Source organism: Leifsonia sp. Root1293, assembly GCF_001425325.1.
GTDB lineage: Bacteria > Actinomycetota > Actinomycetes > Actinomycetales > Microbacteriaceae > Orlajensenia.
In genome coordinates, this window is record NZ_LMEH01000001.1 from 1,654,190 (window position 1) to 1,874,683 (window position 220,494).

Annotated in this window: 233 protein-coding genes, 3 tRNA genes and 2 pseudogenes (2 of these 238 only partly in view); 104 read left to right on the forward strand and 134 right to left on the reverse strand. The window is 66.3% G+C overall.

The annotated features are described in order from the left end of the window. Both ASC59_RS07740 and ASC59_RS07745 read left to right on the forward strand, forming a co-directional pair. On the forward strand, positions 1-747 hold the 3' portion of the coding sequence (locus tag ASC59_RS07740) for an alcohol dehydrogenase catalytic domain-containing protein (RefSeq protein WP_055820420.1). The gene continues 429 nt to the left of window position 1, outside the view; 747 of the gene's 1,176 nt are visible here — the last part of the coding sequence; its start codon lies off the left edge, out of view; it ends in the stop codon at positions 745-747. Positions 748-902: 155 nt separating this feature from the next. Next, on the forward strand, positions 903-1,766 hold the full coding sequence (locus ASC59_RS07745) for a serine/threonine-protein kinase (protein ID WP_055820422.1): 864 nt from the start codon (positions 903-905) through the stop codon (positions 1,764-1,766). 62 nt (positions 1,767-1,828) lie between these two features. On the opposite strand, the gene ASC59_RS07750 is transcribed toward ASC59_RS07745, so the two are convergent. Together ASC59_RS07750 and ASC59_RS07755 are read right to left on the reverse strand one after the other, a co-directional pair. Then, positions 1,829-3,223: a sensor domain-containing protein gene (locus ASC59_RS07750; protein WP_055820425.1), complete on the reverse strand. Its 1,395-nt coding sequence runs from the start codon at positions 3,221-3,223 to the stop codon at positions 1,829-1,831. After that, positions 3,220-4,038, reverse strand: a complete 819-nt coding sequence (locus ASC59_RS07755; protein ID WP_200942348.1) for an alpha/beta fold hydrolase — start codon at positions 4,036-4,038, stop codon at positions 3,220-3,222. The genes ASC59_RS07750 and ASC59_RS07755 overlap by 4 nt, the downstream gene beginning before the upstream one ends. 301 nt (positions 4,039-4,339) lie before the next feature. Here ASC59_RS07755 and ASC59_RS07760 point away from each other — a divergent pair, with 301 nt between their 5' ends. Next, on the forward strand, positions 4,340-5,128 hold the full coding sequence (locus ASC59_RS07760; RefSeq protein ID WP_055820428.1) for an EAL domain-containing protein: 789 nt from the start codon (positions 4,340-4,342) through the stop codon (positions 5,126-5,128). 25 nt (positions 5,129-5,153) lie between these two features. Here the strand turns inward: ASC59_RS07760 and ASC59_RS07765 are convergent, their stop codons facing one another. Further along, positions 5,154-5,411, reverse strand: a complete 258-nt coding sequence (locus tag ASC59_RS07765; RefSeq protein ID WP_055820431.1) for a hypothetical protein — start codon at positions 5,409-5,411, stop codon at positions 5,154-5,156. 110 nt (positions 5,412-5,521) lie between these two features. On the opposite strand from ASC59_RS07765, the gene ASC59_RS07770 reads away from it, so the two are divergent. Together ASC59_RS07770 and ASC59_RS07775 are read left to right on the forward strand one after the other, a co-directional pair. Continuing rightward, the gene (locus ASC59_RS07770; RefSeq protein ID WP_055820434.1) at positions 5,522-5,839 is read left to right on the forward strand and encodes a DUF7882 family protein; all 318 of its coding nucleotides are present in this window, start codon (positions 5,522-5,524) and stop codon (positions 5,837-5,839) included. A gap of 55 nt (positions 5,840-5,894) precedes the next feature. Further along, a complete protein-coding gene (locus ASC59_RS07775; RefSeq protein WP_055820437.1) occupies positions 5,895-6,191 on the forward strand; it encodes a GNAT family N-acetyltransferase in 297 nt (98 codons plus the stop codon). A gap of 15 nt (positions 6,192-6,206) precedes the next feature. On the opposite strand, the gene ASC59_RS07780 is transcribed toward ASC59_RS07775, so the two are convergent. After that, positions 6,207-6,596, reverse strand: a complete 390-nt coding sequence (locus ASC59_RS07780) for a VOC family protein (protein ID WP_055823025.1) — start codon at positions 6,594-6,596, stop codon at positions 6,207-6,209. Positions 6,597-6,709: 113 nt separating this feature from the next. Here ASC59_RS07780 and ASC59_RS07785 point away from each other — a divergent pair, with 113 nt between their 5' ends. The 3 genes from ASC59_RS07785 to ASC59_RS07795 are packed head-to-tail and all read left to right on the forward strand — an operon-like array spanning position 6,710 to position 9,080. Continuing rightward, a complete protein-coding gene (locus ASC59_RS07785; protein WP_055820440.1) occupies positions 6,710-7,606 on the forward strand; it encodes an endonuclease/exonuclease/phosphatase family protein in 897 nt (298 codons plus the stop codon). Then, positions 7,603-8,250, forward strand: a complete 648-nt coding sequence (locus tag ASC59_RS07790; RefSeq protein ID WP_055820445.1) for a hypothetical protein — start codon at positions 7,603-7,605, stop codon at positions 8,248-8,250. The genes ASC59_RS07785 and ASC59_RS07790 overlap by 4 nt, the downstream gene beginning before the upstream one ends. Then, positions 8,247-9,080, forward strand: a complete 834-nt coding sequence (locus ASC59_RS07795) for a glycosyltransferase family 2 protein (protein WP_235492618.1) — start codon at positions 8,247-8,249, stop codon at positions 9,078-9,080. Before ASC59_RS07790 ends, ASC59_RS07795 begins: the two co-directional genes overlap by 4 nt. Here the strand turns inward: ASC59_RS07795 and ASC59_RS07800 are convergent. Beyond that, positions 9,070-9,891, reverse strand: a complete 822-nt coding sequence (locus ASC59_RS07800) for an alpha/beta fold hydrolase (protein WP_055820448.1) — start codon at positions 9,889-9,891, stop codon at positions 9,070-9,072. The genes ASC59_RS07795 and ASC59_RS07800 overlap by 11 nt on opposite strands. A 215-nt stretch (positions 9,892-10,106) precedes the next feature. Here ASC59_RS07800 and ASC59_RS07805 point away from each other — a divergent pair, with 215 nt between their 5' ends. Together ASC59_RS07805 and ASC59_RS07810 are read left to right on the forward strand one after the other, a co-directional pair. Continuing rightward, the gene (locus tag ASC59_RS07805) at positions 10,107-10,994 is read left to right on the forward strand and encodes a helix-turn-helix transcriptional regulator (protein WP_055820451.1); all 888 of its coding nucleotides are present in this window, start codon (positions 10,107-10,109) and stop codon (positions 10,992-10,994) included. A gap of 69 nt (positions 10,995-11,063) precedes the next feature. Further along, on the forward strand, positions 11,064-11,414 hold the full coding sequence (locus ASC59_RS07810) for a hypothetical protein (RefSeq protein WP_235492619.1): 351 nt from the start codon (positions 11,064-11,066) through the stop codon (positions 11,412-11,414). A 21-nt stretch (positions 11,415-11,435) separates the two neighbouring features. Here the strand turns inward: ASC59_RS07810 and ASC59_RS07815 are convergent, their stop codons facing one another. From ASC59_RS07815 to ASC59_RS07830, 4 genes are all read right to left on the reverse strand, one after another. Then, the gene (locus ASC59_RS07815) at positions 11,436-12,116 is read right to left on the reverse strand and encodes a DNA alkylation repair protein (protein WP_200942350.1); all 681 of its coding nucleotides are present in this window, start codon (positions 12,114-12,116) and stop codon (positions 11,436-11,438) included. 62 nt (positions 12,117-12,178) lie between these two features. Beyond that, positions 12,179-14,107 carry a sensor domain-containing diguanylate cyclase gene (locus ASC59_RS07820; protein WP_235492620.1) on the reverse strand — a complete coding sequence of 643 codons (1,929 nt, stop codon included), beginning with the start codon at positions 14,105-14,107 and terminating at the stop codon, positions 12,179-12,181. Positions 14,108-14,146: 39 nt separating this feature from the next. Then, the gene (locus ASC59_RS07825; RefSeq protein ID WP_327063395.1) at positions 14,147-15,253 is read right to left on the reverse strand and encodes a sensor histidine kinase; all 1,107 of its coding nucleotides are present in this window, start codon (positions 15,251-15,253) and stop codon (positions 14,147-14,149) included. A gap of 10 nt (positions 15,254-15,263) precedes the next feature. Continuing rightward, positions 15,264-15,950 carry a response regulator transcription factor gene (locus ASC59_RS07830; protein WP_055823041.1) on the reverse strand — a complete coding sequence of 229 codons (687 nt, stop codon included), beginning with the start codon at positions 15,948-15,950 and terminating at the stop codon, positions 15,264-15,266. An 87-nt stretch (positions 15,951-16,037) separates the two neighbouring features. Here ASC59_RS07830 and ASC59_RS07835 point away from each other — a divergent pair, with 87 nt between their 5' ends. Together ASC59_RS07835 and ASC59_RS07840 are read left to right on the forward strand one after the other, a co-directional pair. Further along, positions 16,038-16,655, forward strand: a complete 618-nt coding sequence (locus tag ASC59_RS07835) for a M15 family metallopeptidase (RefSeq protein WP_055820454.1) — start codon at positions 16,038-16,040, stop codon at positions 16,653-16,655. After that, positions 16,652-17,245 (forward strand): VanZ family protein, encoded by a 594-nt coding sequence (locus tag ASC59_RS07840; RefSeq protein WP_055820457.1) that lies wholly within the window; start codon positions 16,652-16,654, stop codon positions 17,243-17,245. Before ASC59_RS07835 ends, ASC59_RS07840 begins: the two co-directional genes overlap by 4 nt. Positions 17,246-17,327: 82 nt before the next feature. Here the strand turns inward: ASC59_RS07840 and ASC59_RS07845 are convergent, their stop codons facing one another. After that, positions 17,328-18,308, reverse strand: a complete 981-nt coding sequence (locus ASC59_RS07845; protein ID WP_055820460.1) for an aldo/keto reductase — start codon at positions 18,306-18,308, stop codon at positions 17,328-17,330. Between the two features lie 145 nt (positions 18,309-18,453). Between ASC59_RS07845 and ASC59_RS17605 the strand changes: the two are divergent. Continuing rightward, a pseudogene (locus ASC59_RS17605) lies at positions 18,454-18,651 on the forward strand (transcriptional regulator); the annotation flags it as partial. Positions 18,652-18,815: 164 nt separating this feature from the next. Next, entirely contained in the window at positions 18,816-19,334 is a 519-nt protein-coding gene (locus ASC59_RS17610) for an MmyB family transcriptional regulator (RefSeq protein WP_235492622.1), read from the forward strand. 23 nt (positions 19,335-19,357) lie between these two features. Here the strand turns inward: ASC59_RS17610 and ASC59_RS07855 are convergent, their stop codons facing one another. Then, the gene (locus ASC59_RS07855; RefSeq protein ID WP_235492623.1) at positions 19,358-21,523 is read right to left on the reverse strand and encodes an alpha/beta hydrolase; all 2,166 of its coding nucleotides are present in this window, start codon (positions 21,521-21,523) and stop codon (positions 19,358-19,360) included. A gap of 27 nt (positions 21,524-21,550) precedes the next feature. After that, complete coding sequence (locus ASC59_RS07860) at positions 21,551-22,636, reverse strand: class I SAM-dependent methyltransferase (RefSeq protein ID WP_055820466.1); 1,086 nt, start codon at positions 22,634-22,636, stop codon at positions 21,551-21,553. Between the two features lie 120 nt (positions 22,637-22,756). Between ASC59_RS07860 and ASC59_RS07865 the strand changes: the two genes are divergently transcribed. Then, entirely contained in the window at positions 22,757-25,474 is a 2,718-nt protein-coding gene (locus tag ASC59_RS07865) for a helix-turn-helix transcriptional regulator (protein ID WP_055820471.1), read from the forward strand. Between the two features lie 35 nt (positions 25,475-25,509). Here the strand turns inward: ASC59_RS07865 and ASC59_RS07870 are convergent, their stop codons facing one another. From ASC59_RS07870 to ASC59_RS07880, 3 genes are read right to left on the reverse strand one after another with little or no spacing between them, the layout of a single operon-like run. Next, positions 25,510-26,190: an SDR family NAD(P)-dependent oxidoreductase gene (locus tag ASC59_RS07870; RefSeq protein WP_055820474.1), complete on the reverse strand. Its 681-nt coding sequence runs from the start codon at positions 26,188-26,190 to the stop codon at positions 25,510-25,512. A 41-nt stretch (positions 26,191-26,231) separates the two neighbouring features. Then, positions 26,232-26,567: a hypothetical protein gene (locus tag ASC59_RS07875; RefSeq protein ID WP_055820477.1), complete on the reverse strand. Its 336-nt coding sequence runs from the start codon at positions 26,565-26,567 to the stop codon at positions 26,232-26,234. A 30-nt stretch (positions 26,568-26,597) separates the two neighbouring features. Continuing rightward, positions 26,598-27,818 carry a baeRF2 domain-containing protein gene (locus tag ASC59_RS07880; protein ID WP_055820480.1) on the reverse strand — a complete coding sequence of 407 codons (1,221 nt, stop codon included), beginning with the start codon at positions 27,816-27,818 and terminating at the stop codon, positions 26,598-26,600. A gap of 224 nt (positions 27,819-28,042) precedes the next feature. Between ASC59_RS07880 and ASC59_RS07885 the strand changes: the two genes are divergently transcribed. Together ASC59_RS07885 and ASC59_RS07890 are read left to right on the forward strand one after the other, a co-directional pair. After that, entirely contained in the window at positions 28,043-28,906 is an 864-nt protein-coding gene (locus ASC59_RS07885) for a GNAT family N-acetyltransferase (RefSeq protein WP_200942351.1), read from the forward strand. An 81-nt stretch (positions 28,907-28,987) separates the two neighbouring features. Beyond that, positions 28,988-30,763: a thiamine pyrophosphate-requiring protein gene (locus ASC59_RS07890; RefSeq protein ID WP_055820482.1), complete on the forward strand. Its 1,776-nt coding sequence runs from the start codon at positions 28,988-28,990 to the stop codon at positions 30,761-30,763. 17 nt (positions 30,764-30,780) lie between these two features. Here the strand turns inward: ASC59_RS07890 and ASC59_RS07895 are convergent, their stop codons facing one another. Next, complete coding sequence (locus ASC59_RS07895; RefSeq protein ID WP_055820486.1) at positions 30,781-31,149, reverse strand: VOC family protein; 369 nt, start codon at positions 31,147-31,149, stop codon at positions 30,781-30,783. 64 nt (positions 31,150-31,213) lie between these two features. Here ASC59_RS07895 and ASC59_RS07900 point away from each other — a divergent pair, with 64 nt between their 5' ends. Then, positions 31,214-31,687 carry a MarR family winged helix-turn-helix transcriptional regulator gene (locus tag ASC59_RS07900; protein WP_055820490.1) on the forward strand — a complete coding sequence of 158 codons (474 nt, stop codon included), beginning with the start codon at positions 31,214-31,216 and terminating at the stop codon, positions 31,685-31,687. Positions 31,688-31,720: 33 nt separating this feature from the next. Here ASC59_RS07900 and ASC59_RS07905 read toward each other — a convergent pair whose 3' ends face one another. Beyond that, the gene (locus ASC59_RS07905) at positions 31,721-32,131 is read right to left on the reverse strand and encodes a hypothetical protein (RefSeq protein ID WP_055820493.1); all 411 of its coding nucleotides are present in this window, start codon (positions 32,129-32,131) and stop codon (positions 31,721-31,723) included. Between the two features lie 52 nt (positions 32,132-32,183). On the opposite strand from ASC59_RS07905, the gene ASC59_RS17370 reads away from it, so the two are divergent. Continuing rightward, on the forward strand, positions 32,184-32,729 hold the full coding sequence (locus tag ASC59_RS17370; protein WP_055820495.1) for a TetR/AcrR family transcriptional regulator: 546 nt from the start codon (positions 32,184-32,186) through the stop codon (positions 32,727-32,729). Positions 32,730-32,777: 48 nt separating this feature from the next. Here ASC59_RS17370 and ASC59_RS17760 read toward each other — a convergent pair whose 3' ends face one another. From ASC59_RS17760 to ASC59_RS07935, 6 genes and pseudogenes are all read right to left on the reverse strand, one after another. Then, complete coding sequence (locus ASC59_RS17760; protein WP_327063396.1) at positions 32,778-32,996, reverse strand: VOC family protein; 219 nt, start codon at positions 32,994-32,996, stop codon at positions 32,778-32,780. Positions 32,997-33,241: 245 nt separating this feature from the next. Further along, positions 33,242-33,484: pseudogene (locus ASC59_RS17765) on the reverse strand (4a-hydroxytetrahydrobiopterin dehydratase); the annotation flags it as partial. A 112-nt stretch (positions 33,485-33,596) separates the two neighbouring features. Then, entirely contained in the window at positions 33,597-34,298 is a 702-nt protein-coding gene (locus tag ASC59_RS07920) for a phosphotransferase family protein (protein WP_055820497.1), read from the reverse strand. A 65-nt stretch (positions 34,299-34,363) separates the two neighbouring features. After that, positions 34,364-34,822 carry an SRPBCC family protein gene (locus tag ASC59_RS07925; RefSeq protein WP_055820500.1) on the reverse strand — a complete coding sequence of 153 codons (459 nt, stop codon included), beginning with the start codon at positions 34,820-34,822 and terminating at the stop codon, positions 34,364-34,366. Next, a complete protein-coding gene (locus tag ASC59_RS07930; protein WP_055820503.1) occupies positions 34,822-35,154 on the reverse strand; it encodes an ArsR/SmtB family transcription factor in 333 nt (110 codons plus the stop codon). The genes ASC59_RS07925 and ASC59_RS07930 overlap by 1 nt, the downstream gene beginning before the upstream one ends. Then, the gene (locus tag ASC59_RS07935; protein WP_055820506.1) at positions 35,132-35,821 is read right to left on the reverse strand and encodes a DUF998 domain-containing protein; all 690 of its coding nucleotides are present in this window, start codon (positions 35,819-35,821) and stop codon (positions 35,132-35,134) included. The genes ASC59_RS07930 and ASC59_RS07935 overlap by 23 nt, the downstream gene beginning before the upstream one ends. A gap of 152 nt (positions 35,822-35,973) precedes the next feature. On the opposite strand from ASC59_RS07935, the gene ASC59_RS07940 reads away from it, so the two are divergent. After that, on the forward strand, positions 35,974-36,366 hold the full coding sequence (locus tag ASC59_RS07940) for a hypothetical protein (protein WP_055820509.1): 393 nt from the start codon (positions 35,974-35,976) through the stop codon (positions 36,364-36,366). Between the two features lie 30 nt (positions 36,367-36,396). On the opposite strand, the gene ASC59_RS07945 is transcribed toward ASC59_RS07940, so the two are convergent. After that, entirely contained in the window at positions 36,397-37,278 is an 882-nt protein-coding gene (locus ASC59_RS07945) for a sigma-70 family RNA polymerase sigma factor (RefSeq protein WP_055820512.1), read from the reverse strand. Between the two features lie 76 nt (positions 37,279-37,354). On the opposite strand from ASC59_RS07945, the gene ASC59_RS07950 reads away from it, so the two are divergent. Next, a complete protein-coding gene (locus ASC59_RS07950) occupies positions 37,355-38,158 on the forward strand; it encodes an SDR family oxidoreductase (RefSeq protein ID WP_055820515.1) in 804 nt (267 codons plus the stop codon). Positions 38,159-38,189: 31 nt separating this feature from the next. On the opposite strand, the gene ASC59_RS07955 is transcribed toward ASC59_RS07950, so the two are convergent. After that, on the reverse strand, positions 38,190-39,011 hold the full coding sequence (locus ASC59_RS07955) for a helix-turn-helix transcriptional regulator (protein WP_055820518.1): 822 nt from the start codon (positions 39,009-39,011) through the stop codon (positions 38,190-38,192). A gap of 138 nt (positions 39,012-39,149) precedes the next feature. Between ASC59_RS07955 and ASC59_RS07960 the strand changes: the two genes are divergently transcribed. Further along, the gene (locus ASC59_RS07960; protein WP_055820521.1) at positions 39,150-40,100 is read left to right on the forward strand and encodes an SDR family NAD(P)-dependent oxidoreductase; all 951 of its coding nucleotides are present in this window, start codon (positions 39,150-39,152) and stop codon (positions 40,098-40,100) included. Further along, the gene (locus tag ASC59_RS07965) at positions 40,097-40,954 is read left to right on the forward strand and encodes an NAD(P)-dependent oxidoreductase (protein WP_055820524.1); all 858 of its coding nucleotides are present in this window, start codon (positions 40,097-40,099) and stop codon (positions 40,952-40,954) included. The genes ASC59_RS07960 and ASC59_RS07965 overlap by 4 nt, the downstream gene beginning before the upstream one ends. Positions 40,955-40,988: 34 nt before the next feature. Here the strand turns inward: ASC59_RS07965 and ASC59_RS07970 are convergent, their stop codons facing one another. Further along, positions 40,989-41,549, reverse strand: a complete 561-nt coding sequence (locus ASC59_RS07970) for a Chromate resistance protein ChrB (protein ID WP_055820527.1) — start codon at positions 41,547-41,549, stop codon at positions 40,989-40,991. A gap of 214 nt (positions 41,550-41,763) precedes the next feature. Between ASC59_RS07970 and ASC59_RS07975 the strand changes: the two genes are divergently transcribed. Beyond that, on the forward strand, positions 41,764-42,120 hold the full coding sequence (locus ASC59_RS07975; protein ID WP_055820529.1) for a DUF7882 family protein: 357 nt from the start codon (positions 41,764-41,766) through the stop codon (positions 42,118-42,120). Positions 42,121-42,173: 53 nt separating this feature from the next. On the opposite strand, the gene ASC59_RS07980 is transcribed toward ASC59_RS07975, so the two are convergent. The 6 genes from ASC59_RS07980 to ASC59_RS08005 form a co-directional block, all read right to left on the reverse strand. After that, on the reverse strand, positions 42,174-42,791 hold the full coding sequence (locus ASC59_RS07980) for a class I SAM-dependent methyltransferase (protein WP_055820532.1): 618 nt from the start codon (positions 42,789-42,791) through the stop codon (positions 42,174-42,176). Between the two features lie 28 nt (positions 42,792-42,819). After that, a complete protein-coding gene (locus ASC59_RS07985) occupies positions 42,820-45,096 on the reverse strand; it encodes a heavy metal translocating P-type ATPase (RefSeq protein WP_055820535.1) in 2,277 nt (758 codons plus the stop codon). Then, a complete protein-coding gene (locus tag ASC59_RS07990) occupies positions 45,093-45,419 on the reverse strand; it encodes a heavy-metal-associated domain-containing protein (protein WP_055820538.1) in 327 nt (108 codons plus the stop codon). Before ASC59_RS07990 ends, ASC59_RS07985 begins: the two co-directional genes overlap by 4 nt. A 25-nt stretch (positions 45,420-45,444) precedes the next feature. Then, positions 45,445-45,726 carry a metal-sensitive transcriptional regulator gene (locus ASC59_RS07995; protein ID WP_055820541.1) on the reverse strand — a complete coding sequence of 94 codons (282 nt, stop codon included), beginning with the start codon at positions 45,724-45,726 and terminating at the stop codon, positions 45,445-45,447. A 68-nt stretch (positions 45,727-45,794) separates the two neighbouring features. Next, positions 45,795-46,961, reverse strand: coding sequence for a low temperature requirement protein A (locus ASC59_RS08000; protein WP_055820544.1), 1,167 nt, complete (start codon positions 46,959-46,961; stop codon positions 45,795-45,797). 105 nt (positions 46,962-47,066) lie between these two features. Further along, positions 47,067-48,233, reverse strand: coding sequence for an MFS transporter (locus tag ASC59_RS08005; RefSeq protein ID WP_157487955.1), 1,167 nt, complete (start codon positions 48,231-48,233; stop codon positions 47,067-47,069). A gap of 219 nt (positions 48,234-48,452) precedes the next feature. Here ASC59_RS08005 and ASC59_RS08010 point away from each other — a divergent pair, with 219 nt between their 5' ends. The 3 genes from ASC59_RS08010 to ASC59_RS08020 are packed head-to-tail and all read left to right on the forward strand — an operon-like array spanning position 48,453 to position 50,339. Next, positions 48,453-49,277, forward strand: coding sequence for an alpha/beta hydrolase (locus ASC59_RS08010; RefSeq protein WP_055820550.1), 825 nt, complete (start codon positions 48,453-48,455; stop codon positions 49,275-49,277). Then, entirely contained in the window at positions 49,274-49,648 is a 375-nt protein-coding gene (locus ASC59_RS08015) for a VOC family protein (RefSeq protein ID WP_055820553.1), read from the forward strand. Before ASC59_RS08010 ends, ASC59_RS08015 begins: the two co-directional genes overlap by 4 nt. Continuing rightward, positions 49,638-50,339 carry a hypothetical protein gene (locus tag ASC59_RS08020; protein WP_055820556.1) on the forward strand — a complete coding sequence of 234 codons (702 nt, stop codon included), beginning with the start codon at positions 49,638-49,640 and terminating at the stop codon, positions 50,337-50,339. The genes ASC59_RS08015 and ASC59_RS08020 overlap by 11 nt, the downstream gene beginning before the upstream one ends. A 57-nt stretch (positions 50,340-50,396) precedes the next feature. Here the strand turns inward: ASC59_RS08020 and ASC59_RS08025 are convergent, their stop codons facing one another. Together ASC59_RS08025 and ASC59_RS08030 are read right to left on the reverse strand one after the other, a co-directional pair. Further along, complete coding sequence (locus ASC59_RS08025) at positions 50,397-52,292, reverse strand: FAD-dependent monooxygenase (protein ID WP_055820560.1); 1,896 nt, start codon at positions 52,290-52,292, stop codon at positions 50,397-50,399. Positions 52,293-52,314: 22 nt separating this feature from the next. Further along, a complete protein-coding gene (locus ASC59_RS08030; RefSeq protein ID WP_055820564.1) occupies positions 52,315-53,694 on the reverse strand; it encodes an MFS transporter in 1,380 nt (459 codons plus the stop codon). A 133-nt stretch (positions 53,695-53,827) separates the two neighbouring features. On the opposite strand from ASC59_RS08030, the gene ASC59_RS08035 reads away from it, so the two are divergent. From ASC59_RS08035 to ASC59_RS08060, 6 genes are all read left to right on the forward strand, one after another. Continuing rightward, a complete protein-coding gene (locus ASC59_RS08035; RefSeq protein WP_055820566.1) occupies positions 53,828-55,324 on the forward strand; it encodes a fumarylacetoacetate hydrolase family protein in 1,497 nt (498 codons plus the stop codon). Then, the gene (locus ASC59_RS08040; protein WP_055820569.1) at positions 55,285-56,001 is read left to right on the forward strand and encodes a GntR family transcriptional regulator; all 717 of its coding nucleotides are present in this window, start codon (positions 55,285-55,287) and stop codon (positions 55,999-56,001) included. The genes ASC59_RS08035 and ASC59_RS08040 overlap by 40 nt, the downstream gene beginning before the upstream one ends. Positions 56,002-56,020: 19 nt before the next feature. Next, positions 56,021-57,538 carry a 5-carboxymethyl-2-hydroxymuconate semialdehyde dehydrogenase gene (hpaE, locus tag ASC59_RS08045; protein ID WP_055820572.1) on the forward strand — a complete coding sequence of 506 codons (1,518 nt, stop codon included), beginning with the start codon at positions 56,021-56,023 and terminating at the stop codon, positions 57,536-57,538. A gap of 87 nt (positions 57,539-57,625) precedes the next feature. Then, the gene (hpaD, locus tag ASC59_RS08050) at positions 57,626-58,792 is read left to right on the forward strand and encodes a 3,4-dihydroxyphenylacetate 2,3-dioxygenase (RefSeq protein ID WP_055820575.1); all 1,167 of its coding nucleotides are present in this window, start codon (positions 57,626-57,628) and stop codon (positions 58,790-58,792) included. A gap of 33 nt (positions 58,793-58,825) precedes the next feature. Continuing rightward, positions 58,826-59,611, forward strand: a complete 786-nt coding sequence (locus tag ASC59_RS08055; RefSeq protein ID WP_055820578.1) for a 2-keto-4-pentenoate hydratase — start codon at positions 58,826-58,828, stop codon at positions 59,609-59,611. Continuing rightward, positions 59,596-60,396 (forward strand): HpcH/HpaI aldolase family protein, encoded by an 801-nt coding sequence (locus ASC59_RS08060; protein ID WP_055820580.1) that lies wholly within the window; start codon positions 59,596-59,598, stop codon positions 60,394-60,396. The genes ASC59_RS08055 and ASC59_RS08060 overlap by 16 nt, the downstream gene beginning before the upstream one ends. Before the next feature lie 61 nt (positions 60,397-60,457). On the opposite strand, the gene ASC59_RS08065 is transcribed toward ASC59_RS08060, so the two are convergent. The 11 genes from ASC59_RS08065 to ASC59_RS08115 form a co-directional block, all read right to left on the reverse strand. Next, on the reverse strand, positions 60,458-60,673 hold the full coding sequence (locus ASC59_RS08065; protein WP_055820583.1) for a hypothetical protein: 216 nt from the start codon (positions 60,671-60,673) through the stop codon (positions 60,458-60,460). 118 nt (positions 60,674-60,791) lie between these two features. Then, complete coding sequence (locus tag ASC59_RS08070) at positions 60,792-61,277, reverse strand: GNAT family N-acetyltransferase (RefSeq protein ID WP_055820585.1); 486 nt, start codon at positions 61,275-61,277, stop codon at positions 60,792-60,794. A 36-nt stretch (positions 61,278-61,313) separates the two neighbouring features. After that, entirely contained in the window at positions 61,314-62,525 is a 1,212-nt protein-coding gene (locus tag ASC59_RS08075) for an MFS transporter (protein ID WP_055820588.1), read from the reverse strand. Between the two features lie 113 nt (positions 62,526-62,638). Continuing rightward, complete coding sequence (locus ASC59_RS08080) at positions 62,639-63,388, reverse strand: SDR family oxidoreductase (protein WP_055820591.1); 750 nt, start codon at positions 63,386-63,388, stop codon at positions 62,639-62,641. Positions 63,389-63,443: 55 nt separating this feature from the next. Then, positions 63,444-65,096 carry a cytochrome bc1 complex cytochrome b subunit gene (gene qcrB / locus ASC59_RS08085; protein WP_055820593.1) on the reverse strand — a complete coding sequence of 551 codons (1,653 nt, stop codon included), beginning with the start codon at positions 65,094-65,096 and terminating at the stop codon, positions 63,444-63,446. Next, entirely contained in the window at positions 65,086-66,438 is a 1,353-nt protein-coding gene (locus tag ASC59_RS08090) for an NAD(P)/FAD-dependent oxidoreductase (protein ID WP_055820596.1), read from the reverse strand. Before ASC59_RS08090 ends, qcrB begins: the two co-directional genes overlap by 11 nt. A gap of 82 nt (positions 66,439-66,520) precedes the next feature. Further along, positions 66,521-66,742, reverse strand: coding sequence for a hypothetical protein (locus ASC59_RS08095; protein ID WP_157487956.1), 222 nt, complete (start codon positions 66,740-66,742; stop codon positions 66,521-66,523). Positions 66,743-67,086: 344 nt separating this feature from the next. Further along, positions 67,087-67,734, reverse strand: a complete 648-nt coding sequence (locus ASC59_RS08100; RefSeq protein ID WP_055820602.1) for a hypothetical protein — start codon at positions 67,732-67,734, stop codon at positions 67,087-67,089. Positions 67,735-67,834: 100 nt separating this feature from the next. Further along, positions 67,835-68,134: a hypothetical protein gene (locus tag ASC59_RS08105; protein ID WP_055820606.1), complete on the reverse strand. Its 300-nt coding sequence runs from the start codon at positions 68,132-68,134 to the stop codon at positions 67,835-67,837. Between the two features lie 49 nt (positions 68,135-68,183). After that, on the reverse strand, positions 68,184-69,065 hold the full coding sequence (locus ASC59_RS08110) for an RNA polymerase sigma-70 factor (RefSeq protein WP_055820609.1): 882 nt from the start codon (positions 69,063-69,065) through the stop codon (positions 68,184-68,186). 190 nt (positions 69,066-69,255) lie between these two features. Then, positions 69,256-69,993, reverse strand: a complete 738-nt coding sequence (locus ASC59_RS08115) for an alpha/beta fold hydrolase (RefSeq protein ID WP_055820611.1) — start codon at positions 69,991-69,993, stop codon at positions 69,256-69,258. A gap of 281 nt (positions 69,994-70,274) precedes the next feature. Here ASC59_RS08115 and ASC59_RS08120 point away from each other — a divergent pair, with 281 nt between their 5' ends. Next, positions 70,275-70,718, forward strand: a complete 444-nt coding sequence (locus ASC59_RS08120) for a GNAT family N-acetyltransferase (RefSeq protein ID WP_055820613.1) — start codon at positions 70,275-70,277, stop codon at positions 70,716-70,718. A 154-nt stretch (positions 70,719-70,872) separates the two neighbouring features. On the opposite strand, the gene ASC59_RS08125 is transcribed toward ASC59_RS08120, so the two are convergent. Beyond that, the gene (locus tag ASC59_RS08125) at positions 70,873-71,823 is read right to left on the reverse strand and encodes an alpha/beta hydrolase (RefSeq protein WP_055820616.1); all 951 of its coding nucleotides are present in this window, start codon (positions 71,821-71,823) and stop codon (positions 70,873-70,875) included. A gap of 242 nt (positions 71,824-72,065) precedes the next feature. Here ASC59_RS08125 and ASC59_RS08130 point away from each other — a divergent pair, with 242 nt between their 5' ends. The 3 genes from ASC59_RS08130 to ASC59_RS08140 all read left to right on the forward strand — a co-directional run bounded on the left by ASC59_RS08130 (position 72,066) and on the right by ASC59_RS08140 (position 74,623). Next, positions 72,066-73,019 carry an alpha/beta fold hydrolase gene (locus ASC59_RS08130; protein ID WP_055820618.1) on the forward strand — a complete coding sequence of 318 codons (954 nt, stop codon included), beginning with the start codon at positions 72,066-72,068 and terminating at the stop codon, positions 73,017-73,019. A 139-nt stretch (positions 73,020-73,158) separates the two neighbouring features. Then, entirely contained in the window at positions 73,159-74,139 is a 981-nt protein-coding gene (gene sigJ, locus ASC59_RS08135; RefSeq protein ID WP_082513474.1) for an RNA polymerase sigma factor SigJ, read from the forward strand. A 31-nt stretch (positions 74,140-74,170) separates the two neighbouring features. Beyond that, positions 74,171-74,623 (forward strand): MarR family winged helix-turn-helix transcriptional regulator, encoded by a 453-nt coding sequence (locus ASC59_RS08140; RefSeq protein ID WP_055820621.1) that lies wholly within the window; start codon positions 74,171-74,173, stop codon positions 74,621-74,623. A gap of 129 nt (positions 74,624-74,752) precedes the next feature. Here the strand turns inward: ASC59_RS08140 and ASC59_RS08145 are convergent, their stop codons facing one another. Next, on the reverse strand, positions 74,753-75,514 hold the full coding sequence (locus ASC59_RS08145; RefSeq protein WP_082513475.1) for an ABC transporter permease: 762 nt from the start codon (positions 75,512-75,514) through the stop codon (positions 74,753-74,755). Further along, positions 75,511-76,230: an ABC transporter ATP-binding protein gene (locus ASC59_RS08150; RefSeq protein WP_055820629.1), complete on the reverse strand. Its 720-nt coding sequence runs from the start codon at positions 76,228-76,230 to the stop codon at positions 75,511-75,513. The genes ASC59_RS08145 and ASC59_RS08150 overlap by 4 nt, the downstream gene beginning before the upstream one ends. Positions 76,231-76,581: 351 nt before the next feature. On the opposite strand from ASC59_RS08150, the gene ASC59_RS08155 reads away from it, so the two are divergent. After that, complete coding sequence (locus tag ASC59_RS08155; RefSeq protein ID WP_055820632.1) at positions 76,582-76,971, forward strand: SHOCT domain-containing protein; 390 nt, start codon at positions 76,582-76,584, stop codon at positions 76,969-76,971. Between the two features lie 133 nt (positions 76,972-77,104). On the opposite strand, the gene ASC59_RS08160 is transcribed toward ASC59_RS08155, so the two are convergent. Beyond that, positions 77,105-77,578: a winged helix-turn-helix transcriptional regulator gene (locus ASC59_RS08160; protein WP_055820635.1), complete on the reverse strand. Its 474-nt coding sequence runs from the start codon at positions 77,576-77,578 to the stop codon at positions 77,105-77,107. 103 nt (positions 77,579-77,681) lie between these two features. Between ASC59_RS08160 and ASC59_RS08165 the strand changes: the two genes are divergently transcribed. Continuing rightward, positions 77,682-78,176, forward strand: a complete 495-nt coding sequence (locus ASC59_RS08165) for an SRPBCC family protein (RefSeq protein ID WP_055820638.1) — start codon at positions 77,682-77,684, stop codon at positions 78,174-78,176. 230 nt (positions 78,177-78,406) lie between these two features. Here ASC59_RS08165 and ASC59_RS08170 read toward each other — a convergent pair whose 3' ends face one another. Next, a complete protein-coding gene (locus ASC59_RS08170; RefSeq protein WP_082513476.1) occupies positions 78,407-79,837 on the reverse strand; it encodes a RecQ family ATP-dependent DNA helicase in 1,431 nt (476 codons plus the stop codon). 117 nt (positions 79,838-79,954) lie between these two features. Between ASC59_RS08170 and ASC59_RS17205 the strand changes: the two genes are divergently transcribed. Continuing rightward, positions 79,955-80,122, forward strand: a complete 168-nt coding sequence (locus ASC59_RS17205) for a hypothetical protein (protein ID WP_157487957.1) — start codon at positions 79,955-79,957, stop codon at positions 80,120-80,122. A 107-nt stretch (positions 80,123-80,229) separates the two neighbouring features. On the opposite strand, the gene ASC59_RS08175 is transcribed toward ASC59_RS17205, so the two are convergent. The 6 genes from ASC59_RS08175 to ASC59_RS08195 all read right to left on the reverse strand — a co-directional run bounded on the left by ASC59_RS08175 (position 80,230) and on the right by ASC59_RS08195 (position 85,706). After that, a complete protein-coding gene (locus ASC59_RS08175) occupies positions 80,230-81,300 on the reverse strand; it encodes a hypothetical protein (RefSeq protein WP_055820645.1) in 1,071 nt (356 codons plus the stop codon). A 231-nt stretch (positions 81,301-81,531) separates the two neighbouring features. Then, complete coding sequence (locus ASC59_RS17210) at positions 81,532-81,696, reverse strand: hypothetical protein (protein ID WP_157487958.1); 165 nt, start codon at positions 81,694-81,696, stop codon at positions 81,532-81,534. 1,167 nt (positions 81,697-82,863) lie between these two features. Next, complete coding sequence (locus tag ASC59_RS08180) at positions 82,864-83,268, reverse strand: hypothetical protein (protein ID WP_157487959.1); 405 nt, start codon at positions 83,266-83,268, stop codon at positions 82,864-82,866. A 75-nt stretch (positions 83,269-83,343) separates the two neighbouring features. Further along, positions 83,344-84,351 (reverse strand): D-glucuronyl C5-epimerase family protein, encoded by a 1,008-nt coding sequence (locus ASC59_RS08185; RefSeq protein ID WP_162243178.1) that lies wholly within the window; start codon positions 84,349-84,351, stop codon positions 83,344-83,346. Positions 84,352-84,662: 311 nt separating this feature from the next. Further along, entirely contained in the window at positions 84,663-85,136 is a 474-nt protein-coding gene (locus ASC59_RS08190; RefSeq protein ID WP_157487960.1) for a hypothetical protein, read from the reverse strand. A 108-nt stretch (positions 85,137-85,244) separates the two neighbouring features. After that, positions 85,245-85,706, reverse strand: coding sequence for a hypothetical protein (locus ASC59_RS08195; RefSeq protein WP_157487961.1), 462 nt, complete (start codon positions 85,704-85,706; stop codon positions 85,245-85,247). A 256-nt stretch (positions 85,707-85,962) separates the two neighbouring features. On the opposite strand from ASC59_RS08195, the gene ASC59_RS08200 reads away from it, so the two are divergent. The 6 genes from ASC59_RS08200 (at position 85,963) to ASC59_RS16975 (ending at position 89,528) form a co-directional block, all read left to right on the forward strand. Beyond that, positions 85,963-86,541 (forward strand): sugar O-acetyltransferase, encoded by a 579-nt coding sequence (locus ASC59_RS08200; protein ID WP_055820658.1) that lies wholly within the window; start codon positions 85,963-85,965, stop codon positions 86,539-86,541. Between the two features lie 114 nt (positions 86,542-86,655). Next, positions 86,656-87,126 (forward strand): hypothetical protein, encoded by a 471-nt coding sequence (locus tag ASC59_RS08205; protein WP_055820661.1) that lies wholly within the window; start codon positions 86,656-86,658, stop codon positions 87,124-87,126. 195 nt (positions 87,127-87,321) lie between these two features. Beyond that, positions 87,322-87,729, forward strand: coding sequence for a DUF7878 domain-containing protein (locus ASC59_RS08210; protein WP_055820664.1), 408 nt, complete (start codon positions 87,322-87,324; stop codon positions 87,727-87,729). A 46-nt stretch (positions 87,730-87,775) separates the two neighbouring features. Continuing rightward, entirely contained in the window at positions 87,776-88,222 is a 447-nt protein-coding gene (locus ASC59_RS08215; RefSeq protein ID WP_157488085.1) for a DUF1990 family protein, read from the forward strand. Positions 88,223-88,375: 153 nt separating this feature from the next. Next, positions 88,376-88,753 carry a PH domain-containing protein gene (locus ASC59_RS08220; protein WP_055820669.1) on the forward strand — a complete coding sequence of 126 codons (378 nt, stop codon included), beginning with the start codon at positions 88,376-88,378 and terminating at the stop codon, positions 88,751-88,753. Between the two features lie 388 nt (positions 88,754-89,141). Continuing rightward, the gene (locus tag ASC59_RS16975; protein ID WP_200942353.1) at positions 89,142-89,528 is read left to right on the forward strand and encodes a DUF7882 family protein; all 387 of its coding nucleotides are present in this window, start codon (positions 89,142-89,144) and stop codon (positions 89,526-89,528) included. A gap of 172 nt (positions 89,529-89,700) precedes the next feature. On the opposite strand, the gene ASC59_RS08225 is transcribed toward ASC59_RS16975, so the two are convergent. From ASC59_RS08225 to ASC59_RS08260, 8 genes are all read right to left on the reverse strand, one after another. Then, the gene (locus ASC59_RS08225; protein WP_055820672.1) at positions 89,701-89,976 is read right to left on the reverse strand and encodes a hypothetical protein; all 276 of its coding nucleotides are present in this window, start codon (positions 89,974-89,976) and stop codon (positions 89,701-89,703) included. A 184-nt stretch (positions 89,977-90,160) separates the two neighbouring features. After that, positions 90,161-90,667, reverse strand: coding sequence for a hypothetical protein (locus tag ASC59_RS08230; RefSeq protein WP_157487962.1), 507 nt, complete (start codon positions 90,665-90,667; stop codon positions 90,161-90,163). 129 nt (positions 90,668-90,796) lie between these two features. Continuing rightward, on the reverse strand, positions 90,797-91,042 hold the full coding sequence (locus ASC59_RS08235) for a hypothetical protein (protein ID WP_055820678.1): 246 nt from the start codon (positions 91,040-91,042) through the stop codon (positions 90,797-90,799). Between the two features lie 389 nt (positions 91,043-91,431). Continuing rightward, positions 91,432-93,174 (reverse strand): family 43 glycosylhydrolase, encoded by a 1,743-nt coding sequence (locus ASC59_RS08240; protein WP_055820681.1) that lies wholly within the window; start codon positions 93,172-93,174, stop codon positions 91,432-91,434. Continuing rightward, positions 93,171-93,593: an alpha-L-rhamnosidase C-terminal domain-containing protein gene (locus ASC59_RS17790; protein ID WP_235492627.1), complete on the reverse strand. Its 423-nt coding sequence runs from the start codon at positions 93,591-93,593 to the stop codon at positions 93,171-93,173. Before ASC59_RS17790 ends, ASC59_RS08240 begins: the two co-directional genes overlap by 4 nt. Before the next feature lie 1,195 nt (positions 93,594-94,788). Continuing rightward, the gene (locus tag ASC59_RS08250) at positions 94,789-96,153 is read right to left on the reverse strand and encodes a sensor histidine kinase (RefSeq protein ID WP_055820687.1); all 1,365 of its coding nucleotides are present in this window, start codon (positions 96,151-96,153) and stop codon (positions 94,789-94,791) included. Beyond that, positions 96,150-96,830, reverse strand: coding sequence for a response regulator transcription factor (locus ASC59_RS08255; protein ID WP_055820690.1), 681 nt, complete (start codon positions 96,828-96,830; stop codon positions 96,150-96,152). The genes ASC59_RS08250 and ASC59_RS08255 overlap by 4 nt, the downstream gene beginning before the upstream one ends. Positions 96,831-96,884: 54 nt before the next feature. Further along, the gene (locus ASC59_RS08260) at positions 96,885-97,700 is read right to left on the reverse strand and encodes a COG4705 family protein (protein WP_055820693.1); all 816 of its coding nucleotides are present in this window, start codon (positions 97,698-97,700) and stop codon (positions 96,885-96,887) included. Between the two features lie 390 nt (positions 97,701-98,090). Between ASC59_RS08260 and ASC59_RS08265 the strand changes: the two genes are divergently transcribed. From ASC59_RS08265 to ASC59_RS08275, 3 genes are read left to right on the forward strand one after another with little or no spacing between them, the layout of a single operon-like run. Further along, entirely contained in the window at positions 98,091-99,401 is a 1,311-nt protein-coding gene (locus tag ASC59_RS08265) for a glycosyltransferase family 39 protein (RefSeq protein ID WP_162243179.1), read from the forward strand. A 2-nt stretch (positions 99,402-99,403) separates the two neighbouring features. Beyond that, entirely contained in the window at positions 99,404-100,165 is a 762-nt protein-coding gene (locus ASC59_RS08270; RefSeq protein WP_055820698.1) for a polyprenol monophosphomannose synthase, read from the forward strand. Then, positions 100,155-100,622, forward strand: a complete 468-nt coding sequence (locus tag ASC59_RS08275) for a GtrA family protein (RefSeq protein WP_055820700.1) — start codon at positions 100,155-100,157, stop codon at positions 100,620-100,622. Before ASC59_RS08270 ends, ASC59_RS08275 begins: the two co-directional genes overlap by 11 nt. Here the strand turns inward: ASC59_RS08275 and ASC59_RS08280 are convergent. The 4 genes from ASC59_RS08280 to ASC59_RS08295 all read right to left on the reverse strand — a co-directional run bounded on the left by ASC59_RS08280 (position 100,614) and on the right by ASC59_RS08295 (position 103,790). Beyond that, positions 100,614-101,303, reverse strand: a complete 690-nt coding sequence (locus tag ASC59_RS08280; RefSeq protein WP_055820705.1) for a DedA family protein — start codon at positions 101,301-101,303, stop codon at positions 100,614-100,616. The genes ASC59_RS08275 and ASC59_RS08280 overlap by 9 nt on opposite strands. A gap of 113 nt (positions 101,304-101,416) precedes the next feature. Beyond that, complete coding sequence (locus ASC59_RS08285) at positions 101,417-102,424, reverse strand: sensor histidine kinase (RefSeq protein WP_055820708.1); 1,008 nt, start codon at positions 102,422-102,424, stop codon at positions 101,417-101,419. Next, positions 102,424-103,089, reverse strand: a complete 666-nt coding sequence (locus ASC59_RS08290) for a response regulator transcription factor (RefSeq protein ID WP_055823044.1) — start codon at positions 103,087-103,089, stop codon at positions 102,424-102,426. Before ASC59_RS08290 ends, ASC59_RS08285 begins: the two co-directional genes overlap by 1 nt. A gap of 11 nt (positions 103,090-103,100) precedes the next feature. After that, complete coding sequence (locus tag ASC59_RS08295) at positions 103,101-103,790, reverse strand: phosphatase PAP2 family protein (RefSeq protein WP_055820712.1); 690 nt, start codon at positions 103,788-103,790, stop codon at positions 103,101-103,103. A gap of 143 nt (positions 103,791-103,933) precedes the next feature. On the opposite strand from ASC59_RS08295, the gene ASC59_RS08300 reads away from it, so the two are divergent. The 4 genes from ASC59_RS08300 (at position 103,934) to ASC59_RS08315 (ending at position 106,730) form a co-directional block, all read left to right on the forward strand. After that, positions 103,934-104,707: a COG4705 family protein gene (locus ASC59_RS08300; RefSeq protein WP_235492628.1), complete on the forward strand. Its 774-nt coding sequence runs from the start codon at positions 103,934-103,936 to the stop codon at positions 104,705-104,707. 54 nt (positions 104,708-104,761) lie between these two features. Further along, positions 104,762-105,430 carry a response regulator transcription factor gene (locus ASC59_RS08305; protein WP_235492629.1) on the forward strand — a complete coding sequence of 223 codons (669 nt, stop codon included), beginning with the start codon at positions 104,762-104,764 and terminating at the stop codon, positions 105,428-105,430. After that, positions 105,427-106,356 carry a sensor histidine kinase gene (locus ASC59_RS08310; protein ID WP_055820719.1) on the forward strand — a complete coding sequence of 310 codons (930 nt, stop codon included), beginning with the start codon at positions 105,427-105,429 and terminating at the stop codon, positions 106,354-106,356. Before ASC59_RS08305 ends, ASC59_RS08310 begins: the two co-directional genes overlap by 4 nt. Positions 106,357-106,424: 68 nt before the next feature. Further along, positions 106,425-106,730 carry a hypothetical protein gene (locus ASC59_RS08315; RefSeq protein ID WP_055820722.1) on the forward strand — a complete coding sequence of 102 codons (306 nt, stop codon included), beginning with the start codon at positions 106,425-106,427 and terminating at the stop codon, positions 106,728-106,730. Positions 106,731-106,780: 50 nt separating this feature from the next. Here the strand turns inward: ASC59_RS08315 and ASC59_RS08320 are convergent, their stop codons facing one another. Continuing rightward, positions 106,781-107,530 carry an ABC transporter permease gene (locus ASC59_RS08320; protein ID WP_055820725.1) on the reverse strand — a complete coding sequence of 250 codons (750 nt, stop codon included), beginning with the start codon at positions 107,528-107,530 and terminating at the stop codon, positions 106,781-106,783. A gap of 138 nt (positions 107,531-107,668) precedes the next feature. Here ASC59_RS08320 and efeU point away from each other — a divergent pair, with 138 nt between their 5' ends. Next, a complete protein-coding gene (gene efeU / locus ASC59_RS08325; RefSeq protein WP_055820727.1) occupies positions 107,669-108,556 on the forward strand; it encodes an iron uptake transporter permease EfeU in 888 nt (295 codons plus the stop codon). 113 nt (positions 108,557-108,669) lie between these two features. Here efeU and ASC59_RS17795 read toward each other — a convergent pair whose 3' ends face one another. Beyond that, entirely contained in the window at positions 108,670-108,885 is a 216-nt protein-coding gene (locus tag ASC59_RS17795; RefSeq protein ID WP_162243180.1) for a HAMP domain-containing protein, read from the reverse strand. 51 nt (positions 108,886-108,936) lie between these two features. Continuing rightward, on the reverse strand, positions 108,937-109,665 hold the full coding sequence (locus ASC59_RS08330) for a VIT1/CCC1 transporter family protein (protein WP_055820731.1): 729 nt from the start codon (positions 109,663-109,665) through the stop codon (positions 108,937-108,939). An 85-nt stretch (positions 109,666-109,750) separates the two neighbouring features. Between ASC59_RS08330 and ASC59_RS08335 the strand changes: the two genes are divergently transcribed. The 5 genes from ASC59_RS08335 to ASC59_RS08355 are packed head-to-tail and all read left to right on the forward strand — an operon-like array spanning position 109,751 to position 114,312. Continuing rightward, positions 109,751-111,166, forward strand: a complete 1,416-nt coding sequence (locus ASC59_RS08335; protein WP_055820733.1) for a ferredoxin reductase family protein — start codon at positions 109,751-109,753, stop codon at positions 111,164-111,166. Further along, entirely contained in the window at positions 111,163-111,666 is a 504-nt protein-coding gene (locus tag ASC59_RS08340) for an FMN-binding protein (RefSeq protein WP_055820737.1), read from the forward strand. The genes ASC59_RS08335 and ASC59_RS08340 overlap by 4 nt, the downstream gene beginning before the upstream one ends. A 1-nt stretch (position 111,667) precedes the next feature. Beyond that, positions 111,668-112,420: an FAD:protein FMN transferase gene (locus ASC59_RS08345; RefSeq protein ID WP_235492631.1), complete on the forward strand. Its 753-nt coding sequence runs from the start codon at positions 111,668-111,670 to the stop codon at positions 112,418-112,420. Between the two features lie 9 nt (positions 112,421-112,429). After that, a complete protein-coding gene (locus ASC59_RS08350; RefSeq protein ID WP_200942354.1) occupies positions 112,430-113,098 on the forward strand; it encodes a response regulator transcription factor in 669 nt (222 codons plus the stop codon). Next, positions 113,095-114,312, forward strand: a complete 1,218-nt coding sequence (locus ASC59_RS08355) for a sensor histidine kinase (RefSeq protein ID WP_055820740.1) — start codon at positions 113,095-113,097, stop codon at positions 114,310-114,312. The genes ASC59_RS08350 and ASC59_RS08355 overlap by 4 nt, the downstream gene beginning before the upstream one ends. A 117-nt stretch (positions 114,313-114,429) precedes the next feature. On the opposite strand, the gene ASC59_RS08360 is transcribed toward ASC59_RS08355, so the two are convergent. After that, a complete protein-coding gene (locus ASC59_RS08360) occupies positions 114,430-115,614 on the reverse strand; it encodes an amidohydrolase family protein (RefSeq protein ID WP_055820743.1) in 1,185 nt (394 codons plus the stop codon). A gap of 522 nt (positions 115,615-116,136) precedes the next feature. Between ASC59_RS08360 and ASC59_RS08365 the strand changes: the two genes are divergently transcribed. The 5 genes from ASC59_RS08365 to ASC59_RS08385 all read left to right on the forward strand — a co-directional run bounded on the left by ASC59_RS08365 (position 116,137) and on the right by ASC59_RS08385 (position 121,795). Continuing rightward, positions 116,137-117,144, forward strand: coding sequence for a LacI family DNA-binding transcriptional regulator (locus tag ASC59_RS08365; RefSeq protein ID WP_055820747.1), 1,008 nt, complete (start codon positions 116,137-116,139; stop codon positions 117,142-117,144). A 149-nt stretch (positions 117,145-117,293) separates the two neighbouring features. Beyond that, positions 117,294-118,559 (forward strand): ABC transporter substrate-binding protein, encoded by a 1,266-nt coding sequence (locus ASC59_RS08370; protein ID WP_055820751.1) that lies wholly within the window; start codon positions 117,294-117,296, stop codon positions 118,557-118,559. Between the two features lie 79 nt (positions 118,560-118,638). Continuing rightward, complete coding sequence (locus ASC59_RS08375; RefSeq protein WP_055820754.1) at positions 118,639-119,592, forward strand: carbohydrate ABC transporter permease; 954 nt, start codon at positions 118,639-118,641, stop codon at positions 119,590-119,592. Continuing rightward, entirely contained in the window at positions 119,589-120,461 is an 873-nt protein-coding gene (locus ASC59_RS08380) for a carbohydrate ABC transporter permease (protein ID WP_055820757.1), read from the forward strand. The genes ASC59_RS08375 and ASC59_RS08380 overlap by 4 nt, the downstream gene beginning before the upstream one ends. A 62-nt stretch (positions 120,462-120,523) precedes the next feature. Then, on the forward strand, positions 120,524-121,795 hold the full coding sequence (locus ASC59_RS08385; protein ID WP_235492633.1) for a family 1 glycosylhydrolase: 1,272 nt from the start codon (positions 120,524-120,526) through the stop codon (positions 121,793-121,795). Positions 121,796-122,185: 390 nt separating this feature from the next. On the opposite strand, the gene ASC59_RS08390 is transcribed toward ASC59_RS08385, so the two are convergent. Next, a complete protein-coding gene (locus ASC59_RS08390) occupies positions 122,186-122,443 on the reverse strand; it encodes a hypothetical protein (protein ID WP_055823055.1) in 258 nt (85 codons plus the stop codon). Between the two features lie 189 nt (positions 122,444-122,632). Between ASC59_RS08390 and ASC59_RS08395 the strand changes: the two genes are divergently transcribed. Both ASC59_RS08395 and ASC59_RS08400 read left to right on the forward strand, forming a co-directional pair. After that, a complete protein-coding gene (locus ASC59_RS08395; protein WP_157487963.1) occupies positions 122,633-123,139 on the forward strand; it encodes a hypothetical protein in 507 nt (168 codons plus the stop codon). Positions 123,140-123,327: 188 nt separating this feature from the next. Continuing rightward, positions 123,328-123,519 (forward strand): hypothetical protein, encoded by a 192-nt coding sequence (locus ASC59_RS08400; RefSeq protein ID WP_055820767.1) that lies wholly within the window; start codon positions 123,328-123,330, stop codon positions 123,517-123,519. A gap of 276 nt (positions 123,520-123,795) precedes the next feature. Here ASC59_RS08400 and ASC59_RS08405 read toward each other — a convergent pair whose 3' ends face one another. The 15 genes from ASC59_RS08405 to ASC59_RS08475 all read right to left on the reverse strand — a co-directional run bounded on the left by ASC59_RS08405 (position 123,796) and on the right by ASC59_RS08475 (position 135,953). Beyond that, positions 123,796-124,176 (reverse strand): hypothetical protein, encoded by a 381-nt coding sequence (locus ASC59_RS08405; RefSeq protein ID WP_157487964.1) that lies wholly within the window; start codon positions 124,174-124,176, stop codon positions 123,796-123,798. Between the two features lie 242 nt (positions 124,177-124,418). Further along, complete coding sequence (locus ASC59_RS08410; protein ID WP_055820773.1) at positions 124,419-125,330, reverse strand: ABC transporter substrate-binding protein; 912 nt, start codon at positions 125,328-125,330, stop codon at positions 124,419-124,421. After that, a complete protein-coding gene (locus ASC59_RS08415) occupies positions 125,327-126,016 on the reverse strand; it encodes an ABC transporter permease (protein ID WP_055823058.1) in 690 nt (229 codons plus the stop codon). The genes ASC59_RS08410 and ASC59_RS08415 overlap by 4 nt, the downstream gene beginning before the upstream one ends. Continuing rightward, positions 126,016-126,660, reverse strand: coding sequence for an ABC transporter permease (locus ASC59_RS08420; RefSeq protein ID WP_055820776.1), 645 nt, complete (start codon positions 126,658-126,660; stop codon positions 126,016-126,018). Before ASC59_RS08420 ends, ASC59_RS08415 begins: the two co-directional genes overlap by 1 nt. Then, complete coding sequence (locus ASC59_RS08425) at positions 126,657-127,469, reverse strand: ABC transporter ATP-binding protein (RefSeq protein ID WP_055820779.1); 813 nt, start codon at positions 127,467-127,469, stop codon at positions 126,657-126,659. The genes ASC59_RS08420 and ASC59_RS08425 overlap by 4 nt, the downstream gene beginning before the upstream one ends. 21 nt (positions 127,470-127,490) lie before the next feature. Continuing rightward, positions 127,491-129,299 (reverse strand): glycoside hydrolase family 15 protein, encoded by a 1,809-nt coding sequence (locus tag ASC59_RS08430; RefSeq protein WP_055820782.1) that lies wholly within the window; start codon positions 129,297-129,299, stop codon positions 127,491-127,493. Between the two features lie 8 nt (positions 129,300-129,307). Then, positions 129,308-129,664, reverse strand: a complete 357-nt coding sequence (locus tag ASC59_RS08435; RefSeq protein ID WP_055820785.1) for an EthD family reductase — start codon at positions 129,662-129,664, stop codon at positions 129,308-129,310. 41 nt (positions 129,665-129,705) lie between these two features. Beyond that, entirely contained in the window at positions 129,706-131,181 is a 1,476-nt protein-coding gene (locus ASC59_RS08440; protein ID WP_055820788.1) for a dihydrolipoyl dehydrogenase family protein, read from the reverse strand. A gap of 31 nt (positions 131,182-131,212) precedes the next feature. Continuing rightward, positions 131,213-131,548: a hypothetical protein gene (locus ASC59_RS08445; RefSeq protein WP_055820791.1), complete on the reverse strand. Its 336-nt coding sequence runs from the start codon at positions 131,546-131,548 to the stop codon at positions 131,213-131,215. Between the two features lie 71 nt (positions 131,549-131,619). After that, positions 131,620-131,826 carry a hypothetical protein gene (locus tag ASC59_RS08450; protein ID WP_055820794.1) on the reverse strand — a complete coding sequence of 69 codons (207 nt, stop codon included), beginning with the start codon at positions 131,824-131,826 and terminating at the stop codon, positions 131,620-131,622. Further along, positions 131,823-132,266: a VOC family protein gene (locus ASC59_RS08455; RefSeq protein ID WP_055820797.1), complete on the reverse strand. Its 444-nt coding sequence runs from the start codon at positions 132,264-132,266 to the stop codon at positions 131,823-131,825. Before ASC59_RS08455 ends, ASC59_RS08450 begins: the two co-directional genes overlap by 4 nt. 40 nt (positions 132,267-132,306) lie before the next feature. Continuing rightward, on the reverse strand, positions 132,307-133,146 hold the full coding sequence (locus ASC59_RS08460; RefSeq protein WP_200942355.1) for an alpha/beta fold hydrolase: 840 nt from the start codon (positions 133,144-133,146) through the stop codon (positions 132,307-132,309). 291 nt (positions 133,147-133,437) lie between these two features. After that, entirely contained in the window at positions 133,438-134,382 is a 945-nt protein-coding gene (locus ASC59_RS08465; RefSeq protein ID WP_055820802.1) for a helix-turn-helix transcriptional regulator, read from the reverse strand. Between the two features lie 17 nt (positions 134,383-134,399). After that, complete coding sequence (locus ASC59_RS08470; protein WP_055820804.1) at positions 134,400-135,017, reverse strand: MEDS domain-containing protein; 618 nt, start codon at positions 135,015-135,017, stop codon at positions 134,400-134,402. A gap of 255 nt (positions 135,018-135,272) precedes the next feature. After that, on the reverse strand, positions 135,273-135,953 hold the full coding sequence (locus ASC59_RS08475) for a winged helix-turn-helix transcriptional regulator (RefSeq protein WP_055820807.1): 681 nt from the start codon (positions 135,951-135,953) through the stop codon (positions 135,273-135,275). 74 nt (positions 135,954-136,027) lie between these two features. Here ASC59_RS08475 and ASC59_RS08480 point away from each other — a divergent pair, with 74 nt between their 5' ends. From ASC59_RS08480 to ASC59_RS08490, 3 genes are all read left to right on the forward strand, one after another. Next, positions 136,028-136,753 carry a hypothetical protein gene (locus tag ASC59_RS08480; protein WP_055820810.1) on the forward strand — a complete coding sequence of 242 codons (726 nt, stop codon included), beginning with the start codon at positions 136,028-136,030 and terminating at the stop codon, positions 136,751-136,753. A 42-nt stretch (positions 136,754-136,795) separates the two neighbouring features. After that, the gene (locus ASC59_RS08485) at positions 136,796-137,116 is read left to right on the forward strand and encodes a hypothetical protein (RefSeq protein WP_055820815.1); all 321 of its coding nucleotides are present in this window, start codon (positions 136,796-136,798) and stop codon (positions 137,114-137,116) included. Between the two features lie 95 nt (positions 137,117-137,211). Further along, positions 137,212-137,730 carry a hypothetical protein gene (locus tag ASC59_RS08490; protein ID WP_055820818.1) on the forward strand — a complete coding sequence of 173 codons (519 nt, stop codon included), beginning with the start codon at positions 137,212-137,214 and terminating at the stop codon, positions 137,728-137,730. 200 nt (positions 137,731-137,930) lie between these two features. On the opposite strand, the gene ASC59_RS08495 is transcribed toward ASC59_RS08490, so the two are convergent. After that, positions 137,931-138,521 (reverse strand): recombinase family protein, encoded by a 591-nt coding sequence (locus ASC59_RS08495; protein WP_055820821.1) that lies wholly within the window; start codon positions 138,519-138,521, stop codon positions 137,931-137,933. 114 nt (positions 138,522-138,635) lie between these two features. On the opposite strand from ASC59_RS08495, the gene ASC59_RS17215 reads away from it, so the two are divergent. From ASC59_RS17215 to ASC59_RS08505, 3 genes are all read left to right on the forward strand, one after another. Continuing rightward, positions 138,636-138,980, forward strand: coding sequence for an immunity protein Imm33 domain-containing protein (locus ASC59_RS17215; RefSeq protein ID WP_157487965.1), 345 nt, complete (start codon positions 138,636-138,638; stop codon positions 138,978-138,980). 170 nt (positions 138,981-139,150) lie between these two features. Continuing rightward, positions 139,151-139,609, forward strand: a complete 459-nt coding sequence (locus ASC59_RS08500; RefSeq protein ID WP_055820824.1) for a hypothetical protein — start codon at positions 139,151-139,153, stop codon at positions 139,607-139,609. A gap of 104 nt (positions 139,610-139,713) precedes the next feature. Next, entirely contained in the window at positions 139,714-140,181 is a 468-nt protein-coding gene (locus tag ASC59_RS08505; RefSeq protein ID WP_162243181.1) for a DUF4265 domain-containing protein, read from the forward strand. 924 nt (positions 140,182-141,105) lie between these two features. On the opposite strand, the gene ASC59_RS08520 is transcribed toward ASC59_RS08505, so the two are convergent. Further along, positions 141,106-141,657, reverse strand: coding sequence for a hypothetical protein (locus ASC59_RS08520; protein ID WP_157487967.1), 552 nt, complete (start codon positions 141,655-141,657; stop codon positions 141,106-141,108). Between the two features lie 242 nt (positions 141,658-141,899). Next, positions 141,900-142,406, reverse strand: a complete 507-nt coding sequence (locus ASC59_RS08525) for a MarR family winged helix-turn-helix transcriptional regulator (RefSeq protein ID WP_055820838.1) — start codon at positions 142,404-142,406, stop codon at positions 141,900-141,902. A 337-nt stretch (positions 142,407-142,743) separates the two neighbouring features. On the opposite strand from ASC59_RS08525, the gene ASC59_RS08530 reads away from it, so the two are divergent. Both ASC59_RS08530 and ASC59_RS17475 read left to right on the forward strand, forming a co-directional pair. After that, complete coding sequence (locus ASC59_RS08530) at positions 142,744-143,832, forward strand: serine hydrolase domain-containing protein (protein ID WP_055820841.1); 1,089 nt, start codon at positions 142,744-142,746, stop codon at positions 143,830-143,832. Further along, positions 143,829-144,791: a GNAT family N-acetyltransferase gene (locus tag ASC59_RS17475; protein WP_082513483.1), complete on the forward strand. Its 963-nt coding sequence runs from the start codon at positions 143,829-143,831 to the stop codon at positions 144,789-144,791. The genes ASC59_RS08530 and ASC59_RS17475 overlap by 4 nt, the downstream gene beginning before the upstream one ends. 558 nt (positions 144,792-145,349) lie before the next feature. On the opposite strand, the gene ASC59_RS08540 is transcribed toward ASC59_RS17475, so the two are convergent. Beyond that, positions 145,350-154,646, reverse strand: a complete 9,297-nt coding sequence (locus ASC59_RS08540; protein WP_055820847.1) for a DUF5979 domain-containing protein — start codon at positions 154,644-154,646, stop codon at positions 145,350-145,352. 786 nt (positions 154,647-155,432) lie between these two features. Beyond that, a complete protein-coding gene (locus tag ASC59_RS08545; RefSeq protein WP_235492635.1) occupies positions 155,433-156,020 on the reverse strand; it encodes a TetR/AcrR family transcriptional regulator in 588 nt (195 codons plus the stop codon). A 116-nt stretch (positions 156,021-156,136) separates the two neighbouring features. On the opposite strand from ASC59_RS08545, the gene ASC59_RS08550 reads away from it, so the two are divergent. Both ASC59_RS08550 and ASC59_RS08555 read left to right on the forward strand, forming a co-directional pair. Beyond that, the gene (locus ASC59_RS08550) at positions 156,137-156,994 is read left to right on the forward strand and encodes an alpha/beta fold hydrolase (protein WP_055820852.1); all 858 of its coding nucleotides are present in this window, start codon (positions 156,137-156,139) and stop codon (positions 156,992-156,994) included. 135 nt (positions 156,995-157,129) lie between these two features. Then, the gene (locus tag ASC59_RS08555) at positions 157,130-158,098 is read left to right on the forward strand and encodes an alpha/beta hydrolase (RefSeq protein ID WP_055820855.1); all 969 of its coding nucleotides are present in this window, start codon (positions 157,130-157,132) and stop codon (positions 158,096-158,098) included. A 237-nt stretch (positions 158,099-158,335) separates the two neighbouring features. Here the strand turns inward: ASC59_RS08555 and ASC59_RS08560 are convergent, their stop codons facing one another. After that, on the reverse strand, positions 158,336-159,238 hold the full coding sequence (locus ASC59_RS08560; protein WP_055820858.1) for a hypothetical protein: 903 nt from the start codon (positions 159,236-159,238) through the stop codon (positions 158,336-158,338). Between the two features lie 28 nt (positions 159,239-159,266). Between ASC59_RS08560 and ASC59_RS08565 the strand changes: the two genes are divergently transcribed. Continuing rightward, the gene (locus ASC59_RS08565) at positions 159,267-159,548 is read left to right on the forward strand and encodes an SHOCT domain-containing protein (protein ID WP_055820861.1); all 282 of its coding nucleotides are present in this window, start codon (positions 159,267-159,269) and stop codon (positions 159,546-159,548) included. A 715-nt stretch (positions 159,549-160,263) separates the two neighbouring features. On the opposite strand, the gene ASC59_RS08570 is transcribed toward ASC59_RS08565, so the two are convergent. From ASC59_RS08570 to ASC59_RS08580, 3 genes are all read right to left on the reverse strand, one after another. Next, positions 160,264-160,335, reverse strand: a tRNA-Arg gene (locus ASC59_RS08570). Positions 160,336-160,406: 71 nt separating this feature from the next. After that, the gene (locus ASC59_RS08575) at positions 160,407-160,802 is read right to left on the reverse strand and encodes a PRC-barrel domain-containing protein (protein WP_055820864.1); all 396 of its coding nucleotides are present in this window, start codon (positions 160,800-160,802) and stop codon (positions 160,407-160,409) included. Between the two features lie 5 nt (positions 160,803-160,807). Then, entirely contained in the window at positions 160,808-161,527 is a 720-nt protein-coding gene (locus tag ASC59_RS08580) for a hypothetical protein (RefSeq protein WP_082513486.1), read from the reverse strand. Between the two features lie 349 nt (positions 161,528-161,876). On the opposite strand from ASC59_RS08580, the gene ASC59_RS08585 reads away from it, so the two are divergent. Next, positions 161,877-162,143: a PLDc N-terminal domain-containing protein gene (locus ASC59_RS08585; protein ID WP_055820867.1), complete on the forward strand. Its 267-nt coding sequence runs from the start codon at positions 161,877-161,879 to the stop codon at positions 162,141-162,143. A gap of 71 nt (positions 162,144-162,214) precedes the next feature. Here the strand turns inward: ASC59_RS08585 and ASC59_RS08590 are convergent, their stop codons facing one another. Beyond that, positions 162,215-162,886 carry a response regulator transcription factor gene (locus tag ASC59_RS08590; protein WP_055820869.1) on the reverse strand — a complete coding sequence of 224 codons (672 nt, stop codon included), beginning with the start codon at positions 162,884-162,886 and terminating at the stop codon, positions 162,215-162,217. A 141-nt stretch (positions 162,887-163,027) separates the two neighbouring features. Here ASC59_RS08590 and ASC59_RS08595 point away from each other — a divergent pair, with 141 nt between their 5' ends. Next, entirely contained in the window at positions 163,028-163,312 is a 285-nt protein-coding gene (locus tag ASC59_RS08595) for a GlsB/YeaQ/YmgE family stress response membrane protein (protein WP_055820872.1), read from the forward strand. 187 nt (positions 163,313-163,499) lie between these two features. On the opposite strand, the gene ASC59_RS08600 is transcribed toward ASC59_RS08595, so the two are convergent. The 4 genes from ASC59_RS08600 to ASC59_RS08615 all read right to left on the reverse strand — a co-directional run bounded on the left by ASC59_RS08600 (position 163,500) and on the right by ASC59_RS08615 (position 167,442). Then, positions 163,500-164,585 carry a CHAP domain-containing protein gene (locus ASC59_RS08600; protein ID WP_055820875.1) on the reverse strand — a complete coding sequence of 362 codons (1,086 nt, stop codon included), beginning with the start codon at positions 164,583-164,585 and terminating at the stop codon, positions 163,500-163,502. A gap of 244 nt (positions 164,586-164,829) precedes the next feature. After that, complete coding sequence (locus tag ASC59_RS08605; RefSeq protein WP_055820881.1) at positions 164,830-165,327, reverse strand: HNH endonuclease; 498 nt, start codon at positions 165,325-165,327, stop codon at positions 164,830-164,832. A 385-nt stretch (positions 165,328-165,712) separates the two neighbouring features. After that, a complete protein-coding gene (locus ASC59_RS17480; protein WP_235492636.1) occupies positions 165,713-166,414 on the reverse strand; it encodes a C40 family peptidase in 702 nt (233 codons plus the stop codon). 335 nt (positions 166,415-166,749) lie between these two features. Next, on the reverse strand, positions 166,750-167,442 hold the full coding sequence (locus tag ASC59_RS08615; protein WP_055820887.1) for a metal-dependent transcriptional regulator: 693 nt from the start codon (positions 167,440-167,442) through the stop codon (positions 166,750-166,752). A gap of 98 nt (positions 167,443-167,540) precedes the next feature. On the opposite strand from ASC59_RS08615, the gene serC reads away from it, so the two are divergent. Then, positions 167,541-168,659 carry a phosphoserine transaminase gene (serC, locus tag ASC59_RS08620; protein WP_055820890.1) on the forward strand — a complete coding sequence of 373 codons (1,119 nt, stop codon included), beginning with the start codon at positions 167,541-167,543 and terminating at the stop codon, positions 168,657-168,659. A 787-nt stretch (positions 168,660-169,446) separates the two neighbouring features. Beyond that, positions 169,447-169,683 (forward strand): DUF2530 domain-containing protein, encoded by a 237-nt coding sequence (locus ASC59_RS08625; protein ID WP_055820892.1) that lies wholly within the window; start codon positions 169,447-169,449, stop codon positions 169,681-169,683. A 22-nt stretch (positions 169,684-169,705) separates the two neighbouring features. On the opposite strand, the gene ASC59_RS08630 is transcribed toward ASC59_RS08625, so the two are convergent. Continuing rightward, positions 169,706-170,455, reverse strand: coding sequence for a DUF3027 domain-containing protein (locus ASC59_RS08630; RefSeq protein ID WP_082513488.1), 750 nt, complete (start codon positions 170,453-170,455; stop codon positions 169,706-169,708). After that, positions 170,448-170,828: a cold-shock protein gene (locus ASC59_RS08635; protein ID WP_055820895.1), complete on the reverse strand. Its 381-nt coding sequence runs from the start codon at positions 170,826-170,828 to the stop codon at positions 170,448-170,450. The genes ASC59_RS08630 and ASC59_RS08635 overlap by 8 nt, the downstream gene beginning before the upstream one ends. Before the next feature lie 197 nt (positions 170,829-171,025). Between ASC59_RS08635 and ASC59_RS08640 the strand changes: the two genes are divergently transcribed. From ASC59_RS08640 to ASC59_RS08650, 3 genes are all read left to right on the forward strand, one after another. Continuing rightward, the gene (locus tag ASC59_RS08640; protein WP_055820897.1) at positions 171,026-171,292 is read left to right on the forward strand and encodes a hypothetical protein; all 267 of its coding nucleotides are present in this window, start codon (positions 171,026-171,028) and stop codon (positions 171,290-171,292) included. 13 nt (positions 171,293-171,305) lie between these two features. Continuing rightward, positions 171,306-173,159, forward strand: a complete 1,854-nt coding sequence (locus ASC59_RS08645) for a helicase-associated domain-containing protein (RefSeq protein ID WP_055820901.1) — start codon at positions 171,306-171,308, stop codon at positions 173,157-173,159. Between the two features lie 85 nt (positions 173,160-173,244). Further along, on the forward strand, positions 173,245-174,894 hold the full coding sequence (locus tag ASC59_RS08650) for a DNA repair helicase XPB (protein ID WP_055820904.1): 1,650 nt from the start codon (positions 173,245-173,247) through the stop codon (positions 174,892-174,894). 196 nt (positions 174,895-175,090) lie between these two features. On the opposite strand, the gene ASC59_RS08655 is transcribed toward ASC59_RS08650, so the two are convergent. From ASC59_RS08655 to ASC59_RS08665, 3 genes are read right to left on the reverse strand one after another with little or no spacing between them, the layout of a single operon-like run. Next, positions 175,091-175,756 carry a dihydrofolate reductase family protein gene (locus tag ASC59_RS08655; RefSeq protein ID WP_055820907.1) on the reverse strand — a complete coding sequence of 222 codons (666 nt, stop codon included), beginning with the start codon at positions 175,754-175,756 and terminating at the stop codon, positions 175,091-175,093. Next, the gene (folP, locus tag ASC59_RS08660) at positions 175,743-176,654 is read right to left on the reverse strand and encodes a dihydropteroate synthase (protein WP_082513489.1); all 912 of its coding nucleotides are present in this window, start codon (positions 176,652-176,654) and stop codon (positions 175,743-175,745) included. The genes ASC59_RS08655 and folP overlap by 14 nt, the downstream gene beginning before the upstream one ends. After that, the gene (locus ASC59_RS08665; RefSeq protein WP_055820911.1) at positions 176,651-177,883 is read right to left on the reverse strand and encodes an NAD(P)/FAD-dependent oxidoreductase; all 1,233 of its coding nucleotides are present in this window, start codon (positions 177,881-177,883) and stop codon (positions 176,651-176,653) included. Before ASC59_RS08665 ends, folP begins: the two co-directional genes overlap by 4 nt. Before the next feature lie 163 nt (positions 177,884-178,046). Between ASC59_RS08665 and ASC59_RS08670 the strand changes: the two genes are divergently transcribed. Next, positions 178,047-178,739 (forward strand): response regulator transcription factor, encoded by a 693-nt coding sequence (locus tag ASC59_RS08670; protein WP_055820914.1) that lies wholly within the window; start codon positions 178,047-178,049, stop codon positions 178,737-178,739. 76 nt (positions 178,740-178,815) lie between these two features. Continuing rightward, positions 178,816-180,552 carry a sensor histidine kinase gene (locus ASC59_RS08675; RefSeq protein ID WP_055820917.1) on the forward strand — a complete coding sequence of 579 codons (1,737 nt, stop codon included), beginning with the start codon at positions 178,816-178,818 and terminating at the stop codon, positions 180,550-180,552. 26 nt (positions 180,553-180,578) lie between these two features. On the opposite strand, the gene ASC59_RS08680 is transcribed toward ASC59_RS08675, so the two are convergent. Beyond that, positions 180,579-181,541: a hypothetical protein gene (locus tag ASC59_RS08680; RefSeq protein ID WP_055820920.1), complete on the reverse strand. Its 963-nt coding sequence runs from the start codon at positions 181,539-181,541 to the stop codon at positions 180,579-180,581. On the opposite strand from ASC59_RS08680, the gene ASC59_RS17225 reads away from it, so the two are divergent. Beyond that, complete coding sequence (locus ASC59_RS17225) at positions 181,522-181,755, forward strand: hypothetical protein (protein ID WP_157487969.1); 234 nt, start codon at positions 181,522-181,524, stop codon at positions 181,753-181,755. The two genes, ASC59_RS08680 and ASC59_RS17225, sit on opposite strands and share 20 nt — an antisense overlap. 212 nt (positions 181,756-181,967) lie before the next feature. Further along, the gene (locus ASC59_RS08685; protein ID WP_055820922.1) at positions 181,968-182,258 is read left to right on the forward strand and encodes a WXG100 family type VII secretion target; all 291 of its coding nucleotides are present in this window, start codon (positions 181,968-181,970) and stop codon (positions 182,256-182,258) included. A gap of 189 nt (positions 182,259-182,447) precedes the next feature. Here ASC59_RS08685 and groL read toward each other — a convergent pair whose 3' ends face one another. The 5 genes from groL to ASC59_RS08710 all read right to left on the reverse strand — a co-directional run bounded on the left by groL (position 182,448) and on the right by ASC59_RS08710 (position 186,611). Continuing rightward, complete coding sequence (groL, locus tag ASC59_RS08690) at positions 182,448-184,067, reverse strand: chaperonin GroEL (protein ID WP_055820925.1); 1,620 nt, start codon at positions 184,065-184,067, stop codon at positions 182,448-182,450. A gap of 132 nt (positions 184,068-184,199) precedes the next feature. After that, on the reverse strand, positions 184,200-185,234 hold the full coding sequence (locus tag ASC59_RS08695; RefSeq protein ID WP_082513490.1) for a DUF3048 domain-containing protein: 1,035 nt from the start codon (positions 185,232-185,234) through the stop codon (positions 184,200-184,202). Positions 185,235-185,328: 94 nt separating this feature from the next. Continuing rightward, on the reverse strand, positions 185,329-185,532 hold the full coding sequence (locus tag ASC59_RS08700; protein WP_055820931.1) for a cold-shock protein: 204 nt from the start codon (positions 185,530-185,532) through the stop codon (positions 185,329-185,331). 220 nt (positions 185,533-185,752) lie between these two features. Next, complete coding sequence (locus ASC59_RS08705) at positions 185,753-186,295, reverse strand: LytR C-terminal domain-containing protein (protein WP_055820933.1); 543 nt, start codon at positions 186,293-186,295, stop codon at positions 185,753-185,755. A gap of 10 nt (positions 186,296-186,305) precedes the next feature. Beyond that, positions 186,306-186,611, reverse strand: coding sequence for a DUF3263 domain-containing protein (locus tag ASC59_RS08710; RefSeq protein WP_157487970.1), 306 nt, complete (start codon positions 186,609-186,611; stop codon positions 186,306-186,308). Between the two features lie 158 nt (positions 186,612-186,769). Here ASC59_RS08710 and msrB point away from each other — a divergent pair, with 158 nt between their 5' ends. After that, positions 186,770-187,171, forward strand: a complete 402-nt coding sequence (gene msrB, locus ASC59_RS08715) for a peptide-methionine (R)-S-oxide reductase MsrB (protein WP_055820936.1) — start codon at positions 186,770-186,772, stop codon at positions 187,169-187,171. 61 nt (positions 187,172-187,232) lie between these two features. Here the strand turns inward: msrB and ASC59_RS08720 are convergent, their stop codons facing one another. From ASC59_RS08720 to ASC59_RS08730, 3 genes are all read right to left on the reverse strand, one after another. Next, positions 187,233-188,225 carry a DMT family transporter gene (locus tag ASC59_RS08720; protein ID WP_235492637.1) on the reverse strand — a complete coding sequence of 331 codons (993 nt, stop codon included), beginning with the start codon at positions 188,223-188,225 and terminating at the stop codon, positions 187,233-187,235. An 18-nt stretch (positions 188,226-188,243) separates the two neighbouring features. After that, positions 188,244-188,316, reverse strand: a tRNA-Thr gene (locus ASC59_RS08725). Between the two features lie 111 nt (positions 188,317-188,427). Further along, positions 188,428-189,348 carry a DsbA family protein gene (locus tag ASC59_RS08730; protein WP_055820939.1) on the reverse strand — a complete coding sequence of 307 codons (921 nt, stop codon included), beginning with the start codon at positions 189,346-189,348 and terminating at the stop codon, positions 188,428-188,430. Between the two features lie 284 nt (positions 189,349-189,632). On the opposite strand from ASC59_RS08730, the gene ASC59_RS08735 reads away from it, so the two are divergent. After that, a complete protein-coding gene (locus tag ASC59_RS08735) occupies positions 189,633-190,733 on the forward strand; it encodes an ABC transporter ATP-binding protein (protein ID WP_055820941.1) in 1,101 nt (366 codons plus the stop codon). A gap of 142 nt (positions 190,734-190,875) precedes the next feature. Beyond that, entirely contained in the window at positions 190,876-192,195 is a 1,320-nt protein-coding gene (locus ASC59_RS08740; RefSeq protein ID WP_055820944.1) for a DUF4032 domain-containing protein, read from the forward strand. Here the strand turns inward: ASC59_RS08740 and ASC59_RS08745 are convergent. The 5 genes from ASC59_RS08745 to ASC59_RS08765 all read right to left on the reverse strand — a co-directional run bounded on the left by ASC59_RS08745 (position 192,185) and on the right by ASC59_RS08765 (position 197,292). Then, positions 192,185-192,973: a hypothetical protein gene (locus ASC59_RS08745; RefSeq protein WP_055820948.1), complete on the reverse strand. Its 789-nt coding sequence runs from the start codon at positions 192,971-192,973 to the stop codon at positions 192,185-192,187. The two genes, ASC59_RS08740 and ASC59_RS08745, sit on opposite strands and share 11 nt — an antisense overlap. A gap of 31 nt (positions 192,974-193,004) precedes the next feature. Continuing rightward, positions 193,005-194,024 (reverse strand): 23S rRNA (guanosine(2251)-2'-O)-methyltransferase RlmB, encoded by a 1,020-nt coding sequence (rlmB, locus tag ASC59_RS08750; RefSeq protein WP_055820951.1) that lies wholly within the window; start codon positions 194,022-194,024, stop codon positions 193,005-193,007. Continuing rightward, on the reverse strand, positions 194,021-195,439 hold the full coding sequence (gene cysS / locus ASC59_RS08755; protein WP_055820953.1) for a cysteine--tRNA ligase: 1,419 nt from the start codon (positions 195,437-195,439) through the stop codon (positions 194,021-194,023). The genes rlmB and cysS overlap by 4 nt, the downstream gene beginning before the upstream one ends. A 74-nt stretch (positions 195,440-195,513) precedes the next feature. Then, entirely contained in the window at positions 195,514-196,707 is a 1,194-nt protein-coding gene (gene ispD, locus ASC59_RS08760; RefSeq protein WP_055820955.1) for a 2-C-methyl-D-erythritol 4-phosphate cytidylyltransferase, read from the reverse strand. Between the two features lie 102 nt (positions 196,708-196,809). Further along, positions 196,810-197,292, reverse strand: coding sequence for a CarD family transcriptional regulator (locus ASC59_RS08765; RefSeq protein WP_055820959.1), 483 nt, complete (start codon positions 197,290-197,292; stop codon positions 196,810-196,812). Positions 197,293-197,466: 174 nt separating this feature from the next. On the opposite strand from ASC59_RS08765, the gene ASC59_RS08770 reads away from it, so the two are divergent. After that, positions 197,467-197,967: a hypothetical protein gene (locus ASC59_RS08770; RefSeq protein WP_055820964.1), complete on the forward strand. Its 501-nt coding sequence runs from the start codon at positions 197,467-197,469 to the stop codon at positions 197,965-197,967. A gap of 68 nt (positions 197,968-198,035) precedes the next feature. On the opposite strand, the gene ASC59_RS08775 is transcribed toward ASC59_RS08770, so the two are convergent. Next, positions 198,036-198,716: a response regulator transcription factor gene (locus ASC59_RS08775; RefSeq protein WP_055820967.1), complete on the reverse strand. Its 681-nt coding sequence runs from the start codon at positions 198,714-198,716 to the stop codon at positions 198,036-198,038. Then, positions 198,713-199,867 (reverse strand): sensor histidine kinase, encoded by a 1,155-nt coding sequence (locus ASC59_RS08780; RefSeq protein ID WP_055820970.1) that lies wholly within the window; start codon positions 199,865-199,867, stop codon positions 198,713-198,715. The genes ASC59_RS08775 and ASC59_RS08780 overlap by 4 nt, the downstream gene beginning before the upstream one ends. 190 nt (positions 199,868-200,057) lie before the next feature. On the opposite strand from ASC59_RS08780, the gene phoU reads away from it, so the two are divergent. Next, positions 200,058-200,711, forward strand: coding sequence for a phosphate signaling complex protein PhoU (phoU, locus tag ASC59_RS08785; RefSeq protein ID WP_055820974.1), 654 nt, complete (start codon positions 200,058-200,060; stop codon positions 200,709-200,711). Positions 200,712-200,833: 122 nt separating this feature from the next. Here phoU and ASC59_RS08790 read toward each other — a convergent pair whose 3' ends face one another. Next, positions 200,834-201,586 carry a phosphoglyceromutase gene (locus ASC59_RS08790; RefSeq protein WP_055820978.1) on the reverse strand — a complete coding sequence of 251 codons (753 nt, stop codon included), beginning with the start codon at positions 201,584-201,586 and terminating at the stop codon, positions 200,834-200,836. Positions 201,587-201,618: 32 nt separating this feature from the next. Here ASC59_RS08790 and ASC59_RS08795 point away from each other — a divergent pair, with 32 nt between their 5' ends. After that, the gene (locus tag ASC59_RS08795; protein WP_055820981.1) at positions 201,619-202,431 is read left to right on the forward strand and encodes a hypothetical protein; all 813 of its coding nucleotides are present in this window, start codon (positions 201,619-201,621) and stop codon (positions 202,429-202,431) included. Between the two features lie 69 nt (positions 202,432-202,500). Here the strand turns inward: ASC59_RS08795 and ASC59_RS08800 are convergent, their stop codons facing one another. From ASC59_RS08800 to ASC59_RS08815, 5 genes are read right to left on the reverse strand one after another with little or no spacing between them, the layout of a single operon-like run. Next, complete coding sequence (locus tag ASC59_RS08800) at positions 202,501-203,568, reverse strand: FUSC family protein (RefSeq protein WP_055820984.1); 1,068 nt, start codon at positions 203,566-203,568, stop codon at positions 202,501-202,503. Further along, positions 203,568-204,725 (reverse strand): CAF17-like 4Fe-4S cluster assembly/insertion protein YgfZ, encoded by a 1,158-nt coding sequence (gene ygfZ, locus ASC59_RS08805; protein ID WP_055823073.1) that lies wholly within the window; start codon positions 204,723-204,725, stop codon positions 203,568-203,570. The genes ASC59_RS08800 and ygfZ overlap by 1 nt, the downstream gene beginning before the upstream one ends. A gap of 5 nt (positions 204,726-204,730) precedes the next feature. Continuing rightward, on the reverse strand, positions 204,731-205,339 hold the full coding sequence (locus ASC59_RS08810; RefSeq protein WP_055820987.1) for an FABP family protein: 609 nt from the start codon (positions 205,337-205,339) through the stop codon (positions 204,731-204,733). A 6-nt stretch (positions 205,340-205,345) separates the two neighbouring features. Beyond that, on the reverse strand, positions 205,346-205,468 hold the full coding sequence (locus ASC59_RS17710) for a hypothetical protein (protein ID WP_268765480.1): 123 nt from the start codon (positions 205,466-205,468) through the stop codon (positions 205,346-205,348). Positions 205,469-205,498: 30 nt separating this feature from the next. Further along, complete coding sequence (locus ASC59_RS08815) at positions 205,499-205,783, reverse strand: hypothetical protein (protein WP_055820990.1); 285 nt, start codon at positions 205,781-205,783, stop codon at positions 205,499-205,501. Between the two features lie 75 nt (positions 205,784-205,858). On the opposite strand from ASC59_RS08815, the gene ASC59_RS08820 reads away from it, so the two are divergent. The 7 genes from ASC59_RS08820 (at position 205,859) to pstB (ending at position 214,197) form a co-directional block, all read left to right on the forward strand. Beyond that, complete coding sequence (locus ASC59_RS08820; RefSeq protein ID WP_055823076.1) at positions 205,859-206,539, forward strand: winged helix-turn-helix transcriptional regulator; 681 nt, start codon at positions 205,859-205,861, stop codon at positions 206,537-206,539. Between the two features lie 203 nt (positions 206,540-206,742). Beyond that, a complete protein-coding gene (locus ASC59_RS08825; protein WP_055820993.1) occupies positions 206,743-208,911 on the forward strand; it encodes an RNA degradosome polyphosphate kinase in 2,169 nt (722 codons plus the stop codon). After that, positions 208,908-209,846, forward strand: coding sequence for an NUDIX hydrolase (locus tag ASC59_RS08830; RefSeq protein ID WP_055820996.1), 939 nt, complete (start codon positions 208,908-208,910; stop codon positions 209,844-209,846). Before ASC59_RS08825 ends, ASC59_RS08830 begins: the two co-directional genes overlap by 4 nt. Before the next feature lie 245 nt (positions 209,847-210,091). Further along, the gene (gene pstS, locus ASC59_RS08835) at positions 210,092-211,183 is read left to right on the forward strand and encodes a phosphate ABC transporter substrate-binding protein PstS (protein WP_055820998.1); all 1,092 of its coding nucleotides are present in this window, start codon (positions 210,092-210,094) and stop codon (positions 211,181-211,183) included. Positions 211,184-211,320: 137 nt separating this feature from the next. Beyond that, a complete protein-coding gene (gene pstC, locus ASC59_RS08840; RefSeq protein WP_055821002.1) occupies positions 211,321-212,265 on the forward strand; it encodes a phosphate ABC transporter permease subunit PstC in 945 nt (314 codons plus the stop codon). Then, entirely contained in the window at positions 212,265-213,365 is a 1,101-nt protein-coding gene (gene pstA / locus ASC59_RS08845) for a phosphate ABC transporter permease PstA (protein ID WP_442915076.1), read from the forward strand. The genes pstC and pstA overlap by 1 nt, the downstream gene beginning before the upstream one ends. A 52-nt stretch (positions 213,366-213,417) precedes the next feature. Next, positions 213,418-214,197 carry a phosphate ABC transporter ATP-binding protein PstB gene (gene pstB, locus ASC59_RS08850; protein WP_055821005.1) on the forward strand — a complete coding sequence of 260 codons (780 nt, stop codon included), beginning with the start codon at positions 213,418-213,420 and terminating at the stop codon, positions 214,195-214,197. Between the two features lie 109 nt (positions 214,198-214,306). On the opposite strand, the gene ASC59_RS08855 is transcribed toward pstB, so the two are convergent. The 3 genes from ASC59_RS08855 to ASC59_RS08865 all read right to left on the reverse strand — a co-directional run bounded on the left by ASC59_RS08855 (position 214,307) and on the right by ASC59_RS08865 (position 217,001). Beyond that, on the reverse strand, positions 214,307-215,194 hold the full coding sequence (locus tag ASC59_RS08855) for an aminodeoxychorismate lyase (RefSeq protein WP_055821008.1): 888 nt from the start codon (positions 215,192-215,194) through the stop codon (positions 214,307-214,309). A 292-nt stretch (positions 215,195-215,486) separates the two neighbouring features. Beyond that, positions 215,487-216,260 carry a class I SAM-dependent methyltransferase gene (locus ASC59_RS08860; RefSeq protein ID WP_055821011.1) on the reverse strand — a complete coding sequence of 258 codons (774 nt, stop codon included), beginning with the start codon at positions 216,258-216,260 and terminating at the stop codon, positions 215,487-215,489. A 111-nt stretch (positions 216,261-216,371) separates the two neighbouring features. Beyond that, positions 216,372-217,001, reverse strand: a complete 630-nt coding sequence (locus ASC59_RS08865; protein WP_055821013.1) for a hypothetical protein — start codon at positions 216,999-217,001, stop codon at positions 216,372-216,374. A gap of 88 nt (positions 217,002-217,089) precedes the next feature. On the opposite strand from ASC59_RS08865, the gene ASC59_RS08870 reads away from it, so the two are divergent. After that, positions 217,090-217,165, forward strand: a tRNA-Lys gene (locus tag ASC59_RS08870). Here ASC59_RS08870 and ASC59_RS08875 read toward each other — a convergent pair. Both ASC59_RS08875 and ASC59_RS08880 read right to left on the reverse strand, forming a co-directional pair. Continuing rightward, complete coding sequence (locus ASC59_RS08875; protein ID WP_055821017.1) at positions 217,166-218,137, reverse strand: hypothetical protein; 972 nt, start codon at positions 218,135-218,137, stop codon at positions 217,166-217,168. It abuts the tRNA gene before it with no gap. Positions 218,138-218,277: 140 nt separating this feature from the next. Beyond that, on the reverse strand, positions 218,278-219,234 hold the full coding sequence (locus tag ASC59_RS08880; RefSeq protein ID WP_055821020.1) for a 5'-3' exonuclease: 957 nt from the start codon (positions 219,232-219,234) through the stop codon (positions 218,278-218,280). Positions 219,235-219,340: 106 nt separating this feature from the next. On the opposite strand from ASC59_RS08880, the gene ASC59_RS08885 reads away from it, so the two are divergent. Together ASC59_RS08885 and ASC59_RS08890 are read left to right on the forward strand one after the other, a co-directional pair. Further along, positions 219,341-220,291, forward strand: coding sequence for an oxygenase MpaB family protein (locus ASC59_RS08885; RefSeq protein ID WP_055821023.1), 951 nt, complete (start codon positions 219,341-219,343; stop codon positions 220,289-220,291). A gap of 91 nt (positions 220,292-220,382) precedes the next feature. After that, a protein-coding gene (locus ASC59_RS08890) for a DUF2510 domain-containing protein (protein ID WP_055821026.1) crosses the window boundary here: on the forward strand, positions 220,383-220,494 show its beginning. The gene runs 575 nt beyond the window's last position; 112 of the gene's 687 nt are visible here — the first part of the coding sequence; the start codon lies at positions 220,383-220,385; its stop codon lies beyond the right edge, outside the window.

Consider the following 220,494-nt stretch of genomic DNA (forward strand, 5'->3'; position numbering starts at 1 on the left):
AACGCCTACAAGGTCGGAGAGGAGCTCGCCGACGACCGGTACCTGTTCCTGAGCGACATCCTCCCCACGGCCTGGCAGGGCGTGCAGTACGCCCAGGTTCCCGCAGGCGGAACACTGGCGGTCCTCGGCCTCGGGCCCGTCGGGCAGTTCGTCGCCCGCATCGGTCGCCACCTCGGCCACCGCGTGATCGCCATCGACCCTGTCGTCGAGCGCCGAGCGATGGCCGAGCGCCACGGGATCGAGACCTTCGACCTCACCGACGACATCGTCGCGCTGATCCAGGACACCACCGAAGGGCGGGGACCGCATTCGGTGGTCGACGCCGTCGGTCTCGAAGCGCACGGCAACCCCGGAACGGCATTCGTGCAGGCGGCCGTCGGCATCCTTCCGGATGCCGTCGCGAAGCCGATGATGAAGAAGGCGGGCGTCGATCGCCTCGCCGCGCTGCACCTGGCACTCGACCTCGTGCAGCGGGGTGGCACGGTGTCGCTCAGCGGCGTCTACGCCGGGGCGGCCGACCCGATGCCGCTGATGAGCATGTTCGACAAGCAGATCTCCCTGCGCATGGGCCAGTGCAACGTCCACACGTGGCGGGATGAACTGCTGCCCCTCGTCGAGGACCCGAGCGATCCCCTCGGCGTTGAGGACCTCGTCACCCATCGGGTGCGCCTCGATCAGGCGGCCGAGATGTACGACGTCTTCAAGAAGAAGGAGGACGCATGCATCAAGGTGGTCATCCAGCCGTGAGCCGGGCGGGCTGACCGGCTCGGCAGCCTAGGCCCGCTCGTCGACCGACAGGTCCATGAGAAGGCAGTCGGGTGGCCTGCGTGTCAATCCCCCAGTCCGGCTTTTCCTGCTGCATCCGCTCGCACATAAGGTGATGCCATGGACGGGCGGCACGTATGAGTACGACGAGGCGAGCCCTCGCCGCTCCCCTGCTGCTGGACCGCTATCGACCGCTCTCGCTGATCGCGCGCGGCGGCATGGCGTCGGTGTTCCGCGGACGCGACGAGTACCTCGGCCGCGACGTGGCCATCAAGGTGTTCAGCGGTGGCAACGATGAGCACATCGAGACCTACCGCGCCGAGCTGCGCATGCTCGCCGGGCTGAGCCATCACGGAGTCGTCTCCATCGTCGACGCGGGTGTCGACACCTCGGCCCCCGACGACCCGCGTCCTTTCCTCGTCATGCAGTTGGTGCGCGGCACCACCCTGCGCGACAGGCTGGCGGAGCGCGCCATCTCGGTGCGCGAGATCGGCGAGTTCGGTTACGAGGTGGCCGAGACCCTCGAGTACATCCATGCGAACGGCGTGATCCACCGCGACATCACGCCCTCGAACGTGATGATCGTGAACTACGGCACGCAGCACGCCCGGGAGAGAGCTGTGCTCACCGACTTCGGCATCGCGGTGGCCACGGAGTCGGCGGTCTTCCAGTCGGAGAACATCACCGGAACGCCCGCCTATCTCAGCCCGGAGCAGGTGCGCAACCTGCCTCTCACCACCGCGTCCGACATCTACTCCCTCGGACTCGTCCTTCTGGAGTGCTTCACCCGTACCCGGGCCTTTCCCGGCATCCCCGTCGCGTCGGCCATGGCGCGCTTGAACAGCGCCCCGGCGATGCCTCCCGAGACCGTGCCCGAACCGTGGCGGTCGCTGATCGATCGCATGACGGCGCGCGATCCCGGCCGGCGCCCCTCTGCAGCAGAGGTGGGCGGCGAACTGCGCGAGGCCCTGCGCGAGCTTCGGCCCCGACGTCGGTCCTGAGCGCTCCCGAGAGGGCGCCGGCGGCCCTGGCACCTGCGTCAGATGCGGAGTCAGACGCGGAGTCAGGCGACGATGACAGCCGTCGTGCGGTTCTTCCCGGCATTCTTCGAGGAGTACATCGCGGTGTCGGCGAGGTCGAAGAGCCTGTCGGGCGTGACATCCTGTGACACCCCGGGCGAGTGCACGGCGACGCCGATGCTCGCCGAGACGGTGAACTCCTCGGGAATCCCCTCGATGGGGGCGCCCACCACGTCACGGAGCCTCTCCGCGACGGCGGATGCGGCGTCGACGTCGGCGTCCTCGCAGATGACGACGAACTCGTCACCTCCGAAGCGTCCGGCGACATCGCTCGGTCGGATCGTGGAGCGCAGGCGCGCCGCGACCTCACGCAGGACGACGTCGCCCGCCACGTGTCCCAACTCGTCGTTGACTCTCTTGAAGCCGTCGAGGTCGAGGAAGATCAGCGCGGTCGCGTGGTGGGTGCGCTGTCCGGTCCCGAGAGCCTCTTCGAGCCGCACCTTGAGCAGCTGCCGGTTCGCCAGCCCCGTGAGCTGGTCGAAGAGCGCCATCCGTTCCAGGCGGCGCTGCAGGCGCACACGGGCCAACGCCTCCGAGGCCTGCCTGGCCACGGCCTCCTGCAGCCCGATGGCGTTGTCGTCGAAGGTACGGGCCCGGCCGAAATAGCAGAGCACGGCACCGGATACCGCACCCTCGAACGAGAGCGGCGTCGCCGTCACGGCTTCGAGCCGCGCCGCCTTCAATTCCTCGGCGAGCGCCGGATGCCGATCCCGAACGGCACGGCGGTCGGCGAGCACCACGACCTGCCCGGTACGGAGGGCATCGAGCTCCGGCCCGTCCTCGCCACTGGGGCGCTCTCCGGCGACGAGTGCCAGCTCCCCCGTGTCGTCGGCGAGGAGCACGGCGACGGATGCCGCAGCGAATCCGTCCTTCATGCTCTCGATGACGGCCTCGGCCAGCTCCACCTCCGAACTGCTGGTGACGAAGGCCGACGACGCCCGCTGCAGCACGCGCACGCGTTCCTCGGAGGCCTCGGCCCGACGGCGGGAGGTGAGAAGTTCCCGCTCGTAGTTCTGACGATCCGTCGCATCGAAGACAGCCGTGCGGATGAGTCCGGGGTCATCCCCGGCCTCCGAGACGACGACCGAGTTGACCAGGGTGGCCAGGCTCGTGCCGTCGGCGCGCGTCATGGTGAGGGCGACCTCTTTGATGGAGCCCTCGAGCAGGAGGACCGGGAGGTACCGCGTCTCGGCGAAGATCTGGCTTCCTCGAGTGAGCAGTTCGGCGAACGGCCGCCCGACCAACTCGGACGCGGAGTAGCCGGTCCAGTCGAGGAAGGTGCGGTTGACCCGCACGATCGTGCCGTCCGTCGTCAACGACATGTGTCCGCAGGGTGCGTGCTCGTAGAGCTCCTCGAACGAGGTCTCGAGATCCGTCATCGCAGGAAGCCCTGGATCTCCTTCACGACCTCGTCGGGGCTCGACAGGTTCGGGCAGTGGCCCGTGGCGTCCAGCATGACGAAGCGGCTGCCGGGGATCTGCGCGTGCACGAACTCGCCGACGACACGCGGCGCGATGATGTCCTCGGCGCACTGCAGGATCAGCGTGGGAACAACGACGTCCCTGAGGTCGTCGCGGTTGTCCGAGCTGAACGTGACCCTGGCGAAGTGGCGCGCGATGGCCGGGTCGATCGTGCAGAAGCTGGCGGTGAGTTCCTCGCCGAGTTCGGGTCGCCCGCTGTTGCCCATGATGAGGGGCGCGAGGTCAGAGGACCACCCGAGGTAGTTGGCATCGAGGGTGTCGAGCAGAGCGTCGATGTCGGCTTGGCTGAATCCGCCCGTGTAGTCGACATCGTCGACGTAGCGCGGTGACGGCCCGACGAGAACCAGCGATCCGAAGCGCGTCGAGTCGTGCGTCGAGGCCAGAACACCGACCATTGCGCTCACGGAGTGACCGACGTACACTACGTCGCTCAGATCGAGGGTCTCGAGGATCTCGAGCACGTCGTCGGCGTAGCCGTGAAGCGAGTCGTACTTCGAGCGGTCGTAGGCGCTGAGGTCGGATCCACCGGCACCGACGTGGTCGAAGAGCACCACCCTGTAGTCGTTCTCGAAGGCCGGGGCGACGAGCCGCCACATCTCCTGGCTGCATCCGAAACCGTGGGCGAAGACGATGGGGCGACCCGCGGGATTCCCCGAGATCTTCACGTTGTTGCGGCTCAGGACGCTCGCTTCGAGCGGTTGGGTGATCGTCATCTCTGGTTCCTTCGGGGGCGGCTCTGCGTGCCCCCGACGAACGCGGGCCTGACTGTTCCCTCAGTTTAGCGACAAGACGTCGGCGACGGATATGGGAGTCGGTTCGACCCGATCACGGGAGTCTCGGGGGCGCGTTGCCGCTCTCGAGGAGGGCCGGCGCGCAGACGCCAGGGTGCATCTCCGCCGCTCCTCAGGCTCTCGACCGCGAACCATACAGCATGCGTGCCCGCCATCGGGCCGGTTGCGCCGAGGCCCCCAGCCGCGCACCATTGACCAACCCCGCCAACGAATCCAAAGGCTCATGAACCCACCCACCGCCTACAGCGAGGATCGCCTCGCACGCGACCTCGAACTCGCGGTCGATCGTGGAGAGATCCTGGCGCACTACCAGCCCCAGATCGACACGATCTCCGGGCGGGTCGTCGCCGTTGAGGCTCTGTGCCGATGGTGGCATCCGGAACTCGGGTTCATCGCGCCCTCAGTCTTCATACCCATCGCGGAGGAGACCGGGAGCATCCACGCGATCGGCCGGTTCATGATCGAGGACGGATGCCGGCTGGCAGCCGAGTGGGAACGCGCCGGGCTTCCGATCGAGGTCGCCGTGAACGTGTCGGCCACGCAGTTGGCTCCGGGGTTCTTCGGCCATCTCGGCGAATTCCACGCGCGCGAGAGCATCGGACCGGGCCGGCTCACCATCGAGATCACCGAGTCGCAGATGATCACCGACGTCGATGCCGCTGTGCGTGATCTCGCGAAGGTGCGGTCCCTCGGAGTCGGCATCTCGGTCGACGACTTCGGAACCGGGCATTCCACGGTGGAGCAGGTCATCAACCTGCCCGTGACGGAGCTCAAGATCGATCAGGCGATCGTGCAGGAGGAGGGCGAGGACGGTCAGCGTGTCATGAACGCCATCGTCGACCTGGTGCACCGGCGGGGGCTCCGCGTCGTCGCCGAAGGCGTCGAGACCGAGCGCCAGCTGGAACGCGTACGCCAGCTGCACTGCGATCGAGTGCAGGGATACCTGATCGCCCGGCCGCTGCCTCGACCCCAGGTCGAGGACTTCATCGCCGGGCGGAACGCCGCCGTCTAGACGTCAGGCGCTGGCCGTCGACGCTCTAGACGTCGAGATCGAAGTCGGCGTTGGTGGCCGCCTCGTCGTCTGCCTCCGCGCCGCCGACGTCGAGCCGCGTCCAGGTGACGGGCATGCCCGGCGAGAACAGGATGTCGAGGCCGGAGCCTCCCGACTTCAGCGGCGGGATGTTCACGTAGCCGCCCCCGGCCTTGATGGCCGAGAGGATCTCGTTCTTGAGGGCGGTGACGGGGTCCGGGAGGAAGTAGTCCTTGCCGTCGACAGTCAGTCTGTTGATGATCACCCAGCCACTCCACTTCGTCGCACGCCCCGGTCAGGGCACGCATCAAGGTTATCCTGCCTGTAAAGTTCTCAGGTGCCGCGATGCGGCGATGAAAGGCGAAGAGGAAACACGTGGGCGCTCTCTACTACGACGGCGAAGAGTTCGATTTCGACGATCGCACTCTCGCTCACCTGCAGCTGGTCGTCTCGACGAAGCTGCGCCGGCGTGAGGACTTCTTCCTCACCTGGTCTGTTCCGCTGGAACGCGGCAGCGGCCGGCACTCGATCTGGATCGACAACGGCGTTCCCCTCCGCTTCTACTTCAGCGGCTCACGCACACCGAGCATCAACCGCGAGTGGATCGAGAGCCTCATGCTCTCGGCATCCCGGGCCTCCGGCCTCATCCTCGGCGACGAGCCGACGGAGACGCGCCCCGCTCCTGCCGGATAGTCGGTAGCCGAGCTCGCCCGATACGCAGGCAATCCATGGGGCGTAGCCTCGGATCATGACCGATCAGTTCCTCAACGAGCCTGACGCGAGCCGCTACGTGCTGCTGCGCGACGGCGTCATCGCGTCGAGCCTCGATTACTCGGTGCTGGGCGACTCCATCTCCATGACACGGGCGTACACGAACCCCGCTCTGCGCGGCCACGGGCTGGCCGGCCGACTCGTCGAGTTCGCGGTCGACGACGTGGAGCGAACCACACGCCTGCGCATCATTCCGATGTGCTGGTACGTGGCCGAGTGGTTCGAGTCGCATCCCGAGCGGGCCGAGCTGCTGAAGCCGCGTTCGGCGGCCTGACGCGTTCCGATCCGCTCAGGCGGGACTCGTCAGCTGGATGAGGTTGCCGCAGGTGTCGTCGAGCACGGCCGTCACGACGGGGCCCATCGAAGTCGGTGGTTGCGTGAACGTCACCCCGCGCGCGGCCAGGTCGACGTGGGTCGCGGCGACGTCCTCCACCTCGAACGAGGTGAGCGGGATTCCGTCGGCACGCAGCGCAGCCGTGAAGGCCTTCGCCGCCGGATGCGCAGCGGGTTCCAGCAGCAATTCGACGCCGTCGGGCTCGCCGGCGCCCACGACGGTGAGCCAGCGATAGTCACCCAGCGAGACATCCGTCTTGGGAACGAAGCCGAGCTTCTCCGTGTAGAAGGCGAACGCCTTCGCCTGATCGTCGACCAGCACGCTCGTGACGTTGATCCTGGGCATGGCCATCTCCTCGGTGATTCGGTGTCGTGTTCCCTGTCTAGCAAACCGAGGGCGATCTGCGCTCGAAATCAAGGCCCTGACCGAAGTTCGCACCGTCGCGTAGCGTCGAGGAGATGAAGCGTTCAGTCGTGCCGGACGACGTCGGCTCCCCCGCCGTCGGTGCGATTCCCGCCCCCGGCGTGCACCTGATGACACTCAACATCCGTCGCCGCATGGCCGTATCCCTCTCCCGGTCCGACCGGTGGAGCAGACGAGCACCTGTACTCTCCCGGCTGCTCTCGGCTGAGCAGCCCGCGGTGCTCGGCATCCAGGAGGCGCTGCCAGATCAGGCCGTCCTGGTGGCGGACACCCTCGGCGAGCGCTACGCGAGCGTCGGCGCCGGTCGCGATGCCAATCGGCGCGGGGAACGATGCGAGATCCACATCGATGGCGACAGGATGCGTTTCCTCGACGCGCGCGTGCACACGCTCTCGGACACTCCGGATGTTCCCGGTTCCCGCTCGTTCGGCAATCTCCTTCCGAGGGTGGCCGTTCAGGCCGAGGTGGAGGATCTCGAGGCCGGCGGCCGTTTCCACGTGATCGTCACCCACCTCGACCACCTCTCCGAGAAGTCCCGGCGCGCATCGGCACGGTTCCTGCGCGAGATGGCGCGCGGCCTCGAGGGTCCCGTCGTCGTCATGGGCGACTTCAACGGCGGACGCCGGTCGGAGGTCTTCGCCGATCTCGCTCGCGACGGCGTGCTGGTCGACTCCTGGGGCGCCGCCGCTCGGCGCCTCACTCCGGAGTGGGGAACGTACTCTCGCTACGCGGCACCGAGGATCGGGGGCAGCCGACTTGACCGGATCCTGGTGAGCCCGTCTGTGAAGGTGGATGCCGCCGCGATCAACGCCGCCCGGTTCGACGGAGCCGCGGCATCCGATCATGAGGCCGTTCACGCCGTCGTGCGCTGGCCGGGCTCGATCGACCAGAAGACACCCATGCCGCGAGAGGATGGCGACCCCCACCGATGACCGACATCATCCAGACCTTCGTACGACGCCCGACGACAGCGGGAGAAGTGGCAGCCGATTGCGTGCGCGCGCTCGCCGTCGTCAGCGTGATCGCCGCGGGCATCGGCTGGGGTGCCGTGCAGGTGGGCATCTTCCTGCTGGCGTTGCTGGGCGTACTCGTCCCGCGAGCCCTCGGACTGCGTCCCTCGGTCGACATCACCAGCGGGATCATCGTGCTCGTCGCGGCCTGGAGCAACGTATTCGACCTGTATACCGAGGTCTTCGGCTGGGACAAGCTCGTGCACGTCGCCCTGACCGGCGTCATCGCCACTCTCGCGGTGATCGCGGCCCAGCGGAGTGGGATCCTGCCGACCACGGGACACCGGGCGGGGCTCGTGGTCGCAACGGTCGCGTTCGGCCTCGCCGCGGGCAGCGTGTGGGAGATGCTCGAGTGGGTGGGCAACGCGCTGACCGACGCCGTCATCTATGTCGGCTATGACGACACCATCGGCGATCTGGCCGCGGATGCCGTCGGCGGCCTCATCGCCGGCCTTGCGCTACCGTTCCTCACCGGCCGCAGCGCCGCGATCACGAGTGGAGATCGCGGCAGTGGCGATCCCGAAGCAAGCGCAGAGGTGCGGATGACATCGGGCGGCCGACGATGATGATGGTCAGCGAGTCGATGACCGGCCGCCGGGCGCCCGCGGTGAGCGTCGTCGTCCCGGTGAAGGACGACGCGCGACCGCTCGCCACCTGCCTCCGTGCCCTACGTGAGCAGACGGTCGCTCCCGTCGAGATCATCGTGGTCGACAACGGATCGAGGGACGACTCGGCAGAGGTGGCACGGTCCTACGGAGCGGTCGTCATCCGCGAACCCCAGCCGGGCATCGGGGTCGCCAGTGCGGCCGGCTACAACGCGGCATCCGGCGACGTCATCGCCCGGCTCGATGCAGACTCGATTCCGGAGAAGCACTGGATCGCGACCATCGCCCGCGCGTTCGCCCAGGCCGAGGATGTCGACGCCATCACCGGCCCGGCGCACTTCAGCGACGGGCCACGGTGGCTCAGATCACCGGCGGCGGTGCTCTACCTGGGCTCCTACTTCGTGCTGTGCGGCTTGGCTCTGGGCCACGTGCCCCTCTTCGGATCCAACATGGCCCTGCGCCGGTCCGCCTGGGCATCGGTGCGGGACGAGGTGCACGCCCACGACCAACTGACCCACGACGATCTCGATCTCTCGTTCCATCTCGGAGCGAGAAGCTCGATCCGCTTCGTCCCCTCCCTGCGCGCAGGCATCTCCATGCGGCCACTAAGCGACGGCAAGGGCGGCCTGCGCTGGAAGCGCGGCCTCCACACGGTGACGATGCACTGGCCGCACGACCTGCCGTGGATCCGGATGGGTCGACGACTCTCCGCACGGACCCTCGCCGGCTCACCGACGGATGAACGCGTCCGCGGCCGGTCGGGGCCGCGGACGCGAACGCCTACTTCTTGATGAAGTCCAGGATGTCCTGGTCGAGGGCGGCCTGGTAGTCGCCGTAGATGCCGTGCGGGGCTCCGGGGTAGACCTTCAGGGTTCCGTCCTTGACGATCTCGATCGTCTTGAGGGCCGCATCGCCGATCGGAACGATCTGGTCGTCGTCGCCCTGCGCGACGAAGATCGGAACGTCGAGGGCCTTCAGGTCCTCCGTGAAGTCGGTCTCCGAGAACGCCTTGATGCAGTCGTAGGCCGCCGCGAGGTTCACCAGCATCCCCTGACGCCAGAAGTCGCGCTTGGCTCCCTCCGAGACGGCGCTGCCCTCGCGGTTCGCACCGAAGAACGCCTCGCTCAGGTCGATGTAGAACTGTGAGGCATCCTTGAGCACCCCGGCACGGATGCCGTCGAACACTTCGATCGGCAGCCCGTCGGGGTTCGACTCCGACTTGACCATGATCGGGGGCACGGCACCGGCCGTGATGACCTTGGTCACGCGCCCGACGCCGTGCTGGGCGGCGTAGCGAACGACCTCGCCACCTCCGGTCGAGTGGCCGACCACGACGAGGTTCTGCAGGTCGAGGTGCTCGATCAGCTCCGCGAGGTCGCGCGCGTAGGTGTCCATGTCATTGCCCGTGTAGGTCTTGGACGAGCGCCCGTGGCCGCGGCGGTCGTGGGCGATGGCCCTGTAGCCGTTGTCGGCGAGCAGCTTCACCTCGACCTGCCAGGCGTCGGATGACAGCGGCCAGCCGTGGCTGAGCACCACCGGCTGACCCTCGCCCTGGTCGGTGTAGTAGATCTCGGTTCCGTCTGAGGTGGTGAAGTACGGCATGTCTCTCCTAGTGTTCGATTCCGCTCGGACCATGATCCTGTCGCCGGGAGCCCCGGTGACCGGCGTTCGCGAATGGTGAAGGATTCGTTCGTGTCAGGTCAATTCCCCCGCCATCAGCGCCGATGATCACTCAGTTCTTTGAGTGTGGCCTCCCGAAGCGGCATCCTGTAGAACGTGCGCTGAACTGACAGCGCACGTGGAGGTTTGGGGGGCGGATGTACCTTCCGCAGGCGACGCGCGAACAGACCGGCTTCTCATCCGCTGTCGCGACAGTGGTGAAGAGCAAGGCGCTCGGGCCCGTGCAGCTCGTGCACACCAAGGCGCCGCTGGCCGGAGACGACCCGTTCGCCGGCTATTCCGATCCGGGAGACGCTCTGGTGTGGGCCTTCATCACCGACGGCGCCATCGTCTGCAAGCGTGCGTACAACGACCTCGAGAACCGCGCCGGACACATGAACATGAACCACATGCCGCGGCTGAGCGGATTCCAGATGACGCCGGACTTCAGGGCGCTCTCGATCCGCATGGACCGCCAGGCGCTCGGAATCTCATCATCGGACATCGACTCGATCGCGCGCACGGTCTTCCCTCTCACGGAGGGACTTCCGCTGATGATCGGATCGCTCGCATCGCAGACCATGAAGATGAGCTCGGAGATCGGGCCGGCATCCGGAGCAGCTCTGGCGCACTCGATCCTCGAACTCACCACGGCCTTCGTCGACGACTTCCTCGGCCGGCGCTCAGCGCCCGAGACCATGCGCAGCAATCTGGTCACCGAGGCCAAGCAGTACGTGGAGCTCTACTCCAGCAGTCCGGCGCTCTCGGTGACATCGGTGGCGGCGGCGCTGCAGGTCTCACCCCGCACGCTCCAGAAAGCCTTCGAGCCCGAGGAGAGCACGCTCGGCCGCGTCATTCTCGAGAGCAGGCTCGCCCGGGCCCGATCCCTGATGGAGCGCGACCGCGACGGCCTGTTCCCCATCGGAGGCATCGGCATCCGTGCGGGCTTCTCGTCTCCCTCCGCCTTCAGCCGCGCCTTCCGAGCCCGGTACGGGCTCTCCCCCCGGGAATGGCGGGAACGGTACCTGCTGTCCATCGCGCACTAGCGGAGACGTCACGGCACAGGCATGGTGTCAAGTCCCTGTCGACCGGGAACCGGCAGCCATAGCCTCGTCATGACGGCAGATCAGCCGACGGAACTGGAGACGCTCATGACGAACCCCGACGGCCGGAACCCGAGCCACACCGATCCCGACATCGCGAGCGGCGAGATCACGGATGCGGATTTCGCCACAGGTTCGAGAGGCACGGGACTCAGCGACACGGAACTGACCGAGAAGGATCGCAGCGAGAGCCCGGGCAGCGAATCGGAGACCGCGGCCAAGCAGGCCGACCCGATTCCGGACGGCGTCGACGACGATATCGATCAGTCCCAGATCCGGGCCGTGCCTGGCACCGGCGGGCCCGATGATGCCGGCGACATCGAGGTGGATCCCGACGATCTGAACATGCCCGGCAGGAGCTGAACCCGATCCTGCGCCAGCCCGTCAGCCCTGCCGGCGAACCATCTCCGTGATCCAGATCGGGGCGTATGGCGACGTGCACCCCGGAGGCGTCGGGTAGTCCTTCAGCACCTCGAGTTCCTCGCCGATGGCGAGCGCCCGAGCCCGGTATTCGGGGTGCCGGATGCCGGTCTGGGCGAGGCACTCGTTCATGGCCCACTGCAACCGATCCGGCGCATCCTTCATGTGCGCCTCGATGATGCGGAGCAAGTCGTCGAGGTCGAGGCCATCCGGCGCCTTCGTCACGCGATCGCTGGTCAATGCCCACCCAGCACTCGCGACGACGGGATCGTCATCGCCGAACCAGAGCACCCGCAACTCCTCGGCATGCGCGCTCTTCTTGACGATGTAGTTCACGAGCCAGTCGTGCACCTTCGGCACCCGCGCCTCCCGCAGCATGGCGTCGAGCTCGGCCGCCGAGTACTGCTTGGGGCGACTGATCAGGATCGCCACGAGGCGCGCGGGCGTGCTCCCCGTCGCCCAGAGATCCCTGGCGAGGTCGGGCTGGATCTTCAGTTCCTTGGCCACACCTCGAAGCTTCGTGAGATTGACGCCGTGATCGTCTCCGTGACGCTCGTTCACCGCTCGGACCTTGGGATCCTCGAGCACGGCCAGCTCCGCCATCACGCTCTCGACCGTTCCCTGCTGCACCGCGACCGAAGCCATGGTGTGCTCCCTTCATCGACATCGTCGACCGCACGTCCTCGTGCGGACTGCCCTGTGTGCGCTCAGGTGGACACGCGGTTGCGCCCGGCGCGCTTGGCCCGGTACATCGCCGCATCCGCCTCTTCGAGGAGCCCGATCCTGGGCACCCCGGGCTCGGCCACGACGACACCGCACGACGCCGTGACCGTCAGCGATGCCCCCCGCGTCTCGATGGGCGCTGCGATGGCGGCGACCATGCGGTCCGCGATCGAGCGCACCTCATCTCCGCCGACGACGTCGAGGAGCACGACGAACTCGTCTCCCCCGAGTCGCACCACGACGTCCTGTTCGCGCGAGTGGGCCGTCAGCCGACGCGCCACCTCGAGGATGACGATGTCGCCGACGTCGTGACCGTGAACGTCGTTCACACTCTTGAAGTCGTCGAGGTCGACGAAGAGCAGGGCCCTGCCATCCACGTCGGCCGGGTTCCCCGCTGCGAGACGCTCGGCGAGGTAGCGCCGGTTGTGCAGACCGGTCAGCGCATCGCGCATGGCCAACTCGGCGAGGTGCGCCTGAGCCCGTCGGTAGAGGACGATCTCGAGCTCGTGCCCGAGCTCACGCGCATCCTGGACCACGGTCCCCCAGGGCTCGGACCGCCCGCGCACGGTTCCGTGCCAGGTGGCGAAGGACGTGCGCGGCGACAGTTGGCTCGGGCGGTTGTCGGTGCCGGGATCACCGAGCCACGAGATCTCGCGGGCGACCTCGCCCCTGAAGAAGACGAGCGTGTCGTCCGCACCGGCGAGCGGCACGACGAGCAACCCGGCCGTCTCCGGGAGCAGCCGTGCGAAGTCCGGCCTGTCGGCTTCGAGACCTTCGGAGACGAACGGCTCGCCGCCGAGAAGATCGAGCACCCTAGTCACATCCTCGAGGAGCGGCACGTCGCCGGTGACGCGCGAGGTGCCCCCGATCCGAACGAGCACGCCGTCTGCCGGCACGAGATCGAGCACGGTGCGCGGCCCCCGCAGCAACGCCGACGGGATGTCGTCGGACGCATAGAGCGGCGCGAGGAGTTCGGTGCGTCGCTCGCGCATGTCGACGAGGTGGCGCAGCCGTGCGATCTCGCGCATCGAGGCGAACTGCATGGTGATCTGGGCTGCGAGCACTTCGAGGGCACGCCGCAGCAGAACCGGAAGCCGCCGCTCGGTGCGGTGGGCGCAGGTGACCATGCCGACGAGGCGGCCCTCTTCGACGAGGGAGAGCGAGAAGGTCGATGCCTGGCCCATGTTGCGCATGTACTGCAGGTGGTACGGCGACACACCCCGCAGTTCGGCACTGGAGAGATCGATGGTGCGCAGTTCCTCGGAGATGGCGAGCAGGGGGATCGTGGGCGTGCTCGTGCTCGCGATCGCCCGCCCCACCTTCGTGACGTACAGCTCGCGAGCCTGCGGGGGGATGTCCGACGACGGGAAGTGGTGACCGAGGAGCGAGTCGAGCTCGGGAACGCGGTCGTCGGCGACGACCTCGCCGTGTCCGTCGTCGTGGAAGTCGTAGATCATGACCCTGTCGAACCCCGTGATCCTCCGGATCTCCGCCGCAGCCTGCTCCCGCAGTCGGTCGACGGTCGTCGCGGACGTCAGCCGGTTGAGCGCCGTCACGACAGCCGTGCGGGCGTACTCGTCCTCGGGCAGCGCCTCGAGTTCCACGATCGTGAGGTCGTCGACCTGATGAACGATCGCATCCGTCGGCGATCCTTCCCACATCACCCGCACGGGATCGATCGCGCGTCCGCTGCGCACGGCCTCCTGCAGTTCGGGGTTCTCGATGTCGGCGAAGGGGCGGCCCAGCCAGCTGCGGGCGTTCTCACTCGCGACGACGACCACCTGAGTGGCGGCATCCACGGCCAACAGCGTTCCGTGCGATTGGATGACGCCGGGAGTGCGGATGGGCTCCTTCGCGCATTCGGCGAGCCGACGCAGCTCGTCGGGGTCGATGGCGAGTTCCGCCGGGTCCACTGCGACTCCTTCGCCGGGGATCGAGCCGGCGCATCCAGTCTATTCAGCCGGGGGACGCTCGACTTCAGCCGGACGGACGGACTCGTCGACGGATGCCGGCAGTCGCACGTCGACCCTGAGACCGCCATCGGCCCGCGGCGTCAGGAGCAGCACGCCGTCGTGAGCGCGGATGATGCTCGACGCGATCGCCAGGCCGAGGCCGACACCCACATCATCGGTGCGGATGCGCTCCGAACCGCGCTGGAACGGCTCCGTGAGGATCGACACCTGGGCCGGCGAGAGTGTCGCACCCGGGTTCTCGACGGTGAGAACGGCGTCCGCCCCGTCGCGAGCCGTGCGGACCCATACGTCCCCACCGTCGGGAAGGTTGTGGACGATGGCGTTGTGCAGGAGGTTCGTGGTCAACTGTGCCAGCAGCGCCGGGGATCCGCTCACCCGGGTGATCTCGCCGGTGGTGGTGACGGTGATACCCCGCTTCTCCGCGAGGGGAAGGAGGGTCTCGCCGGCTTCCTCCACCAGGAGCGACAGGTCGACGGTCTCGGCCGTGAACGATCGCTGCTCGGCACGGCTGAGCAGGAGCAGGGCCTCGGTGAGCTCGATCGCCCGCGCGTTCACGTTGCGCAGCCGTTCGAGGAGCGCCGAGGTGTCCCGGTGCGGGTCGTTGATGGCGACGTCGAGCATCGCCTGAGTGGTGGCCAACGGGGTGCGCAGCTCGTGCGAGGCGTTCGCCGCGAATCGTCGCTGCTCTCCGACCTGGGCCTCGACGCGTTCGAGCATGGCGTCGAAGGCATCGGCGAGCTCCCGGAACTCGTCATTCCGCCCCGGCATCCGGATGCGGTGCGCGAGCGACCCGTTCGCCGCCGCACGGGTGGCCGTGGTGATGCGCGTCAACGGCGCCAGCATCCGCCCGGCGAGGATCCAGCCACCCAGCAGGCCGAACAGCACGAGGAACAGCACGACCCACGCCGCAGCCGGGGCGAAGGCCCGCACGAGGTCGTCTCGGCCGGGAACGAATCCCCCGATCGTGTTGACGGCCTCGGCCGGAACGTAGCGCAGGATGAACACCCACACGACCGCCAGCAGGAGAACAACGGCCACGACCAGGAAACCGGCGTAGCTGAGAGTGAGCTTGACCCTGACGCTCACCCCCTGCTCCCTAGCCACGCCCGGCTCCAGCATCCGGTGTCGCTTCGATGCGGTAGCCGACCCCGGGCACCGTGCCGATGAGCCAGGGCTCCCCGAGACGTTTCCGCAGCGCCGAGACGGTGATGCGCACGGCGTTCGTGAACGGGTCGGCGTTCTCGTCCCACGCGCGTTCGAGGAGTTCCTCGGCGCTGACGACCCCGCCTTCGGCCCCGACCAGCACCTCGAGAACGGCGAACTGCTTGCGAGTGAGCGCCACGTAGCGGCCGTCTCGGTAGACCTCCCGTCGGAACGGGTCGAGCCGGAGGCCGGCGAGTTCGCGCACCGGCGGGCGGTTGTGGGCGCGCCTGCGGTCGAGAGCGCGGAGCCTGAGCACCAGCTCGCGCATCTCGAACGGCTTGGTGAGGTAGTCGTCGGCGCCGATCTCGAATCCGGTCGCCTTATCGTCCAGCCTGTCGGCTGCGGTCAGCATGATGATCGGCATCCCGCTGCCGGATGCGACGATGCGCTCGGCGATCTCGTCGCCCGACGGGCCGGGAACGTCGCGGTCGAGCACGGCGATGTCGTAGTCGTTGATGCCGAGCAGCTCCAACGCGGTGTCACCGTCACCGGCGATGTCGGCTGCGATGGCCTCGAGGCGCAGACCATCGCGGATGGCATCAGCCAGGTAGGGCTCGTCCTCGACGATCAGCACTCGCACACTCGCCATGCTACGAGCCGGTGCATATCGTCGGGATATCGAAAAGCGCATACGCTCCCGCAACCCACCGGCGTGTGTGCTGGAGGCATGTCCTCCAGCAGAACCATCCCCATCCGGCGCATCCGTTGGGCGCTCCTCGTGATCATCGCGGCGGGAGCCGCCGCGTTCGGCACCATCGCAGTCGTTTCAGCCGTCGCCCTCGGGCAGCAGTCGTCGGCCGCCGTCGTCACCCGAATCGCCGGCGATCCCACCCTCGGCGCCGACGGCAGCGTGCCCGACGGCGTGACGGTGTTCGACGGGGCGGTCCCGGCCGTCGCCAACCTCGATCCGGATCTCCTCGATGCCCTCCGGCGCGCGGCGACCGACGCCGCAGCCGACGACGTGACCTTCACCGTGAACAGCGGATGGCGCTCCCCCGAGTATCAGGAGCAGTTGCTGCGCGACGCCGTCACCGAGTACGGATCGACGGAGGAGGCTGCCCGCTGGGTGGCGACACCGGAGACCTCTCCGCATGTGCAGGGGGCTGCCATCGATATCGGCCCGTGGGATGCCACCGCGTGGCTGTCGGAGAATGGGGCCGAATACGGTCTCTGCCAGATCTACGCCAACGAGTCCTGGCACTTCGAACTGCGACCGGATGCCGTGGCCGGCGGATGCCCCGAGATGTTCGCTGATCCCACCGCCGATCCGCGGATGCAGCGGTGACCGCGCAGGCTGCAGGCATCGGCCTGAGTCGGGCGATCATGGACCGACTGACCGTCCTCTTCGGGATCTATCTCGGAATAGTGGTCTGGGCCGTGCTGTGGAAACTCGGCGTTCCATCGGTCGGAAGTGTCGAGCGCGTGATCAAGATCGTGCCGTTCGTGGCCACGGCGACCAACGGCGCCAATCGCCCGTTCGAGGTGATGATGAACCTGGTGCTCTTCGTCCCCTTCGGCGTCTACCTCGGACTCCTCAGGCCGTTGTGGCCCTGGTGGAGAGCCGGGGCGGCCGTCGCGGGTACGAGCCTCCTGCTGGAGATCATGCAGTTCATCCTCGCCACCGGAAGCACCGATGCCACCGATGTCGTGGTCAACACGGCCGGTGGCCTGTTGGGACTCCGGCTGCTCACCCTGACTCGCCGCAGGTTCTCTGTGACGGACATCGGCGTCGCCCGCCTCTGCGCGATCGGAACCGTGGTGCTCGTGCTCGTGACCGCGCTCCTCGTCGCAGCGCCGCTGCACTTCGCGCCGCCCGGCGTCGGTCACGTCGAGCACTCGGTCGGAGATGCTCCTGGTGCGGTCGAAATGCGCTAACCACGACCATGGCGCCGAGTGTCGCGATGGACGTGATCGTCACGCCCGCGAGCCACCCTGGTCGATGCGGTCGTGGGTCTCGTCAGCGATCGATCGACGTCATGTTCGCTTCGTCATGGCGAGCGCCGGCGGCGGGCTCGAGGGCGTCGAGCCGGTCGAGGTGTGCTCGGGTGAGCTCGATCTGGTCAGCCGCGGTGTTCTCCTCGACGCGCGCGACGCGGCGGGTGCCGGGGATGGGTGCGATGTCCTCGCCCCGACTGAGGATCCAGGCCAGCGCAGTCTGCGCGGGAGTGGCGCCGATCTCTGCACCGATAGCCCTGACCTCGTCGACGAGCCGGAGGTTGCGGGTGAAGTTGTCGCCGACGAAGCGGGGATTGGTCTTGCGCCAGTCGTCATCCGGGATGTCCGCGGCAGATCGGATCCGCCCCGTGAGCAGCCCATGGCCGAGAGGAGAATACGGGACGAACCCGATACCCAGCTCACGGAGAACAGGCAGGATCTCGGCTTCCACGTCGCGAGTCCACAGCGAGTACTCCGTCTGCAGTGCGGTGACCGTCTGCACGGCGTGAGCCCGCCGGATCGTCTGCGTCGACGCTTCCGACAGTCCGAAATGGATCACCTTGCCCTCGTCGATGAGTTCGGCGACGGCTCCGGCCGTCTCCTCGATGTGAACGTTCGGGTCGACGCGGTGCTGATAGTACAGGTCGATGTGATCCGTCCCGAGACGCCGCAGGGAGCCTTCGACGGCGGCTCGAACGTTCCCTGGACTGCTGTCGATCGTTCCGGGTCCACCGCCCGAATGGGACACGAGCCCGAACTTGGTGGCTATCACCACCTCGTCCCGACGACTCTTGACGGCCTCGCCGACGATTTCCTCACTGAGGTAGGGGCCGTAGATCTCCGCTGTGTCGATGTGGGTGACACCGAGGTCGAGAGCGCGGTGGATCGCGCGGATCGACTCGGCATTGTCGAGAGCTCCGTCAGATGTGTAGGTGCCGGCCATGGTCATCGCACCGAGCCCGATACGCGAGACCGCGAGGCCCCCGAGATGTGCATTCTTCATTCTTCGTCCCTTGGTCCTGTGTGCGAACCGTCGTGGCCGCTGGGAACCAAGTCAACGCGGGTGGGCCGAATCGAGCGTGGCCCTATCTGCAGGTGTCCTGACAGGGACCCTCACCCCAGTCATGATGGGCGTACTTTCTTGTGACATGACAGCACAGGACGACATCGCCGAGTTCCTCACATCGCGGCGAGCCCGTCTCACTCCGACGGAGGCCGGACTGCCCGACTTCGGGGGACGTCGCCGTGTTCCCGGGCTCCGCCGCGAAGAAGTCGCCCTCCTTGCCGGAATGAGCGCCGAATACTACAAGCGTTTCGAACGCGGCACGGCTATCGGAGTCTCCGACGCCGTCGTCGACGGCGTCAGTCGGGCGCTGCACCTTGATGACGCCGAGCACGCCCACCTGTACGACCTGGTCCGTTCCGCCAGCGCCGGTGTCCGCCCGCTCCAGCGCAGGGGTCCACCCGCCGCTCCCAGCCGACCGCCGCCATGCGGCAGACGATCGATGCCATGTCGACTGTGCCCGTCTTCGTGCAGAACGGCCGACTCGATGCCATCGCGACCAATGCACTCGGTCGATCACTCTTCTCCGAAATGCTCGACGGCGCGCGGCCACCCGCGAACGCAGCCCGATTCGTCTTCCTCGACCCGAAGGCACAGACGTTCTACCGTGACTGGGACGGCAACGCCAGGCAGATCGTAGCCATCCTCCGAGCCGAGGCCGGGCGGTCGCCCTACGACCGGCAGCTCAGCGACCTCGTGGGCGAGCTCTCCACCCGCAGCGATCTCTTCCGGAGACTGTGGGGAGCCCACGACGTGCGCGAGCACCGCACCGGCGTCAAGAGCGTTCACCACCCCATCGTCGGCGACCTCGATCTGACCTACCAGAGCATGGATGTCACGGCAGATCGTGGCCTCCAGATGCTCGTGTTCTCTGCCGAGCCGGGCTCGGTGTCCCACGATCGACTGCAATTGCTCGCCAATTGGGCGTCGACTGCTGAAACCGTGCCAGCGCCTGGAACTGTGTGATCCGACCTCATGCGCGCCCCGGATCAGAGCAGATCGGCGATCATCGCGGCGGCACGCGCTGCGCCATCCGTCTCGACGGGCCGGAAACCGCTCGCATCCCGGCCGAGCCCGGTGATGATGGCCTCCGCGAGCGCGTCCGGATCCGCCGCCTGCTCGTAGGGAAGCGGGTCACCCGCTCGGTACCGCTCGAGACGGTGCCGAACGTGGAAGTTCTGCTCGAAGTGATGGCGCAGAGGCACGTAGAGGAACGGCGTGCGGCCGGCGGTGAGCTCCATGCAGGTGGTCAGTCCGCCCTGCACGACGGCGAGGTCGGCCACGGCCAGGTGGCGATGGAGCGCCGGGACGTGTCCTCGCACCGTCGCACCAGGTGTCGATGGCAGCGACCGGGCATCGATGCGCGGCCCGGCCACGACGATGAAGCGAAGGTCGGATGCCGCCCGGCGCGCCAGCGGCACGGCGTCGAGGACCCGCCGCAGCAATGGCTCGCCCACGCCGGACCCGCCGACGGCGACGACGCACAACCGTTCATCCGACGCATAGCCCAGGTCGGCCCGGAGGCGGTCGCGGTCAGCGACCTCGGCGGGGTCGAACCCCGTCACGTAGCCTGCGAAGTCGAAGTTCTCCCCGACCCAGTCCGGGATGAACGGCAGGCCGGGGCCGAAGGACTCGGGGATGACGTCGTCGAGCGAGCCCACGAAGATCGACCTGTCGCGCACATGCCTGAAGCGGGCGCGCTGCTCGATCATCTCCGCGTTGTAGTCGGCCGTCAGCGCCTGCTCCCTCCTCCCGCCGTCCGGCATCGGAAGCCAGCCGACGAAGTCGGTCATCCACGCGAACGCGAAGCGTTTGAGCTCCGGGTTCTCGTGCAGGTGATGGTCGACATCCCATGCCTCATCACCGATCACGAGGTCGAAGTGCTCCTCCCGCACGACGTCGTCGAACACCATGAAGTTGTGCACGAGGATCTCGTCCATCCGGCGGATGGCCTGGAAGGCGTGGAGGTCGTGCTCGCCCGCCTCGTGCTCGATGTGGCTGCTCTCGTTCGCGAGCAGCGCCGACGCGGGATGCACGACTTCACCGGCCTGCTCGAGCACCGCGGTGACAGGATGCTGGGCGAGCCAGCTGATCTCGACATCCGGATGCAGCATCCGCAGCTCTCGGGCTATCGCCAGGTCGCGTCGGGCATGGCCGAGACCGATCGGCGAGGACAGATAGAGCACCCGCCGCCGCCGGTTGGCCGCCCGGGTCCAGGTCGTCGTCGGGTGGACGAAAGCCGAGGGCGAGGCCGAGGCCGAAGCCGAAGCCGCGATCCTGTCGGCGAAGTCCCGGATCAGGTGGTTCACGCGCACGGGGTCACGGGCGAGTGGTCCATGTCCGCTGCCCGAGAGCAGCACGACGTCGCCGCCGGTCAGGGCCGCGATGCGTTCGCTCACCGCGTGCGGCGAGATCTCGTCCTCCGTGCCGTGGATGAGCAGCACCGGGCACCGCACCCGGGCGCAGACGTCCTCCAGCGGAACCACCGACCCGCCGAGGTAGCCGTGCATGCCGGCCGTGGCGTCTGCCAGCGTCTCGGGACTGGTCTCATGCGCCCAGCCCACCGCATCCTCGATCTGCTTCGTCGAGTGGGTCTCGGCGAACATGCGGGCGAAGAAGAAGTCGACGAAGGCGTCGTATCCGCCCGAGAGCCAGAAGTCGCGGTTGTACATCGACCAGCCCGAGCCTCCGTCGTACGCGGCATCCCAGTCGCCGCCCGCCCGGCCAGGCCTCGGCACGCTGACGACCCCTGATGCCCCGATGCCCACGATGCCGGCGACCCGATCCGGGTGGGACGCCGCCAGGTGCAACGCCCAGGTCACCCCCCAGGAGAGCCCGACGACCACAGCTCGCGGCGTCGACGTCGCGTCGAGCACGGCGACGGCGTCTGCTGCGTACTCCTCATCGCGGTACGCGGCCGGTCCTCGGGGACGGGCGGAGCCGCCGTTGCCCCGCCCGTCGAAGACGACGACACGGAAGTGGCGTGCGAGGTAGCCGAGCTGACCCTTCCAGATGCGGGAGTGGACGATCGTCCAGGTGGGCATCAGCAGGAGTGTCGTCGGCCCGTCGCCGTAGACGGCATAGGAGATTCCCACGCCGTCCCGGTCGATCGAGCCGGAGACCCGCGGTGAGATCACGGCCACGGTTTCAGCCACCTCGCCAGTATCCTCCGTGAGCCTGCGTCACGGACGGACTTCGAGAACGCGGTTGAACGGGGTCTCGGCCGCCGTGCGGAACCTGGTGAAGCCGCCGGCTGTGACGACATCGTGGATGCGGGCCGGGCCAGCCTGGGTGCCGAGCGCGAGTCCGACCTCCTGAGCCAGGGACGCCGGAGTACAGAGCAACGTCGAGAAGCCGTAGTAGGCGCGTCCGACCGGGTTCAGGTTGTCACTGACGCTGTCCCCGGCCATCGGCTCCACGACCATCCAGGTGCCGTCGGGCGCGATGCTCTCCCGGACGTGTCTCGCCGCCCCGACCGGGTCGCCCATGTCGTGCAGGGCGTCGAACGTGGTGACCAGGTCGTAGCCGTCTCCGGCGAAGGAGGTGGAGCCCGCGATCTCGAAGGTGACGCGGTCGTCGACCCCGGCTTCTCGGGCACGCTCGCGTGCGACCCTGATGGACGCCTCGTGGTAGTCGGAGCCGACGAAGGTGGAGTCGGGGAACGCCTGCGCCATGATGACGGTCGAGGCGCCGTGGCCGCATCCGATGTCGGCGACGCGTGCTCCGCTCCGCAGCTTCTCGACGACCCCGTCCAGGGCCGGCAGCCACTCCTCGACGAGGTGGGCGTTGTACATGGTGCGGAAGAAGCGCTCACAGCCGTCGTGCACGTCGACATGGTGCTCGTGCCAGCCGACTCCGGCGTGGTTGCGGGCGGCGGAGATGACGCTGTCGATGTCGTGCGTCGTCCCGAGCGCGATCTGGAAGAAGCCGGGCAGATAGGCGGGACTCGATGCATCGGTCATCGCGGCGACCTGCTCGGGTGGGAGGGTGTATCGATTCGTTGCGGCGTCGTAGTCGACGTACCCGCCCGCGGCCTGGGCGTTCAGCCACTCCCGGGCGTAGTGCTCGTCGGTTCCGGAGTCCTGGGCGAGTCTGGCCGCATTGGTCGGCCCGGATGCGGCCATGGCCCTGTAGTAGCCGAGCTTGTCGCCCAGCACGACGAGGGCGGTGTTCAGTGTCGCTCCGACTTCGTCGACGGCCTTGCCGACGAACGCCATGAGCTTGTCGATGTCGATGGTCGCGGGGGGCGACTCCTGGAGATCGGTCATGATGCTTCCTCCGTTCAAATTTGTCGACCCTGTGGTCGATGCCAGCGAGGCTAGGCCGAGTGCGGCGGAGCTCGTATCCGGTGGCCCCCCTGGGATGCGGCATCCGCCTAGACTGACGGCGTGCTGCTCGGGCGCGAGGCGGAGCGGCAGGCGATCGAACGCCTGCTCGCCGAAACGCGCGTGGGCGATGGCGGTGCACTCCTCATCACCGGTGAGCCCGGCATCGGCAAGTCCGCTCTCCTCGACGCCGTGCGCGCGACGACCGGCGGGATGCTGCTCATCACCGTGCGCGGGGTCGAGGCCGAACACGAGGTGGCGTTCGCGGGCCTTCACCAACTGTGCGCACCGCTGTCGCACCTCGTCGTCGAACTCGCACCCCCGCAGTCCGACGCGCTGGGTGTCGCGCTGGCTCTCCGTGACGGCCCGGCGCCGGAGCGGTTCGCCGTCGGAGCGGCCCTGCTCGGTCTCCTCACCCGGGCGGCCGATGACGCGCCTCTCGCCATCGTCATCGACGATGCCCACCTTCTGGACGAGTCGTCGGCCTCAGCCATCGCCTTCGCGTCTCGGCGCCTCTCGAGTGACCCCGTCGCCGTCATCGCTGCGCAACGCACCGGGGCGCCATCCGGATTGTCAGGCCTGGACACCCTCCAGCTCGGACCCCTCGACGCGGATGCCGCCCGAGCCCTGGTGACCGTCGACGGTCACCGGCCGCTCAGCGACGAGGAGTTCCTGCGCCTGCTGGAGACCAGCGCAGGCAACCCTCTCGCCCTTCTCGAACTGCGCGGGCGTCGAGCCGAACTCGCAGGCGCACCCCGCGACGCACCGGTGCCCATCACCGGAGAGCTGCTCGCCGCCTTCTCGCTCCGCCAACGTTCCCTGTCCCCTCCGGCGCGGGCGGTTCTGCTCCTGGCCGCGATCGCCGGCGGCGACACCGATGCCCTCGTGCAGGCATGTTCCGCCGCAGGGCTCTCGTACAGCGCTCTCGAGGAAGCCGAGGCGGCCGGGCTGGTCACTCTCCGGCCCGGCGAGGTGCGCTTCCGCCACCCCCTCGTGCGAGCGGCCGTGTACACGGATGCCGAACCCTCGGCACGCAGGGCAGGCCATCGCCGCATCGCCGATGCGCTGAGCGAAGGGCAGACCGACCGCCTGGCCTGGCACCGAGCCGAGGCGGCCATCGGGCCCGACGAGGCGACGGCGACACTCCTCGACGCTGCGGCCGCGAGGTCGGCCGCACGCGGGGCCTACGCGGTCGCAGCCTCGCAGTACGAGCGCGCCGTCGCCCTCTCGGATCCCGGCGAAGGTCGCGCCGATCGACTCCTCCTCGCGGGAGAGCAGTCGTGGCTCGCCGGAGATCGCGACCGCGCCAGCGCTCTCCTCGCCTCGGCACTCGACAGCGCGAGCTCCCCGATCGGCCGGGCCCGCGCGATGAGCCGACTCGGAACCGTCGAGGCGCGGTCCGGGTCGCTGGCAAGGGCTCGCGATCTCCAACTCGGCGCCTTCGCCGAAGCGAACGGGCACGATCCGGCTCTGGCCGTCTCGGCGCTGGCGGATGCCGTCGAGTCCTGCTTCTTCCTCGGAGATGCCGCCTCCGCCCTGAGAGCCGGAGAGGAACTCGAGAGACACGCATCCGCGGACCCGTCGAACGGGATCCCCTACTACGCAGCCGGCGTCGCGCAGATCATCGGAGGGCGCGCGGATCGCGGCGCCGACCTGATCCGCACGGGGCTCGCGCAGCCGTCCCGTCCGGGAGCCGATGACCAGTGGCGGCTCGGCTGGAGCCTGACCGCGCCGATGTTCCTCCGCGAGTCCGGCCCCGGGCGTGAGGCCATCACGGCGGCAGCCCGGGTAGCGCGGAGTCGCGCTGCCGTCGGGATGCTGCCGTTCCTGCTCACCCTGCTCGCCAAGGACGACGCAGCGTCGACCTCGTGGCGCCGTGCCGACGAGGGCTATGCCGAGGCCGTGCGCCTCGCGCGTGAGAGCGGCCACAAGACGGATCTCGCGCTCGCACTCGGCGGCTGGGCGTGGCTCGACGCGCGCCGGGGTGACGCCGACAGTGCACGCGAACACGCGGGAGAGGCCGCTGAACTGGCGTCAGTGCACGATGCGAATCTCGCGGGAATCTGGGCGTCGTGGGCCCTCGCCGATCTGGCTGCCGGCGAGGGCCGCCGGGCGGAGGCCGCCACCGCCTACGCGGCGCTGCAGGACAGGCTGGGGGAACTCGCGCTCAGCGACGTCGACCTGTCACCGGTGCCCGAGCTCATCGAACACCTCGGCGACGCCGACGACGCCGCCGCTCGGTCGGAGCCGCTCGCCCGGACCTTCCTCGAGGCCGCAGAGCGCAAGGCCCTGCCCTGGTCGCTCGCGCGGGCCCATCGGGCGATGGCACTCGTCGCGGTGGACCTCGACGATGCAGAGCGGTGGTTCACAAGTGCCATCGACCTGCACACGGGATCGCCCGATCTCTACGAGACGGCGCGCACGCGACTGGCCTGGGGGTCGCGCCTGCGGCGAGCGCGCCGCCGGGCGGCGTCGCGCAGTCCCCTGCGGGCCGCGCTGGCGGAATTCGACCGGCTCGGCGCCACACCCTGGGCCGACCGCGCGGCCGCCGAGCTCGCGGCGACCGGCGAGACGGCGGTGCGTCGAGGCGCGGGAGTCCTCACCGGCCTCACTCCGCAGGAACGTCAGATCGGCGCGCTTCTCGCCGGCGGGCTCACCACGCGGGAGGCCGCTGCCGCGCTGTTCCTCAGCCCGAAGACGGTGGAGTACCACCTGCGGCATGTCTACCTGAAGCTCGGCATCCGTTCCCGGGACGAACTCCGCTCGGCATTTCCGGACTGAGGCCATCGCGGTCGCCGTCCCGGCGGGTGGTCAGGTCAGAGCGAGGTGGTGCCACGCACCCGGTGCCCGACCGCGATCGACTCGCCGGACACTGCGCCGGCGACGGGCGAGATCAGGTAGGTGACGAGATTGGCGATGTCGGCGGGGCGAGACTCCCCCGCCTTGCCGTGCGCGACATCCGCTACGGGATTCTCGCTGACGATGCCGGGGCTCACCGTGTTCACCGTGACTCCGGTTCCGGCGACGGAATCCGCGAGGTTCTTCGCCGCGATGATGAGGGCCGCGTTCCGCACGGCGCCTGTGACATTGCCCGTGACGAAGGCGTTCTGACCGCTGATGCCGACGATGCGACCGTAGCCGGCCTCCGTCATCACGCGCAGCGATGCGTTCGCGACGCGGAGGAACGCCAGCGCCTTCGCATCGATGGCCTCCAGCACCTGTGCCGGATCCGAGTTGCGCGTCGGATCGAGCGTCTGGGCGCTCGGGGCGGCAGCGACCACGACGCCGTCGAGCCTGCCGTGGTCCTTCAACACCCGTGCGATGGCTGCATTGACCGATGCATCGTCACGGGCGTCGAGCTCGATGCCGCCCGTGCCCCGGCGTGAGGCGACGATCGGGGTCGCTCCTTCGGCGGCGAGCCGCTCGACCACGGCACCCCCGATGAGACCCGTTCCCCCGACGACCAGCACGACGCGACCATGAAGCTGAAGATCCATGGATCAACCGTATTCCCGTCGGTATCGGCGCGCACCTCCGGTCAGCGCGGTTGAGCGGGATTGGTCGGGTCGCCGTGCGCGGGAGGGTTGACCGGCGGCGCCGACGTCGTCTGCGGCCCGACGCCCGTCGGGCCCGGCGCACCCTGCTGCTCGGCGAAATCCGTATGCAGGGTCCCGGTCGGCTCCGCACCGTTCCGCAGCGCCTCCAGTCGAGTGCGAAGGACGACCAGCACGGGCAGTCGATTCCCGTGCTGCTCCTCGTAGTCGATGAGCTGCTGCAGCTGATCGCCGGTCAGAGGGGCGATCCGGGCGGGCAGATGCCCGAGCTGCACGTGGTCGTACTCGGGGAAGGGCAGGTCGTCATGGGAGAGGGACATGGTGTGCTCCGTCGATTCGTGGATGTGGCCTCAGACGCCCGGTACCGGAGGTCCCGTGCGCCACCGCAGGACTGCTGCCGCTGGCGCATCGTTGGGCAGGGTGATGTCGGCTGCATCCGTATTCGGGTCCGCATCCGGATCCGCGTCCGCGTCCGCATCGCCATCGTCGACCGTGAAGGAATCGGTGAAGAGGACGCGCGCATCGGTGAGCAGAGCCGCTCTGCAGAGCGCGAGCTGAGCGGGGACGGACCCGAGGATTCCCGCCCCGAGCGCTTCCTCGGGCGCCGTGGCGATCCAGGGTTCAGCGTCGAGGGCGAGCGCGGTCCTCTCGCTCAGACGATCCGAGTCGAGGATGACCGTGGCCGCCTGGCCGGCAGCGAGCGCTGCCACCACCGCGCCCATGCCCAGCTCCACCAGCTTGTCGCCACGACCCTCGTGAAGGGCGAGAAGATCGAGGATGGCCTGCTTGTCGTCGTGCAGGATGCGCTCGATCTCGGCGTTGACTCGCTCGGTGAGTGCCTCATCGGTGGACCCGCCCGCCCGCGTGTTCGTCGGCTCCACAGCCAGGATCGCGCGGCTGGCCTCAGAGAGTTCGTTCTCGACCAGCTGTCTGGCGCGGATGTCGCCTGCGACGACGAGCAGCCGAGGCCCCCGGGTGCGAACGATCTCGTCGATGCGCCCTGCCAACTGGGCCTGTGTCTGCCGCCAGATCTCCTCGGCGTGGTTCTGCATGTGGTCGTGTCGCCACCCACCGCCCTTCACCTTGTGGAGGGTGTCGGTGCGACCCTGCACGTGGCTCTCCGTCTCCGGCAGCCGGGAGCCGGCGCGGAAGAGGCGCACCTCGCCACCGTCCCTCGACGTCTCGACGGTGAGATAGGTGAAATCGAGCGGCTGAGCCTTGAGAATCGGGGTGACGTCGGGAAGCGGGCCGTACGACACGATCTCGGACTGCTGCGCGATCCCGGGCAGGACCTCCTCGATGAGAATCTCTCCGTTCCTCACCAGGAGGAACAGGCAGACGGGACTCGACCCGTAGTCCGCGGTGGCCAGCACGTCGACGACGGCGTCGAGGTCGCTCTGGGGAGATCCCGCCCGAGTGAGTCGATCGAGCACCGACTTCCGGCGCTCGTCGCGCACGGACGGCGGATCCGACGTGTCGACTGACATGTCGAGGTAGACCTCGGTGCAGCGCTCGTTCTCACGGTAGATGCTCGCGAGCGACGGGCTCGTCGTCGTACCGGTGTCGGACATGGAAACCTCCCCTGGGTCGTCTTCCGTGCCCACGATCCTGACTCAGCGAGAAATTCATGGTCAGGGGCTTGACGAGAGCTCGCAGCAGCTCTTCGGATGCCGTCCCGGCGCGGTGCGTCCTCCGCCAACCATGCGGTTGTCAAGGCCATGGTCATCCCGATGCGGTCGGTGCCTACTGGAGGAGCAACGGCGCAACCGCATCCCGAACACACGGAAGGCAGAGCATGACACGCACCGAGTCTCCCCGTGGCGACGAAGCGTTGGCCGGGGCTGGATCGCGAACCGAGAATCGTCGACTCGCCGTCATTCCCGGGCGCCCGACCCCGACCCCGACCCGGATCGCCCGAGTCGTGCCCTCCCGTCGCACCCCAGGCCTCGTCGGTGTGCTGGAGCGTGTGAAGATGCGCCTGGCAGCTGGCCGGGCCGAGCCATTCGCCGCGCTGCTGCGCCGCCCTCGCTTCCTGCGCGGACCCCACATCGAGACACCGGTGGATGCGGCTCCCCTGCGCACGCCCCGGCTCACGCTCCGCCCCTACCGGATGAGCGACGCTCCAGCGTGGTTCGCGTTGCAATCCGACCCCGCCGTCGTCCGCTACCTCCCGTGGCCGATCCGCACCCGTGATGAGTCACGCGCGCACCTGCGTCATCGCACCCGTCACACGCGCCTCTGGCAGACCGACGACATACTCGCCCTCGCGATCGAGCACGAGGGCAGGCTCATCGGCGACGTCTGCCTGCAACTGCGCGCGGTGAACCGGAACGCCCGCACAGTCGAGATGAGCTGGATCATCGACACGGCGAACGGCGGCAACGGCTATGCCACCGAAGCAGCGCTCGCGATGGCTCAACTGGCGTTCGCCACGGTGAACGCCAGGATCATCACCGCAGTGATCCATCCCGACAACGCGAGGTCCATCGCCCTGGCACAACGCCTCGGCTTCCGTGAGACCCATCGAGACGACCACAGCATTCTCATGACTCTCAGCATCATCGACTTCCTCGACAATCTCGCCGCGAAGCCGCACCTGCGGTCGCTTCTCGGTATCGCGTCCGCCCAACGCGCTCACGAAGACCGGTGGCACCGCTGACCGAAGCACGCGGTCCTGTCAAGGTCATGGACGCACCGATCCGACCGACTTAGCGTGGCGCGGGTGGAAAGGGGACAGACCATGAGCTCTGGCACTGTGGCGGACGTCATCGTCGCTCGGCTGAAGGAATGGGGCGTGCAGCGGGTGTTCGGGTACAGCGGGGACGGCATCAACGGGCTGATCACGGCACTCGATCGCGCCGGGAACGAACCCCAGTTCTTCCAGGCCCGACACGAGGAGAACGCCGCGTTCATGGCAGTCGGCCAGGCGAAGTTCACGGGTGAGGCCGGTGTCGTCATCTCCACCCAGGGCCCCGGTGCGGTGCACATCCTCAACGGGCTCTACGACGCCAAGCTGGACGGAGTTCCGGTCGTCGCCATCGTCGGTCAGCAGAAGCGGAGCGTTCTGGGAGCCGGCTACATGCAGGAGGTCGATCTTCCCGCGTTGTTCGCCGACGTGGCGGGATACAGCCAACTCGTGTCCAGCCCGGAGCAGGTGCCATTCGTCATCGACCGGGCTTTCCGCACAGCGTTGGCCACGCAGTCGCCCTCCGTGGTGATCCTGCCGCACGACGTCCAGACGGCCGAAGCGTCGGAGCCCAGCCACGAGCACGGCGCCATCAACACCGAACCCGAATACCGGCAGCCCCGAGTTCTGCCGAACGACGCCGACCTCGAGGCCGCCGCCGAGGTGCTCTCGAGCGGACGGAAGGTCGCGATGCTCGTGGGTCAGGGAGCCCGGCAGGCATGGCCGAGCGTTGTGGCCCTGGCAGAGCGGCTGGGTGCCGGAGTGACCTGCAGCCTGCTCGGCAAGCCCGTCGTGGACGAGCGCCTGCCGTTCGTCGCGGGCACGATGGGACATCTCGGCACGACGGCCAGCGCGTTCGTCCTCGGGGCGTGCGACACCCTCCTCATCATCGGATCGAACGATCCGTGGACGGAGTTCTATCCGGCGCCGGGCCAGGCCCGGGCCGTGCAGATCGACATCGACGGACGATTCATCGGCAACCGGTATCCCGTCGAGGTGGGACTGGTCGGCGATGCGGCCCTCACCCTCGATGCGCTGCTCCCGCTCATCACCGGCGAACCGGACGATTCCTGGTCGGCCGAGGTCACAGACGCAGTCAGCCGGTGGCACCGCATTCGTGAGCAGCGGTCGCAGGTGCCCGCGGATCCCGTCAACCCGGAAGCAGTCCTGGCGGCGCTGAACCCCCGGGTGCCGACAGATGCCCAGATCGGCCTCGATGTCGGCAGCGTCGTCTACTGGTATGCGCGCCAACTCACGCTGCCGTCCGGCGTGACAGCTCATGTCTCCGGCACCTTGGCGAGCATGGGGTGTTCACTCCCCTACGCGCTGGCGGCGAAGTCGGCGAACCCCGACCGCCCCACGATCGTCCTGACAGGCGACGGTGGTTTCCAGATGACGGGAGTCGCCGAGCTCCTCACGCTCAGTCGTGAATGGAGACGGTGGAGCGACCCCCGCTTCGTCATCTGCGTGCTCGCCAATCAAGATCTGGCGGAGGTCACGTGGGAGCAACGGGAGATGGAGACCAGCCCACGATTCGCTGCGAGTCAGGAACTGCCGTCGTTCCCCGCGGCCGAGTACGCCCGGCTGCTGGGTCTCGACGGCGAGACGGTGTCCGATCCATCCCAGCTCGCTTCGGCGTGGGATCGGGCACTCGCCTCGGACCGGCCCTACCTCCTCGAGGTGATCACCGACCCCGGTGTGCCTCTGCTCCCTCCGTTTCCTGCCGGAGAGCAGAAGCTCACGGGCATGTTCGAGGCGCTCGAGGCCGAAGGCGAGAGCGGACACCATGCCGCAGAACTGCTGCGGGTCTACGCGTCACACGAGCGGTAGCGTCCGCATCCGTCGCTTCAGGAGCGGTCGTGCAGGGTGATCAGGTAGCCGTCGGGATCGGCGAAGGTGAACGTTCGCCCGAACGGGCCGTCGATCGGTGCCGAGGTGATCGTGTGGCCGCCTGCGACGAGGGCATCATGGATCTCCTGGACCCCCGTGGCGTGGAGCCAGATCGCCGCGCCGATGCCGGGCTGCCCGACGGACTCCAGATCCGTGCCGGGGACGATGTCGCGGAGGGCGAAGGCGATCGGCGTCGTCTCGAAGACGACGGCATGCGGAGGACCTGCCTTCGAGCGCACGAGTCCGAGGTACTGCTCGTAGAACGCCTGCGAAGCGCCGAGGTCGCTGGTCTGCAGGGAGATGAAGTCTGGGCCGGTCACGGGCATGGGTGGTGCTCCTTCGATGCGTGTCAGTTTTCTGACATCCATGAATGTATGTCAGAATACTGACATGAGTCAAGACGGAGGCGGCGTCGATCTGCAGACGTCCTTGGGATACCTGCTGAAAGAAGCCTCGAGCGCCCTGCGAGCGGCCATGGAGGCGCAGCTTCGGCCGCTCGGAATGACGGTGACGCACTACTCCTGCCTCGAACTGCTCGCACAGCGACCCGGCCTCTCCAACTCCGAGCTTGCGCGGGGAACGTTCGTGACACGGCAATCCATGAACGTGCTGCTGCAGAACCTGGAACGCGACGGCTTCGTGACCAGGGCCTCGGAAGCCCGCGTGGGGAAGGTGCTGCCGACGCGACTCACTCCCCTCGGACGACGAAGCCTGGAGCAGGCCACCGTCGCTGTCCGGTCCATCGAGGTCACGATGCTGAGCGGCCTGACCCGAGATGAGCAGGCGATCACCTTCACCGCCCTGCAGAGCATGGTCACGGCGCTGCGCGGCGAGGATGGACGCGACAGGACGCACCCGGGCTAGCGGCGATGCGCGCGCCAGATCCCGGATGGCGTGTCAGGCGACGGATGCTGCGATGCACGCCGCGAGTGCGGCGAAGTAGACGACGCCGGCGAACAGCGCGTGGAATGCCACGGTTCGCGGCATCCTCCCGGCGAACACTGCAGCGATCGCTGCGCCGTAGCTGGGCCAGAAACCGGGTGCGGATTCGACAGTGCGCTGCCACCGCTTGATGAGCATCGAGTCCCCGACGGCATTGCCGACGGACATGACCACGAATGCCGTCCACGCAGCCCAGACAGAGCCCGCGATCACGAACACACTCCACAACGCGACCGTGAGCAGGCCGGCCGTGACGTGCGCCACCACCACCCGCCCACCGGGCCGCTTGCCCTGCATCCACCTGATGAGCAGGGCGACTCCGGCGCCCGCCTGAACAAGCATCAGCCCGAGGACGATGTACGGCATGACACCGAGGATACTACTAACGTAGTGAAATCACTACGGATATAGTTCTCCCGTGGCCAAGACGAACCGGGAACGTGCACTCGATGCCGCGATCGCCCTCCTCGCGACCGGCGGCGTCAGGGCTCTGACGCACCGACAGGTCGACCTCCGCGCCGGTCTGCCCGACGGGTCGACATCCAACTACTTCCGCACCCGCTCGGCTCTCTTCCAAGGAGTGACCGAGTACATGGTGACCGTCGAGCTTCCCGTGGTCGCCGACAGCACCCGCCAACCGTCGCCCCGGGAATTCATCGACGGCCTCGTCGACCTGTACGGATTCCTGACCGGACCCAACCGGCAGATGACAGCCGCGCGACTGGCACTCTTCGTCGAAGCCGGTCACGACGACGAGCTGCGGGCGCTGCTCGCCGGTGGCCGACGCCAGTTCATCGTCCGGCTGCGGTCGCAGTTCGTCGCACTCGGTGCACCCGATCCTGATCGGGCGACCCAGCTGCTCGCCGTCTGCTTCGAGGGGCTCTTCCTGCACGAGATCGCGGGCCACGCCAACGTCGACGCCGCCTCGGTCCTGGATGCGGCCGTCAGAGCGTCGCTGCCGTGACGGCATCCGAGCGCGTCTCTCGTCGAGCTCGAGCCCTCCGCGACGCCGTCAGGATGTGGCCGTAGCCGCAGCAGCGACGGCGAGGACACCCGTGTTGCCGTCGTGATCTGCGATCACCGTCAGCGACGGTGCCTCGCTGTCATCGACGACGGTTCCCCCAGCGGCGATCGCGGCGGCGAGTCGCAGTTCGGCCACTTCAGGCGCCACATAGACCTCGATGTGGAATCGCTGCCCGGGAGCATCGCCGTCAGCGCGTCCCCGAACCACAGGTTCGGCACGCGCCCAGTGGCGTCGCGGATCTCGTCACTGGGAGTTCCGCGCCCCTGGGCCGCTGCATCCCCGGTCAGCAGGGCGGCCCACACAGGGGCGATGGTCGCGGACCGCCCGGTGTCGAGGCCGAGTTCGATCACACTCACCGCGGTCGGATCGGACTCGAGCCGGTGGGCGGCAGCGATCTCGGTGATGCGTCGCGCGAGGTCGACGTCCTGCTGGGTCACCCACTGGACGACGTGCTCAGTGCCGTCATCCTCGCGGTAGACCGCGTTGTCGCTGACGAGCTTGAGATCGACGCACCCTGCGGCCATCGACACGGTCAGGTGCTGTCCGACGACGTCGCCCGCCTCCGCCACACCGGCGACGAACCGTGCGCCGGTGGCGAAGTCGTCGATCAGATAGCGCGCGTGGAGCCCCTGCGCCAGCTTTCGCCAGTCGTCGAGTCCGGCCTCGGCGATCTCCTCGCGCGTGAGCATGTCCATGTCGGCTGCACTCCCATCCCTGATTGCCCAGCAGCGATCGAGACCACCATCCGCATCGACGCCGCCCGTGTGGCATCCAGTCAATCCGATACAGGGCGCCCGCGGAAGGGTTCTAGTCGGCTGGCCAGCTCTCGAGCTCCGACGTCAACAGGTCGAGGTACTCGGGAGGTCCGGCCTCGGAGAACCACAACCAGAGCTCGGCGGCGTGAATCGACGTCCACGCCCGTACCGTTGCCCGATCGCCACCATACGCGTCGACGATGGCGTCGAAGGAGCGCGCATCCTTGCGGGCAGCGCCCCACGCAGCACGCGACAGCTCTCGAAGCGGGTCGCCGAGGTGCGCAGCCTCCCAGTCGATCACAGCGGTGATCTCGCCGTCGATCGTCAGGAGGTTGCCGTCGGTCCAGTCGCCGTGACAGAAGACAGGGTCGCGAGCGGGTGGCAGCGCGAACGGCAGTGGCGGTCCACCGGCATCCCGGTAGCGGCGGATGATGTCCGCATCGTCTGGGCCATGCGGCAACCCGGGTGGAGGCGGCATCCCATGAAGACGACGGAGCAGAGGCGCCGAAGCCCGCAAGGCCCCGATTCGCGCGTCGGCAGGCAGACTGTCCAGCCGCTCGCCACGCATGTGCGTCATGAGGATCGATCCCGCCTCCGCCTCCACCAGTTCGGGAACCGGCAGGTCGGAGCGCGCGAGGGCACGCAGCGCCAACACCTCCGTGTCATGGCGCATCGGATCGGCCATCCGCTTCTCGACCAGAGTGCGTCCTGCGCGCTCCACCAGGCGCACCGTGCCGACGGCTCCCTGCAGCATCGGTCCATTGTGCACGGCAGCCGGGGAGCACGGGAAGGGGGCGCCACCCGCTCTGCGCGGGCCGACTACGGCAGTTGGAGGTAGGCGGTGATTCGTGCGAGCGCCCCGTTCCACACATCCTCGACGAAGAAGTCACGGATCTCCGGTGCCGGGAACCCGGTCTGCACGACGGTCATGCGAGTGCCGTCGCCATCCGCATCGAACGTGATGGTGATGCGGGTGGTCATCGTCATCCCGTCGGGGCTGCTGCCGGTGGACTCGGTCACCAGGCGGTGGGGCCTGTCGATCTCGAGGAAGGTCTGGGTCTCGCGGAACAGAGTGCCGGCATCCGGCCCCCAGACGGCGGTCTGCGTGCCCCCGACACGGAGGTCGACATCGATCTCGACGATGCCGGGTCGCTCGTCGAGAATCGAGAACCAGATCTTCTGCTTCTCGGCATCGGTGTAGGCGTCGAACACCTCGTCGGGTGTCGCGGGCAGCATCCGCGTGATGCGGAGCTCGAGCGGCGCGGTCGTGTCGGTCATCAGTCGGTTCCCTTCTGCAGTGTGAAATACGCGTCGAGGCCATCGAGACGGCGCTCCCACAGGCGCTGGTAGAAGCTGATCCAGGCCGAGACGTCGTCCAAGCGCTCGCTCCCGAGGCTGCACTGGCGCGTGCGGCCGATCTTCTCCGTCGTCACCAGTCCCGCGGCTTCCAGGACGTGGATGTGCTTGGCCATCCCCGTCACCGTCATCCCGGCGGCCGTGGCCAGCTCGGACAGCGGCAGGCTTCCTCCGCCCAGTCTGTGCAGCACATCGCGACGATTGCTGTCTGCCAGCGCGGCGAAGGCGCGATCAAGTTCTGCTTGTTGAACCATGTGGTTCAGCGTAGTCCAGCCGGGCTGCCGAGGCGCGATCGGATGCCGGACCGCGCTCCCGGAGCGCATTCGCGGCGACGACGGAGACCAGTCCCAATTCGATGCTCGACGAGAGCACGAGCCTGATCGCGAGGTTCTCCGGGTCGCCCAGTCCGGCCACGAGCACCGCCAGCATGACCGCGATGATGCATCCGGCCGCCCATCCGCGTCGGCGATCGCGTGCGAAGCTCACGGCGAGCAGGATGCCGGCCGCGATGAACGCGATCTGGGTGAGGAGGAACCCCACCTCGTGCACCGCGCCGTGCCAACTCATCTCCGGCGCGCCGGCCGGTGCCCCTTCCGGGAACCCTGCACCGGCGTCTGTCGCGAACACTCCGGAGACGACCAGGCCGACACCCATCAACACGACGAGTGAGCCGATCCACCGGGACAGTCGCCCTTCTCCGAGCGCTCGGCTCAGGCCGATGCCGCCGCCGATGAGGAGAAGACCGACCAGGACGAAGGCGATTACCTGCACCCACCCCCAGTCGCCGAGACTCAGCAGGCTCATCGGATGATACGTCGGCCGGAAGCCGTCCCTGGAGAACGCCTGCACGGCCCAGAAGACCAGGAACAGAGGCGTCGCCGCAACGGCACCGGTGAGCAGAAAGCGGGATGACGTCGACATCGAGATCTCCTAACAGTGAACTGATTGGTTCATTGTTACACACTGAACCGTTCGGTTCAACAATGACGGGATGGAGACGCGTCCGGGTCGGATGCCGCCCAGCGGACGCGGCCGGAGCCAGCCCTGTCGGCTGGCCGGAATAGGCTCGCGACGTGGCCACTCTCGATCACGTCCGCCGTATCACCGGGGAGCTTCCCGCGAGCGAAGAGCGTCAGACGACCAGCGGTGCGACGTGGTTCGTTCGCGGCAAGCCGTTCGTCTGGGAATGTCATCCGTGGCCGAGCATTCCCGAGGACATGCGCGCGATCATCGCCGCGGAACTCGTCGTGGGCGTGAAGGTCGCCGACCGCGTCGATGCTCTCGCCCTCATCCAGATGCAGCCCGACGTGTTCCTCCGCACAACGACCCGGTGGGGCGAACCCAAGGTCGCATTCCGCATGGCCCGCATCGACACCGACCATCTGGGCGAGCTCGTGATCGACGCCTGGCGGGTGCAAGCTCCGAAGTACCTGCAGCGGAGTCTCGACGAGGGAGACGCGTTCTGACGCGTCGAGATCGTCCGGACTCCCGTGCGGCTACTTCCCGTGGGGGTCGATGATGTCGGAGACGGCGAGTGCGGCGAGTCGCTCGGGGTCTGCGAGCACCTCGAGCCGCACGATCCTGTCGCCCTCGAGCTCGAACGCCATGATCGACACGATCCTGCCCATCATCACCGCAGCGACGCCGGGCCCACCATCGATGAGGATCGGCGTCGAGTGGGCCGCGAGACGAGCCGACAGCACCGCCTGACCGGCGATGTCCTGCGCCCCCTCCACCAATTGCGTCGTGGCGCCGTAGTCGGCGCGGAGGACGGCGTCGTCATCGAGCAGGGACAACAAGGCTCCGATGTTCCCCTCCTGAGCGGCCGCCAGCCAGGCCTCGACGATGCGCCGTCCCCGCTCCCGACTGGGCCGCGCAGGTTCCTCGGCGCCGCGCACCCGCCGACGCGCGCGGGATGCGAGCTGCCGCACGGCATCCGGAGAACGCTCGAGGATGACGGCGATCTCATCGAAGGGCTGATCGAACACGTCGTGCAGCACGAACGCGATCCGCTCAGCCGGACTCAGCATCTCGAGCACGACGAGGAGGGCGACGCTCACCTGGTCATTGCGTGCGGTGAGTTCTGCGGGGTCCGCCTCGACCGCTGCAGGTTCGTCCCGCCACTCCTGCACCTGCCATGAATGTTCTCGTGTTCTGCGGGGTGCTCTGAGAATGTCGAGGCTCACCCGGGACACGACGGTGGTGAGCCACGCCGCCAGGTTGTCGATGCCGTCGGCGTCCGTGCGCTCCAACCGAAGCCAGGTCTCCTGCACCGCGTCGTCGGCATCGGCGGGAGATCCGAGGAGCTTCGTCGCGATGGCTCGGAGCCGCGGACGCTCGGTCTCGAATCGCCGAGCGAGCAATCTCGGATCGGTCATGTCACATCTCCTCCGTGTCGATCGTCGCAGTGTCGACGAGGGAACACCCTCGGTTGTGACACGAAAGGACGACGCCATGGATTCACCCGTGCTCGTGACCGGAGGCACCGGAACCATCGGCAGCCGTGTCGTACCCATGCTCCATGACGCAGGCCGCGAGGTGCGGATCTTCACGCGACATCCTCGCGCGAACGCGGTCGGCATCCGACATGTCGGGGGTGACACCCGCACCGGGCGTGGACTCGCCGAGGCGCTGGACGGCGTGGATACCGTGCTCCACCTGGCCGGCGGCGCCAAGGGCGACGACATCGCCGCCCGGAATCTCGGCAGGGCCGCGGATGCTGCAGGCGTGCGCCATGTCATCCTCATCTCCGTGATCGCTGCGGATCGCATGCCCATCGGTTACTTCCTGGCGAAGGCGGATGCCGAGCGTGCGATCGTCGGATCGGGTGTGCCGTGGACGGTGCTGCGGGCCGCGCAGCTGCACGACTTCGTCCTTCCCATCGTGCGCGGGATGGCACGCCTTCCCCTCCTGCCGACCCCCGGGGGCCTGCGCTTCGAACCGGTCGACGTCGACGAGGTCGCCGCACGGCTGGCCGAGCTCACGCTGGGCGCACCGGCCGGCCGTGCCGCCGACATCGCAGGCCCAGAGGTCCTGGACATCCGCCAGTTGGCCGATGCGTACGCGAAGGCGAGGGGAACCCACTCCCGGCACGGAGTCCCGATCCGCGTCCCCGGCCGGATCGGCCGCGCCTACCGTGCTGGCGAGAACCTGGCCGGAGAACGAGTCCAGCGCGGCGAACGCAGCTGGGACGAGTTCCTGGGCCGCTGGGCGGCAGCCGATGGCGACGTCTCCTCTCACCTGACGCGCGAGCAGTGACGCCACGGATCACGCCGATCCGGCAACGATCTCAGGCCGAGCGCAGGCGCTCCAGACGGTCTCGGGTCGGACTCCCGGGATCAGCGTGGTAGATCACGACGACCTGCCCGGTCGCCGGTGCGGCCACGGCCAGCTTCTCGTAGCGGAGGTCGAGCTCGCCGACGAGAGGATGGTCGATCACCGAGCGGCCTTCGCCCTTGGGCCGCACCTCGTGCCTGGCCCACAGGCGCGCGAATTCCGGACTCTCCGCCGAGAGTGACGACACCAGTTCGGCGAGCCGCGGATCGTCGCGCTCGGCGCTGGTCTGCGCTCGGAGGCCAGCGACCGTGGCCGCCGTCATCCGCGACCAGTCCCGCCAGAGCTCCTTGACCTGCGGGTCGAGGAAGGCGGCGCGAACCAGGTTCACACCCGGCGTGAACACGGGCGCGAGTCTCCGGGCGAGCTCATTCGACGCCAGGACGTCGAGCGTTCGGCCCTGGACATAGGCAGGCGTACCGTCCCAGGCCTGGAGCAGCTGGCGCAGGCCGATGCTGACGGACTCGGATTCACGCGTCGTCGATTGCGCAGTCGCGTGGGGACGCGCGAGTGCGAACAGGTATGCCGTCGCGGAGTCGTCCAGGAGCAGCGCGCGGGCTAGGCCCGCCAGAACCGAGTCGGACGGGTTCTGGTCCCGCCCCTGCTCCAACCGGAGGTAGTACTCACTGCTGATACCGGCGAGCCGCGCCGCCTCCTCCCTGCGGAGTCCGGGGACGCGTCGCCGCTTCGTCGGCGCGATTCCGACATCCGCCGGTCGCAGCTGTGCCCGCCGGGCGCGCAGGAACTCCCCCATCGGGTTCTCCTCACCCACGCTCATGCTGCAACCGTACTCGGCGGTCGACGACGCCCATCCTGCCCCTGCTGGTACCAGGAAAACCGGGGACATCCTCGGCGGGACTGGTGAACGGGGAGCGTGCGTTCCACCGCAATGACAGTCAGAGCTGAAGGAGCACACATGTCACTCATCACATCATCGTTCGGGTTCGATTCCACGGCCGAGGAGGTCGCGAACGGGATCGACCTCACGGGCAGGCGAGCCGTCGTCACCGGTGCGGCATCCGGGATCGGGATCGAGACGGCCAGAGTGCTGGCATCCCGCGGTGCCGACGTCACGCTCGCGGTACGGAATCCGGATGCGGGCCGCCAGGCAGCGGAGAGGATCATCGCCGAGACCGGCAACCCCGCCGTGCACGTCGCTCGACTGGACGTCGCCGACCTGGCGTCGGTCGAGCGCTTCGTGGCCGACTGGAGCGGTCCGCTCCACATCCTGGTCAACAACGCGGGGATCATGGCAACGCCGGAAGAGCGCACGGCCTCCGGGATCGAACTCCAGTTCGCGACGAACTTCCTCGGGCACTTCGCGCTCGCGGTCGGACTGCACGACGCGTTGACCGAGGCCAGAGGAGCCCGTGTGGTGTCCCTCAGTTCGAGTGGACACCTGATCTCCCCGGTCGTCTTCGACGACATCGATTTCCGCTTCCGTCCCTACGACCCGCTGCTGGCGTACGGCCAGTCGAAGACCGCGTCCGTGCTCTTCGCCGTCGGGGCCGCGAAGCGGTGGGCTGACGACGGCATCACCGTGAACGCCGTGATGCCCGGAGCGATCGCGACGGGCCTGCAGAAGCACACCGGTGGACTCAAGACACCGCCGGAGGGACGCAAGAGTGTCGAGCAGGGCGCCGCGACCAGCATCTTCGTCGCCACGTCTCCCCTCCTCGAGGGAATCTCCGGCCGGTACTTCGAGGACAACAACGAGGCGGTCACGGTTCACGACGGCAACGGCTGGATGTCCGGCGTCGCCGCCTACGCGCTCGACGAAGCGAACGCCAACCGACTGTGGGACCTCGCCCTGCAGCTCATCCAGCCGGGACGCGGCACGGAATCTCGACAGGAGGGAACACGATGACGACATCCGAACCCCGTTCCGTCGGGTTCATCGGGCTCGGCGATCAGGGCGCGCCCATGGCTCGAGCACTCGCGGACTCGCAGTACGAGCTGCACGTCTGGGCCCGTCGGCCGGCGTCGGCCGACGCCCTGAGCGCAGGCACCTTCGTGTCTCACGACGCGGTCGCAGACCTGGGGGCGGCGAGCGACATCGTCCTCCTGGTGCTCCGCGACGATGCCGATGTCGACGATGTCCTCGAGACTCGAGGACTCCTCGCCGCCATGAAACCGGGCTCTCTCATCGTGAATCACGGCACGGGTGACCCGAAGGAGGCGGCGCAGTTCGCCGAGCGAGCCGCAGCCGTGGGCATCGGGTTCCTCGACGCGCCCGTCAGCGGAGGTCGGGCGGGAGCGGAAGCGCGGCAGCTCGTCAGCATCGTCGGCGGAGACCGAGACGCGTTCGAGCGCGCCAGGCCGGTGTTCGAGACCTTCTCCGCGTCCGTCGTGCACATGGGCGGACCCGGCTCCGGTCAGGTCGCCAAGCTGCTCAACAACGCCCTGACCATGACCAACCTGAAGAACGCAGAAGACGTGCTCGCCATGGCAGACGCCATCGGGGTCGACATCGCAGCATTCCGGCGGATGCTGGCAGCCAGCAGCGGCGGCAGTTTCGTCATGCAGGCCCTGGGCGAGCAGATCAGCGCCGACATCGCACCACACCTCCAGGGGTTGATGCGGAAGGACATCGAGCATTTCGCCGATGCAGTGGGCCGCCTCGGGATCGACGTCACGGCCGTGCGCGACCGTGGTCTCGCCGGGGCGGAGGGCCTTCTGGGCGCCGCCGAGCTGGTATCGGCCAGCCTCGCGCGCAGCTGACCGCCCGTGTTCCTGGTCCACGGACCCCCGCGCGTCAGGATTCCGCTGCGGTCGGCAGGTTCGCCGCGAAGACCAGTTCCGAGTAGCCCGACAGTCGCTCGGTCACGTCGTCGAGCCGCCTCGTGGCGTCTCTTCCGATCTCGAGGTCGATGGGGTTCCGCCGCAGGAGGTCGCGGTGCCACCGCCGCAACCGCTCCAGGCTCTGCTCCTCCTCCTCCAGCTCGCCGAAGGTGAACTTCTCCTTCGCGATCTCGCGATCGATCTCGCCCTCGAACTTGCCGCAGTCGGCGATGAACTCGTGCCATTCGTCGGTTCGGGTGGCGATGAACGCGTCGGCCAGAGACGCGACGTCGTCGTCCCCGTGCGACTCCACCCTCAGCACGGTGAGCGAGCCGCCGCCCCTCTCGGCAAGAGAGCGGAGGTCCGGCAGCGGTTCGGTGAATGCGGGGAGATCCGGGATCGCCCACGCTCCGGATGCCGCGGGAACGGCGCCGAGCCTGCGCAGCTCGCGCCACACCGCGACGCGATGTCGCGACGGCTCACTCGGCACGCGAGGAATGACCAGCAGCCAGGCGAATTCGGTATCAATCGTCATGGTAGAACTGTAACAGACGTTACAGTTCTACCTGTGCATGGTCGCCTTCTGTCACCCGGACGTGCATTCCCTCGCGGGTCGGTACGGAGCTCTTTCGCCAGAACGGATGCATCTCCGTAACCGGGTTAGCTACTCTCGTGGTGGGACGGATCCATCCGGGTCCGCACGACGTCGACTCGGTTCGAGGAACGTCGACTCAACGGAGGAGGGTGTCGTGGGACGGTTCATTCATCCAGCAGTCGGTGCGGTCTGGTTCCACGACCGGGTGCTGGCGCACCTGCAGATCGTCATCAGTTCGAAGCTGCGTGTCGGGGAGGGCTTCTTCCTGACCTGGCATGATCACGAGGCTCCCGGGATCGTCGCGAGCAGCGTGTGGATCGATGCGTCGATTCCCATCGGCTTCACGTACGAGCGAACGGCACGCCCCGACATCAACGAATCCTGGCTCGACGTGCTCAAGGAGTCCGCGAGCAGTAACGCCGGTCTGATCCTCACGGACGAAGTCCGGGCCGAGATCCGCGGAGATGCACCGGACCGCTTCAGCTACCTCGAGCCGGGCCACGCAGGGTAGCGCCGACGTCACGACGTCGCTGGAGCGACAACCCCCTCCGTTGAGCGGGCGGATCAGGAGTTGGCGGCCTTCCGTTTCCGGGCGATGATCGCCCCGTGCGGTCGCGGCTTCGGGTCTCGACCCGTTCGGGTGTGCGTCTCCATCACCTCGAAGCCGGCCGCCTGCAACTCGGCCGCGAGGGCCTCGGGGGGCCACCGGTAGGCGGTGACCACCGCATGGTCGAATGGTTCGACGGCCGGCCCGGTGAAGAAGCCCACCAGAAGCAGGCCGTCCGGTCGAAGGACACGGGAGAACTCGTGGAGTGCAGCGCGGAGGGCCGGCGGTTCATCGTGGATCAGGGAGTACCAGGCCAGGATGCCGCCGACACTGCCCGTGGCGTCGGGCAGCCGGTCGATGCTGCCCCGCTCGAACGCCACGTGCGGGAAGCTCTCGCGGGCGTGGTCGATGAACTCGGGCACCTGGTCCAGCCCCCGGGCGTCGTATCCCTGATCGACGAGGTGGGCGGTCCAGTGGCCTGGCCCGCATCCCGCATCCAGGATCGGCCCGTCCACCTCTGCCGCCCACGCTGTGATCAGTTGGAGGTCTGACGCATGGGCGGACGACGTGGAACTCAACTTCTCCACATACTCGGCAGCTCGGTGCGAGTAGGCGGTTTCGACTTCCGACGACATGGATGCAGCCTACGAGGCGCGCGGCGACTCAGGCCGGTTGCGGAGTGAGGCGGCCTGCCGCCACCGCCGCAGCGGCAGAGGCCGGCTGGGAGCGGAAGCCGCGCAGGCGGAGGCTGTTGGTGACCACGAAGACGGAGGAGAGCGCCATCGCGGCTGCGGCGACCAGCGGGTTCAGCAACCCGAGCATCGCGATCGGGATCGCGGCGATGTTGTAGGCGAAGGCCCAGAACAGGTTGCCCTTGATGGTGCCGAGAGTGCGGCGAGCCAGCCGGATGGCATCCGCGACCACGAGCAGGTCGCCCGAGACGATCGTGATGTCGCTGGCCGCGATCGCTGCGTCGGTGCCACCGCCCATGGCGACTCCCAGGTCGGCGGCCGCAAGTGCGGCGGCGTCGTTCACGCCGTCGCCGACCATGGCGACGACCCGGCCCGCGGCCTGAAGGCGACGGATCGCGTCGAGCTTTCCGGCGGGCGTGACGTCGGCATGCACCTCGTCGATCCCGACCTGGGCTGCGATGTGCTGAGCGGCGCCGGCGTTGTCGCCGGTGAGCAGCACCGGTGACAGACCCAGGGCGCGGAACCTGGCGATCGCCTCGACGCTCGTCGACTTGATGGTGTCGGAGACCGCGATGATGCCGAGGAACACGCCGTCGCGGGCCACCGCGATCACCGTGGCACCGGCTGCCTCGAGGGTGTCGGCCTCCCTGCGGTGGTCGAGCGGTGTGGAGACGCTCCACTGGTCCTCGATCCAGCCGGGGCGCCCGGCGACGACGAGGGACCTGTCGATGACGGCCTGCACGCCGAATCCAGCGTGCGACAGGAACGACTCGGCCTGCGGCGGGGTGTCGCCACCGGCGCTCACGATGGCACGAGCCACCGGATGCTCCGACCCCCACTCGACCCCGACCGCGGTGCGGAGCAGATCCTGCGGGGTGATGCCGGATGCCGGCGAGACGGCCGTGACGGTCATGGCGCCGTGGGTCACGGTGCCGGTCTTGTCCAGCACGATGGTGTCGACCTGGCGCGTCTGCTCCAGCACCTGGGGTCCGCGGATCAGGATGCCCAGCTGCGAACCGCGGCCGGTGCCGACCAGCAGCGCCGTCGGCGTCGCCAGGCCCAGCGCGCAGGGGCACGCGATGATCAACGTCGCCACTGCCGCGGTGAACGCGACCTCCAGCGAAGCGCCGACCAGCAGCCAGCCCCCGAGTGCCACCAGCGACAGGACGATCACGATCGGAACGAACACTGCGGAGACGCGATCAGCCAGGCGCTGCGCCTTCGCCTTGCCGGTCTGGGCTTCGTCCATGAGTCGCTGCATCCGCGCGAGTTCGGTGTCGGCGCCGATCCGGGTGATCTCCACGACCAGGCGGCCACCGACATTCACGGTGGCTCCGACCACGCGGGAACCGACGGCCACCTCGACGGGTACCGACTCGCCGGTCAGCATGCTCGCATCGATCGCGGATGCGCCCTCCAGCACAAGGCCATCAGAGGGGACCTTCTCCCCCGGTCGCACGACCACCCGGTCGCCGACCATCAGCTGGGCCACCGGAACCACCTGTTCCATGCCCCCGACCAGGCGCGTCGCATCCTTCGCCCCGAGATGCAGGAGGGCACGCAGAGCTTCGGTGGAGGACTTCTTGGCCCGGGCTTCCGCGTATCGACCGGCGAGGATGAACACCGTCACCAGGGCGGCGACCTCGAGGTAGATCTCGCCGCTGCCCGCTTCCGGGCTGCCGAACAGCGTGAAGGTCATGTGCATGCCCGGCATGCCGGCCGTCCCGAAGAACAGCGCGTAGAGCGACCAGCCGAAGGCGGCGATCACCCCGACGCTGATCAGGGTGTCCATGGTCGCGGCACCATGGCGGGCATTCACGAAGGCGGCGCGGTGGAAGGGCCAGGCGCCCCACACGGCGACCGGGGCGCCCAGAGTCAGGGCCAGCCACTGCCAGGAGGTGAACTGCAACAACGGGATCATCGACATCAGGGCAACGGGCACCGCCAACGCGGTGCTGATGAGCAGCCGTTGCCGCAGCGACACCAGCTCGGGGTCGACCTCGGATGGGGCGGTCGTCGCTTCCTCCATCGCGATCGGTGCTGGAAGGACTGCCGAGTAGCCGGCGGCCTCGACGGCCGCGATCAGCTCCCCCGTCTCGACGCCGTCAGCTCGAACGCGGGCCTTCTCGGTCGCGTAATTGACTGTGGCTTCGACTCCGGGCAGCTTGTTCAGCTTGCGTTCGATCCTCGTCGCGCACGACGCGCAGGTCATGCCCGAGATCTCGAGCTCGACGTCGACGATGCTCATGCCGGGCTGCCACCCACGGTGTACCCGGCCTCCTCCACGGCAGCGCGCACACGCGCAGCGTCGATCGGCAGACCACTGTGGATGGTGACACGCGAGCTGCCGCCGGCGTTCAGGTCGACCGACACATTCTCGACCCCGTCGATCGCCGAGATCTCCTCGGTCACGCTCATGACGCAGTGCGAGCAGGTCATGCCGTCCACCAGCACGTCCTGGCTCGTCGTGGAGGCGGCGACCGGCGTGTCGGCGGTGGATGCCGTGGAGCAGCAGCTGCATCCGGAGGCGGAATCAGTCAGACCGAGGTCGATGCGTTCGTTCGTGCTCATGATGGCGTCCTCTCGGTTCTGGGTGTCAGGAACGGACCAGGCGGGCGATGGCCTCGTTCGCTTCTCGGATCTTCGCTTCGGCAACAGGCCCTCCCTCAGCGGTCGCCTCGGCGACGCAATGCGACAGGTGGTCGGCGAGAAGGGACAGCGCCACCTTCTCCAGTGCACGGGTCGCAGCGGAGACCTGGTCGAGGATGTCGATGCAGTACTTGTCGTTCTCGACCATGCGGGCGATCCCGCGCACCTGTCCCTCAGCGCGGCTGAGCCGCTTCAGAAGGTCATCCTTGTTGCCCGCGTATCCGTTCATGCTTCGATACTATACCCCCGAGGGGTATCACCAGCGAGAATCACTGGGCGCATCACCGTGTCAGCGCGTCACGTCCGCCCGGGCGCTGCGTCGTCGTGCCGGATCCGTCGTGCGTTGGCAGCGGTCAACGCGAGGACGATGGCGATGATTCCGGCAGATGCCGCGACCAACGCTTCAGCCGACAGCTGTGCAGAAAGGGGCACGAGCGCCCAGGGCAACAGGATGCCGGCCGGCGCCCAGGCGGCGATGCTGCGCCACGGAGCACCGTACCGAAGGGACTCGGCCGCGTTCGCCACGAAGAAGAGACTGATGCCGGCACTCAGCGCCACCGCTGCGCCCGATGGAAGATGGTGGCCGGCGTCGGCGACCGCCGTGCCGAGTGCTGAAGCGAAGAGCGTGATGCCTGCGACCAGCAGGAACGGCAGGTACATCACCGTGTCTCGGATGGCGCCGACGCTCCCCCGGGCCTGCAGCTTCTGCAGTCCGTGCTCGGCGGCCGAGGCGGCGTAGGTGAAGTAGATCCAGGCCAGCATCGATACGGCTGCGAAGCCCAGGACTGCGGCGAGGCCCGACGACCAGACCCAGTGCGAGTCGAGCTCGGCGATGATGGTCAGGATCGACTCGCCGAACACGATCACGACGAGCAGTCCCACGCGTTCGGCGAGGTGGTTCACGTCGAGGGCATCTCGCAGCAGCACTTGGTGGCTGTCCAGGAAGCTCAGCAGCACGACCTCGACCGCCACGGCGGCTGCCCAGATCGCGTACTGCCACGGCGGCGCCACCACCATCGAGACCAGCCACAGCACAGCCGGAACGCCACTGTAGAGAACCGAACGCCACCACGGCAGGCCGATCGTTCTGCGGCTCATGAACCACGGCACGGCCCAGATCACCCGGATCAATGCGTTGCCGAACGCGAATGCGCCCGCTCGATCGCCGAGTGCATCCGGGATCGCAGCCGCCATCACCCCGATCGCGACCATGGCGATGGTGACGGAGATCCAGATCGAAGCCGTCACGCGTGCACCGAACAGGTTCATGGTGATCGTCGCGTTCACCCAGGCCCACCAGGCGGCGGCCAGGAACCCTGCGAAGGCGATCCCGTCGATCCACGAGGGATCGCCGTGCATCGTGTGAGCGATCTGGCCGATGTAGGCCACGATCACCAGGTCGAAGAAGAGCTCGAGCCACTGCACCTTTCGACCCGTGCGCGGGATCATCGTCATCGTCGCCATGGCGGGAACCTCCGGAGCAAGCAACGCGAGTGAAGGAGCGGTTGCGCCGAGCCTAGACCGAAGCCGGGTGTGGACGTTCCATCCGCTCGCGCTTCGTATCAGGGATCAGGCGGCGACCACGGCTGCCGACGCTGTCCGGTACGGGAGCATGATGGCCGCCGAGGCGAGCCAGATCAGCCCGACGAGCGTGAGGAGTACGGCACCATCGATTCCCACGAAGGGCGCTATGAGCGCCGCCCCGAGCGCGCCGGCGGCGGCTCGAAGTCCGGATCCGACGGTGAAGACCTGGGCGCGCACGGAGGCGACGCTGTTCATCGTGCGCAGCTCGAACATCGCCGCGATGCTCGGCGCCGAGAACAGGCCGGACATCCCGACGAGGACGATCGTCCACGCGAGGGAGACATCGAGGGCGCTGAGAGCGGTGAGCACTCCGGTCAGGGCGAAGCCCCACGCCATCACGCGGGCGGGAGGGAGCTTGTCGATCGGCCGGATCGCAACGGCGACGGCGCTCACGAGGGTGCCGATGGAGAATGCCGTGACGATCCATCCGCCGGTCTCGGCCTGCTGCCAGTGTTGCAGCGAGAACACGACGGCCGCGATCGGGAAGGCACCGGCTCCGATCTGCGTGAGGGTGCTGGATGCTGTCACGAGCAGGAGCGGTCGATGCCGCACGAGGTAGACGGCGCCCTGCGTCATCCGCGTCCACAGTCCGTCCGACCTCCCGTGGGAGTGCGCCTTCGGCCGGAGCGCGAGCATCACGACGGCTCCCACGAGGCCTGCGGCTGCGAGCGCGAGCGCCGCCCAGCGCGGAGAGGCGATCGCGATGATGGCAGAGCACAGTGCCGGGCCACCGACACCGGCGATGCTGTACGCGAGGGTGTCGGTGGCGTACGCCGTGCGTTCCGGCGCGATCAGCCCGGTGACGAAGCTCGACAACCCGCCCATGAGCACGGGCGTCGCGCAGCCCGCCGCGACCAGCGCGAGCACGACGACGCCGAACGGCACCAATCCGAGCAAAGCTGCCGTGGCGTACCCGCCGGCCGAGACCACGCCGGCCCCGAAGAGATAGAGCCGCGGATGCCTGGTCGAGTCGAGCACGGCGCCGACCAGCGGCGAGAACACCACCGTCGGAGCCAGGGCCGCCGCGACGAGCACCGCTCCTGCGGACAGGTCGTCGAGCTCGCGCAACGCCAGGATCGGGAAGACGACGACCCCACCCGCCGCTGCGATGCGCGACAGCACAGCCGCGACGAGGAATGTGAAGACCCGCACCCCGCCATCCTCCCCCGTGGCTCCGACACCGAATTCGCGACCATCCTTCCAGCCGTGGCCGTTCCACCACGAGCGGTGCCCAGCGCCCGGGCACTCGTTGACGGACGTCATTCATCGCCGCGACCAGAGTGCTCGGTGGATGCTCAGCCCTACCGGGTCACGCGAGCCCTAGGCTCTGCTTAGCGCCGCTCCGATCGCTGCGCGCCGGAGAGGGGCCCCATGTCGGACGAGCAGTCATCAGTTCTCGATGTCGAGTATGGAACAGCCGGGTCGGTGTCCCTGTTGCTCGACGTCTACAGTCGGGACCTGTCGGCCGAACAGGATGCGGCTCGAGCAGCCATCATCCTGATCCACGGCGGCGGTTGGTTCCGCGGCGACAAGAGCAAGGAGCCGTCGCTCGCCACGATGCTGGTCGACGCCGGCTACATCGTGTTCGCCCCGAACTATCGGGAGGCTCCAGACGCCACCTTCCCGGCCAGCAGGGACGACGTGCTTGCCGCAGCGCGATGGGCTCTCGCATCGGACTGGGTGTTCGACCGCAACAAACTCGCTTTCTTCGGCGGGTCTGCGGGCGGCAACCTCGCCGTGGAGGCGAGCATAGCCACCGGCCGGCCCGCGGTGAGTTGGTCGGGGATGTTCGACCTCCTCGGCATCGTCGAGCAGACGGACGACCTCCCCGCCACTCAGACCTCGCAAGACCTCGACGCGATGAAGAGCGCCGACATCAATCAGACCGGCCGCAACGACGCGTTCCTGCGCTGGACGATCCTCAGCGAAGTCGGGGGCGACCGGTCATTGCTGACCCAGGCCTCGACCTCGCGACACGCGTCACCCCAGGGCGGTCCGGTGTTCCTCGCCAACTCGTTGGCGGAATTCGTACCGGTCAGCGATGCTCGAAATATGCAGATGGCGCTGGCGGATGCCGGCATAGCGAGCACGCTCCAGCTGATCCCCGGCACGCATCACGCCGAGGGGTACACGGATGCGGCCATCCGGCCGTCACTCGCCTTCCTGCACGACGTCTTCTCGGCAGCTCCGGCATGACCGGCGCGGCGTTCAGCGGGGTCGGGAACGTGTTCTATTTCGTCGATGACCTCGATGCTGCAGTGGACTGGTACACGGCACGGCTCGACCGCCAACCGGTCGTGCGCGGAGGAGCGCTGGTGGCTTTCGACCTCGACGGAACGAGATTGACCCTGCATCAGAAGGACGAGCTCAACTCGCCCGGGCCCGCGGGAACCAGCCCCTACTGGACCATCGACGACGTCGACGCGTTCGTCGCGGACTGGACCGCCCACGGCGCGATCGCCCACAGGGGCCCGAAGACCGTGTTCACCGGTGAACGGCTGTGCCAGCTGCTCGACCCCTTCGGAAACCTCTTCTCCGTGAGGGAGGCGGCGCCGAGTGACCGATGAGCAGGCGCTCGGTGCGCCGCAACCGTCCAGGCCCGACGATCTGCCGACCGCGGATGAGGCCATCGAAGCACTGACCGACCGAGCGGGCGCCTTCTACAGCGCCTTGATGAACGAGCACTTCGTACTCGAATCCGCCCGCGGCATCACGGTGAGCGAGGCCAGCAGCCGTGCGGCGCTGTATCTGACGACCCTGTCGAGCGGCCTCGTCGCGTTCGGGTTCCTTGCTCGCACCGACTACGCGCTCGGCTTTCTGATGGTCATCATTCCGGTGGTCTTCCTGCTCGGCATCTTCACCTACGAGCGACTCGTCGAGACCTCCCTCGAGGATGTCGCGGCACTCGACGCCATCCAACGAATCCGCGCCGTCTACTCCACGACCCTGCCGGGGGCGGCGAAGTACTTCCCCCGTCCGATGGGACCCCACGGACCGAACGAGATGCTGCCGATCGGCCACCGACAGTCATGGATAGGAGTGTTCTTCACCACGGCGACTGCGATCGCGGTCGTGAACTCGATGGTGGCCGGCGCCGGCGTGGCCATCATCGTCGTTCAATCCACCGCGCGATCCACTCCGTCGATCCTCATCGGGCTCGGAACGGCCGCGCTGCTCGCGGTCCTGCACGGCCTCTATCAGGAGTACCGCTACGCGTCACTCCGCCGCTTCCTCCACCAGACTCGTGAGACCGGATGATCGCCTGACACACCTCCGGACCGTGACGCCGGCGCGACGTCGTGATTCCGCGGCGGCTCAGCTCGCCTGAACCATCGACTGCGCGAAGAACGCGGCCAGCGCGTCTGTGGCTTGGAGAGGCAGCACCGCGGCGACGTACTGATCCGGACGCACGACCACGACGACTCCGTCGCGGGAGAGTGCGCGATCCTCGTAGATGTCAGTGCTCGTCCAGGCGCTCGGTGCCGCGGCGAAGACCTTCTCCCAGTCGATGAGGCCGAGCGGTCCCGTCTGGGGCCGGAAGATCGATGGCACCGCGGCGATGTCGACATCGTCGTACGCCTGTTGGTAGATCACCTTCACGTCGAAGACGGCGTCGATGTCTTCGTCCGGGGACGTGTACCGGACGAGCGGCGACTCAGGTGACGACGAGATCCATTCCGCCCAGGCCGTGAGCGCCGAGCGTTGACCGGCGGCGGGTGAATCGGCGAAGGCGTAGAGGCGCCACCGTCCGTCAGCCTTCGCGTGGTGGCCGAGGTGAACTGCGTTGCCATCTGCGACGAGCGTCACCTCGGAGGACTTGAAGCGCTTCCCGATGGGAAACCCTTCTGCGAGCGATTGGTGTGCGGCGTCCCCGACGATCTCGGACCGCTCGTACCGGGTCATGAATCCGGATGGGAACTCCGCAGTCGCGAGGTAGTAGGTCGCCAGGTCTTGCGGGTCGGAGATCTCTTCAGGCTTGCGCGCCATGAGCGAGGACCATTCACGGTCGAAATCGATGAGCTGCTGCGCCACAGGATGCCGCTCCGCTGAGTAGCTGGCCAGCAGCGTGTCCGGACTGCGTCCGGTGAGCACGGCGCCGAGCTTCCAGCCGAGGTTGAAACCATCCTGCATGGACACGTTCATACCCTGGCCTGCCTTGGCGCTGTGGGTATGGCAGGCGTCGCCGGTGAGGAAGACCCGTGGGGCGCGCTCCGACCCGTCTGCGACGTCGTCGAACCCGTCGGTCACCCGGTGGCCGACCTCGTAGACGCTGTGCCAGGCGACCTCCTTCACGTCGAGCGTGTAGGGGTGAAGGATCTCGTTCGCCTTCCGGATGATCTCGTCGATCGGGGTGAGCCGGACCCTGTGGTCATCGTCTTCTGCCACGGGGCCGAGATCGACGTAGACGCGGGACAGGTATCCGCCTTCGCGCGGGATGTGGAGGATGTTTCCCGCCGTCGAATTGATGGCGCACTTGGTGCGCCAGTCGGGGAAGTCGGTGTTCACCATCACGTCCATGACGCCCCACGCGTGCAATGACGCGCCCCCGACGTGCGTTCGGCCGATCGCCTCGCGGACACCGCTGCGGGCCCCGTCGCACCCGGCGACGTACCTGGTGCGGATGGTGCGCTCTTCGCCGGCTCGCTCGCCTTCCACGTACCGGAGGCGCACTTCAACGGGGAACTCGCCCTCCGGGTGCACGGTGAGTCCGATGAACTCGACGCCGTAATCCGGCACGATGCGCCCCGGACCGTTCGCCGCTGCTTCCGCGAAGTAGTCGAGCACGCGCGCCTGATTGACGATGAGGTGCGGGAACTCGCTGATCTTGTACCCGTAGTCCTCGGTGCGGCTGGTGCGGACGATGTTCTGCGGGTTCTCCGGATCCGGGTTCCAGAAGTTCATGTAGGCGATGTTGTACGCCTCGGCCATGATCCGCTCCGCGAATCCGAATGCCTGGAACGTCTCGACGCTCCGCGGCTGGATTCCGTCGGCCTGCCCGAGGGGAAGCCGTCCCCCGCGGCGCTCGATGATGCGCGTCGAGACCGCCGGGAACTGCGACATCTGGGCCGCGAGCAGCATCCCTGCCGGTCCCGACCCCACGATCAGCACGTCGATCTCATCGGGGATCTCGCTCGGCCGATCGATCCCCGTGCCCGCGGGCGCCGCGATGCGCGGGTCGCCCGACACGTAGCCGTGATGGTGGAACTGCATGCTGTTTCCTTCTCGTCGATGGCTACGCGCGGGCGAGGCCGCGGATCGGGCTGATCGCCTGCTCATCCTCGTGATCCGGACCGAGCGGGATGCCGCTCCGGTCGCGGAGGAGCAGGGTGGCGATGAGTCCGATCACGGTCATTCCCGCGAGGTACCAGGTGACCGAGAGGGTGCTGCCCGTCGCCTGCACGAGCGCCGTGGCGATGGTCGGAGCGAAGGCACCACCGACGATCGCGCCGATGGCGTAGGAGATGGAGACGCCGGAGAAGCGGATCGAGGCGGGGAAGAGCTCCGTGTACAGCGCCGCCTGCGGACCGTACGTGAACCCGAGCCCGATCGTCAGGATCGCGAGGCCGGCGAAGAGGAGTCCGATGTTGCCGCTGTTCACCAGCGGGAACAGGGTGAAGACACCGACCAGCTGAAGGATCCAACCGATGATGTACGTCGAGCGACGCCCGATGCGGTCTGACACCCACCCCGCCAGGAGCGTGGACAGCAGCCACGTCACGGCGGATCCGGTGACCGCCCAGAGAACCGGCCCACGCTCGAGCGCCAGCGGTCCGTCGGGGTTGGTGGCGTAGCCCTGGATGAACCCGCCCGTGGTCATGTAGCCGACGGCGTTGTTGCCGGCGAACACGAGGGCGGCGATGACAACGAGGAGGGTGTGCTTCTTGAACAGCTGCACGATCGGCATCCGTGCCTTCTCCTTGCGCTCGGCGAGCTCGGTGAACACCGGGCTCTCCTCCACCTTCCGACGCACGTAGTAGCCCACAAGGATCAGCACGACGCTCAGCAGGAAGGGAACACGCCATCCCCACTGGAGGAACGCGTCACCGGGAGCGATGATCGTCATGAGGGCCATCACGCCCGAGGCGAGGAGCAAACCGAGCGGAACCCCGATCTGGGGAGATGCACCGAAGACACCGCGCCGAGTCCGGGGGGCGTGCTCGACCGCCATCAGCACGGCGCCGCCCCACTCGCCACCCGCGGAGACGCCCTGCAGGATGCGGAGAAGGACGAGCAGGATCGGCGCAGCGATTCCGATCGCCTCGTAGGTGGGCAGCAGGCCGATCAGCGCGGTCGACGCGCCCATCAGGATGAGCGTCCACATCAGCACTGTCTTGCGCCCGTACTTGTCGCCGAAATGACCGGCGAGGAATGCGCCGAGCGGACGGAACAGGAAGCTCACTCCCACAGTCGCGAAGGCGAGGATGGCGCTGTCGGCTCCCAGAGGTGCGAAGAAGAGCTGGCCGAAGACCAGCCCGACCGCCGTGGCGTAGATGAAGAAGTCATACCACTCGACGGTTGTTCCGACGATCGTCGCGAAGACGACGCGTCGGCGGTCGGTATGAGTTGCGATGGTTCCCGTTGCGGTGAAACCTTCTGATCGTGGTGCGCTCATCCGGGGTGACTCCTGTGTCAGTTCGACGGCTCTGTCTCGGTTCGATCACTCGCAGTCGCTCTCTCGATCGCTGCTTGCTCGAACACCCACGATAATATACGATTTCAGATACAACGCAAGGGCGAGGGAGCTCATGACGATCGATAGAGACACCGAGGCGGTGGGCACAGACCCGCGATACTCCGCGCTTCCTGTCCGTCCCGGTAAGATCATCGCGGTGCACCTGAGCTACGTCTCGCGTGCCGAACAGCGCGGCCGTCGACCGTCCGCTCCGTCCTACTTCTTCAAGCCCTCGAGCTCGGTGGCTGCGTCGGGCGGCACCGTCGAGCGCCCCGCCGGCACCGAGCTTCTCGCCTTCGAAGGCGAGGTCGCTCTCATCATCGGGACCGACGCCCGCCATGTGAGCCTCGACGAGGCATGGAACCACGTCGGATGGGTCACGGCCTCGAACGACCTCGGCCTCTACGACCTTCGCGCGAACGACAAGGGCTCGAACGTCCGGTCGAAGGGCGGCGACGGCTTCACTCCGATCGGCCCGACCTTGATCGACGCTCGAGCTGTTGATCCTTCCGAGCTAAGGCTGCGCACGTGGGTCAACGACGAGCTCGTCCAGGAGGACTCGACGGCGGGTCTCCTGTTCCCACTCGCCCAGTTCGTCGCCGACCTGTCGCAGCACTTCACGCTGGAGCGGGGCGACATCATCCTGACGGGAACGCCGGCCGGCTCCACGGTCATCGTCCCGGGCGACGTCGTCGAGGTCGAGGTCGACTCTCCGGTTTCAGGCATGTCCTCCGGACGGCTGAGGACGACGGTCACCCAGGCCGGGCAGCCCGCCTTCGACCCCTCCGTCGGCTCGCTTCCGTCCGTCGACGACACCCAGCGCGAGGAGGCGTGGGGATCGAGAGAACGCGCCGGGCTGCCGGATGCATCCGTGGGGCTGACTCCGACCCTGAGGGCGAAGCTCGAGAAGGCACCGGTTGCCGGGCTCTCCCAGCAGTTGCGCAAACGCGGCCTGAACAACGTGACGATCGACGGCGTTCGCGCCCTGCACCCCGAGTCGAAGCTCATCGGGACGGCGAAGACCCTCCGATTCGTCCCGAATCGCGAAGACCTCTTCGCCTCGCACGGCGGTGGATACAACGCCCAGAAGCGCGCGTTCGATGCCGTCGCGGAGGGTGAGGTGATCGTCATCGAGGCCCGCGGCGAGACGGGCTCGGGCACCCTGGGCGACATCCTCGCACTGCGCGCTCACGCCAGGGCGGCGGCGGGCATCGTCACCGATGGCGGCGTACGCGACGCGGACGCCGTCGCCGCTGTGGGCATCCCCGTCTACTCCGCCGGCGCCCATCCCGCCGTTCTGGGACGCAAGCACGTCCCGTGGGACGTCGACGTGACGATCGCCTGTGGGGGCACGACCGTTCAGCCGGGCGACGTCATCGTCGGTGACGCCGACGGAGTGATCGTCATTCCACCGGGCATCGCCGAGGAGGTCGCCGACGCGGCCCTGGCGCAGGAAGACGAGGACGCGTGGATCGCCGCCCGTGTCGCCGAGGGGAACCCGGTCGACGGCCTCTTCCCACTCAACGCTGAATGGCGTGCCCACTACGAATCCGAGCGGGGTGCGAGTTGACGGCCACCGCGTTCAGCAAGTCCCAACTCGCCTACCAGTGGGTTCGCGAACGCATCACCAACCACGAGTTCACCCCCGGTTACAGGCTCGTCCTCGGCACCATCGCGGGCGAGCTCAACATGAGTGTCGTCCCGGTTCGCGAGGCGATCCGTCAGCTCGAGGCCGAAGGCCTCGTGACGTTCGAGCGCAACGTCGGCGCGCACGTCTCGATGGTCGACGACACCCAGTATCGATTCAGCATGCAGGCGCTCAGCATCCTCGAGGGAACCGCCACCGCCCTGGCCGCGCGCCGCTTGACCGCTGACGACGTGCGTGAGGCGCGGCAGATCAACGAGCTCATGATCGCGCGCCTCGACCACTTCGAGCCACGCGCGTTCACCGCGCTCAACCAGCAGTTCCACTCCGTCCTGTTCGCCAAGTGCGCCAACCCGCGCATGCTCGAACTCGTGGACTCGGAGTGGGCGCGTCTGGGGCACCTCCGTGATTCGACGTTCAGCTTCGTGCCCGGCCGGGCGCAGGAGTCGGTGCGCGAACACGAGAACATCCTCGTCCTGATCGAGACAGGCGCACCTCTCGGCGAGATCGAGAAGGCGGCCCGCCGTCACCGTTCCGCGACGTTGGACGCCTACATGATCCACGAGCATCCCGATGAGGCCCTCGGCCTGCCGGCATTCTGAACCGCCCCTAGGAGAGACCATGACCGAAACAAGCCCTGCCCTGGACCAGCGCCACGTGCCCGCCGACCTGCCATCGAGCATCCGGCACTACATCGATGGCGAGTTCGTCGACTCGGTCGACGGCGACACCTTCGACGTGCTCGAGCCGGTCTCGAACGAGGTGTACGTGCAGGCGGCCGCCGGCAAGAAGGCCGACATCGACCTCGCCGTCGCCGCAGCCACCCGAGCATTCAGAGAAGGACCGTGGCCGCGGATGCTGCCACGCGAACGATCCCGGATCCTGCACCGCATCGCCGACATCGTCGAGACGCGCGATGCCCGGCTGGCTGAACTCGAATCGTTCGACTCCGGGTTGCCGATCACGCAGGCCCTCGGCCAGGCGCGCCGCGCGGCGGAGAACTTCCGGTTCTTCGCCGACCTGATCGTCGCGCAGGCGGATGACACCTTCAAGGTGCCCGGCCGCCAGATCAACTACGTCAATCGCAAGCCGATCGGCGTCGCGGGGCTGATCACCCCATGGAACACGCCCTTCATGCTCGAATCATGGAAGCTCGGCCCGGCCCTCGCCAGCGGAAACACGGTCGTCCTGAAGCCCGCCGAGTTCACCCCGCTGTCGGCATCGCTGTGGGCCGGCATCTTCGAGGAAGCCGGGCTTCCGAAGGGTGTCTTCAACCTCGTCAACGGCCTCGGCGAGGATGCCGGCGACGCCCTCGTGAAGCATCCGGATGTTCCGCTCATCTCGTTCACAGGTGAGAGCCGGACCGGCCAGATCATCTTCGGCAACGCCGCACCGTATCTGAAGGGCCTCTCCATGGAGCTCGGGGGGAAGAGCCCCGCAGTGGTCTTCGCCGACGCCGACCTGGAGGCAGCAGTGGACGCGACGATCTTCGGCGTCTTCTCCCTCAACGGCGAGCGCTGCACGGCCGGCTCCCGCATCCTCGTCCAGCGCGACGTCTACGACGAGTTCGTCGATCGCTACGCAGCGCAGGCGAAGCGCGTGAAGGTCGGCTACCCGCACGACCCCGCCACGGAGGTCGGAGCCCTGGTGCATCCCGAACACTTCGACAAGGTCATGGGCTACATCGAGATCGGCAAGGGCGAGGGACGCCTCGTGGCAGGAGGCGGACAACCGGACGGCTTCGAGTTCGGGAACTTCGTCGCCCCCACAGTGTTCGCCGACGTGCCTGCCGACGCCCGCATCTTCCAGGAGGAGATCTTCGGGCCCGTCGTGGCGATCACGCCATTCGACACCGACGCTGATGCCCTGGCGCTGGCGAACAACACGAAGTACGGCCTGGCGGCCTACATCTGGACGAATGACCTGAAGCGGGCCCACAACTTCTCGCAGTCCGTCGAGGCCGGCATGGTGTGGCTCAACTCGAACAACGTGCGCGACCTGCGCACGCCGTTCGGCGGCGTCAAGGCCTCTGGCCTCGGGCATGAGGGCGGCTACCGATCCATCGACTTCTACACCGACCAGCAGGCCGTGCACATCACCCTCGGCGACGTCCACAATCCGACATTCGGCAAGCAGTAGCCGAGCCGCCCGATCGTGGTCGCGCGTTCGCGAGCGACTGGGCGGCGTCTCCCTCCCCTCATCCAGACCACCAGCAAGGACGCTGCAATGACTGACAAGACCACCAAGACGCTCACCTCCTCGGGTTTCTCCGTGTCGCAGGAAGCCCCCATCCAGACCGACAACCCCGTCGCGACGCCGAAGTCCTCGCCGCCGGACATCCTGCGCTGCGCCTACATGGAACTCGTCGTGACCGACCTGGCCGCATCCCGCCAGTTCTACGTCGACGTGCTCGGGCTGCACGTGACGGAGGAGGATTCCGATGCCGTCTACCTGCGCTCGACGGAGGAGTTCATCCACCACAACCTGGTGCTGCGTCAAGGCGCCATCGCGGCCGTCGCCGCGTTCTCCTACCGGGTGCGTGCAGCCGAAGACCTCGACAAGGCCGTCGCCTACTACACGGAGCTCGGCTGCCGGATCGAGCGCCGTGCCGAGGGCTTCACCAAGGGGATCGGCGATTCCGTCCGAGTCGAGGATCCGCTCGGCTTCCCGTACGAGTTCTTCTTCCAGACCGAACACGTCGAACGACTGTCCTGGCGCTACGACCTGCACACCCCCGGAGAGCTGGTGCGCCTCGACCACTTCAACCAGGTGACCCCAGACGTTCCCCGAGCAGTGAAGTTCATGCAGGACCTCGGCTTCCGCGTCACCGAAGACATCCAGGATGACGAAGGCACCGTCTACGCCGCGTGGATGCGTCGCAAGCCCACCGTGCACGACACCGCCATGACCGGCGGCGACGGACCACGGATGCACCACGTCGCCTTCGCCACGCACGAGAAGCACAACATCCTCGCGATCTGCGACAAGCTCGGTGCCCTCCGCCGCTCGGACGCGATCGAACGCGGGCCAGGACGCCACGGAGTCTCCAACGCCTTCTACCTCTACCTTCGCGACCCGGACGGCCATCGGGTGGAGATCTACACGCAGGACTACTACACGGGCGATCCCGACAATCCGGTGATCACCTGGGACGTGCACGACAATCAGAGGCGCGACTGGTGGGGCAATCCCGTCGTTCCGTCGTGGTACACCGAGGCCTCGCTCGTGCTCGATCTCGACGGCAACCCGCAGCCCGTGGTGGCCCGCACCGATGCCTCCGAGATGGCCGTCACCATCGGAGCAGATGGCTTCTCCTACACCCGGCCCGACGAAGGCGAGGCGTCGATGCCGGAGTGGAAGCAGGGCGAATACAAGCTCGGGAATCAGCTCTGACCGCCGATAACGTGATCACGAGAGGAGAATCGGATGCTCCAGGCTGAAACCATCGCGTCGATCGCGGACGAGCTCGCCGAAGCCGACCGGACGAACCGCGTGATCCCACGAATCACCGCGCGGCATCCCGGGGCCACCATCGACGATTCCTACGCGATCCAGGCGATCTGGCGCGACAAGAACATCGCGGCCGGTCGCACGCTCGTCGGCCGGAAGATCGGCCTCACCTCGAAGGCGATGCAGGAGGCGACGGGGATCACCGAACCCGACTACGGCGTCATGTTCGACGACACGGTGCACCCCAGCGGTTCGGAGATCCCTGTCGACAGGTTCTCCAACGTGCGCGTCGAGGTCGAACTCGCGTTCGTGCTGAAGGCGCCCCTCGAAGGGCCGGACTGCACGCTCGAGGATGCGCTCGCGGCGATCGACTACGCCGTCCCGGCGCTGGAGGTGCTCAATTCGCACATCGAGCTCGAGGGCCGAACGATCATCGACACGATCGCTGACAACGCCGCCTACGGTGCCATGGTGCTCGGCGATGTGCACAAGCGGCCCGACGAGATCGACCTGCGCTGGGTTCCCGCGCTTCTGTACCGCAATGGTGAGATCACCGAGACGGGCGTCGCGGCCGGCGTGCTCGATCACCCGGCCACCGGTGTCGCGTGGCTCGCCAACAAGTTCCACCAGCACGGCACCAGACTCGAGGCCGGCGAGATCATCCTCGCCGGATCCTTCACGCGCCCGATGTGGGTTTCGCGTGGCGATGTCGTGCTCTGCGATTACGGACCGATGGGATCGATCACATGTCGCTTCGTCTGAAGCCAACTCTCCGCCACGATCTCGCCGACGCATCGCGTCCGCTGGCCGGCATCTGGGTGTGTTCCGGGTCCCCGCTCGTGGCTGAGATCTGCGCGGGTTCCGGGCTGGACTGGATGCTCATCGACATGGAGCATTCGCCGAACGGGCTCGAGTCGGTCCTCGCGCAACTGCAGGCCGTCGCGTCCTACCCGATCACGCCGGTCGTGCGCGTGCCCATCGGCGACGTCGTCACCATCAAGCAGGTGCTCGACCTCGGCGCGCAGACCATCCTCGTGCCGATGGTGTCGACGGCTGCCGAGGCGCGCGTACTTGTCGAAGCGGTGCAGTATCCGCCGCGGGGTAAGCGCGGTGTCGGTTCTGCGCTCGCACGCTCCGGCCGATGGAATCGGGTCGACGACTACCTCCAGAACGCCGAAGACCACGTGTCGCTCTTCGTCCAGATCGAGACGGCGGAGGGCGTCGACAACGCGGCGGACATCGCTGCGGTCGACGGCATCGACGGGGTGTTCGTCGGCCCATCGGATCTCGCCGCTTCGCTCGGATTGCTCGGTCACCAGACGCATCCAGACGTGGTCGGGTCGGTGCGTCTTGCCTTCGATTCGGTGCGAGCCGCGGGAAAGCCGGTGGGAGTCAATGCATTCGACCCGGCGGTCGCCGACGCGTACGCCGATGCGGGGGCGTCCTTCGTCCTGGTCGGCGCGGACGTCGCACTCCTCGCGCGCGGCTCCGAAGCACTCGCGACGCGCTGGGCCCTGGGTTCAGCAGATACGGACGCTTCCGGCTAGACCGTCTTCGGCGACGCAGCTCACCCCCGCGTCTCCACAGGACAAGTGTTGGTGCGGCGCTCTACAGCGCGCTGAGCTCGTCGCGCAGCCGCTGCTTGGTGGCATCGTCGACCCGACCGCCGGCAGCGCTCAGCGCCGCGTCGAGGCTCATCCCCCGGGCAAGTCCGATCATCGGGTTGGATGACACGCCTGGCGCGATGCGTTCCAGAATCGCAACCGCATCCGGATCATCCAGCAAGGTGCCGACCTTCACGGTGGAGACGTCGTATCTGCTCATGGTGCTCCTTCATCTCGGTCTCCATCGTCGCACACGGCTGCTGGTCGTGATCGTGCTGACGATGGTCACGCCCGACGTCATGGGACGAGACCGGTGATGAGGGCTGCTCGCCGCTCCGCTAGCGGGCGCTGAGTTCGCGTTCGTAGTAGATCGTGGAGTCGGTTCGGCGTGATTCCGAGAGGCCGGCCTTCTCGAGGACGCGCTGCGACTCGGTGTTGGCGATCGTCGTATCCGCCCTGGCACGGCTGGCACCATTCGCGCCTGCGAAAACAAGCGCGGCTTGAACCGCTTCCGTCGCCAGTCCGGCACCGCGAGCAGCCGGGACGAGCCCGTAGCCGAACTCGACGCATCCGTCGGCATCGGGCGGACCGAAGAACCCGAATCCTCCGACGGCCAGACCATCGGAGTTCCGGCGGATGAGGTACATGGTGAAGCCGGAGGCATCGGCCGGCGATGCGGCCAGATTGCGTAGCGGCCCCAGCTCATCAGCCAAGGGATACTCCGGGTGCCAGGCATCGCCCGGCCGTTCATCACGGGCGAGGATCCGGCGAGCGAGTGACGGAGTCAGTGGCTCCATGGAGATTCGTTCGGAGGTGATCGACATCGATATCCAGTATCTCGCGTGGTGCCGAGGTGGATGTCACCCGTGGTCGGGCGCGGGTGGGAACGCTCTCCGCGCAACCCAGACGACGACCACTCCGGCCACGACCAGGGCAGCGCCGAGATAGGGCAACCACTCGATTCCTGCGCTCGCCAACACCACCGCGCCGAGCGCTGCTCCCCCGCCGATGCCGAGGTTCGCTGTCGTGTTGACGAGCGCGCCGATGATGTCGGGTGTCGCTCCGCGTGTTCGGATCGCCGCTGTCTGGAAACTCGAGGCCACAGCGCCGAACCCGGCACCCCACAGCGCAGTCGCTGCAAGCACCCCGATCAGGCTGGGGAAGGCGAGCCCGAGCGCCACGAGCCCGACGGCCATCGCCACGAGAACGACGATCAGGCTCGACCGTGGCCGACGGTCCAGTGTGATTCCGGCGTACCAGGTGCCGAGCAGACCGAGACCACCCAGCACCAACAGCACCGGTCCGATCCCTGCCGCCGACAGGCCTGCGGCGAGCAGGATCACGGCGACGTAGGTGTAGACGGTGTACTGACCCAGATAGACGAGCGCATTCGTCACGGAGACTGCGGCGAGCCGCCCTCGTCGGGTGCGCCGCTCCGGGTCGTCTCGATCTGCAGCGGGAGCGATGGAGACGGCAGGCAACAGCAGGATCACGAGGATGAGGGCGACCAGGCAGCCGACAGCGAGAACTCCGAAGGCGACGCGCCATCCGACGGCCGTGCCGAGCGCGGTCGACAGTGGCACCCCGAGGACGAACCCGGCCGATGCCCCGGCGGTGACGAGAGCGAGAGCGCGGCCCGTGTACTCGGGGCGCACGAGCCGAGAGCCGTAGGCGATGCTCAGCGAGAAGAACAGCGCGTGCGCGACACCGCCCAGGGCTCGTCCCGCCGCGACCACCGCGAACGATGGAGCCAGCGCCACGACGAGGTTGCCTGCGACGTACGCTGCGAGCGTTCCGATCAGGAGCATCTTGCGCGGCATCCGTCGGGTCCACAAGGTCAGCGGCACGGCGAGCGCGGCGACCATGAAGGCGTAGACGGTGACCAGCAACCCGGCGATCGACTCAGTGACACCGAGGTCCCTGCCCATCGCCGGCAATACCCCGACCGGGAGCATCTCGGTCGTGATGGCGAAGAAGGTGGCGATCGTGAGGGCGACGATGCCACCGGCTGCGTCGCGCACGGTGCCCGGATCCCGGCTGCGGCTGATGTCTCGGTCCGGGACGACTCTCATAGGGCGAGGCTACCGGGAAGCCGGAGCGACGTTCTCGGTCGATTGCCGACGGCGACCCGGCGAGTGGCCGGCCAGCTCCAGACACTCGACCGGGCCGAGCGAGCCGGAGAAGGTCAGGTCCGGGCGATCGTCGCAAGCCAGTCACCGTACGTCTCGGTACCAAGATCGGCCCCGGGCCCGGCGGTGAGCGTTCCGTCGCGCATTGCCTTGCCGAAGCCGCCCGGCAGTGGCACTTCGACGATCGGCCCGGTCGCGTGCGTCGCGACTGCATACGCCTTGACCATGTCCACCATGCGCAGGACTTCCGGGCCGGCGAGATCAGCGGGGCGCCCGATGATGTGTTCTTCCGCTTGGGTGACGAGGCGTTCGGCGACCTCCCGGGCGGCGATGGGCTGAGAGAGCATCTTCGGGACGAGATTGATGGGACCCAGCGTGATCTGGCCGTAGAGCTGCTGTGCGAACTCGTGGAACTGGGTCGCACGCTGAATGGTCCACGGGATCCGGCTTTCGCTCACCAGCTGCTCTTGCAACTCTTTGCCCGCGTAGTAGCCGAACGGTGCCTTGTCGCTGCCGACGATCGACAGGGCGATGTGATGGCGAACGCCGGCATCCTCCTCACCCTTGAGAAGGTTCCTTGTGACATCACCGAAGAATGTTCGGGACCGCTTCTCGGATTGGGTGGCGATGGAGGCGACGTCGATGACGGTCTCGGTTCCGGCGAGAGCCTCAGGAAGTCCGTGCCCTGTCGTCAGGTCCATCCCTGTCGAGCGGGACAGCACCACAACGTCGTGGCCTCGCGCACGTGCGATGTCCGCAACGTGTCGTCCGACGGCTCCGGTTCCCCCGGCAACGGCGATTCTCATGCGTTGAACCTTTCGTGATGGGTGTGATGGCTCGGCAGGCGCTGAATCGGCGCAGTCATGCCGCCTCAACACTCCGAGTAGTCGCCTCCTGGGCGGATGCTCCGATGACGACGTCGTCACTCGTTCGGTCATGCTCGCTCGGAACAATGGGCGCGAGCGCATCCGCGAAGAAGAAGCGCGAGAGGCGAGCCCGCAGTCTGTTCGCCGGCCGGACGCGGCCTCGTTCATCGGGTCGAGCCCGATATGGGGTCGAAGCGCTGCTGCTCACGAGGATCCATCGTTCGTAGATGTCGACAGGCTGGTGGGTCTCGATGTACTCCCCGCCTGGGAGTCGTACGATCCGTCCCGTTTCGAATCCGTGCAGGAGCACCTCGCGATCCTTCTTCTGCAAGGCGAGGCAGACGCGTCTGGTCACGACGAAGCCGAGGATCGGTCCCACCAGGACCACCACTTGGAACACGTGGACGACGTCCTCGAGGCGGAGCCGGAAGAGGCTGGCGGCGATGTCGGCGCTGCCCGCTCCCCAGAGAGCTCCGAAGAACACGATTCCGGCGACACCGATTCCGGTACGACTCGGAGTGTTTCTGGGTCGGTCGAGCAGGTTGCGGTCGCGGCTGTCTCCCGAGACCCATTCCTCCAGGAACGGGTACGCCGCGATCACCAGAAGGAAGAGGCTGACGACGGCCAGTGGGACCAGGATTGCGAGCGTCCACGTGCGTCCGAGCCACTCGAGCTCCCAGCCCGGCGGCACGAGACGCAGGGCGCCGTCGAGGAAGCCGGTGTACCAATCGGGTTGGCTGCCGGCCGAGGCGTCTCCCGGCGATGATGGACCGTACAGCCACGATGGGCTGATCGTCACCGTCGCAGACACGAGAACGAGGATGCCGGTGGCGATCGCGAAGAGTCCGAAGGCTCGTGTGGCGGCTGCAGGCAGAAGGGTGATGCCCACTACGTTGTTCTCCGTTCGTCCCGGACCAGCGAATTGGGCTGGTCTGCGCAACCACGCGACCCGGATCCGTGCGGCAAGGAGGACGATCAGAGCGGCTGGTACCACCGCGACATGGATGGGGTACAGGCGCTCGATCACTGTCCCCGGGAACTCGCCTCCGAAGAGAATCGATGCGAGGGACGTCCCGACGACGGGTATGCCGAGCACGATGCCTTCGACGATGCGAAGCCCGGTCCCGGAGAGCAGGTCGTCCGGGAGGGCGTAGCCGCTCCATCCTCCGGCGAGCGCGACGATGAGAATCAGGAACAGGAGCACCCACCCGAGCCGTCGGGGACGGCGGAAACCACCGGTGAAGAACGTGGTGAGCAACTGCAGGATCACAGTTGCCGGCAGGAGGAGCGCCGCCCAGTGATGCGCTTGGCGCATGAGCATTCCGCCTTGGACCTCGAATGAGATGTTCATGGTGGACCGCAGTGCCGTGGACATCGTCGCGCCATCGAGTGGGGCGTACGGTCCGGTGTAGATGACAGGATCGCTGGACGGTTCGTACAGGAAGGTCAGGAAGACACCGGTCACGAAGATGACGACGACGCAGGCCATCGAGACCACACCGAACATGTTCGTCCAGTGCAGTGGAACACGACGGCGGCGCAGTTCGCCGACGAAGGAGCTCAGCCTGCCGCCCAGCGACGTCGTCGCGAGCCGGTGCGCTGCTCGATCGGTGAAGGGCTGCCTCGGCGCACGCCGGTCAACGGGCATCGAGAGTTCCGACCCGCGGTATCGAGATCGTCGGAACACCGCCGCGCACGAATGCTTCCCGGGGATGTTGAACCGAGAGCAAGGAGACGATGTCGCGTCCGAACAAGAATGCCGAGAACCAGACGAGCAGTACCCGGACTTTGCGTTCCCACGTCGGCACCGCCAGTACGTGGTAGCCGCGGTGCATGAGCCAGGCGAGCAGACCGGTCACAGTGATGTTCCGGTATTGGAAGATCCCTCGGCCGATCCCCAGGGTCGCCACGACACCCAGACTGTGGTGGACGTAGTTCTGAGTGGACCCTCCGTGGATGCTGGCCGCGATGTTCTTGGCGAGGTGCTTGCCCTGCCTCACCGCGTGCTGCGCGTTGGGTACCGTTCGTGCGCCGGGCACCGGCGAAGCGAGATCGGGAACTGCCGCGTCGTCCCCGGCGGCCCAGGCGTCTGCGACCGGTTCGTCGTCGGTTCCGACGCGGAGGTCGGCGCGAACGATCACAGAGCCGCGTGCGTCGATCGGAAGGTCGGTGTGCTTCGCCACGATCGGGTTGGCCGCGTTTCCGGCCGTCCAGACGACGAGGTGCGAGTCGAATCGTTCCCCGGTCGACAGGATGACATGACCGCCATCGACGGACAACAGTTCGCTGCTGAGGTGCACGTGCGCCCCGCGTTCCTCGAGAGAGCGGACGACCCATGCTCCTGCCTTGTCTGTGACTTCGGGAAGGATGCGGTCAGTGGCCTGTACGAGATGGAACCCGATCTCCGAGAAACTCACCTCTGGATATGACTTCAGCAGAGCGGTCGCGAGCGAGAGCAGTTCCGCGAATGCTTCGACACCGGAGAACCCGCCGCCTACGACGGTGACCGTCAGAAGGCGGGACCGTTCTGCACCGACGGGCAGGGTGGATGCGCGGTCGAACGCCGTCAGAAGGCGGTCGCGAATCGCGACGGCCTCCTCGACGTGTTTCAGCCCGATCGCCTCGTCACTCAGTCCAGGGATCGGGAACTTGCGAGTGACGGCGCCGGCCGTCACAACGATGATGTCGTAGCCGACAGAGAACTCCGGTCCGTCCTTCGGCGCAACGACGACCGTCTTGGTCGCATGGTCGATTCGGATGACGGTCGCAGAGATGAGCTTCGTCCGCCGCAGATGACTCCTCAGCGAAACTGCCGCATGGCGGGCTTCGATGGATCCCGCCGCGACTTCGGGCAGGAACGGTTGGTACGTCATGTAGGGGCGGGGATCGACGATCGTGATCTCCGCCTCGTCACGGCGGAGCTTCTTCTCCAGCTTCCACGCCGTGTAGAACCCGGCGTAACCTCCGCCGACTATCAGGATCTTCCGCACAATCGTCTCCTCTCTCACTGGTTAAGACCGGATAGCCATCGAGAATGTGACGCTGAGCCCCGTTCGCGGCGCTGCCCGGCTGCTACACGGTGTTCCAGTGGCGCTGAGTCTCCGGGTGAAGGCGGATCCACACCATGCTGACGAGCTCTCCAGCGAAGTCGACGCTCACCGCTGCAGTCGCATTGCCATCTCGACTGAGCATGAGACCTGCCTGACCATTGACGGATCGCTCGACGATGACCAGGCCCTCCTGGCTTCCCATGCCGTGGCGGAGTAGCGGCACGGCGTCGTGGGTTCCTCTCACCACCCGGATCGTCGGTGGAGTGGTCTCGCCCGAGTCCACGACAACCGTCACTCCGGGATCGAGAAGCGCAGCGAGATCCGCCGCACTCGCGTGCTCCGCCGCCAAACGGAACTTTCGTACGGCTCTGTAGTGCATGGGCCTGGCGAGCCACTCCCAGACAATGGGCCAGATACGCCTTGTGCCGGCCGCTCCGCCCGGGACCTGCTCGTGCGATGTGAGTGTCATCCTGCACCCCGACTCCGACCTTGTTGCCAACGATGGTGATTCGACGCCCTCACTCGTGGTTCCACGAGAGAGGGTTCACAAGGATGACCGGCTTCAAGGCGGTTCTGTGACGACGCCCGTCAGCGAGTCACCGCAGGCGAGTCAGAAGTCCGCTCGGGGCTCTTCCTCGACCACTCCGCGGTGACTGCACGAACACGGCGACGCTGATAGGCGAACGTTGCCACCCAGACGAGAATGCCGACGAGCACGCCAGCCCACGTGGCGATCGCATTCGACGCCCCCAGGCCGACGCTCACGGCCAGAGCCGTGACTGCACCACCGAGAACGGCGTTGACCACTCCGATCATGCTGGCCATCCCGAAGAGGACCGACCACTTCGAATAGTGCACACCGTACTTCCCTGTGGTGAGCGGATCTTCCTCTGAGAAGAACGTGGAAGCGTACGGGCCGAGGGTGGCGTAGTGAGCTCGGATCCGTTCCATCCGTCGCTCGACGGTGATGTTCTCGATGGTGGTGTCGACCAGACGGACGACCGTGAACCATCCGAGGACCCAGATCGTGGGGAGGACCGTGAAGGCGAGCGGACCGAGGAGACCTTCCGCGTTGCTCGTGAAGCCGATCGCCACGAGTCCACCCGAGAGAGTCGACAGGTAGATCATGGAACGGGTTCCCGCCTCACCGATCGTGGAACTGGCGATCGACTGGAGCATGAACTGCTCGGATCCCAGCGCACCCAGCAGGGCGGGAGCATCCTTCTCTTCGGACATCTTCTGACTCCAATCCGCAGGCATCGGCCCGCAACTACACAGACCGGAGAGGCGCTCCCGTTGTGACATGCATCCGTCTGTCCCCGGTGTCCGACGGCCGTCAGCGGTTCGAAGAGTCGCGATTCCAGCTCTCGAGCTTCGGTGGCGATACGCACAGCCACAATCTGGTGATCGCAGTCGAACCATCGACGCTCAGCACGCCGATGACTTCACCGCTCCCACGCCGAAGGGCGAGACCGGCCTGCCCATTGACGTTCGCGGTGAAGAATCCGGCATCCGGGTGCGAGGCTTGAAGATCGTGCAGCGCACGGACGACTCGCATGCGACCGCTGGTGACGCCGCCGGACTCATCACCGGAGTCGGTGACCATGGACACGTCACGGTGCAGGAGACTCACCATCGCAAGCTCATCCCCGTGGAGCAATGCGGAGCGCAGGCGAGCAGGCAGGTCATACCGCGGCACTGATGGTCACCGCTTCTAGCTTGTGCGGATTCATCATCCAGAGAACTTGATCGATGCCCTCGGCGCCCACGACGACGGTCAGCACCGCGAAGATGCTGCCCTCCTTGGACAGCAGCACGGAAGCCTGACCGTTCGTGTTGGCTTCGATGCTGTCGACGCCGGCCCAGAAATGCGAATGGAACGCGGTGATGAACTTCGCCACGCGCTGGCGGCCGACCACCGGGAACTTCGAAGCACGCACTACGCCGCCGCCATCGGAGAACGAAACGACATCCTCAGCGAGGAGGTGCTCCAAACCGACCAGGTCGCCGGTCTTCGCAGCGGCCAGGAATGCGGTGAGCAGCCTCCGCTGCTCGGACTGGGGCACCTCGCGTCTGCGTTCACCTGTGAGGTGCTTCCGCGCACGGGAGACGAGTTGCCGGGCCGCGGGCTCGGAGACCTGGACGATGTCACAGATCTGTTCGTAGGGGTAGGCGAAGGCTTCTCGCAGCACGTACGCAGCCCGCTCCGTCGGGGTGAGGCGCTCCAGCATCACGAGCACGGCGACGCCGAGTGCCTCCGCCCGCTCGGCGCCGAGGGTGGGGTCCTCGCTGGTGTCGACCGGCTCCGGCAGCCAGGGGCCGATGTACGTCTCCCGCTGTGCACGAGCCGACTGGAGTGCATTGATCGCCAGACGGGTCGTCACCGTCGCCAGGAACGCTGACGGATCCTGCACCTGCGCGCGGTCAGCGCCCTGCCACCGCAGCCAGGCATCCTGGACGATGTCCTCCGCTTCGCTTGCACTGCCGAGCATCCGATATGCAATGCCGAACAGCCTTCCCCGCACGGCTTGGAAGGCGGCGAGTGCATCGTCGAGGGTCGCATCCATGGCTGATCCTGTCGTCAGGGGGAAGGGGACACCAGCTGTCCTCTCTATCTCTGACCGGTTGGACCACGCAGTTGTGACGTCATCAGAGAAATCTATTGAAGAAGATCTCTCGTGACCATCGCCACGGTGCGAGTGCGCGGGACGAGTGGTCAGCCCCGCGCACTCAGACTGTTGATGCTTCCACTGAGGATCAGGCGGCCACCTGATCCTGGGTCACCGCGCGAACAGCGTCGAGGATCGTCGCTGCCACCGCTTCGGGCTGCGAGACACTGATGGCGTGCGACGCGCCATCGATCTCGGTCGTGCCGCGCGAGCCTGCGCGCTCTGCGCCGGCACGGTGCACCGCAACCGGGATGTTGCGGTCCTCGCTACCGAACACATGCCAGGACGGGCGGTCCTTCCATCCGGGCGTCGTGGCCTGCACAGCGTCTTTCAGGGCAGCCTCCGTCACGGGGCGTTGGGTCGCCCCCATGAGCCCGGCGACCTGCACGGGCACGTCCGCCGCGAACTGGCCTCGGAACAGGGGCCGACGGATCACGAGTTCCACGCCTCCGGTCGAGATCGGGCGGGCATCGAGGGCGTCACCGAGGGTGGAGCCGGGTTCACTTGCGGACAGCGAGAAGGCGCTGTCTCCGGGCTCGGGGACGAAGGCGCCGGCGTATACCAGGCCGACGACCTGGTCGTTGTGCGCAGAGGCCTCGCTGATGACGAGTCCTCCGTAGGAATGACCGACGAGCACGACGGGTCCGTCGATGGAGGCGATGACGTCGCGGACGTATGCGGCGTCGCCGGCGAGGCTGCGGAGCGGGTTGGCGACCGCGACGGAGGTGACGCCCTCGGCGAAGAGGGCTGCGATGACGCCGTTCCAGCTGGCGGACTCGGCGAACGCGCCGTGCACGAACACGACGGTCGGCTTCTGATCTGACATGACTGTTGCCTTTCTCGGATCCCGCCCGCCCAGTGCGGACGGGATGCAAACTCAGACCAAGCGGGGCGACCACTTGTGACCACATCCGGCGATTCTGCCGCTGCGTCACAACCGTGACGCCACCTCGGTCATCACTTGTGACAGGCTCGGCCGAGTCGTGAGAGAAGAGCGGGAGTACCGGGTTTCAGGCGGCTTCTTCGGAGGTTGCGCCAAGCAGAGCATGACTGGTCCCACCCGCCGCCGAGGCTGTCTTCGTTCGCGACCGACCGTAGGAGGTCCCCATGAGTGCAGGCGATGAAACCCGACAGTTCGAGTACCCCGACTCCGCCGGCTATCCCGACGGATCCGGATTCCTGGATGAAGGCACAGCGGCCACGGTTGACGACGTGGCACGTCCTGCCGCCCATGCGGTGGACCAACCGTCGGCAGAGGCGGAGTCCGAGATCCAGGTGCGCCATCGATCCGAGGAGCACATCTACGCGGCGATGGCCGCCGGTCGGCAGATCGCAACCCTCCGATACGACATTGTGGATGGTCGAATGGTCCTCCTCGCCACGACGGTTGAACCGGAGTTTCGTGGTCGAGGCATAGCCTCAGACCTCATCGCCGATGCTCTCGACGACATCCGCGTTCGCGGCATGAAGGTCACGGTACGGTGCCCGGTAGTCGCAGCGTTCATCGCCGAGAACGGACAGTTCGCGGACGTGGTGCTGCCAGCACGATAGACGCTTCGCGCAATGCCCGTGGATGGGAGCTCGACGCCGGTCCACGTGCCGTCTCTCGAGTGGAGGCCACAACGATTCACCGCGCTCCGGTTCCGGAACGCGGTGAAGGTGGTGAACGTGACGGAGCCGAATCCCAGCAGCCCACCCGACCTGCTCAGGCGCGGCCGAGAGCCTTGCGGAGCACGTGCACGGCCTGCTCGACGGCAGCGGTCACCGCGGGAGACGGACGGAGCGGATTCAGCATCATGAAGTCGTGCAGGGTGTTGTTGTACCGCACGCTCGTGGTCCGCACCCCCGCCTCCGACAGGCGCCGCGCGTACGCTTCACCTTCGTCGCGGAGCACGTCGTTCTCGTCCGTCAGCAGGAACACCTCAGGAAGCCCGGTCAACTGTTCGATCTGTGCGCGAAGCGGCGAGGCCGTGTAGTCGCCCCGCATGGCGGCATCCGGAAGATAGCAATCCCAGAACCATGCCATGGCGGCGGCGGTCAGGTACGGGCCGTCGGCGAACTCGCGGTAGCTGTCCGTGTCCCGGCCGGCGTCGGTCACTGGGTAGTAGAGCGACTGATGAACGAAGGAGACGTCGCCTCGTTCCTTGGCGAGGATGGCGACCACCGCGGTCATGTTTCCCCCGACGGAGTCTCCGGCCACCGCCAGGCGCTGTGCATCCAGGCCCTTGTCGGCGCCGGCTCGGGTGATCCACTGGGCGGTGGCGTAGGCCTGCTCGATGGCCACCGGATGCTTCGCCTCCGGCGACCTGTCGTACTCGACGAACACCACGGCGGCGTCGACGCCGACCGCGAGCTCGCGCACGAGACGGTCGTGCGTGGCGGCGTTGCCGATGACCCATCCGCCGCCGTGGATGTAGAGGATCGTCGGCAGGAGTCCAGTCGATCCGGCCGGCTTGACGATGCGCACCCGCACATCACCGACGGCGGCGGGAACGGTGATCCACTCCTCGTCGACGTCGAGCTTCGCGATCGGGGCGGCCTGCAGGTCGTCGAGGACCTTCCGGGCGCCTTCCGCGCCCAGTTGGTAGAGGAACGGTGGTGTCGAAGTGGCGTCGGCGATGGCCTGCGCTTCGGCGTCGAGGATGTGCGCGTGCATGATGTGTGCCTTCCGTTGTGCGTCGGTGTGGGACAGGAGCATCCCTGACGGATGCCCCTGCCAGATACGACCGGAGTGAACACCGGACTGTGACGAACGAGCGGATGCATTGACGGATGCTGTCGACCTCGCCAGGCGGTGGTCACAGACCGGCGCGCTGCCCGGTCGAAGCTGCTGGCGGGTTCACCTGACCATTCCGACTCACCATGCCGCCCATGACCCGTTGAACTGAGGAGCTCCCCATGACTGACACCGCCACCCGTCGCCTCGAGCCAGTGCGGCACATCCGAACAGCACACCTCGACGTCGCATACTTCGAAGCCGGTCCGGCGGACGGCCGACCCGTCCTGCTCCTGCATGGGTTTCCGTACGACGTCAACAGCTACGTGGATGTAGCGCCGAACCTGGCCGACGCCGGTTTCCGCGTCATCGTGCCGTACCTGCGCGGACACGGCGACACACGCTTCCTGGACCAGTCCATCCCGCGCAGCGGCCAGCAGGCTGCACTCGGACACGATGTCCTCGAGCTCATGGACGCTCTTCGGATTCCCCAGGCGATCCTCGCGGGGTACGACTGGGGCGGCCGCCCCGCCTGCGTCGTCGCCGCGCTGTGGCCCGAGCGTGTCACCGCCCTGGTGTCGGTCAACGGGTACCTCATCCAGGACATCAGCGCCTCGATGAAGCCGATCCGTCCGGACCTGGAGGCGGGATTCTGGTACTTCTTCTACTTCTTGACCGAGCGCGGTCGTGCCGGGCTCACCGAGAACCGCCGAGCAATCGCCGAGGTGATCTGGCGCCGCAATTCACCGCAGTGGGCGTTCACCGGATCAGACCTCGACCGTGCCGCGGCGTCGTTCGAGAATCCCGACTTCGTCGAGGTCGTGATCCACTCGTACCGGCATCGGCTTCTCCGCGTGGCTGGGGCGGCCGAGTACTCCGGGCTGGAATCCCGGTTGGCACAGTTGCCCTCGATCGCCGTTCCGACCATCACCCTGGACGGGCTCGCCGATGGCAATTTCCCGGCTCGAGACGCTGCCACCGCCGGTGCTCGTTTCGTGGGCCCCTACGAGCATCGTCAGGTTCCGCACGCAGGCCACAATCTGCCGCAGGAGTCGCCGCTGGCTTTCGCCGACGCGATTCGGAGCGCTGCGGACCTCGCCGCCGCGATGCCTGTAGAGCAAGCCCCGGCCCCCTGAACGCTGGGGTTTTGGTGGCGCGACCGGGGTGACATGTATTAGATCGCTTGCCATTTACTCGTGTACTTACTAATCTGGGCGGCACCGACACTGCCGCCCGCGGAATCCCGCGAAGGACTGACGTTACGAGGCAACTGGAATGGTTACGGATCAGAACATCGCTCTCGTCGATGGAAGCGACGCACTCGCCGTCTTCGGTCAGATGCGCCGCCGACTGTTCGGCATCGCCTACCGCATCACCGGCACCGTGGCTGATGCCGAGGACGTCCTCCAGGACGCATGGATCCGATGGCAGCTGTGCGACCGATCCTCGGTCCGCGATGCGCCGGCGTTCCTCGCCACCATAGTGACGCGTCTGGCAATCAACGTACTCAGCAGCGCCCACTCCAGACGCGAGACCTACATCGGCCCCTGGCTTCCCGCGCCAGTCGATACATCCGCCGATCCCACTCTCGGCGCCGAGCGCGAGGAGGCTCTGCAGCTCGCCACCATGATCGTCATGGAGACCCTCACTCCCTCTGAACGGGCCGCCTACGTGCTCCGGGAGGCATTCGACTACCCGTACGACCGCATCGCGGAAGTGTTGTCGACCACGGAAGTGGCCTCGCGCAAGCTTGTGAGCCGCGCGCGGAAACGCATGGCGGATGCGCCGATGCCCACGGATGATCGGACTGTCCACGCCGATTTTCTCGAGGCCTTCCTGCTGGCCGCCCGCACCGGGGACATCAGCTCGTTGGAGAATCTCCTGGCAGTCGAGATCGTCAGCTACACCGACGGCGGAGGTCACGTCCGACACACTGCACGTCGCCCCATCACCGGCCGCGAGAAGGTGGTCCGCTTCCTTGCGGGTCTCGCACGCTGGTTCTGGAACGACCTCGATCTCGTGCGCGCCGACATCAACGGGCGGCCCAGCGTCGTCCTCGTCCATGGCGCCGACCTGGTGGCCGTGCTCAGCATCACCGTCCAGTCCCGCGAGATCGCTCAGCTGCTCTGGATGATGAACCCCGGCAAGCTGGAAGTCGTGGCGAGCATGCGCTCATTGCAGTCCGCCCGAGGTGACTGGATCGTCGCTGAAGCGCCCCACCGACCGGCGCTGAGTCCCTCGTCTGCGATCATCTAGTCCACGATGCATTGGCATTAGAGTTGCACGCATGCCAGAAGTTGACTCGAAGCCGACCGTCGTGGATCTGGACGACATGGTGTGCTTCAATCTTCACGCCGCGTACCGTGCCGTGACCGCGGCATACAGGCCGCTGCTCGAACCACTCGGGGTGTCCTACCCGCAATACCTCGTCCTTGCCGTGCTCTGGCGGGACGGCGATGTGCCTGTCGGGAGACTCGTGAGTCAGCTGGGCTCCGACTACGGCACCATGACGCCGATCGTGAAGCGCCTCGAAAAACTCGGCTTCGTCACTCGAACCCGAAATCCGAACGACGAACGATCCGTCGTCGTGTCCCTCACAGAACGCGGCACGGCGCTGCAGGAGCAATCAGTCGGTGTCTACACAGCGATCGCCGATGGGTTCGGGTTCACCGACGAGCGAGCGGATGCCGCGCTCGAGGTCCTGCGAGGCATCACCGCTCGCGCTGCCAGCTCGGACTGAGCAGAACAGCTCGAACTGAGCAGAGCAGCTCGAACTGAGCCGGCCGACTCCTTCGACACCACAACGTCGTCATCACCACTGTCCCCGGCTGAAGTTCCACCGCGCCTCCCGAGCGCTATGAACATGCGATCACCGGTCGAGTTGCATTCTTCTCCACGCAATCACTGTGGTCGGCCAGAAGACCAGAGGCACGGTCAATGTGAAGGCGAGCTGCACCAAGGTCACGGTTTCGGGCGCGATCGCCCACATCGCCGGCGCAGCCAGCGGCATCCAGGCACCTGCCCCGCTGACGACACCGAACTGCGCGATGACGACGATGCCGACCCCCGCCGCTATGCCCGGCAGCAGACCACGTCCCAGAGTGGCGGCCCAGGCAACGGGTACCGCGACGAAGGTGGAGAGCGACAGGAGGGCGAAGATCCGCCCCAGCGACACGAGGTCCTCCGGGCCGGGAGCTCCGTACCCGAGGGCGACTCCCACACCGGTGACGACGAGAACCAGAACAGCGCCGGTGGCAATTCCCCACACAACGAAGACGATCAGCTTGGCGGACGCGATCACGTTCCGTCCCACAGGGGACGCGAAGAGCGCCCCGATGGTGCCATCCACGAACTCCCGGCCGATGATCCAGCTCAGCGCTACCGCGAACGCGATCAGCCCTCCCGCACCAGCGATCTGATCGACGACATTGATGAGCAACGGCCAGCCCTCATCGGTTCCGAACGGAGCCAGCCGAGCAATGATCTGCGGATTGCCCGACCGCAGCGCCAACACCATGGCCACGGCCAGGGCAGCTGTCCCGGCCAAGAGCAGGACACTGATCATCCGGAACACGAAGGACGCCGAGGCCTTCCGGGCCTCGGTTGCGATGGCCACAGCCAAGCCACTCATGCGCTGAGCTCGTCATCGGCTAGCACTGCTGCGAAGAAGGCACGCTCGATGTCCGGGGTGCCCGGCTCCAGATTGCCGATGATGGTTCCACGGTTCATCAGGCTGATGCGATCGGCGATCCTCGACACCTCGTCCAGATGATGACTCGAAACCAGTACTGCTGCACCCCTATCGCGACGACGCAGGATCGCCTCCCGCACGAGTATGACGCCTGCGGGGTCAAGGGCATTGGTCGGTTCGTCCAGCACGATCAGCTCCGGATGGTGCTGCACGGCCGCGGCGATGCCGAGCCTCTGCTTGTTCCCCTGCGACAGCCGCCTCGCCAGGACGTGCCGGAACGGACTTAGTCCGAGCTCTGCCACACCGGCATCCACCATCTCGTCGATCAACGCCGGGTCGGTGAGCTTCAACTGGGCGGCCATCCGGAGATTGGTGACGGCATCCAGCTCGGGATAGGCGAACGGCGTCTCAACGACATGACCGACCCGCCCCCACACGCCGGACGGAAGTGAGGCCACGTCCACGCCGTCGATCACGACACTTCCCGACGAAGCCCGCAGCATCCCGAGCATGAGCCGCATCAACGTGGTCTTGCCTGCCCCGTTCAGGCCGACGAGAGCATGCACTTCCCCCGGCGCCACGACAATGGACGCCGCCTTCACGCCGGCACCGCCAGAGAATGTTCGAGAAACTGAGCGCGCTTCGAGACTGACCATGAGAACTCCGATGTCATGAGAGTGACCAATCGATCACCCGCCGACCAGACTTCCCGGCACTCCACCCATCACCGTACTCCCCCAGATGAGGCGTGGACCCACCGAGAACGCAGACCTGCGCTCTGAATGGATGCGCCGAACATCTGCTCGAGGGCGGGGACTTCCACCCCTGCGCTGCCCAGCCTGATTCGCCTGCTCCTCGAAGTCATCCGAAACGTATGATTCGGCAGATCTCGTCGCGCTGGTAGCCTCCGTGAACCACCATGCGTGAGATGGCAGCCTGAACCCTGGTTGCGACTCGTTCAGCGCTGGTTACGACGTCCGACAAGCTCCCGCCGAAAGGGAAATTTTATGTTCAACGACAACGGGTCGTTCCTGCTCGCACTCTTCGAGTTCTTCCTGTTCTTCGCCTGGTTCATGTGCCTGTTCTGGGTGATCGGCGACATCTTCCGAAGCAGCGACCTCGGCGGGGGCGGAAAGACGCTCTGGATCATCTTCGTGATCCTCATTCCGTGGCTGGGCATCCTGGTCTATGTGATCGCTCGCGGCAGCGGCATGCAGGAACGCCAGCTGGAACAGGCGAAGGCGATGCAAGCGAGGCAGGCTGAGTACATCCAGTCCGTGGCGCGTCCGTCCTCAGCGTCAGCGTCAGAAGAGATCGCTTCGGCCAAGTCGCTGCTGGACTCGGGCGCCATCACTCAGACCGAGTTCGATGTCCTGAAGTCGAAGGCCCTCGCATAACGCTGGTCCCACTACTTCGCGAGCGCAGGGCTCCGGCCTCGACTACGGGCAGTTGGTCTGGCGCGACTCCCGCCCGTTCGTCGCCTGCGACGCAGTCGACCGCTGCGGTGGCGCTGCTCAGCGTGCGTCGCCGTCACACGACCGCGCGCGCCCTGGCGCTCAGCCGCGCGAACGCACTCTCCGCTCCTCCGAAGAGGGAACCGCCCTCACGCGCGGCCTGCTGCCACTCGTCGAGTACGTCGTGGCGGTCCATCGCCATGACCGCCTCCCACGGATCGTCCTCATCGATGGGAACGCCTCCCATGCCCCATCGCGCCGCCTCGTACAGGAGCGGGATCGCGGCGATCCCGCGCTCCGTCGCCGAGTAGGTGACCTTGCGGGCATCCGTCTCGCTCGGGATGCGCACGATGATTCCGCTGCGCTCGAGCCTGGCGAGGCGATCGGCGAGCACGCTCGGACCGATGCGCTCCTCGGACCGCAGGAACTCCCCGAAGGTGTGCTTGCCGAGTGTGAGCAGGTCGCGCATGATCAGCAGCGACCAGCTGTCCCCGAAGGTCTCCACGGTGAAGTTGGTGAGGCAGGTCGACCGACCCTCAGCTCGCTTCATGAATTGAGTCTATGGCATTGACTTTGATCATCATAGTGATTTACGCTTCGATCATCGAAGTGAAACGGATGCCGCGGCGGCGGCCCGCAGCGGAGGAGTCACGATGGACGACACGACCCGGAACGAGACGCATGATCTCGTCGTGAGCCGCGACATCCCTGCCCCCATCGGGGCAGCATGGGAGTCGTGGACCGAACCCGATCGCGTGCTGCGCTGGTGGGGACCGAACGGCTTCACCTGCACGGTCGCCGATCTCGACGTGCGCGTCGGCGGCACGTCCATCGTGTGCATGAGCGCGCCCGACTGGGGGTTCCCGGCTCTGTACAGCACCTGGGCGTACACGCTCGTCGATGCACCGCACCGCCTCGAGTTCATCCACAACATCGCGAACGAGCACGGCGCCACGATCGACCCCGCAACCATCGGGGCCGCCGGCATACCGCGCGACGTGCGGCACGTCATCACGTTCGAGCCGAGCGGCGACAACGCGACTCGACTCACCGTCACCGAACTCGGCTACAGCGACCCCGAGCAGCTCGAACTCTCGAAGAAGGGCCTGGAGGAATCCCTCGACAAGCTTGTCGCGATGTACGTGTGAGCCCGCCGCCTCAGCCGTCCGTGCATGCCCGAGGCCGCGCGGCTCCCACCGCGTGCCGTCGTAGTGGGCATGTCGTCCGAGCTTGCGGCGCCGGTTGCTCTGAGCGGTCGGTCATCCATGGCGGGGCTGCGACTGCCGGCCCTCGTCGATGACTGCCGAACACTGGTGGGACCTGTGAAGCGAATCTTGCCTTGTCACGTCCCCGGCGTGATCCCGTGGTTCGGTTGTGCCTATTCAGCCAGCGTGAGGATGCCGCGGTCTATGGCATCGCGGGAGAGGGTCTTGTACCCCCAGTTCGCGAAGAAGACAGTCAGTCGGTCTTGTCGAGCGCTCATCACCACCCCATCTCCCCACAGCTGATGGTGGACGTGCGTCTCCGGTGAGTAGGTGTCTCCAAGCGCCTCGGGTTGGATGGTCTCGTAGGCGGTGCCGCTGCTGCAGGTGTCACAGTTCCCGCACGGCGCGGCGAGTTCCTCGCCGAAATAGGCAAGGAGGAACATGCGCCGGCATTGTCGGGTCTCGGCGTAAGCGCGGATCATCATTAGACGAGACTGGTCGATGTGCTTCTGCTGCTCGGAGGAATGCGAGGCGAAGTAGTTCCGTAGCGCCAAGTCTTCGAGTCTGTAGTGGAGGGTGACCCGGGCGGGTTCGCCGTCCCGGCCCGCCCGGCCGATTTCCTGGTAATAGCTTTCCAACGATTCGGTGATCGCCGCGTGGATGACGAAACGTACGTCTGGTTTGTCGATTCCCATGCCGAATGCGCTGGTTGCGACAACGACATCGGTGAGGTCGTGGTGGAAATCCTCGTAGGCCTCATGCCGATCGCCGCTGCCGAGGCCTGCGTGATAGGCGACGGCCGTCACTCCATGAGAGTTCATCTCCGCGGCGTACATCCCGGTGTCCCGCCTGGTGGGGACGTAGACCAGACCCGGTTTTGCAGCCGAGATCGTTTCCGCGAGGACGGCGGATCGTTTCTCGCGATCGTCTTCGTGACGGATGACCTCGAGTCGGAGATTCGGGCGGTCGAACCCACTGCCGAGGATATGGGCATCCCTCATCCCGAGCCGCTCGACGATCTCGTCTCGCACGGGTGGGGAGCCGGTTGCCGTTAGAGCAAGCGTCACCGGATGCCCCAACTTCTCGATCGCGGCACCCAGGTGCAGGTAGTCGGGGCGGAAGTCATGCCCCCAGGATGAAATGCAGTGGGCTTCGTCCACAACGAAGAGAGTCACCCCGAGCGGAATCAGTCGATCGATCACCTCATCTTTCGACAGTTGCTCCGGCGAGAGGAACAGGTACTTCGCTGCGCCCGTAGTGATGGCCGCCCAGGCTTGCTGATTTCCATGTTCACTCTGGCTGGAGTTGACGGCGACCGCACGGGGTGCAGCGGGGTGAGCCTCGAGGCCCTCGATCTGGTCGACTTGAAGCGCGATCAAGGGAGACACCACGATCGTTGGCCCGGTCAGCATGGCGCCCGCTACCTGGTAGATAGCGGACTTGCCATGGCCCGTCGGCATGACGGCGAGGGTATCGGTTCCCGCGAGCACGTTGGCGATCCCTGCAGCTTGGCCGGCGCGAAGATCGGACCACCCGAACAGCTGGTTTGCAACGGTTGGAGCATCAACTACCGGTAGCGGTGCATTCTCTTCGGGCTTCTTCATAAGTCCTCCGGGTTGTTCGTGCGTAGGCCGCATCGTGCACGCTATCGCTTGGCCCGACATGGAGCCCGCAAAACGGATGGGCTTACGCTGTCGGTGACGCCGACCGAAGGATTCGCCGTGTCCGATGAGAACACTCCTGACCACCACATCCCGTCCGCGGATGAGTCGAGCTTTCCTGAACTAGAAGCGGATGAGACCATTCCTCCGCGACCGGAAGAGGAGATCGCCGACGTGCTGCGCGCCGAGCCCGACCTTGAGGATCACAGCCGGCATCCAGAGGCCTGAGCCGCGTCAGATGAAGATCCCTCCTCGGGACTTCACGGAGTACGCCCCTATCTCACTGCGAGTCGCGCAATACCGGCAAGACGGCTGACCGACGTCGGGACAACGCGCTATGTAGTCCTGTACTCGGGAACGATGCCGCCGCGGAAGACGAAGTCCGGCGTGTACGGGAAACGGTCGGCAGCCTCGATCGCTGCCCGGTACTCCGGCCCTGGTGTGGCGATGCGGGTGACGAGTGGATGTTCTGAGGAGACGCTGCGAACCGCGTCCCTCCAGATTTCTGCAACCGATTTCGGAATCTCGAGCTGCAGCACTGGTGCCACGTCCATGTCAGCCTCGCGCACGTTCTGGACTGCCCCGATTGCGTGACTGGGCTCATCAACTGCGACAACGACGACTCTCACAGTGCCCTGATGTGTTGGCCGATCATCGAGGGCTGAGTACGCGTGCCGCACGAAGGTCGACAGGGTTGATTCGACCGCGGGCGACACGCCCAACCGCCCCCGAGCTTCGGCCGGCAATGCCGGGACCAGGGAGCTGAACGCCAAGATCCAACGGAAGTCGGTCGACTCGAATACCAGCTCGTCTCCGTGGTGCAGATCGGCAACGAGGATGACCTCATCGGGATGCCGCAGTCGAGAGCGTTCAAAGTCCGGTGGTAGTTCCACTTCCGTCAGGACCGGAGCCGCCTCGAGCTCTGCGACTGCTTCGGCGGCGTCGACAGCTGATCTGCCTGTGAGGATGGCCATATCCGATGGATTGATTCGTGTCTGCAGCAGCCGGGCGAGGCCGGGCCAGGCGTTCGCGAACGCGACCGGAACAGTAAACCAGAACACCCAGACCAGATCGCCACCCACTTCTTGCTGCCTGAACGACGCCGGCCCGAAGTCAGGCTCGGTGGTCCCGCTCGAGACGACGATCCGAACAATGTCGTCAGGACCAAGTGCCCATGAGTAGAAGCTCCCGTACCTCAAGATCACGCCCAGCGAATCGCGAAGACCAGGCACAGCCGTCTCAAGTCCCGGATACAACGGAAGCTGGGCTTGTAGTGCCAGGAGCGTTCTGAAGGTTGCTGCCGACAGTTGGAACACATCGCCCACTGCGAAGTTCGCGAACAATTCCAGCGTCCTCCAATCCGCCGAGTTCTCTACGGCCGGCGTTCCGATGTGGAGCGGAATCATTCCGCGAAAGGAGAGTATCTGGTAGCAGGTGAGTCGCCACGCGCTATGGATGCGAACCCACGAGATCCGCGGGCTCCGGCATCGGAGTCACCGACAAGGAGCATGCGGCCAGCGTCAACACCGGCGCAACCGAAAGCGCCAGCCGTACACGCTGGCTCGAGGAGGTTCTCTCCAGCGAGTGGGCAGGCCTGAATGCGGGTCCGAATACCCTCAGCGACTTGACGAGTCGCGTCACGCCGGGTGCCAATCATCGTCCTCGTCCCGCTCGACCGGGTAGGACTCGCTCAGCGTTCGTTCGAGACCTTCGATGGCATCCCAGTAGCGCTCGCCCCACTCAGCTGGCCGATCGTAGGCAGGCCATCCGGGCTGCGCCGAGTAGTCCTGCAGACCTGCCATTCCCCACATTCGTCCAAGCATGGTGCACACGACGTCCAACGGAGCGCCGGCTGGATCGGGCTGAATCTCTTCCCTGAGCCGCTCAAACCACGATGGTGAGTCCGGCGGTCCAGCCTCGTCCAACACCGCTCGGACGAGCATGAAGGAGTCTGAGACTTCAGCCCATCGATCATTCACTAAGCCCCCCTACCACCCGTCGGTTCGCCCGAACGGACGCCGCGGACCCGGAGTGCGATCCGCATACCACCGCCATGACCAACGTCCCTGTCCGCTCACGCCACAGGTGCCTTTACCGGACCCGCTATGGGATGCGGTCCTCCCCAAGATCCCGGCCACGTACCCGGGTCGATCTCCACACCATTTTGGAGATGGTTGGAAGCCCACTCCGTCTGCCAGAGGTCATCGAGGAACGCGGCGCGCTCCACCCGCTTGGCACGATCATCACCGGGGGCAGGGAGAAGTCCGGCTCGACCAAGATCCACCGCAGCACCGATGGCGTCAGCGAGGCTCGGCACTGTAGCTCGAGGCAGATCAGGCCAGCTGGCGTCTATCACCGTGCCAGACCGTTCCGGCACCGCGTCGATTGCAGCCTGCCACCACCCTTCTTGCGCGATTGGGATCCACGCTTTACTCCACTGCCATGGTTCCGTGTCCGTCCTGAGCCAGACAATATGTTCGATGATCCTGGCGGAACCAATGAGCGGGCCGCAGTCAATCGCCGGCCACCATTCACGCCCAACTTGTCCGTCGTGCGAGCGCAACAGCACCTCGAGCTCGGCTGGGAGCGGCATCGGAGAAACCGCAGCCCTCAACGCAGCAAGTCCCTCCTCGTCGATCGGCCCCCGGAGATCTCTCCAGAGCGCAGGCGCCAGGGCAGGAAGCTCCAGCTCGACCCGCCGAAGAGTATCTGCCATCCGGGCACCACGATCATCCATGCTTCGATTCACTCATCAAGCCGTCGATCGCGACAGCCCCTGTTAACGTCACCGCGCCCGCATCGCAACTATCAAACGCGCTCAACTGGAAACGCGCTCACGGGAACGGGTCCCTCGGTCGGCGTCCATCGAAGGGGAACTGCTCGGTTCCACTGTTGTCGAGCACACCGGAGCAAAGGTCGTGCCCTGACTCCGGCGCAGTGCCAGGTCCCTGCTTTCGGTCGGAGGGCGATCAGCGTCGGCTGCGCCACACGGCCAACGCGTACCTGCGAGCATCGTTCGTCCAGAGCAGGAGCGTTGCCGCGACGATGATCACCGCGGCGATCACGGCGACGAGGAGGAGACTCGAGGCGAACCACAAGGAGCCTGCACTCAGGACTGTCGCACCGACGCGAGCCCACCTTCGGCCTCGCCATGCTGCGATCGCCACCACCCAGAACACCGCCGTGTACGTGGTGATGAGCAGCACCAGTGTGACGATTCCTGCTGGACCGATGGAGCCCAGTGATGCGCCAAAGACGCTGGCGACGAACTGAACGGCGATGAGCACGGCGACACCGGCAATGGGCACCGACGCCATGCTGGTGCTGAGCGGTCGTCGCGGCGCCAGGTTGAGTGTCGCCGCGGTCAGCGCCATGTCGTTCATGATTCGTCACCCGTGTTCGCTCGTTCGCGCGCCAGCCGCCCGTGCGGTCTCACGATCTTGGCATGCTCAGCCTTCGGTGCGTTGATTCGGCTGCCAGTCGTCCCGGAGGCGATCCGCCCAGGTCGTGAACGCGGCGTCGCCGGTGAGTCTCGCGAGAGTGTCGAGTTGCCAGGAGTGGATCACATGATAGGTCTGGTTCTGCCACAACTCACTCTGGCAGTACGGCGCCTGCACACAGTAGTAGGAGACCCCGCCTTCCACTCGCACGGCTGGCATCATCCGCTCGAGTACGGTGGTGGCACCACCGGTGAAGTAGCGTGCCGCCTCGGCATTGCCCGTGTGCCGCCAACAGTCGTACAGGCCGAACAGGGCGAAGATCTGTCCGTTGAGCACCAGCAGTGGCGGCTGATTGCCGGCGTACTCCTCGAAGTAGAGGTGGTCGTCGACGACCAAGGAGAACGAGGGTTCGTCGCCGGCGCTTCCCTGCGCGAAGCTGGACCAGGTGTGATCGGCTGCGGTGTCCCAGCGCTCATCACCGGTATCCTCCGCGAGTCGTACGAAGAGCGACAGGGCCTGGCCCTGCGCCATGCCGGAGTACCAGGGTGCTGAGATGGTGCGCTCGTAGTAGGTCCACGGGAAGGAGTACGGGTACCACCAGGCGTCGTCACGCACCGTGTGCATTTGGACGAGGCGTTCCCCGTGCCGGACAGCACGGGCGAGCCACTCCTTGTCGCCTGTGCGCTCGTACTCCATCAACGCCGAGATCCCGTACTGCGCGTACGCGACAGGGTGGTCGGCGCGCTCCCCGGTGTCGCGTCGCAGGTAGATTCGCAGTCCAGTCTCATCGATCTTGTTCGACGCGTCGGCGACATCCACCGGCGGGCGATCCGAATACGGCACGGGCGCGTCAGCGCTCAACGTCCATGAGGTGAGCGCCCAGGTGTTGAGCGGCTCAGCAGACCTCACGACTGCCGTGGGAGTCGCACTCACCGGATGCTCCCCCATCCACATGATCTGCGCGACCAGCAACAACGCGAACGCGACAGCGACGATGGCGACAACGTGGGCACGCACCTGCATATGTATCCCCCCGGACAATGCTGCGATTCGACCACGCGCGACGGCGCTCCCGCCCTGCGACCATAGCACCGGACACCCGTGTCCGCTGAGCTGTCAAGCTGAGACTTCGCCCGTTGCAAACTAGGCGCTGTCGGGCATTCTTGCCGTTCGAATCAGTCGCAGGCGTCAGCCAGCTCGATCGACGTCGTCCCATGCTCGACGTACTCGACCCCGTCGACGATGTAGGTGACTTGCGCTGCGGATGCGGTCCCGTTCTTTCCGCCGGCGCGTTCGAGGATGAGAAGTGATTGGTGCCAACGCTGCGCCTAGTACATGCTCGGTTCGATGGAACTCTGGATCCAGGTGGTGATCGGCCAGAGCACCCATATTTGCGCGAGGGTGCAGGCGAACACGAATATGACGCTAACCACCGCGATGGTGATGACGTAGACGATCCCGAGAATGATCCGTCCACTGGGCCGGTCGATCTCAGCGAGAGCAACCGCGGCAGCTCGGAGTGCGATCCCGGAGGTGAGGAACGGCAACGCGTAGGCGAGCATCCACGCACCGAACGTCAGCGTCCAGTAGAAGGAAGGCTCCAGACGTCCGGCGATCATGGTGACGGTGACCACGGTCGAGACGACCCCGATCGCTGCTGCGCCTGCCGAGATGAACAGCTGCGCATGACCGACCCACCACATGCGCCGGAGGAACCCCGTCAGGTCCTCCGGAGGGCGGCGACGGAACCAACGCACCTTCGTCGCTGGTCTGGTCGCTACGGTCGTGAGCTGGTCAGTCACATGCACTCCCCCGGTTTCTGTTGATACTCCCATGCGCAGCACCGACGGATCCGATGTTGAGAGGGTCCACCAGCATCACCGGTCCGGTGAACGGTGCCGGCGCATCGTTCAGCCGTCCAAGAGCTTGTACTTCTGCCAAGTCCCGTAGTCGTCGGGGTCTCCTAGGTAGATGACAAGCCAGAGACGTTCAAGGCTGGGTCGGATATCGACTGTCATAGTCACGTCCGAGGGGAGGGTCTGACTGTCCACTTCGTCGGACGGCGGGTCGAGTGTGATCTCGATGGTGCCGTTGACATCTGATCGTTCCCATGTGCCGGCACCGGAGACGGGGCGGGCCTCGGGATCATCGATGACGTTGCTGACGGATGCGGTTCCGTCGCCGTTCAACATGATCGACCGGGTACTGGCGGGTGTGACGTTCTCCCATTCGCCGACAAGCTCAGCATCCGACACCGGCCTGCTTTCGGCGACAATGCCGCTCACGAGCCAGGTGACTGCCGGGATGATGACAACGGCACCGACGGTCAGGAACGCGATGAGGAGAACATCGGGTCGTTTCCGCATTTCCATCGGTGCGGTTGGTCCTTTCGAGATGCTGTGTTGGAGACGGTATCGGATCCTTGCGAAGCCCGACGGCAACACTCAGATGCGGGTGTATCCCCAAACTGTTGCAGCACCCCGACGATGTCAGGCGTCCACAAGCTGTTAAGCCAGCGCCAACACGATGACTGACCCACCACTGGGCAAGACAAAGCTGTCCTCGCCCAATTGCCATAGCTGCACTGCTCGAACCCCATGCGCCCCAGCGGTTGAGTAGCGTATGGGGATGACGACCGTCACTCTCGCTGACCTCCTCGAAGCACTCAATGCCGGCCAGACCATCACAGGCGATTCGCCATTGCACGCCGTCATGCACCAAGCCAGTCAAGACGCCCTCCGAGTGACGGCCGAGCTCAACAGCAGCTACCACGGCGCCGCGGAAGTCCGCGGGCTCCTGTCCCAGCTGACCGGCATCGTCGTGGACGAATCCACGACTGTCTTCCCTCCCTTCTACTCCGACTTCGGGAAGAACATCCGATTGGGCAAACGGGTATTCATCAACTCCGGATGCAAGTTCCAGGACCAAGGCGGCATCGTGATCGGCGACGACTGCCTCATCGGCCACAACGCCGTGCTCGCCACTCTCAATCACGACCTCGATGTTTCTCGCAGAGCCGACATGCACCCGGGTCGCATCGTCATCGAGAGCAACGTGTGGCTTGGAGCCAACGTCACTGTGGTCCCCGGCGTGACTATCGGCAAGAACTCTGTAATCGGCGCCGGCTCGGTGGTCACAAAGGACGTACCCGCCAACAGTGTCGCGGTCGGCTCCCCCGCACGCGTCGTCCGCTCACTCCCCGCCTGATCGCCCGAGAACACTGGCGGCAGCGTCGATCCCCATTGTCATCAAGTCAGATAGCAGGGCGGACCGTCGCGGGTGAGCGCAAAACCGTTTGGTCGGCTGGGATACTGACCGATAATGGGCAACGTGAAGAGTGTCCTCTCCCTCGCCGATTTCAAAGCGGCGTTTGGCGACCTCGCGCTCGCTTTACCTGACGGGCAGGTCCTCGGATCAAGCCAGTCAGACTGGCCGGCGGTAGTGCAGGCGATCGGTCGCACCGGATGGAGCGTGGCGTGGAGCCACGACGGTGGAGCCGTCGAGCTTGGCCAGCTGCACGATCCGGATCGGCGCCTTGATTCATTCGCGGTGCGCCCGATCCCCACCGTCCGAGTGAACTTCTTCCTCGGGGACGAGGTGCTTTTCGACGTCGATCTCCGCGAGCTTCAGGATCAAGTCGCGCTCGACGCTGTGTGCGAGGTATTCGCACTCTTAGGGCGGTCGCTCGGGAAGCCGGTGACCCTCTCTCACGAGGGTGACTTCGACGATGTCGTGATTCGGTACGAGCCGGGCACCGACGACTTCACGTTGATTCCAACATCGATCCTCTGAAGCTCGCGTTCCAGACGATGGATGCATGCCCTCACCAGAGACCGACGCACGGACTGAGGGCGGCGCGGTACCTGGCGTTATGGAGATTCATGGCGTTGCCCCGCGAAGCCATCTATTGCTCTGCTGGAAAAAAAGTTGGGCCAATCGCTCCAGCGCGGCCACGTCACCTTTCCCAGGAAACGTAGGGTGACCAATATGGAGATTGAATACGATCGCCTGAGCGCCGACGAACTGCACGGCACGACGCAAGCCGACTATCTAGTCGCTGTCGACGCGCATCTTCGTCTGATCGATGGAGGGGAGACGGTCTTCGAAGAACCGGGATTCCCGATCGTTGAACTTGCGCGAAGCCTGCTCATCTGGCTCGGGAGTCCTGACCGAGGCGACTTCGAGTTCGACTCGATGTCGTATGAGGAGATTGGCGCTTTCAGGATTTGGCACGTGGATGGGCGCTGGGCACTCGGCTCGGTCTTTGCGCCGGGCGCCGCGACAGCACCCGGTGGGCGACGCGCGGTCGATGAGTGCTGCAGACGTTTCATCGCGAAGGTTGAGACCGACCTGCGGACGATGGGCATCAACGCCGCCGAGGTATTCCGACGATGAGTAGGACTGGTGCCCAGTGACCGATCCACAGTCTCCGGCCTGGCGAGTGGATGGGTCGAGCCCATTTCGCCGCTCCGAGGTCTCGACCCGCATTGGTGGCGGCGATGAAGTCTGGGAACGCGCCTCTCACGACCTCCTCCGTTGGAAGGTGAAGACCCGGAGCGGGTTCAACGTCCCCGATGCGCAACTGGTCACGCCGGGCACCAAGCTCACCATCACTGCCCGGACGGTCGGCATCACTGTCCACGAACCCGTCGAAGTAGTCTCCGTCGTCACGACCGCAGCACGCATCGGATTCTCATACCGGACCCTTCCAGGCCATCCCGTAACCGGTGAGGAAGCCTTCATCCTCTACCGCGAGGGCGAGGACGTGTTCCTCACCATCCGATCTCTAACCTGCCCCGCCCCAGAACAGCCATGGCGAGCGCTCTACCCCCTACTTCGGATCGCTCAGCGATTTGCTCGACTGCGGTACCTCCGCGCCCTTCACTAACGCCTTCTCCCGTCTCGCGCGGGGATCCCTCAACGAAAGTCCGTCGCGACTACTTGCAAGCAGGGTCGTCAACGGGCGTCCGCGGATCAAGTCGGATACGCTGACCAAACCGCGCGACAAAGTAGTCGCGCCACACCTGCACGGGAGTGAAACATGGCTGAGACGGCAACGATCCTCGCTTGGACTCTGCGCAACGAGATTCCCGTTCCCGACGACATCGCTGCGCTTCTGGTGGAGGGCGAACAGGCCGTGACTTCCTTTCAGACCTTCCGCGACTCGGCTACCTTCACGACGAAGCGCCTAATCGTCCGCGACGCCCAGGGCATCACGGGCAAAAAGGTCGAGGTCTACTCCCTCCCGTACAGCTCGATCAACATGTGGTCTTCCGAGAACGCCGGCGGGATGCTCGACCGCGACGCCGAGATCGAGTTGTGGACCCGCGCTGGGCACATCAAAGTGAAGCTCGCCAAGGGCGCAGACATCCGCCGCATCGACGGCCTCATCGCCTGGGCCGTCCTGCAGTCACACTGACTCGACTCTGTGTCGCTCAAGGATCCGTGTTGAACAAGGCCGCCTCTAAGATTCGGCCGCGGGCTCGATAGACAGAGTGACGGAGTTCGCTGCGATGTGGAGCCACACCTGCTCGGACTATTAGGCGCCCTAGTTGTGCGGATGCGGCGGTGTCGGCTCCCGTACGCATACGCGTCGACGCGCACCGACCAACTGCCCACCGGTCGCGACAAGTCAGCGGAGGAGTTGTGGCGAGCCCGCCGAACCGGTTGGAGGTACGCGGCGACTGCTGCCGCAGAGGGATCCCTGACTGACGCCTTGGTCGAGACTCCGCGGGGCCCGACACTTTTCGGCGTACTGTCGAGGTACCCGAGCTCGTTCCCAGACCCTGAACGAAGGAAGGCCCATCATGGGCTATCTCAGCTACGACTCAATGTGCCGAACACGATTTGACGATCGAGTCCTCTTCCACCTGCAGATTGTCATCTCCACCAAGCTTCGACGGCGGGAGTCGTTCCACCTCAGCTGGACCCATTCGCCCGCCGAGGGAAGCGGACGAACCTCCATCTGGCTGAACCCCGCCATTCCCTTGATTTTCGAATTCGAACGCACTCGGCAGCAGGTGATCAATCCACGATGGCTCGAGGAGATGATGACCATCGCTGACACGGTCAACGGTCTGTGGCCCATCCCCGAGCCTGATTCCAATACACGGCCCGAGCAGCCTCCTCTTGCCGCCCAACTCACATCCGCACCAGGCCAGCTCACGACTACAACAGGCCAGCGCACAGGATGACAGCGCCACATACGAACAACACGATGAGAATCCATCCGGGGGTCCTCATTCGGCACGGCTACATGTCATCGGCTTTCTAGCGTCGGGTCAGGTGGAACATCCTGCCCGCAGAGTTGACCCGGTACGGGTATAAGCGGAAGACCGACTCTCGAGCCGTACCGGTGCCTGAGATCTACCAGGTTTCCAACCCGTCGAAGGACTCGTGCCACAGAATGGCCGACTCCGGAGCCGCGGAATCTTCGTCTTCCACTTGTGTCGTCTCGACCGCAAGGGTCATGCCAGGCGAAACGAGCACACTCACGGAGCGGGCGGGGCTTCGCACAAGCTCGACGAACCCACCGCCGGCACGCACCTGAGCCACGATCGCGTCCATCAGATCCGCTGCGTGCTCGGTGGCAGGAATGAAGTACTCCGCAATACCGATCTTGACCTTCGTTCGGAGCATCATGCCTCCCCATCCCGAAGGGCCAGTCTGTTCTGGCTGTGGCGCAACGCCAACACCCTTGACGGACGCGAGACCTCGCGATAACGCCAACACCGTCGGAACTAGTCGGCACCTCCGGTCGGCGGCTGACTTCGGTTGCATAAACGGAGCCCGAAAGCGCACCCCGACTGCACGCGGGTCGCGGACGTCAGCTTCGTGTCATGAACGCCAGCTCGACGACCCACCGTGTCTTTCGCTGCTCCGTGCGCGGGTCGGTCAGATAGATCTCGCATCGAGATGCGAAGGCTTCGCCCGTCGGATGCGGAGATGTGTCGAGCACCAGTCCTTGCTCGCGCACCCAGTCATGTAGGCGTCGGTTCGCCGCCATCGACTTCGCCCGGTACGCCAGCACCGCGTAGTCCCCGGCGGGGAGCGAACCTGCTTGCACTCGCCCGTCGCCGGTATTCGTCACTCCGGATGCCCCGACCTCGATGTCCATGAGGTCGGACATGTTCACGACGTGGAGCCGAAGGAAGAAGTGCCCAGCGGGTTCGACGCCATGGTCCGCGAGCCACCGGATCAGTTCGGCGAGCAATCTGTCCCGGTTGGCGAGCATCGTGCGGAAGGGGACGGTCTCTCGGATGCCGAGGGTCGGGACGTGTCCACGATGCTCCAATCGCGGCCCGCTCACGATATCCAGTTCGCCAGTGCTCACGTCAGTAGTGTGCCAGCTAACGCTGACGGGCCGCGCTACTCATCCGGTGCACGGAAGCGGGGCCCTCATCGGTGGTCCGTAAGCGGATCCGCTTCGGGAATTCCGGTCCGCAGTCAGTGTCGCGGGCCGCTAGCGGCCGTGGCCGTCAGAGCTCGCCGCGCGCAGCTCGGTCAGGTACTCGGCGTCGGCTGGATGTAGATAGAACGCCTCAGAGCGGTCGCCGTCGGGGGTTTCGATGCGCACCGGCACCCCTCCCGCCCCGACGACGGCGTCGAAAGCTTCGGTGGAAAGGGCTGAGCCGGGATTGCCGAGCAGCCAATTCTGCACGGTCCTCTCGCAGCGGGAGAACCAGTGTCGAGAGTCAGCGCCTGTCATGGAAGGAGTCTCCCGGCGTGAGGTGGCCAGTTGGTGAACAGCTTCCGCGTTAGTGCCGCAGCACACCCTCGAACAGGCCGGTTGCCGTTCCCCAGTACGTCGCACGCCCGTCATTTCGCGGACGTATCGTCGCCACAGTTCAGAGGAGGGCACGCATGACGTATGCAGAAGCGTTCGACGTGATCGACGCAGGTGAGGGCCGATGGTCGGTGCGACTACGGCAACCGCGGTGCCTGGTCGGCGAGGTGTGGCGAACCGGCGCGGGTTTCCTTCTCTGGGACTCGAACCAGCGCCAAGCGGGCACATTCCCGTCGATGACTGACGCACTTCGAACGCTGTGGAGTCTCGAACGTCAACAGGCAGTGTTGTAGCGTCTCCTTCCTCCGGATTCAGTTCGAGAGAACGGGCTGTCCGGTTGTGACGCCGCTCTCGTTGAAGCTGTCCACTGCGAACCAGTATGGGCGTCCCGCATTGAGGGAGCCGATCTCAAGGTCGGTCCGGTCGTAGACGAGCCAGCTGTGGTACAGCTTCTCCGGAGAGAGGCCGTACCGAACGTTGTATCCGACAGCACCGGGTGCCGCATCCCAGGTGAGTGACGCGGTGCGCGAGTCAGCTCGAGTGACGGCTGGTGTGACCGCGACGGGCTGGGTGCCTCCTCCGAGACCGAAGACGCGCACACCACTCACTGCGAGAGGGCCCTCGAACGGTATCTTGCCTGCTGTGACTCGGACGAACCGGGCACGGTGCGCTTCGGCGAGTTCGACAAAGGCGTGTGGTGCGTCTACACCAGCACCTGTGCTGTCGTGGACGACTGTCCATTCGTCTCCGTCGAGCGACAATTCGATGACGAGTTCTGTGGGCTGGGAGTCCGGAAAGACAGCTCGCTTGCCGAACGTCACCGTTGTGAGGTCACGGCGCTTGGGTGCAAGTCGGGAGAGCTCATGATCGGCCAGGTTGACCTGAAGCGCGTGGATGCTCATGGCAGAACCCAGGTCAATGCTCACCCACTCCCCTGGCTGATCCGTGCCTGCGACCCACCACGTACGCACGGACTCATCTGTGACGAGCTCCGCCTCGTGACCTGCAAGCGAGGAGGATGCCGTGGCCGATGCTTTATACGACAACAGCATCCAGCCCGGTGACGCTTCCGTCCATGGGTCGAAGGGACGATCCGGAACGCGCATGGGGAAGTCGGCGAAGTTCTGATTGCAGAAGAGCACACCCTCTTCGTCGAAGCCGGCCGGGAAGAGACCTATTCGTCGCTCGAAGGCCGCGTTGACCGAGATGCGCATGGTCGCCACGTGCCACCAGTTGCCATGCCGGTCCTGGAAGGTGCTCCCATGGCCGGCGCCGGTGATGAAGCCGCCGGGTTTCGATGAGAAGGGGCTGTTCTCGTCGTATTCGAATGGCCCGAGGGGGCCACTGCCGACGTAGTAGCCGTCGGCATAGGTGTTGAACTGGGTTCCGGGGCCGGCGTACTGCAGGTAGTACCGTTCGTTCACCCGGTTCATGTAGGCGCCCTCGATGAAGGGCGCGTCGCCGATGTAGGCGTCCATGATCTTGCCCCTGATCCCGCTCCTCACCTCGGCCACGTAGTCGTCCCCGGTTCGCTCCCACCCACGGGACCCTGTGTCCGCCGTGATCAGCGGTACCGGTTCGCCGAGCCGCTGCAGGGTGTGACGGTCGAGTTCCACTCCTGCGATCGGTTCCTTGTGCGAACAGCCCCAGTACAGGTAGAGCCGGCCGTCGTCATCCTGGAATGTGTCGAGGTCCCAGAAGGCGATGTCGCTCGGTGCGACCTCCTCGAAGTCGTCGGCCAGGGGGTCGACGCTGCGAAAGAAGCGGCCGTTGGTGCGACGGGATGCCGTGAACAAGAGCGCGCCGTCGACCTCTCGCACGTCCGGCGCGTAGTCGACAGCGGGAATCTTGTCGGTGGAGTGCAGAGTCCAATCGACGAGGTCTTCGGAGTGCCAGAACCCTCGAGTCATGGACGCGAACATGTAGTACCGGCCGTGGTAGTGGACAACGGTGGGGTCCGCGGCCTCGCGGTGCACGCTCCGACCACCGAACGGGGTCCGTACGTCCTGGTACCGGTAGGAAAGGTCGAGCGGGTTGCAGATGATTCGGCTCATGACTGCCCCCTCGCGGTCGGTGTCCCGTCGATCAAGCTACGTCGCTGGCGAGTTCGGCCTGGCGCAGCATCGACGGTCTCGCCACTCGGGAACACGACCGTCGCCCGCGACGCAGGCGGCACGAGAACCTCGATTTCGATGTCATCACCGTCGATGCGCCACGAAGCTTCGATCCGGCCTTGCGGGCCGTCGAACCAGCCTGTCGCGTTGGTCAGACCGGCGCCGATCACGGGGGCCACGACGAACTGCTCCCACGCGACACTGCTCGGCTCCTGCCGAAGGCCGAGGACGTGAGTATGAAGGAAGTTGGCTACAGCGCCTTTGCTGTAGTGGTTGAGGGACTCGCGTGCGGTTCCGTCCTCGGAAACGCCGTCCCAGTCCTCCCAGATCGTGGTCGCGCCACGATCGATCATGCCCATCCAGGAGGGCGTCGTGCGCTGGAGCAGCCCGAAAGCGCTCGGCTCTGCGCGATATATTGCATATGAAGCCCCAAGATCTTGAACGCGGGAAGCCCCAACCGCCACGACTCCTCCTTCACGAGTACCTTCGCAAACGGCGGCGGTTTGAACGTTCACGACTTCCGTGTCGACGTTCCCTCGGAACACACCTCGGGCCGACGCCGTCGGCTGGCTATACATTGCTTCGCCCGACCTGCTGCTCACGCATTCAGTTGCCGTCCGCAACCTGCGGGTCATTGAGGAAGCGCACAAGGGCACACACAACGGACGGCGCGACAGGCCATCAAGCATGCTGGTGCTCATCGCTGGCCCGTACGCCTCCGGAGCCGGTGCAAACACAGAACTGATACGCAAGCCGGTCCCTCTACGGACGTCCGCGAGCGGATCGGTTTGCGGGCCTCTGCGTGTCTGACGCCGGGACTGCCTGACGGCTCTCAGCTCACGAAGGGTCGTAGGAAGCGAACCGTTCACCAGCATCGCCCGTAACGTCGACGTGAAGGTGGAACGCATCGGTTGGTGTGATGAATGAGGTGAAAAGCTTGCGTCGGTAGTCGATCGTTGCGACTCCGTGGACAGTGGGGTGCTCACGGTGTGTGAGGCCCAAGGTGATCAGGGGTGTCGGATTTCTCCGCGCTTGAAACGCGCCACTCGTCCCCCGGCCGGTCCCAGACCGGGAGGGTTTTCGGGAACAACAATCTGAGTTCCAAGGGAACGTAGTCTGGCCGATCGGATCTCGGCCGCTCGGATCGTGTGCCGTTGCGCTCGCTGATGACAGCATTCACGTCTTTGGAGAGGGTGAAGTGCCCCAGCGAATATGTCCACACACCACTTCGACCATCCGCGGAGAAAGAGATCGAGCGCGTATCCCCACCCGCCTCGTGGGTGACCGTCCCACTGATGTGAGCTCGGGCATCGTCGTCGACGAGAACGCTGATCGCAGCGACGAGCGGGTCATTCATGAATCCTCCAAGACCAGCCGAGCTTGCTGAATTGAACCGTATCGAGCAACCGCGCGGGCCGGTGAAGGACAATGACCCCTGTTGTGGAACATGCCTCAGCGGCACCTGGAGCCGGTCGACCACCGCGACAGCACCGCCCGAAAGCCGATCCTCCTACGGGTGCTGCGGGATAACAGAGCCGGCGCTCTCGCCCGAAGCTAGCGGATGTCCGTCTGGCGAAGGGTGACGACGACTGTGAGACCTTCGCTCGGCCTGTTGTCGAGTCGTATGGTGCCGCCCGCGTTGTGGGCGACGGCTGCCACGATCGCGAGGCCGAGTCCTGAGCCGCCGCCTGACCCTCTGGACCTGTCCGCTCGGCTGAAGCGGTCGAACGCGGTGGGCTCGAAGGCCGGGTCGAGGCCCCCTCCGGTGTCGGTGACGGTGAGCACGAGGTCGGGGTCCTGCCAGAGGAGCGCGATGTCGATTCGGCCGTTGGTCTCGATGGCGCGCAGAGAGTTGTTGATGAGGTTGTCGACGACGCGGCCGAAGTCCTCGGCGTGTATGGCGAATTGTTGACCGTCAGCGTCCGAGTCGTTCAGGGGCGAATACGTGACTTCGATAGCGGCATCCGTGGCGCGGAACCGTCCGCGGTCGACCGCTTCCGCGACTTCTCGAGACAAGGCGATAGCTGTCGTCCGCCCGTCATGGCCGGTCGCTTCGATCTCCGACAGTTCGAGCAGCGATGTCACGAGTGTCGACAAGCGCATGACATTCCGTTGTGCCCCCTGCACGTCGGCCAGGAGCTGGTCGATGGAGGATGCTTCCGCGACGGCGACTTGGAGTTGCGTGTTGAGAAGGGCGAGCGGGGTCCGAAGTTCGTGACTGGCGTCGGAGACCAGTTGGCGTTCCCGTGCAGCGGAGGCGCGGAGGCGCTCGATGAGGTCGTTCAAGGTGCGTGCGAGCCGGGAGATCTCATCGTTCGCTTCGCTGACGGGCAGCAGTTCGGTGGTGGAGGAGTCGCTCAGGGTCTCGGCGCTGGCGCGCAGGCGGTTGACGGGTCCAAGTGAAAAGGAGGTGAGCAGCCATGCGGCGAGGGCGGTCCCGAGGGAGATCAGGGCGAGGCCGAAAACGAGCAGCAGTCGCATCTGCGTGAGGATGGTCGTCTCGGCATCTGCGTCGCGCGCGGCGATGACGGTCCACGTCGAGTCGCTGACCTGCACGGGAGTGGCGAGAACGATGTAGTCCGTCCCGCCGGCGGTGACGGTCGTCGTCTTGTCGAGCGTCGTAAGAGTCGGAACCATTGCCGACAAGTTGGCGGGGAGAGAGTCGACGGGAGTCGCTCCGTTTGGACTCACCACGGCCACCAGTTGCGATGGTCCCGGCGGATCGAATGACTCGGTCGGCTCGTTCTCGAGCGCGACGACGTAGGGTTCGCTGTCACTGCGGAGGACTGCGGTGGTTCCCTCTCGGACGATTCTCTCGATCTGTGTGTTGATGACGATGCCGGCGGCGATGGAGATGAGGATCGCGATGAGGAGGCTGCCGCCGGCGATGCGCGTGCGGATGCCGATGTTCTTGATCATGAGCTCGGGGTCGTGATCAGTTGGAAGCCGATTCCTCGGATCGTGACGATTCGCACGCCGGCGTTTGTGAGGTCGAGTTTCCGTCGGAGGTAGCTGACGTACTGGTCAACCACGTTCGAGTCGATGGTGGACGACGAGTCCCATACTTCTTCCAGGATCGTTGCGCGCGACCGGGTCTCGTTCGGTTTGCTGGCCAGGACCCGAAGAACGTCGAACTCGGTGCGGCTCATGGCGATGTCGTTCTCCTCAACCCGGACCCTGTGGCGATGCAGGTCGATGACCAGGTTGCCGACATCGATCCGGGCTGGAGCGTGGAGGGCGTCCCGTCGCCGTACGGCACGGATGCGGGCAGACAGTTCGGCGAGGTCGAAGGGTTTCACCATGTAGTCATCGGCGCCGGAGTCCAGCCCGCGGACCCGATCGTCGACTGCTTGCCGGGCTGTGAGGAGGATGACGGCGATGGTCGGGTCGAACTCCTTCAGTCGACGACTGAGCTCGAATCCGGACATGCCCGGCAGCATGAGATCCACGACGGCAACGTCGAACTGGCCGCTTCGGGCGGCCCCCATGGCCGCGATGCCGTCGTGCGCCTGCGTCACGTGGTGCCCATCAGCTGCCAGCCCGCGGGCGAGCAGTTCGGTCATCTCCACTTCGTCGTCGACGACGAGGATGCGCATCCGTCGGCCTCTCTCAAGCGGTGTTCCCACATCCTAGAACCCGCTCGGTCTCGGTCAGACTGCCACCAGTTCCAGGTGCCTCGCCTTCAACTGGCGGCGTTGACGGCTGATGCTGATCGACATGTAGATCACGAGGGCGATGATGACAGTCAGGAAGACGACGCTCGTCACCGTGGTTCCGAGTCCCATGCCGCCGTCGGAGACGGGCTGAGAGGCGAGGTCACCGAGTGAGGCACCGAGAGGGCGGGTGAGGATGTACGCCATCCAGAAGCACACGACGGCGTTGGCGTTGAACACGAAGTACGCCAAGGCGACCGCGGCGATGACCGTTGCGAACAGAATTGCGGCAACGAGGTAGCCGAGACCCAAAGCTTCGGAAACGAGGTCACCGGCTGCGGTGCCGAGCGCGAAGGTGAACAGGATCGCCAGCCAGTAGAACGCTTCGCGACGACGGGTGACGATCGAGTGGATGGAGAGGGTGCGCTCCTTCGCGTACCACGCGACGAAGGTGACCGACAGAAGCACGGAGAAGACGAGAGTCGATGCCCACAGTGGAACTCCGGCGGCGTCGGTCAGGTTGTCGGTGATAAGGGTCCCGACGACGCTGATGAGAACGACGGTGATCCAGTAAACGGCGGGCACGTAACGGCGGGTCCAGAATTGCACCCCCAGGGCGATGAGGAAGACGATGCCGGTGACGACGGATGTGGCCGTGAGGCCGAACCCGAGGGTGTCGTTGAGGTAATCGGCCGCCGTCTCGCCCACTGTGGTGGAGAAGACCTTGATGACCCAGAACGCCAAGGTGATCTGAGGGACCTTGCTGAGTAGCAGGTCGCTGATTCGCGTTGATTCATCGATTGTGGATGTCATGCGAACACCGTTTCGGCCCTCGCTGAGCGGATGCTGACGGGGACGCTCCCGTTCCTGAGCGACCTCACACGATCGGCCCGTTTCACCGGTTGCGTGTACAAGCTCACAGAGATCTCGGCTGCAGGAACACGTCTCACCCAGCCACTGATCCCACGCTGGAGTCATCCGGATGAAGGGATCAGGGCCACCATGACGAGCACGCTCACTCTCCCTCCTGTCATCACCAGCACTGCGCACATCTCGACCCCTGCCCGGAGACGGTTCGCCGCGCCGGCGGTCGGTGTCCTGGCTGGTTTGATCGCGGCCGTCGGTTCCGGCACGCCGTCGTATTGGGGGGATGAAGCAGCGAGCGTGCTCTCCGCTGGCCGGAGCCTGCCGAGCCTGTTCCATATGCTCGATCACGTCGATGCGGTTCACGCCGCGTACTACTTGTTCCTGCATTTCTGGATGAGCGTCGTAGGCACTTCTGAGGCGGCCGTCCGTTTTCCCAGCGCGATCGCGGTCGGCTTCGCTGCCGCCGGAACGCTCACGCTCGGGCGCCAGTTGTTCGGGCTCCGGCTCGGCATCGTCGCAGGGCTCGTGTTCGCCATCCTGCCGCAGGTGACACGGATGGGCGCCGAGGCGCGGTCGTACGCGTTCGCGATCGCTGCGGCCGTCTGGCTGACGGTCTGGCTGGTGTCGCTGGTTCGCCACGGCGAGGTCCGTCGGCGTGCGTGGCTGCTCTATGGGGTTGCAGCAGCGGCGGCGACCTACCTGTTCCTGTACCTCGTGTTGCTCGTCGCCGTTCACATCACGGTTGTGGTCGCGTTTCATGCCAGCCGGACAGTCGTGCGACGGTGGGCGGAGGCGATGACGGTCGCGGCCGTGTGTGCTGCTCCGATCCTGTACGCCGGACTATCGCAGCGTGGACAGATCAAGTTCCTGGCCCATCGTGACTACGCCACCGCTTGGTCCGTCCTCGTCGGCCAGTGGTTCAGCACTCCGCTCTTCGCTGCACTCGCTTGGGCGCTTATCGCCGTGGGTGCGCTCACCGCTGTTGGCCGATCGCGGCGCTCCCACCTCCCCTCCGTGATCGTGGTCCTGGTCTGGTTCGCCGTGCCGACGATGCTGCTGCTCGCTGGGAATGCCTGGGTGTCACCCATGTACAACCTGCGCTACCTGGCCTTCTGCACCCCCGCAGTGGCCCTCCTCCTCGCTCTCGGCCTCGACGGGATCGGATCGCCCATCCGCAGTCACCAGTGGCGACGCGTTGCCCTCGTCATCGGCTTGGTTGCTCTGCTGGCGGCGGCCTCCCCGCGCTACATCGCTCAGCGCGGGCCGTTCGCCAAGGACGGCGGGAGCGATCTCCGGCAGACAGCAGACGTCGTCGCCGCCCACGCATCCGTCGGCGGAGCGATCGTGTTCGACTCCTCCGGAAAGCCATCCCGGAAACCACGCCTGGCACTCGACCTCTACCCGCAGAGCTTCACCGGACTCACCGATGTCGCACTGGTGAAGGGCTATGTCGACCGACCTGCGTTATGGGATCAGGTAGCCCCCACCGATTCGATCTCGGCCTTGATCCTCCCGCACGACACCGTTTGGGTCGTCGAGAGCGGTCAGGACCGTGCCGAAATCGACGCTGTACGCGGACTGGGGTACCGCATCGAGAAGTCGTTTCCCGTCCACCGCACCACCGTCTATGAACTGTCCAAGGAGTGACCATGAACACCATCGTCATCACGCCGACCTACAACGAGCGTGACAACATCGACGCCCTCATCGGCCGACTTCTCGACGCGGTTCCGGGCATTCATGCACTGATCGTCGACGACGATTCCCCGGACGGCACCGGCGGGATCGCCGACGACCTCGCCGACCTGCACCCGGGCGTCCATGTGTTGCATCGCACGTCGAAGGATGGTCTCGGCGCCGCCTACCGGGCGGGCTTCGCGTGGGCGATCGATCGCGGCTACGACGTCATCGTCGAGATGGATGCCGACGGATCGCATCAGCCTGAGCAACTCCCGCGCCTCTTGGAGGCCCTGCAGGAGGCGGACATGGTCATCGGGTCCCGGTGGATTCCCGGAGGAAGGGTCGTCGGCTGGCCGATCCGCCGCCGGCTCCTGTCGCTCGGCGGGAGCGCCTACGCGCGCACCGTTCTCGGCCTCCCTCAGCGAGACGTGACCGGCGGGTATCGGGTCTTCACCGCCGAGGCCCTCCGACGGATCCGGCCTGATGTGCTCGTCAGTCAGGGGTACGGATTTCAGGTTGAGCTGCTGTGGCGAGCCGTCCTGCTTGGGCTTCGCGTCGGTGAAGTCCCGATCACATTCGTCGAGAGGACCGCCGGGCGATCCAAGATGAACGGGCGGATCATCCTCGAAGCGGTGGTGCGGATCACTGCTTGGGCGTTGTCGCCGAAGCCGAAGTCGACGCCGCCCGCCTCCGGGCCTTCGGCCGATCTGGAGCCATCGCGTGCGGCGTGATCGGCTGGTCCGCGAGCTCCTTCAGTTCGCCTTCGTCGGCGGCACGGGGTTGCTGCTCGACGTCGGGCTGTTCAATCTCCTCACCCTGTCCGTGCTCTCCGCCCACGCTGTCCACGGCGGCCCCGTCTTCGCGAAGATCATCTCGACGAGCGTCGCGATCGCCGCGAATTGGGTCGGAAACCGTTGGTTGACGTTCCGCGATCGTCGCCGCGCCGACGTCGTCCGCGAAGCCGTCGAGTTCGGGCTCGTCAGTGTCGCCGGCAGCGTGATCGCCATCGCCTGCCTCGGCCTCTCCCACTACGGAATGCACCTCACCTCACCGATCGCCGACAACGTGTCAGCGAACGGGGTCGGGTTGATTCTCGGCTCAGCGTTCCGGTTCATCGCCTACCGGCACTGGGTGTACGGCGCTCGCCGACCGGCAGCGGGCGCTGGTGGCGTCACCGTCTCAGTGTGAGTCGCTGGCGACAGACCGAGATCCGGCGGGCCGATCGGCGTTCTCGTCGTCTCGCCGGTTCCGTCGCGCCCTGAGAGTGCTGATCAGAATCGACACGATCGAGAGCACCACGATCCCGACCAGGATCAGGTCGATGTACTTGGCGACGAAGTCCGCGACACCGGGGATCTGCCCGAGGAAGTAGCCGGCGAGGATGAGCGCGGTTGGCCAGAGGATTCCGCCGACCACGTTGAAGGTCACGAAGGTGAGATAGCGCATTCGGGCGGTCCCGGCCGCAACCGGGGCGACGGTTCGAACGACGGGAATGAAACGTGCGATGGTGACCGTGGCGGGCCCGTACCGGCGGAAGAATCCGTCGGTCCGTTCCAGCGTCGCCTTGCTGATCAGCCCGGCCTCCTTGCGTTCGAAGATCCGAGGTCCCGTCTTTCGACCGATGACATAGCCCAGCTGATCGCCCAGGATCGCGGCCACCGCGACAGCGGCGATCACCACTGCGACCGGTTCCGGGATCACGCCACCAAAGGTCAGCACACCGGCGAAGAACAGCAGCGTGTCGCCTGGCAGGACGAAGCCGATGAGGAGCCCAGTCTCGACGAAGATGATGGCGCAGACGACGAGGAGCCCCCAGCTTCCGCTGCCCTCGATGATGCCCTGCGGATCGAACAAGCCGGTCGCCGTCACTCTGATCTCTCGTCTCTGCTGTGCGCACCGACGTGTTCGATGAGCTCTGGCGAGAGAGTACGCCGTTCGCCCTCAGAGTCCGCTAAGAACTCGACTCAACGAGCAGCGACAGCTCAGGGGCGGGGCTCGAGCCGCACCGCTGGGAGGGTGAGGGCCAGGGTGGTCCCCCGCTCCGATGTCTCGACGACGTCGACGGACCCACCGTGCCGGGTTGCGATGTCTTGTACCAGGGAGAGGCCGATCCCGAAGCTCGACCGGGGACCCGGTGTCGGCGCATCCGAGTGTGCGAAGCGGTCGAAGATTCTCTCCGGGTCGATCCCGCGAATACCGGGTCCGCTGTCCGCGATCGAGATGACCGTCGTACCTCGACCCGCAGTCACGACGACGCGGATGTCCGACCCGTCAGGTGAATGAGCGATCGCATTGTCCAGAAGGGCGGTCACACACCGTTGCAACGACGTCGAGGGCACCGTGGTGCCAACATCCGGCTGTGCACCCTCGACGACGACGCGTATTCCGCGTTCGGTTGCGATCACCTGCATCGACGCGATGGCGGCGTCGACGGCGGGAGCGAGTGGCGAGGCGGGTGACGAGGCTGAGTCGCCGGCATCGTCCGCGGCAAGGAGCAGGTCGTTGACGATATCGATGAGTGCGCGCGTGTCGGAGCGCAGCTGCTGGACCGTCGGGATGACGGGGTCCTCGGGAGCGAGGCTTCGCTCGAGAACCTGAAGGCGCGCGTCGAGCACGGTCAACGGGGTGCGCAGTTCGTGGCTGGCGTCCTGGACGAAGGTCCGTTGGATCCGCAACGCCCGGCCGAGCGGGTTGACTGCCCGGCGGGTGAAGACGAGAGCCAGCACTCCGGCGATGACGACCGCGAGGAGGCCGATGATGACAAGGACGAGCATCGCCTCTCCGGCGTCGATGTAGATCTTGTGCTCGCCGGGCAGCGGCTTCTCGGCCAGCTCCGCTGGCGTCTGTTGGTCGAGAATGAAGATGAACGCAGCCGCAAGGATCAGAAGCACGAGTGCGCCGGAGGCGATCGCTATCTGGAGTCCGACGACCCGGGACGCACGACGGACCGCGAGTGTATCGGGGTCGGTGCGGCGGACGCGAGCAGACATCACAAATCACCGAGCCGATAGCCGGCGCCGCGCACCGTCGTGATCATGTGAGGTTCGGTCTTGCGGCGCAGGTAGTGCACGTAGGTGTCGACGGTGCCGGGTTGATCGTCGTCGTCGAACACGCTGCGGAGGATGTGATTCCGGCTGAAGGTGCGTCCTGGGTTGTCGGCGAAGAGTTCGAGCAGCTCCGACTCTCGTCCCGTCAGTTGCACGCGCCCTTCGTAGGGTGAATAGACGCATCGACTCTGCGGATAGAACTCCCACGACCCGATATGGAGAAGGCGCCCCTCTCCCGTGAAGGTTCGCAGCAGCGCACGAAGCCGGGCGAGGAGCTCGTCGAAGTCGAATGGCTTCACCAGATAGTCGTTCGCCCCCGAATCGAGCCCCATGACGCGATCCGCGACGGTCCCGAGAGCGGTCAACATGAGGATGGGTGCGACGACTCCCCCGGCTCGCAGGACCTCCACGATCTCAACACCGTCTCGGTTCGGCAGACGGCGGTCGATGACGAAGGCGTCGAACTCGCCCGCCAGACCCGCCGTCTGTCCGGCGTCGCCGTCTGCGACGAGGGTGACGTCATAGGTCTCGGCGAGCACGGTCTCGATGAGGGGCCCGAGTTGTGGGTCGTCCTCGATCAGGAGTACACGAAGGCGGACATCCGGCATGGATGCCAAATCTACAGCGCTCGCCTCTGCGGCCACGCGTACTTCTCGAACAACCCGCCTGCCAGCCCGACCGCTGCCGTGGCGTACAGCAGCCCGGCGATCACGTCGGAGAGGTAGTGCACTCCGAGGTACACCCGGCAGGCGGCCATGAGGAGCGGGACGATGACGGCTATCGCGATGAATACGGGGCGCCACCGGGTGGTCCACAACGTGATGAGGAGGGCGAGGCAGAAGGCTGCGGCGAACGTGGTGTGCCCACTTGGGTAGCTGAAGGAGGTCGGTTCGGCGGCGAGGGCGTCTGACAGTTGAGTCAGATCCGGTCGTGGGCGATGCACGAGGATCTTCATGAGGTCGCTGCCCAGCCACGGCAGAACCACGAGGATCAGCATCTGGGCGGGCATGAGGAATGACCTGGTGACAATGAGCATCACCCCGGCCACGGCGATCAGGAGGGACGAGCCGATGAGCGGGCTGAAGAGCCAGCTCATTCCGAGGGCGACCGCGTTACCGACGGGGCCATGAACGTTGCTGACGTGGATGAGGAAGGCAAGCTCCGCATCGGTCCAGCCGGGGATGGCCTGGATGGCGAACCCAGCCGCAACGACCAGGATGATGGTCACAGTACAGGTGATGTACGAGGCTTCGGAGTTCAGCCAGGTCGGGCGGGCGGAGCGGGTCGAGCTGGTCAGTGGCGCTGTCATGATTCCTCGTCTTGCGGGCCGATGTGGCTGGCCTCGTTGGCGCCAGACTCTCTGATCGCCACCCATCAACCTCTAAGAACCTGCCCGACGTCGCGCCCCGACACCTGAGCGGATTCTTAGACACGGCATGTGAACCTCTCCTCGTGTCCACCAACAAGGTTCCCGAGATCACCGCCGCATTCTGGATCACGAAGATCCTCACCACCGGCATGGGCGAGACCACCTCAGATTTCCTCGTGCATCAGATCGATCCGCCCGTCGCGGTCGCGGTGACCGGAATCCTGCTCGTTTGCGCCGTGTCGATTCAGTTGACCGTTCGGCGCTACGTCGTCTGGGTGTACTGGCTCGCCGTGCTCATGGTCAGCGTGTTCGGAACCATGGTGGCCGACGTCGTCCACGTGCAGTTTGGCATCCCCTACGCCGTCTCGACCGCCTTCTTCGCGTTGCTCCTCACCGCGATTTTCGTGACGTGGTTTCGCACGCAGGGCACGCTCTCGATCCATGCGATCGACTCACGACCCCGCGAGCTGTTCTACTGGGCGACCGTCGTCACGACCTTCGCGCTCGGCACAGCGGCCGGCGACCTGCTTGCGACGACCCTCGGGCTCGGCTTCTTGGCCGGAGGGATCGTCTTCGCCGTCCTATTCGCCATCCCGGGCGTCGGGTACCTCTTCGGGGCATTCGGCGGAACGTTCGCGTTCTGGGCCGCCTACGTCCTCACGCGTCCCTTCGGTGCATCGATGGCGGACTGGGTCGCATTGCCTCCCGATCGCGGGGGTTTGGGACTCGGGACCGGACCGGTCAGCTTGGTCCTCCTAGTCGCGATCATCGGGATGGTGATCCACCTGACGGCGGCGGAGTCCCGGCGTCCCCGGGTCGCCTCATCGCTTCCAGCTCTGGAAGCCAACGCCGGGTAGCCCGAGACCGCTGCGGGTGACGATGGTGATGAAGGGAACAGCATGCGGATACTGGTGGTGGAAGACGACGTGGCGATCGCATCCGTCCTCCATCAGGCGCTGCAGGAGGCGGGGCACGCTGTCGACGTGTCACACGATGCCGCTCTCGGGCTGGAGATGTTCGAGATCGAACCGGAGGACCTGCTGATCCTCGACATCCGCCTGCCCGGGCTGGCCGGCGGCGGGGTGGAGCTCTGCCAACGGGTGCGCTCGATCTCCTCCGACGTGCCCATCCTCATGCTCACCGCGATCGACTCTGCTGCCAGCAAAGTGGCGGCTCTCGATGCGGGCGCAGACGACTATCTGACGAAACCCTTCCACATCGAGGAGTTGCTGGCCCGGGTTCGCGCCCTGCTGAGGCGCGCTCCACGAGCGCTGCCACCTCGCCTGACCGTGGGCTCCCTCGAACTCGACGGATCGACCCGGCGGGTTCGACGATCCGGCCGGACGATCGAGCTCACGGCCAAGGAGTTCGCCGTCCTCGACTACCTGATGCGGCACCCTGGGGTGATCGTGAGCGCTTCGGACCTCATCGATCATGCGTGGGATTCGAACTATGAGGGCTACAGCAATGTCGTCCCCACCTACATCCGCTACCTCCGTCGGAAGCTCAGTCGACCCGGCGAACCCGATCCGATTCGCACGCATCGTGGCAGCGGGTACTCCATCGGGGCGGACACGTGATCCTCCGTCGCACGACGTGGCGCCTGACCCTGTGGTTCGCGATTGTGCAGCTGGCTCTGTTCGGCGCCTTCGCCATAGCCGTCTACGCCTTCGTGACATCGTCGTTCGACTTCGACGCTGCGGAGGAGGGCTCCGGGATCAGTGCAGAGGCAAGCTTCGCCACCCTGCGCGCGGCCTTGCTCTGGGGATTCGCCGGGCTCGTGGTCGCGGTTCCAGCCACGAGCTACCTCCTGGCATCATTGGCCATGCGACCGGTCCGGCGGAGTTTCGAAGCGCAGCAGCGGTTCGTTGACGATGCCTCTCACGAGCTCCGCACACCGCTCGCCGCGATCCAGGCGAAGCTCGAGCTCACGCTCCTCCGGGACCGCGACGTCCCGAGCTATCAATCGGCCATCAGGGAGACCCTCCGATCGACGGACCATCTCGCCCGGACCCTGTCCGATCTCCTGCTCCTGTCCCGGACCGAGCGGGAGGCGCAGATGGCCATGGAGCTGGTCGACGTCCGCCAACTGGTCGACGACGCCCTCGCCGTCGATACCCTCATCGCGGAGAGGGTCACGACGGAATCCGACGCCGGCGTGACCGTCCACGGGGCATCAGGGCTTCTCGAGCGGGCGCTCCTCAACCTCCTGACCAACGCCATCCGGTACTCGGATGCAGACGACCCCATCGAGGTGCGCGCCATCCGCCAGGGGGCATGGGCACGGATCGAGGTCCAGGACCACGGCATCGGGATGACCCCGGACGAGGTGGGCCTGGCGTTCGACAGGTTCTGGCGCGCGGATCCCTCGAGAGCGAGCGAGGGGAACGGGCTCGGCCTGTCGATCGTGCGACAGATCATGCGCCTGCACGGCGGCGACGTGGAGATCAATTCCCATTCCGGTGTGGGGACGACCGCCGTTCTCCGGATACCCCTCTCACGTTGATCTCACGATCCCCTTCCTAACGTGGTGGTAGTTGCGACTGTCCAGGTCGCAGGAAACTGGAGCACACCATGATGAAACGAACGAAATACCTCGTCGGGTCGGCGTTGGCCGTCGTCGTTGCGGTCGCGGGCGGAATCGCCGTCACGATCCCCGCGCAGGCGAGCTCTTCCACAAGCGGCCCGAGCACACCCGCAGTGACGGAGGACGGCACCAACGACGGCGAGACCGCCGACGACCAAGGCGTCGAGGACGGCACCAACGACGGCGAAACTGCGGACGACCAAGGCGTCGAAGACGGCACCAACGACGGAGAGACCGCCGACGACCAAGGCGTCGAAGACGGCACCAACGACGGCGAGACTGCCGACGACTGATCGGACGGGCTGACGGGAGTCGGGCCGTTCGGGTGCCTGGCTCCCGTCCGTCACGTCAGGACGGGTGGCATCTGCCTCACCGGGGCAAGCCAGTTCACGACAACCGCCGCCGTGATCGTTCCGGCGGCCATGATGGCCGCGAGCACGACGATCTGGAAGCGGCCAGCCTCAAGCGGCGACACGCCGCCGAAGATGGCGCCGACGAACGCGCCGGGCAACGTCACCAGCCCGGTGGTCTTCGTCTGGTCGGTCGATGGGATCAGTGCCGAGTACACCGCGGCCCGGGCGATGTCGACCGTCGATTGCCGGGGTGTGGCTCCGAGGGCCATCCACCCCTCGACCTCATCCCACCGGTCGCGAGTCGCTTCGGAGAATCGCCGGCCCGCCAGGGTGGCGATCGTCATGGCATTGCCGATCACGATCCCCCCGATGGCGAGCGCGTAGCGTGCCGAGAACTCGATCGCCCCGGTTGCGAAGACCACGGTAAGAGTGACGAGGATGCCGGCCGCCATCCCCGACGCCATCATCACCCCGTGCACGATGGTAGGACCGACACGCCTCGTGGCCGTCGCGACGGCGACACCGAACATCACCAGAAGTGCCACTCCGACCCACACCGGGTTCGAGATGACTCCCGTCAGAACGACGCTGATCAACGCCAGCTGGACCGTTCCTCGGAGGATGGCCAGCGCGGGTGCCCAGCGATGCGGAACGCGGAAAGCGCTGAGCACGACCGTCGTGATCGCGACGAGCACTGCCACACCGACCACGGTCGGAAGGAACTCACCGGGCCAGGTCATGGGCCGAGCCTAACCTCCGGATCGCGGGTGGAACGTCGGCTCCAACACCGACGGTCGGTACGATCGGATTCTTAGAGCCGTCTTAGAAGAACGCTCGGTAAGGTAAGCCTCACCAACCTTTGGAACGAGAGGCTCACCGTGGTCGCGAACTACCTGATTGGACTCCGGGAGGGCCTCGAAGCCGCGCTCGTGGTCACGATCCTGATCGCGTACGTGGTCAAGATCGGCCGCCGCGACGTCCTCGGCAAACTCTGGCTCGGAATCGGGCTCGCGCTCCTGCTCGCCCTGAGCATCGGCGCCATCCTCACCTTCGGCACCTACGGGTTGTCATTCCAGGCGCAGGAGATCATCGGGGGCACTCTCTCCATCATCGCCACCGGGTTCGTCACCTGGATGGTGTTCTGGATGCTTCGCACCTCGCGGAACCTGAAGGGCCACCTGCAGGGCGACATCGACCGGCACCTCGTCGGCGCAGCCTGGGGCCTCGTGCTCGTCGCGTTCCTCGCCGTCGGCCGCGAGGGCATCGAGACCGCGCTGTTCATCTGGGCCGCTGTCCAGTCGACAGGCTCGACGACGATGCCCCTGTTCGGAGCGACCCTCGGCATTCTCACCTCGATCGCCCTCGGTTGGCTGATCTACCGAGGCATGCTCCGAATCAACCTCTCGAAATTCTTCACCATCACGGGCGCGTTGCTCATCATCGTCGCCGCCGGCGTGCTCTCCTATGGCGTGCACGACCTGCAAGAGGGCGGGGTCCTCCCCGGCCTGCACACTCTCGCCTTCGACGTCAGCCAGGTGATCTCCCCGACGAGTTGGTACGGCACCCTGCTGCGCGGAACACTGAACTTCACCCCAGAGACCACGGTGCTCCAAGCCGTCGTCTGGGTCGCGTACGTGGCGCCCACCATGACGATCTTCATCATGAAGGCGCGCCAGCGACCGCGCCAGCGACCCACGGCCAACCCGTCCGCCGTCCGTAGCGTTGACACCGGACGGGCAATCGTCTCCACCGTCCGCTCGTCCTGACCCGACCGCTCTCCAGCGGCTCATGGGCCAGGGTCGGTCCGGCGGGTGCCGGTTCCGGACGCGGCATCCCCAGGTATGGGACCGCGGGGCAAACGGACGACGAATCGAGCCGATCATGCCGTTCTGGGGGATCGTGATCGACGCTGGCGGTCGTACGCCACTTCGAGCCGGGCAAGCATGGCGTTCATCGTTCGGGCGAGGCGACCGATCTCGTCCTGGCCTGCCGATCCGGGCACGCGGCGGTCGAGGCTGCCGTCCCTTATCTCCGCCACCTGGGAGCGGATTCGTTCCGATGGACGCAATGCGCGACCTGCGACGACCCACAACACGATCGCCCTACGGGCGATGGTGACTTTGGGAGATCGTCTGGGGCAGACTTCTCAGACCACTCCCGTGGTTCCCAGCAGAGCTCCGATGAGGAAGGTGGCGACGAGGGCGATCGCGCCTCCGATGACGACGCGGAGGGTAGCGCGCAGTCGGGAACTCCCGCCGATACGGGCGGCGATGGTTCCGGTAATCGCGAGGGCCAGCAGTACCACCACGAAGGTGACGGGAACCCGCCAGCCTTCCGGCGGTAACAGGATCGCGAGCAGTGGCAGGATGCCGCCCAGGGTGAAGGCGAGGGCCGAGGCGAAGGCGGCGTGCCAGGGACTGACCACATCGTCGGCGTCGATGTTGAGCTCAGCGGAGAGGTGGGCGGCGAGCACGTCGTGCGCCGTGAGTTCGATGGCGACCTGCTGGGCCGTTTCAGGCGACAGCCCACGAGCCTCGTAGAGACCTGCGAGTTCGGCGAGCTCCTGCTCCGGCATCTCCTCGAGTTCGCGACGCTCCTTCTCGATCAAAGCCTTCTCACTGTCGCTCTGGCTGCTCACCGACACGTACTCCCCAAGCGCCATCGAGACTGCACCGCCGACGAGGCCGGCGACACCGGCGGTGAGGATGGGCGCACTGGCCGTCGTGGCACCGGCGACACCGACGACGATCGCCGCCACCGACACGATGCCGTCGTTCGCGCCGAGCACACCGGCGCGCAGCCAGTTGAGCCTCTGGGCGATGCCACTTCGATGGGGCTCGTCAGCGTGCTGATCCGGGGCGGGTTCGGTCGACATGCGGCTACTCAACCACGCCACCGAGGCACGCGGCTAAGAAAGCTGGAAGAAACGGTCGTCATTCTTGAGGAAGACGAGGGGAGAGATGATGACAACCACCACGACACGAGCGATCAACCGCTGGAACCCCGGCCTCGAACGCGACCGCCGCATCCGCACACGCAGAAGGCTGCGTGCCGCTGACCTCCTCCTCATCGCGTTCTGGACGTCGGCGGCCCTCTCCGTCGGCCTCTATCTGGCGTACGGAGGCTTCACCTCCGTGTCGAGCCTGTCGACCCTCGTCGACGCTGTGGGGATCGTCGCGGGATTGGTCGGCACGAACCTCATCCTCGTGATGCTGCTGATCGCAGCCCGCATCCCACTCATCGATCGTGCCGTCGGTCAGGACGCGGCGATGGCGTTCCATCGCCGACTCGGCAAGCCGGCCCTCGACCTGCTGCTCGCGCACTTCGTCCTCCTCACGGTGGGCTGGGCCATCGCCGACGGCCAGAACGTGATCGCTGAGACCGTCACACTGTTCACGACACCCGACATGGCGATCGCCTATCTCGGCCTCGGCCTGCTGATCGTCGTCGTCGTGAGCTCTCTCATCGCCGTGCGCCGCAGGTTTCCCTACGAGGCTTGGCATGCCATTCACCTGGTCAGCTACGTTGCCGTGCTGGTCGCGGTGCCGCACCAGTTCAGCGTGGGCGGGGTGCTCGCCGACGGGACCTGGCAGCGCATTTACTGGATCGCCCTCTATGTCGGCGCCTTCGCGGCCATCGCCTGGTTCCGCTTCGCCGTTCCGATCGTGCGATCGTCCCGACACCGCATCCGTGTCGCCGGAATCGAGCAGGTCGCCCCGGGCGTCGCCTCGATCCACCTCACAGGACGCAACCTCGACCGGCTTCGCATCAACGGTGGCCAGTACGCCATCTGGCGGTTCTGGAGCGCCGGCACATGGTGGCACGCCCACCCGATCTCGTTCTCGGCTGTGCCGACGGCCACCTCGGCTCGCATCACCGTCCGCGAACTCGGCTCGGGAACGGCACGCCTCGCGCGGCTTCGTCCCGGTACCCCCGTCTCGATCGAGGGACCCTACGGCGTGTTCACCGACGTCACCCGCACGTCTCCTCATCTGGCGATCATCGCGGCCGGCATCGGCATCACCCCGGCGCGGGCCCTCCTCGAACACTCCCGGCTCGCACCCGGCGAGGCGACGCTGCTCCTGCGGGGAACCGACGAGAACCAGAAGTCCCTCTGGGACGAGACGATCGCCCTCGCCACGGCGTCACGCGGACAGGCGTACACGATGATCGGGCACCGCCCGTCGAACGTCGACACCTGGATGTCCGCCGACGACTATCGCCGCGGAGTAACGCTCCAGAGCGCGTTCCCCGACCTGACCACCTCCGACCTCTACGTCTGCGGGCCGCAGGCCTGGTCGGATCTGGTGGTCGCGAACGCACAGGCCGCCGGCCTGCGCGATGAGCAGATCCATGTGGAGAGGTTCGACTGGTGAGAAGACGAGCAGTCGCAGCGAGCGTCCTGTCGGCATCCGCCGTGCTGGTCATCAGCTGGCAGATCGGCACCCAGACCCACGTCGGCTCCCCGACGTCGGCCGCGGTTACAGCGAGCGGAACGACGGGCTCTGGCACCTCCGGCACGATGAGCACGGGAGCCGGAGCCTCGGCCTCCGGTGGGAGCACCACCGACACGGGGACGGCCCAGGCCCCGGCCGCGGCATCCGGGACCTTCGCGGGATCGGTCGAGGGCACCCGCTTCGGCGACGTGCAGGTGCAGATCACCGTCGCGAACGGCTCCATCACCGATGTCTCGGCCCTGCACCTCACGGATGCAGACGGCCGCTCAGTGCAGATCAGCAATCGTGCGGCGCCCGTGCTCCGTGAAGAGGTGCTGTCGGCGCAGTCCGCCTCCGTGCAGATGGTCTCGGGAGCCACCTACACGAGCGAGGCGTACCTCACCTCCCTGCAGTCGGCAATCGACCAGGCGGGGCTCTGACATGCATCGCGAGCACTTCGACACGATGGGAACCGTCGCGAGCCTCGCATTCGCGTCGGCACGTCCCGACGCAGCCCTCCTGTCGGCGATCCGCGGCGCCCTCGACCACATCGAGGCGCGGTTCAGCCTCTATCGGCCCGCCAGCGAGATCAGTCGCATCGCCCGCCGCGATCTCGCGATGACGGATGCGTCCCCCGAGTTCCTCCAGGCCTACGCGTCAGCCATCGACTGGAAGATCGCCACCTCCGACGCCTTCGATCCACATCGCACCGACGGCGTCATCGACCTCTCCGGCATCGTCAAGGCGCAGGCCATCCAGCGAGCACTCGACCTCGTGGTGGCATACGGCATCGTCGATGCCCTCATCTCGATCGGTGGCGACGGCGTCGTCATCGGGCACGCGGATGCTGCAGCGAAGCCATGGGCCGTCGGGATCATCGACCCCGACGATCACCGCTCCCTGCTCTGCAGCGTTGAGCTCGACCCGACACGGCCCGCGATCGCCACCTCGGGCACGGCCGAGCGCGGCGAACACGTCTGGAGGCACGGTTCTGACGACTTCTGTCAGGTCACCGTCACAGCATCCGACATCGTCACGGCCGATGTGCTCGCGACGGCCATCCTCTCGGGTGGACGGGTCACCCGAGATGCCGTCACCGACCGCTGGGACGTCGACGTGCTCACCGTCGATCAACAGGGCGCGCTCGACGTGACCCCGCGGCTGCGTCGCCTCATCTCGCAGCACGCTGCCTAGACTTCGAGAATGACCGAGCCCGCGCGCATCCTGGTGGTGGAGGACGATGGTCGTCTCGCCGGGATGCTCAGAGAACTGCTCGAGGGAGAGGGATACGGTGTCGTCGTCGCCCGCGACGGACAACGCGCGCTGCACGAGGGCCTCACCTCTCCCTTCGATCTGTTGTTGCTCGACCGCGGTCTCCCGGTGATCGAGGGCCTCGACGTGCTCGACAAGCTCCGGGCGAGCGGCGTCGCGACGCCGGCGCTCGTGCTGTCCGCCCTCGGCAACCCGGCCGACCGTGTCGAAGGACTCGACCGCGGGGCCGAAGACTACCTATCGAAGCCCTTCGACATCGGCGAGCTTCTGGCGCGCATCCGAGCCCTTCTGCGGCGTCGCGCACCGACCTCGCCAGTGCTCGTCGTTCCGGGTGGACACTTCGACGCCGACAGCCGCCTGGTCACCCTCGACGGTGCGGGGAGCATCATGCTCTCGGAACGAGAGAGCGACCTGCTCGAGAAGCTCGCCCGACGGCCGAACCAGGTGTTCGAGCGCGCCGATCTGCTCGACGACGTGTTCCCGGATGCCGATGATCTCGGCGTTGTCGACACCTACGTGCACTACCTGCGGCGCAAGCTCGGACCTGATGTGATCCTGACGGTTCGCGGTATCGGTTACCGCATCGGAGTGACGCGATGAGCACGACCGACGACCGAGAGTTGCGCCGGGCCGTTCGCAGACTCGCAATGCAGTTCACGGCCCTGATCGCCGTGCTGTTCCTCGTGCTCGGTGCCCTCGTCTACGGCCTCGTGAGTCGCAGCGCCGATGAGTCGCTCGACCGCACATTACACGATGCTGCGCAGGTCGACTCCCCTCGGGACCTGCCGTCGGGAGTGTGGGTCACAATCATCGACGATGACGGAGACCCGACTCGGTCGTCACGCGAGAGTCCAGATGGGCTACCAGACACAGCGGCGCTCGAGCAGGTGGATGCAAGCGGCCAGGCGCTCAGTTCCGAGGTGTCCGCCGATGGACATACCTTCCGCGTGCTCACGACCCTCGACCACGGACGCCTGGTGCAGGTCGCCGTCGACGAACACGAGGCACGGGAGGAGCTGTCACGCCTCCTCACCGCCTTGGTCGCCGCCGGAGTGGCAGCGCTCGTGGTGAGTGCAGTCGCCGCCACGTGGATGGCCCGACGCGCCATCCGTCCCCTCGCCGACGCCCTCTCCCTTCAACGCCGTTTCGTCGCCGACGCCAGCCATGAGCTGCGCACACCGCTCACCCTGCTCAGCACACGGGCGCAGATGTTGAGGCGTCGAGTGCCGCCCTCCGAGGAGAGCGGCACCCTTGGCGCGGGGCTCGAGGAGATCGTGCAGGACGCACGCGATCTCACAGCCACCCTGGAGGACCTACTCATTGCCGCAGACCCGCGTGAGGTGAACAACTTCGAGGACATCGACCTGATTGCGAGCATCCGGGAGGTGGCTGCCACGTTCACAACGGAGTCAATGGACCGGGGAATCGAGCTCGAGGTCCCGGATGCCGCACCCGTGGTGATCTCGGGCGCCCGGGCCGCGCTTCAGCGCATGCTGGTCGCACTGCTGGCCAACGCGCTCGACCATGCGCGCCGCCGGGTGACGATCACGGCGACGACTTCCGGAAGGGACGCCGTCCTCACGGTTGCGGACGACGGTCCGGGCTTCCCCCCTGAACTGGTCGGCCGCGCATTCGAGCGATTCGCCACTTCTCGTCCTGTCGAAACCGAGCCGTCCGGCCAGCGTCACTACGGACTCGGCCTGGCACTGGTATCCGATGTCGCCACCCGCCTCGGCGGATCCGTCGGCATAGCGCCGAACCCATCGGGCGGCGGCGGCAGGATCACAGTCCAAATCCCGCTGCGGCGAAACTGACCCTCTGTTCGTCCGTGCCGAGGTAAGTGCACTTGTGTGCGTGCGCCCGCTGAGGGATCCCTCAGCGGGCATGGAAATCATCGTGGTTTGAAGCACAACGACCGTGTGCGTGAGGTTTCAGAAGCGCCGGTTGCGGATGACAGCGACGGCCTTGGCGACCCTGCCGTCGAACGCTTCGAGCTGCTGTACTTCGGGTGGCGTGGGAACGAAAGGGCGCGGGGTGTAGGGCACTCCCGCGCGCCAGATGCGTGTGATGGATCGCATGGCGTCGAGGTTCGACGTGGGATCACCGTCGACGAGTATCAGGTCCGCTCGCCTACCGACATCCACTCGACCGCGATCGGAGAGCCTGAATACCCGCGCCGGCTCGCTCGTCGCTGCGGCCAATGCCTGTGTCGGGCTGAGTCCGCACTCTACGAGGAGTTCCAGCTCCCGGAACAAGCTGGTTCCGAAGGGGGTGCCGGGATTTGGGGCGTCGGTGCCAGCCAGCAGCACAACTCCCGCTTCAGCGAGACGTCGCACGTTGCGGCGAGCTCGCGCGAACCATACTTCGCCACTGCGGTGCGATGCTGCTCCGCTGGGTCCGCGAAGGAGGTTCTCGCGTGTGACCAGGGTCGGACCGACTGCAACACCAGCGGCGACCATTCGTTCGATGAGCCCCGCGTCGAGGTCGGCGTCCACGGGGACATGAGCCACCACATCGACCCCGGCTTCTACGACTTGGTGCACGTCCCGCACAGTATTCACATGAGCGACGACAACGAGACCGCGGGTGTGCGCTGCGGTGACGAGGGCGGTGATGGTTTCGGCATCGAGCGACGGCCCGCGACCGTCAATGCCTGAGAATACTTTGAGGAAATCGGAACCCTCGCCGATGCGTTCGTCGACGAACCGGTCCGCCTCTTCGGGGGATGTCACCGTCGGGAACGGCGGATACATCGCTGTTGGGTGCCCCTTCGGGGAAGTGGCACCGATACCGGACGAGATGACGTCAGCGACATCAACTCGTGAGCGGGCTTGCGCCATGGCGGCCTGTAGGACGTCGGGCGTGCTGAACATATCGGCGACAGTGGTGACGCCAGCATTCAGCGAGTGGACTTGGGCGCCGGGAACCAGGTGCACATGGGAGTCGATAAGTCCCGGAAGAAGAGTGGCCCCGCCCGCGTCGATGACCACGTCACCCTCGATCGCTGCAGATGAGGCAGCGCATTCAGTGATGATGCCGTCAGCGAACCTGACCGAGGTCCAGACCGGGCGATCGATCCCGTCGAAGACTCGTGCGTTCACGATCGTCGTTTCCATCTCAGTTCCTCTCCTGAGCGGCCATATCTACTCTCGAGGACACCATGCTCGCGGAAGGATGGCGCACCGGAAGTAGAGACCTCGGCGGAATCGGCCATTCTGTGGCATTAATCCTTCGACGGGTTGGAGACCCAGTAAATCCGGTGCCTCGGCGCCCGGCAGACACAGACCTCCGGCAATCTACCTGAACACTCCGAAGCGGCGGACGTGCCCTTTGCTCCCGCTCGGGACTGCCGAGGTGTGGCCAGTAGAAGTCGTAATCAACGCCGGCATAGGCAGGGGGCACCCGCAAGTGGGTCGGTCAACGGGCAGTGGGAGTGTTGTAGCCGTCGGAGACCTCGAGGACGAGGCTACGGGCATGAATGCACTACCGATCGGATATGCACCCGTAGCCCGGGAGCGGAACGAGAACGCCGACGCGCCTCCCCCCTCGATGCGTTATGGTCCTGTCGAGGGCTGAGCGCATGCCCCTGATTCGCGAAAGGGAAAAAGTTGACTCGGTTCACTCGATCCTCGGCGACTATGCAGGATGTCGCTGGTCTCGCTGGGGTATCCGCGAAGACAGTGTCGAACGTGCTGTCGGGCTATGAGCACGTCTCACCACAGATGCGGGAGCGGGTGCTGGCCGCCGTTGCGGAGCTGGGTTATGAGATCAACGTGTCGGCGCGCAACCTCCGCGTCGGTCGGACCCGCGTCATCGGTCTTGCACTGCCCGAGTTGAGCCAGGCCTACTTCGCCGAACTGGCCGATTCCGTCATCCGATTTGCGGGTGAACGCAATTACGCAGTGTTGATCGAGCAAACCATCGCTGACGATGTCACCGAAGTGAGCACGGCCGCCGCAATGCGCAAGCACTCGATCGATGGGCTCATCTACAGCCCGCTGTCGTTCGCAGCAGACGACGCAGAACACCTAGAGAGCGAGTTCCCTCTGGTGATCTTGGGCGACCCCGTTGATGGGAGTATCGCCGACCATGTGACGATGGCGAATGAGGCGGCGATGCGGGGCGCGACGGAGCATCTTCTGGATCTCGGGCGCACACGGATCGCTGCAATTGGTGCAAACCCTGAGGGACCAGTGGGCACCGGGGCATCGCGGCTCCGGGGGTACATGGAGGCCCTACGCAGCCACGGAATCACGCCGGAGCCGGGCCTCATCGTCTCCGCTCCGGTGTGGCACCGAACGAACGGGGTCGAGGCAGTCGAGCGACTCATAGCGTCAGGCGCCGAATTCGATGCCATTGTGTGTTTCAACGACGCATTGGCTCTCGGGGCGATGCACGCACTTCAGCGGGCTGGTCGTCGAATCCCCTACGACGTGAGCGTTGTGGGGTTTGACGACATCGAGGATAGTGCCTACGCAACACCATCCCTGACCTCTGTATCACCTCGCCGCGATGACATCGCGAGAATCGCCCTCGATCTGCTGATCGATCAGATCGAGGGCAACGAGCGCGACCGCCCTCGCGTCGTCGAGGTCGGATTCACGTTGGTCGAGCGTGAGTCGTCCGCTGGCGTCTTGGTCGCCTGACTACTCCGTCCCGAGAGCGATGTAACGGTTTGATCCCGGGGTTTACATCGATGAAAATGAGCGTTATCTTTACATCGATGTAAACGCACCATTCAGTTACCACTCCAGCGCACTCGAACGATGACGTCGAGGCAGATTGCAGGTATTCAATGAAGAAGCTGATCGGAGCCGCCGCAGCTGCCGCCGTTGTGGCAGCTGGGCTCACCGGATGCGCCCCGGCCACCGGCGACGACCCCGCCGGAAAGGTCTCATTGACCTTCTGGCATGGCTACACCGAAGCGGATGGCGGGGTACTCGACAAGATTGTTGAGGAATTCAACGCGTCTCAGGACGACATCACCATCAAGAGCCAGACGAAGACCTGGGCCGTCATCGATGACACCCTGCTGCCAGCGCTCTCATCCAAGAACGGTCCGGACCTGGTAGCCATGACCGCGGACCGTCTGCCTGTCTACGCGACCAAGAAGGCCCTCGTCAACCTCGACGACTTCTACGCCGACCCGAAAAGCAACACCGACGCATTGAAGCCCGAAGCTGTCGACATGGAGACTGTGAACGGCGCGAAATTCGGAGTTCCCAGCGGTTTCGTGCCACTATCCGTGATCTACAACAAGAAACTCTTCGCTGACGCTGGCGTCACAGCGTTTCCCACTACCTGGGAGGAATGGGTTGACGTCTCGAAGAAGCTGACTGTCGACGCGAACAGCGACGGAACACCCGAACAGTACGGCCTGGTCCTCCCCGACCATGCCACAGTCGGCAACGGAATCTGGCCGAGTCTGTTCGCAGGCGGCGGAGGTTCGGTGACAAGCGAGGACGGCACCGAAGCGACCATCGACTCCCCCGAGAACGTCGAAACACTGACGTACTGGGCTGACGCGATTCGGAACGACAAGATCTCCCCTGCCGGCGTCGACGGCATCGGATCCGACGAGCTCTTCACCGCGGGCAAAGCGGCGATGGAAATCGGCGGTCCGTGGATGGCAGGGGTCGCGACCGCATCAGGCATCGACTACGGGCTGGCTGCAATCCCGGCCGGTCCAGAAGCGCAGGCGTCGACCGCGATCGGCATCTCCCTCGCAGTCACGGATCAGGGCGATGATGCCAAACAGAAGGCGGCAAAGCAGTTCCTCGCATACTTCAACGACAAGGCCACCGCAACGACCTGGTCGCTCGGGTCCGGCTGGCCGCCGCTGCGCACCGACGTGTCTGCAGCTGATGTCAGCTCGAACGCAACCGTCGCCAGCCTCACCGAAATCGCACCCGGAACGCTGCCGCTGCTCCCCGGGGTCGTGAACAGCGCTGACGTCCTCACCGCCATGGACACCGCAACACAAAAGGCGGTCGCCGGCGGAGACCCCGCCGCCCTTCTCAAGGACGCTCAGGCAAGCATCGAAGAAGCATTGTCGAAGTAAGCCTTCTACGACTCGACCGCCCCATCGACCAGCCGTGCGGGGGTTCCACAATGGAGCCCCCGCACGCAACGGAGACAGCATGACCACCCAGAACCTCCCGCGACGTCGCGCCTACAGGCCGCCCGGACAGCTCGGCGGCCGCACCCCCTTGAACGTCTCGTTCAGCCGGAGAGCAGCTGTCGTCGGTTTCCTCGCCCCGGCCCTCATCGTCCTCGCCGTATTCGTTGGATGGCCGATGATCTCAGCGCTGCAGCTCTCGTTCACCGACGCCAGCGGCTTCGGCGACACCTCCTACGTGGGTCTCGACAACTACGTGCGCGTCTTCACCGACACGAACACCGTCCGAGCGATGGGCAACACCGCCTTGTACGCGGTCCTGTTCACCCCGGTCGCCATCGTCGTCGCGCTCATCCTTGCGCTCATCGTGAATAGCCCGCGACTTCCCTTCGCCGGGTTCTTCCGGTCCACCCTCTTCCTCCCGTTCATCGTCTCCCTGGCGGTCGCGGCGTTCGCATGGTCCTACCTGCTCGACCCGCAGATCGGCCTGCTCAACTACTGGCTTCAAGGGGTCGGCATCCGGATCGGAAATGTGCTGCAGGATCCCACCTTGGCCATGCCCACAGTTGTCCTCGTCGCCGTGTGGAAAAGCTTCGGCTTCTACATGGTGATCTTCCTCGCCGGGCTGCAGGAGATCCCAACAAGCATTTACGAAGCCGCTCAGCTGGACGGCGCCACAGGCTGGAAACGCTTCACCAACATCACATTCCCCCTGCTCAGCAACACGATGGCTTTCGTCGTCATCGTCGCTCTGATCGCAGCGCTTCAAGCGTTCGATCAGATCTATGTGCTGACCGGCGGGGGACCCTACCAAAGCACAGAGACCATCGTGATGCAGATCTACCAGTCCGGATTCAAAGACCTCGAGCTCGGATTCGCGTCAGCCTTGTCCTACGTGCTCCTGATCGTGACCCTGCTGCTCAGCCTCGTGCAGTTCCTGTTCTTCGGAAAGCGCGGAGAGGACACCGCCTCATGACCGCCATCACCACCAGCCGAACCCTGACCCGATCGCGCACCACGACACGACGGCCAGACCCTGGTCGCTGGTTATTCTTCGCAGCGTTCCTAGTTGTGACGGGCGCGATCATGCTTCCGGTGATCATCATCGCGCTGACCGCCTTCAAACCAGCATCCGAAGTCAACGCCTACCCGCCAACTCTCTTTCCGCAACAGTGGACGCTCGACAACTTCCAAGCGATCTTCTCGGAGCTGCCGTTCGGAAGGCTCATCGTCAACAGCTTCGTGTTCGCCGGCGGCGTCACGATCGCAGCACTGGTCTTCGACTCGATGGCCGCTTACGCCCTCGCCCGCCTCGACTTCCGCGGATCGAAAGTGTTGCTCATCGTCATCATCGCCACTCTGATGATCCCGTTCCAGGCGACGCTGATCCCGATCTACCAACTGGTCGCGCAGCTGGGGTGGGTGAACACATTCTGGGGGCTCATCGTCCCCAGAGCAGCAGACGCCTTCGGAATCTTCTTCCTCCGACAGTTCTTCCTTTCCCTCCCCCGCGATCTCGACAACGCTGCCCGCATTGACGGAGCGTCCGAGTGGAGGGTATTCCGCAGTGTGGTCCTGCCGAATGCGGTTCCAGCGCTGCTGACGCTCGGCGTGTTCACCTTCGTGAACAACTGGAACGACCTTCTCTGGCCGCTTGTGTTCACCACCGACCAGGACATGGGAACAATCACCTCCGGACTCACGCTACTCACGGGACCTGGCGGCATCATCCCGCAAGGCGTGATGATGGCCGGCGCGCTGGTCGCTGTCCTTCCGCTACTCGTGATCTTCCTCTTCGTGCAACGCCGGTTCATCGAGAGCGTCGCAAGCACCGGACTCAAGTGATGCCCGTTGGCCCCGTCGCTTCCGGCCACTCCCCTTCCGCTTCACAACGAGACGAGCACGCAATGAAATGGTTCGAGACCGGACGGCTGAACTTCGCGCTCGGCATCGAGGACACCTTCGTCCCTCAAAGCCGCAGTGGCGAACGCCCGATCGACGAGTATGACCTCACCCAGCACTACGAGAAGGTTCACGGCGACCTCGCCCTTGCAAAGGAGGTCGGTGCCGATCTCCTCCGGTGGGGAGTGCCGTGGTACCGGGTGGCGCCGTCTCCTGGAACCTGGGAGTGGTCGTGGGTCGACCAGGCTATGGACCGCTTCCGCCAACTCGAGCTCCGGCCGATTGTCGACCTGCTCCACTACGGGACCCCGCTCTGGCTGGATGACCAGTTCGCCAGTCCCGACTACCCGAAGCACATAGCTGAGTTCGCCCAGAGGATGGCTGAACGCTACGGAGATGTCGCAACGGACTACACCCCCGTCAACGAACCGATCATCCATTCCTTGTTCTCCGGCGAATACGCATACTGGCCGCCGTACTACGAAGGCCCCACCGGCTTCGCGACGATCGCAGCCTCCCTCGCGGAGGGAATGGTACTCAGCCAGCAGGCGATCGCACGGGAACTCGGAGACAAAGCCAGCTTCGTTCACGTCGACGCTGGCATGAGATTCGTCGGTGACGTCGACGTTCCCGAGCATCGAGACACGGTGGCGCGGCTACGCCATCAGACCTTCCTGGTCGAGGATCTCGTCACCGGGAACGTCGACGACAGGCATCCGCTGATCGCGCAGCTCCGCCAAGGCGGCATCACCGACAACCGATTGGACTGGTTCATCCGAAATGCCGTGCACCCTGACGTGATGGGGGTGAATTACTACCCGCTGCACTCGACAGAGGTTTTTGAGACCGGAATCCACCACAGCGGAGGTTTCGCCGATCCAAGACCTGCATTCGACGCCGGGTCCGACGGTCTGCGCGACGTTCTCACGACATACGCAGAACGATACGGCGCTCCGGTGATGCTCACGGAAACGTGTGTGACGGGGTCGGTGGAGGCGCGGATGGCATGGATGGACGAATCGGTCGCGACGCTTCACGATCTGCGTGCTCAAAACGTCCCCGTTGTCGGTTTCACGTGGTGGCCTCTCTTCGACATGTACGAGTGGACCTACAGGCACAGCACCAATCCGAAAGCTGACCACCTGCTCACGATGGGCCTGTACGACCTCGTCGAGACTCGGACCGGCGAGCTCGACCGCAGGCGGAACCCAGTCGCCGACCGGTTCCAGCATCATGCAACCGCACCATCGACGGTCACCGTCTCGGCCGAAGGTTGATTCCTACTCGCGTTGACGGCCACCGTCTCAGTCAGCTTCGATATCCCTCGTCGGGCAGTGGCGCATCAGCGGTTCGCGCCTCGAACGCGAAGCCTTCGGGTCCGTCCATCCCGCCCCACTGCCGCCGCTGCATGCCGCCGTGTCGTTGTTTCCTGCGCCGTCAACGAGCAGACAGATTCTGCCACAACCAGTGCCTGCGACTCATGGGCCGAGAGTACTCCTGAGGCGGCACACGCTCTTCGATCATTCCTACGTCGTAGGCTGAGCCGACCAAAATCGACCGCACAGGATCCCCAACGAGGAACAACATGTGACTTGGCCGTAGAGGCGGCCATCTCTCGGCCATAGGCCGAATGGATCTCGACAGCCGGACGTTATTCACACGCCGCGCTACTTGGGCTTGAAGTCCGGGTACCCCTGGAACGGCGCGGGTCCGTGGCTTCGAATGAACTCGTAGTGCACCCGTTCGCACGCACGCCGGAGGGTCATCCCGTGTCCGATGAGCACGCCTCGGAACTCGGCGCGGAAGCGAACATCGCCGTTGACTCGCACGACAGTAACGCGGCCGTACTCGTGATCCTGCGCATCGATCAGCACCCATACCCCCGGCTCGGGTTCGCTCGCCGCAAGGATTGGGTGCCATCTCATGAGTCGAACATAGATACGAATATCGCGACGCGCCAAAAACCAGGCCTCCTTGCAGGGAGACCAATGCATTCACACCGGACCGTCTCGGAGTGCGGCATATCAAGGGTAGCCACAGGCTCTGTGCCGCCCCTGCGATGGTGAGAAGCTAACCAAGTGACACTTCGGAGCAGGCGCATATGGGCGCTCGGCATGGTCTCGGCCGGGATTGCGCTCTCACTCTCCGGCTGTCGCACCGAGTATCACGGCTACGACAGCGGAATCGATGGCGTTTTGTGGAGACAGATCGCGTCCTACGAGGATCCGTTGAGCTCGAGCCTCTTCTACCCATCCGTGTACGAACCCATCAGCTACCTGAAGTCGCTTCGAGGCGAACGCTGGGGCGGCTCCACGCAATCAGCATCCGAACTCCATCTCAAGGAAGGTGGCGTCGTTCTCTACGACCTCACGTCGACCTACAACACCGCCGGGCTCTCCGTCTTCAAAGCTTCCGGACCTCGTCCCGATGTCCCGACCGACTGGGGCCGCAACTACGACGGTCCAAGCCAGGTATTCACCTGCTACCGGATGGAAGCCGAGTTCTCCGCGGGAGCGATGCCCTCCGTGGGTCGGACCACATTCGATCATTGTCCGCCAGCCCTCGTCGAGTTGATGCCTGCAGATGCGGCCTTTGCGAGCGGCGAGGTATTCGACGGCTGAACCTGAAAGCGCCCGAACGCTGCGCCCGGCGACCGATCTCTCGCAGACGTCCGGAAGCCGATCCTTTGCGCTCGGCCCTTTTCCATCCAGCTGCGTACGAACCTCTGCTGGCACTCGCGGAACGTAGCCCCACCTCTGCTGCGGCGCGTTGCCGTCCATGGCGGAGCTGGCACCCATAGGTTCGGGGCATGTACACCGTCGACTGGTTCACCATCCCGTATATCGCGTTCCTCGTCCTGATGACGCTCGGGACGATCACACTGCTCGTGCTTCTCGGTCGGCTAATGTTCGTCGCCACACAAGCGCTCCAGAGCTATCGTCGCGGCCAAGAAATCAAGATCTCGCTCCTCCTGAACGAGGACGAGCGCCCGGGAAACTGAGACGGGCGGAGCTCGTTCTTATTGGCCGACACGGCCACCACGCCACCGCAGGATCACGACCACCTGAACGACAGGGTCCCCGGTGACCGACGCCGCTGGCGGCGCTGACACGGTGCAGCTCGACGCCAGAGCTCGGGGCGTACCTCGATGAGGCGGTCATCACATCGCTGGTGCTGGCGTTCATGCTTCCGGTGGTGACCGGATTCGTGTTCGTCCGCGGGACCGTGGACGACACTGAAACACTCGTTCCCGTGGTGAGCGTTCAGGCGCTTGTCCTCATCCCGAGATCCCTGGTTGTTGGTTCAGACTCGATACGGCGACGTCCGTCAGGGTCGCGTCGTCGAAGAGCGCGACAGAGGTGAATGAGTAGATTCCCGCCGAAACCCACTCCGGCAGGTCTACCGTTTGCGCACCGATAGAAGAACCAACCTCAGTCACGGCCATGCGGCCGTCGGCGCTCAATCCGACGTCACCGCTCGCGAGGATCACGGCCTCCGAGGCGAGAAGATATACCGTGAAGGTGGCGTCGTCATCGCTTTGGAGCTGCCCGACGCTGACATTGCCCTTGCCGTCAACCACGTCGATCGCAATCGGGACTGAGAGTGCGCCATCATCGCTACTGGCCGTTGCTGTGAAGTGGGCTTCCTCCATCGCCACGGGATCCGGCCGATTGGCACTCCGGGGCGCGGGTGCGGGTACGGATGCGGATGGCGCCGGAGCGATTGAAGGAGCCGAGGGAACACACCCGGCCGCTGCGATCATCACCGACACCGCGATGGACGCTGTCAATCCGGCTTTGAGCCTGCCCACTTCTCCCCCTGGTCTGCGGTTCCACGATCATGGCACACACCGGTCCAGTTGAGGCGGATCCTGACACGGTCGGGGGATCCATTTGACCCCTAGGGCAACGGATTTTCCTCCAACCAGTCCTTTGCGATGCTCGCGGCCGACGCCTGTTCGTTTACGCTTTCCGCGTTCAGCGCCACCAAGCCATCGGCGGATAGCGCGGCACTCACTGCGTTGACAATGGCGGTGGCCTTCTTATCGAGAGCGTCGCTGGCGACGGGAACGACGTGGGAAGCCAAGAACAGACCTTCGGTGTCTTCGAGTGCGACAAGGTTGTTCTCCTCGATGGACGGATCGGCGGTGTAGATGACCGCGAGCTGGATGGTGCCGTCGCGCAGTGCTTTCACGGTCAGGGGTCCGCCGCCGTCTTCGATCGGCGTGAATGCCACGTCGACCCCGTAGGTTGCCTCGAGTCCGGCGGGTCCGAATGGACGCGTTTCTGCTTCGGAGTTGGCACCGAGCGTTAGTGGTTCGGTGACCTTGGAGAGGTCGTTGATTGTGGTGAGCCCCCACTGTTCGGCGAACTCCTCCGTGACCACGAAGGCGTCTTGGTCGGTTGCCGCGGACTCGTCGAGGACGCGCACGCCCGCCGGAGCAGCGTCCACAAGTGCGTCGTAGACGTCGGCGTCGAGTCGAGCTGGTGTGTCAGGTTCCCAGACCTGGAGGAGCGGGCCTGTGTATTCGGGGAAGAGGTCGATGGCTCCGCTCTCGATCTCGGGAACGTACACCTCGCGTTGCCCGATTCGCAGGTCGCGTTCTACTGCGAATCCACCGGCTTCGAGCGCTTGTGCGTAGATCTCGGCAAGGATTTCGTTCGAGTAGTAGTCCTGAGATCCGACGACGATGACGCTGTCCGATCCGCTCGAATTGCCATCGAGGTTGCCGGTTGCACAACCAGCGAGGAGGACGCCCGTTGTCGTCAGGGTCAGGAGAGCTGTGAGGTGCCGACAGCTTGGTTTCGTCATGATGTTCTTTCGGTGAGGTGATGCCGGGTGGCGTTCGATCGGAACGAGAATCGTTTCTGAATCAGGACGAAGATGCCGTCGAGAAGAAGGGCGAGTGTGACCACCAGTAGGGAGCCGGCAATCAGCTCGGCGTAGTTGCGGGTCTTCAATCCCATGAAGATGTATCGACCGAGACCCGCATCAGCCACGTAGGCGGCGAGGGTGGCGGTGGCGACAACTTGGAGGGTGGCGGAGCGAATACCGCCGAGCAATGACGGTGCAGCCAAGGGGATCTCTATGCCGAAAACGATCTGCAGCTCGGACATACCTTGAGCGCGGGCACCATCGACGACTTCGCTGCTGACGGCCATTACACCCGAATAGGTGCCGGCCAGAATGGATGGGGCGGCCAAGACGATGAGGGCGATCATCGGAGCGACCAGCCCTATGCCGACGGCCAGGCCGAGCAGGGTCAGCAGGCCGAGAGTCGGAACAGCCCGGGCAGCTCCCGCGACGAGAGCGACGCCGAAAGTCCCTCGACGTCGATGCCCAACCAGGACGCCTACGGGGATCGTAATGACCGCTGAAATGAGAACCACCGCGATGGTGATCGCGAGATGCTCGGCCAGCCGCGCCCATATTCCGCCGTCGCCGCTCCACGATGCGGGGTCCGCGAGCCATTGAAGTGCCTGAGCGATGAGTCCCATCACGCAGCCTTCCGGCGGCGCGCCCATGGGGCCACCGCTCGGCCGGTGAGCACGCACAGCCCATCGAGGAGGACGCCAATGAGTACAACCAGGCAGATGCCCGTGATGACTTCAGCGACGATCCCTCGTTGGAACCCGTCCGTGAAAAGCGTGCCGAGGCTGCTGATGCCGATGACTGACGACACGGTGACCAGGCTCACCGTACTGACGACGACGACCCGCAGGCCTGCGACAAGTCCAGGCACCGCAAGAGGCAGGTCGACTGCCCAGAACCGCCCGAGGGACGAGTAGCCGATTGCGGACGCCGCGAGTCTTACTTGCTCTGGGACGGAGGTGAAGGCATCGGCCGAGGCGCGGACCATGATCGCCGTCGCATAGATGGTCAGCACGATGATGGCGTTCCAGGCCGACCTGAGCCCCACCCCGAAGATCACTGGGATCAACACGAAAAGCGGTAGGGAGGGAATGGCGTACAAAAGTCCGACGACGGCGAGGGAGGGTTCGCGCGCCCACCTTCGCCCCTGTACGGCCCATCCGATTGGTACGGCGACCATCACTCCGATGACTACTGCGGGTATCGCCAGGGCGAGATGGACGATGAAGAGCTGGACGACTCCGTCGATGTTCTGGCTGAGCCATTTCATCGTTGCAGCGCTCCTATGGGCCGGCCTTCTGCGTCGAGGACCAGTTCGACACCGTTTCGAGTGTGAAGTTGCAGGCGCCGTTCCGGACGGTCGACGCCCACGAACTCTGCGACGAACTCGTCGGCAGGTTGCGCGAGGATTTCGGTGGGCGTTCCCCGTTGGGCGATGACCCCGCCGGCCTTGATGATGACAATCTCGTCTGCGAGTGCGAATGCTTCGTCGATGTCGTGAGTAACGAACAGGATGGTCTTGGAGAGCTCTCGTTTCAGAGCGATCAGTTCCTGTTGCAGGGTGCGTCGCACGATCGGATCGACAGCGCCGAACGGTTCGTCCATCAGCAGGATGTTCGGGTTGGACGCTAGTGCGCGCGCCACCCCGACGCGCTGTTGCTGTCCGCCGGAGAGTTGCGCCGGGTACCGCTGCGCTAGCTGCGGGTCCAAGCCCACCAGTTCGAGCATTTCGAATGAACGAGTGCGCGCTTCTGCTTTGGATGCTCCGTTCAGGCGGGGTACGACGGAGATGTTTTCGACGACGGTTCGGTGTGGCAGGAGTCCGCCGGATTGCAGGACATATCCGATTGACCTGCGCAGGTGCACTGGATCTGTCGCGGCGAGGTCTTCACCGTCGATGAGGACCCGTCCGGCGGTCGGGTCGATCATCCTGTTGACCATGCGGAGGAGGGTTGTCTTACCCGATCCGGACGACCCCACCAACACGACCGTGGATCTGCTGGGGATCGTAAGGTCCACGTCTGCTACCGCAGTGGTGCCGTCCGGGTAGGTCTTCGAGACAGATTCGAACTGGATCACGACGTGCTCCTCAGCGTTAGTTCACATCACAGCGGTGGACAGGCGTGGATCCGGATTCGGGGCCATCACGGCGATGGCGTCCGCGGCGCGAACCAGCGTGAGATGCGTGAGTGCTTGAGGAGTGTTGCCTGCTTGAGTTTGGCCGGCTACGTCGTACTCCTCGGAGAGCATTCCCACATCGTTGGCGTATGACACCAATCGGTCCATGAGCTCGATGGCATCATCGGGTCGACCCGATCGCGCGTACTGCTCAACCAGCCAGAAAGAGCAGGCGAGGAAGGGGTGTTCATCTCCGGGGAGCCCGTCGACCCCCGCTTCGGTGCGGTAGCGGAGGACGAGGCCGTCACGGAGCAGGTCCGCTTCGATGGCGGCAACGGTTCCGAGCATCCGCGGATCGGACCAGTCGAGGTAGCCGACCTGCGCGAGCTGCAGCAGTGAGGCGTCAACTTCAGGGCCGGTGTAGGTCTGCGTGTACGTGTTTCGCGAAGCATCGAACCCGTTCTCGTCGATGTCAGCTCGCACTGTTTCGCGGAGTATGCGCCATCGGGTGAGGTCGCCGTCCAGTCCGTACTCCTCGACGGCGTGGATTGCGCGGTCGAACGCGGCCCAGACAAGCACTCGGGAGTGTGTGAAGGATTGTTGTTCCCCGCGGATCTCCCAGATGCCGTGGTCGGGGTCCTGCCAGTGGTCCTCGAGGTATTTGATGAGGGAACGCTGTAGCGCCCAGGAGAAGCGTGTGTCCGGCACGCCGCTGCGTCGCGCGTCGTCGAGAGCGATCATGACCTCGCCGATGACGTCGGCTTGGAACTGGGTGGATGCGCCGTTGCCGATCCGAACGGGGGCGGCTCCTTTGTAGCCAGGCAGGGTGGTGATGATGCTCTCGGCGAGGTTTCGCTCCCCCGACAGGCCGTACATGATCTGCAGGTCTGCGGGGTCACCGGCGACGGCTCTGAGTAACCACCCGCGCCACGAGCTCACATAGTCGCTGTACCCGTGGGTGAGGAGGACGGAGATCGCCAGTGATGCGTCCCGGAGCCAGACGTAGCGGTAGTCCCAGTTGCGTTCTCCACCGAAGCTCTCGGGGAGTGATGTGGTGGCTGCTGCGACGACGCCTCCGGTTTGCAAATGGGTTAGCGCGCGCAGAAGAAGGAGCGATCGGACGACGGCGGGCCGATACGGCCCTTCGTGGTCGCAATCTCCCGCCCATGTCTTCCACCAGGCGTGTGTGAGCAGCATTGCAGCGTCGACGTCGGGGGCGGGCGGCGTGTCACGGTGCGCGGGAAACCAGGTCAGGCTCAAGTCGACGGTGCTCCCGGCCTGTACGTCGAATTCGCCGACGTGGCTGTGCCCGGATGGGTGAAGGAGTGGACCTCGGACCACAATCGAGTCCGGTCCGGCGACGGCGATGATCGAGGCGGGCTGTTCGGAGTGGTCTTTCCGTAGCCACGGGACTGTGGCGGCGTGACCGAAGCGGAATCGCAGGTCCTGCTTCATCCGAACTGTGCCAGTGACGCCTTTCACGCGGCGGATGAGGTTGGCGCGTCGGTCGTCCATGGGCATGACGTCGGTGACTTCCACCGACCCCGTGTCAGTTGTCCAGTGCGTGATGAGGATCATCGTGTCCCCGTCATACCGCCGTGTGGACGTAGCAGCAGCATCAGCGGGGGCGAGGAGCCAACGCCCGTGCTCCTCAGACCCGAGGAGCGCGCCGAATTGGGACAACGAGTCGTAGCGCGGCATGCACAACCAGTCGATGCTGCCGTCACTGCCGACGAGAGCGCCTGTGTAGCAGTCGCTGATCAGTGCGTAGTCCTCAATGCGGAGTGACATATTGTGCGTCAGGCTGCGCTGGCGCCTCGATTGGGGGCGGCCGCGTTGAGCTCCGATTCCTCGACGTCCATGAACATGAACTTGACGCCACCGGTCGCCAGTTCGCCTAGCGCCGGAAAGAGCGCACCGGCCTCTGCGGTGGTGACTGCAGCGGATGCGGAGGCGTAGTCGGAGAAGTACATGTCGATCTGGCGGTAGGCGGGAGTCGGTGTCCCGTCTTCCTTGGGCCAGATCTTGGATGTTTCGAATCGCTCCAGCCCCGGCATCTTGCGGGCCAGTTCGACTAACTCATTGGCCTCGTATGCCCGTTCGAACTCGACGGGGTCAGTTGGGTTGTCGTAGAGGACTGTGATTTTGGTGGGCATGGTCTCGTTCCAACTCTCTGGGGAGGTGATGTCGATGAGGGTTATGCGACGGCTTCGGAGGGATAAGCCGGCTGGCGTTCTTCGTCTTGCAGGTGGTGTGCTGGCCGGCCGTAGGTTTCCAGCAGACGAAGCCAGATTTCGTTGACCGTGGGGTAGGCCGGGACCATGTGCCAAAGTCGGTCCATGGGTACGTCGGCGACGATTGCAAGGGTGGCGGTCTGGATGAGTTCGCTGACATCAGGACCGACGAATGTGACCCCGAGGAGCCTCTGTCGTTTCTCGTCAACGACCATGCGGGCGGTGCCCGTGTAGTCGTCTTCGCGGACGCTGGATCCGGCGAGGTAGCCGATCTCATAGTCGATGACACGGGTCTCGTAGCCGGCCTTGGCGGCGGCTTCAGAGGTGAGACCGACGGATGCGACTTCGGGTTCGGTGAACGTAACTTGTGGCACGGCTTGATGATCGGCAGTCGCGACGTGCTCGCCCCAGGGCTCGTCGAGTATCGTCTCGCCGAGTGCGCGGGCGGCGATCACGCTGCCCGCGGCCCGTGCCTGATATTTACCTTGGTGGGTGAGGAGGGCGCGATGGTTGACGTCGCCGACTGCGTAGAGCCAGTCATATCCGTCGACACGAAGGGTGTCGTCGGTGCTCATCCAGTCGCCCGGTGTGAGGCCGATGGTTTCCAGCCCGATGTCAGAGGTGGCTGGGGTGCGGCCGGTGGCGATCAAGACTTCGTCAGCAATGATTGTGTCCCCGCCGTTCGTGGTGATTGTGACTTCACCATCCCGTCTGGTGACGCCGGTGGTTTCCGTGTTCAGCAGGACGTGGATGCCTTGCTCCTGCATCCACTGGTGCACCATTTCGCCGGCGAAAGGTTCCATTCCGGCCAGCAATCCGCCGCGGGAGATGAGAGTGACCGTTGACCCCAGTCCGGCGTACGCCGTTGCCATCTCGGCTGCGACGACACCCCCGCCGATGATTGCGAACCGGGTGGGGATCTGTTTGACGCTGGTGGCTTCCCTGCTGGTCCAGGGTTGCGCTTCGACGAGACCGGCAATCGGAGGTATGAGCGGTCGGGAACCTACGGCTACGGCGACTGCGTGCCGTGCGGTGTACGTGGTGGCGGTTCCGTCGGGTGCGGTGACGGTGATTTGCTTGGGTGCGCTGATCCGGCCGATCCCTCGGACGACGTCGATGCCGGCTCCTTCCGCCCAGCTGACTTGGCTGGCGTCGGACCAGTGATGGGTGAAGGAGTCTCGCCGGTCCAGCACGTGTTGCACGTCGATGGTCCCGGTGATCGCCTGGGCCGCTCCGTCAACATGCTGCGCGGCTCGGAGTGCTTGTGCGGACCTGAGCAGCGTCTTAGACGGCATGCATGCCCAATAGGAGCATTCGCCTCCGACGAGTTCGCTTTCAACGAGAAGAGCTGTGACGCCGCCTTGGACGGCGTAGTCGGCGACGTTCTCGCCGGCGGATCCAGCGCCCAGGACGATGAGGTCGTATTCGGTGGTAACCATGTTGGATTTCGCTTCCTGGGATGGGTGTCGGTCAGGTGTTGCCGAAGGTGGGCGTGGGCGGTTGGCACGCAGGGAACACGAGGTATCCGCAGCCGGTGTTCACCAAGATTGCCTGGCCGACCCCTGATGCGGTCAGGTCCCATCCGATGATGCAGAAGTACCGCAGCAGCGTCCGTAGAACCGATCGAAGTCGTTGGGGACGGTCGGCGGGTGCTGGGAATGCCTGTCGGTAGAGCAGGTCGAACTGAGCGGAAGTGAGTCTTTCGTAGGCGTCGATCTGGGCGGGGGTGATCGTCGTGTTGTGGCCGGCGCTGAACCGTCGCTGGTACTGACGGACTTGGTCGAGGTTGACCAACCGCTCTGCCACGGGATCTCCGGGAGCCGTGTGGCGGGGAGGTGACGTTGCCAGCGGGGAGCTTTGGTGGGCAGGGAGCTGGTTCATGGTGTCGGGCCGACGATCTGGTATCCGTGGGCTTCGAGGTTGGCGACCATGTGATCGGCGTACCACTGCGGCCATTCGACGTCGTGGACGCCGCCGAGGACGGTGGCTTCGTGCACTCCGTGTGCCTCGGCTGCCTCGTTGAGGATGTCGAGAACCAAGGCGAGGGTGGCTTCCGGTGTGAGCGGAGTTGAGGTGTCGTTCATCGCCCTGGTGCCCGCTTCTTGATTTCCTGCAGCATCCAGCCGTTTCCGTCGGGGTCTTCGAAGCTGGCGAAGCTGCCGTAGTCGGCGCGTTCGGGGTGCGGTCCGGAGAGGCGCTGTTCGGTTCCGGCGTGGTGGAAGATTCCGCCGGCGTCGTGGAAGATCTCGGAGACGTCGGCGCCGTGGTCGAGGAGTTCTTGGCGGGCTTCTTCGATGTCGTAGACGGTGAGTTGGAGGCCTTGGACGAAGCCCGGGGCGGCGGTGGTGAGGCCGGTGCCGAAGATGATCGAGGCTTCCGATCCGGGTGGTGTGAGCTGGACGACGCGGAAGTCGTCACTGACGGCGAAGTCGGCGTCGAGGCGCCAGCCAAGTGATTCGTAGAAGGTCTTGGCCTGGTCGACATCGCTGACTGGGATGACGACGACTTCAAGTTTCATATCCATGATGGGCTCTTTTCATTGGGCGGTATGTGGGCGGTGCCTTCTACTCGGAGAGGAAGGCGTTCACTTCTGCGGCGAACTCAGTGGGGTATTGGAACAGGAACCCGTGGTTGGCGTTGGGGTAGATGCTGAGGCGGGCGTTCGGGAGGTGCCCGGCGAGGAGGTAGGAGTTCTCGGTCGGCACCATGATGTCGTTGTCGCCGTTGGCGACGAGGGTCGGCTGGAGGATGTTCTCCAGGCGGGCCAAGCGTGAGTAGTCCTTGATTCCCCATTCGATGGCGGCCGCTGCTTGTGCGTCACGCACGGCGAGGCTGGGGAGGGCGTCGCGGTCATCGGTTCGGGTGAAGATGCGGCCGACGAACTCACCCCCTTTGGCTTGGCTGTCGGGGGTGGGGGCGAAGAAGAGGTAGAGGATGTCTTCGGCGCCTTGCTCGTCTTTCATGGCATGGGCGCGGGGGATGTCGGTCCAGCCGTGCATGTTTCGGCCGCCTTCCGGGCCGGTGCCGGCGAGGATCAGCCGGCGGATGAGCGCTGGCCGTTGGAGTGCGACTTCCTGGGCGATCATCCCGCCGATGGAGAAGCCGAAGATGTCCACCTGGGTGAAGCCGAGGGTATCGATGAACGTGAGTGCGTCGCGGGCGAAGTCGCGGAAGGTATCGGGGATCGCACCGGTGGAAAGCCCGATACCGCTCGGGTCGTAGAGAACGACTTCCCGCTCGGCGGAGATTGGGTCGACGAGGTCGGGGTCCCAGCCGTCGAGGTTGCCGCGGAAGTGTTGCAGGAAGATGACGGGGGTGGTGCCGGTTCGGCCGAACCTTCGGTAGGCGTAGGTGCTGCCGTTCGGCCCGTCGATGCGGAGATTGGGCGCTGTGTACTGGGACACGCTGGTCCCCTTTCGATAGCCGTCCAACGATGCGGACGGGAACAGCAGCTCGACAGGACGAGCAGCGCGCAGGGTCGCTGGTCGCTGTGGACGGTGGGTGGTCCGTCGAGCTGTCCGGCGTGAGGGCACCTGGGTGGTTGCGCCCTCAGGTCAGATCAACCTGCAATACCAATATCGTCCTGTCGCATCGGCCGGTCTTCCGTAGGGTCCGTCGGCATGAGCGGGCGGCAGTACGGCCAGTGGCGTGAACCCCTCATCTTTGAAGCCTGATGACCGGAGGGTTCAGATCGGTTAGATGAGCGCGTGCCGGAGGGCAAAAGCAGTGGCTTCGCTCCGGCGGCGTACGCCGATCTTCCGGTAGAGGCTGGTGACGTGACGCTCCACGGTCCGGTCGCTGAGCCACATCAACGCGGCGATCTCTTTATTGGTGAGCCCTTGCGCGAGAAGTCCCAGGACCTCGGTTTCCCGTCGCGTCAACGGCAGTCCCGGCGAGCTGACATGAATGACTCCGAGAACGGGGACGGGGACGGGAGATTGTGTTGTGGCCGCGGCCGACTCGAGGTCGCCGGGCGGCGCGTCTTCGGCGACGGCAGCAGCGGCATCCCGGATTCGGTCTGCGACCAAGGTGAGCGAGGGCTCGACGTCCTCGATGAGAGTCCGAAGGATTTCAGCTTGACGGGCGAGCTTAACCTCAGCTGCTGTTCGGCTCTGGCGTTCGTTCAAGAGGCTGCGGGCGGTGTGGATGGCGATCGCCGCCTGTCCCGCTGCCACGCGGAGCAGATGTGTTTCCGTGACGGTGGGGAAGTCGGTGCGCACTGACGACACAAGGACGATGCCGGCTTCCCAGGGCAACGCGATCTGCAGGCTGGCGACGCGAACCGCACCCAGATCGGAAGAGTGAACGGCGATCGTCTTCACCCCGGACACCAGTGTCGAGTTCGTTGCGCTCAAGTCGCGGAGTTCGGCAGGGACGTTGGGTCCGATCGGTCGCCACCCTTCTACAAGAAGCGCCGGTTGGTGTTCATCGAATCGAACGTACACGCCGTCCAGTTGCAGCATTCCGAACAGGACGCTCAGCAGACCGGTGACGATTTCGATCGGATCCTGGTCCACCCACATGGCCGGCAAAGCCAGGAGTGCGCCCAAGTCGCGCATCCAGCGCCTCGACTCTGACGCGGAGACGTCACCTTCGTCTCGGCCGTAGAGGTTGTCGGCCAGTGTCGTTTCCATGTTCATGGTGACGTCGATTCCGTCTAACGGAGATTCTTCTGGCGTAGAAACTCTGCAGGCGGCACGAAGAACGGGTTCTCTTGCAGCACACCCCCGACGAGCACCATCGGATGAGTACGGAGGATGTCGATAATGAGCGCACCATCGAATTTGGCGGTGTCGTACGCACAGATCGCGATATGACGGCGACGCAGGTTGACGAAGTTGGCTCGAGCTTCAAATTCGATCAGCTGATCGGCGAAACCTGGTTCGCCGATGGCCCAGCCCATGTTGGCGACCAGCCGAACGCGAGGCGAATCACGATCGTCGAACATCCGATCGAGGAGGGTGAGCATCGCGTCCGGGTTGAACCGGCCACCGTTCAGATAGGTGTCAGCCCAACTCTGCACTTCGCATTGGCGACGATTCAGTAAGTCGGCCGCGTCGTACCCAAGGTGCTGCAGACGGTTTATCGGTTCGGCAACGTCAGCCGGATCGACGAGATAGACGATCCGGTCTCCACTATCGATCCCTTGGCGTACGAAGGAATCGAGCACCGCGAGGTCCTCGTCCTGCCAGTTGACGAAAGCGCACACATGTCGGTGTTGGTCGAGGATCCCGCCCGCGAACGTGACAACATCATCCCCGTTGTCCGTCACCATTGGTCGTCTCGATCCGCTGAGTCTGCCCCCGGTGTGGGTCTAGCTGTCGATCCGGATGCTTCGGACAATTTAGAACTCCGCATTCAGGCTAACCGTCGGAAAGTCCCAACACAATGACTTTGCCGTCAAGGCCCTTGACGCGTCACCGGAGTTGTGGTGAGTGAACGTCACCTTCCACCGCGTGGTTGGCTTAGCCCAGGAGCCGATGACGCCGACACGGCGTCGTAGCCTCCCGGCGCGGCCCAGGAGCGTCCCTCAACCCGCTACGCGATCCACGAGCGATCCCGTCCCCGTGAAGATTCCAGGTGCGGGGAATGATTCAAGGAACTGGTCGGCCGCTGCCCGGTCACCCGTGATCTCGATTACTCCGGTATCGAGGGAAGCATCCACGTCGACGCTGCCGAAGAGCACATCCCACCAACTCTGCACCGTCCCCCGCAGCACTGCGTCGGGTTCTCGCGCTGCGCCCCGCTTGATCTGGATCGCGTCACTGTCGAGATGAATGGCGAACTCGTCATCGCCCAATTGGAGAGCGACAGACACGGCGGACGGCCCGGCAGGCCTGTAGAGCGCCTTCAGGAGCAACGCCAAGGAGTCGGCACTCATCTTGGAACCGTGGTGCACGTCCAGACGCGCACCCCACTGCGCCAGTGCGACGACGGCCGGCTCCAGTGCGACGCCGGCCGAAGTCAACTCATACACCTGAGCTCTGGCCGGCGGGCCGAGCTTGACCCTCTGAATGACGCCGGCACCTTCCAGTTCCTTCAGCCGCTGACTCAACACGTTCTGACTCGCTTGCGGAAGCCCCAACCGAAGGTCGGCGAATCGCTTCGGACCGAACATCAACTCGCGCACGATGAGCAACGCCCAGCGCTCACCGACGGCATCCAAGGCCAGGGCTGCACCGCACTCATCTGCATAACTTCGCTCGCTCATAAAAAAAGATTACCCTAAACGCACTAGTTAGTGCTACTTTAGGACTACGCACTACTAAATAAGGAGTAAACATCATGGACGCACTACTCGTAAAGGTTCTCGAAGCTCATGGCGGCAAAGCCCGCTGGGACTCCCTCAAGACCGTCAAGGCAACCATCAACTACGGCGGCCCGTTCTGGGAGTTCAAGGGCAACGCCGACTTCGCCGTCACCGAGATCGTCGAAGCGGACCTCTACCAGGAATGGATCCGCCACACCGAACCCGAAACCGGCCGAGTGATCGAGTACTACAAGAAGGCCGACAAGGTCGTCATCATGGACGCCGACGGCAAGGTCATCGACGAGCTCGAGAACCCGCGCGCCAGCTTCGACGGCTACACGACAGAGACAAAGTGGACCGCCGCGCAGGCCGGCTACTTCCGCAGCTACGCCGTATGGCACTACCTCGCCGAACCCATCGTCTTCACCCTCCCCGGTGTCGAGGCTCACGAGATCGAGCCGTGGACCGAAGGCGACGAGACCTGGCGGGTCCTGCAGGTCACCTACCCGAAGACCATCGATGCGCACAACGAAGTCGAGCTGTACTACTTCAACGAAGCCGGGTTGCTCCGCCGCATGGACTACCAGCCCGTCGTGAACGGCTACTCCCCCACCGCGCACTACATCCAGGAGACCGACCTCATCGACGGACTCCCGGTGCCCACACTCCGGTACGTGCACATCCGCAACGAGGACCGCACCCCCGACCTGTCCTGGGTTCCCATCACCCTCGCCCTCAGCAACGTCTCCTTCAACAGCTAAACCAGCCAAGCAACACCAACCCAGATCCGAGAACCGATTCTCATGAACCAGCTCCAAGCCGCACTCCCCGCGGCAGACAAGAACACCGCCCAGGCCCCAGCAGACGCATTCCAGGACCTCACCCTCCCGCAGTTCCACAACCTCCTTACCGAGGCCGGCCTGCAGAGCACACCCGAGACCGTCAAAAAGCAGAGCAACATCAGCGCCGCACTGCGCCGCTGGTTCGGCGGATGGAGCTTCATGAGCGTCAATGGCCTCATCAGCCACGCATACCTCGCCAACACCGCCGGATTCGTCGTCATCGGCCCGTACTTCTACGCAGTTCCGAAGTACATCGCCACCACAGAGCCCACCCGCCGGTAACCACCACCCTCGCCACTCAGCATCCCGCCCGCGCCCGCGTCGATCCGCACTCCCAGGTCGACGCGGGCGCCTTTTACGACATATCGGAGAACCTCATGGGAATCATCGACACCCTCTTCGGCCGCAAGCGCCGCGAACCGGCCGGACCCGCACCCTTCACCCCGAAACCAGGAACAGACGACGAACTCGCCGTCCAACGCTACGAATACCTCCTACGCAACGCCGGCCCCGACACGGTAGAACAGGTCCACTCGGAAGCGTTCGCGAAACTTAGCTACGCCCAACGCGACCTCATGTTCGACCAGCTCGTCGCACGCGCCGCGGCAAACGACGAAAAGCCGGTCGACGCGACGCCCGGCTCCCTCGCAACCGCCGCAACCCTCGTGGAAACAAGACGGCCCGGATCCATCAAACGCCTGTTCGGCAACGCCAGCGCCAATCCCCTCTGGGGCGACCCGAACTCCATGTTCTACCTGTTTGTCAGCTACTCCATCGCCTCCGACCTGTCCACCGCGTACTTCATCAGCCAGGTCGCATCGGCCGACACGGCAGCACCCGACGAGATGAGTAGTGATGCTAGCGAAAGCGACTTCTTCGGCGACTTCGGCTTCTGAGCCCGCCGCGGCGCACGCTGCGCGACGATTCACGTAAGAGGATCCACTTGCGGAAATCCACTACGCCCGCACATGCCGATTGTGAGAGGACGACTGACGAAGTAGACGCGGGCGGTAGCCTCCGGGACGCTACCGCCCTAGACGAATGCTTCTTTGGGTTCTGGGATTCGTCGGAACCCAGGAACGCGGATGTTCCTTAACTACTTGCCGGTCCTTGTCTGTGTCTGTCGCTGAATAGTTCTGTAGACGGTCGACCGTGCGACGTTGAACAGCTCGGCAAGCTCAGCGGTGGTGTGCGTACCAGCGTTGTGCACTTCCATCAGGTGATGCTGCTGCGGGAGGGAGAGTTTGGGCTGCTTGCCGCGGAGCCTGCCCTTCGCCTTCGCTACCTGCATGCCTTCCCGGGTGCGGGCTCGGATCAGATCGGATTCGAACTCGGCCACCATCGCGAGCACGTTGAACAGCAGCCTCCCGACTGGGTCGAGCGGGTCGTGGACAGAGCCGCCGATGCTGAGTTTGACGTGCTTGGCGGTGAGCTCGTCCACAATGTCGCTGGCATCACGAAGCGACCGTGCCAACCGATCGAGCTTCGCCACCACCAGGGTGTCGCCGTTGCGACACGCGGCGAGAGCTTCGCGGAGACCTGGTCGTGCTCGGTTGGTTCCGGTCAGCCCGTGGTCCGTGTAGATGTAGGCGGGATCAACCCCGAGCCGCTCGAGGGCGACGCGTTGTGCGGTGAGATCTTGTTCGTATGTGGACACGCGTGCGTATCCGATCAGTAGTTCATTCATACGGGAAGCCTCATCCCGCGCGTCGTCACCGGCCATACGTCACCGCGACGAGACGAACCGGTAGGGGACCGGCTTGCGGGCGGGCTGCCGCGGCTGCCCGGTAGTCTTCGAGCCATGCCAGAACCGGATGCTGACGACGTTCTGGGGCGGCTCGGCGTCGTCCCATCCCTCCCGCGTTCGGGCAGCACTGTCGGCATTTCCCCGACTGTCCTGTCCGGTATCTGGCCGATCAACGCCCTTCGGCATCCTCAGCACGATGGAACATGTGGCTGGTACATCTGGGCTGGCGAGGCCCTGCCTGCTGCGGACGACTTCTTCAAGCCTCTGCATGTTGAACACGTCGCTGACTGGTGTCCGCAAATCGTGCCATTTCTCGGCCTCCCTCCCGGATGGCGAGTTCTGCTCGCTCCTGGACAAGAGGACGTATGGTTCGATGCCGAGCTACTGTCGGTGGAGTGATCGAGATCACTCAGCGTACGAGGACCGCTGGAGCCGTTCGTTCGGTACCGGAGAACGACCCCTCAGCGAGACCCGTCCGGTATCCAAACGGACTGGCGGCGGGCGTCTAGGGGTGTCGGGGCTATGGCGGGTCGGACGAACTTGGCCATGGCGGCGATAGCATCTTAGCTGTGAAGCTAACCATCCGATTAGTACACCTCGGGTGGATTGAAGCAACGATCCAGCACCACGAAGACTCGCTCGGAATCACAGCGTCGTACATCGGCGACGCACCCCGGGAGCTCTTGGAGGCGGTTGAGCAACTGCAAACGGGAGCCGCGACAGCTCGCTGCAGATGGCTCGAGGAGCCAGGCGAGTATCGGTGGATATTCGAACGAACCGGTGCCTTGGTGGACGTGCGCATTCTCTGGTTCGACGATGGCTGGCATGACTCCGACGACGCCGGGGTAATGCGGTTCGAGTCGACGGTCTCGCTGAGCGAGCTTGCTTTTTCGGTCACGGACGGCATGTCGCGGATGGTCTCCGAGAGTGGGGGTCCGGAGGGCTACTTCCGTAAGTGGACGATGGCCTTCCCTGAGAACGTCCTTGGCAGCGTTCAGTCTCGCCTGCGAGCTCCGGAACAGCGGTGACGGTTGGGCGTGCGCAGGCCATCGGGCTTCGGGGCGTGGCGTGGCGTCGCATGAGTGCACGGAAAGTCGAGGGTTCGCCGCCAGAATGGTGGCGGAGGTGGCAAGTGCCAAGTCGTGAAGCGGTGCATCGTGAACCGGTTTGGCGTTCTCAATCCGATTTCATCATCGCCACCTCCATCGATGGGGCGGACACCGACGTCGTGACCGAGCAACTGTGGGCAAAGAGAATCGATGATCGACACTTCGAGCTCTGTTGCATCCCGTTCTTCGCCCACGACCTCGCCTTGGGAGATCTAGTCCAGGTCGACTCGGCGTACATGGTCGAGCAGGTGGCGAAACCATCAGGACGATATGTGTTTCGGGCCTTCTTCGACTCATTGATGCTGCGCACGCAGGAGAAGGTCGTTCAAGGATTGAGCACCTTGGGCGCGCTACTGGAGTGGTCGTCCCAAAGCCTGGTGGCGATTGATGCCCGCGACGTTGAGCACGCGAACGAGCTTGCCGAGTATCTGGCTCAGTGCGAGTCGCGCGGTTTGCTGCTCTACGAGACAGGCAAAGCGAGAACCGCCTGACGGAGCGACTGCGTCGAAGTACGTCGCAAGCGTTGCCGCAGTGGATGGTCTAGCGGGCGCGCGACTCGAGGAGCTCAGGCTCTTTCGGCAAGCCGCCGAAGGCGATAACGACGACCGCTGCTCCACCTACGAGCAGGCCGAGGGCAACGAGCGTTCCCGCCCAACTGCCGGAGTATGTGGTGATGGTGCCACCGCCGGCGCTCCGATCCCACTCGCAAGCTCGACCAACCGGCCAGAGAGCGGGATACCCGGTCACGACGTCTGAACGTTCGGACATCGCGGCCATGGGAGAGCTCGGCCCTTCGACACGGCACTTGTACGTGGCTCCCTTGTAGGTGGCCGGCATGAGTTGTGCAGCAACGAGAAGGAACCCGAGCAGTATCACGACCAGCCCAACCGCTATCGAACGGCCCGGTCGCCGATTGCTTGTCCTCGTGGCATTCACTCGGCTAGCTTCTCACCATCAATCCGGAGGGGCGGGCCGAGTATCGGCAGTCGGGAGCTATCTGTTGGGCGTACCAGTTCGAGAACGCATGAGCGGTGGCTGCTATGTTCGCATTCATGGCTGAGTATGGGTGGTTGTGGGTCCTGTTAGCCGTGATCAACGCGAACATCGCAGCGTCCAACCGCCGCTCCCCGATCGCTTGGTTCCTGCTCTCCCTGGCAATCGGACCCTTCGCTACGGTGATCTTGCTGCTTCGCCCCGCTCCACCACTCGAGACGAAAAGTCCTGCTCCGTTGTCTGGTACCACCGACTGAGCCCTCGCGACTCGCGCCTCGTCGGTCGGGTTCTCGTGCACATACGTCGGGTCCCAGATCGCAGTGAAGATGGCACCCGGTTCCGGAGGATAGACACCTGCCTGCTGTCGGCGAACGGCAGTCCGGGGTGGCCGGGACGTCCAATCTGCGACGAGAGCTTTCGACCTAAAGCGGGAAGAGGAAGCGTTCGGGATTCATGCCAGCGGCACCCTGAAACACAACGGCTGTGCGGGTCGTGTCACCGGGGTCGCCGGCAACGAAAGATGGGGCGAGGCGTTCCAACCCTCGGGGAAGATCCTGCGGAATGTACCCGGCGGGCGCCAGATAGGCGCGAACTCCTCCGCCCGGCCGAGGGGCGACGCCCACCCACACACCGTTCGCCTGAAAATCGTGGCTGGTAGTGCAAGAGCTGCCGGTCATCTCAGCGTCGACCATGACAGCGAACAAGCACAGACGGTCTCCCTGCGTTCGAGCGACCCAGTATTCGGCGCGGTCATCTTCGGCGAGCATCCGCCATGTGCTCTTGTCGATGCTGCTGTCGTCCCCAGCGGACATGTCGAAAGAAGGTGGCGTGCCTGGGCCCGCCGGCTCGGCGAGAGCTGGGACAAGGTCGATGAGATCCGGCTCCGTTGTCGAACCCGATACGCTTAGCCACACCCGGCCGCCAGCAAGAACGACAGCTCCCGCGAGGCCCGCCACCAAATATCGCCGTTTCATGCCCCCCCCCTGACGTTCGTGAGACCTGAGCGTACAGGTGCTCTCGCGCGTCGGGTCAATAGCTGCTTCCAACAGCTCGCTGCGATCGCTCAAGGATCGGCCTGGGGATGCCCGCATAGGGATCCGCTACCGGGCGTTGCGGGAGGTCGGCTCCCCGAGCGTTGCGGCCTATCCCGCCATCACGTCAGCTGCCATCGATTCCCCATGACAGGTCCTACGATCCTGAGCCGGCTTGGTGCCATTCAGCGTTCATCGACGCCTGGTGTCTGCTCGGCCTGCCGAAGGTCGTCGAGGATCGGACGAAAGGTCAGCAGCGCGCTTCTCAGGGAATCTGCTGCCGCGTCTCCGAGGGCGATGGATAGTGCGTCGTCGACCGTTCGGAATAGTTCCTGGGCGGTCTTGTGAACGGCCCTGCCGGCCGGAGTGAGAGTGATCCTGTACGAGCGGCGATCTTCGGGGTCGGGGTCCTTCTGAACGTGCCCACGGGATGCAAAACGCTTCACGTAGCTCGACACGGTGGTCGGTGGTGCCGCCATCCACCGAGAAAGCGTTGATGGTGTCGTGGCTTCTGACGCAGCAAGAATCGAGTAGACCGCGAACTCGTCGCCGGTCAGTCCTGCGGGCGCGACGGTGGCGTCCACCAGGGCTGACGTTCCGCGGGAAGTCAGCCAGATCAGAAACGCCAGGTCGACCCCCTCCTCGCGGATCTCGCTCGCTGAAAGAGCCGACGGTGCGTCGATTGAATCCATAGCCCCAATCTAGTGCGATTTCGCATGAGTTCCCCAATTCACCTTGACAAAGTACTACGTTATCGCACTAAATTATGTCGAGCGTGCAGAGTGCATGCTCGAAAGAGGCAGGAAAGATCGTGGCAATTTCTCTACGCAGGGGCCTGCTGGGCATCAGCGCGGTAGCAGTATCCGTCGTTGCTCTCGCTGGCTGCACGACAGGATGCGCAGGCAGCTCGTCTGCCCAGGCTGCGGGATCGATCCACACTGTGGTCCTAGCAAGTCCTGAATACAGGTGTACCGGGCCGGGTCCAGAACTGTTGAAACTATGGAGCGACTTCACCAAGGCGGTCTTCGAATGACGACCCGGCGCCAGGCGATTGCACAGAAAACCAGTGAGACCGTGGCACGCGCGATGCGAGCAGCGCAGGTCCCGGGCCTGTCGATCGCGGTCGTAGACCGGACCAGCACAATCTTCGCGGGCGCGTTCGGCCATGCTGACCTCGCTGACGTCGCAGCGGCCACGACGACCACCAGGTTTCGGTGGTTCTCGATGACGAAGCTCGTCACCGCCACTGCCCTTGTACGACTGGCTGACCAGGGGAAGCTGGACCTCCAGTCCCCGGTGCGGGCGCACCTCAACCAGTGGCCAAGGGGAAACCCCGCCACGGTTGGACAACTTCTGTCGCACACCGCCGGCCTACCCAACCCGCTGCCGATCAAGTGGGTGCATTCGGTTGACAGTGAGCGACCAGACCAGGCGGCGATGCTCGAGCAGCTTCTGCACCGGCACAATGGGAAAACTCGACCACCGGGCGGTCCGGCGAAATACTCCAATATCGGCTTCCTCGCTGCTGCCGAGATCATCGCACTCGCGGTCGGCACCTCCTTCATGGAGCACGTCAATACCGAGCTGCTTGTTCCCCTTGGCATGACCGCCACCGGTTTCGATCACCCAGCCACCGACGCCGCCACAGGGTACCTAAACGTCCCCCGACCCGTCATTCCGTTCGCGAAAGCGTTCCTACCCACCGAACTCATCGGCAACCGCCCTCACGGCGTGCAGGCACTTCGCCCATTCCAGGTCGACGGTGCGGGCTACGGCGGCCTGATCGGGCCAGCTACGGACGCCGCACGATTCTTGCAGCTTCATCTCCACGACGGAGAACTTGACGGCGTTCGCATCCTCACCACCGAATCCGCCACGAGAATGCGTGAGCTCGTCTCACGCAGCCGGTCTTTCGACCACGCCACCGGATGGTTCCGAGAACGCTCCCGCCTACCGTCCCAGCCGCACTGGGAGCACTACGGTACCGGCGCAGGCTTCTGGAACGTCGCTCGGATCTACCCCAACCTCGGCCTTGGTGTTGTCATCATGACCAACAGCACCCGCCGGTTCGACTTCGAGAGCATCATCGCATCGATCACGAAGGACTACCGATCATGACAACAACAACCATCCGCCCCTACGAGGCAACCGACGCGCAACAAACCATGACGGTCTTCCAGCGTGCGGTAAGGATCACCGCCGCCGCGGACTACGAACCTGAGCAGATCGCTGCCTGGGCAGCGGACCTCGACATTGCGGCCTGGGCGCACCGCAGAGCTGCCGCCGAGACGTGGGTCGCAGAACAAGACGGCGTCGTTGTCGGTTTCAGCGACCTCAGCAAATCCGGATACATCGACATGATGTTCGTTGATCCCGCAGCGGCGCGGACGGGTGTTGCAACTGCCCTTCTCAGCCACCTCCTTCACCTCGCCATCGGGCGCGACATACCCGAGCTCACCGTCAACGCCAGCGCAACCGCACGCCCCTTCTTCGAGCGCGGCGGCTTCCAGGTCGAGACCGTGCAGGAGGTTGAACGCAACGGCGTGATCCTGCACAACTTCCGAATGAGAGCGCCAGTCAACGCGACCCCGGAAACGCCCTGGCTGCCTACGGACTTCATTCACCCGCTGCGCGTCGACTGGGGCGAAGATGTGCACCTGCGCCCCATCCGTGCCTCCGACATCGACATCGACATGCCAGCCGTCCTCGGCAACCAAGAAATGCTCTGGGAGATGTACGGCGACGCCTGGGCCTGGCCGCCTGCCACCCTCACCGTCGAGCAGGACGTCCGAGATCTCCAGCACCACGCCGATGAGATGGACCGCCACGAATCCTTCAACTACGCGATCCTTCCTACCGACGAAGCCGAACTGTTCGGATGCATCTACATCGACCCCGTCAACACCGGCGACCCCAGCCGCATCGAGGCTGAAGTCTCCTGGTGGGCCACTCCTGGCGCTCCGCCCTGGCTGCGCAACCACCTCGGTGACCTCGCCTCGGCATGGATCCGCCACGCGTGGCCGTTCGCCGGCGTTCACACCCCCTTCAACCAAGTCCACTTCCGGGAGACAACATGAACGACAGCTGCAGGCCGAGGATGCGAGAAACCTCCGCTGGACCAGTTACCGACGAACGAACCACGAGCGAAGCGCTACCGGACTGGATCATGTCACGAACTTTTCTGCTGCTCGGACTCGGCTTGCAGGATGGCGGATCCACATGCGGGCACCCGAGGTGATCCGTTTCCGTGCGATCGCTGGCTGCGGTGTGGCCGGATCGGAACCACGGGTGCCGCTCGCCCGTCAAGCTGCGTTGGCTAGGCGGGCACGGGAGTCCCGGAGTCCGGTCGCCCCGGTTGTTCCGGGTTGCGCCTCCGGATGCATCAACTATTGACGAGAATGAGGGCGACGAACAAACCTGCGGCCACCGTAATTGCGAGAGCGGGTTCCCACCAATGGACACGACGCGGTTCCACAGTTAGCCGGTCCCTGACGGAAACACCAACGGCTGACCCCGATCACAACATGAGTTGATACGAACAGATTCGTGAGTCGCGAACTGCTCGCTGGGTATGACACGTGGGGAAGCGCGCAGGTCGCCAGGCACACGTCGACGGCGCCCGGTGGAGATCGTGGTCACGACTTCCTGCGGCGGCGCCGCAGGAACGCGGTGAGTCCGATGACGGCGCCGCCTAGCAGCAGCACGATCCCAGCGGTCAGCTGTATCCGCAGGGCATCGCCATCGACTCCGGTTACGGCTAGCGGCGGGTCGAAGCGGTTCTCGACGGTGATGTTAACGACGGAGTCCGCCGTCACCACGGCCGGTTCGGCTTGCGTCGCACTGATTTTGACCGCGGCCGCGCCTCCCTTGTCGGTCTCCTGTGCCCAGCACTCCGCGCCGATCGGCAGATCGTCGAAGCGACGCGTCTCGCCGCCGGCGAGGATGACCATCTCGCCGTCGAGAACCACCGAGGCGGGGTTCGCCCCTCTTTGGAGAGTGCAGGTGAGCTCGATCTGGAACCTTTTGCCGTTCGCCTGAGCGGTGGCACCGGTGATCACCTTGGAGAGGTCGATGGAACCGTAGTCGAACACGTTGGTCGCGACGATGCCGATCTCCTGCGGGGCGTCGACGACGGTCACGATCGCGGCGTTGTCGAAGGAATCGAAATCGATGCTCGACGACGTGGCGCCACCGGCATCCGTCTCGGCTGCGAAGCAGTGCGTCCGGTAGGGCAGGTGCAACGGGTCGCCGTCATCGTCGGTCACAACGACCGTCTCGCCGCCGCTGACGGTTACGGGGCCAGAGAAGAGGGTGAGCAGCGTGCCGTCTTGCCCTTCGAGTTGGCAGGTGACCTGGATCACGAATAGGGCGCTCGTCGCGTAGTCCTCGTCCTGAGCTGCACCATCGAGCACCTTGGTGATCGCGATGGTACCGAGCGAGAACTCGTTGACGAAGCCGGCGGTCACTACGTTCGCGCCGTTGTCGCCGTCGTCGGGGATTGTCACGGTCACCGGATCGGGTGTCGCGTCTGCTCCTCCGTCATCCGTCTCTGTGACGATGCACTCGGCACCGACTGGAATCCCGGTGATGGTCGTCGAGGTGATCGGGTCTCCGGTGCCGTCACCCGTGAGTGTGAGCGTGCCGTCGTAGACCTGCGCGCCCTCGTAGGTGCAGATAACTGAGTAGACGAACGGGCCGTTCGAGAAGTCGGGGACACCAGGGCCGGTGAGCTGCTTCACGACGTTCAAGCCGCCGACTCGGAAGTCGTTGGTCACTGTCACGAGGGAGGGTCCGGATTCGGCGTCGCCGATGGTGAAGGCTCCGGCGGGGTTCACTGACGACTCGGTGGCGCCGGCGTCGTCGATTTCTGTGACGACGCATGATGCGTCAGTGGGTAGGTCGCCGACGATCCAGAGCGGATTGGCCCTGGTGACTACGGCGGTCTCATCGAAGACCGGGTTCGACACCGCGTCGGGCAATGTGCAGAGCAGGCGCACCGGGAAGTCGCCGGTGCCCCATGCATCGGCGCCGGCGCCGGTCACTTCCTTCGTGATGTCGACGCTGCCGACCGTGTACGAGTTGGTCACACCGACTGTCGTCGCATGCGTGCCAGCGGTGTCAGGCGACAGGGTGAAGCTCGCGTCAGGTCCGTCTATCGGGGCTCCGTCGACGCCGCTCTCGCTGATGACGATGGTGGTGGATGCCGCTCCACCGGTTCCTGTTTCGCTGACCGAGCAGCCGGCACCGGCTGGCAGCCCGGAGAACTCTTTCGACTGGCCGTCGCGCAGGGTGAATGACCGATCTGCGAGCGTAATCGATTCGTCGCCGAGGAACAGGCAGCTCGCGGTGAAGGAGTAGGTCAGGTCGTAGGCGATGGGGTCGCCGTGCTGATCGACCGCTCCCCCATTGTCGATGGCTTTGCTCACTGTGAATCCGGCGTTGCGGTAGATGTTCGTGACGGTCAAGGTCACGTCGCCGTCCGCGGCTGAGATGACTACCGGGGCGGCCTCGGTCGCACTGACCTGCACCTCCCAGGCCCCCTGTGAATCGGTCTCTTCTGCCCAGCAGCTCGAGCCGATCGGCAGATCGTCGAAACGCTCGGTCTCGCCGCCCTGAAGCCGGGTGAGTTGGTGATCGACCAAGGTGAGGGTCGGGTTGTTACCGCCGCGGTCGAAGGTGCAGGTGACCTCGATCTCGAAAGTGCGTCCCGTCCCGAGCACGGTGTCTCCGCCAAGCTGCTTTCTGAGCACGAGCGAGCCGTAGGCGAAGGTGTTCGTCGCCGTGATCTCAAGCGGCTGCGTGGTGTTTCCAGCCTGGGCGGTGACGATCGCCGCGTTGTCGTAGGAGTCGAAGTCGATCGCAGTGGATGTGGCTCCTGCTAAATCGGTCTCGTCACCCCAACAGTGGGTGCCCACCGGTAGCAGCAGATCGCCGCCGTTCACGGCGTCCTGCACCATCACGGTGCCGGCACCGGTCAACTCGACGTCACCGTCGAACAATGTGACGCGATCGCCACCGGTGTTGACCTGGCAGGTGACGTGAATCGTGTAGGTTGCGTCCGTCGCCCAGTCCTCGCCGGCGGCTGCGCCGTCGAGGGCCTTGGTCACTGCGATGGTGCCGGCCGTGAACCGGTTGAGGAAGGACGCGGTCGCAACTTGCGGTTCTCCACCTGCCACGTCAGGAATGGTGACGGTAACGTCGGCCGCCGCCGCGTCCGCCCCGCCATCCGCGGTTTCGGAGACGACACAGTCCGTACCGACTGGTAGGCCCGTGACGGAGGATGAGACGAACGGTCCGGCGGTTCCGTCACCCGAGATCTCGACCTCGCCGAATCCGACGTCCTGGCCCTCGTAGGTGCAGTTGTAGCCGAACTCGAACGGCCCGTCGGAGAAAGTGGGTACGCCGGATCCGTCGACCGTCTTGGAGACGGAGAAGCCGCCGACGCGGAAGTCGTTCGCCACGGCGACCGTCGACGGTTGGGCCGGGGTGCTGCCAATCGTCACCGAGGCGGGTGTGATTGTGGATTGGGTTGCGCCGCCGTCATCAGTTTCCGTGATGGCGCAGGATGCGCCCGTCGGGAGGTCGTCGATGCGCCAGACGTTGCCCGGGCCGTCCTTGGTCAGCACTGCGGTGTCGCTGAAAACCGTGTTGGGGTTCGCGGCGGCCAGTGTGCAGGTGGCCTGCACGGTGAAGTCGCCGAATTGGCCCGCCCAGGTACCGGTCGCCGACTTGGTGATCGCGAGGGACCCTACGGTGAAGGTGTTGGTGATAGCCACGGCGTTCAGGTGGGTCCTCGCGGGAGCATCGGCGAGCAGCGTGAATGCCGTGCTGGCCCTGTTTGACGGAGCCGTGGAGGACCCGTCGCGGGTGACGACGATGCTGGTGGATGCGCCGTGGTTGTCGGTTTCGGTGACTGTGCAGTCGGCGCCGGCTGGCAGGGCGTCGAAGGTGCGCGAGGATGTGGCCGGCGCGACCGGCGGATCCTGCAGCGTGAACGACTGGTCGAGCACTGTCGTGTCCCGGAAGGTGCAAACGGCGTGCACCGGGAACGGGTCGTAGACGATCGCGGCGCCGTCCTGGTCGACCGCTCCGCCGTTCACCACTGACTTACTCACGGTGAAGCCGGCGAACTCGTACGTGTTCGTGGCCTGGATACGCTGCAACTGCACCGGGGTCGACGCGAACGGGTGGGCGATGTCGGTGCGACCACTGAAGTCGCTGAGCGCCGTGATGGCGCCTGAGCTGGTCGCATTCGTTCCGGTGGGGACGTAGCTGACCTTCGCCCCCTGCGTCGGCGTTTCCGTCACCGTGCAGTCGGCGTACAGCGGGATGTTCAGGCTTGCTCCGACAGTAAGGACGGTGCCGTCTGGCAGCAGCGTGACGGTGGCGGCACTAGCTCCTGTACCGTTCACGATCGCTACGGGTTGACCGCCTGAGGTGCACGAGAGCGTAAAGGTGTAGCTCGATGGCAGGGGCGCCGTCCATCCGGTCGGCGTGACCACGGTTTTGGCGAGGCTGAGGCGGGCGGTGGGCATCGCCACGCCTGTGCGGACGGGCTCTACCGGCCCGAGGTAGATCTCGGCGCCGTTGCTGCTTCCGCGCGATCCGGCCGCGACGGCGTTCCAGGCGATCGGCAGGGTGCCGGTACCGGTGCTCGGCGACGACCACGCCGTGCGGGTTTGGAACGAAATGTCGACAGATGCTCGCGGGGCGAGGCCGGCGCCGGCCGGGAATGTGAGCACGAACTTGATGGCCTTGGCCGATGCGAGCTGCGCCGTGGGGGTCGTGTCAGTGAAGACCGTCCAGGCGCGGTTGTTGACATCCGCGTAGCAGGGGTCCGTCGTCGGGATACCGCCGGCTCGTGCAGAGCTCTCGATGTCCTTGGCGTTGCAGACCCGGTTGGGCACAGTGTTCAGGTAGTAGGCCGTGAGTACGGTGCCGGGTGCGGCGGTGGTGGCGACCTGGCCGAGCAGGGTCGGCGCCCAGTTCGAGCCGCGCTGCGTTCCGACGGTCACACCGGTGTCACCGGGGGCTGGCAGTACGTCGATGGCCGCGAGCTGCTCGGACGGGATGTTGCCGAGGTTGGTGAAGGTGGTGCGCCATGATTCGGTCCCGCCGGGGCGGGTGATCGGTACACAGGTGTTGGTGTAGTAGCCACGTCCGGCGTTCGGGGTGTCGCATGCCGCTGCGGCGGGCAGTCGGCCGGTGGACAGAACGCCGAGGTCGTCGTAGTTCGCATCGCCTGGGGCTGCGCCGGGTACGCCGGCTGCGACACCCTTCACGGCCTTGACCACCTGGATGGGAGCCGCGGCCGACGGCGTGACCGTCGTTGTTGCCGTGCAAAGGTCGACGTTGGTGGTGTTCGGGGTGACTGGGCGGTTGTTGCTGGTGAAGGAACAGCGCTCGAAGTCACGGTCCGATGAGGCCGTGATCGAGTTGCCGACTGGGGTTGTCGGCGCCAGTCCAGTCTGGAAGACCAAGGCGGCTGTGATCGTCAGTTTGTCACTGGGGTTGAAGACGAACCCGGCGGGAACGGTGATCGAGATGATTCCGGTTGACGGGTCGAGGCTGGCTGCGAATCCGGTGGTGGCCAGGGCAGTCCCCGCCCCGTTCACTAGCGCAAATCCGAACGTGTCGGTGGCGCCGGCCGGCTCGACGAGCAGGGATCCTTGGCCATTGGTGCCGACGGTGTCGGTGAGGGTGAGGCCGGTCATCGCCCAGGCACCTGAGTTGGTGATGGTCATCGCGTAGGGGATGGGGCTGTTGGGTGGGAATTGCTGCGAGCCCGCCCCGCCCTGACCGTTGCCGGGCGACTTCTCAACTGTGATGGCGTTGACGCGGTGCTGCAGGATGGTTGTGTCGCTGTCACTGGCGTCGGCTGTCCACGTCGTTCCAACGTCAGGCCTTCCCCACGCTCCAACGCCATGGACCTGAAGGTCATCGGTGGTTGTTCCTTGGACGGTCTCGCCGGGTGCTGTCTGCAGACCGGGCAAGGTGGACGGCACCGGGTAGGAGTCGACTTGACCGGCCGGACCCACGTGAAGCACTGTACGTCGGGTGGCGGTCACGGTGACCGTCACTGTGGGGTTGCGTGGCCGTTCCCAGTTCGCGTTCGCCGCGTTGCGGCGTACGTCGAAGCGCACTCCGCGGACCTGGTCGGCTGTCACGCCCGCGGGAAGGACCGGCGTGATCGCCCCGCCGGTCGCAGCGGTCTGCCACTGCCCGACGGTCCAGCACGCCGTGAGGTCGGCCGAGCCGTTGCACGTGGATGTGATCGCCCCGCCGCTGGTCTGGTACTCCGCTCCCACGAGGACGGAAACACGCAACTGTCGAACGGGTAGGGGCAGTGTGACCTGCGGGAAGCTGGCGAAGTCGAACGCGTTCCAGAAGGTGGGGGTGGCATCAGTGAGCGTCATCGTTGTGGTGCGCACGTTGCCTGTCGGCTGGCCCGCCAGAGTGAGGCGGTAGCCGGTGCGGGCGTCGTCCTCGTAGCGCGATGCCGGGGTGATGGTCTTGGATGCGGTGATGCCGTAGATAGCCGCGACGAATGCAAGGGTCGCGTCCGCGCTTCCGGCGGCTGAGTCAAGGTTCGGGTTTCCGCCGGGTCGCTCGACCGTCGCGAGCGCGATGTTGTCGACGCGGTCGGTGATGTCCACTCGAGGGGTCGCATTGATAGGGACGCGCTCGATTTCGCGGGACTGGAACGTCAGCGTGACGGTGCTGGCCGCTCCGGCGGCGACGGCCGTTCGCGTGGGATCCGAGTGCACAACGCTGAAGCCCGTGACGTCGGCGAGGTCAGCGGGTGGCAGGCCCTGCGCCTCGGCGACGGTGTAGGTCTGCGTTGCCGCGCCGCGGAGGAGTGTGACGACAGACTGCGTGGCACCGGTCGGCACCGTGATGTTGTCGATCGAGTACAGGTTGAGGTATTGGAAAGCCGTCGGAGCTGGCTGCGCCGGAGACGGATCGCTGATAGTGAGCTGGCCGATCTTGCTCTCGGTCTCGTTGGTGGCCGTGATCGTCGACGTCACCAGAGGGAACTCGTCGGCCGGGGTGCCGGCAGGCGGGACGGGTAGTTCGGTCTGGTCGAAGGCCTTGGTGACCGAAACGTTGACAGTGGTGTCGAGGATGGTGATCGCGGCGCCATCGCCCTGTGAGACCGGCACAGGGCCGATTCCCGTGAGGTTCACGGTGTTGTTGACGACCCCCGCTGCGCCGGTGTTATAGGTGTCGTCGTGAAGAATGCCGACGACCGGACCGTCGTCGCTGCGCTTGACCTGGCGGATCTGGAATGTGAGATCGAGGCCGCGGTCTTTACCGAACGATGCGGCGACGCCGCTGCCGAGAGCTGGGGCGCCGGCTCCACTACGGTTACTGCCCTCCGCGTAGCTGATTCGCACGCCGAGAGTACTGGCCCGCTCCGCGTCGCTCAGGGTGTAGCCAGGGAAGGTGCCATCGCAGACCACCGCGAGTCCACAGACCTTGCCGGTGATGTCGGTCCAGTTGACGGCCCCGTCGGTCGTGCTGCCGTCGGCGAGCTCGACCTTCGCGACGCGGTCGTACTGCATCGACGGATCGAGTGCCGGCGTGATCGGCTCGATCCGAGCCAGGTCGAAGGCGTCGTAGACCGAGGTGGCGACGTCTGTGATTTCGCTGGTGCTCGCGGGGTCGGTGATGACCACCGAGCTGAACGGCAGACCCTCGGTCGCCCAGTTCAGTCTCGTGGTGCGCTGCTCATCGCTGAAGGCGAAGACCTGGTCGTTCAACCACCGCTTCTCGAGGAGGTCGGGCGCGATTCCGTCGAAGGGTTTCAGCACGACCTCGTCGACAGCCGTCGCCGTGTTGTCGGTGGGGTCGGTGTCGTCGGGGTTCGAGACTGCTGCCTGTGCGCGGTTGTCGACGGTGAGGCCGGGGGCGGGCGCAGCGGCGGCTGCATCGGTGACGCTGCCGCTCCCATCGCGGAACGTCGACCGCATGGTGGTCGACAGAGTTGGGGCAACGGTGAAGCCCGGGGGCAGCACTCCGGTCTTCGGAAGGTACGTGAAGCGCACGCCGCGGATGATGTCCCGCAGCCCTGCAGGAACTGCGTAAATCCAGGTGGTCGCGCCTGCGATGGCGCTGGCGCCGTCAAAGGTGACCCAGGTGACGCCGTCGGCGCCGAGGTATTCGGCTTTGAGGGTGGCGTTGCCGGGTACGCCCGCGGTGATCTGGGCGAGGTCGAAGGTGTTCCAGAACGGGGTGGTGCCGCCGGCGGGGTCCGGATCGGTGATGATCAGTGAGTTGGAGCCGATCGTTGAGGCGTTCACGCCGGCGTCGTTCACGGCGCCGAGCATGGTGACATTCATCGTGGAGCCGGGAACAGCGAACATGTCGTCGCGGGCGATGCGCTTGTCGATGGTGGTCGAGACACGGGCGGGCTGCAAGGTGATCGTATCGGCACCGGTGTCGCTGGCTGTCCGCCCGGTGGCGTCGACCACAGTCGCCGTTGTTTCGTTCGTGCTGATGACGTCGCGGCTCCCATCGATGGGGCGGGCCGTCACGGTGAAGGGGATTTCGGCGGAACTGTTGGGTTCGATCGTTCCAGTGAAGAGCACGTCGAAACCGGTGACGCCGGCACGGGTCGGCGGGGGGATGTTGTCCGCGACCTGGGTGGCACGGGTCTCCGTGCTGCCGTCGGCGTAGTGGTACGTGACGCTCACCTCGGTGGCGCCGGCCGGCCACTCCACGCCGCCGGTGAAGCCGCTGAAGTCGAGACCTTGGTCCAGAAGGTTCGGCTGGCCGGGCGACGGCTCAGTGATGAGCATCGATACGACAGCAAGGTTGGAGTTTGTGGACGTGATTTTGGCTGTGGTCGATTCTCCGGCAAGGAGCTTGCTGTCGAAGAACGACTTCTCCACCCCAACGTTCGGAAGGGCATTGCTGATGACCACAGAAGCGTTCGCGGTCTGCGGCGCGGAAGAGGCGGCCCCCACTGTCACCAATGAGGAGGCGGTGTTTACGACGGTGGCCGTCTGGCCCTGCGGGATGTTCTCGACTGTGCTGTTCGTCGAGGTCTGAACGACGATCCGCGCCTCACCACTCGGAGGGGTGATGGGGAGCTCACCCGCGGAACTGCTGAAAGTGAAGCGCAGACCCTTCACATCACTCAAGGGCGTGATGCCAGGAATGCCGCTCGGGTCTGCGGGAATGGGGCCGGTGTCGGTCGCGGGCTGCCAGTTGCCAGCGGCGTCGCGGTACTCGATCTTGACCTGATCGGCGCCTGCGGGAGGCGTGATCGAGCCGATTGCTCGGAAGTCGAGGTAGCCCTCGAGCGGGCCGGCGACTCCGTCAGCGGGATCCTGCACGACGATGGTGTCGACCGTGCGATTCGAGGCGTTGCCGCCGCCGATCGTATAGTCGACAGGCTGCTGAGGCACACCGGGGACCTGCTGTCCGTCGGGTTGGTTGTCGTCGACAGACTTCAGCACGGTGCTGTCGAGCTTCTCGACCACGTTGACTGTGATGGTGGCCGTAGCGGACTGCGGATCCGCGTTGGTCGCCGTGGCGTTCGCGGTGTTGATGATGTCCTGGCCGTTGAACTCGGCCGTCGTATCGTCGGGCACGGCGACGAAGACCGTGATGGTCATGTTCTCGCCTGAAACGAGACCCGGACCATCGGGGGTGCTCTGAGTGAAATCGATCGTGAAGTCACGAGTCCCGACAGTAATGCTGTTCGCGCTCGCGCCACCGACCGAGACCGGGTTCTGAACCGCCGGGTCGAAGACAAGGGGGGCAGGGAGGGCGTCGTTCAGCTGCGCGTCGTTGCAGACCTCGGACAGGTTACTGTTGCAGGTCAGCGAGATGGAGTAGCTGAAGGTGTCACCCGGACTGTACGGCGACTGATTGGGGTTCACGGCTTTCGTGATGATGAGTTCAGCCGTCGGATCGGCTGCCATGGCCGGCGTCGCTGCACCAAGACCCACTGGAAGCACAACTGCACCTGCGACCAAAATGGCGGTGACGGCAGAGAGGAGACGATTCGGGCGCCTGGGCATTGAAAAAGCTCCATGAAGATAAAGGGGCATGGCCGGCGCACCGGGTTCGAGTTTCAACGTAGCTGAACTTCTATCACTCCTGTAACCCCTCATTCGTGGGACCGAGTCCGGGTGCGTCGTGTTGGATCGGCGGTGGAGCCGCGCGCGACCCTGAACTCGCGGACATCGCATCTCACCGCATCCGTGAGCTCCGCGGACACGTCCGCGACGCGCTCCCTGGAGTCGAGACGCCCCACGCGACGCCGTCGCCCGATCGAAACTAGAAGCCACGGCGGACGAACTCGCCGACGCGATCATCACGACCGTGCAGGGCTACCTCATACGCCTCGCGATCGACCGGGACGATGACGCCGCGCATCTCGCTAGCCGGCTGACCGCCGTGTTGGCGGTAGTGACGGATTCAGCAAATGGAGAACATCGAGTGGGGACCGGTGCCCTGTGGGATGCGATAGCCGCGGCCGTGAATCGCAATGGGATCCCCTACCGGGCTTACGCCGCACACCCCACCGGCACGTGCGGCGCTGCCCAAGCCGGAGTCCGAGTAGATGAAGCTGGGGCGTCGACCTTTGAGCGCTGTCGCAGCGGCTCACCGGACAGAAATAGTCACACGCGTTTTGACTCATGCGGACGTCGCCCACGTTGACCTCGTGCGCCTGCTTGCGTCGTCTACCCGCGCGGCCGGCGGAACTAAGACAGTCCAGCCAACGGACGCGCGGTCCGCAGGAAGGCGCGGCGGGCGCGCGGGGCGTCGTCGATGTAGCTGCCGATGAGGACGCCGTCCCTGAGGATGGCGAGTGCATCGACGGTGGCGTCCGGCTCCGGACGCCCGGCATCGGATAGATAGCGTTTCAGCGAGCTGCGGAACCATGCTCGGTGTTCGGCGACGACTTGTCGAACGGGGCTCTCTGCATCCGGAAACTCGGCCGTGGCGTTGATGAACGGGCAGCCTCGCGTGTGGTGTCGCGTCGCGTCGTCAGCGATGCCCTCCAGGGCCGACTCCAGCATGTGCTCCGGAGAGACCGCCGCCGCTTCTCCCTCAGCGAAGACGTCGCGCAGCATTGCATCCTCGCGTTGAAGGTATGCGACCACCAGTGCCTCTTTGCCGGCGAAGTGCCGATAGAGCGTGGCCCTCGTCACCCCCGCCTCCCGCACGATCTGGTCGATGCCGACCGAGTTGATGCCTTCGCGATAGAAGAGTCCGCCGGCCACTTCGAGCAGGTGCTCACGGGGCGAAAGGGTGGGGCGCGGCGATTCAGACATGGCGTCATGATACACGAGAACGAACGGTATTTCTTTGTTGCGAAAACTGCCGGCCCGCGTTGACAGATCAATGATCGAATGCTTCTGTTAACAAGAACGAACGATCGTTCTACCTCGAAAGGAATCCAACAATGTCTCTCTTCACTCGCAACCGCAGGGTGCTTACCGCGATGACGGCCGCCTCCGTAGCGCTCGCAGGGCTCGGCGTCGCAACCTCCGCCTCGGCGGGGGCTGCCGCGTCCACCGGCGTCGATTCGAAGCCCTCCGACAAGCCCACCATCGTGCTCGTGCACGGCGCCTGGGCCGATTCGTCGAGCTTCGCACCGGTGACCGAGAAGCTTCAGCGGGACGGCTACACCGTGTTGGCAGCGCCGAACCCGCTGCGCGGGCTCACGACTGACGCCGCCACCGTGGCCGCCTTCATCAACCAGGCCACCACGGGTCCCGTCGTACTGGTCGGCCACTCCTATGGCGGCGCCGTCATCACCAACGCCGCCACCCAGAGCCCGTCGGTGAAGGCGCTGGCCTACATCGACGCTTTCGCGCCCGACGAAGGCGAGACCATCGTTCAGCTGGCTGGCGCCGTCCCCGGCTCCGCGCTGGCGGCCGACCCGCAGGCCGTGTTCGACGTGGTCCAGGACCCGAACCTGCCCCAGGGCGACCCCGACCTGTATGTGAAGAAGTCTCTCTTCCGACACGCCTTCGCCGCGAACCTGAGCAAATCAGAGGCTGCTGTGCTCGCCGCGTCGCAGCGCCCCGTCGCCGGGGGCGCCCTGCAGGAGCCGTCGGGAGCTCCCGCCTGGAAGAGTCTCCCGAGCTTCTTCCTCGTCGGCACCCACGACCGGATCATCCCCGCCGACGGTCAGCTCGCCATGGCGAATCGGGCAGGCGGAACGGTCGTGAGCGTCAGGGCAGATCACCTGTCCATGCTCGAGAAGCCGAACGACGTCGCGAACCTCATCGAGCGCGCCGCTGGGGCCGGGAAGTAGGAAATCCAGATCATCGTCGGTCACGGCCGTCAAGCGTTACCGGCGGGGCGGATCTGCCCGCATAGAGAGCCGCCCCGCCTGATCCACCCCACCTAAACACCCATCCAGAAGCACGATCACCCCAAGGAGCACACCATGTCCGCCTATACACTCACACCCCCTCCGTTCGATTCCGAACTGAAGACCGTCCTCGACGTCGTGAACCAGTCCATCAGCCCCACCCTGCTGCCCGAGCACCTCGAAGCGCTTCGCGGCCCCGGGTTCACGCAGACACTCGACCAGCTGCTCACCGAGCGTGACATCGAGCACCGGGAACTCGTCATTCCCGGGCCAGCCGGCGCGCCCGACCTCACGATCTCCGTGTTCAACCGTCCCGGGCACACCCGAGGTCCCGGGTTCTACTTCACCCACGTGGGAGGGATGATCTTCGGCGACCGCTTCGTGGGCGTCGAGCCAGTCCTTGACTACGTGCAACGATTCGACGCGGTGGTGGTCACCGTCGAGTATCGCCTCGCACCCGAGAACCCGGCACCCGCCGCTCTCGACGACAGCTACGCCGGCCTGGTGTGGACTGCAGAGCATGCCGAGGAACTCGGCATCGATCGCGCCAAGCTCTTCGCCATCGGTGCAAGCGCCGGCGCGGGCCTCACAGCTGGCATTGCCCTCCTCGCCCGCGACCGCCGCGGCCCGAAACTGGCGGGCCAGGTGATCATGTACGGAATGCTCGATGAGGGCAACGATTCGATCTCCGCCCAGCAGATCGACGGCATCGGAATCTGGGACCGCACGAGCAACGAGACCGGCTGGAACTTCCTGCTCGGCGATCGGCGCCACGGCGCCTCGATCACCGGCTACGAGTCCCCCGCCTACGCCGCCAGCCTCGACGAACTGCCGCCGACTTACATCGAGGTCGGCTCCGCCGAAGTGTTCCGCGATGAAGACGTTGCCTACGCCAGCAAGATCTGGGCTGCAGGCGGCTCCGCCGAACTACACGTCTGGCCCGGCGCGTACCACCTCTTCGAACTGCTCGCGCCTGACGCCGAACTCTCCAAGGCGGCACGCCACACCCGCGGAGAGTGGGTGCGGCGCCAACTCGACGCATGACCGACCCTGGCGAGTAACCATTGCCCCGCGATCCGGAATCGCGGGGCAATCGGCTGCCGCAATGCCAGGGACGATCACGACAAATGCGGAATGCCCCTGGGGCGGCTGTTCGACACCCACACCCACACCCACACCCACACGCACCCTGAAACAGGATCCTTCTGCGGACCCAATCACGCTGTGCCTTGATTCGCCAGGCTCGCGCTGTGTCCAGACTTGATGGACGGGTGAAGTCGCTCACTGAATGGCGCTATACGTCCTCTTCGCGGGCGTCGCCTCGCCTCGGAACCCTGTAATGACGAACCCTCCGAAGTCGCTACTGAGGGTGGCCGAGCCATCCGCCACCGTTAGGAAGGTGCCTCGAAGAACGATGTCGACGGTGTCGATGGCGTTGCTCGCGGTAGGGAGCTGATAGGTGATGGTCGCAACACTCTCGGGGTTGACGCCTTCTCGCGCAAGACGGACCCACTCAGTGACCGTGAGCGCCTTTCGAACCTCGAGATGACGGCACTCACCCACGGAAACACCGATTTGCCCCTGATCGTCGCGCAGATAGCCGCGAGGGTTAGAGACTTGGAGGTCAGCTCGACGCGGCCCATCGTTCCACACCTGGACGCCCACGAATACGACGAGTGTTGTCGACCCGCCTGCGCTCAGATCCCAACTTGCGTTGAAGAGCTCCTCGTCAGTCTTAGTTATTCCGGGTCTCCGCGGGCTGAGGTCCGCGAACCCGTCATCCATATCGACTAGATCGCCAGACACGATATATATGTACTCGACAGCGAACGAGAGCTTCGGCATCTCAGCATCGATTCGCGCAATCGCTGCGCGAGTATCGCTGCGCTCCGCGATCTTCACCGATCGGTGGCTGGTCCACCAGGCGACAGTGCCGAGGAATACCGTCGCTACACCAACGGCGGCTGGCACCCAGATGTTCGCCCACCATTCGAAGTCATCGCGCATCGCCTGATTCTCCGCTCCCACTCGAACCGACCGCTGCCTCCTGAACGAGGCGCATGCTTCATCCATTGAGATGACTATCCGACGACGATCCATCGCACCCGCAAGACGGAGAACGGCCGGAATCACCAGATCGAGCACCGCCGTAACGGCCCGGAAGTGGATCGCGACCGTCGACACTCAATACGCCCACCGATACGCTCACCACATGTTCTCGAACCTCACCGGCTGGCACGTCCTCATCATCCTCGCTGTGCTCCTCCTACTGGCTGCAGCCGTCATCGTCGTAGTCGTCCTCCTGGTCGTGAACGCCCGGAAGTCGGCAACGCTGGCTGCCCCGGACCACCGCTCCCAGGCACCGGTGGTGCAACAACCCACCGCCTCCGACCCCATCGAACAGATACGCCAACTCGGCGAGCTTAAAGACCAAGGCCTCCTCTCCCAGGCTGAATTCGAAGCCAAACGAAACGAATTGCTTGGTCGACTCTGAGCAGCCCGCGCGAACGGCGCCACCATCGTCCGCCGGTCATTCCTCCACACAGAGGCGGAGTTCCCCACGGCGAGGAGAAACCTGCGATGCACGAGCGGTGGCACACTGGAAGAGCTCACCGATGAGTCGGGGCTTCGGCGGTGGGTACTGGGACGCGAGAACTCATTCCGCGGCACCTGATCGATGCCGTTAGCCGGTCCTACAACGTGATGGTTCGTGTCGTGCTGAGCCCGCGTGATGGTCGAAGCCTCTTCGGTCCCGTAGACCCCGCCCGCGAAAATGCCCGGTGACGGTGCGACAACCGCAACAACTATGCGCTCGTCCGTCACGAGCACCCAAGCAACCGAATCCACACGTCCGCCGACAGGCGAATGCCACCACCTCGACTGACGCCGACGCCGACGCCGCCCAGATTCGGAAATGCCGAGCGAGTCCAGCGTTACTTGCGGAAAGTCCAGTTTCGACGGCAGCGTGACGCTCGGCGGAGGAATCGCGTCAGCAAGGGTACGAGCGATGTCCATCAACCCTGTACTTACGCCGGCGCCCTACGCAACTCGAGCTACAGACCCCGTCGGACGCGAGAGAACAGCCCTCAGAAAATAACCCTGATCAGACTGGCTTTCTGTCGAGCGGCCTGTGGAGAGTGGGCTCAGCAAAAACGTACAGATCTCAGCGAGGCGCGCATCCGTCAAAAACAGCGGCGCACGACATCCGGTGCCCCTGGAGGGACTCGAACCCCCAACCCTTTCCTTAGGACGGAACTGCTCTTCCATTGAGCTACAGAGGCTGACCTGACGAGTTTATCGGGTCTGGGAGGCGGCGCTGACTGGCGGCATCCCAGACCCATGCGAAATATAGTCAGCGCACCGAGTCGTCGTGACCGGGTCCCTCGTGGCGTGCGTCCGGGTCCCTGTCTGACTCGGAGAGAGCGGGCACGGATGCCGGCAGTCCCTCGTAGTGACGCACGAGCTCCTGTTCCTGCGCCGGATCGAGGCCGCCATCCGAATCGATGCGGGGAGCACCCTTCACGAAGTCTTTGCTGAAGGGGACTGTGACGTCGTCGTTCTCCCAGGTCGCGTCGCCCAGCGGCACGTAAGTGGCATGGCGCACGAGCGTTCCCGTGTTCACCACCGCCCAGGTTGGATGCCCGTCCACGGCATCGACCAGAACCTGGGCGATTCGGCCGATCTTGTCGTCCCCGGTGCCGTAGAGCGTGGCACCGACGATGCTCTGGATGTTGTTCGATGGCAGCATCCGCGTCACCGTCCGAGGCCGGCGCGGTCGACCTTGCGGTGGAAACGCATACCTGCGGCGCCACCGAGGAGGGCGCCTCCGAGGCTGGCGAGCGCCAGGGCGATCGCCGTGATGATGCCACCGAACGTAACGTCACCCTCGTTGAGCGGGATGCGCGGGAAGCTGTTGACGTTGGCCAGCACGTTGTACTGGCTGCCGGCGATGGCACCCACGATGGCGACCACGACAGCAATGGCGACAGCCCATAGCCACACGGCCAGGCCCTGCTTCACTCCGTCGAAGCGCGCCATCCGCCCAGCAACATATCCGCCGCAGTAATAGGAGATCAGCAGAACGACGACGAGCGCGATGGCGCCGACGATGCCGATGGTGGCGGCTTCGTTCTCGTCGATGGATGCCGCCTCGGTGTCGGATGCTCCCAGTCCGACGGCAGCGCCTGTCGCCGCGACGAGGGCGGTCAGGATGACGGCGGTGCCCGTGGCAGTGAGCCATCCGAAGAAGGCGGAACCGAACTTGATGCCGCCGAACCTCTCCCGCTCGCGGCTCACGACCTCCTCGCGGAGTGTGCTGCGATCCTCCAGCGGCACAGACCCCGATGAGGCGGGGCCACCGGCGGGAACGGAGCCCTGCGCGACGGGCTGCTGATGAGCCGTCTGGGGCTGCGTCGACCCCTGGGGCTGGGTGGTCTGGGGCCGACCATCGTCGGTCTGATCTCGGTTCGTCATCGTCCTGGATCCTGTCGTGGTGTGTCGGTCATGGTACCCGGCCGGCGGTAGGGCCCGCCGATCGCGCCGGTCGCCCGGCGAGTGGCCACCTCTAGTCAGCCATCCTTTTCGGATCGACGGGGCCGGGTCGACGGCCACCGTCCCGAGGGCTACACTCTGCGACGCCGACGCCGACGCCGACGCCGACGCCGACGGCATCGGTCACCGGCGGCTCGTCGTGCCAGCAGCGGATGCAGGGTCCCCAGCTCATCCGATCCGGGTGATGTGTCGCGCGCGCATCCTGCATTACATTCGGCACCACGACCGCAGCGCGGCCGCAGTACCGCCCGATCGTGAAGGGAGAGCGCGCATGTTCATCTGGGATTTCGTCAGCTGGTTCTTCTGGTTCTACATCGCCATCTGCTGCCTGGTGCTCTTCCTGTACATCGCCATCGACGTGTTCCGCGACGAGGAGCTCAACGGGTGGGCGAAGGCCTTCTGGTTGGTGTTCCTGGTGCTCGTCCCGCTGCTCGGGTGCCTCGTCTACCTGATCGCGCGGCACCGCAGCATCACGATGCGCCGCAACCGCGACCGCGAGGTCGTCCACGACAGCCCCGTCGGCGACTTCACGACCTGACGCTGCGGCGATCGGGTTGCTGGCCCGCGCCCTCGACTGACGGATGCCTCAGCTGCAGCATCCGTCGCCCGTCACGGACCACCCAGCCAGTGCTCGATGCGGTGGGTGTCGGGTGCGAATCCGTGGCTCACACCGTAGATCACGGCCTGGGTGCGGCTCGTCGCCCCGATCTTGCGATAGACCGAGCGGATGTACGACTTGACGGTGTTGGGGCTGAGGTAGGTGAGCTGCGCCACCTCGGCGTTGCTCTTGCCCTGCGTGATGAGGGCCAGGATCTCGGACTCGCGATCCGTGATCCCCTCCCGCTTCCCCGGCCAGTCCAGGCCCGGTGCACTCGGCGCCCGACGGTTCTGCTCGCTGATCACGATCTCCCCCGCGTTCACAGCCTCGATGGCCGCGACGAGGGCTGCCGCCGTCAACGTCTTGGAGAGATAGCCGTGCACGCCGAGCTCGCGCGCCTCGGCGATGAGCTCCGGCTGGAAGTTCCAGGTGTAGACGACGACGTGGCGAGCGCGCGGGTTGCGCATCAGCGCCGCGATCTCGGTCTGGTCGGACTCCGGTTGGGCGAACGAGTCGTAGAGCACGACGTCGACGTAGTCCTCCATCGCGGCGTTGGCGTCGATCTCCGCGACGACGACGCGGTCGCGGTAGTCGTCGAACAGATGCGCGAGGCCTTTGAGTACGACGTCGTAGTCATCGACGAGCGCGACGGTGATGGGACGACGACTCGTGGATGCTGGCATGGTTCCAGCATTCCACCCTCAGGGGTGTGCCACCACACCCGGAGGGGTGGTTGGGTTGGAACATAACCCGATGGCGGCCGGCGCATCACCCGATGCGTCCGTGGTCGTGCTCCGTCGGGCGATCAGTACAGGAGAACACTCATGCTCGGTCTCATCATCAGCCTCATCATCATCGGCCTCATCGCGGGATTCATCGCTCGCGCCGTGATCCCCGGCAAGCAGAACATCGGCATCCTCATGACGATCCTCGTCGGAATCGTCGGCTCCTTCGTCGGCGGATTCCTCGGATTCCTGATCTTCCAGCACGACCCGATGGACGGCTTCTTCCAGCCCGCCGGCATCATCGGCTCCATCATCGGCGCGATCATCGTGCTGTTCCTCTACGTGCGCTTCGCCGGAGGCCGCAGCTCGGCTCGCCGCTCCTAGTCACCTGTCATGCGGGCCGGCGAACCACCCAGCCCCGCATGACGAAGCACGACGCGCTCGACTCCCAGGAGTCGGGCGCGTCGTGCTTTCCACGTTTAACTCAGCTGCAGAGCAGGCAGCCACGGTGAGCATCACAGATGCCGTGGGCGAGCGGATGCCGCACTGCTACGCAGGCGGATGCGGCGACCTACGCGGGCGGCGGGTAGAGGTACAGCGACGCATCGCCGACACCGATGGTGCGGCGGTGGTAGTTGTGGTCGGAGTTCTGGTTGTACTCCTCGATCGTCACGGTGCCGTCGCCGTTGACCGACTGCACGTAGGCCACGTGGTTGCCCGTGAACCAGGCGACGGAGCCGACGATCGGATCGTGACTGACCTGCCAGCCGTTCGCGTACCAGGCGTTGGCCCAGTTCCACGCGCTGCCGCCGCCCGGAGTGAGGTTCGACCAGACCCAGCGGAACGGACCGGTCGCACCGGCGTCGCGGTTGAGGCGCCACGCGACGAAGTCGACGCATTCGCGGTATTCGTAGTTGAGGGGTGAGAGCACTCCCACCGGGCCGCCCGGCCACGGATAGTCGTCGCCCTCCTGGCGCTGCGCGGGAACGGAGTAGGTGCCGACCTGCGCGGCGAGTTCGGCCGCGGCCTGAGCCCGTGCTGCAGCCTCGGCCTCGGCGGTCTGCCGCCGGATCTCCTCGCCGCTCACCGCTGTGTAGCCGTCTCGGGCGACGGTGATCTTGGCGGCGGAACTCGACACGTCGACCTCCTGCGCCGAGGCGACGGAAAGCTCGTGGGTTCCCGATTCGCCGTACTCGGAGCCGCCCGTCGGCGCGAAGGCGTAGGCGGGAAGTGCGACGGTGAGGAAGAGTCCGGGAACGACCACGAGGGCGACGATCGCGCCGAACGGGTTCTTCCGTCGACGGGCGGGCTGAGCCGCCGTGGCAGGTCTGCGCGGAGGAGTTCCGGCTCCGGCTCCGGTTGCCGCAGAACGAGCTGCCGACGGGCTGGCCGCGGTACGAGCCGCCGACGAGGCGGCCGACGGGCCGACCGACTCACTGGCGGGCGCGGCTTCCGTCCGCGTGGGAACCAGTTCGGTGGCGGCGGGATGCGTGATCTGCGTCTGCTGGGCCGGGGCGGACGCCGCGGTGCTCGCCGCTGATGCATCGCGCTGAGCGCGGAGCGAACGCCTGGTGGGCAGCTCAGCTGCCGGACCTGCTCCGGTGGTCTCCGGCGCCGACTCGGGTGCGAGTCGGTCGGGGCTGCCGGGTTCGATCACGTAAGAGGTCCTCCGGGGCGCTTGGTGGCGCCGCGTCGTCGTACAGGGGTCGTGTCGCCCGGTGGGGATGACCTCCCCCGGCGCGACCTGCCCCAGACTACGTGATAGCCCCGAGGTTGTCACGGTGCGAAACGGGTAGGCGCGCACTCGGCCGCCGACTGTTCCAGCGGCTCGCCACTTATGGCCGCTCGACGACGGCTCCGGCGACCACAACTGGCGACCCGAAGGCGCTGGAGCGGCCAAGTCACGCGGCCAGGGTCAGGAACTCGTCCCACTGCGGCTCGGAACGCTCGAAGCCGCGCACCAGCCAGGCCGTGCCCTGCGGCATCGTGGGCGTGATGCGGAGGTGCCAGCCCATCTCGTTGGGCGTGCGGTCGGCCTTCACGTTGTTGCAGCGAACGCAGCACGCCACGAGGTTCTCCCACGAGTCGCGACCGCCGCGCGAGCGGGGCAGCACGTGATCGATGGTCGCAGCCGACTTCCCGCAGTATCCGCAGCGGTGATTGTCGCGCCGCAGCACGCCTCGGCGACTCACTGGCACGTCACGGGCGTACGGGATGCGCACGTAGCGCGTCAGCAGGATGACCGACGGGCGATCCCACGAACCCGACTGCCCCCACACAGGGTGATCGGCGTCGTACTGCAGGAGGACGGCCTTGCCGTTCATCACCAGGATGAGCGCTCGTTTGAACGAGATGACCGCCAGCGGCTCGTAGCCGGCGTTGAGAACCAGTGTGCGCATGTCTCTCCCTCTCGAATGAGGCTGGACGGCTTCCAGCCATTCGAACTACCCCGACGAGCGGGTACTCAGGAGCGAGGGCGAACAGAAAAGGGCACCGTCACGAAGACAGTGCCCTACCAACCACACGAATGCGGTGTTGCGTGCGACTCGAATGCCGGCGTACGAAGGCACAGCGGTCATCCATGGTGCGGATGCTGCGTTGCTCGTGCATCGACTCTCCCGAGAACTCGTTTGTCAGAGCTTCAGGCTAAACCACACCGGAGGAACACTCACTATCAGGCACGCCGCACGTGTGTGTCGTCATCCGTTCGTCAGATCTCGTTCACGACAAGAGGCCCCGCTGACGACGGTCAGAGTGCGATGCCCGAGGGTCGACGGATGCCGATCAGATGCCGAGGCGCACGATCGTGTAGTCGCCGGTCCAGATGGGCTGAACGCGAACGGATGCGCCCTCGTAGGGAGCGTGCAGGATGTTGCCGTTCCCCGCGTAGAACCCGTCGTGGCCATCCATGATGACGAGGTCGCCCGGCTGGGCATCCTCGATGGAGATGGGGGTGCCCATGGCGCCCTGACCGGAGGAGGAGTGCGGGAGGCTGACGCCGAACTGGGCGAAGACGTACTGCACGTAGCCCGAGCAGTCGAAGCCGGCCGGGGTGTTGCCGCCGTAGACGTAGGGAACGCCCTGGTACTGCAGCGCCACGTTGTACACGGCGGCCAGATCGAAGCCACCGGGGAACGGCGGGCTGGCGAGCAGGTCGCCGACGGTCGGGCCCGAGAACGCCTCGCTGTACGCGGTCATCTCGCTGGCGGCCGTCGCGGCGGCCTGGGCGGCGGCTTCGGCGGCGGCAGCCGCAGCGGCGGCGTCGATGGAGGCCTTGGTCGTGGCGTCGTAGCCGTCGCGGGCCACGGTGATGGTGGCGGCCTGCTTGTCGACGGTCACCTCCTGCTCACCTGCCTTCATGGCGCGGTTCACGTCGGACTCGGCGAAGGCCTGGTCGCCCACTCCGGGCGCGCTGGCGTAGGCGGGCAGTGCCACGGTGGCCACGAGGCCGACGGCGACGGCCATCACGGTGAGGTTCGAAGCCACGCCGCGGCGCTTGCCTCGGGGCTTCGACTTCACGATCGCGGCTGCGGGGGCTGCCTCGATCTTTCTTGAGTTGTGGTCATCACGGGTCTGTAGCTGGGCCAAAGTCACCTCCGGCGCCTCCGACAGCCCTGAGGCTGGTCCGTCCACTGCGGGTATCGCGTGCGTATCGGAAGGTCAAGAGACGGGATGGGAGGCGTCTTGTTCCGAGTCCTTCGACCAGGGGGGATGGTCTGTGGGACTCCTCGACGCTAGCCCAAGGTCACGGTTATGTCACATCCTGTTTCCCCACCGCGTCCCTTTGAGAGCGGTTTCTCAGTCTGGGGAGGACGAGCGGATCAGGCCTCGACGAAGATGTGACCCGCTGATTCGTTGGGGAGTTCGAGTCCGCCGTCGGCGCCATCGACCTCGATGCGCACGTAGGAACCGGCGTTGGAGAAGGACGCCTGGGCGCCGGGAAGAATGCCGAACTGCTTGAGCTGCGCGAGCAGTTCGGGGTCGAACTGCACGGGTTCGGCGAGGCGACGGATGCGGGCGGGCACGGCGGCTCCGCCCTCGGCCACCAGCGTCACGATGTTCACCACGCCGGTCATGAAGGGGGTCGAGGCCGGCTCGCCCAGCTCTTCGAGGCCCGGGATGGGGTTGCCGTACGGCGACTCCGTGGGGTGATCGAGGATCTCGAGGAGCTTCCGCTCCACCTGCTCACTCATCACATGCTCCCAGCGGCATGCCTCCTCGTGCACGAACTCCCACTCGAGTCCGATGACGTCGGAGAGCAGGCGCTCGGCCAGTCGGTGCTTGCGCATGACGTGCACGGCCTTCAGGCGTCCGGCATCCGTCAGTTCGAGGTGGCGGTCTCCGGACACGATGACGAGTCCGTCGCGCTCCATGCGCGCGATGGTCTGCGAGACCGTCGGCCCGGAGTGGCCGAGACGCTCGGAGATGCGAGCTCGAAGGGGAACGATGTTCTCCTCTTCGAGGTCGAGGATGGTGCGGAGATACATCTCCGTCGTGTCGATGAGGTCCGTCACTCACGCCTCCCCTGTCGCCTGGCACGTACCCGGTAAGCCTACCCGCCCGCCGACGTCACTCGCCGTCACTCGGTGGAGGCCCCATCTAGAATCTACGCATGCCCCAGCTGACTATCCCCACGTCACTCCTGCCCGCCGACGGACGCTTCGGATGCGGCCCGTCGAAGGTACGCACCGAGCAGCTCGAGTACCTCGTCTCCGCCGGCGCCGCCATACTCGGCACCTCCCACCGTCAGGCTCCGGTGAAGGATCTCGTGGGCCGGGTGCGCTCCGGCGTCTCCGAGCTGTTCCGCGCCCCTGATGGCTACGAGGTCGTGCTCGGCAACGGCGGCTCGAGCGCCTTCTGGGATGCCGCCGCCTTCGGTCTCATCGAGAACCGCAGCCAGAACCTCGTCTTCGGCGAGTTCGGCGGCAAGTTCGCGAACGCCGCGAAGACTCCCTGGCTGCAGGCGCCCGACGTGCGCACCTCTCCTGCCGGATCGCGGACCACCGCCGAGGTCGTCGATGGCGTCGACGTGTACGCCTGGACCCACAACGAAACATCGACCGGCGTCTCGGCCCCGATCGAGCGGGTGGTCGGCGATGCCGGCGCCCTCACCGTGATCGACGCGACCAGCGCCGCCGGAGGCATCGACTTCGACGCCTCGCAGGTCGATGCCTACTACTTCGCGCCTCAGAAGAACTTCGCCTCCGATGGCGGTCTCTGGCTGGCGCTCCTCTCCCCCGCCGCCCTCGAGCGCATCGACCGCATCGCGGCATCCGACCGCTACATCCCCGAGTTCCTCTCGCTCAAGAACGCGGTCGACAACTCGCGGCTCAACCAGACGCTTAACACCCCTGCGCTCGCGACCCTGCTGCTGCTCGAGAACCAGCTCGACTGGATGAACGGCAACGGCGGCCTCGCCTGGACGTCAGCGCGCACCCGGGAGTCGTCCGACGTACTCTACGAGTGGGCGGATCGGGTCGACTATGCGACTCCGTTCGTGACGGATGCCGCCCACAGGTCTCAGGTCGTCGTCACCGTCGACTTCGTCGATGAGATCGACGCTGCCGCCATCGCGAAGACCCTGCGGGCCAACGGCATCGTCGACACCGAGCCGTACCGCAAGCTCGGCCGCAACCAGCTGCGCTTCGCGACCTTCGCGGCCATCGAGCCCGACGACGTGCGCGCGCTGGTGTCGTCGATCGAGTACGTGGTGGAGAACTCCGGGGCCTGAGCCGCCCTCGCCACCCCGTTGATCGAGTAGCGACCGAGCGCCTCCGCTGATCGAGTAGCGACCGAGCGCCACCCCGTTGATCGAGTAGCGACCGAGCGCAGCGAGGACGCGTATCGAGATCACCGTCACGAACGAGCGCTCCCTCAGACACCGCCCACCTGACCGGGGTCTCGATACGGCTGCTCGCTTCGCTCGCTGCCTACTCGACCAGCGGTGGGGTGGTCGACGCCACCGCGCTGATCGAGTAGCGACCGAGCGCAGCGAGGACGCGTATCGAGATCACCATCTCGAACGAGCGCTCCCTCAGGCAGCGCCCACCGGAACGTGGTCTCGATACGGCTGCTCGCTCCGCTCGCTGCCTACTCGACCAGCGGATGGGGTGGTCGACGCCACCGCGCTGATCGAGTAGCGACCGAGCGCAGCGAGGACGCGTATCGAGATCACCGTCTCGCGCTGCCACGGGCAGCGCCCACCGGAACGTGGTCTCGATACGGCTGCTCGCTCCGCTCGCTGCCTACTCGACCAGCGGGTGGGGTGCTCGACGCCACACCGTTGATCGAGTGGCGACCGAGCGCAGCGAGGACGCGTATCGAGATCACCGTCACGAACCCGCACTCCATCAGGCACCGCCCACCGGAACATGGTCTCGATACGGCTGCTCGCTTCGCTCACTGCCTACTCGACCAGCGGGTGGGGTGCTCGACCAGCGGTGGGGTGCTCGACCAGCGGTTGAGTGCTCGACCAGCGGTTGAGTGCTCGACCGCCGATTGATGGTTAGGGTCGAATCATGCGCATCTGGCTGAAGGACAGCGAGCGGAGACCCGAGCCGGAGCCCGCTCGCGCCGATGGACGCAAGGCCGTCGTCGCGGGAACCGCCGCGTGGTTCGTCGCCATCATCATCTGGTTCATCTGGGGCGAGATGCTCACGGATGCCGGCTACGGCTGGTGGCTCTGGATGTGCGTCACCGGCATCGCGCTCGGAGTCATCGGCCTGGTGGTCGTGCTGGTGGCCCGCCGGAGCTGACCGCAGTCAGCCCCAGGCGGTCTCACTCGTCGTCGTCGGACTCGTCTTCGTCCGAGTCGTCATCGTCATCTGACTCGTCGTCCGAGTCGTCGTCTGCCTCATCATCGTCGTCCGAGTCGTCATCGTCGTCGTCGTCCGAGTCGTCGTCGTCCGAGTCGTCGTCGGACTCGTCGTCGTCATCATCCGAGTCGTCGTCATCGTCGTCGGACTCCGCTCGGCCGTCCCCGAAGACGTCGACATCGAGATCGTCGTCGAAGTCCTCGTCGTCGTCGAGGTCGGCGTCGTCGTCACCCTCCGCTGCTGCTTCCGCGGCCGCGGCGGCCACGGCCTCTTGGGCGGCGCGATAGTCGGCCAGCCGGTCGGACCACGGCACCCACTCCGGCGCGAGCAGGGCGTTTTCGCCGGGCATGAGCTCGGCCTCGAGAACCGTGGGCTCCTCACCCTCGACGCGTCCCAGCGTCACGGTCCAGTGCCAGCCCGGGTAGCCGGTGAGTCGCGTCTCGAACAGCAGCGACAGGGCGTGCTCTCCCTCGACGATGTGCCCGGCGGGCTCGCCGATGGTCTCCACCGGCGTGATCTCGGCGAGAGCCGTGCGCGCCAGAGCCTCCGCCGCGAGCAGAACGTCGTCGGCTACAGGAGCGGGGGCCTCTGCGATCGTCTCGGCCTCGTCGGACGCCTCGTCAACGACGGCATCCGTCACCGATTCGGCATCGACGCTCGACTCGACCTCGGAACCGAGGTCGATGTCTGTCGTTCCGTCGGTGTCAGGCATCCAGCTCGTCAGCCACCTTGCGCAGCAGCGTCGCGGTCATGCGCGTCTTGCTGCTGTCGGGGTAGTGTCCGCGGCGCAGGTCGCCACCGACACCGTCGAGGTACTTCACGAGGTCCTCGACGATGATCGCCATCTCCTGGGCCGGCTTGCGGTTGAGCTTCGCCAGGCTCGGCGGGGTGTCGAGCACCCGCACCGAGAGAGCCTGCGGGCCGCGCTTGCCCTCGGCGATGCCGAACTCGAGGCGACTGCCGGCCTTGACGACAGTGCCGGCGGGCAGAGCTGACGCCGGCAGGTGAACCTGCTGTCCGTCGTCGGCGCTGATGAAGCCGAATCCCTTGTCCTCGTCGTAGAACTTGACCTTGCCGGTGGGCATACTGAACCTCGTTTTGTGTGCGGGCGCGCCGAATCGCGACGCAGTCCTCCTCCTAGTTTAGAGGGGCGATGGATGCCGCGCGCCTGCGAGCGGCATCCGTTCCACCGATTCGCCACCGGCCGCCCGATGCACCCCGTTCGGGGCGCCGATGCCGGGTGACAGCTCGACTGATGGGGAATGCTCGTATTGTTGGTCGGGTGACCTCTGAACCGACCACCCCCGGCAAGCACCGCCTGGAGCGCTCGCTCGCCGCGATGGCCGGCACCACGGTCGGCCTCGCCGTGCTTGCCATCGTCGCCCTGCTCATCGGCAGCGCAGCCGGACTCGACCTGAGCGGCGGCATCTGGGTCGTCGTGCTCGTCATCCCGCTCATCGCGCTGCCGATCGGGCTGCTGTTCATCATCGCCTTCATCATCGTGTCCGGCGTTCGCCGTTCTCGAGAGTCCTCATCGAGGCAGAGCTGATTCCTCTCCTGCCATGATCGCGCTGGCCGCCCTCGCACGATCGATGAGCGATGACGCTCTCGTCGGGGCGTTGCACGCGCGCGGGGTTCCGACGACGGGCATGCGCGACCTGTTCGATCTCGCGGAATGGCTGTCGACGCCGGCGTCGGTGCAGGCGGCCCTCGGCGACTTCGACCGCACGCATCTCGCCGTTCTCGGCGCAGCAGCCGTCATCGCCGCAGACGGGGAGGAGCCAGAGATCGCGGTCTCCTACGAGAGCGTCGCCGACCGCCTCACCCAGCTGCGCGCGGAGCCACTCGGCGCCGATGAGGTGCGTGCCGCCGCCGAGGACCTCGCGGCTGTGCTGCTGTGCCGGGCCGATGACGACGGCATCATCGTGTTCCGAGGCGTCGGCGAACGGCTCGCCGCGTGGCCGTCGGAGGGACTGCCGTCGCTCGACGAGCTCGCCGCGCCGTTCCCACCGACGCCGGTGGCCGAGAGCGGGGTCGACACCCGTATGCTCGACGCCCTCGCCGCTGAACGCGCCTTCTCCACGGTGGCCGCCATCGCAGAACTCGTCGCGGCCGTCGGTGCGGAACCCGCCCGCGAGCTCGGCAAGGGCGGCCTGTCGCTTCCCGACGCGAAGCGGTTGGCCACGGCCATGTCGATCCCGATCGAGCAGGTCGCCGGGCACCTCCGGGTCGCGTCCCGTGCCGGACTCGTCGCCCTGAATGTCACGGACTGGATGCAGACGGACGCCGGTGGCGACTGGCTGAACGGCTCGACGCCCGAGCGGTGGTCGGCGCTCGCCTCCTCCTGGTACCAGGCCATGCCCGGAGACGTGCACGACATCCTGGCCAGCGCGCGCGTGCCGTGGGGTCCCGGAGTCCGCGCCTACGTCGCCTGGCTGTACCCGGCGTCGGGCGCTGCGCTCGAGGGTCGGATCGACGAGTTCTCGGCCGATGCCGAACTGCTCGGCATCACCGCGGGAAGCACCCCCGGTGCCGTCGGTGCGCTCGTGCTCCGTGGAGACATGCCGGCAGCGCTCGAGACGCTCGACGGACTGCTTCCGCACGAGGTCGAGAAGGTCTACCTGCAGCACGATCTCACCGTCATCTCCCCCGGTCCGCTGGCTCCTCGGCTCGACGCCAGGCTGCGAACGCTGGCAGACGTGGAGAGCCGCGAACTCGCGTCGAGCTATCGCGTGACGGCTGCATCCGTCGAGCGTGCACTCGCCGTCGGCGAGACCGCAGAGTCGATGCTCTCGTTCCTCGGCGAGATCTCGCTCACCGGCATGCCCCAACCGCTCGGATACCTCATCACCGAGACGGCAGCCCGCTACGGCCGCGTGCGGGTCGGGGCCACCTCAGGCGAGGAGCAGTACCGCAGCTACGTGCGCAGCGACGACGAGTCGCTGATCGGCCAGATCAGCGTCGACAAGGCCCTCACCGCACTCGCTCTGGTGCGCACCGGTCGACACCGCGTCGCGAGCCGCTTCGAACCGAGCATCGTCTTCTGGGCTTTGAGCGACGCGCGCTACCCTGTCGCAGCCGAGAACGACAGCGAACAGATCGTGCACATCGCGCGGCGCACCGTGCGTCGACCGCCGCCGCCGGCCAAGGCTGATCCTCTCGTCGATCTCGTGGTGCGGCTGCGGGCCGCGGATGCCGACATGGGCGAGACCGGACAGGCATTCCTCGCCCGCCAGATCGAGGCCGCGATCCGTGAGAAGCGCACGCTGACGGTGAGCGTGCGGATGCCCGGCGGCACCGTCTCCGACTACCTTCTGGAGCCCACCTCGGTGGCCAACGGTCGCATGCGAGCCCGGGACCGGCGAGCGGACATCGAACGCACCCTGCCGTTGTCGAGCATCGACGGCATCTCCTGAGCACCTGGTCACGGCTGGCGGTGCACCGCCGTCGCGCCGTGCCCATCGGGCGATGCCCCAGCAGGCGACTGTAGGATTGACGGTTATGTCAGACGGACCACTGATCGTCCAGAGCGATCGCACTGTGCTGCTCGAAGTGGCGCATCCGCTCGCCGAGGATGCACGCCACGATCTCGCCGTTTTCGCCGAACTCGAGCGCGCGCCGGAGCACATCCACACCTACCGCATCACGCGACTTGGACTATGGAACGCCCGCGCCGCCGGCCACGAGGCATCGGACATGCTGGCGACACTGGAGAAGTACTCGAAGTTCCCGGTTCCGCAGACCGTCACGATCGACATCGCCGAGACCGTCGGCCGCTACGGACGCCTGGTGATCGAGCGCAACGATGATGGCGAACTCGTGCTGAGGTCGACCGACGAGCCCGTTCTCACCGAGATCTCCCACGCCAAGCGCATCGCGCCGCTGCTCATCGGGCATCCGTCGTCGGATACCTACCTCATCGAGCCGTGGGCGCGTGGCGCCCTCAAGCAGGAGCTCGTGAAGCTCGGCTGGCCGGCTGAGGATCTCGCCGGCTACACGCCCGGCACCCCTCACCAGATCGACCTCGCCGAAGACGGCTGGAGCCTGCGCGACTACCAGAAGAAGGCCGTCACGAACTTCTTCGACGGCGGATCCGGAGTCGTGGTCCTGCCATGCGGCGCCGGCAAGACGCTCGTGGGAGCCGGCGCGATGGCCACGGCCAAGACCAACACGCTGATCCTGGTGACCAACACCGTCTCGGCCCGCCAATGGCGCGACGAGCTGCTGAAGCGCACCTCCCTCACCGAGGACGAGATCGGCGAGTACTCCGGGCAGATCAAGGAGGTGAAGCCCGTCACCATCGCGACGTACCAGATCCTCACCGCCAAGCGGAAGGGCGAGTACGCCCACCTGGCCCTGCTCGACGCGCTGGACTGGGGACTCATCGTCTACGACGAGGTGCACCTGCTGCCAGCCCCAGTGTTCAAACTCACGGCCGAACTGCAGGCGCGACGCCGCCTCGGCCTGACGGCCACCCTGGTGCGCGAGGACGGCCGCGAGGGCGACGTGTTCTCACTCATCGGCCCGAAGCGCTTCGACGCCCCGTGGAAGGAGATCGAGGCCCAGGGCTTCATCTCGCCCGCATCCTGCTACGAGGTGCGCATCGACCTGCCGCAGAGCGACAGGCTCACCTATGCCGCCGCAGCCGACGACGAGCGCTACAGGCTCSCCGCCACGGCGCCCGCCAAGCTCGACGTCGTCCGGCAGCTCGTGGCGCGGCATCCCGGCGAGCGCATCCTGGTGATCGGGCAGTACCTCGACCAGATCGACGAGCTCGCCGAAGCCCTGAACGCCCCCAAGCTCACGGGCGCGACGCCCGTCGATGAGCGCGAGCGGCTGTACCAGGCCTTCCGCGAGGGCAGCCAGGAGGTGCTCGTGGTCTCCAAGGTGGCGAACTTCTCCGTCGACCTGCCCGAGGCGACAGTCGCCATCCAGGTGTCAGGCTCGTTTGGCTCGCGTCAGGAGGAGGCGCAGCGCCTCGGCCGCCTGCTGCGTCCGAAGGAGTCCGGCCTCACCGCCAATTTCTACACCCTCGTCGCGCGCGACACCGTCGACCAGGACTTCGCGCAGAACCGCCAGCGGTTCCTCGCCGAGCAGGGCTACAGCTACACAATCCTCGACGCGCACGCACTGGACGCGGTGGCGGCGTAGTCACGCCTCCCGCCGATCGAGGAGCGCCGACGATGTCGACACCCATCCCCGCTGATCGAGTAGCGCCGACAAAGTCGACACCCAGCCTCGCTGATCGAGTAGCGCCGACGAAGTCGACGCGTATCGAGATCCGTTCGGATCGAACCGCTCTCCCCGTTCAGCTGGCCTCCATACGGCTGCCCACCTCGTTCGCGGCCTATGCGACCGGCGTGCCGCGTGCGTACCTCAGGAACAGCATCGCCTCGCCCTGCAGGGCATGCACGAGCCGCATCCGTCGGAGCTGCTCCGGCGCACCACGCAGGATGCGCCCGGCGTCGCCGCCCACGAGCACCGGGCTGAGGCTCAGGCACAGCTCGTCGACGAGGTCGGCGTGCATCAACTCGCCGAACAGGTACGGGCCGCCCTCGCACAGCACCTGCGTGTGACCGCGCGCCGCCAGAGCCTCCAGAGCCGCCTCGAGGTCGATGGCGTCCTCGCCGCACACGAGCACTTCGGCGACCGCGGCGAGCGCCTCGCGCCTCGCAGCGGGAGCGCCTGCGTGGGTGATCACGTAGCGGGCGGCATCCGTGTCCGTGAACACCTGGTGGCCCGGGTCGATGTCGAGCGATCCCGAGACGAGAGCCAGCGGCATCGGCAGCCCGCCGTAGCCCTCGGCGCGCACTGTGCCGGCGCCGACGAGCAGCACGTCTGCCGTCTCCCGCAGCACGCTCATGACGCGCTGGTCCTCGGCGTCGCCGAGCCCGCCGCTGTGTTCCTCCAGAGTGGATGCCCCATCGAGCGACACGACGAAGTTCATACGCACTCCGCGCCCGTCGGGGCGCTCGATCGCATAGGCGGCCTTCAGGTCGTCACGCTCGATCATGGTCGGCCTCCCACTGTGCCGCGGTCTCCGCGCTCACGTTGTGACGCAGCGTTCTCGGCTCACGCCATCCGGCCATCGCCTCGGTCATGCGCATGGCATCGACGGTCTGACGCACGTTGTGCACGCGCACGATCCTGGCCCCCTGCATCACGCAGTACACGGCGGCCGCGATCGACCCCTCGACGCGTTCCCCCCTGTCGCGGTCGATCGACTCACCGATGAAGTCCTTGTTGGAGAGGGCGACGAGCGTCGGATGCCCGAGCGCCGTCACCTCGGACAGGCGTCGGGTCAGCTCCAGGGAGTGCAGGGTGTTCTTGTTGAGGTCGTGACCGGGGTCCACGACGATGCGCTCCAGCGGAACCCCGTGCTCGAGCGCGCGGTCGACGCGAGCCCGCAGGAAGTCGACGACCTCGCCCACCACATCGTCGTAGTGCGGCGCGGGGAATGCCGTGCGTGGCTCGGCGAGACTGTGCGTGACGACGATGGTGGCGTCGCTGGCGGCGACGACGTCGGCCATGCGGTCGTCCCTGATGCCCGTGGTGTCGTTGATGACGTGCGCGCCGGCGTCGATGGCCGCTTCGGCGACGGCAGCGTGGAAGGTGTCCACCGAGATGACGGCCCCGGATCCGCGCAGAGCCTGGACGACGGGGACCACCCGGGCGATCTCCTCCTCGACCGGGATCGGCGGCCCCGGGGCGAACTTCGCGCCACCGATGTCCACCCAGTCGGCGCCGTCGTCGAGCGCCTTGCGCGCCGCTGCGACGGCTGCGTCCAGGGCGAAGGTCGAGCCCTTGTCGTAGAACGAGTCCGGGGTGCGGTTGACGATGGCCATGACGGCCACCTCGCACGAGAAGTCGAAGGTGCGCGGGCCGATGGTCCGCACCGGATTCGGGATCATGCGGGGAGCAGGGAGTCGAGCGATACGTCCGGATTCGCGAGGGCGACGGGGTCGACGCGCACGACCGCACGGATGAGCTTCTGCACGCTCTCGTTCACGTCCCACACGTTCACGTTCATGCCGGCGACGACGTGGCGATCGCGCAGCCAGAAGGCGACGAACTCCCGCGAGGCCAGATCGCCCCGCACCACCAACTCGGCCTCGGCCGCGAGTGTGCCGTACCCCGAGTACTCCATTCCCAGGTCGTACTGATCGGTGAAGAAGTAGGGGATCTCGTCGTACTCGACGTCCACCCCGGTGAGCGCACGCCCGGCCGCGGCGCCCTGCTTGTCGGCGTTGGCCCAGTGGTCGATCCGCAGTCGACGCCCGAGCACCGGGTGGTACGCGTTGGCGAGGTCGCCGGCCGCGAACACGTCTGCGGCGCTCGTGCGCAGGCCGGCATCCGTCACGATGCCATTGTCGACGGTGATCCCGGATGCGGCTGCCAGCGTCGTGTTCGGCGTCGCCCCGATCGCCACCACGACCAGGTCGGCGTCGAGCTCCTCGCCGGTGCCGAGCACGACGCCGTCGACGTGACCGGAGCCGCGGATGGCGCTCACGGCTGAGTCCATGCGGAGGTCGACGCCGTGGCCACGGTGCAGATCGGCGAACACCTCGCCCATCACCGGCCCGATGGCCGATGCGAGCGGGATGGGTCCGTGGCCGATGACGGTGACACTGTTGCCGTACGTGATCGCGGCCGCCGCGACCTCGAGGCCGATCCATCCCGAGCCGATGACGACGATCCGGCGACCACCGTGCGCGATCGCGGTGCGCAGAACCGTCGAGTCGTGCAGGGTGCGGAGGGTGTGCACCCCGGTCAGCGGGGCGCCGGGGCCGATGAACGGCTTGGGAGATGCGCCCGTGGCGAGCAGCAGCGTGTCGTAGTCCAATCTCAGGTCACCGGCGCGCACGGTGTGGGCAGCGGTGTCGAGCTCGGTCGCCTCGACACCGGTATGCAGGTTGATGTCGTGCGCGCCGTACCAGGCGGCATCGAACGTGATCGTCGAGGCCGCGTCGTCGCTTCCGAGGAGGTAGCCCTTCGAGAGCGGCGGCCGCTCGTACGGCGGTCTGGCCTCGGCCGCCACCACGGTGATCGATGCGTCTGCGCTCTCGCTGCGCGCGCTCTCGGCCGCACGCGCCGCAGCGAGGCCTCCCCCGATGATGACGATGCGATGGTGAGCGCTCATGCTGCCGAGTCTTCCACGCCACCCGCGCCGCGGCCAGCGCCGACGACGTCGATCGACGGACTCCCAGCAGGCTCCGGGTTCACGACACGCGGCACAGGGTTCACCCGACTCGCCTCCACGCGATTCTCAGGCGGGTTTCAGGAAACGCGCAGATACTGGACCCATGGCTGACGGTCCCCGCATTCTCATCGTCGACGACGAACCCAACATCCGCGATCTCCTCACCACGAGCCTGCGCTTCGCCGGCTTCGCGGTGCGAGCCGTAGGCAATGGCGCACAGGCCATCTCCGCGGTCCTCGAAGAAGAACCCGACCTCATCATCCTCGACGTGATGCTGCCCGACATGAACGGCTTCGGCGTGACCAAACGCCTCCGCACAGCGGGATACACGGCTCCGATCCTCTTCCTCACGGCGAAGGACGACACCGAGGACAAGATCACCGGCCTCACCGTCGGCGGCGACGACTACGTCACCAAGCCGTTCAGCCTCGACGAGATCGTGGCCCGCATCCGCGCCATCCTGCGTCGCACGATGCACGCCGACGAAGAGGCCGTCATCCGCACGGGCGAGCTGACCATGGACCAGGACACCCACGAGGTACTCGTCGGCGACATCCCCATCGAGCTCTCCCCCACCGAGTTCAAGCTGCTGCGCTACCTCATGCTCAACCCGAACAGGGTGCTGTCGAAGGCGCAGATCCTCGACCACGTGTGGGAGTACGACTTCAACGGCGACGCCGGCATCGTGGAGAGCTACATCTCGTACCTCCGCCGCAAGCTCGACCAGCACTCCACCGAGCCGCTCATCCAGACCAAGCGCGGCTTCGGCTACATGCTCAAGAGTTCGAAGGGCTGATTCCCGGGAGTCCGTCGGGTGATGCGCGGGTATCGATGGGCTGATGCTCAGACAGCGTTCGTAGACTGGCGCCGCCATGCATGAAACACTCTCCGAGCGGTGGAACCGCGTCTCCCTGCGCAGCAAGATCACCGGCGTGACGGTGCTCATGCTGACTGTGGGGCTGCTGGTCTCCGGCATCGGAACGATGGCGATGCTGCGCCAGTACATGACGCAGCAGGTCGACCAGCGACTGGCTTCCGTCGCATACGGCAAGACGGACAAGTTCGGGATCGAGGGCAACTCCGAGTTCGCCTCAGTGACCAGCGAGTCCGAATCATCGGAGTACTTCGTTGCCGCCTTCGATCGCGAAGGCAACCCGCTCGTCCACAACTGGCAGACGCGTCCCATCGAGGACCTCCCGATCATCACGAACACGCTGCCGATCGAGACGACCTACGATCTCGGAACATCCATCCTCGAATTGCGGGACTCGCGGGGGACGGCCTTCCACGCCATGGTCGTGCCACTGCAGTTCGACAAGGGGACCTTCGGCACCGCGCTCATCGCTGTCTCGATGCGCCAGACCGACAACATCATGGCCACGTACCTGTCGATCTTCCTCGGCTTCGGCATCGGCGTCGTCATCCTGGGCGCCCTCATCACCCGGATGCTCGTGACCTCGACGTTCTCTCCGCTGCGCGAGGTGGAACGCACCGCTGCCGCGATCGCCGACGGCGACTTCAGCCAGCGCCTGGGCGGGGCGACCCCGAACACCGAGGTCGGGCGGCTGAACCGCTCCCTCAACACCATGCTCAACCGCATCGACCGGGCGTTCAAGGACCGCGCCCGCAGCATCGAGCAGATGCGCCGCTTCGTCGGCGACGCGAGCCACGAGCTGCGCACGCCTCTCGTCTCGGTGCGCGGCTACGCGGAGCTCTACCGCATGGGTGCGCTGCAGACCCCCGAGGATGTCGCGCAGGCGATGGATCGCATCGAGAAGGAGGCCATCCGCATGGGCGGCCTCGTGGAGGACCTGCTCTCCCTGGCCCGCCTCGACGAGACCAAGCCGCTCGAGCTCGCTCCGGTCGACCTCGTTCCGATCGCCCGCGACGCGGCCCTCGACACCATGGCGTCATCGCCAGACCGCACTGTCACGGTGATCCTGCCGCCCAGCGTTCAGCACGACCTCGAGCCGTCGGATGCCGTCATCGAGGAGCCGGCCGAGACCACGTCCACTCCCGAGCGTCTCGGCACGAGCAACGCCACGGGCCCCGTCGCCTTCGCCGGCGCCACGCTCGCGCGACTGCGAGGCCGCCGCTACCGCAAGGCCGATGCCGCATCCGTCGCCTCGGGAACGATCCTGGCCTCGGCCATCGCGCCGTCGCTGGAGCCGGCCGAAGCCGTCCAGGCCGTCGTCCTGGCCGAGGAGAACAAGATCCGCCAGGTGCTCACCAACCTGCTCGGCAATGCGATGCGCTTCTCCCCTTCGGGCAGCCCGATCGAGATCGGCGTCGCCATCGACGAGTCGACCGACAGGGCCGTGCTCTCGGTCATCGACCACGGCGATGGCATTCCGCCGCAGATCCGCGAGAAGATCTTCCAGCGATTCTGGCGTGCGGACACCTCCCGTACCCGCGAGACCGGAGGCAGTGGCCTGGGGCTGGCCATCGTCTCGGCCATCATCGCCGCGCACAACGGGACCGTCGACGTCGTCGAGACTCCCGGCGGCGGGGCGACGTTCCGGGTGTCGCTGCCGCTGGCGACGTCGCCGTCCGCCCCGCAGCCGCTCGACGCCACAGGCACCCCGACGGCAGCTGTTCCGGTCGTCTGAGGTACCTCGGCTCGGAGGTCGACCCGTCAGGCCGTGAGGTTCCCGACCACCACGGCCGCGAGTGCGGCCAGCCGGCGCGCAGCGTCGGCGCGATCGGGGACCACCTCGTCGAAGAGCTGAACCTGCAGCCACGCGCCATCGACCGCCGCGTCGATGCGGCACCCGCCGTGCTGACCGTCGACGCAGCTGAACACCGCCCGGTCGGTTCCCTCGATGGACTCGACGACGCCGTCCGGATGCGCAGCCTCGATCATCGGCAGCGCCCAGGCCCCGCCCGGCATGAACTCGACGGCTCCGTAGCTGTGCTCGGTTCCGGTCTGGATCACCATGCACGCCGCCAGCGGTGCCATGTTCCAGGAGCCGGCAGCGAGACTCCATCCGCCGTGCGGCGAGTTCACATCGATGTCGGTCGGCAGTTCGGCGGCGTCCCTCGCGGCCACCGGATCGACCAGCGCTTCGCACGACGGCGCCTCCTGGGCCGACGTCGGAGTCGGCTCTGCTGAAGCTGCCGGCGAGGTCAACAGTCCCGCGATCCGCTCGGCGAGGAGCAGGAATCGATCGGCCGCTCCCTCCGGAGTGCCGCCTGCCGGAGCTCGCGCGGAGATCTCGACCCAGTACGAGCCGATGATGAAGTCCAGCTCGCATCCGCCCTCGAAGCACCGACCGATGAGCGGCTCCGGGATCACTTCGCTCTCGAAACCGCTCTCATCGGTGCCGTAGTACTCCAGCATCTGCGCCCAGTCGGCTCGCGGATCGGTGGCTCCGTCGGGGAGGATCTGCACGATCATCCCGCGGTAGTCCTCCGGGTAGAAGTTGCCGGCTCCGAGACCGGTCTGGTTCGCCAAGACGCAGCGCCAGCCGCCCGCGTCGACGACGGCGGCCAGGCGTGGCGCGCCGATTCCGAAGGCGGCCTGTTCGGGCTCCGCGACGGCTCCGTCCCCCACGACCGCGGCGACATCGGCTGCATCGATGAGGTCAGCGCAGCTCAACGGGAGCGGCGTCGTCGGTACGGATGGCGCCCCGGCGCCCTCCGCCGACGAAGGCGGCGTGGAGGCCGGTATCGGGGAGGGACTTCCCTCCGCCGTGGGCGAGGGTGATGTGATCCCCTCAGCAGCGGGGCCATCTGCTGCCGCGCAGCCCGTCAGGGCGATCATCACCAGTACCGTGATCGCGCCGACGACGCCCCGAGTCCTCATGGGATGAAAGTAGCAGCGGGCGGCAGCGGCGGATATGGGCCGAGATCACGGTTGCATGTCGAAAGGCCCGAGATATGCAGCGATCGGAATACACATCGCTCAGGCCTCCTCCCCAGTGCCTCGGAAACGGATGGGGTCCCCGAAGACGATGGCCGCCCTCCGCCGTCAGGTCGATCGATCTACCGTCGGCTGACAGCCACCCGAGGGGAATCAGCCACCATGACCAGCTACCACGTCGACAGCGATGCCGTCATCCAGACCACCCAGAGCGCTCACGGATCGATCGAGCGCATCCGGACCGAGGTGCAGGCGCTGCTCGGCCAACTCAGCAGCCTCGAGAGCTCGTGGAGCGGGCAGGCCTCCGTGGCGTTCCAGTCCGTCGTCGCCGATTGGCGGGCCACTCAGCAGCGGGTGGAGGAGAGCCTCGTCGGCATCACGACGGCACTCGGCAGCGCCGGGCAGCAGTACGCCGAGACGGAGCAGGCGAACCTGCGCCTGTTCGGACGCTAGCTCGACGGCCGAGTCCCGTCCGGCCTCCTGCACCAGCCGGGAGATGCAACAGAGGGCGCCTCCCGTATGGGAGACGCCCTCTGTCACTGTCCTGCGGTTCTAGACCTGCACTTCGGGCGCCCGCTTCGATGGGCCCTCAGCGCTGATCCTTCGGTTGAGATTCGCCTACGGCGAATGTCCACCTTCGGATCAGAAGTCCATGCCACCCGTGGGGTCGCCGACCGGAGCCGGGTTCTTCTCGGGCTTGTCGGCGACGACGGCCTCGGTGGTGAGGAACAGGCCGGCGATCGACGCTGCGTTGAGCAGAGCCGAGCGGGTGACCTTCACCGGGTCGTTGATGCCGGCAGCCAGCATGTCGACGTACTCGCCGGTCGCGGCGTTGAGGCCCTGGCCGACGGGGAGGTTGCGCACCTTGTCGACCACGACGCCGGGCTCGAGGCCCGCGTTGAGGGCGATCTGCTTGAGCGGAGCGTCGATGGCCACCTTGACGATGTTCGCACCGGTCGCCTCGTCGCCGACCAGCTCGAGCTTCTCGAACGCGGTCTTGCCGGCCTGGATGAGGGCGACGCCACCACCGGCGACGATGCCCTCTTCGACGGCTGCCTTCGCGTTGCGCACGGCGTCCTCGATGCGGTGCTTGCGCTCCTTGAGCTCGACCTCGGTCGCTGCACCCGCCTTGATGACGGCGACGCCACCGGCGAGCTTGGCGAGGCGCTCCTGGAGCTTCTCGCGGTCGTAGTCCGAGTCCGTGTTCTCGATCTCGGCGCGGATCTGCGCGACGCGGCCGGCGATGGCCTCCTCGTCACCCGAACCCTCGACGATGGTCGTCTCGTCCTTGGTGATGATGACCTTGCGAGCCTTGCCGAGCAGGTCGAGGGTGGCGTTCTCGAGCTTGAGACCGACCTCCTCGGAGATGACCTGACCACCGGTGAGGATGGCGATGTCCTGCAGCTGGGCCTTGCGACGGTCGCCGAAGCCGGGAGCCTTGACGGCGACCGACTTGAAGATGCCGCGGATCTTGTTCACGACGAGCGTGGCCAGAGCCTCACCGTCGACGTCCTCGGCGATGATGAGGAGCTGCTTGCCGGTCTGGATGACCTTGTCGACGATCGGCAGGAGGTCCTTGATGTTGGAGACCTTGCCGTTGACGATCAGGATGTAGGGGTCTTCGAAGACGGCTTCCTGGCGGTCGGGGTCGGTGACGAAGTACGCCGACAGGTAGCCCTTGTCGAAGCGCATGCCCTCGGTCAGCTCGAGCTCGGTGCCGAAGGTGTTCGACTCCTCGACGGTGACGACACCCTCCTTGCCGACCTTGTCGATGGCCTCGGCGATGAGCGCGCCGATCTCGGGGTCTCCGGCGGAGATGGAAGCGGTCGCAGCGATCTCCTCCTTGGTCTCCACCTCCTTGGCGTTGGCGACGAGCTCGGCGGTCACAGCGGCGACGGCCTTCTCGATGCCGCGCTTGAGGCTGATGGGGTCTGCGCCGGCGGCGACGTTGCGGAGGCCCTCGCGCACGAGTGCCTGGGCGAGAACGACCGAGGTCGTGGTGCCGTCACCTGCGACGTCGTCGGTCTTCTTGGCGACCTCCTTGACGAGCTCCGCACCGATCTTCTCGTACGGGTCGTCGAGCTCGATCTCCTTGGCGATGGAGACACCGTCGTTCGTGATGGTGGGGGCGCCCCACTTCTTCTCGAGGACGACGTTACGACCGCGCGGGCCAAGCGTCACCTTGACGGCGTCCGCGAGGATGTTGAGTCCGCGCTCGAGGCCGCGACGGGCCTCCTCGTTGAAAGCAATGATCTTTGCCATGTGTGATTCTCGTCCCTTCCCGGACGTTTCAATCTGCGTCTAGTTAGCACTCAATCCAAACGAGTGCTAATTCGATTCTGGCACTCTGATGTCGCGAGTGCAAGCCGGTGGGACGCCGTGGGAAGCGAACGACTACTGCAGTGCGACCGAGCCCTGGCCGTTGGGAACGAGCTCGATCCAGGTGTTGCCGGGAGCCAGCCTCACGACGACACCATTGCCGTCGACGAAGCGGATGGCGCTCCCGGCATCCTTCTTCGACCAGGTCGCGTTGACGGTCTTGCCGCCTGTCGAGACCGTAGCAGCTCCGGACCCGGTCAGGACCGTCTTCGGCACCTCGCCGTAGGTGCCGTCGATGTCGACGCGCATCGTGATGACGTTCGTGGCCTGCAGCTGCTTGCCCTTGTCGTCGAGGTCGGGCGCGCCCTCCTGGTTGCGAAGCCACACCTTGTTGGCCTCGTCCCAGGTGAAGTTCGGGTAGCGCTCCGGCGAGAAGACGACTGCGATGTTCGCGGTGGGCGCACCGTCGAGGGCAGCCGTCGACGACGCGATGTCGGTCGAGTAGGCGTACTGCTGCTTGGGAGCCGCCAGGTCGCTCGCCTGCTTCACCGCATCCGAGGCGTGCAGGATGACGTTGTGCGGTGCCTCGTGGGCGTCGTAGCGGTAGAAGATGCCCGAGGTGTCGTAGTCGAAGACCAGGTTGCGCACGGGAGTGTTCATCATCATGTTGACGAAGATCTCCTGGCCGCCCGAATAGGCGACGAGACCTCCGAACGGCGAGATGATGTCGGGATCCATGGGACGGATCGATCGGACCGGGCCGATCTCGCTCGGGATGTCGTAGTGCCAGACTGCCGCGTAGCGGGTGAGACCGCCCTCGACGAGTTCCTCGAAGACGATGTCGGTGCGATCGAGCCCCACCTGCGGCCGCGCGGCCTCGTGGTTGTCGATCTTCGCGACGAGGGACGGATGCGCCATGCTGCCGGCGGGAACAGTGTTTCCGCGCAGCGGAGCCAACTGGGTCGCCGCCGGCGCCTCGTACGTCGAGACGTAGGCAGGCCCGGTGGGGGTCGGGGTCGCCGTCTTCGTGGGCGCGGCCGAGGTGCATCCTGCGGCGAGCAGGATCGCGGGCAGCACGATGATCGTGGCCAGCACAGCTTGTCGACTCATCCGCACCCCTCAGTCGGTTCTCCGACCAAACACTAACGCCGCCCGGTCACCCGGACGGCGTTAGGACACGGGCTATGCCCTCAGATCGTGCTGATCAGGCGAGTCGGACCGACTCGGCCTGGGGGCCCTTGTTTCCGGTTCCGACCTCGAAGACCACCTGCTGGCCCTCCTCGAGAACCTTGTAGCCCGCCATGTCGATGGCGGAGTAGTGAACGAAGACGTCCTGACCCCCACCGTCGACCGTGATGAACCCATAGCCCTTTTCAGCGTTGAACCACTTGACGGTTCCGTTCGCCATTCGTTGCTCCCATTGCTGTGTAACTCGCAGCACCTGCCCAAATGCCTGTACCGGGCCTGTCGCAGTGAACTGCGCCTACGTCTCCGCTCTCGCGGAAATTGTTCGACCAGCACCAGATGTTACTGAAATCGACGGCGACGACAAGGGATGGAACGCTGCTTTTCATCGCAGATTGGCAACGATTCGTCACACAGTCCGCGCGGGGCGCTCGAAGCGAGCGTCAGGCGGGCGATTCGTAGTCGGATCCGACCACGACCACGAGCTGCGCTCCTGCATCCGCGAAGTCCTGCGAGAACTGCACGTCGGCTCCGGGAACGGCGGCCGCGAGACCGCGGGCGGCGCCCTCCAGCGTCGCATCGGCGTAGTACACGACTGTGGCGGTGTAGTCCTGCTTGTCGGCGTTGGATGCTGCCCCGACCGTCCAGCCGGCCGCGGTCAGAGAGTCGGCGACCTCGCGGGCGAGGCCGGACGTGCCCGTGCCGTTCAGCACGGTGATGCTCACGGAGGGGTCCTGAGTGGGCTCGGCGGTGGCGGTGGCTGCCGGTGTCTCGGGAGCACTGGTGTCGCCGGGAGCGGAATCGAGCCCGTTGTTCAACAGCATGATGGCCACCGCGCCGATGACCACCAGGATCGCGGTCGCCAACGCGGCCCAGCCGACGGCGATCCAGCCACGGCCGCGTTTGCGGGGGGAACGGTGGGCTCCGACCCGCTCGAGATCCTTGGGGATGTCGTCGAAGCGGTCTTCAGGGTACGAGGTGGCCATTCTTCCCGGTTCAGTTCGTGTCGTCAGTGGTGCCGAGGGATCGTCGTCGGCGTGCCTCGGTGCGGGCGTCGCGGAGCCGCTGCAGCCTCTTGACGAGCATGGGGTCGTACGCCAGTGCGAGCGGTGAGTCGATGAGGGCTCCCAGCACTTGATAGTAGCGGGCCGCTGACAGACCGAATTCGGCCCTGATCGCCTGCTCCTTCGCGCCGGCGTGCTTCCACCACTGCCTCTCGAACGCGAGCACCGCCTCCTCGCGCTCCGACAACCCGGACGACGCACGTGCGGTGTGCTGTCGGTTCTCACTCGCCTCGGCCATACGCACCTCCCACAGACGACCGCGACCGGTTCGGGTCGGCTTGCCGCCATCATAGGCACGAGCCATCGCGCCGCAACGGCGCGTCACCCGGCCCGTCGGAATGCGATCATCGATATGGGCGTTGTCCCACGTCGACGCTGAATCCCCGGAAGGACCCCATGAGTTACCAGGTATCGAAGTCCGACGACGAGTGGCGCGAGGAATTGGGCGCTGAGCAGTTCCAGGTGCTCCGCGAGGCTGCGACGGAGCGCCCGTGGACGGGCGAACTCCTCGACGAGGAACGGGGCGGCATCTACACCTGCGGTGCCTGCAACGCCGAGCTCTTCAAGAGCGGCACGAAATTCGACTCCGGATGCGGCTGGCCGAGCTTCTACGAATCCGTTCGACCCGAGGCCGTTCAGTTGATCGCCGACACGACTCTCGGAATGGAGCGCACCGAGGTTCGCTGCGCCACCTGCGGTTCGCACCTCGGCCACGTCTTCCCCGACGGTTTCGGAACCCCCACCGGTGACCGGTACTGCATGAACTCGATCGCGCTCAACTTCACGCCCGACGCCTGAAGCCGGACGCCTGAAGCGTGACGCCCGACGCCTTCCTGACGGGGCTCCCCCGACGAGAAGGTCAGGCTGCGCGTCTGAACTGACGCCAGTTCACCCCGGCCACCACGACGGCGGCGAGGGCGAGCACGGTGCCGACGACGGTAGTCACGGCGAGCGATCCGGCGTGACCGGGCAGCGTCGTGTCGATGACGACCGCCGCGACGAGCTGACCCGCGATCATGGCCAGCGACAGGAGGAGGGCTCCCGTGATGCGCACGAGGACGGCCGCTGCGGCGATGAACACGCAGCCGATGACGCCGCCCAGGTAGAGCCAGAGCTCCGTCGGCAGCGACTGCGGCCAGCCGACGATGAGAGCGTGCACGAGGAAGGCGACCAGGAGCACGACCGTGCCGACGGCGAAGTTGCCGACGGTGGCCGTCAACGCGCTCTCGGCGCTCTCGCGCACCCTGCCGTTGACGGCCTGCTGCCAGCCGAGCCCGAGCCCGGCGAGGAAGGGCAGCAGCAGCATCCAGAACGGGGCGTCGCCGTTCAGCTGCGTCGCCACCGAGACGATGACGGCGAGGATGGCGAGTACCGCCCCGACGACCCGCGGAACGGTGAGGGGGCGCGGACCGCCGGATACCAACGTCGTGCGGTCGACGAGAAGCCCGCTGATCGATTGGCCGGCGACCGTGGCGACACTGAACAGCGCGACGCCGAGCACCGCTGCTGTCAGCCCCTGGGTGAGCACGAGGAAGGCACCGGCCGCTCCACCCAACAGCATCCACCAGCGCAGCCGACCGTCGCGGAGCGCGGCGGGCAGGCGCCGGAAACCGGCACGCCCCGGCCGCCACAGCGCCAGTGCGATGAGCAGGATGACGAGGCCGCTGCCGAAGGAGATGAGCGCGGCAGCGAAGCCGTCGCCGAGTTGCCGGCCGAGTTCGCCGTTGATGCGCGACTGCACGGCGACCAGCACGCCCGACACGACGGCGCAGGCCACCGCGCCGATGATCGCCGGGCGTGCCGGGGCGGCGTGCGGAGCAGCCGTCGCGGCGGGTGCGTCCTGCTGTGTCACGTGCATTCCCCCGATCGGGGCCGGCTGCGGGACTCGAACCCGCAACCCCCGCTTTACAAGAGCGGTGCGCTACCAATTGCGCCAAGCCGGCAGGAAGCCTCGCGACTTCGAGTGTCGATCCTATCCGAAGTGCACCCGGCGCTCGAACGACGGATGCCCGCCCTCACCAGGAGGGCGGGCATCCGTTCAGCGACGAGGCGACTCAGCCAGCAGGGGTCGGCGTCGGAGTCGGCGTGGGCGTCGAGGTCGAGTAGGTCTCCCCGGCGGCCTGGATGACGAAGGAGGCGAACTCCTCGGGGTCCGTCAGCGATCCCGAGTACTGCTTGCCGTTCACCAGCACCGTGGGCGTACCGCCGACGGCCTTGAGGTCGGAGTTCGGAATCGGCTCGTTGAGTGCGCGATCCGTCGAGGCCTCGACCCAGCTCGAGAAGGTGCCGAGCTTGCCATCGGTGATGCACTTCTCGACGCTGCCGTACGATCCGACACCGGCATCCTTGGCGACAGCGGCGATCTCCTCGTTCGAGAGACCGGCCGTGCCCTCCTCGGGCTGCTTCGCGAACAGGGCGCTGTTGAAGGCCCAGAAGTCGTCGGGGCTGTAGTTGGCGACGCAGGCCGCCGCGTTCGCGGCGCGGCTCGAGTACATGGTTCCGGCCGACTTGGTCTTGAGCAGCGCGATCGGGTGGATCTCCACCGTCGCGGCTCCGGACTCGAGCCACTTCTGCATCTGCTCGGAGTTCGTCATCTCGAACTGGTTGCAGTATGGGCAGAGGTAGTCGAGGTAGACCCGGATGTTGGCGACCTTGCCGCTGTCGTCGGGAACCGACGGCGTCGGGGTGGCGCCGGCAGCGAGCGCGGGAGTGGGAACGGCCTTCAGCCCCTCCCCGATCACGATGCCATCGCTGGCCATGTTCTTGGGGCCGGGTCCTTCAGGCTTGACCGACTGAACGATGATGAGCGCGATGATGGCCACGACAGCCACGATCGCGATCGCGATTCCGCCCTGGAGCAGGACTTTGTTACGCCGTTCGCGCTTCTTCTGCTCCTCGCGCAGGAGGCGTGCCTTTTCACGGGCTTCCTCACGGCGCTGGTTCTTGGTCGGACGGGGGTCGCTCCCGTTGGTCATGGATCCTCGCTTGAAATGCGTCGGGGGGCCGCGGATAGGACCGCGGGTGGCTGCAGGCAAACGCCTCGAAGATAGTAGGCCGACAGTCTGGGAATACACCAACCACGGCCTGAATGGGGGGTGTGCCGCTGTCAGGGCGGTGGAGAGCGCACTGCACCCCCCGATTCGGTGTCATCATCACCGCGTGTCATACTGACACTTGGTCACCGTCGACCGATGGCGACCACCATCCATTCACTACGGATCGTCCGGCACGTACCTGCCGGTGAAGGAGAAGAAGAACCATGGCATCAGTCACTTTCGACAAGGCCACACGCCTGTACCCGGGCGGCACCCGCCCCGCTGTCGACCAGCTCGACCTGCAGGTCGCCGACGGCGAGTTCCTCGTTCTGGTCGGCCCCTCCGGTTGCGGCAAGTCCACGTCGCTGCGCATGCTCGCCGGCCTCGAAGAGGTCAACGACGGCAACATCTTCATCGGCGAGCGCAACGTCACCGACGTTCCCCCGAAGGACCGCGACATCGCGATGGTCTTCCAGAACTACGCCCTGTACCCGCACATGACCGTTGCCGAGAACATGGGCTTCGCGCTCAAGATCGCCGGCGTCGGTAAGGACGAGCGCGCCAGCCGCGTTCTCGAGGCCGCCAAGCTGCTCGACCTCGAGCCGTACCTGAGCCGCAAGCCGAAGGCCCTCTCGGGTGGTCAGCGTCAGCGCGTCGCCATGGGCCGTGCCATCGTGCGTCAGCCCCAGGTGTTCCTCATGGACGAGCCGCTGTCGAACCTCGACGCCAAGCTCCGCGTGCAGACCCGCACCCAGATCGCGTCGCTCCAGCGCCGCCTCGGCGTCACCACGGTCTACGTCACGCACGACCAGACCGAGGCGCTCACCATGGGTGACCGCATCGCCGTGCTGAAGGACGGCGTGCTGCAGCAGGTCGGAACCCCGCGCGACCTGTACGAGGCCCCGAACAACGTGTTCGTCGCCGGCTTCATCGGCAGCCCGGCCATGAACCTCTTCACGGCAGACATCGCCGACGGTGGAGTGAAGTTCGGCTCTGCCATCGTTCCCGTCGAGCGCCAGGCGCTCGACAGCGCGACCGGCTCCAGCGTCACCGTGGGCGTCCGCCCCGAGGACATCACCGTCTCGACGACCGCCAACACCGGCCTCGAGGTCGATGTCGACCTGGTCGAGGAGCTCGGAGCCGACGGCTACCTCTACGGTCACTCCACGATCGAGGGCAAGCGCACCGACATCGTCGCTCGCGTCGACGGCCGCATCCACCCCAACGCCGGCGACAAGGTCTACCTCACGCCGACGCCGGGCCACGTGCACGTCTTCGACGCCGAGAGCGGCGAGCGTCTGCTGCACACCGCCATCGCGCACTGAGGACTCGAGCACAGCGAGGGTCCGAAGGTCGAGTAGTGCCGGCGTAGCCGACACCTATCGAGACCAGATCCACCATCGAACGGCCGGCGGGTACATCCCGCCGGCCGTTCGTCTTGAACCCGGAACGGTAGGCTCGATCCTCATGAGAGGCTCCCTCACCATCACCTCGGCGGTCACAGACCCCGCTTTGCTCGACCTCCCGTGGGACCAGCCCCTCGACGACTGGTCCAACGACCACATCGCCGTGCTGCCCAAGGGCATCTCGCGCCACCTCGTTCGTTTCGCCAACCTCTCCGGGCACGTCATCGCGGTCAAGGAGACCACCGAGGTCATGGCCAAGGGCGAGTACGAGATGCTCCGTACCCTGCAGCGCATGGAGGTGCCGTGCGTCGAGCCGGTCGCCGTGATCACCAATCGCGTCGACGTGGAGGGCGACCCGCTGCCGCCCGCGCTCGTCACCCGCCACCTGAAGTTCTCGCTCCCCTACCGCGCGCTGTTCTCGCAGACGCTGCGACCCGACACGGCCACCCGTCTCGTCGACGCCCTCGCCGTCCTCCTGGTGCGCCTGCACATGATCGGATTCTTCTGGGGCGACGTGTCGCTCTCGAACACTCTCTTCCGGCGCGACGCCGGCGCCTTCGCCGCGTACCTCGTCGACGCCGAGACCGGCCAGCTGTACACCGGCGGCCTGTCGAACGGCCAGCGCGAGAACGACCTCGAGATCGCCCGTGTGAACATCGCCGGCGAGCTGATGGACCTCGAGGCCGGCGGTCGCGTCGCCGACGAGCTCGACCCCATCCGCATCTCCAACGGCATCGTCGAGGCGTACAGGCTGCTCTGGAAGGAGCTCACCGGCTCGGAGTCGTTCGACTCGTCCGAGCGCTGGCGCATCAACGAACGCGTGGACCGCCTGAACAAGCTCGGCTTCGACATCGAGGAGCTCGCCATCCGCACCACGGACGAGGGCTCGACTGTGCGGATCCAGCCCAAGGTCGTCGATGCCGGCCACCACCAGCGCCGCCTCCTGCGCCTCACCGGGCTCGACGCCGAGGAGAACCAGGCCCGCCGCCTGCTCAACGACCTCGACTCGTATGCCGCCACCTACGGCAAGAACGACCTGGACGAGGAGATGGTGGCCCACGAGTGGCTGATGCGCGTCTTCGAGCCCGTGGTGCGTGCGATCCCCCGGGACCTCAAGGGCAAGCTCGAGCCGGCCGAGGTGTTCCACCAACTGCTCGAACACCGCTGGTACATGGCGCAGAACGCCGGGCACGACATCCCGCTGGCCGAGGCGGTCACCAGCTACATCAACGACGTCCTGCGCCACCGTCGTGACGAGGCCACGATGATCGATCCCCCGACCGGCACCTTCACCGTGCCGATCCCCGTGGTCGGCGAGGACGGCGATGGCGACGAGGAGTCGACGACCGACACCGACGAGGACTGGCGCCTCAAGGTGTGACCGGGACGGTGTCCTGGTCGTAGCCCGCTTCGTCGACGTGCCAGGTGATCATGCCGTTCCTGCCCCATTCCACCGTGAGGGTGAGCAGCTCCGGATTGCTCGGTCGCGTGGCGGTCTTCTCCATCCGCAGCCCCCTCTCGGCGAGCTCCTCGGCCGTCGCGCACTCGGACACGGCGCGCACCCCGGAGACCACCGAGACCAGGCAGTAGGCGCCGTCGTCGCGGATGGCCGCGTAGATCTGCACGTCGTCGTCGCTCACGATGTCGGCGGCGAGCCGGCGGAACGACTCCCGGACGTATCCCGGGACCACGGCGTCGCCGGGATTCGCCGTCGGATACGCGAGGCTGTTGAACACAGTCTCGAGCATCGCGGTGGGCGCTGGAGTCGGGGGCCGCGCAGCGATGATGGCCCTGTCGACGGCCTCGACCGCCGTGACGGCCAGGGCCCCGACCAGCACACCGGCCGCCAGGCCGATGAGCAGCATCCGCCGCCCCGATCTGCGGCCGGAGCCTCCAGGAGGGCTGGGGGCCGGCGCGGGCGCCGCGGCCTCGGCCTTGGCGACGGCGACGGCGACGACATCCGGAGCCGCGGTCTCCACCGGTGCGGCCGCGCGGGCAGCAGCGACCCGCCGGTCGTGGAGCATGAGCTCCCAGACCGACGGGCGCATGCTCACGCGTTCGCCGGTCTCGGGGTCGACGAAGCTCTGCTCGGCCTCGTCGGCTGACGAGCGCGCGTAGACCCGCTGCACCAGCCGGTCCCTCTCCGCATCCTGTGTCACGTCGCTGTGACTCCTCAGCTCAGGCCGGACGTCAGCGTTCGGCGCGCAGCTTCGAGATCTCGTACAGGGTCACGGATGCGGCGATACCGGCGTTCAGCGACTCCGTCGCCGAGCTGATCGGGATCGACACGACGGCGTCGCACGTCTCGGTGACCAGTCGCGACAGGCCCTTGCCCTCGCTGCCGACCACGATCACGACGGGGCGATCGGCCAGCTCGAGCCCGGGGAGCGAGAGATCGCCGCCGCCGTCGAGACCGAGCACGAACACACCGGCATCCTTGAACGCCTTGAGCACGGCGGTGAGGTTCGGAGCCATCGCGACAGGGGTGCGCGCTGCAGCGCCGGCCGACGTCTTCCAGGCCGATGCCGTCAGTCCCACGGAGCGGCGGGCGGGAACGATCACGCCGTGACCGCCGAAAGCGGCGGTCGAGCGGATGATCGCACCCAGGTTCCGCGGGTCGGTGATGCCGTCGAGCGCCACGAACAGGGGCGTCTGGCCGCGGCCGATGACCTCCTCGAGGAGGTCCACGGGGTGCGGGTACTCGTATGGCGGGACCTTGATGGCCACGCCCTGGTGAACCGCGTCGCGCCCGGCGAGACGGTCGAGCTCGGGACGCATGACCTCGAGGATCGGGATGTCACGGTGGTTGGCGATCGAGAGGATCTCCTTCACGCGCTCGTCCATCTCGACGCGAGCGGCGACGTAGAGGGCCGATGCGGGGATCTTCGCGCGCAGGGCCTCGACGACGCTGTTGCGACCGGTGACGATCTCGGCCTCTTCGCTCTTCGGCTTCGTGCGTCCCTGCGAGCGGGTGTCTGGTCGACCGTTGGCTGCCGTGCGGCCGCTCGATGAGTTCTTGCCGCCGGCTGCCGTGTAGCGCTCCTGCGCCGCCTTGCGCTTTCCGGCGGGGTGGTACGGGCGGTCCTCGGCCTTGGGCGTGGGCTTCTTGCCCTCGAGGGCCTGTCGGCCCTGGCCGCCGGAGCCGACCTGGGGACCCTTCTTGCCCTTGCGTACCGCGCCTGCGCGCGACTTGCCGCTACTCGACTTCATGATTCAAGACTCCAATGCGCACCCGTCGGGGTGTCTTCGATGGTGATGCCCGCCGCAGAGAGCTCCGCGCGGATGCGATCAGCTGTCGCCCAGTCCTTTTCCGAACGTGCGTCGGATCGATCGACGAGAAGGCGACCTACCAGCATAGCAAGTGCCTGCTCCGACGCCGCATCGCCGGATTTGGCCCATTCCGGCGCTCCCGGATCGATGCCGAGGACACGCACCATGGCCAGCACGGATCCGTGGGCGGATGCCGCGGCGGCGAGATCCTCCGCGTCGAGCGCGGCGTTGCCCGACCTCACGGTGTCGTGCAGCACGGCGAGGGCCTGCGGCACGGCGAGGTCGTCATCCATCGCCTCGGTGAAGGCATCGGGAACCTGGATCGCCCCGGTCGCCGCGAAGCGGGTGTCTGCCAGCCGGCGCGCGGCCCGGTCGAGGAACCCGCTGATGCGGTCGACGGCCGACTGGGCCTCCGCGAGTCCGGCCGGGCTGTAATCGAGCGTCGACCTGTAGTGGGCCTGGCCGAGCAGGTAGCGCACCGCGAGCGGGGTCGCGGCCTCGAGCAGCTCGGAGGCGAACACGGAGTTGCCGAGAGACTTCGACATCTTCTGGCCGGCCACGTTCACGAGCCCGTTGTGCACCCAGTAGCTCGCGAACGGGCGGCCGGCGGCCGTCGACTGGGCCAGCTCGTTCTCGTGGTGCGGGAAGCGCAGGTCGAGACCGCCGCCATGGATGTCGAAGGCGTCGCCGAGGTAGCGCTCCGACATGGCCGAGCACTCGATGTGCCAGCCGGGGCGGCCGTCTCCCCAGGGCGACGGCCACTGGGCCGACGCCGGTTCGGTCTCCTTCGCGCCCTTCCATAGCGCGAAGTCGCGGGGGTCGCGCTTGCCTCGGGGGTCGGCATCCGTCGCCGGCTCCATGTTGTCGCGGTTCTGACGGGTCAGCTCCCCGTACGCGGGCCAGCTCGCGGTGTCGAAGTACACGTCGCCGGTTCCGTCGGCGGCGGCGTACGCATGGCCGCGTTCGATGAGGTCGGCGATGAGGCGCTGCATCCGGTCGACGGATGCCGTCGCCCGCGGTTCGTAGGTCGGAGGCAGGATGCCCAGCCTGCTGTAGCCGGCGGTGAACTCGAGCTCCACCCTGTAGGCGAGCGCCCACCACTCCTCTGCCGAGTCGGCGACCCCGGCCAGGATCTTGTCGTCGATGTCGGTGACGTTGCGCACGAAGGTGACGTCGTTGCCGCGGTGGTCGAGCCAGCGCCGCAGGATGTCGTAGACCAGCGCGCTGCGCAGGTGACCGATGTGCGGACTCGACTGCACTGTCGGCCCGCAGACGTAGATGCCGACGCGTCCGGGAACAAGGGGAACGAAGTCGCGGAGCGACTGGGTCTTCGAGTCGTAGAGGCGCACTGTCACGGGATCCAGACTAGCGGCGGCGACGCGTCTCGCCCCGATCAGCGGCCGGATCAGCGGCCAGTCGGCACTGCCGTTCAGCGCAGCGTCAGCAGCGCCGTGGCCACGGCGGCGATGCCCTCGCCCCTGCCCGTGAACCCGAGCCCGTCGGTCGTGGTGGCCGAGACGCTCACCGGAGCACCGAGTGCAGCACTCAGCACGGCCTCGGCCTCGGCTCGGCGCGGGGCCAGCTTGGGGCGATTGCCGAGCACCTGCACCGACACGTTGCCGATCCCGAACCCGGCCTCCTCGACCAGGCGCCGCGCCTCGGCGAGGAAGAGGGCTCCGTGGGCCCCGGACAGTGCGGGGTCGGCCGTGCCGAACACGGCTCCCACGTCGCCGAGGCCGGCAGCGGCGAGCAGCGCGTCGCAGATGGCGTGACTGGCCGCGTCGCCGTCGCTGTGCCCGGAGAGGCCGACCTGGCCCGGCCAGTGCAGTCCCACCAGCCAGAGTTCCTCCGACGGGTCGTCGCTGAACGCGTGCACGTCGGTTCCGGTTCCGATGCGGAACCCTGACGCCGCGGCACTCGTCGGGGCGGCATCCGCCACCAGCTGCTCGGCCCGGGCGAGGTCCCACGCCGTCGTCACCTTGAAGGCGAGAGGGTCGCCGGCGATGGCGAGCACCTCTCCCCCAGCCGCAGCCACCAGCGCGGCGTCGTCGGTGTGATCGTCTGCGGCATCGGCGTAGGCGGCGTCGAGTTGCGCCCTGGGGAAGCCCTGCGGCGTCTGAACGGCCGAGAGGTGCGCCCTGTCGACGGTCTCGAGGATGCGCCCGCCGGCGTCGATCCGCTTGATGGTGTCGGCGACGGGAAGACCCGGGATGGAACCAGCCCCCGTGGCTCGCACTGCGGCGATCACGGCCTCGTGCTGGCGCGTCGGGGTGAGCGCACGGGCCGCGTCGTGCACCAGCACGACCCGCACCGACTCGGCGACGACGCCGAGCCCGGCGGCGACGGACTCCTGCCTTGTCGCCCCGCCGGCCACCAGGCTCAGGTGGTCGGATGCCGGTCCGGCGACTCCCACCGCGATGGAACGCGCCTGCTCGATGCTGTCGGCCGGAGCGACGACGACGACCTGCACGGGCTCCGCGATGCCGAACACCGCACTCAGCGCGTGTGCGAGCAGCGGACGACCGGCGAGCTCGGCGAACGCCTTCGGCATCCCGAGTCCGAGTCGGGTGCCGCTGCCTGCGGCGACCACGATGACGGCGACATCCGGAGGCGTTTCAGTCATGAGCCGAGGTTATCGCGTGGACCGCCGGCAGCCGTCCCCCGGGAATGCGAAACGCGCCTCCCCTGCCGGGGAGGCGCGTCTCGGATGATCGTGGCTGACCGGCTACGAGGCGAGAACCTCGTCGAGCACGGTGGAGGCCTTCTCCTCGTCGGTCTTCTCGGCGAGCGCGAGCTCGGAGATGAGGATCTGACGGGCCTTGGCGAGCATGCGCTTTTCGCCGGCCGAGAGGCCGCGGTCCTGATCGCGGCGCCAGAGGTCGCGGACGACCTCGGACACCTTGATGACGTCTCCAGAAGCGAGCTTCTCGAGGTTGGCCTTGTAACGACGCGACCAGTTGGTGGGTTCCTCAGTGAACGGGGCACGCAGCACCTCGAACACACGGTCGAGGCCCTCCCGTCCGATGACGTCGCGCACGCCGACGAGATCGACGTTCTCAGCAGGCACTTCGATCGTGAGATCGCCCTGCGTGACGTTCAGCTTGAGGTAGACCTTCTCTTCGCCCTTGATGATCCTGGTCTTGACTTCGGTGATGGTTGCCGCACCATGATGCGGGTAAACGACGGTTTCGCCGACCTCGAAAAGCATGAATATATGTCCCTTCAGCAACCTACAGAATACCACAGGCTGCATGGTGGTAAGGTTCGCCTCCGCCAGCGCATCGCGCGCCCCCGAGACCGCGCGTGCGCTAGGCTCGACACCGGATTTCATCGCGCCCGGCACGGGTTCCCGTCGCGGAGGCGCAGAGCTTGGGAGGGCACTGTGAGAGGCCGTATCGCGTCATCCGTCATCGTTGCGGCTGCGATCATCGTCGGCACCGCCGGCTGCAACCTGACCGCGCCGCAGGCGACGACGTACCACTACTTCGCCAGCGACGGCGTGAGCGGCGATATCGGCGAGATCGGCATCCGCAACGCCGTCGTCGTGACCGACAAGGGCAAGCTCGGCAACCTCGTCACGACCATCGTGAACTCGGGCTCCGAGGACGTCGAGATCACCGTGCAGCACGAGTCGTCGAGCGGCAAGAAGACCGTCACGATCGAAGCCCCGGCCAACAAGACCACGATCTTCGGACCCGCCGACGGTGAGCAGGTGCTGCTGCGCGACCTCGACGCCCAGCCCGGCTCGCTGCTCGACGTGTACTTCCAGTACGGCGACGAGCAGGGCGAGGACCTGCAGGTCCCCGTGCTCGACGGCGGCCTTCCCGAGTACTCCGACCTGCTGCCGATCGACGTCATCGTCGGCGCGGTCACCGCTCAGTAGCCTGCACCGATCGAGAACGCCCGCACCTCATCGAGGTGCGGGCGTTCTTCATTGCAGAGGCGTTGCCCCTACTCCTCGAAGCGGTAGCCGAGCCCGCGCACTGTGACCAGCATCCGCGGCTCCGACGGCGTCTTCTCGATACGCGAACGGATGCGCTTGATGTGCACGTCGAGCGTCTTGGTGTCGCCGAAGTAGTCGCTCCCCCACACCCTGTCGATGAGCTGGCCGCGAGTCAGCACCCTGCCGGCGTTGCGCAGCAGGAACTCGAGCAGCTCGAACTCCTTGAGCGGCATCGGCGTGACGACGCCGTCGACGGCCACGGTGTGCCGCTCGATGTCCATCCGAACGCTCCCGGCCTCGAGCAGCGTGCCCTCGTCGCGGTCGTCGTCGGTGTGGCGGCGCAGGATGGCGCGGATGCGGGCGAGCAGCTCCCGGGTCGAGTACGGCTTGGTGACGTAGTCGTCTGCGCCCAGCTCCAGTCCCACGACGATGTCGACCTCGGAGTCCTTGGCCGTCAGCATGATGATCGGGACGCTCGACCGGGTGCGGATCTCCCGGCACACCTCGGTGCCGGAGAGACCGGGCAGCATGAGGTCGAGCAGGATGAGGTCTGCACCCGTGCGGTCGAACTCGGTCAGGGCACTCGGCCCGTCGCCCGCGACGGTCACGTCGTAGCCCTCGCGCTCGAGCAGGAAGGCGAGCGGTTCGCTCAGGGCGGTCTCGTCTTCGACCAGGAGGATGCGTGTCACTGGGGGTCCTTTTCAGCCTTGACGGCGTCGATCGGTGCTTCGGGGAGACGGATGGTGAAGGTGGAGCCGCGCCCGGACTGCGACCAGACGCGCACATCGCCGCCGTGGTTCTGCACGGCGTGCTTGACGATGCTGAGGCCGAGACCGGTGCCGCCGGTGTTGCGGGAGCGCGCCTCGTCGACGCGGAAGAAGCGCTCGAAGACCCGGTCGAGGTCTTCCTCCGGGATCCCGACGCCCTGGTCGGTGACGGCGATCTCGACGGCTCCGTCGGTGCTCTTGACGCCGACGCCCACTCGAGTGCCAGGCAGCGAGTAGTTGATGGCGTTCGCGATGAGGTTGTTCACGGCCATGACGAGCAGCGATTCGTCGCCGAGCACTTCAGCCCTGCTCTTGTTGCGCACGGCCAGTGCGATGTCCCGAGCCTCGGCCACGACGCGGTTCTGGTCGACGGCGGCCGCCACGATCTCGTCGACCGAGACGAGGTCGGGCTTCGCCAGCACGTCCTGCGATTGCAGCCTGGAGAGGTCGATGATGTCCTGCGTGATGCGTGCGAGCCTCGCCGCCTCCTGGGTGAGCCGGTGGGTGAAGCGGCGCACCTGGGCCGGCTCGTCCGCGGCCATGTCGATGGCCTCGGCGAGCAGGCCCACCGACGCTATGGGGGTCTTCAGCTCATGCGAGATGTTCGCGATGAAGTCGCGGCGCACCTCGTCGAGCCGCTGGGAGTCCGTGAGGTCGTCCCCCAGGAGGAGCACATAGCGAGAACCGAGGCGGGCGGCACGGACGTCGAGCAGGATGTTCGACTCACCGAAACGGCTGCGGGCGATCGTGAGCTGCTCGGCGACGGGTTCCCCCGTGCGGCGTACGCGGGCGACGATCTCGATGAGCTCCGGATGCACCAGGGCATCGAGGCGGACCAGTCCGAGGGTGAGTGCAGCGTGCGAGGACGCGAGCACGTTGTTCGAGGGATCCACGACGACGGCCGGACTCTCCAGCGCGTCGATGACCTCGGCGATGCCGTCGGGCACCGACGGGTTGACCACTGTTGCGGCATGCGTTCCGCGCCGCTCGGCGACGTGCAGGAGCGCGATGAAGCCACCGCCCACCACCAACCCGAGTGCCAGGGACAACAGCACCAACCAGGTGGTATCCATGGCATCAGAGTAATGTCTCCATCGAGCACCCGACCGCCGCATCCGTCGTGCCGGAGGTCTACTTCAGGGAATGTTCAAACCTGCGGCACCCGCCGTTAACCTTGTCTCGCAACGATGGGGTGGGGCCACGCGGGCTCCGTCTACCCGCATGCATTCCTGCGTGCGCTTCGAACGACAAGAGGATTCACACGTGCGCGAAGTATTCCAGCTGGAACTCCGAGAGGTTCAGGATCGCCTCGTCGAGATCTCAGAACTCGTGGCGAAGTCGATCGACAAGGCGACGCGGGCGTTCAACGAGTCCGATGTCACCCTCGCCGAGGAGTGCATCGAGGATGACGCTCGCATCGACGAACTGGCCGTCGCCCTCGACGAGCTGGCCATCACGATCCTGGCCCGCCAGAACCCGGTCGCCCGCGACCTGCGCATCGTGGTGAGCGCGCTGCGCATCAGCGCGTCGCTCGAGCGGATGGGCGACCTCGCGACGCACATCGCCCAGCTCGCCCGCTACAGGTTCCCCGACAAGGTCGTTCCGAAGAGCCTGCGCCCGACCTTCGCCGAGATGGGTCGCCTCGATGTCGAGATCGCCCGCAAGCTCACCGAGCTGCTCAGCTCGCAGGAGGTCGAGCTCGCCGAGACCATCCGCAACGACGACGACAAGATCGACGCCCTGCACCTCAGCGTCTTCGACAAGGTGCTCGGTGAGAAGTGGAAGGGCGAGACCGTCGACACCGTCGACGCGACGCTGGCCAGCCGCTACCACGAGCGGTTCGCGGACCACGCCGTTGCGATCGCCAAGAAGGTGCAGTACCTGGCCACGGGCGAATGGGTGCCCGAGAGCGCCTGATCGGAGCTCGGCGCGCGTCCCGCGCGAACTGAAAAGCGAGGAACTTCTCGCCAGAACCACGGATTCCGGAGACCGGATGCCGTGATTCGGGAGAAGTTCCTCGCTTCGTGGTTTCGAGGGTGCTACTTCTTGCCCTGCGCTGCGACGGCGGCCGCGCCCGCTGCCGCGGCCTCGGGGTCGAGGTACTCTCCGGCGCCGATCGGCGCGAGGTTCTCGTCGAGGCGGTAGACCAGCGGGATGCCGGTGGGGATGTTGAGCTCGGCGATGTCGTCGTCCGAGATGCCGTCGAGGTGCTTGACGAGCGCGCGCAGCGAGTTGCCGTGAGCGGTGACGAGCACGGTCTTGCCCTCCTTGAGGTCGACCGAGATGTCGGACTCCCAGTAGGGCAGCATCCGCTCGATGACGTCCTTCAGGCATTCGGTGCGCGGGAGGTCGGCATCGGGGAGGTTCGCGTAGCGGGGGTCGCCGACCTGCGAGTACTCGGCGTCGTCTGCCAGCACGGGCGGCGGAACGTCGAACGAGCGGCGCCAGAGCTGGAACTGCTCGGGGCCGTACTTCTCGAGGGTCTCGGCCTTGTCGAGGCCCTGGAGGGCTCCGTAGTGACGCTCATTCAGCCGCCAGGAGCGCCTCACGTCGATCCAGAGGCGGTCGGCCTCCTCGAGCGCGATGTCAGCCGTCTGGATGGCACGGGTGAGCACCGAGGTGTGGAGCACGTCGGGCAGGAGGCCGGATTCGGCGAGCAGCTCGCCGGCGCGCTTGGCCTCCGCGCGGCCCTGATCCGAGAGGCGGACGTCGACCCATCCGGTGAACAGGTTCTTCTGGTTCCAGTCGCTGTTTCCGTGGCGCAACAGGATGAGGGTGTAAGGCGCAGTCATGGCTCCAATCTATCGCTTGCGATACTGGGGGCATGCCCGTCGGATCCATCACCCGCGGCACCACGAACACCAACCGGCTGCGTCGCATCGACCGCTGGATCGCGGAGCTGCCCGTCCTCCGCACCACCGACGACCCTCTCGTGGTCGACCTCGGCTACGGAGCCAGCGGTGTGACGGCTCTCGAACTGCACCAGAGGCTCGCGAAGGCGCGTTCCGGCGTGGAGGTCGTCGCCCTCGAGATCGAGCCCGGCCGGGTGCGCACGGCCACCGATCAGCTCGCCGTCGTGAGGTCCGGCAGCACGGGCTTCGCCGCCGACGCGAAGGTGTCGTTCGGCCTCGGCGGATTCGAGGTTCCCCTTCCTGGGCGTCGGCGCCCCGCCGTCATCCGTGCGTTCAACGTGCTGAGGCAGTACGACGAGTCCCACGTCTCCGACGCCTGGGAGCTGATGACCTCGAGGCTGCAGCCCGATGGCGTGCTCGTCGAGGGAACGTGCGACGAGATCGGCCGCATCTGCAGCTGGGTCGCCCTCAGCCCGGATGCCCCGCTCAGTCTCACGATCAGCCTGCGTCTGGCGGGGCTCGAGGCCCCGTCGATCGTCGCCGAGCGGCTGCCGAAGGCGCTCATCCACCGGAACGTGCCCGGGGAACGCATCCACACGCTGCTGCTCGAGCTGGACCGCGCCTGGCACGTGAACGCCCCGCTCTCGGTCTACGGACCGTCGCAACGGTGGATCGCAGCCGTCCGGATGCTGGCGGATGCCGGTTGGCCGGTGCGCGGAGGAGTGCGGCGCTGGCGGCTCGGAGAGCTCACCATGGACTGGGCTGCCGTGGCCCCGGCGGGCTGAATCCGGGCGGAGTCCGAAGATCGATCGGGCGACGGAACGCAGCCGGAGCGACCACTACGCCCGAGGAAGCTAGGCCCGCGGCAGCAGGTCTCTCGCCGCGTCGGCGTTCATGCCCGTGGCGGCGAGGGCGTCGACGATGTACGGCCGCATGGCCTGCACGAGGTTGCGGTCGGCGAAGTCGCCCTCCGGCGCCATCTCGGCCGGGTCGAGGTGGCGGGCCACCTCGACCAACGACTGTCGAGCGACGGGCTGCAGCGAGACGTCGGTCAACGATTCGCTGATCAGCTCGATGCTCACCCGCACGCGCGCCAGCAGGTCCGCGACGGCCGGTCGCGCTGCGCCGTCGCGGGCGACGTAGGCCGCCCGGCGGGCGACGACCCGCAGGCTTCGGGTGCACAGCTCGATCGCCGTCTGCATCGAGGCCTGCCTGGCGAGGTCGAAGCGCCGACGGCGCAGGAACGGCGATAGCCTCGAGATCGCGACGCCCGATTCGACGGCGTTCGACCAAGCATCCGTCAGAGGCTGCGTCGCCCGCGCCCGGACGAGCGCCGAATCGGCTTTCGCGGCGGATCCCACGGCCAGCGCGGTGGAGAGCTCGGCCAGGATCGCGTCGTGCTCGGCCAGAAGCCGCAGCCCGGCGCGGGTGGCCGACTTGCCCGGATCACGAGGGATGAGCACGGTGGCGAGCAGAGCGAAGGCGCCGCCGATGAGCGCATCGACCGTGCGGGTGAACGGACCGCCTGCAGGCAGCGGCGAGAGCATCACGAGGGAGCACTGCACGGCCGCCGCCACGGCGAAGGCGGGGTTGGGGAGCAGGAACCGGGCCACGAGCATCGTGAGGGCCAATGCGACACCGTACTGGGCCAGTCCGAGGCCGAAACCGAGCAGCAGCAGCTCGGCCAGTGCGATGCCGAGCGTCATTCCGAGCACGGTCTCGAGGATGCGCACCGGCCTCGCGTCGCGCACGAAGCCGAGGGCCGAGATCACCACGATGGCCGCGATGAGCGGCGACTGGTGCCCGACGACGTAGTGGGCGAAGGCGAAGCTCGCCACCGCGGTCACGGTGATCTGCGCGACGGGCGGCAGGGCGTCCCTCGTGCGCGCCCATGCCGCCGCGGTGTCGAACCGCGGGCGCATCAGCGCCGGACGCCGAGCCGCGGCATCCGCGGGATGCCGGCCGTCGCACCGGCTTCGGGCGGTACGACCACGACCTGGGCCGCGGCGACGATCTCGCCGGTCTCGGCCGTGTGCACCTGGAGGGGCGCATCGACGGGAACGCCCCGCCGGATCACGGCGAGCGCGATCGGCCCGAGTTCGTGGTGGATGGCGCTGGACGTCACGCTGCCCACCGCACGCCAGCCGGCCTCAGACTCCGGGCGCTTCTTCTCGGCGAAGACCTCGTCGCCGTGAACGGGAAGGACGGTGTCGGAGCCGTCGAGGTGCAGCATCACGAGGCGGCGCGGAGGATGCCCGAGGTTGTGCACCTTGGCCACGGTCTCCTGGCCGCGGTAACAGCCCTTCTCGAGATGCACCGCGCTGCGCAGCCAGTCGAGCTCGTGCGGGATGCTGCGCTCGTCGACCTCGGTCGAGAACCGCGGACGCCAGGCTGCGATGCGCAGTGCGTCGAGGGCCAGGGTGCCGGCGAGCTCGGGCGTTCCCCCGGCTGCGCGTTCGGCGAGGCCCTCGAGCGACGCTCGCGGAACCAGGACCTCGCTGAAGGACCAGGAGCCGGCTGGGTGCTCGAGCTCGGAGGCGTACTGCCAGCCGCCGACGGCGATCTCGGCCCACGGGTCGCGCCAGACGAGCGGGATGCCGTTCGGGGCGGCGACGTCGAGGCCGACGGATGCGGCATCCGCGGCCATCGTTCCGATGGTGGCGAACTCCTCCGTGCGATCCGCCACCTCGACGCGCAGCGTGAAGCGCATGCGGTCGAGCCAGCCGAACAGGCCGGCGGTCTCGACACGATCGACGAGGAGCCACGCCGTGACGCCGTCGTCGAAGACGTGGGCGTCGTATTCGATGCGGCCCTGGGGATCGAGGATGAGGGTCTCGGACGACTCCCCCGGCGCGAGCCTGTCCAGCGCCTGGCTCGAGATGGAGTTGAGCCAGGTCAGCCGGTCGGGGCCGGTCACGCTCACGACGCCGGCGTGCGACAGGTCGACGACAGCCGTGCCGGCCTCGAGACGGCGCTGCTCCACGTTCGGGTTGCCGTAGTGTGCGGCGACACCCTCGTCGAGACCCTCGGCGCGGACGGCGCCGGGCACGGAGAGCAGGGGGGAGACGGCATCCGTCATCGTCGTCACTCGACCTTCGCGAGTCGGCCGGAGGAGTGCGTGCGCAGGTCCTGGCCGAGGGCGGCGATGTCCCACGCCCAGAGCAGGTGGGAATCCACGAGCCCATAGAGGCGCGTGGCAGCCGAATACGGCTTCGCACCCTGCGTGCGCATGACGGCATCCGTCGCCAGATCGATGCGCGGGCCCTTCACCTGGCCCAGGTAGAGCTCTGCGACGCCGCCGGGGTGCACGAGCGTCACCTCGATGTCGAAACCGCCCGCGGCGTTGCGCAGGGTCTCGACGGCCTCGGCGTCGCGGAACGGGCTCTCGCCGACGCCCGGCAGCATGGCCGGACCGGCGTCGGCGTCTCCGAGCTGGCGGCTGAGGCGCCAGTAGCCGGTCTCGGTCACGAGCGGCGTGGGTTCCCCGCCCTCCTCGGTCGGGAACAGCCAGCTGTACGAGGTGTAGTTCAGGTGCGGCAGTCCGTCGTGGCTGAAGCTCACGCGCTGACCGAACTCATGGGTGACGGATGCCTCACCGACGGTGTAGTCGATGACGCCCGAGCCCTCCCAGACCCCGAGCAGCCACGACAGGGGAACCAGCTCGGCCGGAAGCTCGACGGGCAGCTCGATCATCGGGTGTTACCGCTGCCCCCGGAAGAGCTTGTAGACCACGACGCCGGAGATCCACGCGATCGCGAGGCTCGCAAGGCCCAGAAGTCCGAGGTAGAAGAGTTCGAGGAAGATGAGTTCGCCGCCGGCCATGGATCGAGTCTATCCCCGCCTGAGGCCGGTTCAGAGCGTGACGGCGACCACGATGCCTGCGATGGCGGTGATGACGACACTGCCGACGAAGCTCGCCACGACGCGCGAGACGAAACCGTCGCGGCGACGGGTGGCGAGCTGCACGCAGAAGGCTGCGAGGGCGCACACGGCGAGGCTGAGGCAGAGGCCACCGAAGCGCTCGTCGGGCTCCACCGCGATGAGCACCACGACCGCACCGACGACAGCGAGGATCCAGACGGCGACGATGCCCGCGAAGGTCACGGCGGGACTCAGCGGCACTTCGGTGTCGGTCATGGTCCCATTGTGGCGCGCGAATGGGGCTGCGTCATCAGGATAGGATGGCGCAACGAACGAGCTGGAGGAATGCGCGTGGCGCAATTGTTGATCCTGACGTCGGCAGTCAACAATGAAGTTCTCCCCGCCCTCGCGCTGTTGAGCCACCGGGTGCGGCTGATCCCTGCGGACCCGCAGCAGCTCATCACCGCGCCCGATTCCGATGCCGTGATCGTCGACGCCCGCACGAATCTGGCCAGCGCCAAGGCCCTCTGCCAGATTCTGCGCACGACCGGGATCTCGGTTCCGCTGCTGCTCGTGCTCACCGAGGGCGGCCTGTCGGGCGTCAGCCCCGACTGGGGAGTCGACGACGTGATCGTGGAGTCCGCCGGGCCCGCCGAGGTGGATGCCCGCATCCGTCTGGCCGTCGGGCGCATCGCCCCCGAGGTGAACACCCGCATCCAGACATCGGGCGTCATCATCGACGAGGCGAGCTACTCGGCGAAGGTTCGCGGCAAGCCGCTCGACCTCACCTTCAAGGAATTCGAGCTGCTGCGGTTCCTGGCCACGCACCCGTCGCGCGTCTTCACCCGCGAGCAGCTGCTCAGCGAGGTCTGGGGCTACGACTACTTCGGCGGCACCCGCACCGTCGACGTGCACGTGCGTCGTCTGCGCGCCAAGCTCGGCGACCTGGAGTCCCTCATCGGAACGGTGCGCAACGTCGGCTACAGGTTCAACGTGCACGAGGACGAGGAACCGGCAGGCCTCGGTCGCTGAGTTCCGCGCGCTCTTGCGCGGCCCACGTCACGTCACGTTTGCAGGATGAGACGGCGGATGATGCTCCCTGGGGTGGTCAGCCTCGGTTTCATCCTGCAATCGGCATCAGCCGGCTTCAAAGCCGGCACCTCCACAGCGATATCCGGCGGGGAGATAACGTGCTCGTCACGTGCTGTTCATGCCGCTGATGCCATGATGAAGACATGGATGCCGAGAACCTGATCGACACCGGACTCGCGGGCGACTTCGACGACGACTTCGAGCCCTTCGACCCCGCCGGAGACACCAGCCTGCCCGGAGAGCGCTACCTCGACCGCGAGCTCAGCTGGCTCGCGTTCAACCAGCGCGTCCTGGAGCTCGCAGAGGACCCGACGACGCCGGTGCTCGAGCGCGCCAACTTCCTGGCGATCTTCGCCTCCAACCTCGACGAGTTCTTCATGGTTCGGGTCGCCGGCCTCAAGCGCCGCATCCTGACCGGACTGGCGATCCCGACGAACGTCGGTCGTGCGCCGCAGGACGTGCTCGCCGACATCTCGGCCAAGGCGCACGAACTGCAGGAGCGGCACGCAGCCGCCTACAGCGAACTCGTGCGTCCGTCGCTGGCCGACGCCGGCATCCACATCGTGCGCTGGGACGAGCTGGAGGATGCCGAGAGGTCGAACCTGCGCGACTACTTCTCGCGCCAGATCTTCCCGGTGCTGATGCCCCTCGCAGTGGACCCGGCGCATCCGTTCCCCTACATCTCCGGACTCTCGCTGAACCTGTCGGTGCGGGTGCGCAACTCGAAGACCGGCAAGCAGGAGTTCGCGCGCCTCAAGGTGCCGCAGATGCTGCCGCGGTTCCTCAAGATCCCGCACGACCCGGGCGCCGAGCGCTTCATCACCCTCGAGGACCTCATCGCCAACCACCTCGGCGACCTGTTCCCCGGCATGGAGATCCTCGAGCACCACGTGTTCCGCGTGACCCGAAACGAGGACGTCGAGGTCGACGAGGACGAGACCGAGAACCTGATCAAGGCGCTCGAGAAGGAGCTGCTGCGCCGTCGTTTCGGGCCGCCCATCCGCCTCGAGGTGACCGACGACATGGACGACGTGACCCTCGGGTTGCTCGTGCGTGAACTCGACGTCACCGACAACGAGGTGTACAGGCTGCCTGCGCCGCTCGACCTCGGCGGACTGTTCGACATCGCCAAGATCGATCGGCCAGACCTGCACTATCCGACGCACGTGCCGACGACGAGCGCGCGCCTGCAGCCCCTCGAGCCCAACTCGCGCCCTGACATCTTCTCGGCCATCGCCCGCGGCGACGTGCTGCTGCACCACCCGTACGAGTCGTTCGCGACCAGCGTGCAGGCGTTCATCGAGCAGGCGGCCGCCGACCCGCACGTGCTGGCCATCAAGCAGACGCTCTATCGCACCTCGGGCGACAGCCCCATCGTCGAGGCTCTCATCGACGCGGCGGAGTCTGGCAAGCAGGTGCTCGCCCTCGTCGAGATCAAGGCCCGCTTCGACGAGCAGGCCAACATCAGCTGGGCCCGCAAGCTCGAGAAGGCCGGCGTGCACGTGGTCTACGGCCTCGTCGGCCTGAAGACGCACTGCAAGCTCGCCCTCGTGATCCGCGAGGAGAAGGGCGAGCTGAAGCACTACAGCCACATCGGAACGGGGAACTACAACCCGAAGACCAGCCGCATCTACGAGGATCTCGGGCTGCTGACGGATGACGACCAGGTCGGCAAGGACCTCACCCGTCTGTTCAACGAGCTCTCGGGATATGCCATCGAGAAGAAGTTCAAGCGCCTGCTCGTCGCTCCCCTGCACCTGCGCAAGGGACTGCTGCGCCACATCGCCACCGAGACCCGGAACGCTCTCGCGGGCAAGCCCGCCAGCATCCGCATCAAAGTGAACTCCATGGTCGACGAGGCCATCATCGACGCCCTCTACCGGGCATCGAACGCCGGAGTGCCCGTCGACATCTGGGTGCGCGGCATCTGCAGTCTCATGCCCGGCGTGCCCGGGATGAGCGAGAACATCCGGGTGCGGTCGATCCTCGGTCGCTACCTCGAGCACTCGCGCATCTTCTCGTTCCTGAACGCCGGCGAGCCGCACGTGTTCATCGGCAGCGCCGACATGATGCACCGCAACCTCGACCGACGTGTTGAGGCCCTGGTGCGTCTCACCGAGCAGGAGCACCTCGACGAGATCGCCGGCCTCTTCGACCGCGCCATGGACGAGCGCACGTCCTCGTGGTGGCTCGGCGACGACGGAGTGTGGGTGCGCCACCACCTCGACGAGGACGGCTCGCCTCTCGACGACATGCAGAACACGCTCATGCACGAGATCGGAGCACGCAAGCGACCCGGGAGGAACCGATGACGGCAACCGCCATCTACGCCGCCGGGGCGGTCTGCTGGCGGGTGGTCGACGGCCGCATGATGGTGCTCGTCATCCACCGCACCGTGCACGGCGATGTCACCATCCCGAAGGGCAAGGTCGATCCCGGGGAGACGCTCCCGCAGACCGCCGTGCGCGAGATCAAGGAGGAGACCGGCCTCACCGTCGCCCTCGGCGTTCCGCTCGGTGTCTCGAACTATCCCCTCTCGGGCAACCGCACCAAGATCGTGCACTACTGGGCGGCCGAGGTGAGCGACGAGGCCATCCGACACTCGACCTTCGTGCCGAACGGCGAGGTCGCCGCGCTCGAGTGGGTGACCATCAAGAAGGCCCGCAGCTATCTCACCTTCAAGTCCGATGTCGAGATCCTCGACGCCTTCGCCGCACTCGTCGACAGCGGGGTCACCCGCACCTTCGCGCTCGTCGTGCTCCGGCACGCCAAGGCGATGGCCCGCAGCGACTGGAAGAAGTCCGACGCCACCAGGCCGCTCACCGAGCGCGGCGTCCACCAGGCTGCCACCATCGTCGACACCATGGCCGCGTGGCACCCGAAGCGCATCACCACCAGCACCGCGACGCGCTGCGTGACGACCGTCACCCCGTTCTCGGCGGCATCCGGGATCGAGCTGAAGCGCACCGACGACCTCAGCCAGGACCTGTACGAGGAGGGCAAGGCCGACATCCGCGCGGTCATCGGCCAGCGTGTGCGATCCCGGAAGACCGCCGTGATCTGCAGCCACGGCCCCGTGCTCGGCGACATCCTGCGCGAGATCGCCCTGGCGACGGGAACGCCCACCGGTGCGTACATCTCGGATGCGGCCTCCCTCGAGCCCGGCGCGTTCTCCGTGGTGCACCTGTCATCGACCAATCCGAGCTCAGGCATCATCGCCATCGAGACGCACTCTCCGCGCGTCTGATCCCGGATGCCGCGGGCCAGCGGCTCGCACGCGCCGTGCCTGGCGCGTCGCCCTGCCCTGGCTCGCCGTGGGCCTGTGCGCGCCATGCCGCCGCGGAAAGACGGGGCGGCATGCGTACGTATGGTCCGCGCCCGTTAAGGCTCCGTTCACCTGCAGTGAGGCTGCGCGTCATGGAGCCCGCTTAGCGTCGGGACCGAGCCGAACAGGTTCACATCATGTAATCACTTCCCCTGAAAGGGACATTCGTGAAACTCAAGCGTTTTGGCGCCCCGGTCGTCCTGGCCGTCGTAGCCACCATCGCACTCTCCTCGTGCGCAGCCAACGAGGAAGCTTCCCCCGCAGCCAGCGAGACCACCTCCTCGCTCACCGGCACGCTCAACGCTGCCGGCGCCTCCTCGCAGCAGGCAGCCCAGGAGGCCTGGGTCGCCGGATTCCAGACCGCGAACCCCGACGTGACCGTCAACTACGACCCGTCGGGCTCCGGCGCCGGTCGTGAGGCATTCATCTCCGGTGGAGTGGACTTCGCCGGTTCCGACTCGGCTCTGAACGACGAGGAGATCGCCGGCACCTTCGCCGCCTGCGCTCCCGACACCAAGGCCGTCGACCTCCCGGTCTACATCTCCCCGATCGCCGTCGTCTTCAACGTCGAGGGTGTCGACGAGCTCTCGCTCGACGCCGCGACCATCGCCCACATCTTCAAGGGTGACATCACGAAGTGGAACGACCCGGCGATCGCCGCCCTCAACGACGGCGTGACCCTCCCGGACGCCAACATCACGGCCGTCCACCGCTCGGACGACTCGGGTACCACCAAGAACTTCGCGGACTACCTCAACCAGGTCGCCCCCGACGTGTGGGACCAGAAGCCGGCCGACGCGTTCCCGTACCAGACCGGTGAGGGCGCCCAGGGCACCTCGGGTGTCATCGACGCCGTCACCAACGGAACCAACACCATCGGCTACGCCGACGCCTCGCGCGCCGGTGACCTCGGTGTCGTGAAGATCAAGGTCGGCGAAGAGTTCGTCGCCCCGAGCGCCGAGGGCGCAGCAGCCGTCGTCGACGACTCGCCCGCCGTCGAGGGACGCGAGGCGAACGACCTCGCCGTCAAGCTCGAGCGCACCACCACCGACCCGTCGCACTACCCGCTGGTTCTCGTGAGCTACGCGATCGTGTGCCCGGAGTACGCAGACGCCGACCAGGCCGCGCTCGTCAAGGCGTACGTCGGTTACATCGCCTCGGCTGACGGCCAGACCGTCGCAGCCGATGCCGCCGGCTCCTCGCCGCTCTCCAGCGAGCTGCAGGGCAAGGTCGCCGACGTCGTGGCCTCGATCAAGTAACACCCGGATATCCCGCCTGCCCGGCCCGACGTCCGCACGCATTGCGTGCCGGATGACGGGTCGGGCAGACTGGGGTTCGCGGCAGCGGACCCCGCACAGACACCCCCATCTCACGCACCGCAAGGGACTCGCCAGCCATGACGACTACTGTCGCCGCCCCCGTGATCACCGCGAAGGAGCGACCCGGCGACCGGGTGTTCTCCACGCTGACCGTCGTCGCGAGCAGCCTGATCCTCGCGGTGCTCGCCGCCGTCGCCATCTTCCTGGTCGCGCAGTCCATGCCCGCGTTCGTGGCGGAATCCGACGATTTCAAGGGAGACGCGACCAACTTCTGGTCGTATGTCACTCCCCTGGTCTTCGGAACCATCTGGTCGGCGGCTCTCGCCATGATCATCGCGGTTCCGCTGGCCATGGGCGTCGCGCTCTTCATCACCCACTTCGCACCCCGCCGCATCGCCCAGGGCCTCGGCTACGTCGTCGACCTTCTCGCCGCCGTTCCCTCGGTCGTCTTCGGCCTCTGGGGCATCGGAGTGCTCGCCCCGGCCGTGCAGCCGTTCTACTCCAGCCTGACCGAGTGGTTCGGCTGGTTCCCGCTCTTCGCCGGTCCTGTCTCCGGCACGGGCCGCACGATCCTCACCGTGGCCATCGTGCTCGCCGTGATGGTGCTCCCGATCATCACCGCGATCAGCCGCGAGGTCTTCCTGCAGACGCCGCGCCTGCACGAGGAGGCGGCCCTGGCGCTCGGTGCGACGCGCTGGGAGATGATCCGCATGGCCGTGCTGCCGTTCGGACGCCCCGGTGTCATCTCGGGTGCGATGCTCGGCCTGGGCCGCGCCCTCGGCGAGACCATGGCCGTCGCCATGGTGCTCTCCCCCGCGACCATCATCTCGTTCGCCCTGGTGCAGTCGCAGAACCCGACGACGATCGCTGCGAACATCGCGCTGAACTTCCCCGAGGCGCATGACGTGGGCGTCAACATCCTCATCGCGACGGGACTCATCCTGTTCGTGATCACCCTCGGCGTGAACTCGATCGCGCGCTACATCGTCGGCCGCCGCAAGGCCTTCTCAGGAGCCAACTGATGACCATGACGACCACGCCGACCAGGACAGCGCCAGCCACGGCGATGCCCAACGCGCTCACCTCGGGCAAGCTGCCGAAGTACTCCCCCCTCTGGCTGCTCGCCGGATCCTTCGCCATCTCGATCGCGATCTTCGCCGTCGTGCAGGCCGCCGGCGGCGGTGAATTCAACTGGGCCGGCATGGCCGTCCTCGCCGTCGTGCTGTTCTGCGTGCTCATCTGGGTGATCTCGCGGCTCGTCGAGGGCGGACGCAAAGCCACCGATCGACTCGTGACCGCACTGGTCACCAGCGCCTTCGCCATCGCGCTCGTCCCGCTCATCTCGGTGACGTTCACGGTGATCGTGAAGGGCATCCCCGCGTTCAACATCGCGTTCTTCACCGAATCGATGCGCAACGTCGTCGGTGCCGGCGGAGGCGCTCTGCACGCCATCGTGGGAACGCTGCTCATCACCGGCATGGCGACCCTCATCTCGGTCCCCATCGGCCTGCTCACCGCCATCTACCTCGTCGAGTACGGACGCGGTCGCCTGGCGCGCGGCGTCACCTTCTTCGTCGACGTGATGACCGGCATCCCCTCGATCGTCGCCGGCCTGTTCGCCTACGCGTTCTTCGCGCTGATCTTCGACGATCCGGGCATCCGTTTCGGGTTCGGAGGCTCCGTCGCCCTCAGCGTGCTCATGATCCCCGTGGTCGTGCGCTCGAGCGAGGAGATGCTGAAGCTCGTTCCGAACGAGTTGCGCGAGGCATCCCTCGCCCTCGGCGTGCCGAAGTACCTGACGGTGCTGAAGGTCGTCCTGCCCACGTCGATCGCCGGAATCATCACCGGCGTGATGATCTCCATCGCTCGTGTGATCGGCGAGACGGCCCCTCTGCTCATCATCGCCGGCTTCACCGCCAGCATGAACTACAACCTGTTCTCCGAGCGGATGATGACCCTCCCGGTGTTCGTGTACACCCAGTACGCGAGCCAGGGAACGGATGCCCAGGCCTACCTCGACCGCGCCTGGACCGGCGCGCTCGTGCTCATCCTCATCGTCGCCCTGCTCAACATCATCGCTCGACTGGTGGCGAAGTTCCTCGCCCCCAAGGGCCTGCGCTGAGCACCGAAGACTCCCCAGCACTCCTCCCCCGCACCACCGAACGAAGGAATCCATGTCCAAGCGCATCGAGGTCAACGACCTCAACGTCTACTACTCCAGCTTCCTCGCTGTGGAAGGCGTCTCGCTGACCATCGAACCCCGTACCGTCACCGCATTCATCGGGCCGAGCGGATGCGGCAAGTCCACGTTCCTGCGCACCCTCAACCGCATGCACGAGGTCATCCCCGGCGCACGCGTCGAGGGTGAGGTGCTGATCGACGGCAACAACCTGTACGGAGCGGGCGTCGACCCCGTGCTCGTGCGCCGCCAGGTCGGCATGGTGTTCCAGCGCCCCAACCCGTTCCCGACCATGTCGATCGGCGACAACGTGCTGGCCGGCGCGAAGCTCAACAACAAGCGCATGTCGAAGTCCGAGGGCGACGACCTCATCGAGAAGTCGCTGCGCGGAGCGAACCTCTGGAACGAGGTCAAGGACCGCCTGCACATGCCGGGCTCCGGCCTGTCGGGCGGTCAGCAGCAGCGTCTCTGCATCGCGCGCGCCATCGCCGTCAATCCGGAGATCATCCTCATGGACGAGCCGTGCTCGGCCCTCGACCCGATCTCGACCCTCGCCATCGAGGACCTGATCGAGGAGATGAAGCAGGAGTTCACGATCGTCATCGTGACCCACAACATGCAGCAGGCATCGCGCGTCTCCGACCGCACGGCGTTCTTCAACATCGCCGGCACCGGCAAGCCCGGCAAGCTCATCGAGTACGACGACACCACCACGATGTTCTCGAACCCGAGCGTGCAGGCGACGGAGGATTACGTCTCCGGCCGCTTCGGTTGATCCCGCCCCTCGCTGGAAAGCGAGGAACCCCACGTCGAAACGCCGCTCCGTGAACGCCACGAGCGGCGTTTCGCCGTGAAAGTCCTCGCTTTCCAGCTGCCGCCGGGCGTCAGTCGCGGGGGCTCAGCAGGTACCGGGTGAAAGCGTCGTTCGCCTCGGCGTCGAGCGCGATCGGCTCCCCGTCGAGCGAGACGACGGGCGCGGCGAGACGCACGCTGGAGACCAGCCAGATGGCATCCGCCCGCCGCAGTTCCTCGACCGTGATGTCCCGCTCGGCCGCCGGGAAGTCGTGCACGCGGATGTGCTCGAAGAGGCTCGCCTGCGTCGTTCCCGCAAGGATCGACCCTGAGGGCTTCGGCGTCACGAAGACGCCGTCGATGCGGGCGATAACGCTCGACGTCGGTCCCTCCATGACGTAGCCGTCGCTCGTGACGAAGATGGTGTCGTCGGCGCCGCGACGCCGTGCCTCGCGCAGGGCGGCCATGTTGACCGCGTAGCTCAGGGTCTTCGCGCCGAGCAGCAGCCAGGGAGCTCGTTCGGCAACCCCGTGGTCGTAGCCGCGGTCGAGGGTGACGACGCGGATGCCCTTCGTGCGGGCTTCGGTCGAATCGGATGCCGCATTCACGCTGAGCCAGGCCGTGGGGGCCGGCCCGTGCTCGACCCCGCGGCTGAGCACGAGCTTCATGGCGAGCTCGCCCTCGGTCGGCACCTGGTCGCGCGCGAAGGCTATCGCCGCGCGCCACTGGCGCAGATTCGGCACGGGGAGGTCGCAGATCTCGGCCGAGCGCACCAGACGCGCCAGGTGCGGCTCCGACTCCTGCACGTGGCCGTCGACGACGGCGATGGTCTCGAAGATGCCGTCGCCTCGTTGAGTGCTGAGCTCCCCCACCCTGAGCGCCGGCGCAGAGGGGTCGATCTCCCGGAAGGTGCCCTCCGTGGCTGAGGTGGCGTCATCCGCAGCGAGCGGATCGATGAGCAGCGTGTACGGCAACGACATGCTCGAAAGCCTAGTTCGGCTGGAGGCCTGCTGCCGGTGGGTTGACATCCGTGGTGGCTCGGAGCGGCTGGAAACTGCTGACATCACCACGTCGCGGGTGCCCGCGAGGCGGACAGAGAAGTGGCCGGGCCGCAGAACGCCTCTCGGCGCGAGGCCGCTCGGAGCGGCGAATATTGGAGCCCGGGGTTACTGCGGCCCGACCACGTACAAGTGTAAGCGACGGATGCCGTGAGCTATTCCCCGCTCGGCGCGATCTGGCGAACTCGTCTCGGCCGCACCGATCGCAGGAGCTCTACTTGAGCCCGACGATGAGGCGCAGGGAACCCTCGAACTCGGGCTGGGTGCGCAGGTCGCCGTACTTCGCGTCCCAGGCGCCGGATGCGAGTTCGTCGCCGAGCTCGCGTACGAAGCGGCGGGCCACGAGCGGTCCGACGAAGCTCCACGCCGAGTTCGCCTGGCGGGCACCCGGGTCGAGAAGGGCCTCGGGACGCCCGTAGTACGCCTCGCCGAAGCCGTCCAGGCAGTCGAGCGGGATGGGCACCTCGATGATGCGGCTGTTCGCGCCGAGAGCTGCGGCGATGGCCTCGACGGCCGGGTAGCGAGCGGCTTCGGTGTCGATCACCTCGGGGGCGTACTCGTCGAGCCAGAACCTGTCGAGGGCCTTCGGGTCGCAGGTGAGCACCAGCACCGGCCCGCGCGTGACCCGTCGCATCTCGGCGAGCCCGCGGTCGATGTCGGCCCACTGGTGCACGGTGAAGGTGGCCAGTGATGCGTCGAAGGCGTCGTCGTCGAACGGCAGCCTCTCGGCCGTCGCATCGATGGCACGGGGCAGCCCGGCCTCGCGCTGGATGCGCATGGTGGCCGAGGGCTCCACGGCTGTGACGTCACGGTCGCGCGGCTCGTACGATCCGGCGCCTGCGCCCACGTTCAGCACGGTGTAGGCGTCGCCGAGTTCCCGCAGGATCGCCGCGGCGATCCGTGGATCCGGTCGGCGGTAGTCCGCGTAGCCGAAGCCGATGCGGGCGTAGTCGGCATCGCCGGCGCTGCCGTCTCCGGTGCGTTCCATGGCCATCGTCGTCCTCCCGCATCCGTCCAGCCGAGTCCTCGCGCCGTGCGGCGTCTCAGTCCAGTCTGTCAGGCGGCGGATGCCGCGTTACGCCACGAGCCGGGCCGAGGTTCAGTCAAGTGAGAAGCTGCGCCACAGGCGGGCGCAGGCGCCGAGCTCCTGACCCAGTTCGGAGAACCGCAGCGCCCGAGTGGTCAATTCGCTGCTGCGCTCGGGCTCGGTGGCATCGGAGTCGTCGGCGACGCTCGAGGCGCCGCTCGCCATGATGCGGCAGAAGGCCGCTGCGCGGTCGAGGGCGATACCGAAGTCGCCCGCGAAGATGCCGCGCAGGATGTCGTCGGCGAGGGCGAGGACCTCCTCGGGACCTGTCGGTGTCGGAGCGCCGGCCACGACGGGGTCGACGCCGACAGCGAGTTCGGACCCGCGCTGGAAGAGGAAAGCCGTGCCCGTCGGATCCTGCCGGATGAGCAGGCGCAGCAGGTACAGCCGCCACAGGGCGCCGGGCAGGCTGCGCGGGGATGCCCGAGACCAGAGTTCGGCGACAGCGTCGATCCCGTGCTCGTCGGTGTAGGCGACGAGCCGCTCGACGACGGCCGGATCGGGATCCTCGCGCACTCGTGAGAGCAGTGCATGCGCCGTCTCGTGGGCGACGCGGCTGAGCGTCGCCGGATCGTCTCCCCCGTGGAAGGCCTCGAACATGCGCGAGGGGAACTTCGTCGGCTTGTGGAATTCCTCTGCCATGGTGCTCCGTTTCCGGGTCTCGTCCAGTGCGCTCCGCCCAACGCTACGCGCATTCTGCGGAACGCGATCCACGATAAGTTAGAGACGCGGGCCTCTAGCTCAGTTGGTAGAGCAAGGGACTTTTAATCCCTGGGTCGTCGGTTCGAGCCCGACGGGGCCCACCATCATTCCGGTTCGGTGTCGCCGACCGGGCGCGTCGCGGTCGAGCGCGACCGCTGCAGCAGCATCCGTCCGCACAGGCCAATCGCCGCGATCACGACGGCGACGACGATGGGAACGAGCACGAACTCCCCAGCCACGAGAGCCATCCGGAACACTTGGGCGCCGTAGTCGAGCATCTCCGACGGACGGGACGCGAGGACCCGGCTACCAGCGGCGCTGGTGATGGCCGTGATCAGCACCGGGCCGACCCAGAGGATGACGAGGCTGCCGAGAACAGCCACGATGCGACCGACGGTGTCGACACCACACCATGCGATGGCCACGCCAACAAGGATCGCGGGTACCCAGCGAAGAAGCGGTGCGAGCCAGAACTGCCATTCGGCGTAGCTCGATCCCACGGGGATCATCAGCTCGGCCAGCCAGGATCCGCCGGCGAGCGCACCCAGACTCAGGCCGATGAGGGCGCCGGCGCGCGGTGCTCGCGCGATCAGCCAGAAGACCAGGATCCCGAGCAGGACTGCCAGCACGACAACGCCTATGAGCAGGCTCAGATAGAGCGTGGCTTCGCTTCGGGCTTGCAGCCCATTGCTCGTCACTGCAGCGGTCTGGACGACGGCTGTCGTATGCACGAGAAGCACCCCACCCAGGATCGCAACCCAGCCACCCACGCCCTGGCGCGAGCGGGTCGCTCGAGCGATGATGCCGGCGAAGACCGCCCCCGCTCCGAGGAGAGCCACGATGGTCGTGATCGCATACTGGCTGAACGGCAGCAGCGCGAGAGGCATGTCCCAGGGAAGCGTTTCAGCAGCCCAGAGGTTCTGCAACGGCAGACGCATGCCCGTGATGATCCACGGCAGGAGTCCAGCGACCGCCGCGGCGATGCCGATGAGCACCCAGAGCCAGGGTGAGATGGGCTTCGGCTGAGGCTCCGTCACAGCGGCCGAGCCGTAGCCACCCTGCGTCGTCGCACTCATGCGGTGCATCCTCCATGGAGATGAACGGCGTGGAGGCGGTTCGGCGCCCCCACGCCTTGCCCTCAGCCTAGGAGAACGGATGCCTCCCCACCGCGAACGACGACCCGCGCGTCGCTCGGCGATGGCGCGGCGCGGATCGCTCAGCGCGCGGGCGGAGCCGCCCGTCGCGAGGCACGGGCGGCGAGGGCCTTCAGCGCACGGTCGGCCGATCCGCCGAGCGCCCAGGTCTCGGAGAGCGCCGCGACGGCTGCGAGGGCATCTGCATCGAGCGGGCGGATGCGGGAGTCGAACTCGCCGAGGTCGAGGTCGCGCACGACCTCGACGACGGTCGGAGCGACGGCGAGGTAGTCGGCTGCCGCCAGGATCTTCGCCCGAATGCCAGCCGACATCGGCTCAGCGGCATCCGCCGCGGCTGCGATGATGCCGTCGAGGTCGCCGTGCTCCTGGAGCAGGGTCGCAGCGGTCTTCTCACCGATGCCGGCGACACCCGGCAGGCCGTCGGACGCATCACCGCGCAGGGCGGCGAAGTCGGCGTACTGGGCGGCCGTGACCCCGTACTTCGACAGGACGGTCTCTCCGGTGAGCACCTCGAGCTTGTTCATGCCGCGGGCGGTGTACACGATGCGCACGTCGCGATCGTCGTCGATGAGCTGGAACAGGTCGCGGTCGCCCGTAACCACGTCGACGGGCATCGTCGCCCGAGTGGCGAGGGTGCCGATCACGTCGTCGGCCTCGTGCTCGGCCGCACCGACGATGACGACGCCGAAGGCCTCGAGCGCCTCACGGATCAGCGGGATCTGGGCCACGAGGAGGGCAGGAGTCTCCTCGACGTCCGGCCCGCCGGCCACGACCTTGTCCACCCGGTGCTCCTTGTAGCTCGGGATGAGGTCGACCCGCCACTGGGGCCGCCAGTCGTCGTCCCAGCAGGCGACGAGATGGGTCGGCTCGAAGTCCGTGACCAGCCGGCCGATGAAGTCCAGCAGGCCGCGCACGGCATTCACCGGCGTTCCATCCGGCGCCGTGATGGTGTCCGGCAAGCCGTGGAACGCGCGGAAGTACAGCGAAGCGGTATCGAGAAGCATCAGGCGCTCAGGCATGCCCTGATCATGGCACGACCGGGTGACCCGCTGCTGCGTCGACGGACGCCGGAACCGACCGGGCTTCTCTCGCCCAGCATTCAGCTGCGCGGTGTTCACTCGGCCCATGGTCACCGGGAAGGATCGCTCACGATCGCGGCTGCTCGCCGCGTTGTCCGGCACCCACGACGGCCGCCCGGCCTGGGTCGACCGCATCGAGGAGGGCGACGACGCCGGGTTCTTCGGGCCCGGATCGGCCGCATGGGCGGTGCACGGCGGGATGCCCACGCTCGTGGCCGGCATCCGTGCCCTGCTCGTGCAGACGCTTCATCCCGGAGCCATGGCCGGTGTTCACGACCACTCGAGATTCGGTGAGGATCCGCTCGGCCGGCTCGCGGGCACAATCCAGTGGCTGACCATCGTCACGTACGCCGACACCGTCTTCGCCACCGAGGAGTCCGCCCGCGTGGGCAAGTACCACTCCCGGGTCGTCGGCACGTATCTCGACGCCCACGGCGTCGAGCGACCCTACGCGGCCGGCGACCCTGAGCTGCTCGCCTGGGTGCACCTCGCCTTCACGGACTCGTTCCTCGCGTGCCACACCATCTGGGGCGGGCCGATCCCGGGAGGAGCCGACGCCTACGTGCGGGAGTGGGCGACGGCCGGCGAACTCGTGGGTGTCGAGTCCCCGCCGCGCTCGGAACAGGAGCTCCGCGACCACCTGGCGGCGTTCTCGCGCGACGGGGTCTTGAAGAGCGATGAACGCGTGGCCGAGGCCGTGCGCTTCATCAGGCATCCCCCGCTGCCGAAGCCCATGCTGCCCGCCTACAGGGTGCTGTTCGCCGGCGCGGTGGCCAGCCTTCCCGACGACTATCGACGGATGCTGGGCCTCCGCCGATCCAGGCTGCCCGTGGTCTGGGCGACGGCCCGGGCTCTCACGGCCGTCCACCGGCTGCTCGGGAACAGGTCGCCATCCGAGGACGCCGCTCGCACGCGGATCGCACGGATCGGCTGGAGCCGCGACGTCGACGATGTCGGCGGCTCGAAGCCGTCGGAAGCGTCGGCCTCGGCGGAGTGAGCAGCGCGGTGCCCAGCTTGGGGGCACGCGCGGGGGATCCGCGCTCCCCTACGCTTCGGGGGAAGCCGCCCCTACGCGAACGGATGCCGCGATGTCGACAGCACCGCCCGGCTGGTATGCCGACCCCGGCGCCGCCCACGACCCATCAGTGCCTGCCGACTCGACGCGGTGGTGGGACGGCACGGCGTGGACGGAGCACACGC

Excerpts from the sequence above, each read along its gene's own strand:
- pstB (WP_055821005.1), top strand. The coding sequence starts at position 213,418 with ATGTCCAAGCGCATCGAGGTCAACGACCTCAACGTCTACTACTCCAGC.
- ASC59_RS08015 (WP_055820553.1), top strand. The coding sequence starts at position 49,274 with ATGACCGGCGCGGCGTTCAGCGGGGTCGGGAACGTGTTCTATTTCGTC.
- ASC59_RS08575 (WP_055820864.1), bottom strand. The coding sequence starts at position 160,802 with ATGCTGCCATCGAACAACATCCAGAGCATCGTCGGTGCCACGCTCTAC.
- ASC59_RS08030 (WP_055820564.1), bottom strand. The coding sequence starts at position 53,694 with ATGAGCGCACCACGATCAGAAGGTTTCACCGCAACGGGAACCATCGCA.
- ASC59_RS08235 (WP_055820678.1), bottom strand. The coding sequence starts at position 91,042 with ATGACAGGCGCTGACTCTCGACACTGGTTCTCCCGCTGCGAGAGGACC.
- ASC59_RS16975 (WP_200942353.1), top strand. The coding sequence starts at position 89,142 with ATGGGCTATCTCAGCTACGACTCAATGTGCCGAACACGATTTGACGAT.
- ASC59_RS08070 (WP_055820585.1), bottom strand. The coding sequence starts at position 61,277 with ATGTCGATCACCTCCGAACGAATCTCCATGGAGCCACTGACTCCGTCA.
- ASC59_RS07860 (WP_055820466.1), bottom strand. The coding sequence starts at position 22,636 with ATGACCGATCTCCAGGAGTCGCCCCCCGCGACCATCGACATCGACAAG.
- ASC59_RS08060 (WP_055820580.1), top strand. The coding sequence starts at position 59,596 with ATGTCGCTTCGTCTGAAGCCAACTCTCCGCCACGATCTCGCCGACGCA.
- ASC59_RS08815 (WP_055820990.1), bottom strand. The coding sequence starts at position 205,783 with ATGACCGACACCGAAGTGCCGCTGAGTCCCGCCGTGACCTTCGCGGGC.
- ASC59_RS08220 (WP_055820669.1), top strand. The coding sequence starts at position 88,376 with ATGGCTGAGACGGCAACGATCCTCGCTTGGACTCTGCGCAACGAGATT.
- pstC (WP_055821002.1), top strand. The coding sequence starts at position 211,321 with ATGACGACTACTGTCGCCGCCCCCGTGATCACCGCGAAGGAGCGACCC.
- ASC59_RS08665 (WP_055820911.1), bottom strand. The coding sequence starts at position 177,883 with ATGAGCGCTCACCATCGCATCGTCATCATCGGGGGAGGCCTCGCTGCG.
- ASC59_RS07950 (WP_055820515.1), top strand. The coding sequence starts at position 37,355 with ATGGATTCACCCGTGCTCGTGACCGGAGGCACCGGAACCATCGGCAGC.
- hpaD (WP_055820575.1), top strand. The coding sequence starts at position 57,626 with ATGACTGACAAGACCACCAAGACGCTCACCTCCTCGGGTTTCTCCGTG.
- ASC59_RS17790 (WP_235492627.1), bottom strand. The coding sequence starts at position 93,593 with ATGGGCATGATCGATCGTGGCGCGACCACGATCTGGGAGGACTGGGAC.
- ASC59_RS08450 (WP_055820794.1), bottom strand. The coding sequence starts at position 131,826 with ATGAACGACACCTCAACTCCGCTCACACCGGAAGCCACCCTCGCCTTG.
- ASC59_RS08880 (WP_055821020.1), bottom strand. The coding sequence starts at position 219,234 with ATGCCTGAGCGCCTGATGCTTCTCGATACCGCTTCGCTGTACTTCCGC.
- ASC59_RS08495 (WP_055820821.1), bottom strand. The coding sequence starts at position 138,521 with ATGAATGAACTACTGATCGGATACGCACGCGTGTCCACATACGAACAA.
- ASC59_RS07890 (WP_055820482.1), top strand. The coding sequence starts at position 28,988 with ATGAGCTCTGGCACTGTGGCGGACGTCATCGTCGCTCGGCTGAAGGAA.
- ASC59_RS08375 (WP_055820754.1), top strand. The coding sequence starts at position 118,639 with ATGACCACCCAGAACCTCCCGCGACGTCGCGCCTACAGGCCGCCCGGA.
- ASC59_RS17225 (WP_157487969.1), top strand. The coding sequence starts at position 181,522 with ATGAGGTCAGCGCAGCTCAACGGGAGCGGCGTCGTCGGTACGGATGGC.
- ASC59_RS08875 (WP_055821017.1), bottom strand. The coding sequence starts at position 218,137 with ATGAGTGCGACGACGCAGGGTGGCTACGGCTCGGCCGCTGTGACGGAG.
- ASC59_RS08765 (WP_055820959.1), bottom strand. The coding sequence starts at position 197,292 with ATGCTTTTCGAGGTCGGCGAAACCGTCGTTTACCCGCATCATGGTGCG.
- ASC59_RS07935 (WP_055820506.1), bottom strand. The coding sequence starts at position 35,821 with ATGTCGACGTCATCCCGCTTTCTGCTCACCGGTGCCGTTGCGGCGACG.
- ASC59_RS08035 (WP_055820566.1), top strand. The coding sequence starts at position 53,828 with ATGACGATCGATAGAGACACCGAGGCGGTGGGCACAGACCCGCGATAC.
- ASC59_RS08860 (WP_055821011.1), bottom strand. The coding sequence starts at position 216,260 with ATGGAACGCACCGGAGACGGCAGCGCCGGCGATGCCGACTACGCCCGC.
- ASC59_RS08705 (WP_055820933.1), bottom strand. The coding sequence starts at position 186,295 with ATGGCCACCTCGTACCCTGAAGACCGCTTCGACGACATCCCCAAGGAT.
- ASC59_RS08625 (WP_055820892.1), top strand. The coding sequence starts at position 169,447 with ATGCGCATCTGGCTGAAGGACAGCGAGCGGAGACCCGAGCCGGAGCCC.
- ASC59_RS08140 (WP_055820621.1), top strand. The coding sequence starts at position 74,171 with ATGCCAGAAGTTGACTCGAAGCCGACCGTCGTGGATCTGGACGACATG.
- ASC59_RS08395 (WP_157487963.1), top strand. The coding sequence starts at position 122,633 with ATGGTCTCGGCCGGGATTGCGCTCTCACTCTCCGGCTGTCGCACCGAG.
- ASC59_RS08355 (WP_055820740.1), top strand. The coding sequence starts at position 113,095 with ATGAGCACGACCGACGACCGAGAGTTGCGCCGGGCCGTTCGCAGACTC.
- ASC59_RS17610 (WP_235492622.1), top strand. The coding sequence starts at position 18,816 with ATGTCGACTGTGCCCGTCTTCGTGCAGAACGGCCGACTCGATGCCATC.
- ASC59_RS08365 (WP_055820747.1), top strand. The coding sequence starts at position 116,137 with ATGCAGGATGTCGCTGGTCTCGCTGGGGTATCCGCGAAGACAGTGTCG.
- ASC59_RS08415 (WP_055823058.1), bottom strand. The coding sequence starts at position 126,016 with ATGGGACTCATCGCTCAGGCACTTCAATGGCTCGCGGACCCCGCATCG.
- ASC59_RS08525 (WP_055820838.1), bottom strand. The coding sequence starts at position 142,406 with ATGGATTCAATCGACGCACCGTCGGCTCTTTCAGCGAGCGAGATCCGC.
- ASC59_RS07965 (WP_055820524.1), top strand. The coding sequence starts at position 40,097 with ATGACGACATCCGAACCCCGTTCCGTCGGGTTCATCGGGCTCGGCGAT.
- ASC59_RS08105 (WP_055820606.1), bottom strand. The coding sequence starts at position 68,134 with ATGGTGAGTCTCCTGCACCGTGACGTGTCCATGGTCACCGACTCCGGT.
- hpaE (WP_055820572.1), top strand. The coding sequence starts at position 56,021 with ATGACCGAAACAAGCCCTGCCCTGGACCAGCGCCACGTGCCCGCCGAC.
- ASC59_RS07805 (WP_055820451.1), top strand. The coding sequence starts at position 10,107 with ATGTACCTTCCGCAGGCGACGCGCGAACAGACCGGCTTCTCATCCGCT.
- ASC59_RS07815 (WP_200942350.1), bottom strand. The coding sequence starts at position 12,116 with ATGGCTTCGGTCGCGGTGCAGCAGGGAACGGTCGAGAGCGTGATGGCG.
- ASC59_RS17210 (WP_157487958.1), bottom strand. The coding sequence starts at position 81,696 with ATGGCAGGTCTGCAGGACTACTCGGCGCAGCCCGGATGGCCTGCCTAC.
- ASC59_RS08290 (WP_055823044.1), bottom strand. The coding sequence starts at position 103,089 with ATGCCGGATGTCCGCCTTCGTGTACTCCTGATCGAGGACGACCCACAA.
- ASC59_RS08855 (WP_055821008.1), bottom strand. The coding sequence starts at position 215,194 with ATGTCGTTGCCGTACACGCTGCTCATCGATCCGCTCGCTGCGGATGAC.
- ASC59_RS08635 (WP_055820895.1), bottom strand. The coding sequence starts at position 170,828 with ATGCCCACCGGCAAGGTCAAGTTCTACGACGAGGACAAGGGATTCGGC.
- ASC59_RS08435 (WP_055820785.1), bottom strand. The coding sequence starts at position 129,664 with ATGCCCACCAAAATCACAGTCCTCTACGACAACCCAACTGACCCCGTC.
- ASC59_RS08580 (WP_082513486.1), bottom strand. The coding sequence starts at position 161,527 with ATGACGAACCGAGATCAGACCGACGATGGTCGGCCCCAGACCACCCAG.
- ASC59_RS08065 (WP_055820583.1), bottom strand. The coding sequence starts at position 60,673 with ATGAGCAGATACGACGTCTCCACCGTGAAGGTCGGCACCTTGCTGGAT.
- ASC59_RS08390 (WP_055823055.1), bottom strand. The coding sequence starts at position 122,443 with ATGAGATGGCACCCAATCCTTGCGGCGAGCGAACCCGAGCCGGGGGTA.
- ASC59_RS08490 (WP_055820818.1), top strand. The coding sequence starts at position 137,212 with ATGGGAATCATCGACACCCTCTTCGGCCGCAAGCGCCGCGAACCGGCC.
- ASC59_RS08470 (WP_055820804.1), bottom strand. The coding sequence starts at position 135,017 with ATGGTGACGGACAACGGGGATGATGTTGTCACGTTCGCGGGCGGGATC.
- groL (WP_055820925.1), bottom strand. The coding sequence starts at position 184,067 with ATGGCAAAGATCATTGCTTTCAACGAGGAGGCCCGTCGCGGCCTCGAG.
- ASC59_RS08550 (WP_055820852.1), top strand. The coding sequence starts at position 156,137 with ATGTCTCTCTTCACTCGCAACCGCAGGGTGCTTACCGCGATGACGGCC.
- ASC59_RS08200 (WP_055820658.1), top strand. The coding sequence starts at position 85,963 with ATGACGACCGTCACTCTCGCTGACCTCCTCGAAGCACTCAATGCCGGC.
- ASC59_RS08110 (WP_055820609.1), bottom strand. The coding sequence starts at position 69,065 with ATGGATGCGACCCTCGACGATGCACTCGCCGCCTTCCAAGCCGTGCGG.
- ASC59_RS08080 (WP_055820591.1), bottom strand. The coding sequence starts at position 63,388 with ATGAGAATCGCCGTTGCCGGGGGAACCGGAGCCGTCGGACGACACGTT.
- ASC59_RS08780 (WP_055820970.1), bottom strand. The coding sequence starts at position 199,867 with ATGGATACCACCTGGTTGGTGCTGTTGTCCCTGGCACTCGGGTTGGTG.
- ASC59_RS07835 (WP_055820454.1), top strand. The coding sequence starts at position 16,038 with ATGTCCTCCAGCAGAACCATCCCCATCCGGCGCATCCGTTGGGCGCTC.
- ASC59_RS07800 (WP_055820448.1), bottom strand. The coding sequence starts at position 9,891 with ATGCCGTACTTCACCACCTCAGACGGAACCGAGATCTACTACACCGAC.
- ASC59_RS08830 (WP_055820996.1), top strand. The coding sequence starts at position 208,908 with ATGACGGCAACCGCCATCTACGCCGCCGGGGCGGTCTGCTGGCGGGTG.
- ASC59_RS07870 (WP_055820474.1), bottom strand. The coding sequence starts at position 26,190 with ATGGATCTTCAGCTTCATGGTCGCGTCGTGCTGGTCGTCGGGGGAACG.
- ASC59_RS08170 (WP_082513476.1), bottom strand. The coding sequence starts at position 79,837 with ATGAAGAAGCCCGAAGAGAATGCACCGCTACCGGTAGTTGATGCTCCA.
- ASC59_RS08735 (WP_055820941.1), top strand. The coding sequence starts at position 189,633 with ATGGCATCAGTCACTTTCGACAAGGCCACACGCCTGTACCCGGGCGGC.
- ASC59_RS08350 (WP_200942354.1), top strand. The coding sequence starts at position 112,430 with ATGACCGAGCCCGCGCGCATCCTGGTGGTGGAGGACGATGGTCGTCTC.
- ASC59_RS08700 (WP_055820931.1), bottom strand. The coding sequence starts at position 185,532 with ATGGCGAACGGAACCGTCAAGTGGTTCAACGCTGAAAAGGGCTATGGG.
- ASC59_RS17710 (WP_268765480.1), bottom strand. The coding sequence starts at position 205,468 with ATGGCCGGCGGCGAACTCATCTTCCTCGAACTCTTCTACCTCGGACTT.
- ASC59_RS07780 (WP_055823025.1), bottom strand. The coding sequence starts at position 6,596 with ATGCCCAGGATCAACGTCACGAGCGTGCTGGTCGACGATCAGGCGAAG.
- ASC59_RS07905 (WP_055820493.1), bottom strand. The coding sequence starts at position 32,131 with ATGCCGTACATCGTCCTCGGGCTGATGCTTGTTCAGGCGGGCGCCGGA.
- ASC59_RS08055 (WP_055820578.1), top strand. The coding sequence starts at position 58,826 with ATGCTCCAGGCTGAAACCATCGCGTCGATCGCGGACGAGCTCGCCGAA.
- ASC59_RS07895 (WP_055820486.1), bottom strand. The coding sequence starts at position 31,149 with ATGCCCGTGACCGGCCCAGACTTCATCTCCCTGCAGACCAGCGACCTC.
- ASC59_RS08400 (WP_055820767.1), top strand. The coding sequence starts at position 123,328 with ATGTACACCGTCGACTGGTTCACCATCCCGTATATCGCGTTCCTCGTC.
- ASC59_RS07795 (WP_235492618.1), top strand. The coding sequence starts at position 8,247 with ATGATGATGGTCAGCGAGTCGATGACCGGCCGCCGGGCGCCCGCGGTG.
- ASC59_RS08605 (WP_055820881.1), bottom strand. The coding sequence starts at position 165,327 with ATGCGCACACTGGTTCTCAACGCCGGCTACGAGCCGCTGGCGGTCATC.
- ASC59_RS08255 (WP_055820690.1), bottom strand. The coding sequence starts at position 96,830 with ATGCGCATCCTCGTCGTCGACGACGAAGTGGAGATGACCGAACTGCTC.
- ASC59_RS08225 (WP_055820672.1), bottom strand. The coding sequence starts at position 89,976 with ATGATGCTCCGAACGAAGGTCAAGATCGGTATTGCGGAGTACTTCATT.
- ASC59_RS08645 (WP_055820901.1), top strand. The coding sequence starts at position 171,306 with ATGATCGCGCTGGCCGCCCTCGCACGATCGATGAGCGATGACGCTCTC.
- ASC59_RS08695 (WP_082513490.1), bottom strand. The coding sequence starts at position 185,234 with ATGAGTCGACAAGCTGTGCTGGCCACGATCATCGTGCTGCCCGCGATC.
- ASC59_RS08420 (WP_055820776.1), bottom strand. The coding sequence starts at position 126,660 with ATGAAATGGCTCAGCCAGAACATCGACGGAGTCGTCCAGCTCTTCATC.
- ASC59_RS08180 (WP_157487959.1), bottom strand. The coding sequence starts at position 83,268 with ATGGCGCTGACCGCGGCGACACTCAACCTGGCGCCGCGACGACCGCTC.
- ASC59_RS08040 (WP_055820569.1), top strand. The coding sequence starts at position 55,285 with ATGGCGTGCCCACTACGAATCCGAGCGGGGTGCGAGTTGACGGCCACC.
- ASC59_RS08410 (WP_055820773.1), bottom strand. The coding sequence starts at position 125,330 with ATGACGAAACCAAGCTGTCGGCACCTCACAGCTCTCCTGACCCTGACG.
- ASC59_RS08590 (WP_055820869.1), bottom strand. The coding sequence starts at position 162,886 with ATGCCAGCATCCACGAGTCGTCGTCCCATCACCGTCGCGCTCGTCGAT.
- ASC59_RS08455 (WP_055820797.1), bottom strand. The coding sequence starts at position 132,266 with ATGGATATGAAACTTGAAGTCGTCGTCATCCCAGTCAGCGATGTCGAC.
- folP (WP_082513489.1), bottom strand. The coding sequence starts at position 176,654 with ATGATCCCGAATCCGGTGCGGACCATCGGCCCGCGCACCTTCGACTTC.
- ASC59_RS08210 (WP_055820664.1), top strand. The coding sequence starts at position 87,322 with ATGGAGATTGAATACGATCGCCTGAGCGCCGACGAACTGCACGGCACG.
- ASC59_RS08595 (WP_055820872.1), top strand. The coding sequence starts at position 163,028 with ATGCTCGGTCTCATCATCAGCCTCATCATCATCGGCCTCATCGCGGGA.
- ASC59_RS08205 (WP_055820661.1), top strand. The coding sequence starts at position 86,656 with ATGGGCAACGTGAAGAGTGTCCTCTCCCTCGCCGATTTCAAAGCGGCG.
- serC (WP_055820890.1), top strand. The coding sequence starts at position 167,541 with ATGCCCCAGCTGACTATCCCCACGTCACTCCTGCCCGCCGACGGACGC.
- ASC59_RS08465 (WP_055820802.1), bottom strand. The coding sequence starts at position 134,382 with ATGAACATGGAAACGACACTGGCCGACAACCTCTACGGCCGAGACGAA.
- ASC59_RS08585 (WP_055820867.1), top strand. The coding sequence starts at position 161,877 with ATGTTCATCTGGGATTTCGTCAGCTGGTTCTTCTGGTTCTACATCGCC.
- ASC59_RS08270 (WP_055820698.1), top strand. The coding sequence starts at position 99,404 with ATGAACACCATCGTCATCACGCCGACCTACAACGAGCGTGACAACATC.
- ASC59_RS07925 (WP_055820500.1), bottom strand. The coding sequence starts at position 34,822 with ATGACCGACACGACCGCGCCGCTCGAGCTCCGCATCACGCGGATGCTG.
- ASC59_RS08160 (WP_055820635.1), bottom strand. The coding sequence starts at position 77,578 with ATGAAGCGAGCTGAGGGTCGGTCGACCTGCCTCACCAACTTCACCGTG.
- ASC59_RS07960 (WP_055820521.1), top strand. The coding sequence starts at position 39,150 with ATGTCACTCATCACATCATCGTTCGGGTTCGATTCCACGGCCGAGGAG.
- ASC59_RS08360 (WP_055820743.1), bottom strand. The coding sequence starts at position 115,614 with ATGGAAACGACGATCGTGAACGCACGAGTCTTCGACGGGATCGATCGC.
- ASC59_RS08520 (WP_157487967.1), bottom strand. The coding sequence starts at position 141,657 with ATGAAACGGCGATATTTGGTGGCGGGCCTCGCGGGAGCTGTCGTTCTT.
- ASC59_RS08010 (WP_055820550.1), top strand. The coding sequence starts at position 48,453 with ATGTCGGACGAGCAGTCATCAGTTCTCGATGTCGAGTATGGAACAGCC.
- ispD (WP_055820955.1), bottom strand. The coding sequence starts at position 196,707 with ATGACTGAAACGCCTCCGGATGTCGCCGTCATCGTGGTCGCCGCAGGC.
- ASC59_RS08530 (WP_055820841.1), top strand. The coding sequence starts at position 142,744 with ATGACGACCCGGCGCCAGGCGATTGCACAGAAAACCAGTGAGACCGTG.
- ASC59_RS08790 (WP_055820978.1), bottom strand. The coding sequence starts at position 201,586 with ATGACTGCGCCTTACACCCTCATCCTGTTGCGCCACGGAAACAGCGAC.
- ASC59_RS08130 (WP_055820618.1), top strand. The coding sequence starts at position 72,066 with ATGACTGACACCGCCACCCGTCGCCTCGAGCCAGTGCGGCACATCCGA.
- ASC59_RS07880 (WP_055820480.1), bottom strand. The coding sequence starts at position 27,818 with ATGTCCGACACCGGTACGACGACGAGCCCGTCGCTCGCGAGCATCTAC.
- ASC59_RS08315 (WP_055820722.1), top strand. The coding sequence starts at position 106,425 with ATGATGAAACGAACGAAATACCTCGTCGGGTCGGCGTTGGCCGTCGTC.
- ASC59_RS08115 (WP_055820611.1), bottom strand. The coding sequence starts at position 69,993 with ATGTCAGATCAGAAGCCGACCGTCGTGTTCGTGCACGGCGCGTTCGCC.
- ASC59_RS07760 (WP_055820428.1), top strand. The coding sequence starts at position 4,340 with ATGAACCCACCCACCGCCTACAGCGAGGATCGCCTCGCACGCGACCTC.
- ASC59_RS07920 (WP_055820497.1), bottom strand. The coding sequence starts at position 34,298 with ATGCTGCAGGGAGCCGTCGGCACGGTGCGCCTGGTGGAGCGCGCAGGA.
- ASC59_RS07775 (WP_055820437.1), top strand. The coding sequence starts at position 5,895 with ATGACCGATCAGTTCCTCAACGAGCCTGACGCGAGCCGCTACGTGCTG.
- ASC59_RS08540 (WP_055820847.1), bottom strand. The coding sequence starts at position 154,646 with ATGGCAGCCGATCCGACGGCTGAACTCATCATCACGAAAGCCGTGAAC.
- ASC59_RS07985 (WP_055820535.1), bottom strand. The coding sequence starts at position 45,096 with ATGAGCATCGTCGACGTCGAGCTCGAGATCTCGGGCATGACCTGCGCG.
- ASC59_RS08250 (WP_055820687.1), bottom strand. The coding sequence starts at position 96,153 with ATGATCAAGAACATCGGCATCCGCACGCGCATCGCCGGCGGCAGCCTC.
- ASC59_RS08555 (WP_055820855.1), top strand. The coding sequence starts at position 157,130 with ATGTCCGCCTATACACTCACACCCCCTCCGTTCGATTCCGAACTGAAG.
- ASC59_RS07970 (WP_055820527.1), bottom strand. The coding sequence starts at position 41,549 with ATGACGATTGATACCGAATTCGCCTGGCTGCTGGTCATTCCTCGCGTG.
- ASC59_RS08265 (WP_162243179.1), top strand. The coding sequence starts at position 98,091 with ATGCTCGATCACGTCGATGCGGTTCACGCCGCGTACTACTTGTTCCTG.
- ASC59_RS08885 (WP_055821023.1), top strand. The coding sequence starts at position 219,341 with ATGGTCACCGGGAAGGATCGCTCACGATCGCGGCTGCTCGCCGCGTTG.
- ASC59_RS17215 (WP_157487965.1), top strand. The coding sequence starts at position 138,636 with ATGCCAGAACCGGATGCTGACGACGTTCTGGGGCGGCTCGGCGTCGTC.
- ygfZ (WP_055823073.1), bottom strand. The coding sequence starts at position 204,725 with ATGACGGATGCCGTCTCCCCCCTGCTCTCCGTGCCCGGCGCCGTCCGC.
- ASC59_RS08810 (WP_055820987.1), bottom strand. The coding sequence starts at position 205,339 with ATGATCGAGCTGCCCGTCGAGCTTCCGGCCGAGCTGGTTCCCCTGTCG.
- ASC59_RS08440 (WP_055820788.1), bottom strand. The coding sequence starts at position 131,181 with ATGGTTACCACCGAATACGACCTCATCGTCCTGGGCGCTGGATCCGCC.
- ASC59_RS07750 (WP_055820425.1), bottom strand. The coding sequence starts at position 3,223 with ATGACGGATCTCGAGACCTCGTTCGAGGAGCTCTACGAGCACGCACCC.
- ASC59_RS08000 (WP_055820544.1), bottom strand. The coding sequence starts at position 46,961 with ATGGCGACGATGACGATGATCCCGCGCACGGGTCGAAAGGTGCAGTGG.
- ASC59_RS08565 (WP_055820861.1), top strand. The coding sequence starts at position 159,267 with ATGTTCTCGAACCTCACCGGCTGGCACGTCCTCATCATCCTCGCTGTG.
- ASC59_RS08825 (WP_055820993.1), top strand. The coding sequence starts at position 206,743 with ATGGATGCCGAGAACCTGATCGACACCGGACTCGCGGGCGACTTCGAC.
- ASC59_RS08485 (WP_055820815.1), top strand. The coding sequence starts at position 136,796 with ATGAACCAGCTCCAAGCCGCACTCCCCGCGGCAGACAAGAACACCGCC.
- ASC59_RS08430 (WP_055820782.1), bottom strand. The coding sequence starts at position 129,299 with ATGTCACTCCGCATTGAGGACTACGCACTGATCAGCGACTGCTACACA.
- ASC59_RS08240 (WP_055820681.1), bottom strand. The coding sequence starts at position 93,174 with ATGAGCCGAATCATCTGCAACCCGCTCGACCTTTCCTACCGGTACCAG.
- ASC59_RS08150 (WP_055820629.1), bottom strand. The coding sequence starts at position 76,230 with ATGGTCAGTCTCGAAGCGCGCTCAGTTTCTCGAACATTCTCTGGCGGT.
- ASC59_RS07995 (WP_055820541.1), bottom strand. The coding sequence starts at position 45,726 with ATGAACGGATACGCGGGCAACAAGGATGACCTTCTGAAGCGGCTCAGC.
- pstA (WP_442915076.1), top strand. The coding sequence starts at position 212,265 with ATGACCATGACGACCACGCCGACCAGGACAGCGCCAGCCACGGCGATG.
- ASC59_RS08740 (WP_055820944.1), top strand. The coding sequence starts at position 190,876 with ATGAGAGGCTCCCTCACCATCACCTCGGCGGTCACAGACCCCGCTTTG.
- ASC59_RS08670 (WP_055820914.1), top strand. The coding sequence starts at position 178,047 with ATGGCTGACGGTCCCCGCATTCTCATCGTCGACGACGAACCCAACATC.
- ASC59_RS08320 (WP_055820725.1), bottom strand. The coding sequence starts at position 107,530 with ATGACCTGGCCCGGTGAGTTCCTTCCGACCGTGGTCGGTGTGGCAGTG.
- ASC59_RS08100 (WP_055820602.1), bottom strand. The coding sequence starts at position 67,734 with ATGTCCGAAGAGAAGGATGCTCCCGCCCTGCTGGGTGCGCTGGGATCC.
- ASC59_RS08710 (WP_157487970.1), bottom strand. The coding sequence starts at position 186,611 with ATGGCCGAGGCGAGTGAGAACCGACAGCACACCGCACGTGCGTCGTCC.
- ASC59_RS07930 (WP_055820503.1), bottom strand. The coding sequence starts at position 35,154 with ATGGTTCAACAAGCAGAACTTGATCGCGCCTTCGCCGCGCTGGCAGAC.
- ASC59_RS08865 (WP_055821013.1), bottom strand. The coding sequence starts at position 217,001 with ATGGCAGAGGAATTCCACAAGCCGACGAAGTTCCCCTCGCGCATGTTC.
- ASC59_RS07990 (WP_055820538.1), bottom strand. The coding sequence starts at position 45,419 with ATGAGCACGAACGAACGCATCGACCTCGGTCTGACTGATTCCGCCTCC.
- ASC59_RS17475 (WP_082513483.1), top strand. The coding sequence starts at position 143,829 with ATGACAACAACAACCATCCGCCCCTACGAGGCAACCGACGCGCAACAA.
- ASC59_RS07875 (WP_055820477.1), bottom strand. The coding sequence starts at position 26,567 with ATGTCCCTCTCCCATGACGACCTGCCCTTCCCCGAGTACGACCACGTG.
- ASC59_RS08155 (WP_055820632.1), top strand. The coding sequence starts at position 76,582 with ATGTTCAACGACAACGGGTCGTTCCTGCTCGCACTCTTCGAGTTCTTC.
- ASC59_RS08025 (WP_055820560.1), bottom strand. The coding sequence starts at position 52,292 with ATGCAGTTCCACCATCACGGCTACGTGTCGGGCGACCCGCGCATCGCG.
- ASC59_RS08295 (WP_055820712.1), bottom strand. The coding sequence starts at position 103,790 with ATGACAGCGCCACTGACCAGCTCGACCCGCTCCGCCCGCCCGACCTGG.
- rlmB (WP_055820951.1), bottom strand. The coding sequence starts at position 194,024 with ATGAAGTCGAGTAGCGGCAAGTCGCGCGCAGGCGCGGTACGCAAGGGC.
- ASC59_RS07980 (WP_055820532.1), bottom strand. The coding sequence starts at position 42,791 with ATGTCGTCGGAAGTCGAAACCGCCTACTCGCACCGAGCTGCCGAGTAT.
- ASC59_RS08285 (WP_055820708.1), bottom strand. The coding sequence starts at position 102,424 with ATGTCTGCTCGCGTCCGCCGCACCGACCCCGATACACTCGCGGTCCGT.
- ASC59_RS07785 (WP_055820440.1), top strand. The coding sequence starts at position 6,710 with ATGAAGCGTTCAGTCGTGCCGGACGACGTCGGCTCCCCCGCCGTCGGT.
- ASC59_RS07900 (WP_055820490.1), top strand. The coding sequence starts at position 31,214 with ATGAGTCAAGACGGAGGCGGCGTCGATCTGCAGACGTCCTTGGGATAC.
- ASC59_RS07885 (WP_200942351.1), top strand. The coding sequence starts at position 28,043 with ATGACACGCACCGAGTCTCCCCGTGGCGACGAAGCGTTGGCCGGGGCT.
- sigJ (WP_082513474.1), top strand. The coding sequence starts at position 73,159 with ATGGTTACGGATCAGAACATCGCTCTCGTCGATGGAAGCGACGCACTC.
- ASC59_RS08385 (WP_235492633.1), top strand. The coding sequence starts at position 120,524 with ATGAAATGGTTCGAGACCGGACGGCTGAACTTCGCGCTCGGCATCGAG.
- ASC59_RS08675 (WP_055820917.1), top strand. The coding sequence starts at position 178,816 with ATGCATGAAACACTCTCCGAGCGGTGGAACCGCGTCTCCCTGCGCAGC.
- ASC59_RS08165 (WP_055820638.1), top strand. The coding sequence starts at position 77,682 with ATGGACGACACGACCCGGAACGAGACGCATGATCTCGTCGTGAGCCGC.
- ASC59_RS07845 (WP_055820460.1), bottom strand. The coding sequence starts at position 18,308 with ATGAAGAATGCACATCTCGGGGGCCTCGCGGTCTCGCGTATCGGGCTC.
- ASC59_RS08370 (WP_055820751.1), top strand. The coding sequence starts at position 117,294 with ATGAAGAAGCTGATCGGAGCCGCCGCAGCTGCCGCCGTTGTGGCAGCT.
- ASC59_RS08480 (WP_055820810.1), top strand. The coding sequence starts at position 136,028 with ATGGACGCACTACTCGTAAAGGTTCTCGAAGCTCATGGCGGCAAAGCC.
- ASC59_RS08175 (WP_055820645.1), bottom strand. The coding sequence starts at position 81,300 with ATGATTCCGCTCCACATCGGAACGCCGGCCGTAGAGAACTCGGCGGAT.
- ASC59_RS08800 (WP_055820984.1), bottom strand. The coding sequence starts at position 203,568 with ATGCGCCCGCGGTTCGACACCGCGGCGGCATGGGCGCGCACGAGGGAC.
- ASC59_RS08630 (WP_082513488.1), bottom strand. The coding sequence starts at position 170,455 with ATGCCTGACACCGACGGAACGACAGACATCGACCTCGGTTCCGAGGTC.
- ASC59_RS08380 (WP_055820757.1), top strand. The coding sequence starts at position 119,589 with ATGACCGCCATCACCACCAGCCGAACCCTGACCCGATCGCGCACCACG.
- ASC59_RS08685 (WP_055820922.1), top strand. The coding sequence starts at position 181,968 with ATGACCAGCTACCACGTCGACAGCGATGCCGTCATCCAGACCACCCAG.
- ASC59_RS08125 (WP_055820616.1), bottom strand. The coding sequence starts at position 71,823 with ATGCACGCGCACATCCTCGACGCCGAAGCGCAGGCCATCGCCGACGCC.
- ASC59_RS07755 (WP_200942348.1), bottom strand. The coding sequence starts at position 4,038 with ATGACGATCACCCAACCGCTCGAAGCGAGCGTCCTGAGCCGCAACAAC.
- ASC59_RS08730 (WP_055820939.1), bottom strand. The coding sequence starts at position 189,348 with ATGACCAACGGGAGCGACCCCCGTCCGACCAAGAACCAGCGCCGTGAG.
- ASC59_RS08335 (WP_055820733.1), top strand. The coding sequence starts at position 109,751 with ATGATGACAACCACCACGACACGAGCGATCAACCGCTGGAACCCCGGC.
- ASC59_RS07810 (WP_235492619.1), top strand. The coding sequence starts at position 11,064 with ATGACGGCAGATCAGCCGACGGAACTGGAGACGCTCATGACGAACCCC.
- ASC59_RS07945 (WP_055820512.1), bottom strand. The coding sequence starts at position 37,278 with ATGACCGATCCGAGATTGCTCGCTCGGCGATTCGAGACCGAGCGTCCG.
- ASC59_RS08195 (WP_157487961.1), bottom strand. The coding sequence starts at position 85,706 with ATGGAAATGCGGAAACGACCCGATGTTCTCCTCATCGCGTTCCTGACC.
- ASC59_RS08475 (WP_055820807.1), bottom strand. The coding sequence starts at position 135,953 with ATGAGCGAGCGAAGTTATGCAGATGAGTGCGGTGCAGCCCTGGCCTTG.
- qcrB (WP_055820593.1), bottom strand. The coding sequence starts at position 65,096 with ATGCCCGTTGACCGGCGTGCGCCGAGGCAGCCCTTCACCGATCGAGCA.
- ASC59_RS07790 (WP_055820445.1), top strand. The coding sequence starts at position 7,603 with ATGACCGACATCATCCAGACCTTCGTACGACGCCCGACGACAGCGGGA.
- ASC59_RS08655 (WP_055820907.1), bottom strand. The coding sequence starts at position 175,756 with ATGATCGAGCGTGACGACCTGAAGGCCGCCTATGCGATCGAGCGCCCC.
- ASC59_RS08075 (WP_055820588.1), bottom strand. The coding sequence starts at position 62,525 with ATGAGAGTCGTCCCGGACCGAGACATCAGCCGCAGCCGGGATCCGGGC.
- ASC59_RS07745 (WP_055820422.1), top strand. The coding sequence starts at position 903 with ATGAGTACGACGAGGCGAGCCCTCGCCGCTCCCCTGCTGCTGGACCGC.
- ASC59_RS08795 (WP_055820981.1), top strand. The coding sequence starts at position 201,619 with ATGCCCGTCGGATCCATCACCCGCGGCACCACGAACACCAACCGGCTG.
- ASC59_RS08145 (WP_082513475.1), bottom strand. The coding sequence starts at position 75,514 with ATGAGTGGCTTGGCTGTGGCCATCGCAACCGAGGCCCGGAAGGCCTCG.
- ASC59_RS08120 (WP_055820613.1), top strand. The coding sequence starts at position 70,275 with ATGAGTGCAGGCGATGAAACCCGACAGTTCGAGTACCCCGACTCCGCC.
- ASC59_RS07955 (WP_055820518.1), bottom strand. The coding sequence starts at position 39,011 with ATGAGCGTGGGTGAGGAGAACCCGATGGGGGAGTTCCTGCGCGCCCGG.
- ASC59_RS08330 (WP_055820731.1), bottom strand. The coding sequence starts at position 109,665 with ATGTCGACCGAACCCGCCCCGGATCAGCACGCTGACGAGCCCCATCGA.
- msrB (WP_055820936.1), top strand. The coding sequence starts at position 186,770 with ATGAGTTACCAGGTATCGAAGTCCGACGACGAGTGGCGCGAGGAATTG.
- ASC59_RS08260 (WP_055820693.1), bottom strand. The coding sequence starts at position 97,700 with ATGACATCCACAATCGATGAATCAACGCGAATCAGCGACCTGCTACTC.
- ASC59_RS08345 (WP_235492631.1), top strand. The coding sequence starts at position 111,668 with ATGCATCGCGAGCACTTCGACACGATGGGAACCGTCGCGAGCCTCGCA.